This window comes from Sphingomonas sp. CV7422 (assembly GCF_027945725.1).
In the GTDB taxonomy this organism is placed as follows: Bacteria; Pseudomonadota; Alphaproteobacteria; order Sphingomonadales; family Sphingomonadaceae; genus Sphingomonas; species Sphingomonas kyungheensis.
Genome location: NZ_CP115900.1, coordinates 769,188 through 989,376 on the forward strand (window position 1 = coordinate 769,188; position 220,189 = coordinate 989,376).

The following is a 220,189-nucleotide window of genomic DNA, read 5'->3' on the forward strand; positions in this document are numbered from 1 at the left end:
CAGTCGGACAAGCTCGCGCATGTCGCCGCCAAGCTGGCGCTGAAGCCGGGCATGACGGTGCTCGACATCGGCTGTGGCTGGGGCGGCATGGCGCTGTATCTCAACAAGCATTTCGGCGTCGAAGTGCTTGGCGTGACCCTGTCGGAAGAACAGCTCAAGATCGCGCGCGAACGCGCCGCGGCGGCGGGCGTCGCCGACAAGGTACGGTTCGAGCTGATCGACTATCGCCGCGTCGAGGGCCAGTTCGACCGCATCGTCTCGGTGGGCATGTTCGAACATGTCGGCCCGCCGCAATACCGGGCCTACTTCCGCAAATGCCGCGACCTCCTCGCACCGGAGGGTGTCGCGCTGATCCACACGATCGGCCGGCTCGGGCCGCCCAGCGTCACCGACGACTGGACGACCAAATATATCTTCCCGGGCGGCTACAACCCCGCCTTGTCAGAGACGATCGCGGCGTTCGAGGGGCTGAAGATGTTCCTCACCGACGTCGAGATCCTGCGGCTGCACTATGCCTATACGCTGCACGAATGGTATCGCCGCACGGTGGCGGCGCGCGACGCGATCGTCGCCTTGTACGACGAGCGCTTCTACCGGATGTGGACCTTCTATCTCGCCGGCGCGGCCAATGCCTTCGAGAATGGCGGGCTGGTCAATTTCCAGATCCAGTTCAGCCGCAGCCGCACCGCGCTGCCGATCACGCGGGATTATATGTTCGAGGGTGAGCGCGCGTTGCGAGGGCGATAGCCGCAACGTTGCGCTCCGGCGGCACCGGCTTACAGCCGGCCGCTCTCACACCGGCAAGGTCACCCGCGCCACCGCGCCCGCTTGCGGGTGGTTGGCGATCGTCGCGTCGCCGCCATGCGCGCGGGCGACGCCGCGGACGCTGCTGAGGCCGAGGCCGATGCCGCCGGTGTCGCGGTTGCGCGACCGTTCGCCGCGGAAGAACGGCTCGAACAGGCGGTGGACGTCCTCGGGCGGAATGCCGGGGCCGTGATCGCGCACCTCGATCAGCGCATGGCCGTCGATCCGCGCCAGCGTCACCTCGGCGTCGCCGGCATATTTGAGCGCATTGCCGACCAGATTGGCGACTAGCGATTTCAGCGCGGCGGCGTCGCCCTCGATCACCAGCGGATCGCCGTCGTGGAGCACCACCGGCTCGCCATGATCGGCGAGGTCGTCGGTGACGCTCTCGACCAGCGAGCGCAGGTCGAGCCGGCGGCGTTCGACCGCCTGCGTGCCGTCGCGGAAGAAGGCGAGCGCGGCCTGGATCATCGCCTGCATGTCGCGGATGTCCGCCTCGCTCGCGCTGCGCAGCGGTTCCGGCGCGCGTTCGAGCCGCAGGCCGAGCCGCATCAGGGGCGTACGCAGATCGTGCGCGATCGCGGCGATCATCATCGTGCGGTCCTCGACATAGCGGTTGAGCCGCGCCTGCATCCGGTTGAACGCCGCCGCCGCCTCGGCGATCTCCGCCGGCCCGCCGAGCGGCAGCGGCGCGGCGCGCGGATCACGGCCGAGCCGCTCCGCCGCGGCACCGAAGGCGGCGATCGGCTTGGTCAGCCGTCGTGCGAGCAGCCAGGCGAAGGGGGCGACCGCGAGCAGCGCGGCGAGCAGCCACTGAAAGGCGCGCCACCGCCAGCTTTCGAAGCCGGTATGCGCCGCGCGCGCCACCCGCCAGCTGCCGTCGCGCTGCTCCACCGCGACGGTGAAATGGCCGAACAGGATCTGGTTGCGCGCGTCGGGCGGCGGCCGGTCGCCGAACCCGCCGCGCGGCGGCAGCGGCCCGAAGACGAGTGGCGGCGGCCCGCCGAACTGGACGTGGACGCGCGCCGGCGGCAGATCGAGCTGCATCGCGATCAGCCGGCTGATCCGCGTGCCGCGCGGATCGGCGGGGGCGGGGTTGCTCGCCTCGCGCGTCACCAGCACCTCGCCGGTCGCATCCTGCCCGGAGCGCAGCGCATTGGCGACCTGCGGCACCGAGAAGATGCGCGGCGTCGGCGGGGTGAGGAACACGACCAGCGCCACGTTGAGCGCCTGCACCGCCGCGACACTCAGCAGCATCACGAGGAAGACGCGCCAGAACAGCGACTTGCTTACCCAACGCACCGCCGGTCGGACCGGCCGGTTGGCGGTCATGCGCGCGCCACCGCCGGCACGAACAGATAGCCTTCGTTGCGGATGGTGCGGATGATGTCGTCGCCGCCGCTGCGCAGCTTGCGCCGCAGCCGGCTGATCTGGACATCGATCGCCCGATCGAAGGCGTCGGAATTGGGGCCGCGCGCCGCCTCGAGCAGCAATTCGCGCGACAGCACGCGCCGCGGCCGTTCGGCGAAGACGCGCAGCAGCGCGAATTCCCCGTCGGTGAGGCCGACCAGCACGCCCTGCGCATCGAACAATTCGTGCGCCATCAGGTCCATCGTCCAGCCATCGAAGGTCAGTCGCGACCGGTCGGCGGGCTCCGCCTGATGACGGCTGCGCAAGGCGGCGCGGACGGTGGCGATCACCTCGCGGGCGCTGCACGGCTTGGTGAGATAGTGGCTCGCGCCGATCTCCAGCCCGACGATCCGGTCGCGCTCCTCGCCGAGCGCGCTCAGCATGATCACGGTCGGGCCGCCGTCGCGGGTGATCCGGCGACAGGCGGAGATGCCGTCCTCGCCCGGCATCATCACGTCGAGCAGTACCGCGTCGATCCGCTCGCGTTCGAGCACGCTGTCCATCTCGCGGGTGTTGGCGGCGGCCTGCACGCGATAGCCGCGCGCGCCGAGGCTTTCGGTCAGCAGCGAGCGGATCTCACGATCGTCGTCGACCACCAGGATCGCCGCCGCTTCGTCCCCCGTCGCCGTCGCATTATGCTGTTGGCTCATCATGCTCCCCTTCTGGCGGCAAAATGTTTCTCCCGAATAACCGGATCATAGTCTCTTCCGGCGGCGTGGACATCCAGCCGCAACATTGGGCTGGTTGACCGCACTGAACTACAGGGGACACCGATCATGAGTCGCATCGCCTTCGCCGCATTGCTCGCCTGCTCCGCCAGCGTCGCGGCGCAGCAGCCGCCGGCACCGCCGCCGCCCGCGCACGGCAACCACCGCACCTTCATCAGCCCGATGGGCCAGCCGTTCCACGGCACCGACGCCGCGCCCGACCCGGAGCGTGCCTGGTTCGACGCGGCGGACGCCGATCGCGACGGCTTCGTCAGCCGCGCCGAGTTCCAGGCGGATGCCAGCCGCTTCTTCGCGCAGCTCGACCGCAAGCATGATGGCGAGATCGACCCCGACGATATCGATTATTATGAAAGCACCGTCGCGCCGGAGGTCCGATCGGGTGGCGGCGGCGGCTATGTGATGAGCAATCCGGATGGCGAGGGCGGCGGCAAGGCGCCGAGCTATGACGCGGGCAAGCTCGGCGCGGCGCGGTTCAGCTATTTCGAGCTGCCCGAGCCGGTGACCGCCGCCGATCGCAACTTCAACCGCGGCGTCGATGCCCGCGAATTCGCCGAGGCCGCAGCCAAGCGGTTCGGATCGCTCGACACGAACCACGACGGCAGGCTGGCATGGGACGAATTGCCGCACGTCTCGGGCCGCGTCTCGGCGCAGGACCGCCGACGTGGCGGCGGCGGTGGCGGGCGCGGCGGCCGGGGCGGCCATGGTGGGCGCGGCGGCATGGGCGGCATGGGCAGCGGCGGCTTCGGCAGCCCCGGCGGCGACATGACGGGCATGGGCCGCGGCGAGGAATAAGCCCGTCGCAGCCGGAAGGGCACAGCGATCGGCCGAGTCGCACGATCGTGCTGCTGAGACGAGGCCTGACCGCTCTGACGTTACTCCGAGCGTTCCGTCATTCCGGACATGTTCGAAATCGCTGCCGATATCTCATCATGCTCCCGCGAAGGCGGAAGCCCAGTGGCGCTTTGCCATAAGCCGTCGTTTTGACTGGCTATTGAGGTTCGGCTCGCGCGGGAACACTGGTGCTGCCGCCGGGTGGAGCGACCCGTCATAGGGTTCGGCTTATGGCGGGCCATCGGTCTACCGCACAAACACTGACTGACCTGCGGCGTTGCAACAGATCTGAGCCGGATCGCGATACGCAATCCGCGTCGCCGACGATCCGGGGCGGCGGCACCCGCCGGCCGCCCCGTCGCCAATCAGTCGAGCCGGCGGGCCAATTCCTTGTTGAGCCCCAGCGCGACCAGCGTCGCGAACGCACCCGACAGCAAATAGCCGCCCGCCGCGAGCAGACCGAACTGGCTCGCCAGCACCAGCGCGGCGAGCGGCGCGAAGCCGGCGCCGAACAGCCAGGCGAGGTCCGAGGTCAGCGCCGCGCCGGTGTAGCGCGCGCGCTTGGGGAAATTGTTGGTCACCGCGCCCGACGACTGGCCGAACGACAGGCCGAGCAGCACGAAGCCGCCGATCATGAAGGCGAGCTCGCCCGCATCGCCACCGGCGAGTAGCTGCGGCGCGAAGCCGCTGAACGCCGCGATCGCGGCGGCGGTATAGCCGAGCACCGAGCGGCGGCCGATGCGATCGGCGAGCAGGCCCGAGATCACCACCGCGCCAAGGCCGAAGAAGGCGCCGATGATCTCGATGCCGAGGAAGCGCGCGATATCCTCACGCGTGAACAATGCGACCCACGACAGCGGGAATACCGTCACCATGTGGAACAGCGCGAAGCTGGCGAGCGGGGCGAAGGCGCCGATGACGATGTTGCGCCACTGTGCCTTGACCGTCGCGGTGACGCGCGACGGCGTCAGCTCGCGCGATTCGAACAGCCGGCTGTATTCCGGCGTGACGACGATGCGCAGCCGCGCGAACAGCGCGACGACGTTGAGCGCGAAGGCGACGAAGAACGGGTAACGCCAGCCCCATGACAGGAAGTCGATGCCCTCCATATTGGCGAGCAGGAAGGCGAACAGCGCGCTCGCCACGATCAGGCCGAGCGGCGCGCCGAGCTGCGGCACCATCGCATACCAGCCGCGCTTCTCCGGCGGCGCGTTGAGCGCGAGCAGCGAGGCGAGGCCGTCCCAGGCGCCGCCGAGCGCGAGACCCTGGCCGATGCGGAAGGCGGCGAGCAGGATCGCCGACCAGATGCCGACCTCGGCATAGCCGGGCAGGAAGGCGAGCGACACGGTCGAGGTGCCGAGCAGGAACAAGGCGATGGTCAGCTTGGTGCCGCGGCCGTGCTCGCGGTCGACCCACATGAAGATCTGCGTGCCGATCGGCCGCGCGATGAACGCGAGCGGGAAGAGCGCGAACGAATAGAGCGTGCCGGTCAGCCGGTCGACATAGGGGAAGACCAAAGCCGGGAAGACGATGACCGAGGCGATCGCATAGCAGAAGAAGTCGAAGAATTCCGACGTCCGGCCGATGACCACGCCGATCGCGATCTCACCGGGACGGACCTCATGGTCGCCATTGGTGTTGATTGCACGGGCATCGCGTTCGAGCGCCCCGGAATGGGCAGAAGCCACTGACATGTATCACGATCCTGTCGTCTCACAGCCCGAGGGCCAGCCGTCATCAACGCGCCTTGCCCGCAAACGGACGCAACGCCAGCGTCCTCGTGTAGCGCAGCCGGCACGCGGGCGGGATAGGACAAAATGTCCTATTTTGCGGTGCAGCACGCAGGAGTACCGGCGATGGTGATGCGAACCCCGTCTCTTCTCGCGTGCGCCCCACGCACCGCCGCACCGCGGGTGATGCGCGCCCTGCGCACCACCGCCGTCCTCGCTGCGCCCGCCCTGCTCGGCGGCTGCGACTGGGTGGTGATGAACCCGTCGGGCGACGTCGCCCGCCAGCAGGCCAATCTGATCCTGTGGTCGACCGGGCTGATGCTGCTCATCATCGTGCCGGTGATCGTGCTGACCCTGCTGTTCGCGTGGAAGTTCCGCCACACCAACGAGGACGCCGAATACCAGCCCGACTGGGACCATTCGACCGGGCTCGAGCTGATCATCTGGTCGGCGCCGCTGATGATCGTCATCGCGCTGGGCGCGATGACCTGGATCAGCACGCATGCGCTCGACCCCTACCGCCCGCTCGGCCGGATCGCACCGGGCCAGCGGGTGGCGAAGAACGAGAAGCCGCTCGAGATCCAGGTCGTCTCGCTCGACTGGAAGTGGCTGTTCATCTACCCCGAACAGGGCGTTGCGACGGTCAACGAACTGGTGCTGCCGACCAACCGGCAGGTTCAGTTCCGCATCACCTCGTCGTCGGTGATGAACACCTTCTACGTGCCCGCGATGGCCGGCATGATCTATTCGATGCCCGGCATGGAGACGCGGCTGCACGCCGTGCTCAACAAGCCGGGCCGGTTCGAGGGCCAGTCCGCCAATTACAGCGGCGCCGGCTTCTCCTACATGCACTTCACCGTCGACAGCGTCGACGATGCGGCCTTCGCCAAATGGGCGTCGGAGGCGCGATCGGCGCAGCAGCGGCTCGACATGCCGACCTATGCCCAGCTCGAGAAGCCGAGCGAGAAGGTGCCGGCGATCCGTTACGCCGCGGTCCAGCCGCAATTGTTCGACCGCATCGTCGGCATGTGCACCAAGCCGGGTGAGACCTGCATGCAGGCGACGATGATGAAGGACGGTGCGATGGATCCGCATCGTGACAGCGGCCACGGCATGACCGTCAACGACAGCGGCCACATGCGTGGCAGCGAGTCGAAGGGCGCCTTGCAGAAGGAGCCCGAGGAAAAGGGCAGCAGCCCGCACCGCAACGCCCCGCGCGCTCCCGCGCCCGGCAGCAGCAAACCCGGCAACGCCGACAATCGTTCGATGACCGCCGCCGATCCGCTGCCCGCCACCATCACCGGCCTCACCGCCGCTGACCGTTCGTAGGACCCAGATGATGTCCGATGCCCTGCTCAAGACGATATTCGGGCGCCTGACGCTCGACAGTTTCCCGATCCACGAACCGATCCTGATCGGCACCTTCGCGGTGGTCGCGATGGGCGGCGCCGCGATGCTTGCCGCGCTGACCTATTTCAAGGTCTGGGGCTATCTGTGGAAGGAATGGTTCACCTCGGTCGACCATAAGAAGATCGGGATCATGTATATGATCCTCGGCATCGTCATGCTGCTGCGTGGCTTTTCCGATGCGATCATGATGCGTGCGCAACAGGCGATGGCGTTCGGCCCGAACGAAGGCTTCCTGCCCGCGCACCATTACGACCAGGTGTTCACCGCGCACGGCGTCATCATGATCTTCTTCGTGGCGATGCCGTTCGTCACCGGGTTGATGAACTATGTCGTGCCGCTGCAGATCGGCGCGCGCGACGTCAGCTTCCCGTTCCTCAACAATTTCAGCTTCTGGATGACCACCGCGGGCGCGGTGATCGTGATGGCGAGCCTGTTCGTCGGCGAGTTCGCGCGGACCGGCTGGCTGGCGATGGCGCCGCTGTCGGGGCTCGACTATTCGCCCGACGTCGGCGTCGACTATTACATATGGTCGTTGCAAATCGCCGGCGTCGGCACCTTGCTGTCGGGCGTCAACCTGCTCGCGACGATCATCAAGATGCGCGCACCGGGCATGAGCCTGATGAAGATGCCGGTCTTCACCTGGACCGCGCTTGCCACCAACGTGCTGATCGTCGCCGCCTTCCCGGTGCTGACCGCGGTGCTGGCGATGCTCAGCCTCGACCGGTACGTCGGCACGCACTTCTTCACCAACACCATGGGCGGCAACCCCATGATGTACGTCAACATGATCTGGATCTGGGGTCACCCGGAGGTGTACATCCTGATCCTGCCCGCGTTCGGCGTGTTCAGCGAGGTCACCTCGACCTTCTGCAGCAAGCGGATCTTCGGCTATACGTCGATGGTCTACGCGATCCTGGTCATCACCATCCTCGCCTACCTCGTCTGGCTGCACCACTTCTTCACCATGGGGTCGGGGGCGAGCGTCAATTCGTTCTTCGGCATCACCACGATGATCATCTCGATCCCGACGGGCGCGAAGATCTTCAACTGGCTGTTCACCATGTACAAGGGGCGGATCCGCTTCGAACTGCCGATGATGTGGACGATCGCATTCATGATCACCTTCGTGATCGGCGGCATGACCGGCGTGCTGCTCGCGGTGCCGCCCGCCGACTTCGTGTTGCACAATTCGCTGTTCCTGATCGCGCATTTCCACAACGTGATCATCGGCGGCGTGCTGTTCGGCATGTTCGCGGGGATCAACTACTGGTTCCCGAAGGCGTTCGGCTTCAAGCTCGACAAGAAGTGGGGGACGATCAGCTTCTGGTTCTGGGTGATCGGCTTCTACGTCGCGTTCATGCCGCTCTACGTGCTCGGCCTGATGGGCGTGACGCGGCGCCTGCGCCACTTCGACGATCCGTCGCTGCAGATCTGGTTCATCATCGCCGCGATCGGGGCCGCGATGATCGCGGTCGGCATCGCCGCCTTCCTGATCCAGTTCTACGTCAGCTTCCGCAACCGCGAGGCGCTGCGCGACTGGACGGGCGATCCGTGGAATGCGCGCACGCTGGAATGGGCGACCTCGTCGCCGCCGCCGGCCTATAATTTCGCCTTCACCCCGGTCGTCCACGATCTCGACGCCTGGTATGACATGAAGTCGAACAATGCCGCGCGGCCAGTCAACGGCTTCCGCGACATCCATATGCCGCGCAACACCGGCGCCGGCGTCATCCTCGCTGGTCTGTCGACGGTGATCGGGCTGGCGATGATCTGGTACATCTGGTGGCTCGCCGCGCTGGCGTTCGTCGGATTGCTGGCGGTCGCGGTCGGCCACACCTTCAACTATGACCGCGATTTCTACATCACCGCCGCCGAGGTCACCACGGCGGAGGACGAACATACCCGGCAGCTGACCGGACACGCTGCGGTCGCGGGGGCCTGAGGATCATGAGCGAAGCAACCATTCCACCGGGCACCCAGGCCCCGGTCTTTTACGAGACCGACGAACATCATCACGACGCCGGCGGCAGCACGATGCTGGGCTTCTGGCTGTACCTGATGAGCGACTGTCTGATCTTCGCGATGCTGTTCGCCGCTTATGGCGTCTACGGCGGCAGCTATGCCGGCGGACCGCAGCCGCACGAGATCTTCGAGCTGCCGCTGGTCGCGCTCAACACGTCGATGCTGCTGCTGTCGTCGATCACCTACGGCTTTGCGATGCTGGCGATGAACGACGGCAAGGTGCGCGCCGTGCAGGGCTGGCTGGCGATCACCGGCCTGTTCGGCCTCGCCTTCCTCAGCATCGAGCTGTACGAATTCTCGACGCTGATCCAGGAAGGCGCGGGGCCGCAGCGCAGCGCCTTCCTGTCGTCCTTCTTCACCCTCGTCGGCACGCACGGGCTGCACGTCACCTTCGGCATCATCTGGCTGGTGACGCTGATGGTCCAGGTCGGCCGCAAGGGGCTGATCGCCGCCAACCAGCGTCGCCTGCAATGCCTGTCCCTGTTCTGGCACTTCCTCGACGTGATCTGGATCGGCGTCTTCACCTTCGTCTATTTGCTGGGAGTGCTGCGATGAGCGCGGACACGCATCACGATCATGGCCATGCGCAGGGTGCGCACGGTCACGACCCGCACGACAATGCGCATGGCCACGGCCATTCGTCGGAAGGCGCGCACGGCAGCCGCAAGGATTATCTGATCGGCTTCGTGCTGTCGGTGATCCTCACCGCCATCCCGTTCGGGCTGGTGATGAGCGGCGTGATCGCCGATCCGCGCATCACCGCCGGGATCATCATGGTGTTCGCGCTGGTGCAGATCGTCGTCCACATGATCTACTTCCTGCACATGAACGCCAAGTCGGAACAGGGCTGGACGCTGATGGCGCTGATCTTCACGATCATCGTCCTTACCATCTGTCTCGCCGGGTCGATGTGGGTGATGTACCACATGAACCTCAACATGATGCCGAACATGGGCGGAGACGCGAGCGCGATGTGAGCGGGCGGGCGTCCCGTTCCGCGCTGGCGGCCGGCCTGACGCTGGTCGCGATCGCGCTGCTGATCGGCCTCGGCATCTGGCAGCTCGAGCGGCGGACGTGGAAACTCGCGCTGATCGCGCATACCGAACGCCAGCTCCGCCAGCCGCCGGTCGCAGCGCCGGGGCCGGCGGCCTGGCCGGCGGTCGGCAGCGACGACGTCTACCGGCCCGTGCGGGTCACCGGCCGTTATCGCGCCGGCGCCGACACCTATGTGCAGGCGGTGACCGAGCTCGGCGGCGGTTTCTGGCTGCTCACCCCCTTCGAGACGCGCGGCTTCACCGTCCTGATCAACCGCGGCTTCGTGCCGGCGGAGCGACGCGGCCGGATCGCCGTGCCCGCCGCCCCGCAGACGGTGGTGGGCCTGCTGCGGCTCAGCGAGCCGGGTGGCGGCTTCCTGCGGCACAATGATCCGGCTGCGGATCGCTGGTATTCGCGCGATGTCGCGGCGATCGCGGCGACGCGGCGGCTGGGGACGGTGGCGCCCTATTTCATCGACGCGCGCGAGCCGCACGTGGGTTTTCCCCGCGGCGGGCTGACGGTGGTGACCTTCCGCAACAGCCATCTCGTCTATGCGCTGACCTGGTTCGGGCTCGCGGCGCTGGTTGCATTGATGGCATGGCGGGTGCGGCGGCCGTCGGCCGGTTCATCAGACCGGTAAGGGTTCGCGCGGAGGCGCGGAGGCGCGGAGACTGTTTGGAGGCTCGCGTCGGTTTCGCCTCACCGGCAGACAGGAAGAGCTGCGCTCGCGGCGCCTAGCTACCTCCGCGCCTCCGCGTGAATTCTATCAATCCTCGAGCTTCGCCCCGTCGACGATCCGGTCGACGCGCGCCCGATCGGCATCATCGGCAGCGCGCTCGGACTTGGTGCGGCCGAACTTGGCGCGGTTGGCGGCGGCGGTGCGGTCAGCGGCGGCGCGGGCGGCGGCTTTGCGCGCAGTGCGGAGGTTGATGATCTCGGCCATGCCGCCGCCTAGCAGAGCGCGGCCGGGCGGGGGAGGGGCGTCACGCGCGCGCCTTCGCCGCGTCACGGACGAGGCACCAGCGCCGCCATTCGTCGCGTGCGTCGGCGAGCGCGCGATGCGCGGGCACGTCGCGGTCGCGCACCTCGGCGAGCGCGACGGCATCCGCCACGGTCCGGCCGAGCATATCCGCCGGCACGATGTCGCGCAGCAAAGCGGTGGCGGTCGCCCGCTGCGCCTCCTCGGTGTCGCGCAACCGCAGGGCGTGGCGCGGCAGCTTGGCGGCGCGGAGCAGCGCGCTCAGCCATTTGCCGTCCCACGACGGCGCGCTCGCGAAAAGGTCATGCCCGGTGAGCGTCTCGACCATCCGCCGCGCGACGACGTCATGCGCGACGCCGTCTGCCGCCAGCGTCGCGCGCGGGATATGGTGGATCGCCTCGGCGGCATCGTCCCAGTCGGTCCATTGCGCCGCGGGGCGGATCAGGTGGCTTTCCTCGCGCCCGTCCTCGAACACCCAGGCGACCTCGATCGGATAGCTGCGCTTGGCGAGGGAGGAGGCTTCGAAGTCGAGGAAGACGTACATGGCTGTGCAACGCGCAGCGGCGCGAAAGGGATCAGTCGCGCGCCGATCGCCGCCACGCCAGCGCAAGCAGCGGCCGGACCCATCGCGCCGCGCCCGGGCGGAGCAGCAGCCAGTCGCGGATCGCCGGTCCCTGCTCGGCACCGATCACCCGCTTGTAACCGCTGTCTCCGGCGCCCCAGTCGACGCGCGTCACGCCGCGGCTGAGCGCTGCGACCAGATTGCGGTAGGAGAGCAGCTTGCCGGGCGAATGTCTCGCATAGGCCGGGTCATAGCTGTTCGCGATGGCATATCGCAGGGCGCCGGCGTCGAGGTCGAAGGAGAAAGCCACCGGCCTGCCGTCGATCGTCAGCAGTGCCGCGCGGAACATCGCCGCGAGCGCCGGGTCGGCGGCGGCGGCGCGCCAGAAGGCGCCATGGCCGGTCGCGGTGAACTTGGCGTCCGACCCGTCGGTGCGCGCGGCGATCCAGCTCGCCTGTTCGACGTCGGCGAGCAGGTCGAACCCCGCCGGCCAGTCGGCGCCGTCGAGGAAGCGCCAGGCGAGCGTACCGTGTTCGGCGAGATGCTTTTCGTGGAAGCGGTTCTTGCGCAGCGTCGAATTGCGTGGCCAGCCCTGGGCCTGCGCTGCCGCCATGTCGAGCAGCCAGCTGTCGGCGACGAACCGGTCGAGCACGCTCCAACCACGCGCGCGGGCCACTGCGATCAGCCGCGCGGCGGCGGCGTCGCCGTCATCGACCGGGCCGATCCGTAAACCACGGACGGTCTGCGCCAACGTCACGAGCAACGCGTCGAGCACGGTATTGTCGGCACAGGCGGCGAGCGGGAAGCTGCGGAACGGCCAATAGCTTCCCGGTACCATGGCGAGGCGCGCAGGCCGCGGGCCGAGCGGGACGATCGGCAGCGCGGCGACCGGTGTCCCGCCCGCGGTGACGAGCATCGTCCGCGCCGTACCGCCATAAGCGGCGATCGCCGCGCGATACCAGCCGCGCCGCAGAAAGCGATGCGTCGGTGCCGCCGCTGCGGCGACCGTATCGATCGCGGCGGGCAGCCCGTCGACGAGCGTGGCGATGGGGGCGGGGGGCATCACGTCGCCACGCATAGGCTGCGGCGTCTTACCATGCGGTGCACCAGCCCTTCCCCGATCGCGGATGCAGCTTATGATAGCATCATGCCCGTGCTGTTCCAGGTTTCGACGATCGCCCAGACGATCCAATTGTCGCTCGCGCCGGTGTTCATGCTCGCGGCGATCGGCCAGATCCTCAACGTTCTCGCCGGCCGGCTGGCGCGGGTGATCGATCGCGCGCGGATCCTCGAAGAGCGCGTGGTGGAGATCGACGTGCCCGCCGACCGCACGCGCTACATCTGGGAGCTCAAGCTGCTCGACGAGCGCATGTCGATCATCAACGCGGCGCTGTTCCTCGCGGTGTCGAGCGCGGTGATGGCCTGCCTCGTCATCGCCTTGCTGTTCATCGCCAATATCGCGAAATTCCACATCGGGACGTGGATCGCTTTGGTGTTCATCGTCGCGGTGTCGTTGCTGATCTGCTGCCTCACCGCCTTCATGTGGGAGGTGCGCGTGTCGCTGCGCGCCATCCACGTGCGCAAGGAGATCCTGTCGTGAGCCCCGCGATCGAGCGGCGCGCCCTGCAGGGGGTGGTGGCGATCGCCTGTCTCGTGCCGCTGATCGTCGGCGGGCAGAGCGTGCTGCACGGGCCGGGGTTCCTAGGCCATCCGCCGGTGATCCCGACCGATCTCGACAGCCATTTCCGCTATGTCTCGGGTATCTTCTTCGCGGTCGGCGTCGCCTTCGCAAGCTGCGTGCCGCAGATCGAGGCGCGCGGCGCGCGGTTCCGATTGCTCGGCGCGCTGATCGTCGCGGGCGGACTGGCGCGGGTGGTGTCGCTCGTCGCGGTCGGTGTGCCGTCGTCGGGGCATCTGTTCGGCTTCGCGATGGAATTGGGCGCGGTGCCGCTGCTGATGCTGTGGCAGGCGCGGGTGGCGCGGCGATGGTCCGGATCGCCGCGCCGGCCCTGACCGGGCCCGGGCAGCCTTATTGCGGCAGCGTCGGCACCAGCACGCCGTTGACCACATGGATCACGCCATTCACCTGCGCGATATCGGCGGCCTCGACATAGCTGCGATTGCCGGTGGCGCTGGTCAGCGTGATCACGTCGCCGGTCAGCGTCGCGGTGATCGGCTGGCCGCCGAGCGTCACCAGCGTCGCGCGACCGCCACCGGCGCGGATCCGCTGCGTCAGCTGCTCGGTGGTCAGCGTGCCGGCGACGATATGATAGCGCAGCAGCGTCACCAGCGCGGCGCGGTTGGCGGGGGCGAGCAGATCGCCGGCGATCCCCGGCGCGAGGCGGGCGAAGGCGGTGTCGGTCGGCGCGAATAGCGTATAGGGGCCGGTGCCGGACAGCAAGGCGTCGAGTTCGGCGGTGCGCAGCTCACTGGCGAGCGTGCCGAGCCCCGGCGTCGCCGCGATCGAGGCGGCGATCGTCGCCTCCGATTCGATCCGCGACGGATCGACCGCGACCGGCGCGGCGGCGGCGGCGGGCGGCGGCGGCGCGGCGACCGGCGCGGTGGCGGGGGGCACGCAGCCGGCAAGCAGCGCGAGGGCGACGACGGCAAGCGGCCGGGCGTACGAAAAACGGTTCATGCGCAGGCCTCTACGCCCGAGCCGCGTCGCGGTTGCGTCACCGCGCCTCGGCGAGCGCCGCGGCGAGCAGCTGAAAGTCCTTCTCGCGCGGGCTCGCCCGCCGCCACACCAGCGCGATGCGCCGCACCGCATTGTCGGCATCGAGCGGTCGCGCGACGATATTGGTATGGTCGAGGATGCCGGCCTTGAGCGCCATCTCCGGCAGCATCGTCATGCCGAGGCCGTTGTCGACCATCTGCACGATCGTATGCAGCGAGGTGCCGAGCATCGTCGCCTCGGCGCGCAGCTCCGGCCGGTTGCAGGCCGACAGCGCGTGATCCTTGAGGCAATGCCCGTCTTCGAGCAGCAGCAGCCGCGTCTCGTCGATCAGCGCGGCGGGAATCGACGGCGGGTCGCTCGGCATGTCCTGCGGCTGATAGGCGACGAACAGGCGATCGTCGAACAGCGGCTCCGACGCGACGTCGCCGCAGGCGAAGGGCAGGGCGAGCAGCACGCAATCGGTACGGCCGTTGTGCAGCCCCTCGCAGGCCGCGCCCGAAGGCTCCTCGCGCAGGAACAGCTTGAGGTCGGGATAGTCGCGCCGCAGCCGCGGCAGGATATGCGGCAGCATGAACGGTGCGATCGTCGGGATCACGCTCATCCGCATCTCGCCCGACAGCGGCCGTCCGGCGGCGCGGGCGATGTCCCCCAATTCCTCCGCCTCGCGCAGCACCCGGCGCGCCTTGTCGGCGATCCGGTCGCCGAGCGGCGTGAAGCGGACGACGCGGCGAGTGCGCTCGACCAGGGTCACGCCGATCAGCGTCTCAAGCTCGCGCAGACCCGCCGACAGCGTCGACTGGGTGACGAAACAGGCATCGGCCGCACGGCCGAAATGGCCGGCATCCTTGAGCGCGACGAGATATTGCAGCTGCTTGAGCGTGGGAAGGTAGGTCGCCGCCATGGCCCGCGAGATAGGCGGGCGGGGCGGAGGGCGCTACCCCTTATCCTGCCCGGTGCGGGGAAGGGATCGTTCGCGAAGCGAATGGGGGGCTTCCGCAAACGTCGCAGTTGCGGAAGCCCCTTCGTCACCGCATCCCGGCTACCTCCCCGCGCTGGGGAACTAACTTTAACGGCTATTCCGCCGCTTCTTCCCAGTCATGCGTCTCTTCCGCGGGCAGGCGGATGAGGTGGTCGAAGGCGGCGAGCGCTGCGGTCGAGCCGGCGCCCATCGCGATGACGATCTGCTTGAACGGCACCGTCGTCGCGTCGCCGGCGGCGAAGATGCCGGGCTGCGAGGTGTGGCCGCGATCGTCGATCTCGATCTCGCCGCGCGGGCTGAGCGCCACCGTGCCGGCGAGCCACTCGGTGTTGGGCACCAGCCCGATCTGCACGAAGATGCCGGCGAGCTCGACCCGGTGCATCGTGCCGTGGGTGCGGTCGCGATAGGAGAGCGCGGTGACCTTGTCGCCGTCGCCATGCACTTCGGTGGTCAGCGCCGAGGTGATGACGGTGACGTTGGGCAGGCTGGCGAGCTTGCGCTGGAGCACGGCATCGGCGCGGAGCAGGCTGTCATATTCGATCAGCGTGACGTGCGCGACGATTCCGGCGAGGTCGATCGCCGCCTCGACGCCGGAATTGCCGCCGCCGATCACCGCGACGCGCTTGCCCTTGAACAGCGGTCCGTCGCAATGCGGGCAATAAGCGACGCCCTTGTTCTTATACGCATCCTCGCCCGGCACGTTCATCTGCCGCCAGCGCGCGCCGGTCGACAGGATGATCGTGCGCGCCTTGAGCGAGGCGCCATTGTCGAGCGTCAGCTCGTGCAGTCCGCCGGCCGAGGCGGGGACGAGCTTGCTCGCGCGCTGCAGGTTGATGATGTCGACATCATATTCGCGGACGTGGCGTTCGAGGTCGGCGACCAGCTTGGGACCTTCGGTATGCGGTACCGAGACGAGATTCTCGATCGCCATCGTGTCGGCGACCTGCCCGCCGAACCGTTCGGCGAGGATGCCGGTGCGGATGCCCTTGCGCGCGGTATAGATCGCCGCCGCCGCGCCGGCCGGGCCGCCACCGACGACAAGCACGTCGAACGGCTCCTTGGCGGCGATCGTCTCGGCGGCGCGCGCCGAGGCGCCGGTGTCGAGCTTGGCGACGATCTGCTCGAGCTCCATGCGGCCCTGACCGAAGACCTCGCCGTTGAGGAAGACGGTGGGCACCGCCATCACCTTGCGGGTGGCGACCTCGTCCTGGAACAGCGCGCCGTCGATCGCGGTATGCGTGACGCGCGGGTTGAGCACCGCCATCAGGTTGAGCGCCTGCACCACGTCCGGGCAATTGGCGCAGGACAGCGAGAAATAGGTCTCGAAGTGATAGTCGCCGTCGAGCGCGCGCACCTGATCGAGCAGCGCGGGCGCCGCCTTGGACGGATGACCGCCGACCTGGAGCAGCGCGAGCACCAGCGAGGTGAACTCATGCCCCATTGGCAGGCCCGCGAAGCGCACGCCGATATCGGTGCCGGTGCGGCGGATCAGGAAGCTCGGGCGGCGCGCATCGTCGCCCTCGGCGGTGGTGATCTGGTCGGAGAGCGCGGCGATCTCGTCGATCAACTCGCGCATCTGCCGCGACTTGGCGTCGTCGCCCAGGCTCGCGACCAGTTCGATGGGCTCGCGGATGTTGACCAGATAGGCCTTCAGCTGCTGCGTCAGATTGGCGTCGAGCATGGGGGACTCCGAAACAATGGGTCTTCAGAAACAAGCGGCCCGGGGCGGAGGGAACCACCCCGGGCCGCGATCACCTGCCACGGGGAGAGGCAGGGATAGGTTTAGATCTTGCCGACGAGGTCGAGGCTGGGGGCGAGCGTCTCTTCACCCTCTTCCCACTTCGCCGGGCAGACCTCGCCCGGATGCGCGGCGATGTACTGCGCGGCCTTGATCTTGCGGAGCAGCTCGGCGGCGTTGCGGCCGACGCCTTCCGACGTGACCTCGATCAGCTGGATCACGCCCTCGGGATCGATCACGAAGGTGCCGCGGTCGGCCAGACCCTGGCCTTCGCGCAGGATCTCGAAATTGTTGCTGATCGTGTGGTTCTGATCGCCCAGCATGTAATAGTTGATCTTGCCGATCGCCGGCGAGCTGTCATGCCAAGCCTTGTGGCTGAAGTGCGTGTCGGTCGAAACGCTGAACACTTCGACGCCCATCTTCTGCAACGTCGGATAGACGTCGGCGAGGTCTTCAAGCTCGGTCGGGCAGACGAAGGTGAAGTCGGCCGGATAGAAGAAGAAGACCGCCCACTTGCCGAGCACGTCGGCGTCGCTGACGCTGACGAACTTGCCTTCCTTATAGGCCTGGGTGGTGAACGGCTTCAGTTTGCTGCCGATAAGGGCCATGTCGGGTCTCCGGTGTGAATGACGTGAACCGGATATAGGGCGGCTTGCCGCAGTGCAAAATCAATCTGTTCGCTCGTGCTGATCGAACTGGACGATCAGTGGCGGAAAGCCATGCTTTTTGCGCGTTTTAAAGGTGCTGCACCTGCGCCGTCATCCCTTCGCAACTGCGGCGTAAATCGACCAGGCGCTGGTCAAGGTCAGCAGCACGCCGACCAGCGCCATCAGCCCGCGGGTCGGCACGCGCTTGGCGAGGACGCCGCCGATCGGCGCAGCGACGAGGCCGCCGATCAGGATGCCGAGCGTATGCAGCGTGAACGCCGACCAGCCGAGCGCGATGAAGAAGGTGACCGAGGCGGTCGCGGTGAGGAAGAATTCGGCGGTATTGACGGTGCCGATCGTATGCCGCGGCGTCGCGCCCTGGATCAGCAGGTTGGAGGTGACGACCGGCCCCCAGCCGCCGCCGCCCGCCGCGTCGAGGAAGCCGCCGACCAGGCCGAGCGGCGCGATGACGCGGGGCTTGCGCGGCTCGATCCGGCCCCGGATCGCGCGGAACAGCAGATAGAGGCCGATACAGGCGAGATAGGCCATGACGAACGGCTTGGCGACGGAGGCGTCGATCGTGCTGAGCAAAGTCGCGCCGAGGATTGCGCCGATCACGCCGGGGATGACGAGCTTGCGGAACAGCTTCCAGTCGACGTTGCGATGCGCGACGTGGCTGATCCCCGACGCGGCGGTGGTGAAGGTCTCGACCGCATGGACGCTGGCGGAGGCGACCGCGGGCGGCACGCCCATCACCGTGACGAGCAGGGTCGAATTGATCACGCCGAACGCCATGCCGAGCGCCCCGTCGACGACCTGCGCCGCAAAGCCGATCGCGACGAACGGCAGGATCTGCGACCAGTCGAGGGTGCTGACATAATCGAGCATCGGCAGACATCTTTCCGGTGGATCGGGGGACGGGACGGCGGGACAATATGCTGTCCTGCACGCGGAGGCGATTGCCTACAAGAAAGCTAGGCTTTGTCGCCCCCCAAAGCGCTGCGTGCGCTTATGGCAATTCGGCGATGGACCGATTACATCAACGCGTCTGCAAGGAGACGTTGGCGCATGTTGCGACGCTTGGCCGCCTATCTGGATTCGATCAAGGCGCGCGATCCCGCCCCCCATTCGCGTGCCGAAATCCTGCTTTACCCCGGCGTCTGGGCGCTCGGGCTGCACCGGATCGCGCATGCGCTGTACCGGCGCCGGCTGTTCTTCTTCGCGCGGCTGGTCAACCATATCGCCCGCGCCTGGACCGCGATCGACATCCATCCCGGCGCGACGATCGGGCGTAACTTCTTCATCGACCACGGCTTCGTCGTCATCGGCGAGACCGCGCACATCGGCGACGACGTCACCATCTACCAATGCGTCACACTCGGCGGGACGAGCCCCGACAATGGTGTCGCGGGCAAGCGGCATCCGACGCTGTCGGACGGCGTCATCATCGGGTCCGGCGCGCAGGTGCTCGGGCCGATCCTGGTCGGCGAGCGCGCGCGGGTCGGCGCCAATGCGGTGGTGACGCGCGACGTGCCCGAGGGCGCGGTGATGGTCGGCATCCCGGCGCGGGCGACGATGGTCGACGGCGGCGCCGCGCAGCCGCCGCGCTTCGTCCCGTACGGTACGCCGTGCAGCGAGGTGTTCGACCCGGCGACGCAGAAGATGGAGATGATGCGGTGCGAGCTGGAGGCGATGCGCAAGCGGCTCGATGCGCTGCTCGGCGAATCCGTGCCCGAAGCGGAGCGTGATCGCGCCTGATGGGTATCGTCACCCCGTTCCCGCATGCCGGCAAACCGTCGCAGGTCGGCTTCGATCGCATCGAATTGTCACGCATCCTCGACCTCTACGGACGGATGGTCGCGGCGGGGCATTGGAAGGATTATGCGATGGAGCTGGGCAAGGACGCCGCGGTCTTCGCCGCCTTCCGCCGCGCCGCCGAACGTCCCGAATTCCGCATCGAGAAGCGCCCCGCCTTGCGCCAGCGGCAGGGGATGTGGGCCTTGATCGGCGAGCAGGGCAATGTGCTCAAGCGTGGCCACGAACTGGGTCCGGTGCTCGCGCCGGTCGAGCGGCGGCTGATGAAGCTGGTCGAATAGCCGGGACGGCGCGACGCCGGTCACGCGACCGGCGGCAGGCGGCGGCGTGTCCCGTCCGGCAGGCGGGTGACGACCGCTCGGCGCATCGTCTGCCAGAAGGCGGAGAGGCTGAGCAGCGCCGAGCCGATCACGAAGGCGGTGAGCGCCGCGCTGAGCTCGATCGCGCCGGCGGTCCGGAACAGCGCGTAGAGCGCCGCCAGCACATAGGCGAGACCCGACACGAGCAGGGCGCGCCGGTCGACCGCCAGCGCGATCACCGCAAAGCCGATGTAGAGCGCCAGCACGACCACCGCCATGCCGACGCCGATGTCGCCGCGGAACACGCCGAGCAGCTGGAACACCGAATGCGCGATCATCGGCGCGGCGGTGAGATGCAGCCAGAAGGCGACGTCGGAGCGGCGGGTCTTGCGTTCGGTATCGCTCATGTCCCAGCGCATCGCGACCGCGAAGACGATCAGCCCGCCGATCAGCAGCAGCGGCCAGCGTGCCCGATCGATACCGGGGACGGCGGCGAGAAGCAGTGCGATCGCGGTGCCGACCAGCGCCGCCGCCCCCGCCGCGACGGTGATCGGCACCATGAAGCGCCGCCAGTGCAGCCAGGCTGCCGCCGCCATCGCCAGGCTCGCCGCCGCCATGCCTAGCGCCCCGGCGCGATCGGTCAGGTTCGGCAGCACGGCGCTGAGCAGGCCAAGGATCGTCCAGCCGATTCCACCGACGAAGCTGCCGAGCAGCAGGATGCTCGGTAAGGCCATCCGCCGCTGCCGGGTGAAATATTCGGCCAGCCCCCAGGACGCGGCGGCGAGCAGGACGCCGCCGCCGAACGCCGCGACCGTCTGGCCGATCTGGCCGAGCGCGACGAGCAGCAGCACCAAGGCGATGGTGACGAAGATGTCGTTGAAGCCGGTCAGCAGCCGGAAATGCTCTTCGTCCACCGCCGGGCTGGCCTGACGCGCGGCGACATAGTCGCGCAGCGCCGCGGCTGCCTGCGGGGTGATCGCGCCTGCCCCGACCGCGCCGTCGATATCGCTTTCGCTGTACATGCCGTTCCCCCGTTATCCGCGCGAGGGTAGCGGACGTGTATTGCAGATTCAATACACCTCAGGATGGCAGCAGCGCGGCGATCGACATCGCCTGTTCGGCGCCGGATCGGGGGACGATCTCGCCGCTGCGGTCGACGATCGCGTCCCAATGCGCGGCGACGCCCTCGGGGCTGAGATCGTCGCCGCTGAGCAGCATGCCCGGCGTCAGCGTGATATAGGCGGCCTGGAACGCGCCGGCGCCGGCGCCGAGGATGACGTTGGTCGGCGCGTCCTCGCCGACCAGATAAAGCGCGCCGGGCGCGACCTTTTCGGGAGCGAAGGCGGCGAAGGCGGCCTCCGGGAACAGATCCTCGGTCATCCGCGTGCCCGCGGTCGGCGCGATCGTGTTGACGCGGATATCGTGACGCGCGCCCTCGATGGCGAGCGTCCGGGTCAGTCCGGCGATGCCGAGCTTGGCCGCGCCGTAATTCGCCTGACCGAAATTGCCGAACAGGCCGCTCGACGAACTGGTCATCAGCACCCGGCCGTAATTCTGCTCGCGGAACGTATCCCAGCACGCCTTGGTGGTGAGCGCGGTGCCGAGCAGGTGGACGCGGACGACGAAGGCGAAATCCTCCGGCGTCATCTTGGCGAAGGTCTTGTCGCGCAGCACGCCGGCATTGTTGATGAGGATATGGACGCCGCCCCACCGCGCCTTGGCCTCGGCGACCATCGCCGCCATCTGCTCGTAATCGGCGACGTCGCCGCCATTGGCGATCGCCTCGCCGCCCGCGGCGCGGATCTCCTCGACCACAGCCAGCGCCGCATCCGACTGGCCGGTGCCGTCTCGCGCGCCGCCGAGGTCGTTGACCACGACCTTCGCGCCGCGCGCGGCCAGGTCGAGCGCATAATGACGGCCGAGGCCGCCGCCGGCACCGGTGACGATGGCGACGCGGCCGTCGAAGCGGATCGAGGACATGGAAAAGGCGCTCCCGCACGAAGGTTGGAGCGCCTTGTCCTAAAGATCAGGTTTCAGATGGCAACCGGTCGATCCGGCTGCCGTGGCTTACTTGCCGCCGCGCTGCATACACTGGTCATACTGACCCTTCTTGCAGATCGGATATTTGGCGAGCGGCGCCGGGGCCGGGAAGGCCTGATCGGGGGTCGGCGCGGGGCGGAACACCGGGGTGACGCCGGCGCCCGGCGTGCCGCCGCTGATCGCCGAGCCGCTCGGGGCATAGCCGCCCGCCGGGGTCGATCCGCCGGTGGTGGCGGGGGCGGGCATGCTCGCCTGCGGGGTCGGTGCCGGAGCCGCGGCGGGATCGGCCGGCGCCGGGGCGGCGGCGGGGTCGGCGGGCGCGGTGGCCGGATCGGCGGGCATGGTCTGGCCGTCGGTCGGTGCGGGCGTCGTCTGCGCCATGACCGGGGCGGCGAGCAACGCCGTGGCGGCCAGCAGGATGAATTTCATCGCAAGATCTCCTCTTCGAATCTCATGCGTCACTATCTGTCAACGCCTGCGCTGAACGTCCCAATGCGGCCTTTTCTCCATCGTTTCGCGGGCGATTCTATCTGGTCGGCGGATCGGTCGCGTGCCCGAGCCGTCATGACGTCGCATCCGCTCCGAGCCCGGGCTCCGGAGCGGACGCGGCGGGAGGCCTTTGCCTTAGGCTCCTGAATCGAGCGAATAGCCCGCCGAGCGGACGGTGCGGATCAGGTCGGGGCGGTTGCCGATGTTGATCGCCTTGCGCAGCCGGCGGATATGGACGTCGACGGTGCGGCTCTCGATGTCGCTGTCATGGCCCCAGACCGCGTCGAGCAGCCGTTCGCGGCTGAACACCCAGCCGGGATGTTCGAGGAAATGCTTGAGCAGCCTGAATTCGGTCGGCCCGAGCGGCACCACCTCACCCGAACGGCGCACCTTGTGGCCGACCGTATCCATCTCGATGTCGTCATAGGTCAGTGCCTCGCCGGCGAGCGCCGGGCGGACGCGGCGCAGCACCGCGCTGACGCGGGCGACGAGCTCGCGCGGGGAAAAGGGCTTGGTGACGTAATCGTCCGCGCCGGTTTCCAGCCCGCGGATCCGGTCCTCCTCCTCGCCGCGCGCGGTGAGCATGATGATCGGCACGTTCTGCGTCTCGGTCATCCGGCGCAGGCGGCGGCAGACCTCGATCCCCGACAGGCCTTCGACCATCCAGTCGAGCAGCACGATATCGGGCGCCTTCTCCTTGGCGAGCAGCAAGGCCTCCTCGCCGTCGGCGGTGTGCGCGACGTCGAAATCCTCGCGCTTGAAATGATAGATCAGGAGTTCGGCGAGGGCGGCATCGTCCTCGACCAGCAACATGGAAGCGCGGGCCATCTGGGTTCAGTCCTTGTCCGGGCCGCCGCGGTCGCGGTCGGCCATCTGGGTGCCGGTTGCAGCGAAATAGACCATTTCGGCGACGTTGGTCGCGTGGTCGCCGATCCTCTCCAGGTTCTTGGCGACGAACAGCAGGTGGGCGACCTGGCTGATCGTGCGCGGATTCTCGACCATGTAGGTGACGAGGGTGCGGAAGATGCTGTCGTAGAAGTCGTCGAGCGCGGCATCGCTCTGCACGACGCGCACCGCCGCCTCGGCATCGCGCGCGGCGAAGGCGTCGAGTGCGTGGCGCACCATGTCGCTCGCCATCCGCGCCATCGACGGCAGCAGCGAAATCGGCTCGATGCGATGCTCGCCTTCGATTAACGGCACGCGCTTGGCGATGTTCTTGGCGTAGTCGCCGATCCGTTCGACCACCGCGGCGATCTTGAGCGCGGCGACGACCTCGCGCAGGTCGACCGCCATCGGTGCGCGCAGCGCGATGATGCGGACCGCGAGCCGCTCGACCTCCGCCTCGATCGCGTCGATTGCCTTGTCGTCGGCGCGCACCCGTGCGGCGAGCGCGGGATCGGGGCGGGCGAGCGCCTGCATCGCCTGCGCGATCGCATCCTCGGCAAGACCGCCCATCTGCGAGATCATGCCCCGCAGCTGGCCGATGTCGGCGTCGAACGCCTTGACGGTATGGTCCAATGGCATGTCCGTGTCCTCAGCCGTAGCGACCGGTGATGTAATCGCGGGTGCGCTCCTCCCGCGGATTGGTGAAGATGTCGCTGGTCGCCCCGAATTCGACCAGCCGGCCGAGATGGAAGAAGGCGGTGTTCTGCGAGACGCGCGCCGCCTGCTGCATGTTGTGCGTAACGATGACGATCGCGTAGCGGCCCTTGAGCTCGTGGATCAGCTCCTCGATCCGCGCGGTGGCGATCGGATCGAGCGCGCTGCACGGTTCGTCCATCAGGATCACCTCGGGGTCGACGGCGATCGCGCGGGCGATGCACAGCCGCTGCTGCTGGCCGCCCGACAGTGCGGTGCCGCTGTCCGACAGCCGGTCCTTGACCTCGTCCCACAGGCCGGCGCGCAGCAGCGACTGTTCGACCAGCGCGTCGAGATCGGCGCGCGCGGTGGCGAGGCCGTGGATGCGCGGGCCGTAGGCGACGTTCTCGTAGATCGATTTGGGGAAGGGATTGGGCTTCTGGAACACCATGCCGACGCGCGCGCGCAGCTGCACCACGTCCATGCCGCTCGCATAGATATCCTCGCCGTCGAGCAGGATCTCGCCGGTGACACGGGCGGAGGCGACGGTGTCGTTCATCCGGTTGAGCGTGCGCAGGAAGGTCGACTTGCCGCAGCCCGACGGGCCGATGAAGGCGAGCACGGTATCGCGGTCGACGTCGATCGAGACGTGATCGATCGCCTGTTTGGCGCCGTAGAAGACGCTGACGTCGCGGGCGGAAATCTTGGGGGTCACCAGCGGGTCTCGAACCGGTTGCGGAGGTAGATGGCGATGCCGTTCATCGCCAGCAGCACGACGAGCAGCACGATGATCGCGGCGCTGGTCTTTTCGATGAAGCCACGGTCGATATCGTCGGACCACAGGAAGATCTGCACCGGCAGCACCGTCGCCGGATCGGTCAGCCGGCCCGGCGGCGAGGCGATGAAGGCGCGCATGCCGATCATCAGCAGCGGCGCGGTTTCGCCGAGCGCGCGCGCCATGCCGATGATCGTGCCGGTGAGGATGCCGGGCAGCGCCAGCGGCAGGACGTGATCGAACACCACCTGCACCGGCGACGCCCCGACCGCGAGCGCGGCGTCGCGGATCGACGGCGGCACCGCCTTGATCGCGTTGCGCCCGCTGATGACGATCACCGGCATCGTCATCAGCGCGAGGGTCAGGCCGCCTACCAGGGGCGCCGAGCGCGGCAGGTGGAAGGTGCCGAGGAAAACAGCGAGGCCGAGCAGGCCGAAGATGATCGACGGCACAGCGGCGAGATTGTTGATCGACACCTCGATCAGGTCGGTCCAGCGGTTGCGCGGCGCATATTCCTCCAGATAGAGCGCGGCGAGCACGCCGATCGGGAAGGCGAGCGCCAGCGTCACCGCCATCGTCAGCAGCGATCCCTTGAGCGCCCCCCAGATGCCGACCCGCGTCGGATCGGTCGAATCGGCGGCGGTGAGGAAACCGCCGCTCCAGCCGATGCCGAGCAGCCCGCGTGCGTCGAGCGTCGCCACCATCGCCTCCGCCGCCGGCGTGCCGTCGTGCTTGGCGGCGACGTCGATCGCGCTGGCGGCAGGGACGGCGATGGTGAAGCGGCGGTGGAGCAGGGCGGGATCGCGCTTGATCGCGTTGCGCACCACCAGCCACGCACCATCCGAGATCAGCGCATCGCCGCCCGGCCCGAGCGTCCGCACCGCGGCGCGATCGACCAGCGCGTCGAGCCCCGCGCCGGCGAGCGCGAGATCGGCGCCGCGGCCGCGCAGCTGCGCGGGCGTCACCGGCAGCGGTGCGGTGGCGAGATCGATCGGCAGCGTGATGCGCGTCTGGCGGAATCCGCTCGTCCCCTGCCACACCATGCTGGCGAGCAGCCAGGCGAGGAACGCGGCCGACAGCCATACGGCAGCGAGCCCGGCGAGGCGGAAGCGCCGCTCGGCGGCATAGCGCCGCCGCGTCCGGCGGGCGACCGCCGCCGCGGTCCAGTCGGTGGGCTGGCGCGGGTTATTCATACGCCTCCCGATAGCGTTTGACGACGCTGAGCGCGACGACGTTGAGCGCCAGCGTGATGACGAACAGCGTCAGGCCCAGCGCGAAGGCGGCGAGCGTCTTGGCGCTGTCGAACTCCGCCTCGCCGGTCAGCAGGTCGACGATCTGCTTGGTGACGGTGGTGGTGCTGGCGAAGGGATTGGCGGTCAGCGTCGCTACACCGCTCGCCGCCATCACGACGATCATCGTCTCGCCGATCGCGCGGCTGACCGCGAGCAGGATGCCGCCGACGACGCCGGGCAGCGCGGCGGGCAGGATGACGCGGCGGATCGTCTCCGACGGGGTCGCGCCCATCGCCAGGCTGCCGTCGCGCATCGCGGCCGGCACCGCGGCGATCGAATCATCGGCCATCGACGACACGAAGGGGATGATCATGATCCCCATCACCGCGCCCGCGGCGAGCGCGCTTTCCGACGAGGCATTGGCGATGCCGAGCGCGACGCCGATTTCGCGCACCGCCGGCGCGACGGTGAGCGCGGCGAAATAGCCGTAGACGACGGTCGGCACGCCGGCGAGCATCTCGATCATCGGCTTGAGCCAGGCGCGCGTCGCGGCATGGGCATATTGGGTCAGGTAGATGGCGCTCATCAGCCCGAACGGGATCGCCACCGCCATCGCGATCACCGCACCGATGAAGAAGGTGCCCCAGAACAGCGGCACCGCGCCGAGGCTCGCGCCCGGATCGCGCGGGTCGATCACCTGCGGGCTCCAGTGCGTGCCGAACAGGAAATCGCCGATCGGCACGATGCGGAAGAAGCGGCTCGATTCGTAGAGCAGGGAGGCGACGATGCCGACGGTGGTGAGGATCGCGATCAGCGACGCGGCGAGCAGCAGCAGCATGACGACGCGCTCGACCTGCGTGCGCGCGGCGAAATCGGGGCGGACGCGGGTGAAGGCGAGGCCGCCGCCGGCGAAGGCGAGCAGCAGCGCCACCGCGGTGGCGATCCAGTCGTAGCGGGTCTGCGCGGCGGCATAGGCGGGGGCAAGCTGCGCGGCGAGATCGTGGAACGCGCCATGGCTGCGCCCGGCGCCGAGCGCGCGCGCCTCCGACAGGATCGACGCGCGCTCGAAGCCGGGCGGCGGCAGCGCGGCGGCGGCGGGGGTGGCGAGCACCGTGTCGGTGACCAGCGCCGGTGCGGTCAGGCTCCACACCGCGAGGAAGATGAGCGGCGGCACCAGTGCGCAGATTGCGACGAAATAGCCGTAATGGACGGGCAATGCGGTGAAGCGCGCATGGCCCGGCGGCCGGAACGTCGCCGCGCGCATCCGCGCCGCCAGCCAGCCGATCAGCGCGAGCCCGAAGACGATGATCGCGAGCGCGAGCGGGGTCATCGCGCGGCCCCCGACGCAAGCGCGCCCATGCCCGCGCTCGCGCACGACGGCGGACTTACCCACCGCCCCGCCCCGGTGGAGGCCGGGGCCCGGTTGGACAACCGTCGTCGTCTTCCATGAAGCTCCGCCCCACTGGACCCCGGCCTCCGCCGGGGTGGTGTAACGGGAGGAAGGGCGACGATCCTTCCAAGGAATACGCGAAGGCAGGCGCTCGATCGCCACACGATCCGCCGGCCTGCCTGGCTCTGGATTCCCGCCTGCGCTGGAATACGGGTGCTCGCGACATCGTCGCTCCGACCTTCACGGTGCTCCCGCGGAAGCGGGAGCCCAAGGTCGAGCAGCGCTACGCCTGCACCCTGCCGTTCGCGAAAGCGCAAGACCGCGCCCCTCACTGCGGCAGCTCCGCCGGATCGAGCGGGATCGTCTGCGCGATCACCGCGGCGGCGCGCGCACGTACGGCGGGCGGGGCGGCGATCAGGCCGCGGCGGACGAGCGGGCCGTCCGGTCCCCAGGCGACGGCATAAGCGGCGAGGAAGTCGCGCAGGCCGGGAATGGCGCGCAGGTGCGCGACCTTGACGTAGAGATAGAGCGGCCGCGAGCCCGGATAGGCGCCGGCGGCGATCGTCGCATAGCTCGGCGACACGCCGTTGATCGCGACGCCGTTCACCGTGCCGGCATTCTGTTCGAGATAGCTGTAGCCGAACACGCCGATCGCCTGCGGATTGGCGGACAGTTTCTGGACGATCAGATTGTCGTTCTCGCCGGCGTCGACATAGGCGCCGTCCTCGCGTACCCGCGTGCACAAAGCGGCATGCGCGGCGGGATCGTGCTGCGCGAGCCGGCGCGCGCGCGGATCGATCGCCTCGCAGCCGCGGGTCAGGATCAGTTCGGCGAGCGCGTCGCGCGTTCCGCTGGTCGCGGGCGGGCCATAGACCTGGATCGGCGTCGCCGGCAGCGCCGGATTGACGTCGCGCCAGACGCGCGCGCGATTGGGCTGGCCGAGCGGCGTCGCGGCGAGCGCGCGATACAGGTCGGAGGGGGTCAGCTGCATTCCCGGCCCGGTCTTCGCCTCGGCGAAGGCGATGCCGTCGATGCCGATCTGCACCTCCATCAGCGCGCCGACGCCATGCGCGGCGCAGGCGGCATATTCGCTGCGCTTCATCCGTCGCGAGGCATCCTCGATATCGGGATGCGCGGCGCCGAGGCCGGCGCAGAACAGCCGCATGCCCGCGCCGGTACCGGTCGATTCGATCACCGGGGCCTTGGCGTCGGGATGGTTGGCGACATAGGTTTCGGCGACGAGCGTGGTGAAGGGATAGACGGTCGACGATCCGACCGCGGTAATCTGGTCGCGGGCACCGCCGCCGCCGCCGTTCGCCTGATCCTGGCAGCCGCCGAGGACGAGCGCCCCGGCAAGCAGCGGACCAAGAAAGAAACTGCGCATCGATTCCCCGCGAACGGCCCCCGTGCCGCTACATCCGCCTGTGTGACGGTTTCGTTACCCTTTGATGACAGCGCCCGCGTCGGCCGCCGCCGGCGGCAACATGACGGTGACGCTGGTGCCGACGCCGACCTTGCTGACGATGTCGAGCCGCCCGCGGTGCCGCTCGACGATATGTTTGACGATGGCGAGGCCGAGCCCGGTGCCGCCGACGCTGCGGCTGCGACCCGGATCGACGCGGTAGAAGCGTTCGGTGAGCCGCGGGATATGCTGCGGCGCGATCCCTTCGCCCTCGTCGGTGACGGCGAGGCGCAGCAATCCCGATGGATCGCGGCCGAGCGTCGCGGTCACCGGCGTGCCGGCGCGGCCGTATTTCATCGCATTGCCGATCAGATTGTGGATCAGCTGCGACAATTGCGCCTCGTCGCCGACCACCTCGGGCAGATCGACGTCGATCGTGACATGGACGTCCTGCGCCCGCGGACTATGCGCGGCGGCGATCTCCGCGGCGACGTCCTCGAGCAATTCGCTGAGCGAGACGCGCTCGTCGGGCATGCGGTATTTCTCCGCCTCGATCCGGCTGAGCGAGATGAGATCCTCGACCAGCCGCTGCATCCGCCGCGCCTCGGAAAACATCACGTCGAGGAAGCGGCGGCGCAGGCCGGGATCCTCGCCCGCCTCCTCGTTGAGCGTCTCGATGAAGCCGAGGATCGAGGCGAGCGGGGTGCGCAATTCGTGGCTGGCGTTGGCGACGAAGTCGACGCGCATCTTCTCCGCAGCGTAATTGCCCGACTGGTCGACGAGATGGACGATGCGCGCGCCGTCCGCGGTCTCGCCGGTGCGCATCTCCCAGCGCTGGTCGGGGCTGCCGAGCCCGACCAGCTCGACCGGGCGGCCGGGCAGCGGCGCGGTCGAGCTCAGCCGGTCGGCGGCGGCGGGATGGCGGATCGCGACGCGCACGTCCTCGCCGACGATATGCCGCCCGAGCAGCCCGCGCGCGGTGGTGTTGGCGCAGGTGACGACGCCGCCGCGGACGAGCAGCACCGGCTCGGCGATGACGTCGAGCACTTCGCCGAGCAGCAGATTGGCGTCCGGCCCGGCGGTGCGCGTCGTCGCGATCCCCTGGTCGCCGCGCCCCATCGCCGCGAGCGCGGCGGCGATCGCGCCGACCAGCGCGATGCCGGCGCCGTCGGGCCGCCCGTCGACCAGCAACACCCCCGCCGCGGTGCCGCAGGCGATGCCGAACGCACCGCTGAACCGTTGGACGAATCGGGAAGCCATGAGCGACTCGCTAGCCGAGCTTGGCGGCGGCGGGGAGGGGGTGTGTGCGGCGCTTCTGCGGGGCGCCCTTTCGCGCCCGATCCGAGCTCGCCTTGCCGACTGCGTCACCCCGGACGGGGTCCGGGGTCCACCGTGCCGCAAAACCAACGCCTTGTACTTCTGCGAGACCACGCCAGCGCTCCTACGCACGCAGGAGCCCAGGGTTGGAAAGGGTCTCAGTCGTTGCTCTGTTTGCCCCTGGGTTCCTGCTTTCGCAGGAACACTTTGACGTCGAGCTCCGACGTCCACTTACACGAAGCACGCGCTCCTGCGGGATCCGACGCCGACCGAGCGGATCCGTTCGCCGGCCTCACCCGGACCGCCAAATCCTTACCCGTCCCGCAACCGTACATTGCTCGCGCTTGCCAGTGGTTAGCGAATGTGAAAGGCAGTGGCGCTAGCGGGGTGGCATGACTGACGAGACGCCGGACGACGGCCCTATGCAAGCGCAGGCGCAGCCGGACGAGGCCGGCGTGGCGAGCCGGCGGCGCGTGCTGATGCTCGGCGCGGTGACCGCGGGCGCGGTGGTGTCGATCCGTCCGGCGCTGGCGCAGACCGCGGGATCGGTGATGACCTGCGAGATCCCGGTGCCCGATCTCGGCCGCGCCGGCCAGTTCATCGATGCCGAGGGCAATGTCGTCCCGTCCGGCACCAAGGGGGCGTTCCCGCCGGTGGCGCGCCCGTTCAAGGGCGAGGAGGTCAAGCGCGCGCTCCGCGGCGCCCAGCTGCCGGGGACGACCTATGAGAGCAGCCGCGCCTATGTAAATTACATCCGCCGGCTGCAGCGGGGGCAGGGGGGCTTCACCTGCTTCGCCTCGCTGCAGATGCCGCGCGGCTGAGCCATGCGCTACCGCGCCCCGGATGCCGCGGCGCTGCTGACCGCGGAGCTCGACGCGTTCACCGCGATCTTCCACCGCCCGTCGGGGATCACGCATCTGCTCGCCAGCCCGGCGCGCGAGATCCTCGCGCTGCTCGGCGAGGAGCCGCTCGACGGCGACATGCTGCTGGCGCGGCTCGCCGACCGCTACGACGTCGCCGATGCGACGCGCGACGCGCTCGCCGCGCGGCTCGACGAGCTGGTCGTCGCGGGGCTGGTCGAGCCGCTATGAGGCACCAGTTCACCGTCCGCATCGGCCCGATCGGCTTCCGCGTCGGCAGCGACTGGGCCGCGCCGATCGCGGCGTTGCAGGACCTGTACCGCTATTACCCCTCGCCCAATCTGCCCGACTTCACGGTGCGGCTGGAGGCGACCCACTGGTGGCGGCGCTGGCTGCGGCCGTCGATCCGCATCGGCGGCGATTACATGCTGCCCGAGGCGGCGCCGCTGCCGCTCGGCTTCGGGCTGCTCGCGGCCGAGATGGCGATGAACCTGCAACTGGCGCTCGGCGGTCGGCGTTACCTGTTGCTCCACGCCGCCTGCGTCGCGCGCGATGGCGAGGCGCTGCTGCTCACCGGCGAATCGGGGGCGGGCAAGTCGACGCTGGCGACGCTGCTCGCGGCGCGCGGCTGGCGCTTCCTCAGCGACGAATTCGCGCTGATCGATCCCGAGACGGGGCTGGTCCATCCGTTCCCACGGCTGATCAGCCTCAAGAATGCCGCCATCGCCACCGCGATCGCCGCACGGCCGGATGCCAAGCTCGGGCCCCTGCTCGTCGGCACACCGAAGGGCGACATCCGCCATATGGTGCCCGATGCGCTCGCGGTCGGCGCGATGGACGAGCCGGCGCGGCCGGCGCTACTGCTCTATCCGCGCCACGGCTTCGCCGCCGAGACGCGCGGCGTGCCGCCGGCCGAATCGTTCGTCCGGCTGACCCAGGCCTCGACCAATTACGTCGCGATGGGCGAGGCGGGGTTCACCGCGCTGACCCGGCTGGTGCGCGCGGTGCCGGCCCAGGCGATCGACTATCCCGACGGCGCCACCGCGATCGACCAGGTGGAGGCGCTGTGGCGGACGCGCTGATCCTCGCCCGTGCGCTCGCCGATCCGCAGTCGCTGGCGCTCGATACCGACTGGATCGGGCTGATCACCACCGCGCGGGCGGAGCAATTGCTCGGCACGCTCGCCTATCGGCTCGACGGATTGCCCTTGCCCGAGGATGTCGCGCTGCTGCTCGCCGATGCGCGTGCCTCGGCGGAGAACGGGCGCCGCGCCGCCCTGTGGGAGGCGGAGATGGCGCGGCGGGCGCTGGCGCCGCTCGATTGTCAGGTGGTGCTGCTCAAGGGCACCGCCTTCGTCGCCGCCGGGTCGCTCGCCGGGCGCGGGCGGTCGATCGGCGATTGCGACATCCTCGTGCCGCGCGCGGCGCTCGACCGGGTCGAGGCGGCGCTGCTCGCCGCCGGGTGGGAATGGGTCAAGCCCGACCCTTATGACGATGCCTATTACCGGCGGTGGATGCACGAGCTGCCGCCGCTGATCCACCGGACGCGCGACCGGATGATCGACGTGCACCATACCATCCTGCCGCCGACCGCGCGCATCACCCCCGACGCGGCGGCGCTGCTCGCCGATGCCGAGCCGCTCGGCAACGGTCTGTCGGTGCTGTCGCCGCGTGATCTGATCGTCCACGCCGCGGCGCATCTGTTCGCGGACGGCGACCTTGCCGGCGGGCTGCGCAACCTGTGGGACATCCACTGCCTGATCGACGATCATGGCAGCGACGGCCTCGCCGCGCGCGCCGCACATCATGGTCTCACCCGCGAGACGGCACGGGCGCTGCGGCTGTGCCACCGGCTGTTCGATACGCCGGTCGCGCCGGAGCATCGCGATCTCAGGGGCGGCGACGCGCTCTACCTGCGCCGGGTGCTGGCGCGTGACGACTGGGGTCGGCCGATCCGCCCGGCGACCCGCTTCGCGTTCTACGTCCGCTCGCACTGGCTGCGCATGCCGCCGGCGATGCTCGCGCGGCATCTGTGGACCAAGTGGCGGCGTTGAATTGATTCACGCGGAGGCGCGGAGGCGCGGAGGCGATGCGCTCGTGGCGCCGCAGGCTCTCCAATCCGTCCCCTTTTGATCCGAGCTGCCGCATCCCCGACCGCGACCTCTCCGCGCCTCCGCGCCTCCGCGTGAAAAAAGGAGCGTGATCGGGGCCTTCGCTATTCGGATGCGAATCTGCGCATGTCCCGCCGGCAGGGTGACTCACGCGAAGACGCAAAGATGTCGTATGCGTGGCACCGCAGGCTTTCGCCTCCCGCCGATGCTTCAGCGCTGCCGCGCCCCTGAGCGCAACACCTTCGCGTCTTCGCGTCTTCGCGTCTTCGCGTCTTCGCGCGATTACCGTGGCGGCGAGGCGAGCCGTTCCAACGTCGGCACCAGCTCGGCATAGCCGTCGATCACCGCATCCGCGCCGAGCGCGTCCACCGGCTGCGTCAGGAAGCCGAACGCGCAGGCGATCGTCGGCAGCCCCGCCGCCTGACCGGCGCGGATGTCGAACAGCGAATCGCCGACGAACGCCGCGGTGCCGCCGCCGCAGCGCGCCAGCATCTCGTAGATCGGCTTGGGGCTCGGCTTGGCATTGCCCGGCCCCATCGTATCGCCGCCGATGATGCAGGCGAACCGCGCCGTCAGGCCGAGCGCGTCGAGCAGCTTGCGCGCCAGCGCCTCGAGCTTGTTGGTCACCACCGCGATCCGTGCGCCGCGCGCCGCCAGCGTGTCGAGCGCCGCGATCATGCCGGGAAAGGGGCGGGTCAGATCGGCGATATGCGCCTCGTAATGATCGAGCAGCAGCCGGTGCAACCGGTCGAGCGTCGCTTCGTCGCAGCCGCCGGTCGCCGCCATGCCCTGTGCCAGCATCGCGCGCGCGCCGCCGCCGATCATCGGCCGCACCGCCTCGACGCTCAGCGCCGGACGGCCGACCGAGGCGAGCGCGTGATTGACCGCGGCGGCAAGGTCGCCGCTGGTGTCGAGCAGCGTCCCGTCGAGGTCGAAGCCGACGATGTCGAACGGCGCGGCGGGCGAGGGGCGGGATGAAATCGGCGTCATGCCCGCGCGGCGGTGACGCGTCGCTCTGGAAATGGCAAGCCTTCCGTGGCAGTCGCTGCGCATGACCCAAGCTCTCGCCGTCATCATCCTCGCCGCCGGCAAGGGTACGCGGATGCAGTCCGATCTGCACAAGGTGCTCCACCCGATCGCCGGGCGGCCGATGCTGCTCCACCTGATCGATAGTCTCAACCGCGCCGGCGCGACGCGGCGCGTCGTCGTCGTCGGCGCCTCGGGCGAGCAGGTCGAGGCGGCGGTGGCGAGCACCGGGGTCGAGATCGCCTGGCAGCGCGAGCAGCTCGGCACCGCGCATGCCGCCCTGCAGGCCAAGGCGGCGCTCGACGGGTTCGACGGCATCGCGATCGTCTGTTTCGGCGATACGCCGCTGCTCGCCAGCGACACCGTCGCGCGGCTGGCGGCGCGGCTCGAGGCGCCGGACGCGCCGACCGTCGCGGTGCTCGGCTTCCGCCCCGCCGATGCGCGCGCCTATGGCCGGATCATCGCGGCGAGCGACGGCACGATCCGCAAGATGGTCGAATATAAGGACGCGAGTCCCGCCGAACGCGCCGTCGACCTGTGCAATTCGGGCGTCACCGCGGTGCGCACGCGCGACCTGTGGCGGCTGCTCGAATCGGTCGGCAACGACAATGCCGCGGGCGAATATTATCTGCCCGACGTCGTCATGCTGGCGATCGCCGAGGGTGGCCGCGCGGTGTGCATCGAGACCGGCGAGGTCGAGGTCGCCGGCATCAACAGCCGCGGCGAACTCGCCGCGGTCGAGGCGGGCTGGCAGGCGGAGCGCCGCGCGCAGGCGATGGCGGCGGGCGCGACGCTGATCGCGCCCGAGACGGTGTGGTTCGCGCACGACACCGTCATCGGCCGCGACGTGGTGATCGAGCCGCATGTCGTCTTCGGCCCCGGCGTCAGCATCGCCGACGGCGCGACGATCCACGCCTTCAGCCATGTCGAGGGCGCCTCGGTCGGCCCGAAGGCGGAGGTCGGCCCCTATGCGCGGCTGCGCCCCGGCGCGGTGCTCGGCGCCAAGGCCAAGGTCGGCAATTTCGTCGAGATCAAGAAGGCGACGGTCGGCGAAGGTGCCAAGGTCAACCACCTGTCCTATGTCGGCGATGCGAGCATCGGCGCCGCCGCCAACATCGGCGCCGGGACGATCACTTGCAATTACGACGGCTTCTTCAAGTATAAGACGCAGATCGGCGCGGGCGCGTTCATCGGGTCGAATTCGGCGCTGGTCGCGCCGGTGGCGATCGGCGACGGCGCGATCGTCGCGGCGGGATCGGTGGTGACGCAGGATGTCGAGGCCGGCGCGCTGGCGCTCGTCCGCCCGCCGCAGGTCGCCAAGCCCGGCTGGGCGACGCGCTTCCGCGCGATGATGGCGGCGCGCAAGGGTGGTGGGTGATATCACTGCGTGATATCATACCGGCATGACCCGCGTGCTCGCCGACATCCCAGCCGATGATCTGCAATGGCTCGATCAGCGCGCCGCCGCGCTCGGCCGGTCGCGCGCGGCGATGCTTCGTGAGGCGGTATCGACGTTCCGGGCGCAGTCCCAGTCGGAGGACGGGGACTGGCTCGATCGCGGGTTCGGATTGTGGAAGGACCGCACCGATATCGGCGATGCCGTCGAATGGCAGCGGCGCGAACGGGCCAGCTGGACGCGACCGTGGGACGATGATTACGAAGCGGTCAAAGCGGAATTCCCCGATCTGTTCGACGCCGAGGACGACCGGCAACGCCAGGTCTATCTGGACATGGTGGCCGGTCGCTATCCCGAGCCGATCTATCCCGATCCGGCATGATCACTGCGACCTTCGATTCGAACATCGTCATCGATGCTCTGGCGGGCTTCATCCCGGCCCGTGAAGAGATTCGGCGCGCCCGCGACGCCGGCGGCGCCTGGGTCAGTCGGATGGTCTGGGTGGAAGTGCTCGCCAAAGGCATGCCGGAGTTGGTGCGGGAGGCGGAGGCGTTCCTGCATGGCTTCAACGTCGATGAGATCGATGCCGATATCGCCCTGCGCGCCGCGGCGTTGCGCCGCGAACGCTTGCGGCTGAAATCGCCGGATGCGATCATCCTTGCCAGCGCAATGCGATATGGTCGCACTCTTGTTACTCGAAATATTCGCGATTTTCCGGCATCCATGCCGGGCATCCGCGTCCCCTACCTGATCTGAAGGCAGTACCGACTATGTGTGGAATCGTTGGAATCGTCGGCACGGAAGACGTCGCGGAGCGCCTGCTCGACGGGCTGCGCAGGCTCGAATATCGCGGTTACGACTCGGCCGGGATCGCCACCGATCATGACGGGGCGATCGAGCGGCGGCGCGCCTCGGGTAAGCTCGTCAACCTGACGCGCGAGCTCGCCGCGCATCCGCTGCCCGGCACCACCGGCATCGCGCACACGCGCTGGGCGACGCACGGCGGCCCGACCACCAACAACGCCCACCCGCATGCGACCGACGAGGTCGCGGTCGTCCACAACGGCATCATCGAGAATTTCAAGCCGCTGCGCGACGAGCTGATCGCGCGCGGCCGCGTCTTCACCAGCGAGACCGATACCGAGGTGGTCGCGCATCTGGTCAGCGAGAAGGTCGAGGCGGGGCTCGATCCGATCGCCGCGGTGCGCGAGGTGCTGCCGCGGCTGCACGGCGCATTCGCGCTCGCCATCCTGTTCCGCAAGCATCCCGAACTGCTGATCGGCGCGCGGCTCGGCTCGCCGCTGGTGGTCGGCCATGGCGAGGGCGAAACCTATCTCGGCTCGGACGCGCTCGCGCTCGCGCCGCTGACGCAGCGGATCGCCTATCTCGACGAGGGCGACTGGGTGGTCTGCACCGCCGAGGGCGCGCAGGTCTATGATCGCGACAACCACCCCGTCGAGCGGCCGATCACCATCTCCGGCGTCACCGGAGAGCTGATCTCGAAGGGCAATCACCGCCACTATATGCTCAAGGAGATCTACGAGCAGCCGATCGTCGTCGCGCAGACGCTGCGCTCCTACCTCCAGCGGATGGAGGAGCGGGTCACGCTGCCGATCCCCGATTTCGACCTCGGCGCGATCAAGCGCGTCACCATCGTCGCCTGCGGCACCAGCTTCTACGCGGGCATGGTCGCCAAATATTGGTTCGAGCAGTTCGCGCGCGTGCCCGTCGATCTCGATGTCGCCTCCGAATTCCGCTACCGTGCGCCGGTCATGGAGCCGGGCGGGCTGATGATCGTCATCAGCCAGTCGGGCGAGACCGCCGATACGCTCGCCGCGCTGCGCCACGCCAAGAGCGAGGGGCAGAAGATCGCCGCGGTGGTCAACGTGCCGACCAGCTCGATGGCGCGCGAGGCGGACCTGCTGCTGCCGACGCATGCCGGGCCGGAGATCGGCGTCGCCTCGACCAAGGCGTTCACCTGCCAGCTCGCGGTGCTCGCCGCGCTGGCCGCCAACCTCGCGCAGGTGAAGGGGCAGCTCAAGCCGGGCGAGGAGAAGCAGATCGTCCGCCACCTCGGCGAGGCGCCGGCATCGCTCAACGCCGCGCTCGCCTATGACGAATCGATCCAGGAGATGGCCGGGGTCATCGCCTCGGCGCGCGACGTCCTCTACCTGGGGCGCGGCACCGATTATCCGCTGGCACTGGAGGGCGCGCTCAAGCTCAAGGAGATCAGCTACATCCACGCCGAAGGCTATGCCGCGGGCGAGATGAAGCACGGGCCGATCGCGCTGATCGACGAGAATGTCCCCGTCATCGTCATCGCGCCGTCGGGGCCGCTGTTCGAGAAGACCGTCAGCAACATGCAGGAGGTGCAGGCGCGCGGCGGCAAGGTCGTGCTGATCAGCGACTATGACGGCATCCAGGCGGCGGGCGAGAATTGCGTCGCGACGATCACCATGCCCAAGGTGCATCCGCTGATCGCGCCGCTCGTCTATGCGGTCCCGGTGCAGCTGCTGGCCTATCACGTCGCGGTCGCCAAGGGCACGGATGTCGATCAGCCGCGCAACCTCGCCAAATCCGTCACGGTGGAGTGAGGCGCGGATCCCCGCACGTCTGGCGTCGCGACCCGATACGCGCCTCGGCCACGCAGGCGCGCGGCGGCGCTGCCAGCTCCGGGATGCTGTCCCGGTCGAGCGCGTCCACCAAGGCGGAGATCTGGTCGCCCGTACCGGCACGAGGCACTGCGAGGAACGGTCGGGATCGGCGGTGATCGGTTGACGCGCGGACGTCAGGGGACGGGCGCTTGGCCGTGCCCCCCGTCGAAGGCGGTCAGGATCGGGCAGGGGCCGGCATCGCCATTGCCGCATTCCTGCGCGAGACGCCGAAGAGCCGTTCGGGCCGTTTCGAGATGGGCGATCTGCGCGTCCAGCGCCGAGAGCCGCTCGATGGCGAGCGTGCGCGCCCGCGCGCGATCGTCGGTGGCATCGAGCGCCAATAGCTCGTGGATCTGCTCGAGCGTGAAGCCGGCCGCCTGGGCGCAGCGGATGAAGCGCAGCCGCCGGACGTCGGACGGGCCATAGCGGCGGATGCCACCGCCGCTGCCCGCGCCGCGCGGTCGGTCCGGCGTGTCGAGCAGACCGCGCCGCTGGTAAAACCGGATCGTCTCGACGCCCACGCCGCCCTCGGCGGCAAGCGTCGCGATCGTCATGGAAGACACGCCTTGACTCCGTACCGTGGTACGGCCCCTATATAAGGGCCGATCACGCATGGGAGAAGATACATGCCGGCCGCGACGAAGAAGGCGATCCTCTATCGTATGGTGATGCCGACCCACGTCTGCCCCTATGGGTTGAAGGCAAAGGATCTGCTGCAACGACGCGGCTTCGCGGTCGAGGATCACTGGCTGACGACCCGCGAGGAGACCGACGCCTTCAAGGCGCAGCATCATGTCAAGACGACGCCGCAGACCTTCATCGCGGGCGAGCGTGTCGGCGGCTATGACGACGTCCGGCGGTTCTTCGGCAAGGCCGTCGCCGACCCGAAGGCGGTGACCTATCGCCCGGTGGCGGTGGTGTTCGCGATGACGGCGCTGATGGCGCTCGCCGCGAGCCAGGCGGCGTTCGGTGCGCCGCTGACGCTGCGCGCGGGCGAGTGGTTCATTGCCTTCTCGATGTGCGTCCTCGCTTTGCTCAAGCTCCAGAACGTCGAGCGGTTCGCGACGATGTTCCTCAACTACGACCTGCTGGCCAGACGCTGGGTGCCCTATTCGTACGTCTATCCCTATGCCGAAGGCCTGGCAGGGGTGCTGATGGCGGCGGGCGTGCTGACCTGGCTGTCGGTGCCGATCGCGCTGGTGATCGGGACGATCGGCGCGGTGTCGGTGATCAAGGCGGTCTACATCGACCGGCGCGAGCTGAAATGCGCCTGCGTGGGCGGGGATAGCAGCGTGCCGCTCGGCTTCCTGTCGTTGACCGAAAACGTGATGATGGTCGTCATGGCGCTGTGGATGGCGTTCGCCGCTGCGCCTTGATCCGGCGCGATCCGGCCGACCGTCGTGCCGCCACGGCCTGCCCTTTCGGCTCGCACCGACGCTGCGCTGCCGGCCGACCGTCGGCCTCTATCCGGCGATGACGTTCCTCGGGCCGCGGTTCGGCCTTCGGCTCCGAAGGTGTTCGTACGCGGTCGGGGAACGCCGCCCGGTGCGGGGGATGGGCGGGATCGGGATCGGGCCGGCGCATGAAAAAGGGCAGGGAAGCCGTGTCGCTTCCCTGCCCCTGTTCTCGTCCTGCGAAGGGATCAGCCCTCGGCGGTGTCCGAAGCGGCACCGGCGGCCTGCGTCTCCGCGACCTCGGCGTCGAGCGCCTCGTCGGCGGCGGTCGGCACCGTCGGCGGCACGATCGTGGCGATCGCGAAGTCGCGGTCGTCGATCGCCGGCTTGGCGCCCTTGGGCAGCGCGACGTCACTGATGTGGATCGAATCGCCGATCTCGCGGCCCTTGAGCGAGATGGTGATCTCCGACGGGATGTCCGCCGCGTCGACGATCAGCTCGACCTCGTGACGGGTGATGTTGAGCACGCCGCCCTGCTTGATGCCGCGGCATTCCTCTTCGTCCGCAAACACGACCGGCACCGCGACGGTGACTTCGGTATGTTCACCGATGCGCAGGAAGTCGACGTGCACCGGACGATCGGTGACCGGGTGGAAGGCGACGTCCTTGGGCAGCGTCCGCTCGCCGGCGACCATGATCACCGAGGTCATGAAGTGACCGGTCATCAGCGCCTTGGTCAGCGCCTTCTCTTCGAGGTGAACCGCCGTCGGTTCCTTGTTCTGGCCGTAGATCACGGCGGGGACGCGGCCGTCACGACGCAGCGCCCGGGAGGCTCCCTTGCCAACCCGGTCGCGCGTCTCGGCTGCGAGCGTAATGGTGTCGCTCATCAGATTACCTTTTCAAAACGTGCTAAAGTCCGTTCCCGCGCCACGCCTCCAGGGATGACCATGGAGCGGAAGCGGGCGCGCATAGCGGAGAGTGCGCCAAAACGCAAATTCCTCCCCGGCACGGGGAGGGGGACCAGCGTAGCTGGTGGAGGGGGCTCTCCTCCCGCGCAGGCGGCTGTTACCTGCGAGGGGGTGTGGGCCCGGTAATGAGCATCACAAGTGGTGCCGCTTGCGGCAAGCCCCCTCCACCACGCCCTGCGGGCGCGGTCCCCCTCCCCGTGCCGGGGAGGATTGACTCAGTATTTCACCCGTTCCGCCTTGACGCCCAGCTTCGCCAGTTGCGCCTGCACCGAGTCCGGCCCGGCGAGGTGCCCCGCGCCGACCGCGATGAACACCGTCCCCGGCCGCGCCATCCGCTGCTTGATCCACGCCGCCCAGCGCGCGTTGCGATCGGTGAGCAGCACCTTGGCGACCTCGGGCGAGCTCTTCAGCTCGTCGTTCATTTCGGCGGCGAGCGCATCGGGATCGCCCTTCGCCCAATCGTCGACCATCGCCGCCATCTGTTGGTCGAGCTTGGGCAGTTCGTCGACGGTGCTGACCAGGAAGTCGAGCTGCGCCTTGTCCGACAGGCTGCCGAAGAAGCCGAGCTGCTGTTCGGCGGTCTCCAGCCCGGTCAGCGGCTTGTTCGCCTGTTTGGCGGCGGCGGTGATCACCTGTTCGGGGCCGTTGCTGCTGTCGTAGCCGAGCTTGGACAGCGGCGCGACCGACAGCTGCGTCGCCGCCAGCCACGGCTTGAACGTGTCGAGCGCATTGGCGGGCAGGCCGAGGTTGGTCACCGCGGCGGTGAAGGCGGCGCGCTTGTCGGCGGGCAGGCGCTCGGTCAGCGGCGGCGTGCCCTTGGCGGCGACGCCGGTCGCCTGCACCAGGCCCTGCATCGCCGCGGGGTCGGGCATGACGATCTCCAGCTTGACCTCGTCCGACCGGTCGAAGGCGGTCTTCACCGCCTCGTCGAACCAGGTCAGGCCCGGCTTGAGCACGTGGATGGTGCCGAACAGGTAGACGGTCGTATCCTTGTCCTTGACCACCCACAGCGCCGGATCGGCATCGTTGGCGGCGCGCGCGGGCGCGGCGGGACGGGCGCAGGCGGGCAGGGACAGGCAGAGCGCAATCGCCGACAGTGCAGCGCCAAGGGGACGTATCATGCGGGGGATCTATCCATCATCGGGTCGTGTCACCCCAAGCTAATGCCGCGCCGCACCACTTGCTAGACGCTGTCGCATCGGCCAAAGCCTCGACCGATGGCAGCCGCACCTCTCTCCTTCCAGAAGATGATCCTGACGCTCCATGACTATTGGAGCGACCGGGGTTGCGTGATCCTCCAGCCCTACGACATGGAAATGGGCGCGGGCACGTTCCACACCGCGACGACGCTGCGCGCGCTCGGTCCCGATGCGTGGAACGCCGCCTTCGTCCAGCCGTGCCGCCGCCCGACCGACGGCCGCTATGGCGAGAACCCCAACCGGCTCCAGCATTATTATCAATATCAGGTGATCCTCAAGCCGAGCCCGCCCGATCTGCAGGAGCTGTACCTCGGCAGCCTCGCGGCGATCGGCGTCGACATGACGCGGCACGACATCCGCTTCGTCGAGGATGACTGGGAAAGCCCGACGCTCGGCGCCTGGGGCCTCGGCTGGGAGGTGTGGTGCGACGGGATGGAGGTGACGCAGTTCACCTATTTCCAGCAGATGGGCGGGTTCGACATGAAGCCGGTCGCGGGCGAGCTGACCTACGGGCTCGAACGGCTGGCGATGTACATCCAGGACGTCGACAACGTCTACGATCTCGCCTTCAACGACGCGGGCGTCACCTATGGCGACATCTTCCTCGAGAACGAGCGGCAGATGTCGACGTGGAATTTCGAGGTCGCCGACACCGCCAGCCTGTTCGACCTGTTCCGCAAGGCGGCGGCGGAATGCGAGAACAGCCTCGCCGCCGGGCTGGCGATCCCCGCCTATGAACAGGCGATCAAGGCGAGCCACACGTTCAACCTGTTGCAGGCGCGCGGTGTGATCTCGGTGGCGGAGCGCCAGGCCTATATCGGCCGTGTCCGCGATCTTGCCAAAGGCGCCTGCGCGGCGTGGATGGAGAAGAACGGGTGGGCGGCGTGACCATTCCTCCCCGGCACGGGGAGGGGGACCGTCGCGCGCAGCGCGATGGTGGAGGGGGCTCTCCGCGCTCGCTTCGCCCCGAAACCGCCACTGCCCGCAAATTGCGCAAGTCGATGAGCCTGCCCGAAGTGCTGCTCTGGCAGCGGCTCAAAGGTCAACAGGCTGGCGCAAAGTTCCGCAAGCAGCATCCGGTCGGCCCCTATGTCGCCGATTTTTATTGCAGCGCGACCCGCACGATCGTCGAAGTCGATGGCGAAGCGCATGACCGCGCCGATCGGCCGAGCCGGGATATCGCGCGTGATGCCTTCTTGATCGAGAACGGGTATCGTGGTCTGCACATCCCCGCAAAGGACGTGCTGAAAGATGCCGACGCCGCTGCTGACGCGATCGCAGCGCTTGCGGCCAACCCCCTCCACCACCAGCCTGCGGCTGGCGGTCCCCCTCCCCGTGCCGGGGAGGATTGAGAAGATGATGACCGACTTCCTCCTCGAACTGCGTTCCGAAGAAATCCCTGCGCGGATGCAGGACAAGGCGCGGGACGATCTCGCCCGGCTGTTCGCCGCCGAACTGGGCAAGGCGGGTCTCGCCGCCGGATCGCTCGTCACCTATGCGACGCCGCGGCGGCTGGTGTTGATCGCGCGCGACCTGCCGGCCGAGACGCAGGCGGTGTCCGAGGAGCTGAAAGGCCCCAAGGCGAGCGCGCCGCCGCAGGCGCTCGAGGGCTTCCTGCGCAAGACCGGGCTGACCCGCGAGGCGCTGACCGAGCGCGACGGCGTGCTCTATGCGATCACCGAGCGGCCCGGCCGCGCCACCACCGACGTGCTCGCCGAGGCGATCCCGGCGATCATCCGCGGCTTTCCCTGGCCCAAGTCGATGCGCTGGGGCGCGGCCTCCGCCTCGACCGAATCGCTGCGCTGGGTGCGGCCGCTGCACGGCATCGTCGCTCTGTTCGGCGAGGATCTGGTCGAGGTCGAGATCGCCGGCATCCGGTCGGGCGTCGCGACCTTCGGGCACCGCTTCCACCATCCCGGCCAGATCACGATCGGCTCGGCGGCGGATTATGTCGAGAAGCTGCGCGCCTGCCACGTCATCGTCGATCAGGACGAACGCCGCGCGCTGATCCGCGAACGGGCGATGGCGCTGGCGACCGAGGCCGGACTCGTGCTGGTCGAGGACGAGGGGCTGGTCGCCGAGAATGCCGGGCTGACCGAATGGCCGGTGCCGCTGCTCGGCCGGTTCGATCCCGACTTCCTGTCGGTGCCGCCCGAGGTGATCCAGCTCACCGCGCGGGTGAACCAGAAGTATTTCGTCTGCCGCGATGCCGAGGGCGCGCTCGCCAATGCCTTCGTCTGTACCGCCAATATCGAGGCGACCGACGGCGGCGCGCAGATCGTCGAGGGCAATCGCAAGGTGCTCGCGGCGCGGCTGTCGGACGCGCGCTTCTTCTACGAGACCGACCTCAAGACGCCGCTCGAGACGCAGGCGACGAAGCTGGCGAACATCGTCTTCCACGAGAAACTGGGGACGGTGGCGGACAAGGTCGATCGCGTCGCGACGCTCGCGCGGTGGCTGGTGGAGGAGGGGATAATCCTCCCCGGCACGGGGAGGGGGACCGGCGAAGCCGGTGGAGGGGGGGTGCCACAGGCGCCATCGCCCGCGGAAGCCCCCCTCCACCACCGGCCTGCGGCCGGCGGTCCCCCTCCCCGTGCCGGGGAGGAGCATGTTGCGCTCGCCGATATGGCGGAGCGGGCGGCACGGCTCGCCAAGGCGGACCTCGTCACCGGCATGGTCGGCGAATTTCCGGAATTGCAGGGCCTGATCGGCGGCTATTATGCCGCCGCGCAGGGCGAGCCCGACGCGGTCGCCGAAGCGGTGCGCGATCATTACAAGCCGGTCGGACAGGGCGATGCGGTGCCGGCCGCGCCGGTGACGGTGGCGGTGGCGCTGGCGGACAAGCTCGACAGCATCACGCAGTTCTTCGGTGCCGACCTGCGTCCCAGCGGATCGAAGGACCCGTTCGCGCTGCGCCGCTCCGCCCTCGGCGTGATCGCGCTGATCCTCGACAACGGCCTGCGCTTTCCGCTCGGCACCGCGGTGGACCGGGGCGTGCTCGACTTCTTCGCCGACCGGCTCAAGGTGCAGCAGCGCGAGGCGGGCGTCCGCCACGATCTGATCGACGCGGTGTTCGCGCTCGGCGGCGAGGACGATCTCGTCCGGCTGCTCGCGCGGGTCCATGCCTTGCAGGCTTTCGTCGCGACCGAGGACGGCACCAACCTGCTCGCCGGCTACAAGCGCGCCGCGAACATCCTCAAGAAGGAGGGCGTTCCCGATCGGGAGGCGGCAGTCGCCAGCTACGCGCCCGAACCCGCCGAAGCCGCACTGATCGCCGCACTCGACGCGGCCGAGCCCAAGGCGGCGGCGGCGATCGAGGCGGAGGATTTCGAGGGCGCGATGGCGGCGCTCGCCTCGCTGCGTGCGCCGATCGACGCGTTCTTCGACGACGTCACCGTCAACGACGCCGATCCCGCCAAGCGCGCCGCCCGGCTCCAGCTGCTCGACCGGGTCCGCGCCGCCGTTCATACGGTCGCCGATTTCAGCAGGATCGAGGGGTAGCGGCCCGATCCGACATGCTTTCCATCCTCCCCGGGGCAGGCATCCAGCGCAGTGAAGGATTAGCGATGACCCAATACGTGTACCGCTTCGGTGGCGGCGTTTCGGACGGTGGGAAGGGCGACAAGAATCTGCTCGGCGGCAAGGGCGCGAACCTTGCCGAAATGGCGTCGATCGGCCTGCCGGTGCCGCCGGGCTTCACCATCTCGACCGCGATGTGCACGCGCTATTACGAGGAAGGCGAGCAATTCCCGCAAAGCCTGCGGGACGAGGTCGCCGCCGGCATCGCGCATATCGAGGGGATCACCGGCAAGGCGTTCGGCGATCCGGCCAATCCCTTGCTCGTTTCGGTCCGTTCCGGCGCACGCGTGTCGATGCCGGGGATGATGGACACGGTGCTCAACCTCGGCCTCAACGACGCGACCGTCGAGGGGCTCGCCGCCCGCTCCGGCGACGCGCGCTTCGCCTGGGACAGCTATCGCCGCTTCATCCAGATGTATGCCGACGTGGTGCTCGAACTCGACCATGGCGCATTCGAGGAAGCGCTGGAGATCGCCAAGGAAGACAACGGCTTCACCCTGGATACCGAGCTGAGTGCCGACGATCTGCGCACGCTGGTCGGCGAATATAAGGCGCTGGTCGCGGCGGAATGGGGCAAGCCCTTCCCGCAGGACGTCCACGATCAATTGTGGGGCGCGGTCGGCGCGGTGTTCGGATCGTGGCAGTCGGAGCGCGCCAAGGTCTACCGCCGGCTCAACGACATCCCCGCCGACTGGGGTACCGCGGTCAACGTCCAGGCGATGGTGTTCGGCAATATGGGCGAGACCTCGGCGACCGGCGTCGCCTTCACCCGCGATCCGTCCAAGGGCGACCGCGCCTATTATGGCGAATTCCTGATCAACGCGCAGGGCGAGGACGTGGTGGCGGGCATCCGCACGCCGCAATATCTGACCCGCGCCGCGCGCGAGGAAGCGGGCGCCAAGCCCGCGTCGATGGAAGAGGCGATGCCCGCGGTCTATGCCGAGCTGGCCGCGGTGTTCGACCGGCTCGAAACGCATTACCGCGACATGCAGGACATCGAGTTCACCGTCGAACAGGGCAAGCTGTGGATGCTCCAGACGCGATCGGGCAAGCGCACCGCCAAGGCGGCGCTCAAGATCGCGGTCGACATGGCGAACGAGGGGCTGATCAGCCGGAACGAGGCGATCCTGCGCGTCGATCCGATGGCGCTCGACCAGCTGCTCCACCCGACGCTCGATCCCAAGGCGCCGCGCGACGTCATCGCCAAGGGCCTGCCCGCCTCGCCGGGCGCCGCCTCGGGCCGCGTCGTGTTCGACGCCGACAGCGCCGAGAAGCGCAAGGCGGCGGGGGAATCGGTCATCCTCGTCCGCGTCGAGACCAGCCCGGAGGATATCCACGGCATGCATGCCGCCGCCGGCATCCTGACGGCGCGCGGCGGCATGACCAGCCACGCCGCGGTGGTCGCGCGCGGCATGGGCCGGCCGTGCGTCTCGGGCGCGGGGTCGCTGTCGATCTCCGCCAAGGACAAGGTGATGAAGGTCGCCGGTCGGACGATCGGCGAGGGCGACACGATCACCATCGACGGCACCAGCGGCGAGGTGATGTTCGGCTCCGTCGCCACCGTCCAGCCCGAGCTCGCCGGCGATTTCGGCGTGCTGATGGAATGGGCCGACGGCGTGCGCCGGCTCAAGGTGCGCGCCAATGCCGAGACGCCGCTCGACTGCCAGACCGCGCGCGACTTCGGCGCCGAGGGCGTCGGCCTCTGCCGCACCGAACATATGTTCTTCGACGCCGACCGGATCACCGCGGTGCGCCAGATGATCCTCGCGCAGGACGAGGCGGGGCGTCGCGCCGCGCTCGCCAAATTGCTGCCGGCGCAGCGCAGCGACTTCACCGCGATCTTCGAGGTGATGGCGGGGTTGCCGGTGACGGTGCGGCTGCTCGATCCGCCGCTGCACGAATTCCTGCCGCACGAGGAGAATGAATTCGCCGAGGTCGCCGCGGCGGCCGGCGTCGATATCGAGCTGCTCAAGCGCCGCGCCACGGAGCTGCACGAATTCAACCCGATGCTCGGCCATCGCGGCTGCCGGCTCGGCGTCACCTATCCCGAGATCTACGAGACGCAGGCGCGGGCGATCTTCGAGGCGGCGCTCGACGTCGCAGCCAGGTCGGGGAAGGCGCCGATCCCCGAGGTGATGATCCCGCTGGTCGCCACCAAGCGCGAGCTCGACCTGATGAAGGCGGTGGTCGACAAGGCGGCGCAGGCGGTGTTCGCCGAGCGCGGCACGACGATCGACTATCTCGTCGGCACGATGATCGAGCTGCCGCGCGCCGCGCTCAAGGCGGGTGAGATCGCCGAGACGGGCGAGTTCTTCTCGTTCGGCACCAACGACCTGACCCAGACCACCTTGGGCGTCAGTCGCGACGATGCGGCGCGCTTCCTCGGCGCCTATGTCGAGCAGGGCATCTATGCCAAGGACCCGTTCGTCAGCCTCGACGTCGAGGGCGTCGGCGAGCTGGTCGAGCTGGCGGCGGAGCGCGGGCGCAAGACGCGGCCCGACATCAAGCTCGGCATCTGCGGCGAACATGGCGGCGACCCGGCGAGCATCGCCTTCTGCGAGAAGGTCGGGCTCGATTACGTGTCGGCCTCGCCCTATCGCGTGCCGATCGCCCGGCTGGCGGCGGCGCAGGCGGCGTTGCGCTAGGCCTCCGTGCTCCGGCGCATGCAGGAGCCCAGGTGCGCTGTTTGGCCCTGGGTTCCTGCGGGCGCAGGAACACCGCGTCACATTGACCACGCCGCGCCCGCCCCGCTATCGCCGCGGCACAGACAGGAGAGTCACGGGCGATGAACAAGCTCTATCCCGATGCGGCCGCGGCGCTCGACGGGCTGCTGCATGACGGCATGACGATCTGCGCGGGCGGCTTCGGCCTGTGCGGCATTCCGGAGCGGCTGATCGACGCGATCCAGGCGGCAGGTACCAAAGACCTTACCATCGCCAGCAACAATGCCGGCATCGACGGCGAGGGGCTCGGCAAGCTGCTGCGGACGCGGCAGGTGAAGAAGATGATCTCGAGCTACGTCGGCGAGAACAAGGAGTTCGAGCGGCAGTATCTCAGCGGCGAGCTGGCGGTGGAATTCTGTCCCCAGGGCACGCTCGCCGAACGCTGCCGCGCCGGCGGCGCGGGCATTCCCGGTTTCTACACCAAGACCGGCGTCGGTACGCTGATCGCCGAGGGCAAGGAAGTGAAGAGCTTCGACGGCGAGGAGTATATCCTCGAACGCGGCATCCGCGCCGACCTCAGCATCATCAAGGGCTGGAAGGCGGACGAGAGCGGCAATCTGATCTTCCGCAAGACCGCGCGCAACTTCAACCAGCCGATGGCCACCGCGGGGCGCATCTGCGTCGCCGAGGTCGAGGAAGTGGTGCCGGTCGGCAGCCTCGACCCCGATGCGATCCATCTGCCCGGCATCTACGTCAAGCGGATGATCGTCGGCGCGCCCTATGACAAGAAGATCGAGTTCCGCACCGTGCGCGAGCGGGCGGCGGCATGATGCGGCGCGCGGCCCTGCTGCTGGCGACCGCGCTGCTCGCCGGCTGTGGCGGCACGCGGCAGCGCGTCGCGACGCTGCCCGCGCCGGGCCAGACCTATACCGCCGACGGCAGATTGGTGCGGATCACCGGCCTCACCACATTACCGCCGCCGACCGGTGCGGCAGGTGCAGGTGCAGGGGCAGCGGGTGCGACGGCCGCCGATGCGCAGCCGGTGCCGCCGCAATATCAATATCTCTACGGCTCGGCGGAGGCGGCGGCGCTCAGCCGGCAGGCGTTCCGCGCGCTCGTGGCCTATGCGACCTATCGCCGCGCCGCCGGGGACAGCGTCGTGCTCGCCCCCGGCGCGACGCTCGCCGCGCCGCGCTGGCAGGCGTGCGACGGCAAGCCGCGCGCCGCGGTGTTCGATGCCGACGAGACGGTGCTGCTCAATCTCGGCGTCGAGGCGCTGGCGGCGCGCCACCCCTCCGCACCCTTCGATCCGGCGCAATGGGCGCGATGGGAGCGGACCGGCGCCAAAGCGGTCGCGCCGGTGCCGGGCGCCGTCGAGGCCTTCGCCGCGCTGCGGGCGGCGGGCATCGCGGTGATCATCAACAGCAATCGCGGCGCCGCCACCGCCGCCGGCACGGTCGCCGCGCTCAAGGCGGCGGGGCTGGGGGACTTCACGCCAGGCGGCGACCTGCTGCTGCGCGACGGGCCGAGTGGCAAGGACGCGCGGCGCAACGCGATCGCGGCGCGCTATTGCGTGGTGGCGATGGCGGGCGACCAGCTCGGCGACTTCAGCGACCTGTTCGCCGGTCCCTCCGCCGCCGCCCGCCGCGCGCTCGCCGAGGGCGAGGGGATTGCGGCGATGTGGGGCAACGGCTGGTTCGTGCTGCCCAATCCGGTCTATGGCAGCGGCCTGTCGGGCGGGTTCGCCGACGTCTTCCCCGCCGACAAACGCTGGAGCGACACGCCATGAAGCCGGCCAAGCCGCGCGCCATCCCGCTGTCGGCGATCCCCGATCTCGGCGCCCGATCGGTCGAGGTCGCGCGCATCTGGGTAACCGACCGCGCGGGGTCGACGGTGGTGATCGATGCGGGCGTGCTCGCCGATGCGGAGATGTTCGGCGTCCTGATGGCCGACACCATCCGCCACGCCGCCAAGGCCCATGCGCAGGCGCTCGGCATCGATGCGGGCGAGGCCGAAGCCCTGATCTGGCGCGGCGTCGATAGCGCGCGTCCCGAACTCGATCCCGACGCGCTCGCGCGGATCGCCAACCATCCCGGAGGATTGCACTGATGACCACGCAGACGACGGGCTGGGACCGTAACCAGATGGCGGCGCGCGCCGCACAGGAATTGCGCGACGGCTATTACGTCAACCTCGGCATCGGCATCCCGACGCTGGTCGCCAACCATATCCCGCCCGGCGTCGAGGTGACGCTGCAATCGGAAAACGGCATGTTGGGTATCGGCCCGTTTCCCTTTGACGACCAAGTCGACCCCGATCTGATCAACGCCGGCAAGCAGACGATCAGCGAATTGCCGCACAGCGCCTATTTCGGCAGCGAGCAGAGCTTCGCGATGATCCGCGGCGGCCACATCGACCTGACGGTATTGGGCGCGATGGAGGTGAGCGAGGGCGGCGACATCGCCAACTGGATGATCCCCGGCAAGATGATCAAGGGCATGGGCGGCGCGATGGACCTCGTCGCCGGGGTCAAGCAGATCATCGTCGTCATGGATCACACCGCCAAGGACGGCAGCGCCAAGTTCATCCCCGCCTGCACGCTGCCGCTGACCGGCCGCAACGTCGTCGACATGATCGTCACCGATCTCGCCGTATTCCGCCGCCCCGATCACCAGTCCCGCTTCCGGCTGGTCGAGCTGGCGCCGGGCGTCACCGCGGACGAGGTCGCGGCGAAGACGACGGCGGCGTTCGATCACGCATGAGCCGGCGCGGTCCGCTTCGCGGCTATAAGTAAGCGATCGATCATCGGAAAGTCGCGGCCATGAGTTACGTCCTGATCACCGCCAATCGCAATTATTCGAGCTGGTCGCTGCGGCCGTGGGCGTTGATGACCGCGCTCGGCATTCCGTTCGTCGATCGGATCGAGCCGTTCACGCAGGCGGAAAACCATGCGGCGTTCCGCGCCTTCTCGCCGACCGGGCAGGTGCCGGTGCTGATCGACGGCGATCGGACGATCTGGGATTCGCTCGGTATCGTCCTCTATCTCGCCGACCGGCATGCCGGCGTCTGGCCGGCGGACGCGGCGGCGCGGGCGTGGGCGCAATGCGCGGTGGCGGAGATGCACGGCGGCTTCGGCGCGCTGCGCAGCGAGCGGACGATGAACGTCGGCGTCCGCGCGACTCCGGCTACGGGGTCGGCGGAGCTGGCGCGGGACGTCGCGCGGATCGCCGAACTGTGGGCGGAGGGGCTGGCGCGCTTCGGCGGTCCATGGCTTGCCGGCGAGACGTTCAGCGCGGTGGATGCCTTTTACGCTCCGGTCGCCTTCCGCGTCCGCACCTATGGGATCGAGGTCGGCGACGCTGGGCGGCGCTGGGTCGACACGATCCTCGCCCATCCGGCGCTGCGCGCCTGGGAAGCGGCGGCGCTCGCCGAGACATGGCGCGAGGCGGAGCATGAGGCAGACCTGCATCGCTGTGGCATGGTCACGGCGGACTATCGTCGCTAGGCAATAATCTGTCGCACCGGGTTCCGCTCGCGCATCATTTGAGTTAACGGCCGCGCATCATGACCTCCATTCCGCACACCTTGTATGAAAAGATCTGGGCCGCGCACGTCGTCGAACGGCGTGAGGATGGCACCTGCCTCATCTATATCGACCGGCACCTCGTCCATGAGGTGACGAGCCCGCAGGCCTTCGAGGGGCTGCGCGTCGCCGGGCGGCGGGTGCGCCGGCCCGAACTCACCCTCGCGGTGCCGGATCACAATCTGCCGACGACGCCGCGGGTGGATGCGGTCGGGCGGATGCTGCCGATCGCCGATCCGGAGAGCGCGCAACAGCTCGACGCGCTTCGCCGCAACACCGCCGAATTCGGTATCGACTATATCGACGCGACGGCGGCGGAGCAGGGCATCGTCCATGTCGTCGGGCCGGAACTGGGCTTCACGCTGCCCGGCACGACGTTGGTGTGCGGCGACAGCCATACCTCGACGCACGGCGCGCTCGGCGCGCTCGCCTTCGGCATCGGCACCAGCGAGGTCGAGCATGTGCTGGCGACGCAGACGCTGCTGCTCAGCCCGTCGAAGACGATGGAGGTGCGCGTCGACGGCACCTTGGGCTTCGGGGTCAGCCCCAAGGACGTGATCCTCGCGATCATGGGGCGGATCGGCGCGGCGGGCGGCACCGGCCATGTCATCGAATATACCGGCGAGGTGATCCGCGCCATGTCGATCGAGGGGCGGATGACCGTCGCCAACATGTCGATCGAGGGCGGCGCGCGCGCCGGTCTGGTCGCCCCCGACGATGTCACCTTCGCCTATCTGAAGGGGCGGCCGATGGCGCCGCAGGGCGATGCATGGGAGCAGGCGGTCGCCTGGTGGCGCAGCCTCGCCACCGATGCCGGCGCGACCTACGACAAGCGCGTCGTGCTCGACGCGACCGATATCGCACCGGCGCTGACCTGGGGAACGAGCCCCGAGGATGTCGTGCCGATCACCGGCGTCGTCCCCGCGCCCGACAGCTTCGCCGATCCCGCCAAGCGCGCCGCGGCGCAGCGCAGCCTCGACTATATGGGCCTGACGCCGGGCACGGCGATGCAGGACGTCGCCGTGCAGCATGTCTTCATCGGCAGCTGCACCAACAGCCGGATCGAGGATCTGCGCGCCGCCGCCGCGGTCGCCGATGGTCGCCGCGTCGCCGATGGCGTGCGCGCGATGGTCGTACCGGGATCGGGACTGGTCAAGCGCCAGGCGGAGGCAGAGGGGCTGGACCAAATCTTCACCCGCGCCGGCTTCGAATGGCGCGAGCCGGGCTGTTCGATGTGTCTGGCGATGAACCCGGACAAGGTCCCTGCGGGAGAGCGGTGCGCCTCCACGTCGAACCGGAATTTCGTGGGTCGACAGGGACCTGGCGCGCGCACACATCTGCTGTCGCCGGCGATGGCGGCGGCGGCGGCGGTCACCGGCCATTTGGCCGACGTGCGGGATCTGATGGGAGCGACGCGATGAAGAAGGTGCTGGTATTGCTGGTGGCAGGCGCGATGCTGAGCGGCGTCGCCGCCTATGTCGCGGGCGCGCGGGCGCTCGCGCATCCGGCCAAGATCGAGCGCTGACGGACGCACCGATGCAACCCGTCACCCGCGTCAGCGGCACCGCCTATCCCTGGGGTGCCAAGAATATCGACACCGACATCATCATCCCGGCGCATTGGCTCAAGACGATCTCGCGTGCCGGCCTCGCGCGCGGTGCGTTCGAGACGGTGCGCGCACAGCCGGGCAACGTCTTCGACGATCCGCGCTACGCGGGTGCGCCGATCCTGATCGCCGGCGACAATTTCGGCTGCGGGTCGAGCCGTGAGCATGCCGCCTGGGCGCTCGCCGATATGGGCGTGCGTGCGGTGATTGCGCCGAGCTTCTCCGACATCTTCTCCGGCAATGCGTTCAAGAACGGCATCGTCCCCGTGGTGCTGCCGCAGGAGGCGGTCGATCGGCTGGTCGAGGTGGCGAAGGACCAGCCGGTCACCGTCGACCTCGAGACGATGACGGTGACGACCCCCTATCAGGACCGGTTCGCCTTCACGCTCGATGCCTTCCGCCGGCAATGCCTGATGGAGGGGCTGGACGAGATCGGCCTGACGATGGCAAGAGATACCGCGATTTCGAAATTCGAAGGCGCGGTGGATCGATACCGCCCCTGGATCGGGAGCAGGAGCGGTTATGCGGGCATTGCTATCGACGGCGCCGGGCGGACCTGACACTCTAGAACTCACCGAATTGGCGGACGTGCAGCCGGCACGCGGGCAGGTCCGCGTCGCCGTCAAGGCCTGTGCGATCAATTACCCCGACGTGCTGATCATCGAGGATCGCTACCAGTTCAAGCCGCCGCGCCCATTCGCACCGGGCGGCGAGATCGCCGGGGTGATCGATGCGCTCGGCGAGGGTGTCGACGGCTGGCAGATCGGCGACCGGGTGATGGGGGTGATCGGCCATGGCGGGCTGGCGACGCAGATCGTCACCGATCCGCAGCGCCTGTATCGGTTGCCGGCCGAGCGCGACTTTGCCGAGGGGGCGGCGTTGCTGCTGACCTATGCGACGACGATCCATGCGCTGCTCGACCGCGGGCGCCTGGGCGCGGGCCAGGCGTTGCTCGTGCTCGGCGCGGCGGGCGGGGTCGGGCTGGCGGCGATCGAACTCGGCAAGGCGTTCGGCGCGCGCGTCGTCGCGGCGGTGTCGTCCGAGGAGAAGGCCGCGGCCGCAAGCGCGGCGGGGGCGGACGAGACGATCGTCTATGGCCGCGCGCCGTTCGACAAGGATGCGTCCAAGGCGCTCGCCGAGCGGTTCAAGGCGGCGGGCGGGCGCGGCGGGTTCGACGTGATCTACGATCCGGTCGGCGGCGACTATGCGGAGCCGGCCTTGCGCGCGATCGGCTGGGAAGGGCGCTATCTGGTCGTCGGTTTTCCGGCCGGCATCCCCAGGCTGCCGCTCAACCTGACGTTGCTCAAGAGCTGCGATGTCTGCGGCGTCTTCTGGGGGGCGTTCGCCGCGCGTGCTCCGCAGGCCAATGCCGCGCATGTCGCGACCCTGTTCGACCTGTGGCGCGACGGTCGCATCGCACCCAAGGTCACCGCGCGCTACCCGCTCGACCGTGGCGGTGACGCGATCGCGGCCATGGCGGCACGGACCGCGATCGGCAAATTGGTGGTGACGCTCGACTGAGCGGTCAGCGTATCGCGAAGAACAGCGCGAGCAGCATCGCCCACAGCAGGACCGAGATGACCGAGCCGACGACGATGCCGGTGAGCGGTGCGGCGCGGCTGGAACGGCGCGGGGTGGTGCGGACGGGGCCGCCGACGGGGACGGGCCGGTTGATCATGATCCTTCTCCTGCGGCGCGAATGGATTGCCGCGCCATATATAGTTATCGCTCCATTAACCTATTGGTTCCGGACCGGGCAATGCGGCGCTCCGTTGCGCCTGCCGGGGCCCCACCCTATGTGCGCAGACGAGCAACAAGGGGTAAGCCGACGATGTCCATGTTCGACGACCGCGAACGCAGCCACGAGGCGGCCTTCGCACGGGAGGAGGAGATGGCGTTCCGCATCACCGCGCGTCGCAACCGTCTGCTCGGCCAATGGGCCGCGGCGCAGATGGGGCTGACCCCCGAGGAGACCGACGCTTATGCCAAGTCGGTCGTCCAGGCCGATTTCGAGGAAGCCGGTGACGAGGATGTCGTGCGCAAGCTGTTCGGCGACCTTACCGCCGCCGGTGTCGACATCGACGATGCCAGCGTCCGCCGCGCGCTCGCCGAGAAGATGATCGAGGCGCGTCGCCAGCTGTTCCAGTCGGAGCAGGGCTGATGCCGATGGCCGCCGATGACATCGCCGCGCTGATCCGCGCCGCCATCCCCGACGCGATCGTCGAGATCACCGATCTCGCCGGCGACGGCGATCATTATGCCGCCCGCGTCGTCTCGCCGAGCTTCGCCGGCAAGCCGCTGCGCCAGCAGCACCAGGCCGTCTATGCGGCGCTCGGCACGCGGATGGGCGGCGAACTCCACGCCTTGCAACTCAAGACCGCTGCCGCCTGAGGAATGACCATGACTGACGATATCAACGCCCGCATCGACACCGTCGTGAAGAGCCACCCGGTGGTGCTGTTCATGAAGGGCAGCCCGCTGTTCCCGCAGTGCGGCTTCTCCAGCCGTGCGGTGGCGATCCTCGACCATCTCGACGTGCAATATGAGAGCGTCGACGTGTTGCAGGACCAGGGCATCCGTCAGGGCATCAAGGCCTATTCGGACTGGCCGACGATTCCGCAGCTCTACGTCGGCGGCGAATTCGTCGGCGGATCGGACATCATGATGGAGATGTATGAGAGCGGCGAACTCGCCACTCTGCTGAAGCGCGACGCGGCCTGACCGGACCGGCATGGCGGGCGCGGTGACGCCCCGTCATGCCGTCGTGATGACCGGCATGAACCCCGGGCGCGTTCGGCAGTACGTTCCGCTGACCCCGGTGCTCCGCACAAAGATAACGTTGTAAAGCCCTGCCAGCCCGCCTGCATGGACGGGGTCTGTGCGGCGCTCTCCGCCTGCCCGACACACCCCGTCACCCCGGACTTGTACGGGGTCCACCGCGCCGCGATATCGACGGCTCACGCTCCTGCGGCTCCGTGAATGCCGGACCACGCCCGGCATGACGACGGCAGGGGACGGTCGCGATCGTCAGGGAAGGCCGGGTGCGGGTGGGGTCGCGAGACGCGGAACAGCGATGACCCCACCCTGCTGAAGCGTCGTGACGCTCGGCTGTCCGACCCTACGCACGTGCCGTGCCAGTATTGGAAACCCGCGGAAATCTGCGGTGCAACCCCCTTCGCGCCACACGCAACCGCGTATCACCTGTAAGCCGATCCGACACCCGATCATCCTGCTTGACTACGCGCGTAATCGATACGATTACATACGTAGTCCAGACAGGAGCGCGACGTGGCCGAACGAATCAGCGATGCCGAACATGCGGTGATGGAGGTGCTGTGGGATGAGGCGCCGCTCACCGCGCAGGACGTAGCCGAGCGCGTCGATCCGGCGCGCGGCTGGAGCGCCAATACGGTCAAGACGCTGCTCGGACGATTGCTCGCCAAGGCGGCGATCACGCATGAGGAAGACGGCCGCCGCTATCTCTACCGGCCGCTGGTCGCGCGCGGCGACTATGTTTCGGGCGAATCGAAACGCCTGATCGACCGGCTGTTCGGCGGCAAGTTGACGCCGCTGGTCGCGCATCTTGCCGAGCGGGACGAATTGAGCGCGCAGGACATCGCCGAGATCGAGGCGCTGCTCAAGGCGATCAAGCCATGACCGGCTGGCTGATCGAGGCGCTGGTCGCCTCCACGCTGCTGATGCTGCTCGTCCTGCTGGTGCGCGCACCGGTGCGCCAGGCGTTCGGCGCGCAGCTCGGCTATGCGCTTTGGGCTTTGCCCGTGTTGCGGTTGCTGCTGCCGCCGCTGCCCGCGGCCTGGCGGCAGGTGGCGGTGACGCCGATCAGCCGGGCCGGCGAGACGATCACCATCTTCGTCGGCGACGCGCCGGCGCAGGCTGTCGCGGCGGCACCATCGGCGTCCCTTGCACCGATGATCGGCGCGGCGATCGCGCTGCTCTGGGCGGCGGGGGCGATCGGATTCCTCGTCTGGCACCTCACCAGCCACGCCCGCCACTGCCGCCGGCTGCTGCGCAGCGCAGCGAGCATCGAGGAGGTGCGCGGCGTGCGCGTCATCGCCAGCAAGGCCGCCGCCGGCCCGCTCGCCTTCGGTGTGATGCGCCGCTACGTCGCCTTTCCGCTCGATTTCGCCGACCGCTATGACGCCGACGAGCGCGAACTGGCGCTCGAACATGAGATCGGCCACCACCAGCGCGGCGACCTCGTCGCCAATTGGATCGCGCTCGCGGTGCTGGCGCTGCACTGGTTCAATCCGGTGGCGTGGCGCGCCTTCCGCGCCTTTCGCGCCGATCAGGAACTCGCCAATGACGCGCGGGTGCTCGCCGGCCGCTCGACGATCGACCGGCATGCCTATGCCTGTGCGATCGTCAAGGCGGCGCATGGCGGTGCCGTCTCCGCCGCCTGCCATCTCCATACCATCGATGATCTGAAAGGGAGGATCCGCATGCTGTCCACGTCCCGTCTGTCGCCGCGTCGGCTCGCTGCCGGGGGCGCCCTGGTGTCATCGCTCGCCCTCGTCGGGCTCGGCCTCACCGCTTCGGGCACCAGCGCGGCGAGCGCGCTGAGCGGCCGGGTGGGCGATGCGATGGGAGTCGATCTGCAAACCCCGGCCGCTCCTGCAGCACCGGCCGCTCCGCCAGCCCCGGCGGCCCCGGCGGCAGCCATCGCGCCCGCCGCCCCGGCCGCGCCGCATCGCGTCATCGTCAAGACGGTTCACGACGAGAATCGCGTCGTGACGATCAATCGCACCGCCGCCCCCGTGGTCGACGCGGGCGCCATCCAGCCTCGCGTCGATCGCGCGATGACGGGAGTCCCGGCCGTCACCGAGCGCCGCTGCGTCGATGGCGCCGATGGCGGGCCGCAGCGCTTTGTCATCACCACCGGCAGGGGCGATCGCCGCGCGATGGTCATCTGCAGCAATCGCATCCAGACGGCGGCGCTGGCCGGTGCCGAAGCCGGCCTCAACGCCGAGAAGATCCGGCTCGACGCGATGGCCAGCGCGCTGGCGAGCGTCCAGGCGACGCGCGCCCGCGTCTCCGACAATGACGCCATCCCGGCGGCGGAGCGGCAGGAGGCGCTTGCCGACATCGACGCGGCGCTCGCCGAACTGCGCGCGGAGATGGCGTCGGGCGGCAAGGACTGAGCGGCGCAGGCGGGTGCTGCCGAGGGCCTTGCGTCCGAAACAGCATCCGCGACGCCCGGCGCGGGGGAGACGCGCCGCGCCGCTCGCGCCGCACGACGAGCGCTTTCGTCGCGCCATGCCCTCCCGGCCGCGCCCCAGCGGCAGTCCGCCCTTGCGCTCGGCTCCGTTGCAGGCCACATCCGGATCGATGGCTGAGCATCCGACCGGTATCCCGATCCAGCTCGAGCCGCTCGTCGTCCGCGTGCTCGCGCCCAATCCGTCGCCGTACACCTTCGGGGGCACGCAGACCTACATCGTCGGGCATGACGATCTGGCGGTGATCGATCCCGGCCCCGACGATCCGGCGCATATCGACACGCTGCTGCGTATCATCGCCGGCCGGCCGGTGCGCGCGATCGTCATCACCCATCATCATCGCGACCACAGCCCCGCCAGCCGCCCGCTCGCCGCCGCGACCGGGGCGCCGATCGTCGGCGCGGTGCCGCAGCACGTCACCGGCGACCATCCCGGGCTCGATGCGGCGTTCGACGCCGACTATGCGCCCGACCGCGTGCTCGCCGATGGCGAGGCCGTGCAGGGCGATGGGTGGACGCTCCGGGCGCTGGCGACGCCGGGCCATACCTCCAACCATCTCGCCTTCGTGCTGCCGGAGACGGGGGCGCTTTTTTCGGGCGATCACGTCATGGGCTGGGCGACGAGCGTGGTCTCGCCGCCCGACGGCGACATGGGCCAGTATATGGCGAGCCTCGAGCGGTTGCTCGGTCGCGACGAGCGCATCTATTATCCCGGCCACGGCGAGGCGGTCGAACAGCCGCAGCGGCTGGTGCGCGGCATGCTCGGCCATCGCAAGCAGCGCGAAGGGCAGATCCTGCGGCTGCTCGCCGCCGGGCCGCTGCCGCTCGCCGACATGACGGCGCGGATGTACGTCGGGCTCGATCCGCGATTAATCCCCGCGGCGCAACGATCGGTGCTCGCACATCTCTATGATTTGAGAGGACGGGGCTTGGCAGACGAGGAGGGCGAGCAATGGCGGATCACGGGGTGAACGAGCCGGCGACGCCCGAACCGCCGCGCGGCTCGACCGGGTCGTTCCTCGGCAAGGCGGCGGGCGTGATCGTGCTGCTCGGCCTCGCCGTGCTGATCGGCCTGTGGGGCGTGCAGCGCTACGTCGAGCGCAAGCTGTCGCCCGATCCGACCACCGTCGCCAGCGCCAGCCTGCAAGGCCTGCGCGAACAGAACCGCCTGTCCGCCTTTGCCGCGCGATTCGTCGCGGTCAGCACCTCGCGCCAGTCGCAGCTCGGCCTGTCGACCGAGAAGACGCTGATCATGCCGGGGCTGGTGCGCTACGAGGTCGATCTCGGCAAGCTGACGCAGCGCGACGTCGCCTGGGATGCGGCGACGCGGACGCTGTCGGTGCGGCTGCCGCCGATCGAACTCGACGGGCCGCAGGTCGATCTCACCGCGATCCGCGAATATGGCAGCGGCGGCATCCTGTCGCGGCTGACCGATGCCGATACCGCGCTCGATGCCGCCAACCGCCGCGCCGGGCAGGCGGAGCTGGTCCGCCAGGCGCGCGACGCGACGCCGATGAAGCTCGCGCGCGATGCGACGCGCCGCGCGGTCGAGAACAGCTTCGTCATGCCGCTGCGCGCCGCCGGGATCGACGCCACCGTCAAGGTCAGCTTCGTCGACGATCCCACCGCATCGACCGAACGCTGGGACGAAAGCCGCTCGCTGGCGGAAGTGCTTGGCAACGCCCGTTGAGGGCGGGCGCGCAATCGCCTAACGGAGACGCTATGGACCTTCGCACCAGCTTCGCCGGGCTCGACCTGCGCGCCGAGATCGAGCGCCTCCGCAAGGAGCGCAACGCCGTGATCCTGGCGCATTATTATCAAAAGCCCGAGTTGCAGGACCTCGCCGATTTCGTCGGCGACAGCCTCGACCTCAGCCGCAAGGCGCAGGCGACCGACGCCGACGTCATCGCCTTCTGCGGCGTCCGCTTCATGGCGGAGACCGCCAAGATCCTCAGCCCCGACAAGATCGTCGTGCTGCCCGACATGGACGCCGGCTGTTCGCTCGAGGACAGCTGCCCGCCCGACCAGTTCGCCGCCTTCCGCGCCGCGCATCCCGATCATATCGCGTTGACCTACATCAACTGCTCGACCGAGGTGAAGGCGCTGAGCGACGTCATCGTCACCTCGTCCTCGGCGGAGGCGATCCTGGCGCAGCTGCCGCGCGACCAGAAGATCATCTTCGGGCCGGATCGCAACCTCGGCGGCTATCTCCAGCGCAAGACCGGGCGCGAGCTGCTGCTGTGGCCGGGCGTGTGCATCGTCCACGAGGCGTTCAGCGAGACCGAATTGCTCAAGCTCAAGGCCCAGCATCCCGGCGCGCCGGTCGCCGCGCATCCGGAATGTCCGGCGGTGATCCTCGACCATGCCGATTACGTCGGCTCGACGCGCGGCATCCTCGAATTCGCGCAGGCGATGCCGGGCGAGACGCTGATCGTCGCGACCGAGCCGCACATCATCCACCAGATGGAAAAGGCGATGCCGGCCAAGCGCTTCATCGGCGCGCCGGGGGCGGACGGCAACTGCAACTGCAATATCTGCCCGTATATGGCGCTCAACACGATGGAGAAGCTCTACGTCGCATTGCGCGACCTCACCCCCCGGATCGAGATCGAGGAAGGTCTGCGGCTGAAGGCGAAGACCAGCCTCGACGCGATGCTGGCGATGGCATCCGCGACGGTCGGGCAGGGCGATCTCGGCCCCGCGCCTGCCGCACCGCTGCCGGTCACCGGCGACTGAGCTAGTGCGTCGGCGCGGCGACGGGGGCGATCAGATTGCGGGCTTCGTTGATATGGATGCCGACCAGGATCAGATCGAGCTCGTCCGCCTTCTGCAATGCGGCGGCCAGCAGGTGCTGCAACTCGTCCAGTGCCTCGCGATCGGTCATCGCCTGTTCCCCATGATCTGGCCGCGAATCCAGGACGATACGTCCACCGTGGCATTTGACAGGATCGTATACGCATGACCGGCTTTACTCTAGATGGTTTCGACCCGGATCGCTTCGTCACCGCGACGCTGGCCGAGGATCTCGGCACCGCCGGCGATATCACCGCGGCGGCGGTGATCCCGGCGGAGGCGCGCTTCACCGGCGTGATGGATACGCGCGACGAGATCGTCGTCGCCGGTCTCGGCCTTGCCGAGGCGTTCTTCCGTGCGCTCGACCCCGAGGCGCGGATCACGCCGCTGGTCGAGGACGGCGCGTGGATGTCGGCACATAGCGAGCTGATGCGGATCGAGGGTCGGGCGCGCGCACTGCTGACCGCGGAGCGGTCCGCGCTCAACACCATCCAGCATCTGTCGGGGATCGCGACGCTGACCCGTGCCTATGTCGATGCGATTGCGGGGACGGGCGCGGTGCTGCTCGACACGCGCAAGACCATTCCCGGCCTGCGCCGGCTGGAGAAATATGCGACGCGCTGCGGCGGTGCCCAGAACCACCGGCTCGGCCTGTGGGATGCGGCGATGATCAAGGACAATCACGTCGCGGTCGCGGGCGGCATCACGCCGGCGGTCGAGCGCGCGGTGGCGGCGGGGATCGACCGGATCATCGTCGAGGTCGACCGGATCGACCAGATCGAACCGGCGATCGACGCGGGCGCGACCCATCTGTTGCTCGACAACATGCCGCCGGCGATGCTGCGCGAGGCGGTGGCGCGGGTCGCCGGACGCGTGCCGACCGAAGCCTCGGGCGGCGTGCGGCTCGACACGGTGCGCGCGATCGCCGAGACGGGGGTGACCTATGTCTCGGTCGGGCGGCTCACCCAGTCGGCGCCGGCCGCGGATATCGGGCTCGACTTCACCGCGGTGTGAGGGGTGGTCGAGGGCATTCCAGTCGATCGACCGCGGCGTTTTCCTGTTGAGGCGCCCGCGACGAAGTTGATACTTTGCCAAGATATGCCAATTGCTCTGGATGACCAGTATTCCCGCGAAAGCGGGAATCCAGTGGCCCAGCAGAACAGCGGTACGCGGCAAAGAAACACTGGGTTCCCGCGTTCGCGGGAGCGCTGGTATAGCTTGGCTACTGCACTACAAAGCGTCGGTTCTGTTAAGTAAGAAGCCATGAAGCTCGGCATGGTCTTTCGAGGCTGCGTCGAGCGTCAGGTCAATTGCGTCTCTTGGACTTCTCGAACACAGGGCCTGCTCCGGCAGGCCATCCCGCCAACTCCCTTGCACGCGGCGCGGCGGCGCGGCTAGGCTGGGCCGGTCTGACAAGGGGGACGTGCCATGACCAAACCGCCATCGATCGCGCGGTTCGAGCAATTCTATTGGGCCTCGGTGATCCTCGGGCTGGTCAACGCCGGGCTCAACTGGAGCAAGTCGCAGGCGGTGCTCGCGGCCAATCCGATGCTCGCCAAGGCGACCTGGTTCCTGCCGGCCTCCCAGGTGCTGGGGCTGACGATCGCGGTGCTGATCTGGTATTTCGTCGCCCGCCGGCCGAGCGTCATCGCGAAATGGGTGCAGGTGGTGTTCGCCGCGCTGGGGGCGTTCGGTCTGCTGTCGGCGCTCGCGCTGCTCGCCATGGGGCGGTCGGCGATGAGCGCCCAGATCGCGCTCGGTTTCGTCGCCAACATGCTCTACATCGCGGCCGCGGTGATGCTGTTCAAGCCGGACGCCCGGCTGTGGTTCGGCGAAGGGCTGGACGAAGACGACGATCTGGCGCTGCATCCGTGATCGTCCGTCTCGCCGCCGCCGCGCTGGTCGCGCTGTTGCCGGTCGCCGCCCAGGCGCAGGCCGATCGCTGCATCGCCCCGGGAGCGCTGCCGCGGCCGCGCCCCGATCTGCCAAGCGACAGCCAGCCGCGGCGCTTGCTGCCGATCGGCGGCTATACGCTCGCGATCACCTGGTCGCCGCAATATTGCCGCGACCATGGCGGCGACGGCGATGCCCGCTTCCAATGCCGCTCCGGGCAGCGGTTCGGCTTCACCCTGCATGGCCTGTGGCCCGACGGGGTCGGCAAGGACTGGCCGCAATATTGTCAGGCGACGCCGCTGCTGTCGCGCGCGACAATCCGGCGGCATATCTGCGCGACGCCGTCGGCGCAGCTGATGCAGCACGAATGGTCGAAGCACGGCACCTGCATGGCGGGCTATGATCCGGAACGCTATTTCACGACGTCGAACCGGCTCTACGGCAAGTTGCGCTTCCCCGACTGGGCGGCGCTGTCCCGCGGGCCGGTGACGGCGGGGGCGGTCGCGGCGGCGATGGCGAAGCGCAATCCCGGCCTCGGCGCGGACATGATGCGCGTCACCGCGACGAAACAAGGCTGGCTCGACGAGATCTGGATCTGCCTCGACACGGCCTTCCGCTATCAGCGCTGCCCCGTGCACCAGGGCGGCCTGCCCGGCGCCGCGACGGTGAAGATCGCGCTCTAGGCCTTAGCCGATCACCGCCGTCGCCGGATGATGTTTGTCGAGGTGACGGCGGATGATCCGCAGGTTGCGCGTGTTCGAGCGGAAGAAGAAGTCGGGCACCGCACCGATGAAGGGGATCAGCCCCAGCGCCCAGTCGATCCCGACATTGCCGAACATCCGCGCCATCTGCAGCTTCGACATGTGCAGATTGCGCGCTTCGAACACCAGCCACGCGCCGACGACGGCGGCGATCGTCGGACCGGCGACGGGGACGAGATCGAGGATCACGTCGAGCCCGAGCTTGCGGTTGGTGCCGGGGATGGTGACCAGCCCCTCCATCACCCGCTCCATCGCCTCGAGGCGGACGCGCACCGCGGCGGGGTCGCGGCCGACGGGGAGCGATTCGAGCATCGAGCGGGCTTCGATCCGGGTGGGGCGGGTGACGGTCATAGACCTTAATTGGTGTCGTCGCGCAGCCGGTTCAACGGGTGCCAGGCGCGCGTATTGGCGCGCCACTGGCGCAGCCGCATCGCCACCGCCGACCAGCGCAGCGGCCGCGCGATCGGGATGAAGGCGGTATCGGTGGCGAGCGCCGCATCGGCGGCGGCGATCAACCGCGCGCGTTCGGCGAGCGTCGGCGCGTCGCGCGCGGCGATCAGCGCGTCCTGGACGGGTTGGGCGCAGACGGCGCAGGCATTGGCGAGATACCAGCGAGCGCTGTCATAAGGCGCGACGAGGTCGAGCAGGCGCAGGTCGGCGTCATCGCTCGCGCCGACGCGCACCGGCGTGATGCCGGCGGTGCGCAGCGATACGGCGAGCTGCGCGAAGACCAGAGTCGCGCCGGGGCCGGCGGGCAAGGCGATCCGCAGGCTGACCGGTGCGCCATAGGCCGCGACCTGCTGGCGGAGCGCGGCGGCGCGCTGCTCGGGCGTGAGCAGCGACCAGCCGGGCAGCGCCGGCGGCGCGGCCGAGTCGAGCATCTCGGGCAGGATGCGCTCGGCCGGCTCCCAATTGGCCATCACCGCGGCGGTGATCGCGACGCGGTCGATCGCACCGCTCAGGGCGGCGCGATGCGCCGGGTCGGCCAGGAAGCCGTCGCGATGGACGATCGACAGGCCGAACAGTCCGGCGGCGGGATCGATGCGGATATTGGCCGGGGCGATGCCGGCGAGACCGACGAGCGGCCAGTCGACGAAACTGCCGCCTGCGACATAATCCGATTCGCGTGCCGCGAAGCGGACGAGCGCGCGTGCCGCCCGCTCGCCGATCAGCCTTACGTCCTGTTCGGGGGCGAGCCGCTGCGGATCGTCGGGATCGGCGCGGCCGGGATCGGCGGCGGGGCGGAGCAGCGGACTGCGCGTGCCGCGCACGATGCGCATCGGCCCGGCACCGCCGACCGTACCGCTCCGCCACAGCGCGAGTTCGGGCTGGGCGAACAGCTTGAGCAGATCGGGGCGAGGACGCGCCAGCCGCACCTCGATCACCTGCGGCGTCATCGTCACGATCTCATCGACCGCGGTGAGGAACGGGGCGAGCGGATTGCGCGATCGGCGCGCCAGCTGGTGGCGGAGCTGGGCGACGACCTGATCCGCCTCGACCCGGCTGCCGTCGCTCCACCGCGCGTCCCGGAGGCGGAAGATATAGCTCATCCCCTCGTCGATCACGATCCAGCGTTCGGCGAGGCCGGGTTCGATCTGGCCGGCGGCATCATAGCGCACCAGCCCTTCGGCGGTGGCGTCGAGCAGCAGCCCGGTCGGCGTATCGAGCCGGACGCGGGCGGGATCGACCGGCCGCGGCGGCTGGCCGATCGCGCTGACGATCACCGGCCCCGAATCGGGGCGCTGGTTGCATCCGGCGAGCGGCGCCGCGGCGAGGCCGAGCGACACGAGGATGGTGCGGACGGCGGGACTCGAACCCGCACTCCAAAGGAAGCCGATTTTAAGTCGGAAGCGTCTACCGATTTCGCCACGTCCGCACACGCCGTCACGGGAAGCGCAATCGGCGGCGAGCGTCAACCCGCTACGATCATCCGCCGGCGTCGCGGCGGCGATCAGACGTTGAGCCGGGCCCGCATTTCCTTGCCGGGCTTGAAATAGGGAACGCGCTTGGCGTCGACCTCGACCGGGTCGCCGGTGCGCGGATTGCGGCCGATCCGGGCATCGCGCGCGCGGGTCGAGAAGGCACCGAAGCCCCGCAGTTCGACGCGGCCATTGCTGGCGAGGCGCCGGGCGATCTCGTCGAAGAAGGTCGTGACGATCGCGTCGACCTCCGCCCCCGACAGATCGGGATTCAACTCACATAGTCTATGAACAAGCTCAGACCGGATCATCGCAAACTCCCCCCCGGATCATGCAACGGGCGCTTGATAGAGATCAATGGAGCTGGCGTATAGGCCCGAAATGAACTTAAACCAAGAAAAAAGGGACTGGAATGGTCTGCACCACTCCAGTCCCAATTCCCTTACTTCTTGTCGGCGTCCGCCGAACGGGCCTTGAGCGCCTCGCCGAGGATGTTGCCGAGCGTCGCGCCCGAGTCGGACGAGCCGTACTGCGCAACCGCCTGCTTCTCTTCGGAGATCTGCATCGCCTTGATCGAGAAGGTCGGCTTCTTCGAACGATCGAAGCCGGTCACCATCGCGTCGAACTTCTGGCCGACCTGGAAACGCTCCGGACGCTGCTCGTCGCGGTCGCGACCCAGATCCGTGCGCTTGATGAAGCCGGTCGCGCCGTCGTCGCCCTGCTGCACTTCGAGGCCCGCGTCGCGGACTTCGAGCACGGTGACGGTGACGATCGCGTTCTTGTTGAGGCGATCGCCCGATGCCGCAATGCCGCCGGCCGAGGGGCCGCCACGCTCGAGCTGCTTCATGCCGAGGCTGATGCGCTCCTTCTCGGCGTCGATGTCGAGCACCACCGCCTGCACGGTCTCGCCCTTGCGGTGCAGGTTGAGGGCATCCTCACCAGACACGCCCCAGGCGATGTCCGACATGTGGACCATGCCGTCGACGTCGTTGTCGAGGCCGATGAACAGGCCGAACTCGGTCGCGTTCTTGACTTCGCCCTCGACGGTCGAACCGATCGGATGGGCGGCGGCGAACGCTTCCCACGGATTGTTCTGCGCCTGCTTGAGGCCGAGGCTGATGCGACGCTTGTCCTCGTCGACCTCGAGCACCACCACATCGACTTCCTGCGACGTGCTGACGATCTTGCCCGGATGGACGTTCTTCTTGGTCCAGGACATTTCCGAGACGTGGACGAGGCCTTCGATGCCCGCTTCCAGCTCGACGAACGCACCATATTCGGTGATGTTGGTGACGCGGCCCGACAGCTTGGCGCCGATCGGATACTTGGCGCTCGCGCCGTCCCACGGATCCGACTCGAGCTGCTTCATGCCGAGGCTGATGCGCTGCGTGTCCTTGTTGATGCGGATGATCTGCACCTTCACCGTGTCGCCGATCGCGATCATCTCGGACGGATGATTGACGCGCTTGTAGCTGAGGTCGGTGACGTGGAGCAGGCCGTCGATACCGCCGAGGTCGACGAACGCACCGTAGTCGGTGATGTTCTTGACGACGCCGTCGATGATCTGACCCTCGGCGAGGCTCTGGATCAGGCCCGAACGCTGCTCGGCGCGGGTTTCTTCCAGCACCGCGCGACGCGACACGACGATGTTGCCGCGCTTGCGGTCCATCTTGAGGATCTGGAACGGCTGCGGGATGTCCATCAGCGGCGTGACGTCACGCACCGGACGGATATCGACCTGCGACCCCGGCAGGAAGGCGACGGCGCCCGACAGGTCGACGGTGAAGCCGCCCTTGACGCGACCGAAGATCACGCCTTCGACGCGCGCGGTCTTGCTGAATTCAAGCTCCAGCTTGTCCCAGGCGGCTTCGCGGCGGGCGCGGTCGCGGCTGAGCATCGCTTCGCCATGCATGTTCTCGACGCGGTCGACATAGACTTCGACTTCGTCACCGACCTTGAGGTCGGCCTTCTGGCCCGGTGCGGCGAATTCGCGCAGCGGCACGCGGCCTTCGGACTTGAGGCCGACGTCGATGACGGCAAGATCGTTCTCGATCGCGGTGACGGTGCCATGCACCACGCGACCCTCGAAACTGTCGGCACCGCCGAACATGTCATCGAGCATCGCCGCGAAATCGTCGCGGCTGGGAAGGGGCTGGGTAGCCATAAGGTTAGAGTGTCCTCGAGGTTTATCTGTTTCCGGCCAATCGGTTGGTTCCGATGGTCTTGGCTGAAAACGCCGTGCCGACCCCATGCCGATCGCGGCATCCGTTGGGCGTCGGCAGGCGGAGGCAGGCGATGCGCTGATGCGAAAAGGGCGCGAACGGGCCAGCCGGTCGCGCCTACCTCCACGAGCATCGGCTCGCAGGACAATATTCCCCTACGTCAAAAACCGCGTTTTGGCAAGCTCAGGCGGGGCTGGCGCCGCTGGCCGCATGCTCGCGCTGGCGGGCGAGCGCACCGCATCGCGCCTCGACCAGCTGGATCGCGCGCGCGATGCTCGCCTCGATCGTCATCTGGCTGGTGTCGAGCAGCGCCGCATCCGCCGCCATGCTGAGCGGCGCGGAGGAGCGGGCGGTGTCGCGCGCGTCGCGGGCGCGGATGTCCATCTGCACCTTGACGAAGCTGACATCGAAGCCCTTGCCGAGCAATTCACGATGGCGGCGCTGCGCGCGGACCTGCGTCGTCGCCTTGACGAACAATTTGGCGTCGGCATCGGGCGCGATCACCGTGCCGATGTCGCGACCGTCGAGCACCGCCCCGCCGGGCTGGCGCGCGAAGCGCTTCTGCCGCTGCAACAGCGAGGCGCGCACCAGCGGATGCGCCGAGACGATCGAGGCGAGCTGGCCGATATCGTCCGTGCGCAGCACCGGATCGTCGAGCAGCGCCTCGTCGAAGTCGCAGGCGGCGACCGCGTCGGCCTCCTTGGCGGGGTTGAGCTCCATCCGCTGCACGTTGCACGCCACCGCGCGGTAGAGCAGGCCGGTATCGAGATGCGGGAGGCCGTAATGCTGGGCAAGCGCCCGGGCGATCGTGCCCTTGCCCGATGCCGCCGGACCGTCGACTGCGATGATCATGCTTCCTCCGACACGTCGTCCAATGTCTTATAGAAAGCCGGATAGCTGGTCGCCACCGGGGCTATGTCGTCGATGACGACCGGCCGTGTGGCATGCAGGCCGGCGACGGTCATGCTCATTGCGATACGATGATCGAGCAGCGAGGCGACGCGCGCGCCACCGGGGATCGTCTCGCCGCCGGTGCCGGTGATCGCCAGCCCGTCCTCATATTCCTCGCACGCGACGCCGCAGGCGGTGAGCGCCGCTGCCATCGCCGCGATCCGGTCGGATTCCTTGACGCGCAATTCGTGCGCGCCGCGCGCCACGGTGCGTCCGGCCGCGAAGGCGGCGGCGACGAAGAGCACCGGATATTCGTCGATCATGCTCGGCGCCAGTTCGGGCGGCACCTCGATCGCGGTGAGCGGGGCGTGGCGGACGTGAAGGTCGGCGACCGGCTCGCCGCCGACCTCGCGCCGGTCCTGCTCGGTGATGTCCGCGCCCATCAGCCGCAGAGCCGCGATCAGCCCGGTGCGGGTGACGTTGAGCCCGACGTTGCGGACGACGAGGTCGGAGCCGGGGACGATCGACGCCGCGACCAGCCAGAAGGCGGCCGAGGAGGGGTCGCCCGGCACGGTGATCGTCTGCGGGCGCAACTCGGCCTCGCCGTGGATCGCGATGATCCGTCCGGCGGGATCGTCCTCGATCGTCAGTTCGGCGCCGAAGCCGCGCAGCATCCGCTCGCTGTGATCGCGCGTCGCCACCGGCTCGACGACGCGGGTGATTCCCGGCGTGTTGAGTCCGGCGAGCAGCACCGCCGACTTGACCTGCGCGGAGGCGACGGGGAGCGTGTAGGTGATCGGCACCGCCGGGCTGATCCCGCGCAGCATCAGCGGCAGCCGACCGCCCGGGCTGGCGGTGAAGGCGGCGCCCATCTGCGACAGCGGCTCGATCACGCGCCCCATCGGCCGGGCGGACAGCGAGGCGTCGCCGGTGAAGGTCGCGGTGATCGGGTGGCTGGCGACGAGCCCCATCAGCAGCCGCGTCGAGGTGCCGCTATTGCCCATCTCGAGCGCGGTGGCGGGTTGCAGCAGGCCGCCGACGCCGACGCCGTTGACGCGCCAGGCGCCCGCGCCGGTCCGCTCGATATCCGCTCCCATCGCGCGCAGCGCCGCGGCGGTGGCGAGCACGTCCTCGCCCTCGAGCAGTCCGGTGATGCGGCTCTCGCCGACCGCGAGCGCGGAGAACATCAGCGCGCGGTGGCTGATCGACTTGTCGCCGGGCACCTGGAGGGAGCCGGTGAGGGGGCCACGCGGGGCCACGCTCAGTTCCTGGGGATCGGAATGCGCCATGGCCGGGGGCTTTGACAGCCACCTTGCGCTATGGCAAGGCGCGCACCACCTCACGGGCAAGGCCTTGCTTTGCCTGCGACACCCAATTCCGAAAGGCACGAACGGCATGATCAAGCCGGAATGGGGCACGAAGCGTACGTGCCCGAAATGCGCGACGCGCTTCTATGACCTCGAAAAGGACGATCCCGTCACCTGCATCAACTGCGGGACGACGTGGAACCCGGAGCCGATCCTCAAGTCCAAGCAGCCGCTGCCGTTCGAGCAGGCCAAGCCCGACACCAAGGAGGCCGATCGCGACCTCGAGGGCGAGGACGAGGATCTGGAAGCGCTGGGCGAAGAGGAAGAGCCCTCGGCCGACGATGAGGTCGATCTCGGCGGGGACGACGATCTCGGCGTCGAGGCGCCCAACGACGAAGACGAACATTGATCTGAAAAAAAGGCATGGCAGGCGATCATTCAGCGCTTGCCATGCCCCGGTGCCCCCGCTAGTGGGGCGCCTCCCGGAACGAATGGGGCCGTAGCTCAGCTGGGAGAGCGCTGCAATGGCATTGCAGAGGTCAGGGGTTCGATCCCCCTCGGCTCCACCATTCCGTTCCCGAGCGCCCCTGTGTCGCTCCCTCATCCCCAGCATCCGAGTGCGAAGGCCTTGTCCTCGCTCCTACCGCCGGGATGTCATCCCTACCATTCTGAAGTAATTCCGCTTTGGGAATACTTGCATCATCGGCACATGTCGTTGCCGGTGCTCGGGTCAAAGACCTGTTAACCACTCTCATGCTTAAACGCTCGCGTCCGGTATCGATGCCGGTTCGGGAGACATTATGAAGATCATGCTTTTGGGGGCGGTCGCGGTCGCCGCGTCGGTCGCATCCTCCGCCTCGGCACAGACGGTCGATCCGCTGTTCACCGGCGCCCGGATCGAAGCGCGCGTCGGCTGGGACCGGCCGACGATTCGCGCCGGCGTGTCTGACGGCGTCGACAGCATCAACCGCACCGCCGGCAAGGACGGCGTCGTCTACGGCGGCGAGATCGGCTATGACTATGCGTTGAGCAACGTGCTGGTCGGCGGCTACTTCGGCTATGAGGGGTCGTCGGCGAAGGAATGCGGCGAGCTCTACGGTCAGGACCAGCTCTGCCTGCGCGCCGGGCGCAACTTCACCGCGGGTGCGCGGCTCGGGGTGCCGGTGTCCGGGTCATTCGCGCTCTACGCCAAGGGCGGCTATTCGAACGGCCGTGCCAAGCTCGACTATCGTGATGATACGCTGGTGCGCGCAGACGTGGACGAAGGCCGGAACTTCAACGGCTTTCACGTCGGCGGCGGCGTCGAGGGGACGCTCAGCGGCCGCGTCTACGGGCGGCTGGAATATGTCTACACCGGCTATGGCGAAAAGTCGGCGGTGAGCGACGGCCTGCGCGCGAGCATCGAGCCCCGGCGGCATCAGGTCGTCTACGGCATGGGTATCCGCTTCTGAGACGACGGGAGCCCGCGGATCGCGCGGGCTCCCGTCACCCGATCAATCGACCGGCTGCAGATTGACGGCCGAGGTCTTGCCGCGGCGGTCCTGCTCGAGGTCGTAGCTGATCCGCTGGTTCTGGTTCAGCGTCGCCATGCCGGCGCGCTCCACCGCGGTGATGTGGACGAAGGCGTCAGCGCCGCCCGTATCGGGGGCAACGAAGCCATAGCCCTTGTCGGCGTTGAAGAATTTGACGGTGCCGGTGATGCTGCTCATCGCAGATCCTTTCTACTTGCGGCGCGGCGGTACGATTACCGACGCGCCTGTCGCGCGCGAAGCAGGGAAGGAAGGAAGAGGGAGCCGCAAAGCACGCCGTAGACCGTCGATGTGCGACTCTAGCCTGACCTATATGGCGGACGCAGGGCGAAACGGCAAGGGGCAGGGCTTGCGCTGCGCTGCGGAAGCGGCCATCTTCTGGCTATCGGGCTGCTCCATCCGCGCATGGCCCGACTGAGAGATGATATGCGCTCCCGCTGCCCAAAGGGAGATCCGCATGTCACGCGCCATCAACGTCAATGCCGCCAAAGCCGATGTCGAAACCGCGTGCCGCAAGCATAAGGTGACGATCAGCGCGATCGAGACGCTCGCCTCGGGCGGCACGCGCGTCGTGCTGACCAACGCCGACGGCGCCGCGACGATGAACCGCGTGTTCGGCCGCAAGGTGCTGAACGGCGCGGTCGAGCGCACACCGCTGCGGCTGCGCACCGCCTGAGACGCGGCGCGCCGGGCGCGCGCCGCGCGACACCGGCGTCAGCGCGCGCCGGCGACCCGCCAGATCGTGTTGCCGACGTCGTCCGCGACGAGCAAAGCACCGCTGCGGTCGCCGATCACGCCCACCGGCCGCCCGCGTGCCTTACCGTTACCGTCGAGGAAGCCGCCGAGCACGTCGACCGGCTTGGCGCCCTCCGCCGGGAAGCCGCGTGCGGCGAACGGTACGAACACCACCTTGTAGCCCGACACCGGCTTGCGGTTCCACGAACCGTGCTCGCCGATGAAAGCCCCCTGCGCGAACCGCCCGCCGAGCCTGACCTCGTCGCTGAACGCGAGGCCGAGCGCGGCGACGTGCGGCCCGAGCGCATAGTCGGGGCGCTTCGAATATTGCTGGAGGTCCGGGCGCGCCGGCTCGACCCGGGTGTCCGGATAGCCGCCCCAATAGAACCACGGCCAGCCGAACTGGTCGCCCAGCTCGACCTGCGTCAGATAGTCGGGCGCAAGGTCGGAGCCGAGCATGTCGCGCTCGTTGACCACCGTCCACAACTGCTTGTTGAACGGGCTGATCGCCATGCCCTGTGGATTGCGCAGGCCGGAGGCGTAGATGCGGAAGGTCTTCTCCTTGGGATAGACCTCGAGGATGTTGGCGCGATATTTTTCGGCCTCGAGCCCGTTCTCGGCGATGTTCGATGACGAGCCGACGCCGACATAGAGCGTGCGGCCGTCGGGCGCGGCGATCAGCGTGCGCGCCCAATGGTTGCCGCCGCCGTTGAGTTTGACGATCAGCTCGGGCTTGGCGGTGATCTGCGTCGCGCCGTCGGTATAGGGAACGCGCACCACCGAATCGGTATTGGCGACGTAGAGCTGGCCGTCGAGCAGCGCCATGCCGGTCGGCGAGTTGAGCCCGGTCATGAAGACGTGGCGCTGTTCGGCGACGCCGTCGCCATCCGCGTCGCGCAGCAGCGTCAGGCGATTGGCCGACGGCACGCCGGCCCCCGCCTTGCCGAGCAGCAGCCCCATCACCCAGCCCTGGATGCCGCCGCCCTTGCGCGGCGGCGAATTCGTCTCGGCGACGAGCACGTCGCCATTGGGCAGCCGGTACAGCCAGCGCGGATGGTCGAGCCCCTTGGCGAAGGCCTTGACGGTCAGGCCGGCGGCGGGGGTAGGGGTTTCATTGCCCTGCCAGCCGACCACGTCGGCGACCTTGACCGTGGGCAGGGTCTGGACGCGCGCCTCGGTGATCTGCGGCCGCTTGCCGGTGACGCGGTCGAACGGCACCTGCGCCGTATCCGGCCAGGCAAGATAGACGACCACCGCCACCGCGATGACGAACAGAAGCGCGGCGAGGCGCAGGACGTGCTTGAGCATGAGCAGAGGATAGGGCGGCAAAGCGCGCGGCGGAAGGGGCGATATGGCGGTGTGCGGATGCGTCGGCGGGGCGCGGGTCGCTTGCTGCGCCCATATGGCTTCGCGCGCGTGACGTTTCCATCCAGTCCGTCCCGGCTCCCGCGCAGGCGATAGCCTTGTGTATCTCGGCACAAAGGTCGTCGTCTAGCGTGGCTGGTGGATTCCTGTGTGCGCGGGAATGCGGTTCACCGAAGCGCAAACCCTCGTCGGTCCGGCACGGTGCCTGCCAGAAACGACGAGCCCCCCGCGAAGGTTTGCGCCTTCGCGGGGGGCTCCTACCGTTAGTTACACCCGCCGGCTCAGCCCGGCAGCAGGTCGTAGCGGTCGGCGTTCATCACCTTGGTCCAGGCCTGGACGAAGTGGCGGACGAACATCTCGCCCGCATCCGAAGCGGCATAGACTTCGGCGATCGCGCGCAGCTGCGAATTGGAGCCGAACACCAGATCGGTGCGCGACGCGGTCCACTTCTTCTCGTGGGTATGACGGTCGGTGCCGACGAATTCCTCGTCGCTCTCGTCGCTGATCTGCTTCCACGCGGTGCCCATGTCGAGCAGGTTGACGAAGAAGTCGTTGGTCAGCTGCCCCGGCCGGTCGGTGAACACCCCGTGCTGCTTCGCCTTGGCATGGTTTGCGCCGAGCACGCGCAACCCGCCGACCAGCACCGTCATCTCCGGCGCGCTGAGGCCGAGCAGCTGGGCGCGATCGACCATCAGCTCTTCGGTCGGCACGTTGAACTGGACCTGGAGATAGTTGCGGAAGCCGTCGGCACGCGGTTCGAGCACCGCAAAGCCCTCGGCGTCGGTCTGCTCGGCCGAGGCGTCGGTCCGGCCGGGCTTGAACGGCACCTCGATCGTCTGACCGGCCGCCTTGGCCGCCGCCTCGATGCCGACCGAGCCGCCGAGCACGATCAGGTCGGCGATCGACACCGTCTTCGCGCCGGCTGCATCGAAGTCCGCCTTGATCTGCTCGTAGGTGCCGAGCACCTTGGCGAGCTGTTCGGGCTGGTTGACCTCCCAATCCTTCTGCGGCGCAAGCCGGATGCGCGCGCCATTGGCGCCGCCGCGATGATCCGATCCGCGCCACGTCGACGCCGACGCCCAGGCGGTGGTGACCAGTTCCTCGATCGACAGACCAGAGTCGGCGATGCGCGCCTTGAGGTCGGCGATGTCGGCCGACTCGATCTGCGGATAGTCGGCGAGCGGGATCGGGTCCTGCCAGATCAGCTCTTCCTGCGGCACTTCGGGGCCGATCAGGCGGATCTTCGGCCCCATGTCGCGATGCGTCAGCTTGTACCAGGCGCGCGCCCAGGCGTCGGCGAAATAGGCGGGATCAGCACGGAATTTCTGGCAGATCGCGTTATACGCCGGGTCGACCTTGAGCGCCATGTCGGCGGTCGACATCATCGTCGGCACCTTCTTGCCCGGGGTATGCGCCGCCGGCGCGAGCGTGTCCTCGGGATTGCCGACCGGCTGCCACTGATGCGCGCCGGCGGGGCTCTTGGTCAGCTCATATTCGTGGTCGAAGAGCATGTCGAAATAGCTCATGTCCCACGTCGTCGGCGTCGGCGTCCATGCGCCTTCGAGGCCGCTGGTGATCGTATGATCGCCCATGCCGCTCTCATGCGTCGACGCCCAGCCGAGACCCTGGCTGGCGATGTCCGACCCTTCCGGCTCCTTGCCGACGTGGCTCGGATCGCCCGCGCCGTGCGCCTTGCCGAAGGTATGGCCGCCGGCGGTGAGCGCGACCGTCTCCTCGTCGTTCATCCCCATCCGCGCGAAGGTCTCGCGCATGTCGCGCGCCGAACCCTTGGGCATCGGGCAGCCGCCCGGACCTTCCGGATTGACGTAGATGAGGCCGTGCTGGATCGCGGCGAGCGGGCTTTCGAGCGCCAGCCCGGCTTCCTCGTCGATACGGGTCTGGCCGAGCCATTCCTCCTCGGTGCCCCAATAGACGTCCTTCTCGGGTTCGAACACGTCCTCACGCCCGCCGGAGAAGCCGAAGGTCGGGCCGCCCATCGATTCGATCGCGACGTTGCCGGCGAGGATGAACAGGTCCGCCCAGCTCAGCTGGCGTCCGTATTTCTGCTTGATCGGCCACAGCAGACGGCGCGCCTTGTCGAGATTGCCGTTGTCGGGCCACGAGTTGAGCGGCGCGAACCGCTGCTGGCCGGCCGACGAGCCGCCGCGGCCGTCGCCGGTGCGATAGGTGCCCGCCGAATGCCACGCCATGCGGATGAAGAACGGGCCGTAATGGCCATAGTCCGCCGGCCACCACGGCTGGCTGTCGGTCATCAGCGCGGTCAGGTCCGCCTTGAGCTGATCATAGTCGAGGCTGAGGAATTCGGAGCGGTAATCGAAATCGTCGCCCATCGGATTGCCGCTGACGCCCTTCTGGTGAAGGATGTCGATCGACAGGGCTTCCGGCCACCAATCCTTGGCGGTGTGGCCGAGCAGACGGCGCTTCGCCGCAGGCTGGCGGCGGGGATCGTTGATAGGACTGCCTTCGGTGATCGCGTCCATGTGCATCTCTCCTCGATCGGGTTCGCAGGCGCGGCCGATTTGTCGAGCCACACCGGTATGATGCCATTGCTACCGGAACGAGACAGATCGCGAAAACGCGAATATGCGAAGGCGGTGATCGGTTGGAGCGATCAATGGTCCGGAGTCGCGCCTAAGGTCGCGCTTACCTTGACCTCACCCGATCGCCGGCTTCGCCGCCTCTTCCCTTTCCCGCCGGGAGTATTGGATCGATCGTGCCGGGGGGCATGATCGATCCGATACTGGAAGAGGCGCGCCGCGCCGCTGGGTGAGGGCAGGGCGGAACGCCGGTGCGGCGCGGCTCTTGTCAGTCCTCGTCGCTCTCCCGCGCCGCCGGCGGGTGGAGGCGCAGCCGGTGGATGCGGCGTTCGTCGGCGTCGAGCACCTCGAGCTTCCAGCCGCTCGGATGGTCGACGCATTCGCCGACCTTGGGGACATGGCCGGCGAGCACCGCGGCGAGCCCGCCGAGCGTATCGACGTCATGATCGGTCTCGGCCAGGCGCGGATCGATCTGCATGCCTGCATCCTCCAGTTCGGCGCGGGCATCGGCGTCCCACGCGCCGCCGTCGATCCGCACGAGCAGCGCCTCGGGCGCCTCGTCATGCTCGTCCTCGATCTCGCCGACGATCTCCTCGATCAGATCCTCGATCGTGACGAGGCCCTCGGTGCCCGAATATTCGTCGAGCACCACGGCGAGATGGACGTGGCTCGCGCGCATGTCGGCGAGCAGGTCGAGCGCACCGCGCGACATCGGCACGTAGAGCGGTTCGCGGATCAGCCCGCTGATGTCGGCGGGATGCTCCGCGCCGGTGGCGAGGATCGCGAACACGTCCTTGATATGGACCATGCCGATGATCGTATCGAGTTCGCCGCGATAGACCGGCAGGCGGCTGTGCCCCGCCTCGGCGAAGATCTGCACGAGGTGCGCGAAGGTGGTGCCTTCCTCGACCGCGATGATGTCGGCGCGCGGTACGCCGACGTCGCCGGCATCGCGTTCGCCGAAGTGGAGCAGATTGCGGACCATCTGCCGCTCGAGCGGCGTGAGGTCGCCCTTGGCATCGGGGGCGGGATCGTCCTCGTGCCGGTCGATCGCTTCCTCGAGCTGTTCGCGAAGCGATTCTTCGTGCGCGCCACCGAAGATCAAGGTCTTCAGTCCGCGCCAGATGGTCGATTCGCTGGAGTCGCCGTTGCCGGCGCTACTTCGGTCGTCTGCCATGGCGGCCGTGTCAGTCCTCTCGTATCAGATAGGGGTCGGCGATGCCGAGCGTGGCGAGCGCCTGTCGCTCGATCTCTTCCATCGCCTCGGCTTCCCCGTCCCCCATATGGTCATAGCCTAGCAGATGCAGCGTGCCGTGCACCAGCAGGTGCGTGGCATGTTCGGCGACGCCGACCTGCTTGTCCTGCGCCTCGGCGGTGCAGACGCCATGGGCGAGGACGATGTCGCCGAGCAGCAGTTCGCCGTCGTCGCTGTTCTGGCTGACCGTGTCGATCAGGTCGGGCTGGACCATCGGGAAGGAGAGGACGTTGGTCGGCTTGTCCTTCTGCCGATATTGCGCGTTGAGCGTGCGCACCTCGTCGTCGCCGGTCAGGCGGACGCTGATCTCGACCAGCGCCGGCGTGGTGAGCAGATCGCCATGCGGCGTATGCTCGATCGCCGCCCGCACCGCGCGGGTCGCGAGCGCCTCCCAGTCGGTATCGGCGGGCCAGGGGTCTTCGCGGGTGAGTTCGATGTGGATCATGCGAGGTCCGTGCGGGAGAAACCATTGCCCTTGTAGAGCAGGCGTGCGTCATGCGCCTTGGCGCAAGCATAGGCGAAACAATCGCCCATGTTGAGCCGGGCGGGGTGGCGGCCCTTGCCGTAGCGACGATGGGCCTCGAGGGCCAAGTCCGCCTCCGCAGCGCCAATCGGCACCACGGCAACATGACGGGATGCGATGAAGTTCGCGACGTCTGCGCGCGCGAAATCCATCATGATGCCGCGTCCCGAGCTGAGGGCGATCGTGCTTTCCCAGATCGCCATCGCCGACGTCAGTCTGCGGTCAGCCTGATCCACACGATCCGCGAGCGCCTCGAACCCTTCTTCGAGAGCGAGCATCGAAACCATCGCGGAGGCGTCGATGAAGATCGTCACTCCGACCATGGATCGACGACGTCCTCTTCATCGGACAACGAATCGTAGAACGCCTTATCGATCTTCATCGCCTCGCGGTCGGGCAGAGGGTGCTGCGCGCGATATTGCCGCAACCAGTCGACGGTCCTGACAGTCACGGCACCGCCGTTCGGCGCTTCGGAAATCCCCGCAGTTTCGAGGGACGTCAGCCCTCGCCTGACTGCCTCGGTCTTGGTTGTGCCGAGCTGTGCTGCGACCTTGCCGGCAAGGGCAGCCGTTTCAGGATCTTTGATGAATAGCGAGGCCATCGATCGACTCCGGGATATCCTTCTATATGCCAAGGATATCCCGGCCGATCAATTGCCCGGTCCCTCATACGCCTCGACGATCCGCCCGACGATCGGATGGCGGACGACGTCGGCGGCGGTGAAGCGCGTCATCGAGATGCCCTCGACCCCCTCCAGCCGCATCGTCGCGTCGGCGAGGCCCGACGAGCCGACGCCGCCGGGCAGATCGGTCTGGTTGGGATCGCCGCATATCACCATGCGGCTGTTCTGGCCGAAGCGGGTGAGGAACATCTTCATCTGCGCCGGCGTGGTGTTCTGCGCCTCGTCGAGGATGACGAAGGCGTCGGCCAGCGTGCGCCCGCGCATGAAGGCGATCGGCGCGATCTCGATCTCGCCGCTGGCGATGCGGCGCTCGACCTGCTCGGCCGGCAGGCAATCGTGCAGCGCATCATAGAGCGGGCGCAGATAGGGGTCGACCTTCTCCTTCATGTCGCCGGGCAGGAAGCCGAGCTTCTCGCCCGCCTCGACCGCGGGACGCGACAGGATGAGGCGCTGGACGCTGCCGGTGATGAGCTGCGACACCGCCTGCGCGACCGCGATGTAGGTCTTGCCGGTGCCGGCCGGCCCGAGTGCGAAGATCATGTCGTTGGTCGACAATTCGCGCATGTAATGCGCCTGCGCCGGGGTGCGCGGCACGATCGTCTTCTTGCGCGTGCGGATCATCACCGACGGGATCGCGCCGCGTTCGGCGCTGACGATGCCGTCGAGCGTCGGTTCGGACGCCATGGCGATCGAGGCGTCGACCAGCCCGGAGTCGATCTCCTCGCCGCGTTGCAGCCGGTGATAGAGGTCCTGCAGCACGTCGCGCGCGACCGCGACGTGATCGGCGCTGCCTTCGAGCCCGACGCGATTGCCGCGGGCAGTGATGTAGACGCCGAGCCGGTTTTCGAGCGCGACGAGATTCTGGTCATATTGCCCGAACAGAGTGGCGAGCAACTGGGGCTTGTCGAACAACACCTCGGCCCGGCTGCGTTCACCGGAGCGGGCGGGGACGGGCTTACGACTCATGCGGTCCTTTCATGCCGTGATGGCATGACCGGAATGTGGGATGCGCGCCGGCGAAAGGGAAGCGGCAAAACCCGCTTTCGCGCGTCGCTGTCGCGTCGGGGATGTTAGGGTCGGGCAGGGAGCGCAGCGTGACGTGCGCATGCGGCTGGCCGTCGGGTAAGATGGCGGCTGGCGAAGATGGATTCACGCGAAGTCGCGAAGACGCGAAGAGGATGCGCCTGCAGCGGACGTGGTCCTCTTTTTCCCATGGTGCATGGCATGGGATGCGCCCGCGGCCGGCGGCACATCTCTGCGGCGCTGCGCGCCGAGATCAGGCCGCGGCGCGCATCCGTTCGGCGCCGGCGAGCGAGACGGGACCGGCGGACAGCAGATCGACCGTCACCATGTCGCCGATCGCCGCATCGGTCATGACATGGACCGATTGCAGCCACGGCGACTTGCCGAGCATCTGCCCGGGCAGCTTGCCGCGGCGTTCGATCAGCACGTCGCAGCGGCGGCCGACGCTCGCCTGGTTGAACGCCTGCTGATCGCGGCCGAGCGCCGCCTGCAGCCGTTGCAGGCGGTCGTCCATCACCGTCGCATCGACCGCGCCTGCCATGTCGGCGGCGGGTGTGCCGGGGCGCGGACTGTATTTGAACGAATAGGCCTGCGCATAGCCGACCGCGTCGACCAGCCGCAGCGTCTCGGCGAACTCCGCCTCCGTCTCGCCGGGGAAGCCGACGATGAAGTCGCCCGACAGCGCGATATCGGGGCGGACGGCACGGACCCGGTCGAGCAGGCGCAGGTAGGAATCGGTGTCGTGGCTGCGGTTCATCGCCTTGAGCACGCGGTTGCTGCCCGCCTGCAACGGCAGGTGGAGGAAGGGCATCAGGCTTTCGACGTCGCCGTGCGCGTCGATCAGCCCCTGCCGCATGTCGTTGGGGTGGCTGGTGGTGTAGCGGAGGCGCGCGAGGCCGGGGATGCGGTCGAGCACGCGGATCAGGTCGTGCAGGCCGCGACCGTCGTCGTCCCAGGCGTTGACGTTCTGGCCGAGCAGCGTGATCTCGCGCGCGCCGGCATCGACCAGCGCCTTCGCCTCGTCGACGATCGCGGCGAACGGCCGGCTGACCTCCGCGCCGCGGGTATAGGGGACGACGCAATAGGTGCAGAATTTGTCGCAGCCTTCCTGCACGGTGAGGAAGGCGGACGGTGCGACGCGACGGCGGGCCGGAAGCGCGCCGAACTTCGACAGCAACGGCATGTCGGTGTCGAGCGCCGGCGCGCCCGCGGCGGCGCGGGCGACCAAAGCGGGCAGGTTGTGATAGGCCTGCGGACCGACGACGACGTCGACCTTGGCGCGCGCGACGATCTCCTCGCCCTCGGCCTGCGCGACGCAGCCGGCGACGGCGATCATCGGCGCCGGCCGCGCCGCGATCCGGGCGTTCTTGCGCAGCCGGCCGATGTCGGAATAGACCTTTTCGGTGGCGCGGTCGCGGATGTGACAGGTGTTGAGCACGACGAGATCGGCGGCGTCGGGATCGTCGGTCGCGGTCATGCCGTCGGCGGCCATCAGCTCCGCCATGCGCTCGCCGTCATAGACGTTCATCTGGCAGCCGAACGACTTGACGTGGAAGGTCTTGGGTTTGTCGGCGGAAGTCATGGCAGGGCGCATACAGGATGCGGCGGCCGCTCGCCAGCCGCCGTGACCGCTCCCGCGTCGGCGGCGGCGCTATCCGGCGTCGACGATCGCCGCGCGCGCCTGCGCCGCGATCGCCTTGCGGCCGCCCGCCGCGGCAGGATCGAAGGGGGTCAGCAGGCGGAGCGTCACCGCGAAGCGGCCGCGCCGCCGCAGCACGCGCAGCGCGTGGGCGAGTCCGGGCTCCTCGCCGACCCAGGCGAGGTCCGCCGCCTCGCCGTAATCGATGCGGATCGGCTGGACGACGACCCCCGGCGGCGGCGGGTCGAGCGCGGCGAGCAGCGCCGCCTTGAACGGCAGCAACGTCGTGCCGTCGCCGGTGGTGCCTTCGGGAAAGAGCGTCACCGGCTGACCGGTAGCGATTGCCGCGCGCAATCGGTCGATCTGCGCGGTGACCTGCAAGCGGTCCTCGCGCGTCACGAAGATCGTCCGGTTGAGCGTGCACAGCCAGCCGACCAGCGGCACGCCGCGCAATTCCCCCTTGGCGACGAAGGCGCTGCCGGTGGCGCCGGCGATCGCGAGGATGTCGATCCAGCTGAGATGGTTGCTCAGGAAGACGACGTTCCCCGCGCAGGGTGTGCCGAGGACGCGGACACGCGCGCCGACGATTTGCGCGACGGCGGCGAGGAAGCGACGCGGCCACGGCGAGGGCCGGCGCAGCAGCCGCCAAAGGCCATGCAGCAGCAGACCGGCCAGCAGGGCGACCAGCAATGCGGCGACGCGATAGCCGAGGCGCAGGTTGGCGATCATCCGGACGCGCCGCGTCGCGCGGCGTTACACCTTGCGATCGAGGCTGACGCCGTACAATTCCATGCGGTGATCGACGAGGCGGAAGCCGAGCTTCTCGGCGATCGCCTTCTGCAATTGCTCGAGTTCGGGGTCGACGAATTCGATCACCTTGCCGGTCTCGACGTCGATGAGATGATCGTGATGCGCCTCGGGCGAGGGTTCGTAGCGGGCGCGGCCGTCGCCGAAGTCATGGCGATCGAGGATGCCCGCCTCCTCGAACAAGCGCACGGTGCGATAGACGGTGGCGATCGAAATACCCGGATCGATCGCCGAGGCGCGCTCATACACCTTTTCGACATCGGGATGGTCTTCTGCTTCGGACAGCACGCGGGCGATCACGCGGCGCTGTTCAGTGATGCGCAGGCCCTTCTGGTTGCACAGGGCTTCGAGATCGATCTTGCGAGGCATGCTGCTCATGTAGTCCAGCCGGCTTGTTGCGAAAAGCGAAACCGACTCGCAATAGCCCCGTTCGGACGATTTTGCGTCACACCGCGCGGCGGTAGGTGTGCGCGTCGAACGCCTGGCCGGTCTTGCCGCGGTAATAATGCCGCCGTTCGCCGACCTTGGCGAAACCCTGTTCGACGTAGAGCCGGACCGCCTCGTTATTCTCGCGCACTTCGAGGTGGAGGTCGGCGATGCCGGTCATCTGCGCCTCGGCGATGACGCCGCGCAGCAGCGCGCGGCCGATGCCGCGGCGGCGGAAGGCGGGGTCGACCGCGAGCAGCAGCAACTCCGCCTCGTCGACGACACTGCGCACCATGGTGAAGCCGGCGGGCGCCGCATCGACATAGGCGAGCGTCAGCCGCACGCCGGGCATCGCCAGCACGCCGAGGCACTGGTTGCGCGTCCACGCCTCGCCGAAGCGCGGATCGAAGGCCGCCGTCATCAGCGCATCGACGAGGCCGACGTCGCGCGCATCGCCGCTGCGCAGGGTCACCTGCCGCGTCGCCATCAGGGGGTGATCCCGCCGGGCAGCTTGGCATCGGGCGCGCGGCCGTAGAGCGGGCGCGGCGGCAGCGCGGTGAGGGCGGGCGGCAGCAGCACGGCGTCGGCCGCGTCCGGCAGCGCCGGCTGGCCGTCGCACTCTGGCGCGACCTGTTGCAGCCAGCGCAGGCCATTGCCGACCGGCCAGCGCCCGGCGAGCGCGGCGATCGCCGCCTCCGGCTTGCGCGAGGCGAGTGCGTCGAGGGCGACCGGGCCGGATGCGAAGGACTGGACGAACACCTCGCCATGGCCGCCTTCGAGCATCGCGGCGATCTCGCCGTCATGGCCGGCGGCGAAGGCGGCGGCGGCGATCAGCGCGAGGCTCGAATAGCCGCTGACGCCCGCATCCCAGCCGAGCGCGAGGCCGCGCGCTGCGGCGATGCCGACGCGCAGGCCGGTGAAGCTGCCCGGGCCGACATCGACCAGGATGTGCCCGGCGCGGCCGCCGTCGGGCAGCGCGGCGATCATCGGCAGCAGCTGTTCGGCATGGCCGCGGCCGACCTCACGATGCGTCGCGGCGATGACCACGCCCGCCTCGATCAGCGCCACCGAACAGGCGGCGGTGGCGGTATCGATGACGAGGGTGCGAGGGGCAGGGGAGTCGATCATGTTTCGAACGCTTTGCGACGAGTCGTGGCGCGCGACAAGCGTCGGATGCGGGGGTGGCAATGGCACCGCGTAAGCCGCCGGCAGGATGTCAGCCCCCTCCGCCCCGGACCTTCCACGCGGGCAAATCCCGAGGGGAAGGCGGACGATTCAGCGGCAGCGGACGTCGGGGATCACGAATGCCGCTTACGCGATCGTGTTGAACCGCCCGAAGCCCGGCCGCGGCAGGCGCTCGTGCAGGGTGGCGGGATCGCCATAGCCGAGCGTGGAGATGAAGTTGCTGCGGACGCTGGGCTGGTCGGCGAAGAACGCCTTGTCGACCGCGCCCTGATCGAAGCCGGACATCGGCCCGGTGTCGAGTCCCAGCGCCCGCGCCGCGATGATGAAATAGGCGCCCTGCAACGTCGAATTGCGCGCCGCCGACGCGGTGCGCAATTCGGTATTGCCGTCGAACCACGCCTTGGCGTCCACGTGCGGGAACAGCTCGGGCAGGGTCTCGTGGAAGTCGACGTCCATGCCGATGATGACGCTGACCGGCGCGGCGCGGACCTTGGCCTGGTTGGTATCGGAACAGGCGGCGGCGAGCTTCGCCTTGGCCTCGTCGCTGACGCACCAGACGAGCCGGGCGGGCAGCTGGTTGGCACTGGTCGGCCCCCATTTCATCAGCTCCCAGATCGCGTGGAGCTGATCCTCGCCGACCGGCCGGTCGGTATAATGGTTGAAGCTGCGCGCGGTGCGGAAGATGCGGTCGAGCGCCGAATCGGGCAGGGGTTCGGACATCAGACGGCCCTCACTTCGGTGACTTCGGGAACGTAATATTTGAGCAATTGCTCGATGCCGCTCTTCAGCGTCGCACTCGACGAGGGGCAGCCGGCGCAGGCGCCCTGCATGCGCAGATAGACCTTGCCCTTGTCGAAGCCGCGATAGACGATGTCGCCGCCGTCGTTCGCCACCGCCGGGCGGACGCGGGTGTCGATCAGCTCGCGGATCTGCGCGACGATGTCGGCATCGGCGGGGTCGTCGGACAGCGCCTCCTCGTCGGCGGGCACGCTGAAGCCGGCGCTGCCCTGGCGGAACAGCGGCATGTTGGCGGCGAAATGATCGAGCAGGATGGCGAGCACGTCCGGCTTGAGCTCGGCCCAGGCGACGCCCGGCGCGGCGGTGACCGAGACGAAGTCGCGGCCGAAGAACACGCCGGTGACGTCGCCGAGCGCGAACAGCATCTCGGCGAGCGGGCTCGCCTCCGCCTCCTCGGGCGTCGCGAAATCGCGCGTGCCGGCATCCATGACGATGCGGCCGGGCAGGAATTTGAGCGTCGCCGGGTTGGGCGTGGTTTCGGTCTCGATCAGCATGGCTGCCATGTGGCGCGTGGCGCGCGGGGGATCAAGCGCTGCCCGGGAAAGCGATTGTTTCCACCCTAGATCTCGAGCTGTTTGATCGAGGCGTTCCATTTGGCGATATTGCCGCGCGCCTCCTGGACGAAGGCGGAGCGGCGCACCGCGCCGAGGAACAGGTCGGCGATCCACTTGCCCGGATTGCGCAACGGCCGCGCGAACTGGACGAGCAGCACCACGCGCGTCGCCGCGCTGTCGTTCCACACCTCGTGATCGTAGGTGTCGTCGAACACCAGGGTCTCGCCCTCCGCCCAGCGCACGACGCGGTCGCCGACGCGCATGCGGACGTCGCCGTCGCGCGGCACGAACAGGCCGAGGTGACAGGTGATCAGCCCCTTGGTGACGCCGCGGTGTGCCGGGATATGCGTGCCCGGCGCGAGGATCGAGAAGAAGGCGCTGTTGAGCCCCGGTACGCGCGAGACGATCGCCTGCGTCGCCGGGCAGCGCGCCAGATTGTCCTCGATCGGATAGCCATAGCCCCACAGGAAGAAGGAGCGCCACTTGCCGACCTCGGCGATCGCACGGTGATCGGGCGAGATCGTCGCGAGGCTGGGCGCATCGGCGCCGCGCAGCGCGACCGACTCGGCCTCGTCGCGGATCGTCTGCCACTGGTCGCGCAGCTGTGCGGTCCAGCCGAAATGGCGGACGTCGAGCACCGGATCGTTGGCGACGAGCGAGGAACCGGCGATCATCCGGTCGAACAGCCCGCGCAAGTGCCGGCCGATGCGGATGACGAGCGGCCGGCGGGCCGTCGCCTTGCGCGGCTTGCCCGAGTTCCGCCACATTGCCGGCGCCGCGTCGTTCCTGCTTACCGTCATCGTCCAACCATCATCCGAATCGCGCCGCAGGGACGCCGCATCGTTCGTCGGGCGCGATCCGCCCGGCTCCCCTCAGCCACCGGGCTATTGCCCGGCTGGGGCGAAATCATGACGGAAGTGAGGAGGATACGGACGCGCTGGCGGCGCCGCACGGCACCCGCTACAAGCGTCGCCTATGGCGTTTCTTTCCCGCGCATTCGCGCCCGTACTCGTTCTCGCCCTCGCATCGGCCACCGTTGCCCAGGTCCGCACCGCGCCCGCCGCGGCGCCCGCGCCGACGGTCAAGGTCGACACGACGCCCTGGCTCTACAAAGGCAGCGACCTGCCGCACGATCCCAATTGGTCGTTCGGCACCCTTCCCAACGGCTTGCGCTATGCGGTCCGCAAGAACGGCGTGCCGCCCGGGCAGGTATCGATCCGTGTCCGCATCGACGCGGGGTCGCTGTACGAGAAGGACAGCGAGCGCGGCTATGCGCATTTCATCGAGCATCTCTCGTTCCGCGGCTCCGAATATGTCCCCGACGGCGAGGCGAAGCGGGTGTGGCAGCGGTTCGGCGCGACCTTCGGCTCGGACAGCAACGCCTCGACCACGCCGACGCAGACGCTCTACAAGCTCGACCTGCCTTCGGCGACCGACGCCACGGTCGACGAGAGCATCAAGATCCTGTCGGGGATGATGGCCGCGCCGACGCTGACCGATGCGGCGGTGTCGGCGGAACGGCCGATCGTGCTCGCCGAACGGCGGGAGCAGCCGGGACCGCAGGTCAAGCTGCAGGATGCGATGAACCGGCTGTTCTTCGCCGGCCAGCCGCTCGCCGACCGTTCGCCGATCGGCACGGTCGAGACGCTCGACGCGGCGAACGGCGCGAGCATCAAGGCCTTCCACGATCGCTGGTATCGGCCGGAGCGCGCGGTCGTCATCATCTCGGGCGACATGGACCCGGCCAAGCTCGGCGCGATGGTGACGCGCCATTTCGCCGGCTGGAAGGGCAATGGCCCCAATCCCGCCGACCCCGATTTCGGCAAGCCCGATCCCAGCCAGCCGACCTCGGCGACGATGGTCGAACCCGGCCTGCCGCCGCTGGTGATGATGGGGGTGGTGCGACCCTGGCATTACAATGACGATACCAAGATCTTCAACCAGAAGCGGATGGTCGACACGATCGCCGCCAAGGTGATCAGCCGCCGGCTCGAACGGCGCGCGCGGGCGGGGGCGAGCTTCGTCCAGGCGGGCGTCGATCTCGACGACCGGTCGCGTTCGGCGAACATGACGTCGGTCTTGATCCTGCCGGTCGGCGACCAGTGGGAACAGGCGCTGAAGGACGTGCGCGCGGTGATCGCCGACGCGCAGAACAGCCCGCCGACCCAGGCGGAGATCGACCGCGAATATGCCGATTACGAGGTCGCGATCCGCAACGGCGTCGAGACCGCGCGGGTCGAGGCGAGCGCCAAACAGGCCGACGACATGGCCGGCGCGCTCGACATCCGCGAGACGGTGACCGCGCCCGAGAACAGCTATGCGATCCTCACCGACGCCAAGCAGAAGGGCATGTTCAATCCCGCCGCGGTGCTCGCCTCGTCCAAGAAGCTGTTCGAGGGCGATGCGACGCGCGCGCTCGTCAACACCCGCACTGCGGAGAAGGGGACGGCGGAGAAGCTCGCCGCCGCGCTCAAGGCGGACGTGTCGGCGCTGACGATCAAGCGCGCCAACCAGGCGGCGGTCGATTTCAGCAAGCTGCCTGCGCTCGGTGCGCCGGGCGTGGTCGCGGCGCGCGGGCCGCTGTCCGGCCTGCCGGCGGAGAAGGTGGTGTTCGCCAATGGCGTGAGGATGCTGCTCTTCCCCAATCCCGACGATACCGGGCGCGTCTTCATCCGGGTGCGGTTCGGCAGCGGCTATAACGCGCTGCCCGCCAACCGGCCGAGCCCCGCCTGGGCGGGGGATCTGGCGCTGATGGAAAGCGGCATCGGCACGCTCGGGCAGGACGATCTCGACCAGCTCACCGCGGGGCGGCAGCTCGGGCTCGACTTCGGCATCGACGAGGATGCGTTTTCGATCGCCGCGCTGAGCAGTCCCAAGGATTATGCCGACGAACTGACGCTGATCGCCGCCAAGCTGGCGCATCCGCGCTGGGACCCGGCGCCGGTGACGCGCGCCAAATCGGCGGCGCTGACCGCGATTCCCGGTTATGATTCCTCGGCGGACGGCGTGCTGTCGCGCGATCTCGAAGGGTTGCTCCATGCCGGCGATCCGCGCTGGGCGACGCCCGACGCCAAGGCGGTCGAGGCGCTGACCCCCAAGGCGTTCGAGGCCTTCTGGGCGCCGCTGCTCGCCAGCGGGCCGATCGAGGTCGATGTGTTCGGCGACGTCAAGTCGGAAGAGGCGGTCGCGGCGGTGGCGAAGAGCCTCGGCGCGATCCCGCCGCGCGCCGCGCCGTCGGCGGCGGTGCCGCCGGTGCGCTTCCCCGCGCATGTCGCCACGCCGGTACTGCGCTACCACAATGGCCCCGACAATCAGGCGAGCGCGGTGATCGCCTGGCCGACCGGTTCGGGCACCGCCGATCTCGCGGAGGCGCGCCGGCTCGACGTGCTCGCGCAGGTGTTCAGCGACCGGCTGTTCGAACGGATGCGGCAGGCGGCGGGGGCGAGCTACAGCCCCGGCGTCGCGAGCAGCTGGCCCAAGGGGCTGCCCGGCGGCGGCCGGCTGATGGCGGTGAGCCAGGTCGCGCCGGCCAATGTCGCATTGTTCTTCCGCCTGTCGCGCGAGATCGCCGCCGACCTCGCCAAGACTCCGGTCAGCGCCGACGAGCTGGCGCGGGTCAAGGGACCGTTGCAGCAGGTCTATGCCCGTGCCGCGACGAGCAGCCTGTTCTGGCTCCGCGAACTGTCGGGCGGTGCCTATGACGAGCGCCGACTGGAGGCGACGCGCCGGCTGGGCCGTGACTTCGGCGAGGTGACGCCCGAGGTGTTGCAGGCGACGGCAGCGAAATATCTGGTGCCGGCGAAGGACTGGACGTTGGCGGTGCTGCCGCGGAAGGCCGCCAAGTAAGGGCGGGCGGCGGGTTCGCGACCCGCCGCCCGCTTCCGGGATCACCCCCGATAAAGCGCGTCGAGCCGCTCGCCGTAGACGGTGCGGATGACGTGCCGGCGGATCTTGAGGCTCGGCGTCAGCTGCTCATTCTCGATCGTGAAGGGTTCGTCGGCGAGCACGAAGCGGCGGATGCGCTCGGTGACCGACAGGTCCCTGTTCACGCGTTCGACCGCATGGCCGATCGCGGTGCGATATTCGCTGTTCTCCGCGAGCCGCTCGAACTTGCAGGCGGTGCCGTTCGCCGCGCACCATTCCTGCGTCCATTCGGGGTCGGGCACGATCAGCGCGACCATATAGGGGCGGCGGTCGCCGTAGATCATCGCCTGGACGATCTCGGGCTGGAGCGTCAGCATGCCCTCGATCTTCTGCGGCGCGACATTCTCGCCCTTGTCGTTGATGATGAGGTCTTTCTTGCGATCGGTGATGGCGATGCGGCCCGCCGCGTCGATCTCGCCGATGTCGCCGGTGTGGAGCCAGCCGTCGCGCAGCACGCGCGCCGTCTCCGCCTCGTTGCGCCAATAGCCGTGCATCACCAGCTCGCCGCGCACCAGGATCTCGCCGTCGGGGGCGATCCGCACCTCGGTATCGGCGAGCGGCGGACCGACCGAATCCATGCGGATGCCGACCTTGGGCCGGTTGCACGAGATCACCGGCGCCGCCTCGGTCTGGCCATAGCCCTGCAGGAAGGTGACGCCCAGCGACTGGAAGAACAGCCCGACCTCCGGATTGAGCGGCGCGCCGCCCGACACCATCGCCTTCATCCGCCCGCCGAACCGTTTGGCGATCTTGGGCTTGAACAGGGTGCGGACCAGCAATTGCGCCGGCCGGTCGGCGAGGCGCAGGCCGCCCGCATTCTCGCGCGCGCCGAGTTCGAGCGCTTTCGCGAGCAGATAGGCCGCCATGCCGCCCTGTTTCTCGATCGCCTTGCTGATCCGCGTCCGCAGCACCTCGAACAATCGCGGCACGACGAACATGATCGTCGGCCGCACCTCCTCGATATTGGCGGCGAGCTTGTCGAGGCCTTCGGCGTAATAGATCTGCCCGCCGAGCGCGATCGGGAAATGCTGGCCGCCGGTATGCTCATAGGCGTGGCTGAGCGGCAGGAAGGACAGGAATACCTCGTCCTCCCAGCCGAAATCCTCGGCGATCAGCGCGGCGCAGCCCTTGGCGTTGTGCAGGATCGCGCCGTGATGCTGCATCACCCCGCGCGGCGCGCCGCCGGTGCCGCTGGTGTAGATGATGCAGGCGAGATCGTCGCGGCGGAAGGTCGCGCGCGCCGCGGCATCGGCGGGGTCGGTCGGATGGTCGGCGATCAGCCGGTGCCAGTCGTGGAAGTCGATCCCCGACGGCGCACGCATCGGATCGATGCCGATCACCGTCTGCCCCTGGTTCGAGCGGAGCACCGCGGTGAGCACGGTCTTCGCCAGCTTGTCGGTCGACACGATGACGCCGCAGGCGCCCGAATCGGTGATGATATGCGCGTGATCGCGCTCGGTATTGGTGATGTAGGTCGGCACGGTGATGCAGCCGGCCGCCATGATCGCGAGATCGCTGATACACCATTCGGGGCGGTTCTCGCTGACCAGCATCACCCGGTCCCCCGGCTTCATCCCCGCTGCGGTCAGCCCCGCGGCGAGGCTGGCGACCTGCCGCGCCGCCTCGGCCCAGCTCGTCGCGACCCAGACGCCGTCGCGCTTGGCCCAGAGGAAGGGGGCGTCGCCCTTCTCCTTCGCCCGTGTGAAGAACATCGTGACGAGGTTGGGAAAATGCTCGAGGCTGCGCATGATCTCTCCTGTCGCGCCGGTCTTGCGCCGGCGACGGTTATTCGGACGGGCGGTTGGCGACCGGCGCGGCGCGGGTGGGATCGCTGACGCGGCCGTCCTCGCTGATCGCGACGCCTTCGCTGCGCGGATCGGCGGCGCCGACCCAGCGCCCGCCGACCCATTCGATCGCATTGGCCTTGAGCCCCATCGGCGCGACCTCGGTCCGCTCGCCGAGCGCGGCGAGCGCGGGTTGCAGCGTGGCGGCGGCGGTGCCGGTCTCCAGCGTCGCGACGGGACCGGGCGCGTAGACGAGGCCGAGCGCGATCGCCTCCTGCGCGGACAGGTGCCAGTCGAGCACGCCGACCAGCGCCTTGGCGATCTGCGCGATGATCGTCGATCCGCCCGCCGCGCCGATCGCCAGCCGCACCTTGCCGCTGGCGTCGTAGACGATCGTCGGCGCCATCGAACTGCGCGGCCGCTTGCCGCCCTCGACGCGATTGGCGACGAGATAGCCGGCGTCGACCGGCACGATATCGAAATCGGTCAGCTCGTTGTTGAGCACCGTGCCGTCGACGACCAGCCCCGATCCGAACGGCCCCTCGACCGTCGTCGTCACCTCGACGACGTTGCCAGCGCGATCGGCGACGGCGAGATCGGTGGTGCCGGCGACCTCGCTGACCGGCGCCGGCGTGCGCGGCGGCGCGCCGCGCGGCGTGCCGGCGGTGACGGTGGCGAGCGTCCGGTCGGGGGCGATCAGTGCGGAGCGCGCGGCGAGATAGGCGGGATCGAGCAGCCCGGCGACCGGCACGCGGACGAAATCGGGGTCGCCGACGTAGAGGTTGCGATCGGCATAAGCGAGGCGCGAGCTTTCCGCGAACAGGTGCCAGGCGACCGGCGAGTCCTTGCCGAGCCGGGTCATGTCGAACCGTTCGAGCTGCTTGAGGATCATCAGCACGGTGATGCCGCCCGACGACGGCGGTCCCATGCCGCAGATTCGGTAGCTGCGGTACGGCACGCAGACCTCGGGACGCGGCTTGGCGTCGTAGCTGGCGAGATCGCCGGTGGTCATCTGCGACGGGTTGCGCGCCGCGCCGTTGACCGCCGCGACGAGCTTGGCGGCCTGTGGCCCGACGTAGAAGCTGTCGGGGCCATGCGCCGCGATACGGGTGAGCAGCGCCGCCTGCGCCGGATTGCGGACGATGCCGTCGGCGCCGACGGCGAAGGTCGCGCGTGCCTCCGGCGTCAGATGGCCGCCGTAGGAGGCGACCGAATTGGTGAAGCGCGGGCTGGCGCGGAAACCGTCGCGCGCCAGCCGGATCGCCGGCTGGAACAGCCGCGCCCAGGGCAGCTTGCCCGACTGGCGATGCGCCAGCGCCATGCCGCGCAGCGCGCCCGGCACGCCGACGCTGCGTCCGCCCGGCACCGCATCGGCATGGCTGAGCGGCACGCCGTCCGGTCCGTAGAACCAGCGCGGGGTCGCCGCGGCAGGCGCGGCCTCGCGCGCGTCGATCGTCGTGACCCGGCCGGTGCGGGCGGCGTGGCTGACCCAGAAGCTGCCGCCGCCGATGCCGGAGCTCTGCGGCTCGACGACGTTGAGCGCGAGCATCGTCGCGATCGCCGCGTCGGTGGCGCTGCCGCCCGCCTTGAGGATCTCGACACCGGCGGCGGCGGCACGCGGATCGGCGGCGCTGACCATGCCGGCTGCCGGGGCCGACGCGGGGGTCTTGGCCAACGCCGGTGCGCTGGCGGCGGCGAGCAAGAGGGCGATCAGGGTCTTCATCGCGGCAAAGCCTAGCGGCTGGTCCGGGGAGGGCAAGCGTTAGCCCGCCGCGGCGGCGACATCGGCGAAGCCGTCGCGAGCGAGCAGGTGGTCGAGATCGCGCAGGATCGTCCGCGCCAGCCCCGGTCCGTGATAGACCAGCGCCGAATAGAGCTGCACCAGCCGCGCGCCGGCGCGGATGCGCGCATAGGCCTCGGCACCGCTGTCGATCCCGCCCGCGGCGATCAGCGCGATGTTGCCGCCGGTCGCGCTGCGCAGGTCGACGAGCCGCTGGCGGGCGAGCGGCGCGAGCGGCGCACCCGACAGGCCGCCGCTTTCGCCGGCGTGCGGCGCCCGCAGCGGCGGACGCGAGATGGTGGTGTTGCCGAGGATGATCGCGTCGAGCCGATGGCCGATCGCGGCGCGGGCGATGCCGTCGAGCGCGGCGGCGTCGAGATCGGGGGCGATCTTGAGGAACAGCGGCGTCGCCCCCCGCGCCGCGGTGCAGGCGGCGAGCAGATCGTCGAGCGCCGCACCATGCTGCAGATCGCGCAGGCCCGGCGTGTTGGGCGAGGAGATATTGATCGTCACATAGTCGGCGATCGGCGCGGCGGCGGTGACGCCGGCGACATAATCGGCGATCCGGTCGGCGGCATCCTTGTTGGCGCCGACGTTGATGCCGAGCCGCCCGGCGCCTCGCGAGGCGGTGCGGGCGCGCGCTAGTCCCGCTTCGAGGCCGCCGTTGTTGAAGCCCATGCGGTTGATCACCGCGCGATCGGCGACCAGCCGGAACAAGCGCGGGCGGGGATTGCCCGCCTGCGCCACCGGGGTGAGCGTGCCGATCTCGACTGCGCCGAAGCCGAAGCCGAACAGTCCGTCGATCGCCACCCCGTCCTTGTCGAGCCCCGCCGCGACGCCGAGCGGATTGGCGAAGGCGAGCCCGCCGATGCGGGTGGCGAGCCGCGGGCTGTGCCGCGGGGCGGGGAAGGGCAGCTTTGCCCGCACCGCCAGCGCCTTGAGCGTCAATGCATGCGCCCGTTCGGCATCGAGGGCGAAGAGCAGCGGGCGGAGGGCATAGGACATGCTGCGCCCATCGCATTGCGCGCGGCGGAAATCAAAGCTGGCGCGCGCCGCGCGGATGGTGGCCCGGCGGACACGGCGCAAACCTCAGCATTGTATCTCCCGCCGATGTTGGCGGGTGGCGGACCCGCTGGCGCCAATGGCTGGATCGCAGGGGTTCGCGCGTCTGTATCCCCGTCTTCGCGGGGATACAGAAGGAGAGAATGACAGGTGCGGAAGGTCGGACCAGCGTCGGATAACCCGTCTCCCCGCTTGACCCGGCCGCGCAAAACCCTATCTGGCAATCGGATCGAATTGATCCGATTTGCGAGACATTCGCAACAAACCGTTCGGAGCCGATGCGACTTTCCAGCCTTGCCGACTATGCGGTCGTGATGATGTCTGCCGCTGCGCGCCATTGCGGCGGCGTGGCGCGGCTCAACGCGACGGTGCTCGCCGAGGAGACCGGCGTGCCGCTGCCGACCGCACAGAAGCTGGTCAGCCGCCTTTCGTCGGCCGGCCTGATCGAAAGCACGCGCGGCACGGGCGGCGGGTTCCGGCTGGCCCGGCCGGCGGCGGCGATCAGCCTTGCCGACATCATCGAGGCGGTCGAGGGACCGATCCAGATGACCGCCTGCGTCGAGGGCAATCGCCACGAATGCGGGCTGGAGGGCAATTGTCTCGTCCGACCGCATTGGAGCATCGTCAACGAAGCGGTGCGCGGCGCGCTCGCCAACGTCACGCTCGCACGGCTCGCCCGTGCGCCGATCCACGATCCGATCCCAGACCCCATTCCCGCTCCGTTGAGCGAACAGGTGTAATCATGGCGACCAAGAACGCAGAGGCCTATGCGGCCGTCTCCAAGACCTACGAATGGGGCTTCACGTCCGATATCGAACAGGACTTCGCCCCCAAGGGGCTGAGCGAGGACACGGTCCGCTACATCAGCGCCAAGAAGAACGAGCCCGAATGGATGCTCGACTGGCGTCTGAAGGCGTTCCGGCTGTGGCAGACGATGGAGGCGCCGGATTGGGCCAAGCTCAACGTGCCGCCGATCGACTATCAGGACGCCTATTATTACGCCGAGCCCAAGGCGAAGCCGAAGCTCGGCAGCCTCGACGAGGTCGATCCCGAGATCCTGCGCGTCTACGAGAAGCTCGGCATCCCGCTCGAGGAGCAGAAGATGCTCGCCGGGGTCGAGGACGGCAGCGCGCCCAAGCGCCGCGTCGCGGTCGATGCGGTGTTCGACAGCGTCTCGGTCGCCACCACCTTCCGCAAGGAGCTGGAGGCGGCAGGCGTCATCTTCCGCTCGATCAGCGAGGCGATCCGCGAATATCCCGATCTGGTCCGCAAGTGGCTGGGCAAGGTGGTGCCGCAGCGCGACAATTACTTCGCGACGCTCAACTCGGCGGTCTTCAGCGACGGTACCTTCGTCTACATTCCGGAGGGCGTGCGCTGCCCGATGGAGCTGTCGACCTATTTCCGCATCAACGCGGAGAATACCGGCCAGTTCGAGCGGACGCTGATCGTCGCCGACAAGGGCGCCTACGTCTCCTACCTCGAAGGCTGCACCGCGCCGATGCGCGACGAGAACCAGCTGCACGCCGCGGTCGTCGAACTGGTCGCGCTCGACGATGCCGAGATCAAATATTCGACCGTCCAGAACTGGTATCCCGGCGACGAGAACGGCGTCGGCGGCATCTACAATTTCGTCACCAAGCGCGCGCTCTGCCAGGGCAGGAACAGCAAGGTGTCGTGGACGCAGGTCGAGACCGGCAGCGCGATCACCTGGAAATATCCGAGCTGCGTGCTCGCCGGCGAGAACAGCGTCGGCGAATTCTATTCGGTGGCGGTGACCAACAACCGTCAGCAGGCGGATACCGGCACCAAGATGATCCACCTCGGCAAGGGCTCGCGTTCGACGATCGTGTCGAAGGGGATTTCGGCGGGGCGGTCGGACAATACCTATCGCGGGCTGGTCCGCGTCGGTCCGACCGCGGAGAATGTCCGCAACTTCACGCAGTGCGATTCGCTGCTGCTCGGCGATCAGTGCGGCGCGCATACCGTGCCCTATATCGAGGTGAAGAACCCCTCGGCGCAGATCGAGCATGAGGCGACGACGTCGAAGATCAGCGAGGACCAGCTCTTCTATGCGATGTCGCGCGGGCTCGACCAGGAAGCCGCAGTGGCGCTGATCGTCAACGGCTTCGCGCGAGAGGTCTTGCAGCAGCTGCCGATGGAATTCGCGGTCGAGGCGCAGAAGCTGCTCGGGATCAGCCTTGAGGGTAGTGTGGGTTAAGGAACAAGCTCCGCCTCCTTGAGGGGAGGGGCTTTAAGGAAGAATGATGCTCAAAATCGAAAACCTCCACGCCGAGATCGACGGCAAGGAAATCCTCAAGGGCCTGACGCTCGAGGTCAATGCCGGCGAGATCCATGCGATCATGGGCCCCAACGGCGCGGGCAAGTCGACGCTCGGCTATGTGCTCGGCGGGCGGCCCGGCTATGAGGTGACGGCGGGGTCGATCACCTTTGACGGGCAGGACCTGCTCGCGCTCGAACCGCACGAGCGTGCCGCTGCCGGCGTGTTCCTCGGCTTCCAATATCCGGTCGAGATCCCCGGCGTCAGCAACGTCCAGTTCCTGCGCGAGGCGCTCAACGCGCAGCGCGGCGTGCGCGGCGAGGCGCCCTTGTCGGGCGGCGAGTTCCTCAAGCTCGCGCGCAGCGAGGCGGCCAAGCTCGACATGGATGCCGAGATGCTCAAGCGTCCGGTCAACGTCGGCTTCTCGGGCGGCGAGAAGAAGCGCAACGAAATGGTGCAGATGGGCGTCGTCGACCCCAAGTTCGCGATCCTCGACGAGACCGACAGCGGGCTCGACATCGACGCGCTGCGCATCGTCGGCGACGGCATCAACCGGATTATGCGCGCGCCCGACAAGGCGGTGCTGCTCATCACCCATTACCAGCGGCTGCTCGACTATGTGCGGCCGGACGTCGTGCACGTCCTCGCCGACGGGCGGATCGTCCGCTCGGGCGGCGCGGAGCTGGCGCATGAGCTGGAGCGCGAGGGTTACGCTGGGGTGGCGGCGTGATGAATCACGCGCAGGCGCGACGATGCGACGAGGGTAGGGCGCCTGGCCTGTCCTCTGATGCCTTCGGGACGGTTTGTGTTCGCGCGGAGGCACGGAGGCGCGGCGATGGCGTCGGCGGAGCAATGCTCCCATCGATCATCGCCAGCGATCTGGATAAGGCGCTGCCGAGTACGAAAACGGTCAGCGCCGCAGGCAACGATACCTTGTCTTCCTCTCTGCTCCGCGCCTCCGCGCCTCCGCGCGGACACAAACCTTCATGTCTTCGCGTCTTCGCGCCGTCGCGTGAACCCCATCAGCGAGCCGCCGCATGACCACCGTTCTCGATCTCCCCACCAGCCGCGACGAGGCGTTCCGCTGGGCCGACATGGCCGGCCTGCAAGCCGCGCGCGACCTGCCGGTCGCCGCGCCCCGACTGCCTGAGCCTATCCTGACCGACGCGGCGCGGCTGGTGTTCGTCGATGGCCAGCTCGACCGGCAGGCGAGCACGCCCGGCGATCTCGCGATCACCCCTGCGTCGATCAGCAGCGATCATCGACTCGCCCGCCATGCCGCGGGCGAGGGCCATGCGATCACGCTCGCGCCGCGTTCGGTGACGCGGCTGGAGATCGCGCGCGTCAACGCCGGCGGGGACGGGCAGACGCCGCTCGTCATCACACTCGGCGAGGATGCCGTGCTGACGCTGGTCGAGAGTTTCACCGGGGCCGGGTGGAGCAACACGCTGACCCGCTTCGATCTCGGCGAGGGCGCGCGGGTGATGCGCGCGGTGCGGATCGTCCAGGACGCCGGCTTCGTCTCGACCCGCGACGAGGTGATGATTGCGCAGGCGGCGAGCTTCGTCTCGGTCGCGCTCGGCGCCACCGCGGCGGGGACGCGGCTCGACGCGGCGCTGACGCTCAACGGCGACGGCGCCTATGCCGAGCTGGGTGGCGCGCTGCTCACCCGCGACGAGCAGCGGCAGGAATGTGCGGTGCGCGTCCGCCATGCCCATCCCAACGGCCAGTCGCACCAGTTGTGGCGCGCGGTCGCGGCGGAACGGTCGACGGTCAGCCTCGCCGCCGCGGTGGAAGTGGCGCGCGACGCGCAGAAGACCGATGGCGAGCAGTCGCTGCGCGGCCTGCTGCTGCACCGCACCGCGACGGTCAACCTCAAGCCCGAGCTGGAGATCTTCGCCGACGACGTCAAATGCGCGCATGGCGCCACGGTCGGCGAGCTCGACGCCCGCGCGCTCTTCTACATGCAGAGCCGCGGCATTCCGGCGGGGCGCGCCAAGGCACTGCTGACCCGTGCCTTCGTCGCCGATGCGATCGACCGGATCGGCGACGAGGGCGCGCGCGCGGTGTTCGCGGCGGACGCCGATACGTGGCTGGAGCGGACGTTATGAGCGACGAGACCCGCGAGGCCCCGCTCGATCGCGTCGCCGACTTCCCCGCCATCCCCGACGGCTGGGCCTATCTCGACACCGCCGCGACCGCGCAGAAGCCGCAGGTTGTGATCGATGCGATCGCGCGCGCCTATGGCGAGACCTATGCCACCGTCCACCGCGGCGTCTATCAGCGCTCGGCCGATATGACGCGCGCCTATGAGGCGGCGCGGAACAGCGTCGCGCGCTTCATCGGTGCGGGCACGCCCGACGAGATCGTGTTCGTGCGCGGCGCGACCGAGGCGATCAACCTCGTCGCGCACAGCTGGGCGGCGACGCAGCTCAAGCCGGGCGATCGCATCCTGCTGTCGATGCTCGAACATCACAGCAATATCGTGCCGTGGCAGATGGCGGCGGAGCGCGTCGGCGCGGCGATCGACGTCGTGCCGCTGACCGCGGATCATCGCATCGATCTCGACGCGATGGCGCGGATGCTCACCCCGCAGCACAAGATGGTGGCGCTCGCCCACGTCTCGAACGTGCTCGGCTCGGTGCTCGACGCACGGCGCGCGACCGAGCTGGCGCATGATGTCGGTGCCAAGATCCTGCTCGACGGCTGCCAGGCGGTGCCGCGGATCGCGGTCGACGTCGCGGCGATCGGTTGCGACTTCTACGTCTTCTCGGGGCACAAACTCTACGGTCCGACCGGGATCGGCGTGCTGTGGGGGCGGGCCGAGCTGCTCGCACAGATGCCGCCCTATCAGGGTGGCGGATCGATGATCGACCGGGTGAGCTTCGCCAAGACCACCTATGCGCCGCCGCCGGGGCGGTTCGAGGCGGGGACGCCGCATATCGTCGGTGCGCTCGGCCTCGCCGCGGCGATCGACTATGTCGAGGGCATCGGCCTCGCCGCGATCCACGCGCATGAGACCGCGCTGGTCCGCGACGCCCGCGCGGCGCTCGGTGCGATCAATTCGGTGCGATTGTTCGGGCCGGAGGACAGCGCCGGCATCGTCAGTTTCGCGATTAAGGGGGTGCATCCGCACGACGTCGGCACCATCTTGGACGAGGAGCGGGTGGCGATCCGCGCCGGCCATCATTGCGCGCAGCCGTTGATGGAGGTGCTGGGTGTCGATGCGACCGCCCGCGCCAGCTTCGCTGTCTATAACGGGCCGCGCGATATCGAGGCGCTGGTACGCGGCGTCGAACGGGTAACGAGGATATTCGGATGAGCGATACAATCCGTATCGAGGAAGTGGACGCGGTGGCGCCGGCGCCGCGCGCACGGGTCGACGAGGCGGTCGAGCCCGCGCCGCGGACTCGCGACTATCTCAGCGGCTTCCTGCAGCAGCAACCGCAGACCGATGCGCCGGGCGAGCCCGGCGGCGCGCTCTACGAGGCGGTGATCGACGCGCTCAAGGAAATCTACGACCCCGAGATTCCGGTCAACATCTACGATCTCGGGCTGATCTACGGGGTCGAGGTCGCCGACGGCGGTCAGGCGGTGGTGACGATGACGCTGACCACGCCGCATTGCCCGGTCGCCGAATCGATGCCCGCCGAGGTCGAGATGCGCGTCGCCGCGGTGCCGGGGATCGCCTTCGCGGACGTCAATCTGGTCTGGGACCCGCCCTGGGACCCGCAGAAGATGTCGGACGAGGCCAAGCTCGAACTGGGGATGCTGTGATGGCGACGACGCTGCGCCAGCGGCCCGCGCCGCTCATCCTCACCGCCACCGCCGACGCCCGCATCGCCGATCTGATGGCGCGCGCGCCCGACGGCGCGATCGGCGTCAAGCTGTCGACGCCGCGGCGCGGCTGTTCGGGCCTCGCTTATTCGGTCGACTATGTCACCGAGGCCAAGCCGTTCGACGAGCGGATCGAGACGCCGGGCGGCGTGCTTTACGTCGACGGCGGGTCGATCCTGTATCTGGTCGGATCGACGATGGACTGGGTCGAGGACGATTTCACCGCCGGCTTCGTGTTCAACAATCCCAATGCCAAGGGCGCCTGCGGGTGCGGGGAGAGTTTCACGGTCTGAGGGGGGTAGGATCAGGCTTGGATCGCCGGCGTGTCGTCTCGTCGGGTTATGCGATCTGAGCTTTGCCAAAACTTTGTGGAAGCACAGCCTGACCTCTCTACGCCCCACCCCGGCGGAGGCCGGGGTCCAGCTGGGCGGACCTTCGGGAAGACTCGCCACGATCTCCCAACTGGACCCGGGCCTCCGCCGGGGTGGTGCCCGTATCCAAGAGGCCTTGCAGCGTAACTGAGACTACCGCGACGCCCTCAGCCCGGACATCGCGACGATCCGCGGACGGACCGCCGGCCCGCCCCAACCGCCGCCGCCCTACAGCGTCCGCTCGTAGACGTTGTATACCTTGTTGACCTTGCTATCGATCGTCTCGGCGATCGAGCGCATCCCCTGATTGTCGTCGAGGATCCAGCCGATCTCGCCGCGGCTCGCGCCATAATGTTCGACCGAGGCGCGGCGGATATATTCGATCATCATGAAGGCGAGCTGGCTCGCCATGCGCGATGCCTGCAATTCCTTGACCACGCCCATCAGCGGCACGCGCATCGTCCGCACCTTGGGCTTGCGCAGCCAGAGCAACAGCTTGGCCCAGCCGAACGGCAGCAGCGAACCGTTCAGCGGCTTGATCGGCTCGTTGAGGTCGGGAAGGGTGATCATGAACGCGACCGGCTTGCCGTCGAGCTCGGCGATGCGGATCAGGTCGTTGAACACGATCGGCTTGAGCTTGACGCCGACGTCCTTGATCTCGGGCGGGGTGAGCGGCACGAAGCCCCAATTGTCACTCCACGCGTCGTTGAGGATCGACAGGATGATCGCCGCCTCCTCCTCGAACTTGCGCTTGTCGACCTCGCGCACGACGATCCGCGGATTGTTCTCGCCCGAGCGGATAATCCGCTTGACGATGGGCGGGAATTCCTGGGTGATGTCGAGTTCGTAGGTGAACAGCTGCTTGATCTGGCGATAGCCGGCGCGTTCGATCCAGCCCTGATATTCGGGCTTGGCATGGCCCATCATCACCGTCGGCGAATGGTCGAAACCCTGGACGAGCAGGCCGGGCTCTTCCCAGATCGACTGCGAGATCGGGCCGAGCGCGCGCGTCATCCCCTGGTCGCGCAGCCAGCCCTCCGCCTTGGCGAGCAAAGCGGTGAAGATGTCCTCACGCTCGGCCTCCATCAGCCCCCATTGGCCGACGCCGGGACCGAAGCCCTGATCGGCGGGCATGGTCAGCGCCAGCGTGTCGATATGCGCGGAGATCCGGCCGACGATGCGGCCGCCCTCCCGCGCGAGGAACAGTTGCGCCTTGGCATGGCTGTACCAGCCGTTCTTCTCGGGCGTGATCAGGCCGAGCGCCTCGCCCTTGAGCGGCGGTACCCAGGCGGGATCATCCTTGTACAGACGGAACGGCAGGTCGACGAACGCCTTGCGCTCGCTCTTGGTCGTGACGGGCGTGATCGTCAGGTCGCTCAATTGGGCCTCCCATTTTGGCATGCGATCTAGCACGCCATCACCGGTTGGCGAGTGACCTTTCCGTCATCAGTGATCGAGAGGTTCCACCGTTGCGGAGCAGCCGGCGTCTGGGAATGCCACGCTGTCGCCACTATCTTGGGGCAATGGACCACGCCATGGAATCCTCGCTGACCCTCTCCCGCGCCCCCGTCGCCGAGGCGACGGACCGTATGCCGCGGCTGCGCATCGCCGACGACAAGGCGATGCTGCGCGCCGCCGCCGAGGCGACGCGCGACCTGATCGCACCGCGCCCGGCGATCTACTGGGCCGATCTGATCGCCTCGGTCGTCGTCGGTTACGGCGCGCTGGCCGCGGCGGTGACGCTGCGGCAGACCGGCTGGGTGGTGTTCGCCGCGGTGGTGGCAGCGCTTGCCCTGTATCGCGCGCTGAGCTTCATCCACGAAGTCAGCCATATGAAGCACAGCAGCGTGCCCTATTTCCGTGGCGCCTGGAATGTGTTGGTCGGCGTGCCGATGCTCACGCCGAGCTTCATGTACGAAGGCGTGCACAACCTGCATCACGCCAAGACGCGCTACGGCACATCGGAGGATCCCGAATATCTGCCGCTCGCGCTGATGAAGCCGTGGACGCTGCCGGCGTTCGTGGTGATCTCGGCGCTGGCGCCGCTCGGTCTTTTGATCCGCTTCGCCATCCTGTCGCCGGTCTCCTTGCTGTCGCCGAAGCTGCGCACGATCGTCCGCGAGCGCTATTCGGCGCTCGCGATCAACCCGCAGTTCCGCCGCCGTGCGCCGGAAGGCGACGCTCTGACCCTGTGGAATCGCACCGAAGCGGCGGCGAGCTCTTGGGCGATCGCAGTGGTCGTGCTGACCGCGACCGGCGTCTTCCCGCTGCGCAGCGTCGCGATCGCGCTGGCGATCGGTGCGGGCGTCGCGGTGGTCAATCAGGTGCGGACGCTGGTCGCGCATCTGTGGGAGAATGACGGCGAGCCGATGTCAGTGACCGCGCAATATCTCGACTCGGTCAACGTGCCGCCGCCCGCGCTGCTGCCGGCTCTGTGGGCACCGGTCGGGCTGCGCTATCATGCGCTGCACCATCTGCTGCCGAGCCTGCCCTATCATGCGCTCGGCGAGGCGCATCGCCGGATCGGTGCGGCGGTCGAACGGGGTTCGCCCTATCACAAGGCGAGCTATGCCGGGCTGCCGGGGCTGGTGAACAAGATCGTGCGGAGTACGTTCCAGTCTCGCTAGACTAGATCAGGCGCCCGTTCCGGCGGGATCATGGGGGGCGTGTGATGGGGATTGCGGCCAGTCTGATGATGATCGCGGCGGCGAATGGTGCGCCGGCCGCAGTGCCGCCGGGCACGGTGACGGTCATCGTCGTTCCCGACGGCGACGAACATGCCGCCGACGCGCCTGCTTATGCCGAAGCGGTCGACGCCGTCTTCAACGCCGCCAATTATCTCGTCCTGCCGGCCACCGGGCCGAGCCGATACCGCGCCCATGTCGCAGTCGATCGGGAGGCGCGCGGTCTGGTCGGCGCACCCGCGCCGACGAAGAAGGCGGATGCGGCGATGGCCAATTGGGGCGGCGGCATCTCGATCGCGCTGCCGACCGCGAAACAGGATCTGCGCGCGCTGATCGTGACGCGGATGACGATCACCCTGTCCGACTGGCGCAGCGGCAAGACGCTGTGGACGGGAAGTGCCGTCACCGCACAGGTGGGTGGCACCGCCGCCAATGCCCCGGCGACCGTCGGCGGCAAGCTCGCCACCGCGCTGGTCGCCCGGATGCCGGCGGCCCTGCCCGAGCCGCTCTCGGTCCCCTAAGCTATTCCTCGGTGCGGATCAGCACCGCTTCACCGATCAGCAGGAAGAGCAGGAACGGCGCCCAGGCGGCGAGGAACGGCGGATAGGCGCCGAGATTGCCCATCGCGATCGCGAAATTGTCGGCGACGAAATAGGCGAAGCCCAAGGCGACGCCGATCACCGCGCGCAGGAAGAGCTGTCCCGAACGCGCGATGCCGAACGCCGCGACCGCGCCGAGCAGCGGCATCAGCACCGCCGACAGCGGGCTGGAGAATTTGTGCCACCACGTCCCTTCGAGCGACTTGGTCGGCCGGCCGGCGTCGCGCAGGTCGCCGATCGCCGCGCGCAACGCGACGACGTCGAGCCCGTCCGGGTTGACCGCGCCGAGCGTGAACTGATCGGGCCGGACGCCCGGCGCGACCTTGACCGTGCCGAGGGTGGTGAGCTTGCCGGTGGCGACGTCGAACCGCGTCGTCGGCGCGATCGCCCAGCCGTCGCCGGCATGACGCCCCCGCGGCGCGCGGAAGATCGCGACCAGCTCGCCGCCGGTCCGGTCGTAGACGGTGATGTTGCCGAGCTGCGTCGTCTCGCCACGGCCGCGCACCTGCTGCACGGCGATCAGATCGTCGCCGTCGCGCACCCAGACGTTGCTGCGGTCGCCGCGATCGATCGGCAGCGCGCCGTAATTGGCGTCCTTCCACTGGTCGAGCGTCGCGGTGGCGCGGGTGACGATGCGTTCGTTGAACGTGAAGCTGATCGCCGCCACGCCGAGGCTGGCGACGAGCAGCGGCGCGATGATCTGATGCGCCGACAGGCCGCCCGCCTTGAGCGCGATCACCTCGCTGTTCTGGTTCATCGTGAAGAAGGTGGCGATCGTGCCGAGCAGCACCGAGAAGGGCAGCAGGAAGCTGATGATCTGCGGCGCGCGTAGCCCGACATATTGCCAGACCTGATCCTGCGTATTGCCCGGATGCGCGAGGATCGCGCCGGATTCGCCGAGCAGATCGAGCGTCTGCAGGATCAGCCACAAAGCGGCGAGCAGGCCGAAGGTCCGCACCAGGAACAATCGCGCCATGTAGAGCGAGATGGTGCGCGAGGGGAAGAAGCCGCTCATGCCGCCTGCTCCGCCTTGCGGCGACGCCCGGGCAGATAGCGCGTCACCAGCTTGAACGTCTTGGAGAAGGCGCGTTCGAGCGCGCCGATCGGCTGGCCGCCGGGGACATAGGCGATTTGATAGTACATCCAGATGATGATCGCCGCGAAGATACAGAAGGGCACCCAGAGCGCGATCAGCGGATCGATGCGGCCAAGCTCGCCGATCGACGCGGCATATTCGTTCACCTTGTGATAGGCGACGATCATCACGATCGCGAGGAACGCGCCGAACCCCGAGGTCGATCGCTTCGCCGGCACGCCGAGCGCCACCGCCAGCAGCGGTAGCAGGAACATCGTCGCCACCTCGACGAGGCGGAAGTGATATTCCGAACGGCTGCTGTCGCGCTGCTCCGCGCTCTGCGCGCCATGGCCGAGCTTGGCGAGCTCGGGCAATGTGAATTCGAGGTTGCGACCGCCGCGCTGGCGGAAATTCTCGTAGCGCGGCAGCGGGATCGGCAGATCGTGCGAGGTGAAGGTGAGGACGCGCGGTACGGTGAAATTGGGTGCCTTGTGGACGAGCGTGCCGTTGGTCAGGCGAAAGATGATCGTATTGGGATCGTCGGTGGCGAGGAACTGGCCGCTGCGCGCGGTGACCGAATAGCTCGTGCCCTTGTCGTTGTAATAGACGAAGATGCCGTCGAGCTTGCGGCCCTTGTCATGGCTCTGCTCGATGCGCAGCGTCATGCGGTCGCCAAAATGGGTGAACTCGCCGACCTTGATCGAGGCGCCGAGCGCACCGGTGCGCAGCTCGAAGCGCAGCTGTTCGTAATAATAGCGCGCCTTGGGCTGGACGAAGCCGACGATGGCGATGTTGAGTGCCGCCAGCACGATCGCATACATGAACGGCACGCGCAGCATCCGCGTATAGCTCACGCCCACCGCGCGCAGCACGTCGAGTTCCGAATTGCTCGCCAGCCGACGGAAGGCGAGCAGGATGCCGAGCAACAGGCCGATCGGGATGCCGAGCCCGAGATATTCGGGCAGCAGATTGGCGAGCATCCGCCAGACGACGCTGACCGGCCCGCCTTCGGTGGCGACGAAGACGAACAGGCGCTGGATACGGTCGAGCACCAGCAGCATGGCGGCGATGGTCAGCGTCGAGAACAACGGCAACGCGATCAGCCGGGCCATGTAGCGGTCGAGGGAGGTCATGCGGTGGAGGGCTCGCGCCGGGGCAGGGAAGCGCCGGTATAGGCGCGAGGGCGGGGCGCGTCAGCTAAAATTCCGGTGCGTCACTCGGCGGCTAGCGCCTGCGGCGGGGCAGGGCGATCGGCGGCGAGCGCGGTGGCGATCGCGCGTTCGAGGCCGCTCAGCGTGAAGGGTTTGCGCAGCACCGGATGACGGCCGAATTCGGCGGCATTGGCCTCGCCCGCGAAGCCCGTGACGAACAGCACCGCGACGTGCGGATAGCGCGGACCGAGCGCGGCGATCATCTCCGGTCCGGTCTGTCCTGGCATCAGCACGTCGGAGATGATGAGGTCGACGTCCGCCTCCGCGGCGAGCATCGCCGCCGCCTTGGCGGGCGCGTCGCAGGGGATCGGCGCATGGCCGAGTTCCTCCAGCGCCGCCATGGTCGCGGCGAGCACGCGCGGATCGTCCTCGACGACGAGGACGCGGCGCGCGCTGGTCGCCGCCACCGCCGCGGGCGCCGCATCGGGCTGCACCATCGCCGTGGCGGTGCCGGCGTCGCGCGGCAAGTAGAGGGTGACGGTGGTGCCGCGGCCGATCGCGGTATCGATGACGATGCCGCCGTGCAGCTGGCGGACGAGGCCGAAGATCTGGCTGAGGCCGAGGCCGGTGCCCTTGCCCGGTGCCTTGGTGGTGAAGAAGGGTTCGTAGACGTGTTCGAGCACCTCGGGCGTCATGCCGACGCCGGTGTCGGTCACCGCGATCGTCACATAGTCGCCCGCGCAGCAATCATCGACATGATCGTCGGCCAGTGTCGCCGCGCCGGTGGTGATGACCATCTCGCCGCGGCCGTTCATCGCATCGCGCGCATTGACCGCGAGGTTGAGCACCGCATTTTCCAACTGGACGCGATCGGCGAGGATGCGCCAGCCCTGCGCCTCGTCGCGCACCACCACGGTAATCGCGTCGCCGAGCGTCCGGTCGATCAGGTCCGACATGCCCGAGACCAGCGCCGCGGCGGCGATCGGTTCGGGCTTGAGCGATTCCTCGCGACTGAAGGCGAGCAACCGCCGGGTCAGCGCCGCGGCGCGATTGGCGCCGTCGGTCGCATTGTCGAGGTGCCGCATCACCGCGCCGGCATCCTGCCCGGCGGCGGCACGGCGGGCGAGTTCCAGCCCGCCGAGAACGACCGCGAGCATATTGTTGAAATCATGCGCGATACCGCCGGTGAGCTGGCCGACCGCATCCATCTTCTGAATCTGGCGGACCTTCGCCTCCTGGACGCGCAGGTCATCGGTCGCCTGCTGCACCGCCACCGCGAGCGTTTCGGCGCGCAGCCGCTCGGCATCGGCCTCGGCGCGGGCGAGCGCGCGCTCGCCGACCGCGTGCAGCGTGAACCAGCCGAGCACCAGCGCCCCGACGACGATCAGCACGCCGAAGATCGCCAGCACCCCGGCGATGCGGCTCGACCGGTCGACGGTGCGCATCGCATCGGCGGTGCGCTGGTCGAGCAAGGCGCGTTCGCGGGCGATGATCTGGTCGAGCGTCGCATCGATCGCGGCGAGCGTCGGCGACTGGCGCGCCTTGTAATAACGGGCGAGTGCCTGGCTGTTCTGGCCGTAGGTGGTGCTGAGCGCGGTCAGCGACAGTTCCTCGCCGCGCTGCTGGAAGGCGGTGCGCAGTTGCTGGACGCGCGCGCTCTGTTCGGGCGTGTCGCTGGTCAGCCGTTCGAGCCGGCCGAGCTGCGACCCGGCCAGCCGCCATTGGTCGAAATAGAGCTGGCCCAGCTCCTTTTCCGCCTTGCCGCTGATGACATAGCGGCCGAGCGACGCCTCCGACCGGGCGATCGTCCCCGACACGGTGCGCGCGAGGATCATCACGTCATAGCTGTGCGCCTGCGCCTGCAACGCATGGTCGCGCTGGCGATTGGCGAGGCCGAGCGTGACGATCAACGCGACGAGCACCGCCGCGCCGAGCAGACCCATCACGACGAGCGTGATCGTCCGCCACGTCGCGTCGCCCTCCAGGGTCCCGGTTGGGACCGTTTCGGCATCGTCACGAGTCACGCGGGCCACGCTAGTCGCTTTCGCCGCGGCGGAAAAGCCGCCGGGCGGACCTAAGCGTGCGTTTGGGGATGCGCCTGTGGCGCATCGGCCGGTGCCGGCCCGCTCCCCCACCCGGCCTCCCATCAAGGATACATTGTGGGAGGCCGGGCGGGAGAGCGGGCCGGCACCGCCTGAAATTGGCTCTTCCGCCAATTTCCAATGGACGTCCTAAGCGATCGGATCAGCCGATCGCGCCGACCGCCTCTCCCGCCGCGCGGAAGACGGCGAGCACGCGGTCGAGCTGCGCGGGCTGATGCTCGGCACAGAGCGAACAGCGCAGCAGGAAGGTGCCGGCAGGCGTTGCGGGCGGGCGCGCCATGTTGACGTAGACGCCGCCGTGGAGCAGCGCCTGCCACATCGTCACCGCCTGTTCCTGGTCGTCGAGGATCACCGCGACGATCGCGCTGTCGGGTGCCTCGGTACCGAGCCGGAACCCCATCGCCTTGAGCCCGCCGTGCAGCTGACGCGCATTCGCCCAGAGCTGGGCGCGCTTGTCGTGCGCGGTCATCAGCTTGCGGATCGACGCCGCGGCGGTGGCGACGACCGACGGCGGCAGCGAGGCGGTGAAGATATAGGGGCGGCAGGCGAGGCGGATCGCCTCGAACTTGGGGTGGTTCGACACGCAGAAGCCGCCGACGGTGCCGACCGACTTGGAGAAGGTGCCGACGACGAAATCGACGTCGCCCTCCAGCCCCTGCGCTTCGTAGACGCCGCGGCCGTTGGGGCCGTAGAAGCCCATCGAATGCGCCTCGTCGCTCAGCACCATCGCGCCGTGCTTCTTGGCGACCGCGACCATCTCCTTGAGCGGCGCGACGTCGCCGAGCATCGAATAGACGCCCTCGAGCACGACGAGCTTGCCCGCCTCCCTGGGCAGGCGGCCGAGCCGTTTGTCGAGATCCTCGACGCTATTGTGGCGGAAGCGGACGATCTCGGCATTGCCCTGCTTGCAGCCGTCGTAGATCGAGGCGTGGCTGTCGGCGTCGAGGATGACATATTCGCCCTTGCCGACCAGCGTCGATATCATGCCGAGATTGGCCATATAGCCGGTCGAGAAGACGATCGCGCCCGACACGCCGTAGAAGTCGCGCAGCGCCTGTTCGGCGTCCATATGGTCGCGGAAGGTGCCGTTGAGCATGCGGCTGCCGTTGGTGCCCGAGCCGAAGCGGCGCAGCGCGTCCTCCCCCGCGGCGAGCACGTCGGGGTCGAAGGTCATGCCCATGTAATTGTAGGTGCCGAGCAGGATCGTGTCGCGCCCGGCGATCACCGCCTCGGTCGGGCTCTTCACCTGCTCCATGACGATCGCGAACGGATCGGTGACGCCGGTGTCGATCAGCGCCTGCCGCTCGGCGATCAGCGCGTCGAACTTGCTCATCAGGTCGCGCTCGGGCGCGACCGGGGCGGGATCGAGGTCGAGCGATTCGGGCTGCAATCCGGTCTCGGTCATCGTCAGCCCCGCAGCTTGGCGACGGCGTCGGCGAGCTGGCCGACATTCTCGATCTCGGCCTGCATGTTCATTGTGATGATGATGTCGAACTCGTCCTCGATCGCCGCGACGAAGTCCATCACGGTGAGGCTGTCCCATTCGAGATCGCCCTGGAAGGTGGTCGCCTCGGTCAGCGCGACCTGCTTCTTGTTGAACGGTTCGATCTGAGCCTTGATCGTGTCGAGGATCTGGGTGCGGTCGGTCATCATGCTATCCTGGATGCCGCGCAAATGCGGCAGGGTTGCGGCGCTATAGCAATCCGTTGGCGCGATACCATCGTGCCGTTGCGGCGAGTCCGTCGTCGGTGGCGGTGGCCGGCGTCCACAGGTCGGCGGGCGGGCGCAGCGGCGCGCGTGCGGTCCAGTCGTCGTGGACGAGATAGCCGACGCGATCGGCGGTGAGCTTGGCGCCGTCGCCGCGCAGCGCCCGGTCGAGCCGCGCGCCGAGGCGCAGCACGGCGGCGGGCAGGTGCAGCGCGCGCACGCGGCGGCGGCCGACCGCGCGGCCGATCGCCTGCGCCAGCGCGGCGTGGGTCAGCGTCCGCCCGTCATCGACCTCGTAGATCGCCGGCGGGACGTCGCGCGTCGCCAGCGTCAGCAGCAGTTGCGCGAGGTCGGCGACCGCGACCAGCGCCACCTTGCCGGGCGGCGGCAGCAGCGCGATGCCGAGCCGCGCGGCGCGGAACAGGTCGCGCATCTCCATGTCGCCGGGTCCGTAGACGCCGCTCGGCCGGACGATGCTCCAGGCGAGCGGGCTGGCGGTGACGAGCGCCTCCGCCTCCGCCTTCGACCAGCCGTAGAGCGACAGGGCCGGCTCGCGGGCCGACAGCGACGAGACGTGGACGAAGCGACGGATGCCCGCCCGCTCGGTCGCGGCGAGCATCGCACGGGTGCCGTCGATATTGCCCGCGACGAAGCCGGCGCGGGTCGGCGCGCTCACCACCCCGGCGACATGGACGACCGCCCCGGCGCCGTCGACCAGCGCGGCGAGGCTGTCGGGCCGGTCGAGCGCGCCTTCGATCCAGGTGACGCCGTCGCGGTCGGGCTGCGGCCGCCGGGTGAGCGCGCGCACCTGATGACCGGCGGCGATCGCCTGATCGAGCAGCGCCCGGCCGACGAAGCCGGTCGCGCCGGTGAGGGCGAGCGTGGTCATCGCGTCGACACCGGCGGGTTTCCGCCTGGTGCGATGTGGGGAAAGATCAGAGTTGCGCGCGTGCCCTCGGGGCTCCGGCGCAGGCGGGAGGTTCGGGTTTGCAGGTACAGTGTGGGGTGTTTTGGTCGGGTCTGAGCGGTTCGCCCGCGTGCAATCTTGGCAGCGTTTGCAGCCTTTGACTTCCACCCACCACCCTGGCGCAGGCCGGGGTCCAGTTGGGCGAAGTGCCGCAAGACGTTCGGGCGATCTCCCACCTGGACCCCGGCCTGTAACGGGGTGGTGCAGGGAGGTTGAATGAGAAGTCGCTCGCGGCGGACCACCGTCTCGGCCCGAGCATCACGGTCGCGGCAATGCCCGCGCATCACCGCAGCGTGAATCGACCAAACGGCGATCTCCATCACAGCAGCGCCAGATGGTTGCGATGCACCAGCGCCGCGCGCGGGGCATAGCCGAGCAGCGCCGCCTGCTCGTCGGAGCGGGTGCCGAGCAGGCGCAGCGCCTCGTCGGCGGCATATTCGGACAGGCCGCGCGCGATCGTGCCGTCGGGTCCCTCGATCGTCACCAGGTCGCCACGCGCGAACTTGCCCTCGATCCGCGTCGCCCCTGCGGCGAGCAGGCTGCCCCCCGCGGCCAATGCCCGAGCCGCGCCGGCATCGACATGGATGCAGCCGCGCGAGGTCAGCCCGCCGGCGAGCCACGCCTTGCGCGCCGGTGCAATGCGGTCGGCGACGAACAGCGTATGCCGCGCCGCATCGCCGAGCGGATGATCGCGCCGCCCGCTGGCGATGGCGAGATGCGCGCCGGCGCCGGTGGCGATCCGCGCCGCGGCAATCTTCGACACCATGCCGCCCGATCCCATGCCGGACGCCGAGCCGCGATCGGCCATGCCGGCGACCGCGTCGATCTGCTCGACGCGCGCGATATGCCGCGCCTCGGGATGGGTGTGGGGATTGGCGTCGTACAGCCCGTCGACGTCGGAGAGCAGCACCACGCCCTGCGCACCCGCCGCCTGCGCGATCCGCGCCGCGAGCCGGTCGTTGTCACCGAAGCGGATTTCTTCAGTCGCGACGCTGTCATTCTCGTTGACCACCGGGATCACGCCGAGTCCGAGCAGGCGGCCGAGCGTCGCCGCGGCGTTGAGATAGCGGCGGCGGTCCTCGAGATCGTCGAGCGTCACCAGCATCTGCGCGGCGGTGAGGCCATGACCGGCGAGCAGCTCGGCCCAGGTCTGGCTCAGCGCGATCTGCCCGGTCGCCGCCGCCGCCTGTGCATCCTCCAGGCTGGCGCGTCCGCCCCTGGCGAGTCCCAGCCGCCGTGCACCGAGCGCGATCGCGCCCGACGAGACGATCACCAGCTGCTGCCCCGCCGCCGCCCGCGCGGCGAGATCGGCGACCAGCGTCGCCAGCCAGTCGCGCCGCACCGCGCCGTCGGGGGCGACGAGCAACGCCGATCCGACCTTGACGATCAGGCGCGGGCAGGTGGCGGGAGGAAAGAGGTCCATCGCGGGCGTCTAGCCGGGCAGGGTCACACCGGCGACCAGCTGATCTCGTCCTCGCCCTCGTCCTGATCGGACACGGCCTCGGCGCTGGGGCCGATCACTTCGAGCAGGCGGTCGAGCACCCAGTCAACGCCCGTCCCCGCCGCGCCCGACAGCGGAATGACGTCGGCACCGCTCTCCTCGGCGAGTTCGGCGGACAAGGCTGCGATCAGCTCGTCGTCGAGCATGTCGATCTTGTTGAGCGCGACGATATGCGGTTTGTCGACCAGCCCGCCGCCATAGGCCTCGAGCTCCTCGCGGACGATACGGTAGCTGTCGGCGACATCGGCATCATTGGCGTCGACCAGATGCAGCAGCACGCGGCAGCGTTCGATATGGCCGAGGAAGCGGTCGCCGATACCGGCGCCGTCCGCCGCGCCCTCGATCAGGCCGGGGATGTCGGCGATGACGAACTCGCGGCCGTGATGGCGCACGACGCCGAGCTGCGGGCGGGTGGTGGTGAAGGCATATTCGCCGACCTTCGCCTGCGCATTGGTCACCGCATTGATGAAGGTCGACTTGCCGGCATTGGGCAGGCCGACCAGCCCGGCGTCGGCGAGCAGCTTGAGCCGCAGCCACACCCACGCTTCCTCGCTCGGCCAGCCGGTGCCGTGCTGGCGCGGCGCGCGATTGGTCGAGGTCTTGTAGCTGGCATTGCCGCGACCGCCGTCGCCGCCGCGCAGGAACACCTCGCGCTGGCCGACGCGGGTGAAGTCGAGCAGCACCTCGTCCTTGTCTTCCGACAGGACCTGCGTGCCGACCGGCACCTTGATGACGAGATCGTCGCCGCCGCCGCCGGTGCGGTTGCTGCCCGATCCGCCGCTGCCGCGCGGTGCCCGGAAATGCTGCGTGTAGCGGAAGTCGATCAGCGTATTGAGGCCGGCCACCGCCTCGAAGATGATGTCGCCGCCCTTGCCGCCGTTGCCGCCGTCAGGACCGCCATATTCGATGAACTTTTCGCGCCGGAAGCTGACCGCACCGGGGCCGCCCGAGCCGGAGCGGACGAAGATCTTGGCCTGATCGAGAAAATGCATGACGCCTCTTTAGCGTCCCCGGCGCAGACGGCCAGCCCCGCGACCCGCGAGACGATGGAGATCAGTGGCATCGCGCCGCGCCGGGGAGTAGATTGGACGGGTGACGATGCCGACCGAGTCCCTGTCCGATACGATTTCCGACCGGCTCGGCTGGCAGCGTGTGTTCAGCGTCGTCGATGTCGCCGAGCATGAGCGCCACGCGTGCTGGTGCGATACCGCCGGCATCGCGTCCCGCTTCGAGACGATTCCGGAAGAGCCGTTCGCGGCGACGCTGGCGCGGCTCGATCTCGGCACGATCGGGATCAGCCAGGCGCGCTTCACCGCGCAGACCTGGACGCGATCCGGTCAGGGCATCGCCCGCGACGATTGCGACGACCTGGTCGTCAACGTCCGCCACCGCGGCGGCGCGGTCGGCGATATGGCGGGACGCAATGTCGTCGCACCGGCGGGATCGGTGGTGATGGTCGATCTCGCGCAGACGCAGCGGCATCGTTCGGATGCATCGGACACGAGCGGCTTCGTCCTGCCGCGCGCGGTCGCCGAGCAATTGCTGCCGACCAGCGTCAGGCGGCTGCACGGCCATGTCGTCGCGCCCGACCATGCCGCGCTGCTCGTCTCGCACCTCGCCGCGTTGCGCCAGAGCGCGCACCACCTGCCGGCGAGCAGCGGCCCGGCGCTGGCGCAGACGGTGCTCGACCTGTTCGCGATCGGCGTCGCCGCCAGCCTCGGCAGCGTGACGAGCGACGCGGCGCGGCGCGACCGTGGGCTGCGCGTCGCCCTGTGCGATGCGATCGACCGGCATCTCGGATCGCCCTCGCTCAACACCGCGCGGCTGAGCCGGATGCTCGGCGTGTCGCGCTCGACACTCTACCGGCTGTTGCAGGACGAAGGCGGCGTGCAGGCCTATATCCGCAACCGGCGGCTGGCGCGCGTCGCCGCGCAATTGCGCATCGAGGCGGAGCGGGCGACGATCGCGACGCTCGCCGAACGCTGGGGCTTTTGCGATGCCGCCTATCTCGGCCGGGCGTTCCGCGAGGTCTATGGCATGACTCCCGGCGACTATCGCGCGCTGCACGGCGGCTGAACGGCGGTGATCGCCGGTCGGCCGCGACCCCCATCGCGTGCCGGCCGGCGATCCCGCACGGGCGGAACCTGGAGTTTCCGTCCGCCGGTACATCCTCCCCGTGGCGATCCGCTCCGCGGCGGTCGCCTTCTCCGACCGGAATCGCGCTGCGGGGAAGGGGCCTCCGACCGGCTCCGTCCCGCACCGCGACCGGTCCGAGTCATTGCTCCTACCCCGCGCCGGCGCGCGACAGCAGGGGGCGGAGCATTGCCACCGTGCCAGCGACCATTGCGCCCGTTTCAGTCGGGTGTCGCCTGCGCGAGCAGGCTGGCGGCGCAGGCGCGCGCGGTGTCGCGCGGCAGGCCGAGCGCGCGCGCCATCGCCGCGCCGAGCAGGGCGTCGCCGAGCGCGAGCAGCACCAGTTGCAGCGTCTCGGCACCGATCGGCCGCCCGGCGGGCTCGACCCCCGCGGCGAGATCGTCGACCAGATCGTGGACCGCGGCGAGGATCGGATCGAGCGCGTCGCGATTGCCCGACAGGATCATCCAGCTCGCCAGCGCCCCCGCGCCGCCGCCGTCGAAGGCGTCGAACACCAGATCGACCAGTCGGCGCGAATCGGGCGGCGTGCTGCTGTCCCGCAGCACCGCGTCGCGGATCGTCGCGGTGATGTCGGTCGTCATCCGGCCGATCAGGGCAAGCTGCAATCCCTCCGCCGAGCCGAAATGGTGGAGCAGATTGGCATGGGTGCGACCGATCCGCGCCGCCACCGCCTTCAGCGTCACCGCCGGCGGCCCCGATTCGATCAGCAGCGCCTGCGCCGCGGCGAGCGCGGCATCGCGGCTGGCGGCGGGGGACAGGCGGCGGGGGGTTGCGCTGGGCAAGACGGGCACCTACTAACATTCGTGTAAATAACGGGCGTCTGCCCGGTTTGGAGGTTTGCATGGCAAAAGCAACCACGCCGGACGATCTGGTCATCACCCCGCGCGACCGCCGCTTCGGCCGCGGCACGCGGATGGCGCGCTGGTGGCTCAACGGCGATCCGATCGCCACCGCCTTCTACAATGCGCTGTCGGTGACCTTCCCCAAGGGCGAGGGCTATTTCGTCGACAGCGTGCGCCGCTTCCGCGACGGCACGCCGCCCAAGCTGACCGCCGAGATCAACGCCTTCATCAAGCAGGAGGTGCTGCACACGCGCGAGCATGTCGCCTTCAACCGCCATGTCACCGATCAGGGCTATGACGTCCGGCCGCTCGACCGCGACGTCGACGCCGCGCTGGCGCTGACCAGGGACCGGCCGGCGATCGCCAGCCTCGCCGCGACCACCGCGCTCGAACATTTCACCGCGATGCTCGCGCACGAACTGATTGCCGATCCGCGCCATCTCGCCGGCGGCGAGGCGCAGGCCAAGGCGCTGTGGCTGTGGCACGCCGCCGAGGAGATCGAGCATAAGGGCGTCGCCTACGACACCTGGCTGCACGCGACGCGCGACTGGCCGCGCTTCCGGCGCTGGCGGGTCAAGGCGCTGGTGATGCTCGTCACCACCTGGCGGTTCGTCACCGGGCGGACGCGCGGGATGCTCGAATTGCTGCGTCAGGACGGATTGCACGGCCCGCGCGTCTGGGCGCGGCTCGCCTGGTATGCGTTCGGCAATCCCGGCATGGCGCGCAAGGTGGCGGGTGTCTGGGCCGCCTATTTCCTCCCCGGCTTCCACCCGTGGCGGCATGACGATCGCGCGCTGATCGGGCTGGCGGAGAGCGATTACGAGGCGGCGGTGATGCCGCGCCCGGCGTAGCGGGTTCCGCTGTCGGGCAAGTCGCCGCTAGAACGAGGGGCATGACCCGTTACGCCAAACGCTATTGGATCCTCGCCGCCGCGCTCGCCGCGCTTGCCGGCTATGTCGATGCGATCGGGCTGCTCAAAATGGGTGGCCTGTTCGTCTCGTTCATGAGCGGCAATTCGACGCGCTTCGCGGTCGGACTCGCGGTGGATCATGCCGCGGCGGCGACCGCGGCGCCGCTGATCGCGGCCTTCGTCGGCGGCGTGATGGTGGGGACGATCCTGACCCGGATCGCCGGTGACCGCCGCAAGCCCGCCGCGCTGATCGGCGTGACGCTGCTGCTCGCCGCGGCGGCGGCGAGCGAGGGCCGGGCGTCGACCGCGCTCACCACCGCGCTGCTCGCCGCGGCGATGGGAATGGCCAATACGGCGTTTCAGCACGACGGCGAGGTGAGCATCGGCGTCACCTATATGACCGGCACGCTCGTCAAGTTCGGCCAGCGGCTCGCGGCGGCGCTGATCGGCGGCCCGCGCTGGGCGTGGCTGCCCTATCTGGTGCTGTGGAGCGGACTGGTCGGTGGGGCCTGGCTCGGCGCCACCGTCTATCCCGATTACGGGCGCGGCGCGATCGAGGCGGCGGCGGCCGTCGCGGCGCTGCTGGCCGGCTATGCCGCCTGGCTCGGCCCCGCCGGCCGTGATGCGGCGCGGCGGGGGCGGGGCTAGGCGGCGATCGGCATCGGCTCGCATCGCCCGCTGAGGTCGAGCTCATGCCCGACCGTCGCCGCAGGCTGGCTGCGCGCGGGCGATTCGCGCGGCGTCGTGCGGCCGGTCGGGCAGAAGCCGAGCTTGCGCAGCACCGCGCCCGACGCCGGATTGTCGGCGAAATGCCAGGCGGCGAGTCGCTCGATCGGCAGCGCATGCCGCGCCATTGCGACCACCGCGCGTCCCGCCTCGGTCGCATAGCCGCGCCCCCAGGCGGACGGCGTCAGCCAATAGCCGAGGTTGGGCGTGCCCTCCTGCTCCGATATGCCGATCCCGCCGATCAGCGCGGGCGCGCCGCCGCCGTCATGCGCGACGATGACGAAGCGCGGTTCGTCATGCGGCCGCGGCGCGGCGCAGAACGCCTGCGCGTCGGTGAGCGTATAGGGGCTGGGGACGCGCAGCAGCATGCGCAGCACCGCATCATGGCCGATCGCCTGCGCCAGCGCGCCGGCATCCTCGGGCCAGGGTGGCCGCAGCGTCAGTCTCTTCGTCCGGGCGAACATTCTCGCTCTCTCCTTGGCCGCGCCCGTGCCACGCATCTGTGACGCGGCAGGGACAAAAGGTTGGGGGAGCAAGAAAAAAGGGAGCCGGATGACCCGTCTCCCTTGATTGGTGGGCACTGACTGGCAGTGCGACCGGGTCACCCTGGTGGGTAACCCGGCTGGTTACCCGATGTTATTCGGCGGCTTCCGCCATAATCTGCACCGAGCAGAATTTACGGCCGAGCTTGCCCTCGTGGAACGCCACGCGGCCGTCGACGAGCGCAAACAGGGTGTGATCCTTGCCGATGCCGACATTGGCGCCCGGATAGAATTTGGTGCCGCGCTGACGCACGAGGATGTTGCCGGCGATCGCTTCCTGACCACCGAACTTCTTCACGCCGAGACGACGACCGGCCGAATCGCGACCGTTGCGCGACGAACCGCCTGCTTTCTTATGTGCCATGCTGCTCTACTCCTGTGCGCGCTGGGCTCAGCCGACCGAAACGATCTTGAGGATCGTGTGGTTCTGGCGATGGCCGTTCTTGCGGCGATAATTGTGACGGCGGCGCTTCTTGAAGACGATGACCTTCTCGCCCTTCGCCTGCGCGACGATCTCGGCGGCGACGGTGAGGCCCTCGACGCTCTTCAGCTCCGAGCCTTCGCCCGCGAGCAGGACGTCACCCAGCGTGATCGATGCACCGGCCTCGCCGTCCAGCTTCTCGACGACGATCTTGTCTCCGGCGGCGACGCGATACTGCTTGCCGCCCGTGCGCACGACTGCGAACATGGCTTTAGTCACTTCCCAAAAAACATATGCCCGCGCGGGAAGGCCCGGCGGGATGAGCGGTGGCAGCTAAGGAAAAGGCGCGCCGCTGTCAACCACCCGCCGCCCGATTCTGCTGGCGGGCCGGCGCCTAGTGGCGATGTTCGCGGCGCAGCGCGTAGCGGCCGTCGGCATAACCGGTGAACAGCCCGCTGATCGCCGGGTGATCGATCGGCTCGTCACTGTCGTCGGCGACTAGATTCTGCTGGCTGACGTAGGCGATGTAGCTCGATTCCATATTCTCGGCGAGCAGATGGTAGAAGGGCTGGTCCTTGGTCGGCCGGGCGCTTTCGGGAATCGCCTCATACCATTCGTCGGTGTTCGAGAAGACCGGATCGACATCGAAGATCACGCCGCGGAAGTCGAACAGGCGATGCCGCACGACGTCGCCGATCGAGAAGCGCGCATGCGCCACCGCCGGCGCCTCGATCTCGGCGGCGGCAGTGGTACCAATGGGATCGTGACGAGGCATAGCCGTAATCTAGGGCGGTTTCTGCGCTGCACAAGCGGAAGGGTGTTGCCACCGCAAAACGAACCCGTTAGAGGCGCGCCCTCGACCGACCGATCGCGGGCCGCAGGGCCTTGCCGAAACGTCTTCTGCGGAGAGGTGGCAGAGTGGTCGATTGTACCGCACTCGAAATGCGGCGTGCCTTTACGGGCACCGAGGGTTCGAATCCCTCCCTCTCCGCCACTTCCACCGCCAGAATTATGCTGTCATCGCAGGTGCTCGCTGGGTGGCTCCGTCAAGCCAAGTGCACAGGCAGGTAATCGAACGCGGGTCCGGCTGGCATATGTTCCGCCCGCGCAAGCCCGCCAGTCCGTTCCGCTACTGCAACGCGTCTGCTGAGGTGATCCGCTCGGTGGTGCTGATGTACGTACGCTTCCCGTTGTCGCTATCGACCGTCAAGGAGCTGCTGTCCGGGCGGGGGATCGACATCTGACACGAGACGGTGTGCCGTTGCTGAAAGAGATTCGGCCCATTCTTTGCCGGCGATATCCGCCATCAGCGGGTGAGCCGGATGCGTGGCTTTCGCCATCGGCGGCGGCATCGGGACGAGATGTAGGTGAAGCTGAATGGCGAAAAGCTCCACCTGTGGCGGGCGTTCGGTCAGGAAGGCGAGGTGCTGGAAAGCTACGTCACCAAGGCCCGTGACGAGGCGGCAGCGCTGACTTTCCTGGGGAAGGCACTGAAGGCCAGATGAGGTCCCCGACGACGCGGTTCGGCGTGAATGCGAGGCCGCACCTGCGCGGTCTTGACGATCCCGACTACAAGCCGCTGATCGAGGGCATGATGAAGCGATTCCCAGAGGACACAGGGCGGGTCACCCATGCCCGGGACGTCGCGGCTGCCGTGTTCGAGGCCGCGACCAACCCGTCTGCTCCGTTCAAGATACCCGCCGGTGCAGATGCGATCGCCTGGATGGCGGACGCGGCCTGACGCGCGGAACCCGGCGGCCGGCGGGTAGCCACCCGCCGCTCGCCGGGACCCGCCCGAAGATCAGGCGGACGCGAGCCGCACGGCCGTCTCGCGATAGGCGTGCAGGGGCCGGCCGAGCAGGCTGGCCAAGCGCTCGCGGTCGCCGGCCGCGGGGATCATCCCGTCGCTGACGTAGCGCTCGGCCATCAGCCGCATCTCATAGGCCATCCAGCGCGGCATGACCGTCGCCATATTCTGTTCGAAGCCGCTGGGATCGTCGCCGCCATAGACGACGGGGCGGCCGAGGACGTCGGACCATATCGCTGCCACGTCGTCGCCGGTCAGCGTCTCGGGACCGACCACGTTGATCGTCTCGATCGATAGCTTGTCGGGTGCGCGGTCACGCCGGATCAGCTCGATCGCGGCGACCTCGGCGATGTCGCGCGCATCGACCATGGCCACGCCCCTGCCGCCGATCGGCATCGGATAGACATTGTGCTGAAGGATCACGTCCTTCACCATCGCCTCATTGTCGATGAAATAGGTCGGGCGCAGAATGGTGGCGCCGAAGTTCATCGCCTCGAGCATCCGCTCGGCTCCCGATTTGACCGCGAAATGGGGTACGTTGACGGCGCGGTCGGCGTCGAACACCGACAGATAGACGACGCGGTCGACGCCGGCCTCGCGCGCGATGTTGAGCGTGACGATCGCCTGGGTGAATTCGTCACCGGTCACCGCATTGAGCAGGAACAGCGTCCTGACGCCGACGAAGGCCGCGCGCAGGGAGTCGATATCGAGAAGATTGCCCTTGGCGATATCGACGCCGGTCGGAAACGCCGCCTTGGCAGGGTCGCGGGTGAGGACGCGGACAGAGGCGTCGCGAGCGACGAGCTGTTCGACGACGTGGCGGCCGACGCGTCCGGTGGCACCGATTACGAGGATGGTCATGAGGCTTCTCCTTGGGTCTTGCTGACCCGGGCAAGATGCGTGATCCATCGTACGGCAAATAGACGCGCAATCTGGACGCGCCGTCTCATGGCTGGAACGATATGGACCTGCTCGCGCTCGCCGATTTCACGCTCGTCGCCCGCCATGGTGGCTTCGGCAAAGCCGCGCGCGCCGCGCGCAGGCCCAAGGCGACGCTGTCGCGCCGCGTGGCGGAGCTGGAGGCCGCGCTCGACCTGCGTCTGTTCGAGCGCGGCCAGCGCGACCTCAAGCTGACCGAGGAGGGGCGGGCGCTGGCCGAAAGGGCAGGCGCTCTGCTCGCTGAGCTTGAGGAGACGACGATCGAGATCGCATCGGGCAGCGCAGCGGTCCGTGGGCGCCTCAGGATCAGCGCGCCCCTGCTCTTCTCCCAGACCGCGATGGGGCGGCTGGCGGCCGGATTCGCGCAGCGCCATCCCGATGTCCGACTGGAGGTCACGACCGACGACCGCGCGGTCGATATGGTCGAGGAGCGCTATGATCTGGTCATCCGGGTAAACCCGGCAGCGGACGATGCGCTGGTGGGCCGACCCTTCCTCCACGACCGGTTGGTCGTCGTTGCTGCACCTGAGCTATTGCCGCGGGCGGGCGGCATCTTTCCTGCCGTCGTGCGCGACCGCGACGTCGAGAGGAGCTGGACGATCGACACCGCCGATGGACAACGCGCAATCGCGATCGATCCGGTGCTCCGAATGTCCTCGCTGGTCATGATCCGGGATGCGGCGCGTCTTGGTGCCGGCGTAGCGCGTTTGCCCCTGTCGCTGGTCAGCCGGGACATCGCAAGAGGGCGGCTGATGGCGTGGGGTGATGTCCCGACCTCACGCGTCGCGCTATGGGCGCTCTACCCCTCGCGACGCCTGCTGAACGCCAGAGTGTCGGCGTTTTTGGCGTTCCTGCGGCAATCCTTTCCGAACGGGACGGCCGAGGAACTCGCCGCCTATCTGGATGATCGCTGCTGACCCTCAGCGGCAATGCCGTGTGTGGGTCGATGCTGCCATCTTCGTGCAATCGCGCCGTCCGGCGGGTGGAGCATCACCGCGTCGCGTCGAGAATGACGGCGACGGTCTCCTCCGGCATGTCCCACATCGGAAAGTGGCCGCTGCCGTCAAACCAGTGGAGCTCGGCGCCGGGAAAGGCTGCCTGCGCGCGCGCAGCCTGTCTGGGGAGGCAGAGCCGGTCGTGCCTGCCCCATCCGATGACGACCCGGCCGGTGCCGGCAGCGGCGGGACCGGATTGCTCAGGTCCCGTGGCAAGGCTCCGCACCAGCGCATCGAACGTCGGCGTTGTACTGAGACCTTCCAGCTCGGTCGCGACGGTCTCCCCGTCAAGCGCCCAAGGACGCGCGGAGAGCTGAGCGAGCAGCGCCGTGCGCGACGCTGCATTCCGGCTCAACGCCGGCAGGCCTGGCCGGATGGCCCGCAGCAAGCGGCCGGAGGCGCCGATGGTGGTTCTGAAGAAGGTGCGCTCCCAGCCTCGCCAGAAGCCGCCCGGATCCAGCGCGACGACGTTGCCGACGAGTCCGCGCCGCGCGAGCTCCAGCACGATCCGCGCGCCCATCGAACTGCCGACGACATCGACGCCGGACAAGCCGGCCTCCGCGATGTAACGCTCCACGCTGCCGACCAGACCATCGAACGTCCCGCTGTCGGATTCGGCAAGGGTAGCCCCATGGCCGGGAAGGTCGACCGCGATGACCTTCCGCGAGGCGCTGAGTGGCGCCAAGACGGTGCTCCACGATCGCCAACTCCCGCCCAGGCCGTGGATCAGAAGCAGTGTGCGGCCAGTGCCGCGCTCGATCGTGTTCATGCCGTCTCCGCCTCGTCGTTGTGAGACGCTCAACGAGCCCGGTCGCTTCGCGGGCCCGCCTTTTCTCGGCCGATCTCGGCTGACGGGCGCTGGAGATCGGTCGCAGGGCCGATGCCGGACGGCGGTGGAGCCGGGGACGTCTGCCTGTTCAGCAAAAGGGTCCTTGGACATGAACGAGCGACCGCTTGCGAGTAGCGCTACGCCTGCACGGAATGGCCGATTTCGGGGCCAAGCTGACGTCAAAACTGTCAGCCTGGTATCGGCACCCCCATTTTCGTTGACCTGCCGTACCGTCCGGTTAACCCAGCGAATCCGATAATAGGAGGGGTAGGCATGGGCTGGCTGCGGGTGTGCGCTCTGGCGCTGGTATCTACGGTGGCGGTCTCCGCATCGACAGGCCTTTGCCAAGGCCGCGATTTGCCCGGCTCCAATCCGATCATCCGCGACACATTCCTTGCCGACCCAGCGCCGCTCGTCGTCGGCGACACCCTGTATCTCTACGTCGATCACGACGAGGCCAGGGATGGTGAGATGTTCAACATGCGGGAATGGATGGTCTATTCGACCACCGACATGAAGACGTGGAAGGCGTATCCGCCGATCCTGAACATCGCCGATCTGACATGGGCCAAGAAGGACGCTTGGGCGCCGCAGGCCGTTCAGAAGAACGGCAAGTTCTACCTTTACGTGCCGGCCGAGCATGATGATGCGCACCCCGGCAAGGCCATAGGCGTCGCGGTGTCGGACAGCCCGACGGGGCCGTTCAAGGACGCGCGCGGATCAGCGCTGATCACCAACGAGATGACGCCCAAGGGTGAGCATAGCTGGGAGGATATCGATCCTACCGTGCTCACCGACCGCGATGGTACGTCGTGGATCGCGTGGGGCAACCGGCAGTGCTACATCGCCAAGCTCAAGCCCAACATGATCGAGCTGGACGGCCCGATCACCGAAATCACGCCGCCCCATTACGTCGAGGGGCCGTGGCTGCATCGACGCGGGGACCTTTATTACCTCACCTATGCCTCGATGGATCCGATGGGCAAGGATCGCAACGAGCACGTTGCTTATGCCACCGCGCCGAGCATTCAGGGTCCGTGGACATATCGGGGAGAGCTGACCGGATCGGCGGCCAATAGTTTTACGATCCACCCCGGCATTGCCGAATTCAAGGGGCAATCGTACCTGTTCCTGCACAATGCGTCGCTGACGATCGGTGACCAGAAAGGCGCATTGGGGCGGCGGGCGATCACGGTCGAGCATCTCCGCTACAATCCTGATGGTACCATGAAACCGGTGATCCAGACCCAAGCCGGTGTGTCGGTGCCGCCTGCCGAATAAGGACGGTAAGGACCTCTCGCCTGTCGAAGCCACAACCGCGAAGACCAGCCTGAAATTTGGCGGCGCGCGTATGACGGCGGCCGCTGAGCTGACCTCGGCCGCTATTGCGTGCCCGCCGATCTGAGTCGAACGGCTGGCGTAGATTGGGGCAGGGAAGCGGCATGGAATGACCGCATCTGGGGCGTCGAAACGAAGGAAAGTCGCAGCAGGCGCCTGGTGCAGTCCGCCTGCGACGGGTGTAACTATGCCGTCAGCACCAATAGGGTGTCGAGGCCGCAGGTCGCCAGTTTTTCAGGCAGGAAATTCGCCAACGCCCACCCGCGGCCGGGCGGCTGCGACTGTTCCGCTTCATTCCTGCCACGGTTGATCTGCAATAAGGTGACGGAACCGGTAAAGTCCCGCCCTTTCCGCTTCACATATCGAGACGAAGTGATGCCCGCACCATTCGTGGCGCGCCGGGATAGATCCACAAGGCGCTGTACGAACTGGCGGAATAGCGTTGATCGAGCAGATTGTCGGCCTCGAGACGGAACCGAACCCCCTCGAATAGCGGCGCTTCGATCGCCGCCTTAATCTTCACGTATTGCGGTAGCAGCACCGGATTGGCGGTGAGCGATCCCGCCCGATTGCCGACATAAGCGGCGCCCCCGATCAGCTGCCAGTTGCTACGGGTGGTCGGAATGCGATGGACGACCAGCAATGTGCCCGCGTGCTCCGGCACGTTCAGGACGTCCGGTGTCGGAAACGTCGTGTCATCCGCCTTCGCATCGAGCCAGGCGTAATTGGCCACGATCTGCCAGCGATCGCCGAGCCGCGCTGACGCGTCGAATTCGATACCGCGGCTGACGATGCTACCGACGGGTGCAAGGAAGTTCGCATCAACAGGATCGGTCGTCAGGATGTCCTGCTTACGGATGTCGAACCATGTTGCCGCCAGATCGACACCCGGCAGCTTGGCCGCCACCCCGACCTCGTAGCCGCGACCCGTTTCCGGGCCGAAGCCCGCGCCGTTGCGATCCGTGCCGGTGTTCAGCGCAAAGTTCTCACCCCAATTGGCGTGCACCGCGATTACGTCCGTGACGCGGTAGCGCACCCCGGCGCGGACGTGGACGGGCTCGTCGATGTTGCGGCCGACGCCGCCTGTGTTGTTGTTGACGATCGTCTGCCGGTACGGATCGATCCGTGCGCCGCCGACCAGCGTCAGCCGATCGGTGACGTCCCACATGTCCTGTATGTAGACTGTGCCTGCCCAGCGGCTCTCGTCGTTGTTGGTGAAGGGCCGCAATGGGGCTGCCACCGATCCATAGACCGGATTGTAGAGGTCGATCGCGTAAGGAACGGCAGCCGAGGGGTTGATGCGCAGCCAGCGTTCGCCGTAGAAAAAGCGATAGCCCTTTACGCCCGCGCTGACCCGGTGCCGCCCGATCTGTCCGGCGAGCTCAAGGCGTGCTGACAGATCGTCGACACTGAAGTCACGCGATCGGCGCTGGCGCCACAAGGCGTTGCCGACGATGCGCGACTGGTCGGCCGACAGGCCCTTCAGCGTTCCCGTCCGCCAGACCACACCGCCCTTCAGCGTCCAGCCACCACCGAGCTCCGCCAGACCGGTCACCTGGTGCTGGTCCTGTCGGGATTTGGTGGTGCCGTTCAATGGTTCGCCGTAGTAATTCGAGCGGGGCAAGGCGTTGGCATCGCCGTTGATCGCCGGAATGCCGCGGTCGAACGGCGTGTCGTATCGGCTGAACTCACCGGTATAGGTGAGGCGTAGCGCTTCACTCGGCTGCCAGGTCAGTGACGGCGAAACAACGCGCCGGCGCAGCGGGACGGCATCGCGCCATCCATCGCTATCCTCGCCTGCGATGACGATCCGGGCAGCCACGGTCTCGGTTAATGGGCCGGTGGCGTCGAGCTCGACACGCCGCGTATGGAACGCGCCATAACTGACCATCGCATCGGCATGCGGCGTGAAACGGGGCACCTTGGTCACGATGTTGACCCGGCCGCCGGGATCGACATCTCCGAACAAGGCACCCGCTGGGCCTTTCAGGACCTCGACCCGTTCGGTCGTCGCAGGATCGCGCGGCGGGGCCATGCCGCGATTGGCGAGGAAGCCGTTCAGATAATATTCCGCGCCTCCGTCCGGGGTGCCGAGAAACCCGCGGACCGCGAAATTGTCGATGACCCCGCCACGGTTGTTCTGTTGGCTGAAACCGCTGACGAGTTCGAGGGCGTCGCTCAGCCGGTACGTTCCTGCCGCATCCAGGATGTCGCGTTCGATCGATCGGCTCGACTGTGACATGCGTTCGGTGACGCGATCCGACGATAGCGCACGATCGGCGGTGTCACGGGTGCCTAGCACGACGATTTCGTCCTCGTCGTCTCGTCCGGACGTCTCCTGCGCGTCCGCAGAGAGCGGCGCGACGCCGAGCGCGAGGGTACAGGCAAAGGCAGAGGTATGCAGTCGTGGACGAAGGAACCTGAAGGACATTGTTGCTCCGGAATGCGGCACCTGCATGCGCTATTCGGCATGCGTAATGTTGCAACATATCATCAAGCTTGCATGCTGCAATGCGCTAATTCCTGCCTATCGGCAAAGGCTGCGTCTGACAGCGGCTTTGCATCAAGCAGATCTGACGGCGCCGTTGTGCAGTACATCAGATCGGCCATCTCGTTCCGATCACCCAATTGGGAGAGCGTCGGCAGCATGTTCCGTTTGTTCCGGCGCTTATGACCCGAGGGGCAAAAAGGCCTCCGCGGTAAAGACATTTGCCTGGCCCGCAGCGCCGAGCGATATAGTGCCTCACCTGAAGGGGAGGGCAAAATGCCACAAACGACAAGGCGCGGCGTAGTTGCCGGCATGGCAGCCGTCGGTGCTAGCGTTATCGTCAAACCGGCGTTTGCGATGGACAATGCGGATCCCGACTTTGGGCCGAATGTCCTGCTCGTCGACCCCGGCGCGCCAGACGCACAGGCGACGATCGCCCGCTGGTTCGGTGAGCAGGAGCGGGCCCATTTCACTGACCGACGCCGCGCCATCTTGCTGAAACCGGGTAACCATCACCTCGACATCAACGTCGGTTTCTTCACGCAGGTCGCCGGGCTGGGCACCACGCCAGGCGACGTAACCGTGACCGGCCATGTTCATGCCGAGGCGGACTGGGCAAACGGCATGGCGCTGGTCAATTTCTGGCGCGGGGCGGAAAATCTCACTGTGCGGCCGCCTGATGGCAAGGATCGCTGGGCTGTGTCGCAGGCGGCGCCCTATCGCCGCATCCATCTCGCCGGCGATCTGGCGTTGGACGACGGCGGCTGGTCGAGCGGCGGCTTCATGGCGGACTGCTGCGTCGACGGCACGATCCGATCCGGTACGCAGCAGCAGTGGTTCACCCGGACTAGCCGCATCGACGGCTGGCAGGGGTCGAACTGGAACATGATGTTCATGGGCGTCCCGGGCGCGCCGGCGACAAGCTTTCCTGCGCCGCCCTACACGACGCTGCAGACCGTGCCGGTGATCCGCGAAAAGCCGTTCCTGTGCGTCGGTGCGGACGGTGCGTGGAGCATATTCGTCCCGTCGCTGCGCCGCGATGCGGCGGGCGTATCGTGGGATGGAACGCCGGGCGGCCGCCACGTGCCGCTGCGCGACGTGCTGATCGCCGATCCGGCGACATCGGTGGCGACGATCAATCGCGCACTTGCCGCGGGGCGCCATCTGGTATTGACGCCGGGCGTGTACCGGCTGCGCCAGCCACTGCGGGTGACGCGAGCCGATACGGTGATCCTTGGACTAGGACTGGCAACCCTGCTCGCCGAGGGCGGCACGGCGGCGCTCACCGTGGCCGACGTGCCTGGGGTGACGATTGCCGGGCTGCTGATCGACGCCGGACCGCAGAACTCGCCTGTGCTGATGCAGATCGGGCCGCGTGGGGCGGATGGCGACCACGGCGATCGTCCAACTTTGCTGGCCGACCTGTTCTTCCGTGTTGGCGGAGCCGCTATCGGCAATGCCGGCACCTGCCTGGAGATCAACAGCCATCATGTCATCGGCGATCACCTGTGGATCTGGCGCGCCGATCACGGCGATCGCGACGGCGGGCGGGTCCATGTCGGCTGGGACGAGAGCCGAGCGACGCACGGCCTGGTCGTCAACGGCGACCACGTCACCTGCTACGGGCTGTTCGTCGAGCATTTCCAGGGCTGGCAGACGCTGTGGAACGGCGAGGATGGGCGGACCTTCTTCTACCAAAACGAATTGCCGTACGATCCTCCCAGCCAGCGCGGCTGGCGCGCGGACTCGCCACGGGGCTGGGCGGCCTACAAGGTTGCTGACCACGTCCGCCGGCACGAGGCGGTAGGAATGGGCATCTACGCCAATTTCACCGCCGATCCTTCGATCGTGCTCGCCAGCGCGGTCGAGGTGCCGGATGTGTCTGGCGTACGTGTGTCAGATGTGACGACAATCTCGCTCGGCGGCGGCAAGGGGACGATCGCGCATCTGGTCAACGGGGCGGGGGAGGCGGCCCGTCCGGGCAGCACGCGCCAGACGCTGATCCGTTATGGCGGCGGGGCCTAACCCCGGTGGATGCGGCTAGCCGATCGACAAGAAGGCGGTGACGGTAAGGCGGCCAAGGGCGGGATCGGGCGACAGGATCGCATCGGCAGCGATTGCGCCGCTGTGCAACAGCTGACTGCGGTAGAGGATGGCACGGTTGTAGCGGCCCTCCGCCCCGCCGATCCGCTCGAACAGCGGGGTGTCGTCGAGAATATAGCCCTCCGGCGGAATCGCAGCGACCTCGTCCTGCAATCGGCCGAAGAACACGGGCGCGCGGGTGTCGTCGATCGTTTCAAAACCGGTGGTGCGGTGGCGGAAGAAGGCGGTGCCGTCGCGATGGGCGGGCGACAGATAGTGGACCATCGCTATTCGGTCGCGGCCATAGGCGTCCACGTGCGGCACGCGCTGACGGATGTGGAGCGCATCTGGCCGAGCGGTGACGATCGAGAAACTGGCGTCGACCACGCTGATCTGACGGTGAGGCCCGAACCGGCGGCCCAGTGACTCAGCGATCACCGGGAATTGATCGCGGAAATACCCGTCCGGCAACGGTGCCCGCAGGCCGGGGTAATGATGACCGGCGGGTTCGAAGGCAGCCGCTACGGCGGCCTGACGCAAGCTGTCGGGATGAGTCGCGAAGTCGTCGATCACGACCAGCGGCTCCCCCTCTTGCCCGAGCCGCTGCACAGAGATGGCAGGGCGCTTCACGCCAGCGATCTCGGGGCCGCGGTGGAGGCGCGGATCGTCAGTGTCGCGGGCACGATGATCGGCTCAGCGGCCTCGGGAGCCGGATCGCCGATCACACGTTTCACCGCGCATGCCGTCAGCTCCGCGATCGGCTGGACGATCGCGGTTAGTGGCGGAGCGACGAAGCGGACGATCGGCGTGTCGTCGAAGCTGAGGATCGACAGGTCGCCGGGTACGTCGAACCCGCGTTCGCGCGCCAATTCCAGCGTCGCCAGCGTCATCTGGTCGCTGCACGCTATGATTGCAGTCGGCGGCACCGCGCCGTCGAGCAACGCCGCGGCTGCCGCCCGACCGGAGGCAAAGCCAAAATCGCCGACGGCAAGAAGGTCGTCGGTGGGCAGCCCGGCGTCCGCCATCGCCGCGAGCCAACCCTCGGTGCGCCAGCCGCTCAATTCATAATCGTCCGGACCGGCGATGAAGCCAATGCACCGGTGGCCGAGCGCGATCAGATGCTCGGTGGCGAGCCGCGCCGCCCCCGCCTCGTCCATCGCCACGGCAAAGCCGGGTCCGGCGATCCGCGAGCCGATCCGGGCAAAGGCGATGCGATGCTCCTCGAGCAGGCAGGTAATCAGCGTATTTTCGGAATGCGGCGGGGTCAGGATGACGCCATCGGGCCGGATGGCGGCGATCGCAGCGCGTAGCTCGCGCTCGATATGGTCGCTGTGCGTGTCGACGAGCTCGACGATCATCCGATAGCCGTGCTCGGCACAGGTCAGCAGACCGCCGAGCAGCATCTGGTCGACCCAGTCAGTGCCTTGGCGATCGCGCCATCCGGCGATGGTCCGCTCGCGGTCGTTGAGCGCAACGATCAGATAGGAGCGCGATCCCGCCATCCGCTGCGCGGCGATCGACGGCACGTAGCCGAGCCGCTCGATGGATGCCTTCACCCTGGCCAACATTTCCGGCCGGACGCTCGGCTCCTTGTTGATGACGCGACTCACCGTCTGAAGCGATACGCCCGCATCCGCCGCAACGTGACGGATGGTGACCGCTTGCCGACGCCGCGCCATCAGGTCGGCGCCGCGCCGCAATAGCGCGACACATAGTCGCTGTGCGCCGGAAGGCCGCGCACCGTCGTTGCGACCCCCTGGCGCAAGCCGGAGAGGAAACGGTCAAGCTCCTCGTCGGGCAGCTTGGCGGCGATCGGATGACGCGCTGCGGGGGTGATGCCCTGACCGAGCATCACCTGGATCCAGCTGTTCTCCGCGAACAATTCGTCGTTGCGGCGGAAGACGCGCCCGGTCTCGCGGAACAGGCCGATCTTCTGCGCAAGACTGTCGGGGATATCCATCGCTGCGCACTGACGCCAGAACGGCGAATCCCGCCGCTCGGTGACCTTGTAATGGAGGATCAGGAAATCGCGGATCTGATCCATGTCGGTCAGCTGCTGATCGTTGAATTCGGCGATGTCGTGCGGCGAGATCGCGCCGGCCGCCGGCAGCAGCCGGATCAGGCGCAGGATCGCCCGTTGGATCAGGTGGATGCTGGTCGATTCCAGCGGCTCCATGAAACCGCCAGCGAGCCCGATGGCGACGCAGTTGCGATGCCACTGCTTGCGCCGCGCACCGGTGACGAAGCGCAGCATGTTGGGCTCGGTCAGCACCTTGCCCTCGACATTGCCGAGCAGCCGGTCGAGCGCCGCCTCCCGCGTCAGATACCGGCTGCAATAGACGATGCCGTTGCCGACGCGATGCTGCAGCGGGATCCGCCACTGCCAGCCGGCATCGTGCGCCATCGCGCGGGTATAGGGCACCGGTGGCCGTACGCTCTCGGTCTGCACCGCGATCGCGCTGTCACAAGGCAGCCAGTGCGTCCAGTCGTCGTAGCCGACATGGAGCGCCTGTTCGATCAGCAGCGCGCGAAAGCCGGTGCAGTCGACGAACAGGTCGCCCTCGACCCGGCTGCCGTCGTCGAGCACCAGCGCGGCGATGTCGCCGCTTTCGCCGTCGAGGTCGACGCGGGCAATCCTGCCCTCGATCCGGCGGGCGCCGTCGCTTTCCGCCATGCGGCGCAGAAACCGGCCGTAGAGCGTCGAATCGAGCTGATAGGCGTAGCTCATCCGGTCGTCGGGCAGATGGGCGAATTTGCTCTCGCGCGCCGCGATCAGTTCCAGGCAGTAATCGTCGTAGGATTGCTGGTGGCCGCGCGCCTGCCCCTCCAACCAGAAATGCTGGAAGCCGGCGGCCCAATGGTCCTTGCCGGTCAGGCCGAAAGCGTGAAAATAGCTGTCGTCGGGACCTTTCCAGCCGTCGAACTGGATGCCCAGCTTGAACGTCGCTTGGGTCGCCGCCATGAATTCGGCCTCGGTGATGCCGAGCAGGCGATTGAAGGTGATCAGCGGCGGAATCGTCGATTCGCCGACGCCGACGGTGCCGATCGTGTCGGATTCCACCAGCGTGACGGCGGCAGTACGGCCGAGCGTGCGGGTCAGCGCGGCGGCGGTCATCCATCCAGCGGTGCCGCCACCTGCGACGACGATACGGCGCGGCATCGGCGCAGTCATCGGCTGAGCGCCCGCAACAGATAGCTGCGCAACCGGCTCGCCAATTCGGGTGTCATCGGGTCAAGCACGCCGCGGCCGCCCTCGGGCACATGCGCGGTGACCTGATCGTCGTTCTGGAAAACGTAGTAATCGAACATGTCCCGCCAATGCGCCTTCTGATCTGGAGGCAGGTCACGGATCGCCATCAGCGCGTGGTTGAGCGCCTCCTGCGGCTGGCCGAGCCAGCGCGGCGTCTCGCGCCACCAGTAATTGACCAGCACATTGAAGTCCTCCAGGCCTTCGACGTGGTGCCACCACAGGGCCGGAATGTAGAGCGCGTCGCCGGGCGCCATCTCGACCGTAAGGCCATGCGCCATCGCCTCGGCGAAGCGCGGATGGCGCGCGAGGTCGGGTGCGTGGAAGTCGACCATGCTGATCGCGCGGCCCGCCGGCGTGTTGTCGACCGGGCCGAGGTAGAGGTTGCGAAACTGTTCGCGCGGAAACAGTGTGAAGCGGCGGCGACCGGCGGCGACGACCGCGAGATTGTTGGGCACGTCGTTGTGCGCGGCGATGCGGGTGCGCGTGCCGATCCAGATGCTGGCGAGCGGTTCGCGGTCGCCGAGGTCGATGTGGTTGGCGGCGTGGAGACCGTCGAAATACTGGTGGATGTCGATCGAGGCGAGATAGACCGTCGGCGCCTGCGGCTGGCCGGCGAAGGCGGCGATGCGTGCAAAAATGTCGGGCAGCTTCGCGTCGAAGGTGCGGAAGTTCATCGCCATCGCATCGTCGTAGAACAGCCGTCCGCCACTGCCCGGCTGGCCGACCGAGACGGTGAACGGCCGGTCGCGGTGATGGCGCAGCAGATAGTCGCGGGCGGCGTCGGCGGACTCGAGTCCCGCCCTGACCAGTGGCCAGTGAGCGGCGAGGCCGCGGATCACGAACGGCGCGTCCGCGCCGCGCAATCGGGCGTCAAGCGCCGCGGCGTCGGCGACCTGCTCCTCCGGTACGCGGGCGAGGCCCGCCAGGGGGCCGGGATCGGCCTCAGCCACGCGCCAGTTGCCGGTTACGACGCGCGACGAGATCGCCGATATGAGCGAGCGAAGCGATCGCCATGTAGATCGGGAGAAGATGCTGATCGGCATTCAGCTCCGCGAACGCTGCTCCATCAAGCGACGCGAGGCGATCTTCGTTGATAATGTGGAACCCGACGAGCCGATTGGTCGAGCCGTCGTCCAAGGTCACTTCCAGCGTGAATGGCTCCAGCAGGTCGTAGCGCTGCAAGGCCTCGAAGAAGTCCGCCGATGCACGATAGCCCTCATCAAGCGCGCCGAGCTGTTCGGCCACGCGCTCCAGATAGGGCGTCGGCTGACCCGTTTCGTCGAAGATGCGGTCGCCGGTGCCATCGGCGGCAATTCGTGGCGAAGCGAGATCGATGTGCACCTGCTTCGCAGCGTCGTCGTCCGGACCGCCGCCGATCAGGAATGGCTGGACGTCCATGGCCAGCGGCCGATAGCCCGCGTCCCACGTGCCGGCGTCGAGAAACAAATTCTCGCCGTTTTCGAAGCCGAACATGGCGAGCGCGGTATAGCGGTCGCGGGCGTCGTTGAGACGGAATAGAATGGGATAGGCGCTCTGCACCGCCCGGAATTCGGTCGGGACGGTGATGCAGCACATCTGCCCGTCGCCGAGCGCGCCGTCGCGCGCGCTATTGATGCGCAGATCGCGATGCGCCTCCACGGTAAGGATCGCGTGCTGGCTGGTCATCGAAGGTCTCGCCGGTAAACGTCCACGAAGAACATGGCCGCAAGGCCTGCCGCGCCCCGGGAAAAAAAGCCAGCCTTCTCTGACGAGGAGGCTGGCAGGGGATGGGCAGGATCAGAAGGTGAAGCGAACGCCAGCCGAATAGCGGGCATCCTGCTTGTTGACGAAATTGACATTACGGTCGGAACGCAAGTGACCGCTGCGGTTCTCGCCCAGGATATTGATGCCCTCGACAAACACCGCGACCATTGGCGTGATCGCATAACTCGCGCTGCCGTCGAGCTGGCCGTACGTATTGACGTAATAGGGATTGGTGCCGGAGCCTGACAGATATCCCTTGCGCCAATTATACGCCGCGCGGGCATTGATGCCATATTTGTCGAAGAACAATACGGCATTGGCGCTGTCCGACAATCCCGTGATCGCAAACTGCGGGATGCTCGACGGCAGCAGGTTGTTGTAGTCGCGATTGCCGTTGACGATCGTGTAATTCAGGATCGTGCCGAAGCCGGTGTTCCAGAAATTGTGCTGGATCGCGAATTCAAACCCGTTGACGGCCGCGGTCTGGCTGCTGTTGAACGGCGTCGTGATGATGAAATTGACCGACGGATCACCGGGGCCGGCGAGCAATGCGCCGTTCTTGCCGACATATTGCGGGAAGTTCGCCGCATAGTAATTCTGGATGAAGGCGAAGGTCCCGTCATAGCCCGGCGCATTGATCGCCGCCTGATAGCGAGGACCATTCGTCGTCACGCCGTTCAGCGTCGTGGTCGGCGCGGTGACTCCCGGAATGATCGTGTTGATCTGCGTAGAGCCGATATAGTTGGCGACGTCCTTATGGAAGTAGCCGACCGAGATATAGTCTTCCTTGCCGTAATACCATTCCGCCGACAGGTCGATGTTCTTGGACTTGTAGGGGATCAGGTTCGGATTGCCGACGCGCCCGGTGCCGCCGCCAACGCGGAACAACTGGTCGATGTTTCGACCGCCCTGCAGGCTGCCGTAATCCGCACGGGTGATCGTGTGGCTGTAAGACGCGCGGAGCTTGACGTTGCGAAGCGGCGCGATGTCGACGTCGACCGACGGCAGCCAGTTGTTGTAGCTGCCCTTAAAGGTGGTGAAGCCACTGCCCGAATAGATGACGTTGAATTCGTTCTGCGAATTCTGCTGGCCGCCGGTCGGAGTCGGCACCAGTGCGCTCGCCGAAACGTCCGTGTTCTCGTACCGGATGCCGGCGATGAAGTGGCCGGTGCCGGCGAGCAGGTCGAACTTGCCGTTGAACTGGAAGTAGGGCGCCACGGTCTTCTCGCGGATCCGCGAGTCGGTCGTGTAGGGCAGCAGGCACTGCAGGTTGCCGCCGCAGGTGCCATAGGCCTTGTCGGTCAGCGCCAGTGCGGTCGGCAGGTCGAACGTAAAGAACGACTGGATGATATTGGGATCGTTGCTGCCGCTGATACCAGAGAATTTGTCTGGGATGCTGGTCAGCGTAAAGATGTTGTCGGGGAGCAGGGCCGCCGCGGCAGCGCGCTGCGCCGGCGTGCTGCCACCGGCACCGCCCCAGGTGTCGTTCTGGAGCACGCTGTACGCCGAGCGCACCTTGTTGTCGGTGTATTCGAAACCCCAGTCCAGGCTGTCCATGAAGCCCTGATTGTGGTCGTAATGGCCGCGGATCATGACCTGGTTGATCTCGTCGCGGAAATAGGAATTGCGGAAGGCGTTGCCGGTCGGGACGATGTTTGCCGCGTTAAGCGCGTCGACGCCCGGATACATATTGTACGAGATGACCGGCAGGTCTTTGTCGAAGTTCAGCGTCTGGTTCTGGATGCCGAAGATCGCGGTGCCGAACGAGTTGCTGTTGCCGTAGGGGCTGTCCGGCTTGGACACCGCGGTCGAGTGGTGGGCGTCCAGCGTCATCGTAACGCCGCCCGGAGCCTGCCAGGTCAGATTGCCGCCGAGCGACTTGTTTTCGCTACGCGTCGCAGTCTGCGACACCGAATAGGCGAGATCCTTTGCCTCCGCCGCGGTGAACCGCTCGGTGTAGAAGGACGGGCCGGCGACCGGGCCGTCGGTCCATGCGCTCAGCGTGTCGTTGTGATTGTACCAGATGCCGACGCTATTGTCGCGGACGTCGATCGTGTTGCGCGAATACGTATAGTCGATCGTTGCGGTCAGGCTGTCGATCGGGCGGAATTGCAGCACGGCCTGGCCGTTGATGCGTTCGCGACGGCCGTTGACGACATCGTAGCCGCCGTTCTGCGGGACCTGATAGACGTCGGTCGCCGTCGGCCGGTTGGTGATGTTGGCGTAGCGCGGATCGCCAGGCTGGGCGAGCGAGCCCCAATTGTTCTCGTTGCCGAGATAGCCGTCGCGCCATCCGATGTTCGCCGAATTCGCGCTGAAGTTGCGACGCTGATAGGCGCCGGTAACGAGGATGCCGATCCGGTCGTCGGCGAAGGTGTCGGAGAAGATGCCCGACACTTCCGGTGTGATGTCCTTGTGGCCGTTCTGCGACGTATCGACGACGCCGCGGGCGGAAATCGAGCCGCGCAGCCCCGTCTTGTCGAAGGGGCGGGGGGTGCGGATGTTGATCACCGAGCCGATGCCGCCCGACGGCACGGTGGCGCGGCCCGACTTGTACACCTCGAGCGAGGCGACGCCTTCGGAGGCGAGGTTCGCGAAGTCGAACGAACGCGACGCCGGCGCGCTGTTGCCGTCGCCGATCGTCGAGGTCGGCATCTGCCGCCCGTTGAGCGTGACGAGATTGTATTCCGGACCGAAGCCGCGAACGGTGACGAACTGGCCTTCGCCGCTGGCGTTGCGGTCGATCGACACGCCGGTGATGCGCTGCAGCGATTCGGCGAGGTTGGTGTCAGGGAATTTGCCCATGTCTTCGGCGCTGATCGCGTCGACGATACCCTGCGCGTTGCGCTTCAGGTCGATCGACTCGCGCAAGCTGGCGCGGATGCCGGTGACGACGATGTCACCGTCGCCCTGGCCGACGTCGCCGCTCGCCGCAGGTGCCGGATCGGTCTGTGCGGGGCCGGGCTGACCCATCGTGGCGGAAGCATCCTGCGCCGCAGCGGCGGCCGGCAGGATAAAGGCGACGGTGGAAACGCCGATGGCAAATTGCGAAAGCAGGCGAGCACGAACGCTACGCATGATAATCCTCCCCGATAACGACGACGCGGCTGGACCGCTCTTGTTGATAACGTTCACTTGTGCGAAGCGATCAGGGCTGTCAAGTGAGCCAAAGCATTGAAAAAGCGATGACGTGAACGTTCACCGGATTTGCTGTTCAATTCCGCAGAATCGTGGCCTGAAGGACACACCGGGGCCAAGGGGAGGATTTATGACGACGACGCACATCGCCCGCTGGGCATCGCTGGCGACGCTGGCCGTCGCCATCGCCACGACCGCCACCGCGCGACCGCCGCGTGCCGCACCGACGGTTCGCGACGCCGGCGGCAGCGCGGCGCGTGCACGCGCCGACGCGCTGGTCGCGAAGATGACGCTGGATGAGAAGATCGCCTTCCTGCACGGCCTGTTCCCGCCGATGGCAGCGGGCAAGACCGGCAACGAGCTGATACCGTCTGCCGGCCATATCGACGGCCTCGCGCGGCTCGGCATCCCGCTGGTGCGCGAAAGCGATGCGTCGCTCGGCGTCGCCAACCAGGTCGAACAGCGCAAGGGTGACGTCGCCACCGCGCTGCCCTCGGGTCTGGCGACAGCGGCCAGCTTCGATCCGGCGATCGCCCGCGCCGGCGGCACGATGATCGGCGCCGAGGCGCGCGACAAGCGCTTCAACGTATTGCTTGCTGGCGGCGTCAATCTGACCCGCGATCCCTGGAACGGCCGGAATTTCGAATATCTCGGCGAGGATCCGCTGCTCGCCGGCATGCTGGCCGGCGCCCATATCGCCGGCGTCCAGTCGAACCGCATCGTCTCGACCGTCAAGCATTTCGCGCTCAACAGCCAGGAGACGGGCCGCATGGTCGTCGACGCGCGGATCGGCGAGGCGGCGCTCCGGATGAGCGACCTGCTCGCCTTCGAGATCGCGATCGAGCAGGGCAAGCCCGGTTCCGTGATGTGCGCCTATAACAAGGTCAACGGCGACTGGGCGTGCGAGAACAAGCACTTGCTCACGGACGTGCTGAAGCGCGACTGGGGCTATCGCGGCTGGGTGATGAGTGACTGGGGTGCTGTCCATTCAACCGCCAAGGCCGCCAATGCCGGGCTCGACCAGCAATCGGGGCAGGAGCTCGACAAGGCGCTGTATTTCGCCGAGCCGCTGAAGGCTGCGGTGGAAAAGGGCGAGGTGCCGATGGCGCGGATCGACGATATGGTAGCGCGCTACCTGACCGGGCTGATCGAGACCGGCGCGTTCGGCGATACTGTGCCGGCAAAGGCGGTGACGCCCGACTATGCCGCGCATGCCGAGGTCGCCCAGCGCGCCGCGGAGGCGGGCATCGTCCTGCTCAAGAACGACGGCGACCTCCTGCCGATCGCGCGGGTGGCGAAGCGCATCGTCGTGATCGGCGGCAATGCCGATGTCGGCGTGTTGTCGGGCGGCGGGTCGTCACAGGTCCGATCGGTTGGCGGTGCGCCGGTTGAGATCCCGCTCGCCACCGGTGGGTCGGCGTCGTTCGCGCGCATCACCTATCACGCCTCGTCGCCGCTGCTCGCGCTTCGCAAGGCTCTGCCCGGCGTGCGGGTCGACTGGGTCGACGGCCGCAGCCTCAACGCCACGGTCGAAGCGGCCAGGAATGCCGACCTCGCCATCGTCTTCGCGACGCAATGGACGACCGAGGCGGACGACGTGCCGAACCTGAATTTGCCCAATCAGCAGGATGCGCTGATCGCCGCGATTGCCGCGGCGCAGCCGCATACGGTGGCGGTGATGGAGACGGGTGGCCCGGTGCTGATGCCGTGGCTCGACAAGGTGCCGGCGGTGGTCCAGGCTTGGTATCCCGGCCAGCGCGGCGGCGAGGCGATCGCCGCGATCCTGACCGGTGCGGTCAATCCGTCGGGGCGGCTGCCGATCACCTTCCCCGCCGACGCCTCGCAGCCGCCACGCCCGCATCCCGTTGGGCTCGACCGGCTGAGCGGGCTGGAGGCGGCTGCGGCGGCCAATCCGGCGGCTGCGTCGACCCATGTGCTGCAGAGCTTCCCGGTCGACTATGTCGAGGGTTCTGACGTTGGCTATCGCTGGTACGAAAAGAGAGGGCTGAAGCCGCTGTTCCCTTTCGGCCACGGCCTTTCCTACACCCATTTCTCCTATCGCAACCCGGTGGCGAAAGGCGGCCGCACATTGAGCGTAACGTTCGACGTCACGAATACCGGCGACCGCGACGGTATCGACGTGCCGCAGATGTACGTCGGGCGTGAGGAGGGGGGCGCTCCGCTGCGTCTCGGCGCCTTTACCCGGATCGCACTGAAGCGCGGCGAGACCCGGCGAATTACGCTGACCGCTGAGCCGCGCGTCGTCGCTGATTACGACACCGCGTTGCCCGGCTGGCGGATTGGGGCTGGGCGTTATCGGGTCGCAGTGGGACAGGATGCCGCTGACCGAACGACGATGTTGAGCGCCACGTTGACCGCCCAAACCCTCAAGCCCTGATCCTTTCACAAACGTTTGGCATGCGCTGAGGCTTTTGGAAACATATGGCACGGAACCGGAAGGCACCATGACCTTCATCGCTTCGTATATTGCTCTTCCAGAAGCTAAGGCGCTTGTCCTCCCGCTAGAGCTGAAGCCTGTCTTCGGCGAATGACGGGGGTCCGCTCTATTCTGCATAACGCATAGGGAGGTGAGAAGTGTTCGCTATGCTTCCTGCTATTCGGCATCGACGGATGGCAGGGGCAGGTAAGTGGAAAATGGCTTGGATGTCCTCTTATGAGCTGGCAGCCCGAACCGTCAGTTGTGCTCGGTCAGACGACAGGCACTTGCAGGTGATCCGAAGAGGATAGGTGCGCATGCGCCGCAATCCGCCGAGCCGCGTCCGCATCAGACCGACAGCTCCGCCATTATCTCCTGTCCCCGCTACGATCGTCGCGCCACCGCATTTGTCTCCGCCATCGCTCCCGCTGCCGCCCTAAAGGCAGACGGCGTGCCGACGGCCTGGTGTGTCGGCTTTGTATCAAAAGGCCCGATGCGACCGGCAACGATGCAATAATCTTTACCATTCTTGTTCTAAGCCCCTGGCGACAGGGGGTTCAGACACGATGGCAGGGGCATTCCGGGGGGCGGCGCAGCTTGGCCGCAGGCTTTGGCGCGATCGTCGCGGTTCGGCGATCACGCTGATGGTGGTCGGGCTTATCCCGGGGATCGCGGCATTGGGCTCGGCCATCGATACCGGTCGCGTCTACATCGTGAAGTCCCAGTTGCAGGCCGGTGTCGACGCTGCCGCGCTGGCCGGTGCCCGCGCCTTCGCGGTCGCTGACACATCGCCGGCGGGGCGCGACGCTCAGGCGATGGCCTATTTCCGGGGAAATTTCACCGACGGCTATATGGGCACCACCGGACTGATCGTGACGCCGACGTTCACGGCGATCGACGGTCGCAACAATACGACGGTGCGGGCCAGTGCGATCGTGCCGATGTCGTTCATGCGCGCCTTCGGCTTCGACCGGCAAACCGTCACCGCCGTCGCGCGGGCGGAGATCCAGCCGCATCCGCTCGAGGTGATGATGGTGCTCGACAATACGGGCTCGCTCAAGGACAATCTGCCCCGCGACGCCAATGGCGTGGTCAAGACGCGCATCACCGCGCTCAAGGATGCGGCGAAGAGCTTTCTCGGCGTGCTCTATCAGGGCGGTACGGCGCGGCCCGATCTCGCGATGGGAATGGTGATGTATGATATCACCGTCAACGTCGGCAAATTGCTGCCGAACTGGCAGTCGCCGACCGTCATCCGGCAGCAGTTCGCCTTCAATGACCAGTATATGGCGCAATATGGCGGATCCTGGCCGGCCAATCATCTCGCCTGGAAGGGATGCGTCTTCGCCGATGACAGCGTCAAGGATCTCAACAGCACGCTGACCTATCGCGAGCCGGATGCCTGGGATATCGATCGGACCTTGCCGGGGGAGGGCGGCCACCCACCGCTCTCACCCTATTTCATTCCGCCGATGTACGTCCCGCAGCTCGCGCAGGATAAGGCCACCGCCGCAGAGCGTGCCCTGAACACCGGCGGTTTCTACAAGGTCGCCGGCGTCGAGCCGAACAACAACCTGTACCGCCTCGACGCCACCTATGCCGACCCCATGCTCAACTACGACGCCTATAGTAACGATTTCCAGAACAACCCGTACCGGCGGTGGCTGTACATGATGTACATCGGACTGAACGACGGTGCCGGCAGTGCGGGCAACGACGTCATCACGCGCACCGATGGCAGTTATTATGATCCCGCGGTGGCTCCGTGGAATTTCTCGACGCGCACGGGCACGCCCTTCAAGATCAATTACGGACGGATTCCGAACTTTTCCACCGACTGGAAGGTCGCAACCGAATATAGCGTCAATCCGCTCGGCGGCAGCGTCAACGACGGCACCAAAAACAGGACCGAATTCCCGTCCCCCAATTGGCAATGCCCCGAAGAGGCGCTGCCGGTCGCGTACGGGCGGGACCGCAGCGCCTATACGACGATGATCGACCAGAAGAATGCGGCCATCTATCCGGCCAACGGCACGCTGCACCATGCCGGCTTGCTGTGGGGCTATCGGCTGCTCGTCCGCGACGACGTCTTCCGGCGGACGAACCCGTCACGGGAATCGCCGAAGCGGGCGCTGGTCTTCATGACCGATGGCGAGACGGCGCTCGGCACTTCGCAAAACGGCTATACCGACCGGACCTGGACCTTCTACGGCAATTACGCCGACAGTCCGATCTCGTCGACGCCGGGCGGATTGACCGGCCAGTCCGAACGGCGCTTCGCCAAGACCTGCGCATCGCTGCAGGCGGAGGCGAATCCGCCGACGGTCTACATCGTCGCGCTCACGACGACCGATGCGAATACGCTGAGCATGTTCGAGAAATGCGCTCCGGGGCATGTCTATCGCACCTCCGATGCGGCGACGTTGACGGCGGCTTTCAACGACATCGCGGCCGAACTCGTCGATCTCCACCTGGTGCAGTGATGATGCGACCTGTCCTTCGCGATGCCCGCGGCGTCACCGTCGTGGAGTTTGCCATCATCCTGCCGGCGATGCTGACGCTGATCTGCGGCACGATCGAAATGGGTCATATGATCCTGGCGCGGCAGGTGCTCGAGGGTGCCGTCGTCGACGCCGCGCGCAAGGCGACGGCCAGTCTGGAAACCGACGAGACGCGTCGTCGGGATATCATGACCGCCAGTATCACCCGATCCATGGCCGCCTTTGCCACCGCGCCCGGACAGACGATGGAGATCCAGACCAAAGTATATGCCGACTTCAGCTCGGCCTATCCCGAAACCTACACCGATCAGAACGGCAACGGGCGCTATGACGCCGGTGAACCGTATGTCGACCGCAACCGCAACGGCAAATGGGACGATACCACGGCGAAGACGGGGGCGCTCGGTGGCCCCGGCGACGTCGTGAGCTATACCGTGCGCTTTCCCAAGCGGCTTTTGTTCGGCTTCGTCGGTCGGTTCATCGGGCGGAGCGTCACGCTGCCGCTCAGCGTGACGACCGTCGTCCGCAACGAAGCCGTGGTGCGCGGTTGAACCGGATGCCGCTTGCGCAGCCATTGCGACGGCTCGCCGGCGACACGCGCGCCGTGTCGATCCTGGAATTCGCGCTGATGCTGCCGCTGTTCCTCGGTTTTGCGCTCACCGGGATCGAATTTGCCAATTACGTCATGGCGAACAACCGCGTGCAGCGGCTGGCGGCGATGAGCGCCGATCTCGTCGCGCAGAGCGGCACCGGCAAGATCGGCATCGGTGAGGGGCAGGTCTACGATCTGTTCAGCGCGATCGATCTTTCCGCGCAGCCGTTCGATCTGCGCCAGTTCGGCCGCATCGTCATCACCGGGGTCCAGGGGACCGATTCCGATAATGACGGCACGATCGAAAATCGCATCCTCTGGCAAAGGTTCGATGGCAATTTCGTCACACCGCCGATGCTGGGCTGCAATCAGTCGACGTCGATCGCGACCTTGCCGCAAAATCGCCAGCTGATCCGGGACGAGATCCTGTTCCACGTCCAGGTGAGTTACAAATATCAGCCGCTGTTCAGCAGTGTTCCGTTCACATGGTTGACCCTGCCGACCAGCTTCACCCGCAGCGCCATGTTCCGCGCGCGTAACAAGGATTTCACGACGCCGACGCCGGATAGCCGTTTCCCGCCGAAGAAGTATTGTACTTCTGCAACGGGGCTGTGAGCCGACGAGCATAACGTTCCGCGGCTCCTGGCGCGGGTCAGGCGGCCGTTCCTTGAATCCGGAACGGCGCGGTGTGCGGCAGACTCCCTACGCATCCTGACGGAAGCAGGAGTGATAGATGCGGTCGAGCAGGCTGCTGAGGACCTGAAGGTCGTCGGGGCTCAGCGCGTTGAGCACATCACGCTCGACGGTTTCGAGCTTCGCGAACAACCGGTCGAGCGCCGCTTCGCCATCACCGGTGACGTAGAGCGCGTGGCGTCGACGGTCCGCGGTCAACCGGCGGCGTTCGGCGAGGCGCAGGCGTTCGAGGTCGTCGATCACCGCCACCGCGGCGGACTTGTCCAGCCCGACTTCGCGCGCCAGCGTGCCCTGTGATACGCCGGGATTGGCCGCGATCACGGCCAGGGCCGAGAATTCACCGGGGCGCAGCCCGAGCGCGACGCTTTCCGCCGTGAACGCGCTGGACAGGTAGTTCTGGATGCGACGGAGCCGGAAACCTATGAAATTGTCGAGGCGGCCGAGCGACATCGGCTCTGTAGGCGCGGGAGCGGGCATGGCCTTCGGCTGTAGAGGCTGATCCCCCGGAGACAAGGCAGAACCGCGCACCGGTACATCGGCATCCCCCGGCGGCCTTCGGGTCCGGCTGTAAGACGGGCATGCCGCGCAGCGACGCGACCGATGTCAGCGGCGTCCGCCCGCGCGCACGATGCCGGTGCGGCTGTGTCGCGTGCGGCAGGCGGAGGCTCAGCCGCTGCTGTCGTCGGTCAGCACGACCCAGTCGTCCGCCCACGTATAAGCGAGCGGGGGCAGCCCGGCGGCGATGCCGATCGCGTCGATGTAGCGGGCGACGGCCTCCGCCCGCGGCCCGGTCGCCGGCTCCGGGCGGCCGGGCGGGGCGCTCCACATCGGGCGGAAGCCGGCTTCGATACGCCCGTCGTCGCCGATCCGCAGTCGCGCGATCAGGCCGTTGACCGCCTCGGGATGAAAGGGGGCGAGCGGATAGGCGGGGTCAGGCTCGAAGCCGAACATCCGCTGCCGCCGCTCCGCCCATTCGGCGCGCGCGGGATGATCCTGCGCCGGGCTGAGCGCATGCGTGACGACCACGCCATTGCCGAGACCGTGGAAGATCGGCCGGCCGCGATGGAATTCGATGCCGCGCGCGATGTGCGCATGATGGCCGATGACGGCATCCGCGCCGGCGTCGATCGCCGCACGGGCGAGCGGGCGCTCATAGGGAGCGAGCGCGGCGGGGCGGTGGGTGATGCCTTTGTGCAGCGCGACGAGGACGATATCGGCGTCCCGTCGGGCCGCGGCGATCGCTGCCTGCATCCGCGCAACCGAGGCGGGATCGGCTTCGGTCAGATCGGCCTGCGGCCGCGTCGGGCTGCGGTCCGCCGTGGCGACGCGAACGAAGGCGCAACCGGCACGATCATCCCCAGCCCAGGCGATCTCCGGACCGACGCAATTGTAGCTGAGCAGCGCGATCCGCCGCCCGTCGCAGATGACGATCGCCGGCGCCTCGGCCGTCGCGCGATTGCGATCCGCACCGGCGTGCGCGATGCCGAGCCGGTCGAGCTCGGCGATCGTATCGGCGATGCCGATCGCGCCGCAATCCGCGATATGGTTGCCCGCCGTCGACAGCAGCCGGACGTTCGCCCGCGCGATCGCGGCGAGGTGCGCCGGGTCGGCTCCCGGTGCGGGAACGTCGCCGGACAGCTCTTCGCCGCGGCGGGTATGCGGCACTTCGAGATGGCCGATGGCGAGATCGGCCTCGCGCGTCACCGCGGCGACGCCGCCGATCCAGTGATCGGGGTCGGGGACGTCGAGGATGATGTCGCCGAGCATCATCACGTCGAGCCGGTTCATGCCACCACTCCCTCACGACGCAGGTCGGCGATCTGCGCCGCGTCGAGGCCGAGTTCGCCCAGCACCGCGTCGCTGTGGCTGCCGAGCACCGGCACGGTCGCCGGCGGATGGTCCGCCGTGGCGAAACCGGCGCCGACCACCGCCAGCGGCCGGTCCCAGCCGGGCAGTACGACCGGATGCAACGTGCCGCGCTCGGCAAGATGCGGATGCTGCGCGATCTCACCGACCTCGCGCAGCATCGCCGCGGGTACGCGTGCGGCGGCAAGCCGCGCCTCCAGCTCCTCCGCCCGCCAGTCGGCGAGCGTCACGGTCAGCCAGTCGCGCAACGCGTCATAATGGGCGACGCGCGCGTCATGCGTCGCAAAGCGCGGATCGGTCGCCATGTCCGGATGGCCGAGCATCGCGAACAGCGTTTCGACCTGCTGCTGGGTGTTGGCGCCCAGCGCGATCCAGCCCGCCCCCGTCGGATAGAAATCGGCAGTCGCGACGAGGCGGAAGCCGCGATTGCCGGTGCCGCCCGGCGTCCGACCGGTATAGGAATGGACCGAGACGCTGGTGTTGACCAGCTTGAGCGCCGCGTCGAGCATCGCCACGTCGACATGCTCGCCGATGCCGGTACGGTCGCGCCGACGCAACGCGGCGAGCAGGCCGATCGTGGCGAGATAGCCGGTAAACCCGTCGACGATCGGCAGGCCGATCTTCTTGGGTCCCTCGGCATCGGCGTTGAGCAGCGCGATCCCCGACATCGCCTGCGCGATATGATCATAGGCGCCGCGATCGGCGAGCGGCCCGGTCTGGCCGAAGCCGGTGATCGAAACGAGCAGCAGCCGCGGGCAACGGGCGTGCAGCGCGTCGAAGCCGAAGCCGAGCCGGTCAAGCGCGCCGGGTCGGAAATTCTCGACGAGAATGTCGGCGCGCTCGACCAGCCGCCACAGCACCTCGCGCCCCGCCGCGGTCTTGAGGTCGAGCGCGAGCGAGCGCTTGCCGGCGTTCATCGCCGCGAACGGAATGCTCAGCATCGGTTCGCCGCCATGTTCGGTATAGTGGCGGAAGCCGTCGCCGGTTGCCGGCGGCTCGACCTTGACGACGTCCGCGCCCAGCTCGACCAGCATGTTGGTGCAGGTCGGCCCGGCGATCGCATGGCTGAGGTCGACGACGCGCAGGCCCTCGAGGGCATCGATCATCGTGTGCTCCTGTCGCCGGTGAAGACGCCCGCGTCGGCAAGAGCCTGTTGCGCGGCGACGTCGAGACCGAGTTCGGTAAGGATGTCACTCCGTTCCGCACCGGGCAGGCCGGCGGCGCGGTGCGCGGGCGGGTCGATGCCGGCGATGTGGAACGGCGTGCCGATCTGCTCGACCGCTCCGTCGCCGACCGGCAGCGTGACGTGCATGCCGCGCGCCCTCGCATGCGGGTGGCGCAACGCCTCGGTAGGGGTGAGCAGCGGCATCGCCTGCGTGTCCGCGGCGGCGAGCAGGTCGAGCCAGGCGTCGCGCGGGCGGGTGCGGAAGAGTGCGGCGAGATCGTCGTGTATCGCCGGATGCGCGTCGCTGTCGAACTGCCGCGCGGCATAGTCGGGGCGGTCGACCGCGGCGCAGAAACGCTGCCAGTAGCGCGGCTCCATGTCGGTGGTGCAGAGCCATCGATCGTCGGCGCAGCGCCAGACCCCGCCCTTGGGATGCCAACGACCGTCGACCGGGGGAATGGCGTCGGGTGCCGAGCGGCCGAGCGCCACCGCGATCAGCGGCAACGCCGCATCGGTCATCGCAATGTCGACCTGCGTGCCCTTGCCGGTCTGCGCGCGCTGCTGCAACGCGACGAGCATCGCAATTGCCGCATGCGATCCGGCGAGCACGTCGGCGACCTGCACACCGGGCAAGGTCGGCGTCGCGGTGCCATTGAGCCGCGACAGCGCCCCGGCGAGCGCGAGCGCGGCGGGATCGTGGCCCGCGCGGCCGTGCAGCGGGCCGGTCTGCCCGGCGAAGGACATCGAGCAATAGATCAGCCGCGGATTCACCTTCGCGAGCGCCTCATAGCCGAGCCCCATTGCCGCCATCACACCGGGCCGATAGTCCTCGACCAGGATATCCGCGCTGGCGACGAGCGCGTGCAGCACCGCCTGTGCGGCGGGATGGCCGGGATCGATCACGATCGATCGCCGGTTGCGCCAATAGGACGGGCGGGCGCGGCGCAGCCGTGCCGTCGCGGGATCGTCGTCCTGCCCGAACATCCGCGCATGTTTGGCAAGTTCGCGCGGATTCTCGACGCGGATCACGTCCGCGCCCATGTCGCCGGCGATCCAGCCGGGATAGGCGCCGGGCAGAAATCGCGAAAACTCGATCAGGCGGAGCCCGGCGAGCGGCGCGGTCATGCCGTTGCCCCGCAGCGACGCAAGTCGGCGCACCGCGTCGCCGGCCCTTCGATGAAGGCGGTGATCCGTCGATCGAGCGCGTCGGCGGTGGCCGCGTCCATCGCGAAATTGTCGATGCCGAGTTCAAGCACCGGAATGCCCGCGGCGGCGAGCGCGCGCAATACGAACGGATCGGCATCGGCGAGCGCCACCGCGCCGTCGACCTGATGCGACTGCGCCTCGTGGACGTGCCACGGTCCGGCCCAGCTCGGCATGCGCAATTCGTCGCCCATCGTCAGGAAGCGCGCCGCGAGCGCACGCATCGGATCGCGGCCGCGATCGAAGCGGCGGATATAACCGTCCGCGGCGAGCGCGAGATACATCGACCAGACGAACACCGCGCCATGGCTCTCCTCCCAGCGCTGGTAGAACGCCGTCTCGCTCCACAGGCCGCGACCGACCCACATCAGCCGGACGCGTTCGTTCGGTACGGCGGCCGCCCCGGCAGCGACGCGGGCGGCGACCTCGTCATAGAAGGCGCGGGCGGCGTCGCGCGCCCAGACGGTGCCGCGGTGCCATTGCGGCACCATCGTCGCCGGCATCGAATCGACGATGCTGATCGGTGCGGGGACGCTGCGCGCGACCAGGTCGCGGGTGCGGCGGTAATAATCCTCCTGCTCGTTGACGAGGTCGAGCACGGCGACGAACCGCGCCTCATCGAAGACGCGGCCGGTCGTCGCCTCCAGCGCCGCGATGACGTCGCGCAATTCGCTGACCAGCAGATCGATCCGTTCGGGTTCGAGCGCTTCGTCCCAATGGTCGGGCAGCACCTCCCACCAGCGCGTCTCGATGTCGAGCCGCGGATCGACGGTGCGTTCGTAGAGGAAGGCCCGGGCGCCGGTCCGACCGGCCCAGGCGTCGAAGATGCCGATCGTCGCGTCGCTCGATCCGACTGCGTGGAGGGAATCGGGACGGGGCAGACCGCCCCAGACACCCTCTGCGTCCATCGCCGCCGCAAGGCCTTGCGCGCTATACGCCTCGACATCGGTCGGATAGCCGGCGTCGCGGAGCAGCATGCGGTAGCGCTGCGTCTGCTGCTTGGCGGCAACGATCGACGCCCACCATTGGTTGACGACGAACGGCACGTCGAGCGCACGCAGGATTTCCTGCGGCGCATTGGCATTGACCATCGCGAAGGGCGCACCGGCGGCGACCCTCTCCCGCAGTTCGGCGAACCAGTCGCGCTGATAGGCACCGAAGCCGGCGAGTGCGGCGAGCGACTTGCGGCTGCGCGGCGGCGGCGCGGCGGCCGGTCGCGCCGGGGCAGGGTCGGCGGCGGCTGGTCCGTCGATCGTCCGCAGCGTCAGCGTCATGCCATCGGGCAGCGCGCGGGCGATCGCCGGCGCGGTCCAGGCGGCCGCCTCATCGGCATCGATCGTCAGGTGAACGATCGCCGCCGCACCGCAGGCTGCGGCACGCGCGACGATCGGCTCGGCGTCGGCAGTCGGGCGGCGTGCGGCGAGCGGCGCGAGGCCGGGCGCGGCAGCGGCGGCGCGAGTAGCGGGTGCGGCGGCGAGCAGGCGGCGATCACCCCATTCGTGGTCGTCGCCGACGATCGTATCACCGTCCGCCTCCAGTGCGCGATAGGACGCATCGCTTTCGGGCGCGCTGCCGGTCACGAAGACGCGCCGGCCGCTGGCGATCTCGGGCAAGGCGTCGAGTGCGGCGAGGAGTCGGGTGAGCTCGGCGGGGGGCAGGATCGTGCTCGCGCCGATGATCCGCAGCCGGTCGCTGCCGCGCAACTGCCTTTCCCCAAGTGCACGTAGGAGCGTACGGGCCGCTTCATCCTCCGCCGCGGCCTGCGCCAGGGCGGCATCGGTGGGTGCCCGTCCGCCCAGCGCGATCAGCCATGCATCAAGCTGCGCCAGCCGTGCCGCATTATAGCGGTGCGAGGCGGGACGATCGTGGTGAAGCAGATCGAGCAGGTGGAAATGCGCCGGCGCTGTTTCGCCGAGGCGCCGGCGCTCGCGCAACGCGGCGAAGATCTGCGCCTGTTCGGCATCGGCGCGGGTGATCAGCACCGCCTCGTCGAGGCGATCGGCGGCGAGCAGCCGCTCGACCAGCCGGTGCGCGCGCCGCCGCCCGGTCGCCGGACCCATGACCGCATCCGCGATCGGGGTCGCCGGTCCCTCCGCCGCGGCAAGGCGGACGGGCGCAAAGCCTGCCGCACGCAACCAGGTGAAGGGCGCGTCGCTGCCGATCGTGCGGATGACGCGCACGCCCTCTGCGGCGAGGCGGTCCGCGACCGCATCGGGGTCCGCATAAGCGGCGGCGATGGCGGCGAGCGCGGCGGCGGCGTCCATCAGATCACACCCGCATCGCCGAGCGCGCGCAACCGCTCCTCGTCATAGCCGAGCAGATCGCGGAAGACGTCGCGGTTGTGATCGCCGATGCCGATCGGCAGCGTCGCATCGAATCCGGTGCTCGCTGCCGAGAAGCGGATCGGGATGCCCGCGGTCCGCAGCTCCGACTGATGCGGATAGCGGGGATGCGCGATCGGCATCGTCTCGCCGCGCCCCATGACGCGTGGATCGCTCAGCGCCTCTTCCGGATGACGCACCGGCGCGACCGGCACGCCTTCGGCTTCGAGCCGCGCCACCACCTCGTCCACCGCGAGCGTGCGCGACCAGGCGGTGATCGCCGCCTCCAGCACCGGCGCGTTGGCGACGCGCGAATCGCGGGTGGCGAAGCGCGGGTCGGCGGCGAGGTCGGGCTGACGCATCGCGCGGAACAGCCCCTGCGCGAGCTTCTCGTGCACCGCGACGATCGCGACATAGCCGTCGGCGCATTCGAAGACGCCGAACGGCGACAGCCGCTGGACGGTGAGGCCGGTCCGCGCCGGCATCCCCGCGGCGGCGAGGGCCGACCAATTCTCGATCGCGACGAACGAGGTCAGTGCGCCGAGCATCGAAACGTCGACGTGCTGGCCGACGCCGCTGCGATGCCGCTGTTCGAGCGCGGCGAGGATGCCGATCACCGCGAACACCGGCGCGAGCATGTCGGCGATCGGGATGCCCATCCGGACCGGCGGCGCGTCGGGAGCGCCACTGGTGTACATCGCCCCCGACAGCGCCTGGATGATGACGTCCATCGCCTTGCCGCCCTCCGGCGCGTCGGCGCCGAAACCCGACAGCGAGCAATAGATGATGCCCGGATTGGCCTCGCGCGCGACGGCATAGCCGATGCCGAGCCGGTCGGCGGTGCCGGCCGTGAAATTCTCGACGACGATGTCGGCGGTGCGGCACAGATCGGCGAACACCGTCTGCGCGCCGGGTGCCTTGAAGTTGAGCGATACCCCCTTCTTGCCGCGGGCTCGTGACAGATGGGAGATCGACACGTCGTCGTCGTGCATCCGTTCGATGCTCACGCCGTCGCGACCGACATAAGGGCTGTTCTCCCGCGCGAGATCACCGCCGCGCGGATCCTCGATCTTGATCACCTCGGCGCCGAGGCCGGCGAGCAGCAACGTCGCATAGGGTCCGGCGAGTGCGCGGGTGAGATCGATGACGCGCAGGCCCTCCAGCGGGCGCGGCGGAGTGGAGGTATCAGTCATGGGCACCTTGCGGATCGGAGGAGGGGCAGGCGGTCGGCATGCTGGCGCGATGCGCCGCGATCAGGCGTTGCGCGGCGGCGAACAGCGGCGTGCCGTCGCGGCCGTAGCGAGCGAGGTCGCGGGCGATGCGCGCGGCATTGGTGTTGTAGAGCGTATCGAACCCGCGCTGGTCGGCGGGGTCTATCGGCAGGAAGGCGACGCCATGGCTTTTGCCGAAGGCGATGCCGGCGCGTTCGGCGGCGTCGATCTCGTCGATCAGGGCTGCTTCCCACACGCCTTCGCTGTCGGCCAGCAGCCGTTGCAAATCGGGCGGCAGCGTCCGCCAGCGACGCAGGCCGATCGCCCGCGCCGGATAGGAGCCGCGGCTGACCTTCAGCGTGGTGAAGAAGCGCGCGACCTCGGCGAAATGAAGGCTCTTGAGGGTATCCGCGGGGGCGACGACACCGTCGATCACCCCCTTGGCGAGCGCCGAATAGACGTCCGCCATCGGCATATCGACCGGATCGGCACCGAGGGCGCGCAGCACCTCGAGATTCTCCGCCGGCGCGCGCAGGCGCAGGCCGCGCAGGTCGGCGAGGCGACGGATCGGGCGGTTGCGGGTCAGGATGCCGGGGAAGTTGCCGGGCTGAACGGCGAGCACGCGAAGGCCGTGCAGTTCGTCGTCCAGAGCGGGGAAATGTGCGGCGAGACACTGATAGACGGCGATCTGTTCGGGCATCGATGCGACGCCGCCGTAGAAGCCGGCCTGCGCGCGCTGGGTATGTGCGCCGCCGCGGGTGTAGATGGGGGTGATCAGGCCGATGTCGGCGACGCCGTGGCGGATCTCCTCCATGCTCTGGTCGCTCGACAGCAGCGCACCGGCCCAGAACGGCTTGATGCGCAACCGCCCCGCCGAGGCCTGTTCGACGTGACGCATCCAACGGATGTCGGCGCGGCTGAACGGATGGCCGGGCGGATAGGGACTGGCATAGGTCAGCGTCGTCACGCCCGCCGGCGGGGCCGGTGCCGCGCCGCAGGCGGCAAGCAGCCACAGCGCGGCGAGGGCGGCGAGATGGCGGATCATGCGAGCGCTCCGGGCAGCCACAGCACCACCGCCGGCACCGCGATGAGCAGCGCGAGATGCAGGAAGTCGGCGAGCAGGAAGGGGACGATGCCGCGGAAGATCGTGCCGAGCGGAATGTCACCGGCGATCCCCTGGATGACATAGACGTTGAGCCCGAGCGGCGGGTGAACGAAGCCGATCTCCATCGTCCGCACCAGGAAGATGCCGAACCAGATCGGACTCAGCCCGAGCTGGTGGACGATCGGCAGGAAGATCGGCGTAGTGAGCAGCATCAGCGCGAGTCCGTCGAGGAACGAGCCGAGCAGCAGCAGCACCAGCGCCATCGCGATGATCGCGATCGTCGGCCCGGCGTCGAGCCCGGCAACGAGGTTGGACAGCATCGCGGCGATGCCGGTGACGCTGATGAAGGTCGCGAACAGCAGCGCGCCGATCACGACGATATAGATCATGCCGGTCGTGCGCAGCGTCGCCTCCAGCGCGCCGCTCACCGCCACGCGGGTCAGCCGGCCGCGCTTCCAGCACAGCGCGAGCGCGGCGACCGAACCGACCGACGCCGCCTCGGTCGGGGTGAACCAGCCGACGAACAGGCCGCCGATGACGAAGACGATCAGCAGCCCGACGTCACCGATCTTGCGCAACGCCGGCCAGCGCTCGCGCCACGGCGCGCGTGCTGCCGGCGGCCCGAGTTCGGGGCGGAGGCGGCAGAGCAGGGCGATCGTCGCGATGTAGAACAGCGCCTGGGTGATGCCCGGCACGATCGCGGCGGCGAACAGCTTGCCGATCGACTGTTCGGCAATGATGCCGAAGACGATCAGCGCCCCCGACGGCGGCACCAGCGACCCCAGCGTTCCGCCGGCGGCCAGCGCGCCGGTGGCGAAGGAGGGGGCGTAATTCGCCTTGCGCATCTCGGGCAGCGCGACCGAGGTGATCGTCGCCACGGTGGCGAGGCTCGACCCGCTGATCGCGCCGAAGCCCGCGCAGCCGCCGATCGAGGCCATCGCCAGTCCGCCGCGGCGATGGCCGATGAACCGTGCCGCCGCGTCGAAGAAGTCGCGGCTGGCGCCGGCGGCGAAACAGAGATGCGCCATCAGCACGAACAGCGGCAGCACACCGAGTTCGTAGCGCGAGATCGTATCGAAGGTGATGACGCCGACCTTGATCAGCGCCGCCTCGGGCGACAGCAGCAGCGTCAGCCCGACCCCGCCGACCAGCGCCAGTCCGACGCCGATCGGGATGCCGAGCGCGAGCAGGGCGAGCAGCACGAGGATGCCGCCGCCGCCGATCCATTCGGACGCGATCACGGCCGCGCTCCGCGCAGCGCCCGGCGGGCGAGGATCAAGGCGGTGGCGATCGCACCGGCGATCCAGGCGGCGCGCAGCCAGCGCAGCGGGATATGGAGGATTTCGGTCAGCTCGAATGCCGACCAGAGATCGGCGAGCAACCACGCCGAACCGATCGCGATCCACAGGAAGATCAGCGCGCTGACCGCATCGGCGCCGCGCAGCAGCCGGGCCGATGCGGCGGCATGCAGCCGTTCGAGCAGGATGTGCACGCGGGCGTGACCATCGACGATCGTGGTGAGCAGGATCGCGCTGGTCGCGACCAGCACGATACAGGCCTGGACGATCTCGATCGCGCCGAACAGGCGGATACCGGCGTGGCGACCGGCAACGGCGAGCGCGTCGGTCGCCATCGCCCCGAGCAGCCCCGCCGACCCGATCGCGAGCATGGCCCGCGCCAGCCGCGACCGGCCCGCCCTCGCCGCCGGCATGGGCTCGAGGTCAGCGGTGACGAGCGGCACGCGTGGCTCGGGCCCGATCGGCGTGCCGTCGGCGGCATTCGGGTGATCGGTCACGTCGGTCTCCGCAAGGATCGGCCAGCCCGGATCATCGTCAGAAGCGCTTGCGCAGCGTCACCGCGATCTCGCGCCCGACGGGATTGGCGGCGGTGGCGTCATAGCCGCCGCTACCGTTGATCGTCGGCGCGAAATCGAGGAACGGCGGCTTGCGGTCGAACAGGTTGAGCGCATCGAACGACACGCTGAAACCGCCGGCGAACAGGCTGCGGCTCGCCGGATCGCCGACATCGAAGGTCACGCCGAGGTCGACGGTGGTATAGCTCGCCACCTTCTGCACGCCGTTGTTGGGCAGGGTGTTATTGTCATAGCCGCCGACATGATTGACGGTAAGCCGCGTGTTGGCGCCGTCATAAGCCCAGTAGAGACTGCCGCGACCCTTGAACTTGAGCGGATTGAACACGGTGTTGCGGCGATCGATCAGGTCGCCCGCCGGAGTGATCGCGCTGCGGTAGCGGGTCAGATAGGTGGCGTTGGCATTGAGCGTGAAGCGGCCGGCGCCGTTCGTGTCGAAGGTATAGCTTGCCACCGCATCGATGCCGCTGGTCTTCGAGCGGCCGAGGTTCTGGGTCCGGCCGTCGATGAACAGCGTCGGATTGGCGGGGAGCACGCCGCGCGCGATGGTGATCCCCTGCGCGAGCAACTCCTGCACGCGCGCCGCGGCGGCGGCGCCGCGCAGGATGACGCCGGTGCCGGCGAATTGCGCCTCCCGGCTGAGGATGGCGAGATCGCCGAGGTAGCTGTCGACCTGTCCGGTGTAGTTGACGTCGAAATAGGTCAGGCTGATCCGCCCGCCGGGCAGCGGATCCCAGTCGAGCCCGGCCGACCAGGTGGTCGCCTCCTCCGGGCGCAGCGCGGTATTGCCGCCGGACAGAGCCGCACCCTGGACGATCGCGCCGCCCAGCGCCGGATCGGCATAGGGCTGGACGAAGATGTTCGAGCTGTTGCCGTAGATCTGCGAGAACAGCGGCGCGCGGAACGACGTGCCGTAGCTGCCGCGGATCACCAGCCCGCGCAGCGGCGACCAGTTGGCGCCGAACTTGGGATTGGTGGTGCTGCCGACATCGCTATATTTGTCGTAACGAACCGCAGCGGTGAGCTCGAGCCGGCGCAGCCCGGGCAGGGCATTGGCCGAGCCGAAGATCGGCACGTAGAGTTCTGCATAACCGGAATCGACCTGTCGGTCATAGTCGCGGAAGGTGAGCGGGCTGGTCGGCGCGCCGCGCTGGATGCCGAGCGCGACCTCCAGCTCCTGCCGCTCATAGCCCGCGGCGAGCTTGACGCCGCCGCCGGGCAGATCGAACAGCGTGCCGTTGACCGTCGCCTCGACGCCGGTGAAGCGGTTGCGCGTCGGCGCGTTGAATACCTGATCGTTGATCGCGGCGAGCACCGCCGCCGAGGTGCGGCCGAGGCCATAGGGATCGAAGGCGGTCGCCGGGTTCGAGCTGGCGAGTGCGGCGTTGAGCGCGGGTGTGTTGATCCCGTTGGGGGTGTTCGACACGTCGTCGTTGCGGCCGTAGATCACCTGCCCCTGCACCTCCCAACCGCCGAACTTGGCGCGCAGGCCGCCGGCGGTCTGCCAGCTTTCGGTCGAGCCGAACGACAGATTGTTGGGCAGATCGTCGAGGCGGATCTGTACCGTTTCCGCGCCGGTCGTGCCGGGCGGGCGGGTGAAGAAGGCATTGGTTCCCGGCACGCTCACCGTCGCGCCGGTATAGCCGCCGAACCGCTTGAACTGGCGTTTCGAATAATAACCGTCGCCGAACGCGTCGAGCCAGTCGGTGAGGTGGACGGTAAAGGTGGCGTTGGCGCTGTCGTAGCGCGTCTCCGGAAACAGGTCCTGGCCGGTGAAGCCTTCGCAGAGGTTGGCGGTGCCGGCCACCAGCTGCCCGGCGCTCGCCGGTGTCACGCCGCCCTGCGGAATGGCGTAATTGCGCCCGCCGACGGTGAGCGTGCCGGGATTGCACTGGCTGACGCGGAAATCGCGGCCGCCGTAGCGGCGCTGGTCGCTGGTGAAGAAGTCGCGATTGTCGCCCGACAGATTGCTGCGGAAGACGTGTTCATAGGCGACCATCACCTGGCCCCAGTCGCCGGTCTTGCCCGCGGCGATGCCGAACTGGCTCTCGTGGAAATTGCGTGCCGCGCCCATCCGCGCGATCGTCTCGACACCATTGAGGGTGCGGCGCGGGATGAGGTTGACGACGCCGGCGATCGCGTCCGATCCATAGACGGCGGACGCGCCATCGGCGACCACCTCGACGCGTTCGAGCCCCAGCGAAGGGATGATCGACGGATCGACCGAGCGGCTGTTGTTGACGACGCGGTGGCCGTCGAGGATCGTCAGCGTCGCATAGGGGCCGATGCCGCGGATGTTGATCGCGTTGCCGAAGGTGATGTTGCTGTTGCCACCCGACTGGCCGCGTGAGTTTTCCGACGTGCCGAGATCGAAGACCTGCGGAATCTCCTTGATCAGCCGATCGGTCGTGACCGCCCCCGATGCCTCGATCGCGCGGCGGTCGATCGCGATGACGCTTGATCCGACCGGCGCGGCGCCGCGGATCCGGCTGCCGGTGACGACGATGTCAGCGGCAGGGACGTCCTCCGCGCCGATCGTCACCGGCCCGGCGGCGGCAGCGTCGGACTGTACCGGGGCGGGGGCACCAGTGCGGCCCTGCTGCGAGGCGCTCTGCCCGTCGGCCGGCGTGACGCTGTCGGTGGCCGGTGACGGCGTGTCCTGTGCGGCGGCAAGATTGCTCCAGCCGAGCGCGGCGAGCGCGACACCGGAGACGAGGGCAAGGCGACGACGCGACGTGATGCGATGCATGATCCGTATCCTTGATGAAGTCGGGCGGCCAGGCGCGTCAGCGGAAGCGGACCGGCGCGGTGAAGGGGATGTCGATGTGCGAGGCGGCACCGGTGGTCAGCGTCACCGTCCGCGCCAGTGCGTCGCGGATGGCGGGCAGGTTGCGCTGGCGCGGGTCGGCGCCGGTGATCGTCACGCGCAGCCGATGCCCGGCGGGGATCGTATAGGCCCGCGGCGACAGCGCGAAGGTGAGCGTCTCCGCCCGACCCGGCGTCGCCGGTGCGACATCGGCCCTGAGCCCCGAGTGATAGGGCAGGTCGAGGTGGTTGTAGGGCGCGACACCGGTCTTGCGGTGGCTCATCGCCAACCGGCCGAAGGCGAGCATCGTCACCTTGCCCGTCGGATCGACCGACTCGAGATACCCAAAGACATTGCCGTCGGGGCGGTCGATCGCGGCCCGTACGGTAAGGATCGGAAAGCCCTCGATCGCCGCATCGGCGGCGAGCGGACGGCTGGTGAAGGTCAGACCCTTGCCGTCGAGCGGGCTCGGCCAGAACTGGAAATAATCCTTGGTGGCGACGTCATAATCGACGCGGAAGGGGCGCGGTGCCGCGGTGCCGGCGCGCAAGGAGAGGCTGCCGGAATCGACCGCGGCAGGCGTATCGTTGGCCGCGGCCGTGAGGTAGATGGCGGTGCGGCCGATCCCGGTACCGGGCAGACGGGCGCGATGGACGAGTGTGCCGCCGCCCTGCCGTTCCTGCCACCAGCTATAGCGCGGCTCGCGATCGATGCCGTTGTCGACGTCCTTCAGATAGCGATCGAAGAAGCGCTTCTGTTCGCCGACGATGTCGAACACCTTGGGCGGTTCGCAATGGCTGCCCGGCCCGACGATCAGCTTGGCGTCGAGATTGGCCGCGGCCTGGATGATCTGTTCGGTCGGCTCGTCGTTCCAATTGCCCCACAGATACCAGGCGAGCTGCGGGCTTTGCAGCGCCTTGAGGTGGGTATAGGGGCCGACCTCTTCCCAATAGCGGTTGCCGGTGAGCGGCGAGACGCTGTCGCGATACGGCATTCCGGCCCACAGCGGTGCCATCGGCGTATTGCGAACATGGTCGGCGACCGCTTCGCGGAGCAGCGCGCCGTCGCGATCGGCGTCGACCGGTACGCTCGCCAGGTCGACATCGAGCGGTTCGTCGGGGCGGGTATTGAACTGGGCGGTGATGCCGCCGTTGCGGACGAAGGCATATTTGTCGATGTCGGTCGCCGCGGCGAACACCGCCTTCAACGCCGGTGGCAGCGCGCCCGCAACGAGCATCGCGCTGCCGCCGAGATAGGAGCAGCCGGTGATGCCGACCTTGCCGGTGGTGTAGGGGCGGGCCGCAAGCCACTGGACGATATCATAGCCGTCATGGGCCTCGGTCTGGTCGAGGAAGCCGCGTCGCGCCCCGAACGAGGCGCCCTTGCCGCGCACGTCGGCGGTGGCGACGACATAGCCGGCATGGACGAGATCGCGCAGCCCGAAGGTCGTCGAGTCGATCAGATCGACGAGTTCGCCGTCCTTGCGGTAGCGCGCCCGGTACGGGGTGAAGGCAAAGACGACCGGAAAGCGCCCAGCGCGCGCCTTGCCGCCGTCGGCGGGGCGGTAGACGTTTACCGCGAGGCGGGTGCCGTCGCGTACCGGCAAATAGAAGGACGAACGGACCACCGATGGATCGTCACGCACGGTCGCGATCACATCGGTCTGCGCACCTGCCAGGGTCGTCAGTCCGGCGAGCCCGATCGCAGCGGCGCACGGCAGCGCATAGCGTAAAACCGCCATCATCCTCTCCTATCCCGGCAGCTTCTGCGAGCACCGTAAATCGTAGAGACCACATTTTGTATGATTATACAACTGTTATATAAGAAAACTTATTATGGATCGGGTGGCCTCGCCCGCATCCGGACACATGAGGGACGACGACGGCATCCGCATCGTGCTGTCGTTGACGGCGGAATCGGCCTTCTGCGGTCTTAGACAGGCGGAAAAAGGCGTTCGGACCGCCGCGGGAACTCTTGGGTTTGAAGCTTGCGCCTCGGTCATGGCCGGATGGCGGACGCAGGGGCATTCCGGACGATCGAGACGCTGCCGAGGTTCGGCTTTGCCTGCCTCTGGCTTTGTCTTGCCCCGGTCGCGATCGCCCGATTCCCTCCTCACCCATTTGCAAACCGAACGGGGTAGATTGCGGAGCGAGGTCGCGCGTTCCAGCCGTCGCGCGACCCTGTCGTAACGTCCGATACTTTTCCGTCGCAACCGTGCGGCGCTGCCGATACACTCTCACGCCAACGATGAGAGGATGCGCCTGATGAAACTCGCCAGTCTGAAGCACGGCCGTGACGGCAGGCTCGTCGTCGTATCCAGCGATTGCGCCTGGTATGCCGAGGCGACGCAGATCGCGCCGACGTTGCAGGCGGCGCTCGACGATTGGGACCGGCTGCTCCCTGATCTGCGCAACCTCGCCACCGATCTCGATCATGCGGTCATCCCGCGGCTGCGCTTCCACGAACATGACGCCGCCGCGCCGCTGCCGCGCGCCTATCAATGGGCGGACGGCTCGGCCTATGTGAACCATGTCGCGCTCGTCCGGCAGGCGCGCGGCGCGGAGATGCCCGACAGCTTCTGGCACGATCCGCTGATGTACCAGGGCGGATCGGACGGCTTCCTCGGCCCGCGCGACGCGATTCCGCTCGCCGACGAAAGCTGGGGCTGCGATTTCGAGGCGGAGGTGGTGGTGGTCACCGGCGACGTGCCGATGGGGGCGAGCCGCGACGCGGCGCTCGCCGCGGTGCGGCTGGTCGGGCTGACCAACGACGTGTCGCTGCGCAACCTCATTCCCGGCGAGCTCGCCAAGGGCTTCGGCTTCTTCCAGTCGAAGCCGGCGAGCGCCTTCTCGCCGGTCTTCGTCACGCCCGACGCCTTGGGCGACTGGTGGCGCGACGGCAGGCTGCACCGCGCGCTGCACGTCGATCTCAACGGCCAGCCGTTCGGCCGTGCCGATGCGGGCGAGGACATGACCTTCGACTTCGGCACGCTGATCGCGCATGCGGCGAGGACGCGCGCGCTCGGGGCGGGGACGATCGTCGGCTCGGGTACCGTCTCCAACCGCGGTCCCGACGGCGGGCCGGGCCAGACGATCGCGGCGGGCGGCGTCGGCTATTCCTGCCTCGCCGAGCTGCGCACGATCGAGACGATCGCGGGCGGCAAGCCGGTCACGCCGTTCCTCCGATCGGGCGATACGGTGCGTATCTGGGCGGAGGACGATCGCCACCATCCGATCTTCGGGGTGATCGAACAGACCGTCGCCTGACCTCGACAGGCCACTATCCATCGAAAAGACGCTTGAAATTTAATTACAGGCGCGCAACACGATCCAACAACAGCGCCGACCTCCCGGTCGCGCGTCGAGGAGAGAGATGGTGGCCAGCGAGTTGCCTCGCGCCGATGCACCGCCCCGGAATCTGCCCGGGCTGACGCTGCACGTGCCCGAGCCGAAATTCCGCCCGGGCGATGCGGTCGACTTCGTCGGGATCGAGGTGCCGCCCGCCGGCGCCGCCCGCCGCCCCGACACCGCCGCACCGGCGAAGGACTTCCCCGAACTCGCCTACACGCTCGTCCGCGTGCTCGACGAGGAGGGCCGCGCGGTTGGCGCCTGGGACCCGAAGCTGTCGCCGGATACGCTGCGCCGCATGCTGCGCAACATGGCGCTGCTGCGGGCCTTCGACGAGCGGATGTTCCGTGCGCAGCGCCAGGGCAAGACCAGCTTCTACATGAAGGCGACCGGCGAGGAGGCGGTGGCGATCGCCGCGGCGCAGGCGCTCGCCGACGACGACATGTGCTTCCCCTCCTATCGCCAGCAGGGGCTGCTCATCGCGCGCGGCTATCCGCTGGTCGAGATGATGAACCAGATCTATTCGAACCGTGGTGACAAGTTGCAGGGCAAGCAGCTGCCGATCATGTATTCGGCGCGCGATCACGGCTTCTTCTCGATCTCGGGCAATCTGACGACGCAATATCCCCAGGCGGTCGGCTGGGCGATGGCCTCCGCCGCCAAGGGCGACACGCGCATCGCCGCCGCCTGGTGCGGCGAGGGATCGACCGCGGAGGGCGACTTCCACTCCGCCTGCACCTTCGCCGCGGTCTATCGCGCGCCGGTGATCTTCAACGTCGTCAACAACCAATGGGCGATCAGCAGCTTTTCGGGCTTCGCCGGCGCCGAGGCGACGACCTTCGCGGCGCGCGCGATCGGCTATGGCATCGCCGGGCTGCGCGTCGACGGCAATGATGCGCTGGCGGTCTATGCCGCGACCTTATGGGCGGCGGAGCGCGCGCGGACCAATCAGGGCCCGACGCTGATCGAGCATTTCACCTATCGCGCCGAAGGTCATTCGACCTCCGACGATCCGACGCAATATCGCAGCGCCGGCGAGCCCAATGCCTGGCCGCTCGGCGATCCGATCGCGCGGCTGAAACAGCATCTGATCACGCTCGGCGAATGGGACGAGGCGCGTCACGCCGCGCAGGATCGCGAGCTCGCCGAATATGTCCGCGCCGAGCAGAAGGAGGCCGAGAAGAACGGCATCCTCGGCCATGGCCTGCACCAGCCGCTCGATTCGCTGTTCGACGGCGTGTTCGAGGAGATGCCGTGGCACCTGCGCGAACAGCAGCAGCAGATGATCGCCGAGGAAGAGGCGAGCGGCCGGCCATGGGCGCGCAAGTGATGGCCGCGTTTGCATTCCTCCCCGGCACGGGGAGGGGGACCGGCGAAGCTGGTGGAGGGGGGCTGCCCCAGACGCATCGCTGGTGGAGCGCCCCCTCCACCAGCCTGCGGCTGGTCCCCGTGCCGGGGAGGATTTTGGCGTGACGATGAACGAAGACGAACCCACCACCCGCATGAACATGATCCAGGCGATCAATTCGGCGCTCGACATCTGCATGGCGCGCGATCCCGACGTGCTGGTGATGGGCGAGGACGTCGGCTATTTCGGCGGCGTGTTCCGCGCCACCGCGGGGCTGCAGGCGAAATACGGCAAGACCCGGGTCTTCGATACGCCGATCACCGAGACGGGAATCATCGGCGTCGCGATCGGCATGGGCGCCTATGGCCTGCGCCCGGTGCCCGAAATCCAGTTCGCCGATTACATCTACCCGGCGCTCGACCAGTTGGTCAGCGAGGCGGCGCGGCTGCGCTATCGTTCGGCGGGCGAGTTCATCAGCCCGATGACGGTGCGATCGCCGTTCGGCGGCGGCATCTTTGGCGGCCAGACGCACAGCCAGAGCCCGGAAGGCATCTTCACCCACGTCTCCGGCATCAAGACGGTGATCCCGGCGACGCCCTATGACGCCAAGGGCCTGCTGATCGCGGCGATCGAGGACAATGATCCCGTCCTCTTCTTCGAACCCAAGCGCATCTACAACGGCCCGTTCAACGGCTATTGGGATCGCCCGTCGGAGAATTGGTCGAAGCATCCCGCCGGCGAGGTGCCGACCGGTTACTACAAGGTCCCGCTCGGCAAGGCGGCGGTGGTGCGCGAGGGCGAGGCGCTGACCATCCTCTGCTACGGCACGATGGTCCACGTCTGCACCGCGGTGGTCGCCGAGCAGGGCGTCGATGCCGAGATCATCGATCTGCGCACGTTGGTGCCGCTCGACATCGAGGCGATCGAGGAATCGGTGAAGAAGACCGGCCGCTGCATGATCGTCCACGAGGCGACGCGGACCAGCGGCTTCGGCGCGGAGCTGTCGGCGCTGGTGCAGGAGCGTTGCTTCTACCATCTCGAAGCGCCGATCGAACGCGTCACCGGCTATGACACGCCCTATCCGCACAGCCTCGAATGGGCGTATTTTCCGGGGCCGGTGCGGATCGGCCAGGCCCTCAAGAAGATCATGAAGGACGCATAGGATGGCCCGCTTCACCTTCAAGCTGCCGGACATCGGCGAAGGCATCGCCGAGGCCGAGATTGTCGCCTGGCATGTCGCGGTCGGCGACCGGGTCGAGGAAGACCAGAATATCGCCGACATGATGACCGACAAGGCGACCGTCGAGATGGAATCGCCGGTCGCGGGCGTCGTCGTCGAACTCGCCGGCGAAGTCGGCGATCAGGTCGCGATCGGCGCCGCGCTGGTGGTGATCGAGACCGAGGCGGCCGCCGGCGATACGGTGGCGGCGGCACCGCCGAGCGCGGAACAGGCCGAGGTGGCGGCGCAATATGAGGCGGAGAATCCGGGGGTGGAGGAGGCGCAGAGCGCTGCTACCGGCCCGGCGCCCGGTGTCTCTGCCAAGCGCGTTACCGCGAATATCGTTGGTGCTGAGCCTGTCGAAGCAGGGGACGCGGGCCGCACGCCCGGGGAAACCCGTCCTGCGACGAGCGCAGGGCTGACGGGGAAGGGGAGCGAGGCGACAGGCCCGACCAGTTCGGGGCCATCACGGGCGGAGGACAGCGCAGCCACCACCGGCCACGCCCCGGTGCTCGCATCCCCCGCCGTCCGTGCCCGCGCGCGCGATCTCGGCATCGACCTCGCGCAGGTGAAGACCGACGCCGATCGCGTCCGCCATGCCGATCTCGACGCCTTCCTCCGCTACAATGCCGGCCAGGGCTATCAAGCGCCCGGTGCGAGTCGCGCGCGCGCCGACGAGCAGGTCCGCATCATCGGCATGCGTCGTCGCATCGCCGAGAATATGGCGGCGGCGAAGCGGCATATCCCGCATTTCACCTATGTCGACGAGATTGACGTCACCGCGCTGGAAGGCATGCGCGCCGACCTCAACGATCATCGCGGCCAGCGGCCCAAGCTCACCCTGCTGCCGCTGCTGATCGTCGCGATCTGCCGCACCTTGCCCGACTTCCCGATGCTCAACGCGCGCTATGACGACGAGGCGGGCGTGGTGACGCGCTCGGGCCGCGTCCATCTCGGCATGGCGACGCAGACCGATGCGGGGCTGACCGTGCCGGTGATCCGCGACGCGCAGGACCGCAATGTCTGGCAGCTCGCGACCGAGATCGCTCGCCTGGCCGAGGCGGCGCGCGCCAACAAGCTGCGCCCCGACGAGCTGGGCAACGGCACGATCACCGTCACCTCACTGGGGCCGCTCGGCGGCATCGCCACAACGCCGGTGATCAACCGGCCCGAGGTGGCGATCATCGGCCCCAACCGGATCGTCGAACGCCCGGTGTTCACCGGCGCCAAGGTACCGGGAGGGGGCGACGAGATCCGCCGCGCCAAGCTGATGAACGTATCGATCAGCTGCGATCACCGCGTCGTCGACGGCTGGGATGCGGCGAGCTACGTCCAGGCGCTCAAGCGCCAGCTCGAAACACCGGTGCTGCTATTCGCCGACTGACCGCGAGCGGCGCTCCGCCGCGGCGATCCGACGTTCGACCCGGCGCAGCATCAGATCGTAGCTGTCGCGCTCGCCCGGCTTGAGCGCGACGCCGCGCGCGAAGGTACGGCCGACGCCGTCGCGGACGCGGGCGAGATCCTGCCGCATGAAGGTCGCGGGGCCGGATGCGATCAGCCCGGCGCGCTGGCGCTGATCGATCCGCTGCCCGGTCTGGATCAGACGCCGCGCGAAATACACCTGTTGCGCGACGCCGCTGGCAAGCCGCGGGCGTTGCGGTGCATAGGTCGGGCCGGTGGCCGGCGCTGGCGCCAGGACGGCGGCCGCCGCGACGAGCGCGAGAGGCAGGATCGGATGAGCCATGACGTGTCGATAATCGACAAATGTAAACAAGTCCGTAGCGGCCTTAGTCGCGGCATGCTGACCGGCGCCTGCCTGCTGATCGCGGCCTGTTCGGCGGACGATCGTGCGGCGCGGCGGGCGGCGGCGGGGCCATCGCCCGACCTCGCCGACTGGGCGCGCGTCGCCGATGCGCGGGCAGGCGAGCGGCTCTTCGCCCGTTGCGCCGCCTGCCATGCGGTGCACCGCGGCGCCCCCGACCGCAACGGCCCGACGCTGTTCGGCGTGGTCGGCGCGCCGGTCGCCGGCGTCAGTACGCGCTTCGGCTATACCGCCGCGCTGCAACGGATCGGCGGTCGCTGGACGCCCGAGCGGCTCGACGCATGGCTCGCCGATCCGCAGGCGTTCGCGCCGGGCACGTCGATGGGCTTTCCCGGGCTCGCCGATCCGCTCGACCGGGCGGATGTCATCGCTTACCTGAAGGGGCAGCGTTGAGCCGTGCCGGCTATTTCGCCGCCTTCACATAAGGCGTGAAGCGATCGAAGCGGCAATAGGCCGAGGGGATCGACATGCCCGGCGTGATCACCCGGAAACGATCGTTGCGGCACAATTGCCCGCCATAGACTTCGACCACCAGCGTCGTCAGCGGCGCGAGCGAGGGGCAGGCGCCGACCGGCCCCGTCCGCCACACCCGCCCGGCGCCGCGGCGATAGAGGATGGTCTGGCCGTCGATCACGCTCGGCCCGTCGTTGTTCGACAGGCTGATGCAATCGACCGGCGGCTGGGCGACCAGTCCGGCGAACGGGTCGGACTTGGCGGCGAGCAGCGGCAGTGCGAGCGCGACGAGAGCGAGCGGCCGGATCATTTGCCGCTCTTGCTGTAGCGGACGAAGGGGCCGAACGAGCAGCTGCCGCTGAACGTGCGGCTGGCCGAATCGACCGTCGTCGCGATGTCGCCCCGGCACAATTGACCGGTCGGCGTGCGCGTGATGAGGATATCACCGCGGCCGACGCGCTCGCAGCCGCCCGCCGTGTCGCTGCGATATTTGACGCCGTTGCTGACCACGTAGACCAGCGTCGGGCCGAAGGCCTTGACCTGGGTCGTCGGGAAGGGCGGCAGGCAGGTGGTGCTGTTGCTCGGCGTCAGGCCGGCGAGTTCCTTGGCGAGATCGGCGGCGGCGGTGGCGGACGCCTGCTGCGCGCGCGCGAGTTCCCGGGGGGTCTGGGTGCAGCCGGCGATGGCGATGGCCGCCAGAGCGACGAATGGCCTTGGGATCATCATCGAAACCTCCTGCACCGGGTTACAAAACGTCTCAGCCGCGAAAACTGTCCTTGGCGGCGCGCATCGTCGCGAAGGCCTCGGCATCGGCAGCGCGGAGGAAGGGATTGGTCGCGCGCTCCACGCCGATCGTCGTCGGCACCGTCGCCTCGCCGGCCGCGCGCTGCGCGGTCACCGTCGCCATCCGCGCGACGAGCGCGGCATTGTCCGGCTCGACGGTGAGGGCAAAGCGGCCGTTCGATTCGGTATATTCGTGCCCGCAATAGACCTGCGTCGCGTCGGGCAGGGTCGCATAGCGTTGCATGTTGGCGAACATCTCCGCCGGCGTGCCCTCGAACAATCGGCCGCAGCCGAGCGCGAACAGCGTGTCGCCGGTGAAGATCGCATCGGCCGCCTCGATATGGAAGGCGATATGGCCGGCGGTATGCCCCGGGACATGCCACACCGCCGCCTCGACCGCGCCGATCCGTACACGATCGCCTTCGCCGACGGTCGCGTCGAGCGTTGGAATCTTGTCCGCCTCGGCCGCCGGGCCGGTGATCCGGGCGCCCTGCGCCTGCAGCGCGGCATTGCCGCCGGTGTGATCGGGATGCCAGTGCGTCGTCCACACCTGCCTGATCGTCCAGCCGCGGGCCGCGGCTTCGGCCTGCACCGGTACCGCTTCGCCGGGATCGACCGCCACCGTCTCGCCGCTCGCCGGATCGTGGATCAGCCACGCATAATTGTCGGCGAGCACCGGCACGCGGACGATCGCCAGCGTCATCTCACCAGCTCCCGGTGTTCGGCATCGACGCCCAGGGTTCGGCAGGGGCGAGCGCGGCGCCGGCCTGGAGCAGCTCGATCGAGATGCCGTCGGGCGTCTTGACGAAGGCCATGTTGCCGTCGCGCGGCGGGCGGTTGATCGTCACGCCTGCGTCCATCAGCCGCTGGCAGCTGTCGTAGATATTGTCGACGCGATAGGCGAGGTGGCCGAAGTTGCGGCCGCTGCCATAGGTTTCCGGCGGAGTACCGTCCTCGGCAGGCCAATTGTAGGTCAGCTCGACCTCGGCGCGGCGATCGCCGATCTTCTGATCCTCCGCGGTGGCGAGGAAGATCAGCGTGAACCGCCCCGCCTCATTCTCGATCCGCCGCACCTCCTCGAGCCCGAGCAGGCGGAAGAAGGCGATCGTCGCGTCTGGATCGCTGACGCGGATCATCGTGTGGAGATAGTGCATGGCCGGGTCCTGATTTTGACGGAAGCGATGTACCCCTGCAACGCCCGGCAGGCCAGAGGGTGTCCGTACCGATCAACGTCCCGTCGGTGGCTTCGCCGCGGCCGGCGCGTCCCCGAACTGGGCGAGCGCGGCGCGCGCGTTGCGGCCGGCGGGCGCATCGGGGGCGAGCCGTGCCGCCGCCGACCATGCCGCGCGCGCGCCCGCCTCGTCCTGCGCGAGCGCGGCGATATTGCCCGCCTCGAGCTGCACCGAGGCATCGTCGGGCGAGCGGCGCAGCGCCTCGCCGATATCGGTCCGCGCGCGGGTCAGATTGTTCATTCGCCGCGCCAGCGTCGCCGACAGCAGCCAGGCGAGCGGATCGTCGCTCGCCTGCGCCAGAGCGAGATCGAGATCGCGCCGCGCCGCCGGCAGGTCGTTCGCCGCGACCAGCGCGCGCGCATGATCGAGCCGCGCCTCGCCGAGCGCGAGGCCTTCGAGCGTGCCCGCGACCAGCGCGGTGTCGAGCGAGACCCGTGCCGCCGGCACGTCGCCCGCGGCGAGCTGCGCATTGCCCGCCTGCGCCCAGTAATTGGCGGCACGCTTGTCATGCGCGGCATCGGCGGCCTTGGCGGCGGCGGTGAAGGCGAGCGCGGCGGCGGCGAAATCACCCTGCTGCGCCAGTGCCAGCCCATTGCACTGGCGCGCGAAATAGCTGCCGCCGCGCAGCGACCAGCGCAACGCTTCGGCCTGCGCCGCGGCGGGATCGGTCTGGGCGAGGGCGCGGCAGCGCGCGAACCGCAGCTCGCGTGCGTCGACGTTGGGGACGGTCGCCTTGGCGGGCGCGACCGGTACGGCGGCGTGATTCGCGGTCGCCACCGGTACGGCGGCGGGGGCGGCCTGGATCAGCGCGGCCAGCAGCAGGATCATCGCATTACGTCCTCGGTCGCCCGGATGATCAGCGCGATATCCGATTCGCGCGACAGCCGGTGGTCGCCGTCCTTGATCAGCAGCGTCTGCACGTCGGCTGAACGAATCATCTCGCCGAGCCGCACGGTGCGGTGCCACGGCACGTCGCCATCCGCCTGTCCCTGGATCAGCCGCACCGGGCCGTCGAAGGGAATCGTCCCGAACATCAGCCGATTGGCTTCGCCCGCCTGGAAGAAACCGCGGGTGTAGACGGTCGGCTCCGGGCCATAGGGATTGGCGCGCTCGATCCGGCCGTCGCTGAGGATCGTCATCTTCTCCTCGGTGGTGAAGCCCCAGTCGGTGAAATCGGGCGCGGGCGCTATGCCGACCAGCGCGACGACCTGCTCGGGCCGCGCCTTGGCGGCGAGCAGCATCAGCCAGCCGCCCATCGATGATCCGACCAGCACCACCGGCCCCTGCGCGACGTGATCGAGCATCGCCAGCACGTCGTCGCGCCAACCGATCAGCGTCTGCTCCTCGAACACGCCCTCGCTCTGCCCGCAGCCGCCGTAGTCGAAGCGCAGGAAGGCCCGGCCGCGCGCCTTCGCCCAGGCTTCGAGCGCAAGCGCCTTGCTGCCCTGCATGTCGGAGGCATAGCCGGGCAGGAAGACGATCGTCGGCGCGGTGCCGGGCGTGTGATGATAGGCGAGGCGGGGGCGCTGGGCAGTCATCCCCGCTCTGTATCGCGCCGGCGCGGGTGCGTCATCCTTGGCTTTTCCATCGCTTGACCGCGGCGGCGGCCGGCTAGAAGCGCCATGTGATCCGGTCGGTCTCGCCGCGGCAGATGCCGCGCAGCGCATGCCAGTCCGCCGGATCGAGCGCAGGCGTATAGCCCGCATCCGCCTTCGCACTGGTCCGGAAACGCGCGGCGCGGGCGTCGGAAAGGGGGTGGCTGGCCAGATAGGCGAACATCCGCTCGGTGCCGGCCTGCGCCTTCGCCAGCCGGGCGAAGAAGGCGGCGGTGGGGCGCGGCGAGACATGCGCCTCGTCGAGCAGCCGGATCGCATAGCCGTCGGCACGCGCCTCCGCCCCGCGCGAATAGGCAGTGGCGAGCAACGCATTGGTATAGCCGCCGACATGCCCCTCCATCCCGCCGAGCAGCACCGACAGGCCGAGCTGGCGCAGCAGTGATTCCATCACGTCGCGGCCGCGGACATGGCCGATCTCATGTCCGATCACGCCGGCGACCTCGTCGGGCGAGCGCGCCGCCTGGAGCAGGCCGTCGAAGACGACGATCCGCCCGCCGGGCAGCGTCACCGCATTGACCATCGGCAGCTTGACGACGTGGATGTCGCGCGTCGGGTCGTCAGGGTCGATGCGCTGCGCCAGCCGGGCGAGCGCGGCGGTGCCGGCGGGGTCGGCGCAGCCGGTGCGGCCGAAGTCGCCGACCATCACCTCGCCGAGCCGCTGCTCGACCGAGGTCGGGATCAGCCGCGCAAGCAATGCCGGCGTTTGCAGCACGATCGCGACCGCGACCGCGGCGAGCATCGCGGAGATCGCCGCCGCCCGCCACAGCCCGAGCCGGTCGATCCAGCCGCCATAGCGTTGCGCCCCCGGCAGTCGTGCGGCGATCTCCGGCGGCACGGGAGCTGCGAGGCCGATCCGCCAGCCCGGCCGTCCGCGCAGTCCGAAGCTGCGCCGGTCGCCATCGGCATCGGCGGGGGTGAGTGCGGCGAAGGCGTGGCGCTCGTCACTGACGCCGTCGCCGACGAGGCGGAAGCCGTCGTCGCCGTCGACGGTCAGCCGTGCCGACCGGCGCAGCGCGCTGCGGCCGTCGTAATGCCAGACCTCGGCGCTTGGGTCGCTCACCTCAGAAGGCGCCGACATCGAAGGCATCGAGCAGCCCTTCGCCCTGACCCGGCGCGCGCTCGCGCGACTGGAGCAGATCATCCACCGCGATCTCGCCATAGGCGTTGAGGTGGCGGATGAAGAACGCCCAGTTGCGATATTGCAGGAAGATCGCGCCGATCCCGAAGGTGACGACGACGAGCGCGAGATTGCCGAGGTAGAGCAGGATCCAGTCGCGCGTCGTCGCCTCGAAGCCGAAATCGAGCGACCCCAGCGACGTCGCGCCCACCGCCTCGCGGAAGAAGGCGGCGTAGAAGGTCATCGCGATGAGCCCGAGCACGCCGAAGAAGACGATATAGAAGGCGAGACCACCGAGCGCGATCGCCAATACCATGCCGGGGCTGGGGACGGTGCTGCGCGGCCCGTCGAACCCTCCGCTGAAGCCAATCGCCGCGACGAGCAGCGCCACCGCGCCGAACAGGATCACCGGCAGGAGGTAGAAGAGCAGGAAGCGTCCGAACACCGGCTGCCAGCGCGCGTGGCTGCGGAACGGCAGCGAGCCGAAACTCATCGCGTTCCAGCGCTGGTTCCACAGCCGCACCATCGACCAGGGCATCAGCAGATAGACGGTGAACGTCGCGACGATCGTCTGCCAGAAATAGCGCCAGCCATAGCCGAGTCCGGCCTGACTGCTGCCGCCGCGGATGCCGTGCCAATAGGTGCGGCTGAGCCGGTAGCGCAGCGCCCGGAAGCGCGCGACGCCGACCAGATAGAGGATGGCGAGATAGACGATCATGCCGGTCACCGCCGCCGCACCCTGATGCCCGCGCATCAGCGTTCCCTGGATCGCGAGATTGACGATGCCGAACGGCAGCACGATCACGAAGAAGGCGATGACATAGCCGAGGAACAGCTCCAGTCCCGTGCCGGTATATTCGAGCCGGTCGTCGATGAAGCGCGTCCGGCTCCACAGATAGCGCCGCGTCCGCGCCCGCCCCCAGAAGGTGTAGATGCCGAGCGTGACGATCGTCAGCAGCAGATTGGTGAAGGCGATCGGCGCATAATCCTGCCACCGCCCGGTGAAGCGGAACGCTCGTACCGGCGCCGCCGATGGATCGCTCATGATAGTCCCCCTGCGGCGAGTGGAGCGGAGCGGGAGGGGCAGGTCAACGGGGGAATGTGGTTAATCGCAAGGCGGGGCCGCGAGCGCGGGTTTCGAGCGCAAGGGTCGCCTATCGGCAGGAGAGCGGGGCAGCGGGGAGCAGATGGCGGATGTCACCCTGTCATTACACGCGCCTCATCGCCTCGGCGGTGTTTGGAGGTGCGGCGGAGGTCGGTCCCCTTGCCGCAAACACCAGTATTCCCGCGAAGGCGGGAATCCAGTGGCCAAGCAGAACATCGGCTGCTCAAAAGAAGAAACTGGGCTCCCGCCTTCGCGGGAGTACTGGGCACGATAAGGCGGAGTCTTCCGCCAATCCTCGCCTATCGCGCTGCCGCCCCTCTACTCCCGTCGAACCACGAATGCCGGAACGCCCTCGATGCACCGGCCGGTCGTCACCTGTTCAGATCACGAATTCCACCGTGTTGACCTGCGCCGTGTCGGCGCGCTTGGCGACCATCTCGGCGTGGAGCGCGGCGATGGTGCGGCTGCCGGTGGTCTGGAAGGCGAAGGGCAGCACGCCATGGACCAAAGCGGCAAGGCCGCCGCCGATCATCCGCAGGCCGAACCGCGTCGCGACGCCGAAATGCTCGCCATAGCTTTCGCCGACCGAGGCCGGATGCTGGGTGAAGAGCTTCATGACTACCTCCTGCGTATCACTCTAGCCGCGTCGCCGCAGCGACTCCAGCATCTCCGCGGCGAGCAGGCTCAGCGTGTCGTCGCGCGCGCCCATCACGACGATCCGGTCGCTGGGCCGCGCCGCCGCGACGAGCGCCGCCGCCGCCGCGGCGCGATCGGCGATATGCACCGCATCGCGTCCGCCAGCGCGGATGTCGGCGACGAGGTCGGCGCTGGTCACCTCACGCGCGACGGTGCCGCCCTGATAGACCGGATCGGGCAGCACCAGCCGATCGTCGGGCGCGAGCCGCTCGGCGAACATCGCCGCCAGTTCGTGGCGCATCACCTTGAGCGGGCCATAACCGTGCGGCTGGAACAGCAGCAGCAGTCGGCCGGGAAAGGCGTGGAGCGTGTCGAGCGTCGCGGCGATCTTGTCCGGGTTGTGGCCGAAATCGTCGATCACCGCGACTCCCGCCGCCTCGCCGACCAGGTCGAAGCGGCGGCGCAGCCCGGTGAAGCCGCCGATCGCCACGGCGGCGCGATCGAGCGGCACGCCCGCGGCGACCGCGGCGGCGATCGCGGCGAGCGCATTGGCGACATTGTGCCGGCCGGGCACCCGCAACCGCACCTTTATCGGCGCATTGCCGGCCGCGATCAGATCGAAGCCGATGCCGAACGGCGCCTCGACCAGCGCGTGCGCGGCGAAATCGGCGTCGCGATCGATGCCGAAGGTCGCCACCTGCGCCGGCGGCAGCGTCGTGGTGAGCGCCGCCGCCTCGTCATTGTCGAGGTTGACGATCGCCGTCTCAGCCTTGGCGATGAACGCGCCGAACAGGCCGCGCAGCTCGTCGAGCCCCTTATGGTCGAGGCTGACGTTGTTGAGCACGGCGATGCGCGGCGCATAATGCGCGATCGACCCGTCGCTCTCGTCGACCTCGCTGACGAAGGCGTCGCCGTCGCCGACCAGCGCGCTGGCGAAGGGCGCGTCGGGCGCGGCGAAATTCTTCATCACCGCGCCGTTCATCACCGTCGGGTCGCGCCCCGCCTGATGCAGGATCCAGCCGATCATGCCGGTGACCGTCGACTTGCCGCTGGTACCGGCGACGCCGATCGGCAGCGCGCTCTGGTTGAACAGCGTGCTGAGCAATTCGGCGCGGGTCGCGCGCGCGCAGCCGAGCCGGCTTGCCGCGACCATATCGGCGACCGTCTCCTCGACCGCGGCGGAGGCGACGACGATCTGGTCGGGCGCGACGATACCCCTGCCGTCCTGCGGGAAGAGCGCGATGCCGCGCGCGCGCAATGCGTCGAACTTGGCGGGCACACGCCCTTGATCGAGCCCGCGATCGGAGCCGGCGACGATCGCGCCGCGCCCCGCCAGGATCGTCGCCAGCGGCATCATCCCCGATCCGCCGATCCCCACGAGGAAGAAGCGTTTGCCGGCCACCGGGCCGCCGAGCGGGGAGGGGGAAAGATTGCCGTGCGCCATGACGCTGCGCTATCGACCCGGTCTGGCAGGGGCAAGGCTCTGCGATGCGGCGGAGCGACGGACGGCATGCGAATTGGGGTGGTGGCACCGGCGAGCGTCGGCAACAAGGATGCCGAGGCGCCGTTCATCGCCTTCGCCGCGCTCGCCTATCCCGAGGTCGATCTCGTCATCCACCCGCAATGCTGGGAGGTGGCGGGCCATTTCGCCGGCGACGACGCGCGCCGGGCCTCCGCCTTCCTCGAATTCGCCAACGATCCCGGCTTCGACGCGATCTGGTGCCTGCGCGGCGGCTATGGCTCGAACCGCATCCTGCCGCTGGTGCTGCCGCAGCTCGGCCCGGCGGCGCGGCACAAGAGCTATCTCGGCTATTCGGACATCGGCTTCCTGCTCGGCGCGCTCTATGCGCGGCGGATCGGCCGGCCGGTGCACGGCCCGATGGCGAGCGACATCCGCCGCAAGGACGGCGATGCGACGATCGCCCGCTCGCTCGGCTGGCTGGCGCGCGGCGACCGGGCGGGGCTGGAGCCGGGGCTCGACGGCCGGCCGGCGGCGGCGTTCAACCTGTCGATCCTCGGCGCGCTGATCGGCACGCCCTATCTGCCCGACCTCACCGACCACGTCCTGCTGATCGAGGAAGTGTCGGAGCCGATGTACAACATCGACCGGCTGCTGTTCCACATGGGGCATGCGACGCAGCTCAAGGGCATCGCCGGCGTCCGGCTGGGCGCGGTGACCGCGGTGCAGCCCAACGAGCCCGAATGGGGCGATAGCCTCGAATCCATGATCCGCCGCTGGTGCGGCGACCTCGGCGTGCCCTATCTCGGGCGGGCGGAGATCGGCCACACGCAAGCCAATCGTGTCGTGCCGTTCGGCATCGCCTGAATCCTCCCCGGCACGGGGAGGGGGATCAGCGCAGCTGGTGGCGGGGGGCTTCCACAGGCGGGCCGTCTGATGAGGGGCCCTCCGCCACCGATGGGTGGCGGGGAGGATTTGCACCAGAGCTTGCCTATATACCCCGCGGCGCTTTATTCGCGGGCGCCTCACCCCAGTTGAAAGTTCATCATGTCTGCCATGTTCCGTATCACGCTGCCCGACGGTTCCGTCCGCGAGGTTGCGCCCGGGACTACCCCCGCGGACGTCGCCGCCGCGATCGGCCCCGGCCTCGCCAAGGCGGCGATCGCCGCGCGGATCGACGGGCAGGTGCGCGATCTCAACCGGCCGTTCGAGGGCGACACCAACCTCGCGCTGGTCACCGCGAAGGACGAGGCCGATGCGCTCGAACTCGTCCGCCACGATCTCGCGCACGTGATGGCGGAGGCGGTGCAGCACCTCTTCCCCGGCACGCAGATCACCTTCGGTCCGGCGACCGACGACGGTTTCTATTACGACTTCGCGCCGAAGGATCGCCCCTTCACCGACGAGGACCTGCCCGCGATCGAGGCCGAGATGCGCCGCATCATCGCCCGCGACGAGCCGTTCACCCGCGAGGTGTGGACGCGCGAGCAGCTGATCGAGACCTGGACGAAGCAGGGTGAGACCTTCAAGGCCGAATGGGCCGCCGAACTGCCCGACAATGAGGAACTGACGATCTATCGCCAGGGCGAATGGCTCGACATGTGCCGCGGCCCGCACATGGTTTCGACCGGCAAGCTCGATCCCAACGCCTTCAAGCTGACGCGCGTGTCGGGTGCCTATTGGCGCGGCGACCAGAAGAACGCGATGCTCAGCCGCATCTACGGCACCGGCTGGCTCAACAAGAAGCAGCTCGACCAGCATCTCTTCATGCTGGAGGAGGCGGCGAAGCGCGATCACCGCAAGATCGGGCAGGAGATGGACCTGTTCCATCTCCAGCCCGAGGCGCAGGGGTCGGTGTTCTGGCATCCCAAGGGCTTCATCCTGTGGCGCCAGCTCGAAGCCTATATGCGCCGCCGCCTCGACGCCGCCGATTATGCCGAGGTGAAGACGCCGCAGCTGATGGACGCCAAGCAATGGGAACAGTCCGGCCACTGGGGCAAATATCGCGAGAACATGTTCGTCGTCCCCGACGAGGTGCCGAACACCGCCGACGAGGGGGCGGTGCTGTCGGGCGAGGGCGATCTGATGGCGCTCAAGCCGATGAACTGCCCGGCGCACGTGCTGATCTTCAAACAGGGGATCAAGAGCTATCGCGACCTGCCGATCCGCATGGCCGAATTCGGCTGCTGCCACCGCAACGAGGCGCATGGCGCGCTGCACGGCATCATGCGCGTGCGCCAGTTCACCCAGGACGACGCGCATATCTTCGTCCGCGAGGATCAGCTGGTCGATGAGGTGCGCAAATTCTGCGAGCTGCTCGACTCGGTCTACAAGCACCTCGGCTTCGAGCGCTATGCGATCAAGCTCGCGCTGCGCCCGGAGAAGCGGTTCGGCTCGGAAGCGATGTGGGACTGGTCCGAACAGTCGCTGCGCGACGCGGTCGCCGCGACTGGCCGCGACACCGCCGACTATGGCTGGGAAGAGCTGCCGGGCGAGGGCGCCTTCTATGCGCCCAAGCTCGAATTCCACCTGACCGATGCGATCGGCCGGACCTGGCAGGTCGGCACCATCCAGACCGACACGGTGCTGCCCGAGCGACTCGACGCGAGCTACGTCGGCGAGGACGGCAATCGCCATCGCCCGATCATGCTTCACCGCGCGATCCTCGGCACGTTCGAACGCTTCATCGGCATTCTGATCGAACATCATGCCGGCCGCTTCCCGCTGTGGCTGTCGCCGGTGCAGGCGGTGGTCGCGACGATCGTCTCCGAGGCGGATGGCTATGCCGAGGAGGTCGCGGCAACGCTGCGCAAGGCGGGGCTTCGCGTCGAGACCGATCTGCGCAACGAGAAGATCAACTACAAGGTGCGCGAACATTCGGTCGCCAAGGTGCCGGTGCTGCTCGTCGTCGGCAAGCGCGAGGCGGAGGAAGGCAAGCTCGCCGTCCGCCGGCTCGGCAGCCAGGCGCAGCAGATCGTGACTGTGGAGGAAGCGGTCGCTATGCTGCGCGAGGAGGCGACCCCGCCCGATCTGCGCTAACGCCGGGTCACCAGCCAGCCGTCGAGTAGTTCGTATCGGCCCGGTAATCGCAGGACATCCTCCGCAGTGCCGGGCCATCGGATCGGGTGGCCACGACAGAGTTGTGCGCATTCGGCATCGGTCAGTGGGAACGGTGTGTCCGGGTCCCAGGTCCACAGGCCAAGGCGTTCGGCCGTTACCGGTACATCATCGTGCATAGACATCTTCCGAAAGCGATCCGGAAAGCCTATATCTAACCCAAACCACCACAGGAGCTATACCCATACGTCCTCCCATGATGCGCCGACCAAATCAGGCGCCGCCGATGAATGGCCCTCGTTTCAACGAGTGGATCGTCAGCCCCAAGGTCCGCGTGATCGACCATGAGGGCGAGAATCTTGGCGTGATGTACACGCGCGAGGCGATGGCGCAGGCGCAGGAACTCGGCCTCGATCTGGTCGAGGTCTCGCCCAACGCCGATCCGCCCGTCGCCAAGTTCCTCGACGTCGGCAAGTTCAAGTACGAGGCGCAGAAAAAGGCGAATCTCGCCCGCAAATCGCAGAAGACGCAGGAGATCAAGGAGATCAAGATGCGTCCGAACATCGACGACCACGATTACGACACCAAGATGAAGAAGGTTGTCGAATTCATCGAGGAAGGCGACAAGGTCAAGGTGACGATGCGCTTCCGCGGTCGCGAGCTCAGCCACGGTCAGCTCGGCATGGCGGTGCTCCAGCGCGTCGCCGAACAGGTCGCCGAGGTCGCCAAGGTCGAGGCTTATCCGCGCATGGAAGGCCGGCAGATGCTGATGGTGCTCGCGCCCAAGTGAATTCCGGCCGCAATTGCGGCCTGCCGTAGCGTCAAGCATTTTCGAACACCGGGTCCGGCGACGGGCCCGGTGTTGCGTATAAGCGACACTCGGTTCGAAAATGCTGGCGACGTCTATAAACTTGTAGACGCTCACGCCTGGGCGATCCTAGCTTCCGAAGAAACCCGATATTCGAAAACGAGATCGGTACAGGGAGAGGATGACCATGCGCCTTACTGCGTATCTGCTGTCGGCCGCCACGATCGCGCTCGCTTCGCCGGCCGCCGCGCAAAACAACTCGCCCGAACCGTCGAGCCCGGCGACGCAGACGACCTCGACGACCGCCGCGGCATCGGTGACGCAGGACGAGGCGCCCGCCGCCGACATCGTCGTCACCGCCCAGGGCCGCGTCCAGGCGCTCGCCGACGTGCCGGTCGCGGTGTCGGCGATCACCGCCGAAACGCTGCAGAACTCCGGCGCGAGCGACATCCGCCAGCTCAACCAGCTCGCGCCGTCGCTGCTCGTCTCGTCGACCGGCTCCGAATCGAACGGCTCGGCGCGCATCCGCGGCATCGGCACGGTCGGCGACAATCCCGGCCTCGAAAGCTCGGTCGCGGTGTTCATCGACGGCGTCTATCGGTCGCGCTCGGGTATCGGCCTCACCGAACTCGGCGAGATCGACCGGGTCGAGGTGCTGCGCGGTCCGCAGGGCACGCTCGGCGGCCGCAACGCCTCGGCGGGCGTGATCAGCATCATCAGCAAGGCGCCGTCGTTCCAGGGGGTCAGCGGCGGCGGTGAAGCGACCTACGGCAATTACAATTTCTACCGCTTCGCCGGCAATCTCAACGTGCCGCTCAGCCAGACGATCGCCGCGCGTGTCGACGGCGTCTACGTCAAGCGCGACGGCTTCTACCGCGACTATACGAACAACACCGACGTCAACGATCGCAACCGCTATTTCGTCCGCGGCCAGTTGCTGTTCGAGCCGACCGACGCGATCCGCTTCCGCCTGATCGGCGATTACACGCATCGCGACGAGAAATGCTGCGCGGCGACCTATGTCGACCGGTCGGTCAACGAGGCGGTCGGCAACCTCAACAACCCCGTCGCCTCGGTCAACGCCGGCCTCGCGGCGGGCGGCAACGGCAACAATATTGTCAACGTCATCCGCGATCTCGGCCAGCCGCTCAACCTCGTCACCAACCCGGGCTACAGCCGCGACGTGTCGACCAGCCCGGGTCGCAGCTTCGCCGGCATCACCAGGGACTGGGGCGTGTCGGGCCAGCTCGACTGGACCTTCGGACGCACCAAGCTGACCTCGATCACCGCCTATCGTGACTATGATTCGGACCAGGGATCGGACACCGACTATAGCCGCGTCGACATCCTCTATCGCGCCGCCGACGGCAATTCGGCCCGGCGCTTCCGCACCTTCACGCAGGAGCTGCGCCTCAACGGCTCGCTGTTCGCGGACAAGCTCGACTGGCTGGTCGGCGGCTTCTTCGCCAACGAAGACCTGCGCGTGCTCGATAACCTGCGCTTCGGCACGCAATATGGCCGGTTCGCGACCTGCCGGCTCGTCTCGGGCAGCGCGCTCGCGCCCTTTTACGCGCCGGGCAACACCGGTTGCCTCAGCAACACCGGCCGCGCGGTACTCGCCGGCCGGGTGCCCGGCGTCGCCTCGCCCTTCGGGGCGGCGGGGGCGACGATCGTCGGCGCGATCGATACGCTCGATGCGATCAACGACAAGGGCTCGACCCGCGACGTCTACAATCAGAACAGCCGCAACTGGGCGATCTTCACGCACAATATCTTCCACGTCACCAACACGGTCGATCTGACGCTGGGCGCGCGCTACACCAACGAACGCAAGCGCTTCGACGCGACCTTCACCAACGACAATGTCGGCTGCGTCACCAACCAGCGTGCGCTCGCGCCCTTCCTCGCCAATGCCGGGCTCGCGGCCACCGCGGCGGGGATCATCGGCCTGTCCTGCCAGGGCAACAACACCGCCGAGCTCAACGGCGTGTCGATCAACAGCCGCCGCAAGGAGGATCGCGTCACCGGCACGGCGATCCTGTCGTGGAAGCCGATCGACCATCTGCTGCTCTACGGCAGCTATTCGCGCGGCTATAAGGCGGGCGGCTTCAACCTCGACCGGTCGGCGCTCAAACAGCCGGTCTTCAGCTTCGCGCAGCTCGGCGGCGCGCAGGCGCTCGCCAATTCGCTGCAATTCGCGCCCGAGACGGTCAATGCCTTCGAGGTCGGCGCCAAATACGGCACCGGGCCGTTCACGCTGTCGGCGGCGGCGTTCATCCAGGACTTCAGCAACTTCCAGCTCAACACCTTCAACGGTACCGTCTTCCTGGTGCAGAACATCAACGGCTGTTCGTCGAGCCTCAACGGCGGCGATCGCGATCAGAGCAAGTTCACCGCCGCGAGCAATTACAATGCCGCCGCAACGACCACCGGCGTCTGCCCGTCGGGCGATGTCAGCTATGGCGTCCGCGCCAAGGGCGTTGAGCTGGAGGCGGCGCTGGTGCCGGCACGCGACGTGCGCGTCAGCCTCGGCCTGACCGTCACCGACACCAAATATCGCGACCAGCTCGTCGGCTCCGCGGCGGGGGCGCCGCTCGATCAGGCGCTGCGGCTGCTGCCAGGGCGGACGGTGTCCAACTCGGCGGACATCGTCGCGACCTCGTCGGCGTCGTGGACGCCGCAGCTCGGCGGCGGCTATTCGGCGCTCTTCTACGTCGATACGCGCATGACCGGCGACTATAACACCGGCTCCGACCTGTTTCCGCAAAAGGCGCAGGACGGCTATGCGATCGTCAACGCGCGCATCGGCCTGCGCCTGCCCGACGAGCGGATCAGCCTCGAATTCTGGGGGCAGAATCTGACCAACGTCACCTATGCGCAGGTCGCCTTCAACTCGCCGTTCCAGGAGGGCGCCGCCAACGCGGCATTCCAGGATCCGCAATATCCCGGCGGCCGCCAGCTCTTCTCGCAATATCTCGCCGAGCCGCGCACCTATGGCGCGACGATCCGCGCGCGGTTCTGATCCGCGCGCCGACACACTCTTTCATCAGGCAACGACACTCCGGCCGGCCGCAGCGATGCGCGCCGGCCGCTTTGTGTCAGGCGGCCATCTCGACCATGTCGCCCGCCGCCGCGGTCCGCAGCCGGCGCTCGAGCGTCTTGAGCCGGGCCGAGGCGGTGATGCGGTCACCGGTCAGGTCGGTCACGTAGAAGGTGTCGACCGCGCGCTCGCCATAAGTGGCGACATGCGCCGAGTGCAGCGTCACCTTCGACTGGAACAGCGCCTGGGCGAGCTGGTTGAGCAGGGCCGGCCGGTCGCGCGCATTGACCTCGATCACCGTGAAGCGGTTGGAGGCGTGATTGTCGATCAGGACGTTGGGTTCGATGTCGAAGGCATCGGCGCGGGTGCGCGGCGCGGGCTTGGCGACCAGCCGGTCGGTCAGCTTGCCGCGATTGGCGAGCGCATCCTCGATCGCCATCTTGAGCCGCCGGAGCTGCGCGCTGTCGTCGAACGGCCGGCCGAACGGGTCCTGGACGAGGAAATTGTCGATCGCCATGCCGTCGCGCGTCGTGTGGATGCGCGCGTCGATGATATTGCCGCCGGCGACGTGGATCGCGCCGGCGATGCGGTAGAACAGGCCGGGATGGTCGGCGGCATAGATGGTCACCAGCGTCGCGCCGCGCGTCGCATAGACCTGCGCGTCGATCGAGAGCTGCGCGGCGCCCGCGGCGTCGATGAAGCGTGCGTTATGCGCGAGCACGTCGTCGGGTTCGGCGATCCAATAGGCTTCGGGGAAACGGCGGACGAAGGCGTCGAACCGCGCCGGCTCCCAGCCGAGCGTCGCCTGCAGCGTCTCCTGCCGCGTCGCGATGCGTTCGGCGCGGCCGCGCTGCTTGTGACCGAGGCGCAGCACCTCCTCCGCGCCCTCGTAGAGGTCGGCGAGCAACTGGCGCTTCCAGCCGTTCCAGGTGCCCGGGCCGACCGCGCGGATATCGACGATGGTGAGGACCAGCAGCAGCCGCAGCCGCTCCGGGCTCTGCACGACCGCGCAAAAGTCGAGGATCGTCTTGAAGTCGGACAGGTCGCGCTTGAACGCGGTCGCCGACATCAGCAGGTGCCAGCGGACCAGCCACGCCACCGTCTCCGTTTCGGCGGCGGTGAGGCCGAAGCGCGGGCAGAGCTTCTCCGCCACCTCCGCGCCGAGGATCGAATGATCGCCGTCGCGGCCCTTGGCGATATCGTGGAGCAGCACCGCGACATAGAGCACGCGCCGCGAGACGATATGGCGGATGATCGCCGAGGCGAGGGGGTGTTCGACCTTGCACTCGCCCTTGTCGATCCGCGCGAGCAGACCGATCGCGCGGATGGTGTGCTCGTCGACGGTGTAATGGTGGTACATGTCGAACTGCATCTGCGCGACGACGCGGCCGAAATCGGGCACGAAGCGGCCGAACACGCCCGCCTCGTTCATCCAGCGCAGCACCAGCTCGGGATCGCGCGGCGAGGTCAGCACGTCGAGGAACAGGCTGTTGGCGCGCCGGTCGCGACGATGGCGGGCGATCAGCTTGGCGTCGCGCGCCGCGGCGCGCATCGCCAGCGGGTGGATCTCGACGCCGTGGAGGTCGGCGAGCTGGAAGATCTCGATCAGCCGGACCGGGTCCTCGCTGAAGAAATCGTCGCGGGGCAACGCCAGCCGGCCGCGATCGAGCACGAAGCCGTGCAGCCGGTCGGGCCGCCGCCGGATCGTCGGCAGGCCGAACCGCCGCCCGCGCGCCGCGAACCGCTCGTCGAGATGCGCAAGGAAGACGCCGGTGAGGTTGCCGACCGTCTTCGCCTGGAGGAAGTAATATTGCATGAACCGCTCGACCGCCGATTTGCCGGGGCGGTCGGAGAAGCGCATCCGCGTCGCGATCTCGCGCTGGACGTCGAAGGTCAGCCGGTCCTCGGCGCGGCGGGTGACGCTGTGCAGATGGCAGCGTACCGCCTGGAGGAAATTGTCGGCGCGGTGGAAGAGCCGATATTCCTCCTTGGTCAGCAAGCCGACCTCGACCAGATCGGCGCCGCGCTGCACGTCGTGGATATATTTGCCGATCCAGAACAGGGTGTGGAGGTCGCGCAGGCCGCCCTTGCCCTCCTTGACGTTGGGTTCGACGACATAGCGGGTGTCGCCCATCTTGCGGTGGCGGGCATCGCGCTCGGCGAGCTTGTCGGCGATGAACTCGCGCTCGGTGCCATGCTGCACCTCGGTCTTGAAGCGGCGCGCCGCCTCGTCATACAATGTCACGTCGCCGGTGACGTAGCGCGCCTCGAGCAAGGCGGTCCGGATCGTCACGTCGCCCTTGGCCTGCCGCACCATCTCGTCGAGCGAGCGGCTCGAATGGCCGATCTTGAGCGCAAGGTCCCACAAGGCATAGAGCATCGATTCGATGACCTGCTCCGCCCAGGGCGTCTGCTTGCCAGGGGTGAGGAAGCCGATGTCGACATCCGAATAGGGCGCCATCTCCGCCCGCCCATAGCCGCCGACCGCGATCAGCGTCAGCCGCTCGCCCGCGGTCGGATTGTGGATCGGGTGCAGCCGCTGCGTCGCGAGGTCGAACAACAGGCGCAGCAGCTGGTCGGTAAGATAGGCCTGCGCGTTCGACGCCTCGAGCCCGCGCGACGGGTGCACCGCCAGCCGCCGCTGGATCTCGGCGCGTCCCTCGGCGAGCGCCTCCTTGAGGATCGCGGTCGCCTGCAGGCGCAGCGCGATGCCGTCGGCCGCGATCGCCGCGATCCGCTCTTCCAGCGCCCGGCGGTTGACGATGGCGCGACGGTTGGGGAGGTGGTCGAAACGGAAGTGCATGACGGTCGGCTATAGCGGCGTGCAGGTTAAGGGGACATGCCGTTTCGCGCCCCGGCTATCCCTCGCGCGCCAGCGCCTTCAGCCGGTAGAGCGTGTCGAGCGCCTCGCGCGGGGTGAGGGCGTCGATGTCGAGCGCTTCCACCTCGGCGCGGATCGCGTCGCACGTCGCCTCCTCGACCTGCGCGGCGGCGGCGAACAGCGGCAGGTCGTCGAGTCCCGCGGCGAGGCCGCCGGTCTTGGCGCGCCCCGCCTCGAGCTTGGCCAGCACCGCCTTTGCCCGCGCCACCGTTGCTGGCGGCATGCCCGCCAGCCGCGCGACGGCGAGGCCGTAGCTGCGGTCCGCCGGCCCGGTGGCGAGTTCGTGCAGCAGCACCAGCTCGCCCTTCCACTCGCGCGCGCGGACGTGATGCAGCGTCAGCGCGTCGCAGCGTTCGGCCAGCCGCGTCAGTTCGTGATAATGGGTGGCGAACAGGCAGCGGCAGCGATTGTCCTCGTGGATCGCCTCGACCACCGCCCAGGCGATCGCGAGGCCGTCGTAGGTGCTGGTGCCGCGGCCGACCTCATCGAGGATGACGAAGCTGTTGGGCGTCGCCTGCGCGAGGATCGCGGCGGTCTCGACCATCTCGACCATGAAGGTCGATCGGCCGCGGGCGAGATTGTCCGAGGCGCCGACGCGGCTGAACAGCCGATCGACCAGCCCGAGCGTCGCCCGCGTCGCGGGGACGTAGCTGCCCGCCTGCGCAAGCACCGCGATCAGCGCATTCTGGCGCAGAAAGGTCGACTTGCCGCCCATGTTCGGCCCGGTGACCAGCCACAGTCGCGAATCCGACGTGAGCGTACAGTCGTTGGCGACGAACCGGTCGCCCGACCTGGCCACCGCCGCCTCGACCACCGGATGCCGGCCGCCGACGATATCGAAACAGGCGTGTTCGGCAAGCGCCGGCCGCGCCCACTGCCCCTCGGCGGCGCGCTCGGCGAGCGCCGCGGCGACGTCGATCCGCGCCAGCGCATCGGCGGTGGCGGCGATCGCCTCGCGGCTGGCGAGCGCGGTGCCGATCAATTCCTCGAGATGCGCGGCCTCGGCGGCGAGGGCATGCGCGCCGGCCTGCGAGACGCGCGCGGCGACCTCGTGCAGCGCCGGCGTGTTGAAGCGGACGACGCCCGCCAGCGTCTGGCGGTGGGTGAAGCCGCTGTCCGGCTGCATCAGCGGATCGGCGGCGCGCGCTGGCACCTCGACATGATAGCCGAGCACGTTGTTGTGGCGGACCTTGAGCGTAGCGATCCCGGTCGCGCTTTTCATCTCCGCCTCGAGCGCGGCGATCGCGCGCCGGCCGCCGGCGCCGGTGTCGCGCAATTCGTCGAGCGCATCGTCATAGCCCGCGGCGATATAGCCGCCGTCGCCCGCCTCGATCGGCGGCGCGGGCACCAGCGCCCGGCGCAGCAGGTCGACGAGCGCGCCATGGCCGCGCAGCCGTGGCGCGATCCGGTCGAGCAGCGCGAGCGGCGTATCGATCGCGGCGAGCCGCTCGCCGAGATGCCAGGCGCCGTCGAGCCCGTCGCGGAGCTGGCCGAGATCGCGCGGGCTGCCCCGCCGCGCCGCCAGCCGCCCGAGCGCCCGGCCGATATCGGGAAGCGCGCGCAACGCCGCGCGCACCGCCTCGCGCTGGGCCGGCGCATCGTGGAAATATTGGACGAGGTCGAGCCGCGCATCGATCGCCGTCCTGTCCATGAGCGGCGCGCCGAGGTCGCTCGCCAGCAGCCGTGCGCCGGCGCCGGTCACCGTACGGTCGATACAGTCGAGCAGGCTGCCCTTGCGCTGGCCGCCGGTGGTGCAGGTGAGTTCGAGGCTGTCGCGCGTCGCCGCGTCGATCGCCATCGTCTCCGCGGCGGCGGTAAGGCGCGGCGGCCGCAGGAAGGGAAGCGCGCCCTTGGCGGTGTGGTCGAGATAGGCGATCAGTCCGCCCGCCGCGGCGAGGCCGGCGCGGCTGAACTGACCGAACCCGTCGAGCGTCGCGACCCCGAACAGCGCCTTGAGTCGCGCCTCGCCCTCGCCGCTGTCGAACGTATGGCGCGGGCGCAGCGTCGTCGCGCCGGGCTGCTCGCCGGCGTCGGACGCGATCACCTCCGCCGCGCCGAGCCGCGCAAGCTCTGCCCCGAGCGCGTCGGCGGAACAGTCGATCACCTCGAACCGGCCGGTCGAGACGTCGGCGGCGGCAAGCGCCACCGCGCCGGCCGCCTCGCCGATCGCGACGCACCAATTGTCGCTGCGGGCGTCAAGCAGCGCCTCCTCGGTCAGCGTGCCGGCGGTGACGACGCGGACGATACCGCGCGCGACCAAGGCCTTGTAGCCGCCGCGCGCCTTGGCCTCGGCCGGCGTCTCGGTCTGTTCGGCGATCGCGACGCGGTGGCCCGCCTTGATCAGCCGTTGCAGATAGGCGGTGGCGGCATGGACCGGCACGCCGCACATCGGGATCTTCTCGCCGTCATGCTCGCCGCGCGCGGTGAGGGCGATATCGAGCACGCTGCTCGCGATGCGCGCATCGTCGAAGAACAATTCGAAGAAATCGCCCATGCGATAGAAGAGCAGGCAATCCTCCGCCTCGGCCTTGAGGCCGAGATATTGCGCCATCATCGGGGTAGGGGTGGTCATCAGGGTAAGGTCAATCCAGAAGACGGGCGCCGTGGCGGACGGAGAGGATGAACACGGTCTCGTCCGCGACCGAATAGCGGAGAATGTAGGGAGGAACAGACGTCATCTCGCGAATGCCGTCCTTGGGCCGGCCGCGCCGCGGAAAGATGGCGAGGCTGTTGCCTAGATCGAGCAATCTGGCTGCCACGTCCTACGCCGCGACGGGGTCAAATCGATGGATGTAGCGGGCTATTTCCCGGATATCGTCGACGGCTCCGGGACGCCAGACGACATTCGCCATCGCCTCTATTCATTCTGTTCGGCAAGCCAAAGGGGGAAGTCCTTGAACCCCGGCTGCCCCCAGGTCCGCAGCCACTCACTGACGATGACATGATCGACACCATAGCCGGACTCATAGCCCGCCTTCGCCCGGGCGACGTCATCCCGCGTCGCTGGCCGCGGATAGCGGGGGGGTATTTGAGCATCGGGCGTCATGCCGGCAGCATAACCCCTGACGCTGCGGGTTGAAAGCCCGGCCCGAACCCGTCAAGAGCCGTAGCGTCAGCCCGTCAGCGAGGTCCCATGTCCGACGAAGCGTCCGTCCAATACTCCGAGCGCGAGGCGCTGCTGTTCCATTCGGAGGGGCGTCCCGGCAAGATCGAGATCATCGCATCCAAGCCGATGGCGACGCAACGCGACCTCGCGCTCGCTTATTCGCCCGGCGTCGCGGTGCCGGTGCAGGCGATCGCCGACGATCCCGCCGCGGCCTATGATTACACCGCCAAGGGCAATCTCGTCGCGGTGATCTCGAACGGCACCGCGATCCTCGGCATGGGCAATCTCGGCGCGCTCGCCTCCAAACCGGTGATGGAGGGCAAGGCGGTGCTGTTCAAACGCTTCGCCGACGTCGACTCGATCGACATCGAGTTGAAGACCGAGGACGTCAACCGCTTCATCGACGCGGTCGAGCTGATGGAGCCGACCTTCGGCGGCATCAACCTCGAGGATATCAAGGCACCCGAATGTTTCATCATCGAGCAGACGCTGCGCGAGCGGATGAACATCCCGGTCTTCCATGACGACCAGCACGGCACCGCGATCATCGCCTCGGCGGGGCTGATCAATGCGTGCCTGCTCACCGGGCGCAAGCTCCAGGACGTCAAGCTCGTCGTCAACGGCGCCGGTGCGGCGGCGATCGCCTGCACCGAGCTGATGAAGGCGATGGGCGTGCGCCACGACAATGTCATCATGTGCGACAAGACCGGGGTGATCTATCAGGGTCGCGACGGCGTCAATCAATGGCAGTCGGCGCATGCCGCTAACACCGACAAGCGCACGCTGACCGAGGCGCTGGAGGGGGCGGACGTGTTCCTCGGCCTGTCGGCTGCGGGCGCGCTCAAGCCGGAGATGGTCGCGCATATGGCGCCGTCGCCGATCATCTTCGCGATGGCCAATCCCGAGCCGGAAATCCGCCCCGAGATCGCCAAGGCGGCGCGCCCCGACGCGATCGTCGCCACCGGCCGCTCGGACTATCCCAATCAGGTCAACAACGTCATCTGCTTCCCCTTCATCTTCCGCGGCGCGCTCGACGTGCGCGCGACGGGCATCAACGATGCGATGAAGATCGCCGCCGCCAATGCGATCGCCGAACTCGCCCGCCGCCGCGTGCCGGAGGAGGTGGCGGTCGCTTATGGCGTGCAGCACAGCTTCGGCCCCGAATATATCATCCCGTCGCCGTTCGACCCCCGGCTGATGGAGCTGGTGCCGTCGGCGGTCGCCAAGGCGGCGATGGATTCGGGCGTGGCGCTCAAGCCGATCCTCGACATGGAGGCCTATCGCCAGACGCTGCGCGCGCGGCTCAACCCGACCACCTCGGTGCTCAGCCTCGCCTATGAGGGCGCACGGGCGCGGCCGAAGCGCGTGCTGTTCGCCGAGGGCGAGGAAGAGGTGGTGCTGCGCGCCGCCATCTCGTTCAAGGAAGGCGGCTATGGCACGCCGGTGCTGGTCGGCCGCGATGACGTCTATGACCGGTTGAAGGCGCTCGGCGTCGCCAATCCGCAGGAATATGAGGTCCACAACAGCCGCCATTCGCCGCTCGTCCCGAAGATGGTCGACTTCGTCTACGGCCGCCTCCAGCGCCGCGGCTATCTGCGCCGCGATGTCGAGCGGATGATCAACCAGGATCGCAACGTCTTCGGCGCGGCGCTGCTCCAGCTCGGCGAGGCCGACGTGATGATCACCGGCATCACCCGCACCTGGGCGGAATCGATGCGCCAGGTGAAGCGCGTGATCGATCCCGAGGCGGGGCGCACGCCCTTCGGCATCCACGTGCTGGTCGGCCAGAGCCACACCGTGTTCATCGCCGACACCACCGTCAACGAACGGCCGACCGGCGAGCAGCTCGCCGATTTCGCCGAACAGACCGCGCAGGTCGCGCGCCGCATGGGCCACGAACCGCGCGTCGCGATGCTGAGCTATTCGACCTTCGGCAACCCCAAGGGTGCCTGGGTCGACAATATCCGCGAGGCGGTGGCGGTGCTCGACGGGCGCAACGTCGGCTTCGAATATGAAGGCGAGATGCCGCCCGACGTCGCGCTCAACCCGCGCCAGCTCGCCAATTATCCGTTCGCGCGCCTGTCCGGCCCGGCCAACATCCTGATCATGCCGGGCCTGCAATCGGCGCATATCTCCGCCAAGCTGCTCCGCGAGCTGGGTGGCGACAGCGTCATCGGGCCGATGCTGGTCGGCATGGAAAAGCCGGTGCAGATCGCGCCGATGACCTCGACCGCGAGCGAATTGGTGACGCTGGCGGTGCTCGCCGCAGGCGGCATCGCGCGCTGATCGGGGGCGGCGGGCGCGTCCCGTCGAGGGCTTCACACGCGGGCGGCGCGTGTGGAAGCTCCGCCCTCCGACAGGCTCAGCGCTTACGGCTGGGTAAGCGTTCGTATGATATTTGTGTGTGCTGAGCCTGTCGAAGCACGGGCTTCCACAGGCGGGCGGCGTGTATGGAGCCCCGCCCTTCGACAAGCTCCGGGCTAACGGCGGGGGAGCGTTCGCTTGATAACCGCTCGTGCGGAGCCTGTCGAAGCACAGGCTTGCACATGCGAACGGCTGCCGTCACCCCGCGTCGATGCTCGTTCCGAGCGCGGCATGGACCAGGCCACCGTCGACGGCGATCGTCTCGCCGACGACATAGTCGCCCGCGCGGCTGGCGAGATAGATCGCCGTCCCCGCCATATCCTCGTCGACGCCGATCCGGCCTGCGGGAATGCCGCGGGCGATCGCATCGCCATGGTCGCGCGCCGCCTTGTTCATATCGCTCGGGAAGGCGCCGGGCGCGATCGAGGTGACGTGGATGCCGTCGCGCACCAGCCGCGCCGCGATCCGCTTGGTGAGGAAGATCAGCGCCGCCTTGGAGGCGTGATAGCTGTACGTCTCCCACGGATTGAGCCGCAGGCCGTCGATCGAGGTGATGTTGATCACCTTGGCGGGACGGGCGCGCGATCCCGCCGCCTTGAGCAGGCCGTGCAGCGCCTGGGTCAGGAAGAAGGGCGATTTGACGTTGAGGTCCATCACCTTGTCCCAGCCCGCCTCGGGGAAATCCTCGAACGGCACGCCCCAGGCCGCGCCGGCATTGTTGACGAGGATGTCGAGCCGTTCCTCGCGCTCCGCCAGTTGCGCGGCGAGCGCCTGGCAGCCGGCGACGGTGCTGACGTCCTGCGGCAGCGCGATGCAGTTCGGCCCCAGCTCCGCCGCCGCCGCCTCGCACGCGTCCGCCTTGCGCGACGAGATATAGACGGTCGCCCCCTGCGCGACGAAGCCCGCGGCGATCATCTTGCCGATGCCGCGGCTGCCGCCGGTGACGAGGGCGATCCGGCCGTCGAGCCGGAACAGCGTGCTGATGTCCATGTGTCTCTCTCCTGATACGGGTCCGGCTTGGCCGTGACCGTCGCGATTGCCGTCTGCGCCACCCCCGATGTCATCCTCGCGCAGGTGGCGATGACGGGGAAGGGGATGGAGCGAACCTCATCCGCCGCGCTTGATCGTCTCGCGTGCGATGATCACCTGCTGGATCTGGCTGGTGCCTTCGTAGATGCGGAACAGCCGGACGTCGCGATACAGCCGCTCGATGCCGTAATCGGCGATATAGCCGGCGCCGCCATAGATCTGCACCGCCTTGTCGGCGACGCGGCCGACCATCTCGCTGGCGAAATATTTCGCCGCCGCCGATTCGAGCACGACATCGTCGCCGCGATCCTTCGCCGCGGCGGTCTCCAGCACCAGAGCGCGCGCTGCCAGCGCCTCGGTCTTCATGTCCGCGATCATCCCCTGGATGAGCTGGTGCTGCGCGATCGGCTGGCCGAACTGGCTGCGGCCGGTGGCATAGCCGACGCTGTCGGCGATCAGCCGCTCGGCGACGCCGACGCAGACCGCGCCGATGTGCAGCCGGCCGCGATCGAGCACGCGCATCGCGATCTTGAAGCCTTCGCCCTCCGCCCCGAGCCGGTTGGCGGCGGGGACTGGCACGTCGTCGAAATGGACGTCGGCGACCTTGGCGCCCTTCTGCCCCATCTTCTTCTCGGGCTCGCCGACCGAGACGCCCGGCAGGTCGCGCGGCACGAGGAAGGCGGAAACGCCGCGCGCGCCCGCCTCGCCGGTGCGCGCCATCACCGTGAACAGGTCGGCGCGATCGGCATTGGTGATATAGCGTTTGGTGCCGGTCAGCCGGTAGACATCGCCGTCGCGCACCGCGCGCGTCTTGACGCTGCCCGAATCGCTGCCGACGTCGGGCTCGGTCAGCGCGAAGCTGGTGATCACCGCGCCGCTCGCGATCCGCGGCAGCCAGTGCGCCTTCTGTTCGGGCGTGCCGGCCATCACCAGCCCCTGGCTGCCGATGCCGACATTGGTGCCGAAGGCGGATCGGAAGGCCGGCGTCGTCCGCCCCATCTCGATCGCGACACGGCATTCCTCGACCATGTCGAGCCCGAGCCCGCCATGATCCTCGGCGATCGACAGGCCGAACAATCCCATCTCGCGCATCTCGGCGACGACCGCGTCGGGGATCGCGTCCGCCGCCTCGACCTCCGCCTCGAGCGGGCGGAGCCGTTCGGCGACGAACCGCCGCACGGTGTCGATCAGCGCATCGAAGGTTTCAGGGTCGAGAGCCATGTCGCTTCCACTGCCATTTAATTGGCAGAGAGGTAATGCGATGCGCCCGCGCCTGCAAACCCGAACTTCGAAAAACAGGCGGATGCTCTTGGGTGGGGCCATACTGGAATGGCTGCGGAAAAAGCCTTCCGCCATCCCGGACGTGTTGGGGCGTCGACCGGCCGCGGCAATAGGGCCCGTACCTGCCGCCATTCGTCCCGCCGCACGGTCCGGTTTCCGCGCGGGGCTGCGATGACGGGGCGGTAGAGGCGATCGGTCGAGCCCGATGGCGAGGGGCGGCGCGCGGACGATCATCGCATCGTCATGGGAATGACAGGAAACCCACCCGATTCCACATTCTTGCGCCGTTCATCGGCCAGAAAGAGACAAGGCTCCGGACGCATCCCGTCGTCTCGTCGGCGCCGCAACACCGTTCGTCTCTTATGGTTCCTCCGACCATTGGAGAAAAGGAATCGGGCGGCTAGCGACATCCTCGACGAACGGGTTTTGACCGGGGGGTCAGCAAGTGACTGTAAAGACGTTGGCGGCGCGTTTTGCGCTGGTGTTTTCCTGTGCCTTGATGACGACGACGCCGGCATTCGCGCAATTCTGGCAGTGCGCGCCTTATGCTCGCGAGATCTCGGGCATCGATCTGCACGGCAACGCCAACACCTGGTGGGGCCAAGCCGCCGGCCGCTACGAGCGTGGCCATGCGCCGAAGGTCGGCGCGGTGCTCGCCTTCCAGGCGACGCGGCGGATGCGCGTCGGCCATGTCGCGATGGTCTCGCAGGTGGTCAGCGATCGGGAAGTGCTGCTCACCCACGCCAATTGGTCGCGCCCCGGCGGCATCGAGCGCAACGTCCGCGCGATCGACGTCTCCGCCGCCGGCGACTGGAGCGAAGTCAAGGTCTGGTACGGCCCCAACGGCGATCTCGGCACGTCGAGCTACCCCACCAGCGGCTTCATCTACTCGGGCCACGCCCCCGCCGCGACCGCGACCGACGCGGATACCGACACCACCATCATCGCCACCGCCGCCACCGTGCCGGTGGTCCCCGTCGCCGGCGAATAAGTCGGGAGCCTCGCGGGCGGCAGCCCGACAAACCGACCGCCAAGACTTTCTTGTTGGTCATCCCGGCGCAGGCCGGGATCCATGGGCACGGGCGGCACGCCATGGCGCGGGACCGTCCCATTCATCCGCCGCCGACGCCAAACCGAAGCGCGCGCGCCCCCCAATCCACTTCTCCGCGCCTCCGCGTGAACCCTCTTCACCTTCGCGGCATCGCGCCTTCGCGTGAATCCCTCGATCGGTGCGCCTAGCGCGAATCTTTGATTTACGCGGAGGCGCGGAGGCGCGGAGGGGGTGCGATGAAGGGCAGCGATACGCCACGAACGGGCGTGAGTTAGCGAGCGGGCCGCACTCCGCGCCGAGACTGCAGCGCCGGACGAAACGGCGCCCTCCGGAAGCTCCCGGTTACGCCGAGCGGAAGGTCATCGCGACGCCGTTCATGCAATAGCGCTTGCCCGTCGGCTTCGGCCCGTCGTCGAAGACGTGGCCGAGATGGCCGCCGCACTGGCGGCAATGCACCTCGACGCGCTGCATCATCAGCGATGAATCAGTGCGTGTCGCCACCGCCTGCGGCAGCGGCGCGTAGAAGCTCGGCCAGCCCGTGCCGCTGTCGAACTTCGTGCGCGAGGCGAACAGCGGCAAAGCACAGCCCTTGCACAGGAAGGTGCCGGCGCGATGCTCGTCGTTGAGCGGGCTGGTGAACGGTCGTTCGGTGCTCTCGTGACGCAGCACCGCCCAGGCCTGATCGCCGAGCTTCTTGCGCCACGCCGCATCGCTCATCTGCACCGGGAAACGCTCGGCGGCGGCGGCGGGCGCGCTGCGGCAGCCCCAGAGAGCGACGCCGGCGACGCCTGCGGCAGCCAGCGACAATAACGAACGGCGGGAAGGATCGTGAGCCATGTCCGCTATGTAAGGCGCCGCCGCCGTCGCCGCATCCCCCGCGCCGCGTCGGTACGCTGGCGTACCCGTCACAGGTTGAAGGCGAACTGGCGGATCACGCCGATATGGTCGGACAGCCGGTCGCCGTCGGGCAGCGTGCCGAAGCTGCGCGTCGCGCCCGCCGTGGTCAGCGTGCCGTGATAGGCGACCAGGGTCTTGGCATGCGCCAGCGTCGGCGTCGGCGCGATCGCGCGGCAGGTCGCGCCGCACGCCGTCTCCGACGCGGCGATCGTCATGCCGTCGCCGCCGAGCGCCGCGCCGAGATAGGCCTGCCGCTGCGGATCGTTGCCGACGTTGAAGTCGCCGGCGAGCATCACCGACGCGCCGCCCGCGCCGACGCCGGCGATGAAGCTGCGCAGCGCATCGGCCTGCCGCTGATAGGCATAGAAGCTGCGCGCGTCCTTGACCCCGGAGGCGGCACGCGAGTTGAGGTGGGTGTCGACGACGACCAGCGGCGCGCTCTGCCCCGGCACGCGCAACGCGACCGCGAGCATCCCCTTGTTGGCGAGGCAGTCGAAACCGGCACAGGCATAAGCCGGGAAGGCGACGCGCTTGACCCACAGGATCGGATAATCGGAAAAGACGGCGAGGCCGCTATCCTCGCGCGCGCCTTCGGTCTCGCCATGCCACAGGCTCGCGTCGGCGACGAAGGCGCGCTGGTCGGCGGTCGTCGGCGCAGCGCGATCGTCTGTGGCGCTCGGCCCGTAAGCGACGTAGCGATAGCCGGCGGCGCTGCCGATCGCCTTTTGCGCCGCGCCGAACGCCTCCTGCATCGCGACCACCTGCGGCCCGTCGCCGCGGTCGTGCATCGCGCGCAATTCGGCGGCGATCGTCGCAGCGGCGGCGGTGCGGCCATGCGTCAGCGGCCAGGGCAGGCCTTCGACATTATAGGAGAGCACCGTCACCGGGCCGGCCGTGGGCACGGCGTGGACGACCGACGGCTCCACCGCCATCACCGATTTCGGCTCGGCAAGACCGGTGACGAACAGCACCGACGCCAACAGCAGCACACCCGGCATCCGCATGATACGAACCCCCCATCACGTTGGAACCGTCATTAGGCTCAGGCGTGTGACGCGGTGACGTACGAGCGATGACATAGGTGTCATCTGACATGGGAATCGTGCCGTCGCGGCAGGTTGGCGGCGCTCAGCCGGAGCGGGCGCGCTTCCAGAACGGCCGCGCGCTGCCCGATTGCAGCACGCCGCGGCGGAACAGCCGCGCGCCGAGCGTGATGAAGATCGTCACCCACAGCAACTGCCACGCGATCGCCGCGACATGCGGCCACAGCGACGGCGAGGTCGCCGCCTGGCCCGCCATCGCGAACGGCGACGACAGCGGGAAGAGCTGCGCGACCGTCGCGATCCAGCTGTCCGGCCGCGCGGTGCCGGCGAGCGCCAGCGCGAGCATCCCCATCTGCACGATCGAGATCGGCAGCGCGAGCATCTGGATCTCGCGCGGGGTCGACGCCTGCGCGCCGACGACGAGGAAGGCGGAACCGAGCAGCAGATAGGCCATGGTGAAATAGAGCACGAACAGTGCGACGAACGCCGGCATGCCGACCGCCGCCTGGATCGCCAGCGCCGAGGCCACGTCGGGCGGCAGCAGCGCGCCGAGCCGCGCGATGATCGTCCCCCAGAAGCCGACGAACAGGAGGGCGACGCCGAACATGCCGAGCAGCTTGCCGAGGAAGACGCTCTCCAGCGGCACCGCGGCGGCGAGCACCTCGATCACCTTGTTGTTGCGCTCCTCCGCCATCGTGCCGACCACCTGGCTGGCGAGGAACAGGTTGAGCAGGAAGACGCCGAACACCGCGAACGACGCGGACTGGCGGCGATTGGCCGCCGAGCTGCGCGGCCGTTCGCTCGCCGTCTTGACCGCGGCGATTGTCGGCGTCGTGCCGCCGCGTTCCGCCGCGACCGTCTCCGCGGCGAGCAGCGCGAGGTAATCGGCGGCGCGGCCGCCGCGCGCGCCATAGGAGATCTGCGGCCGGTCGAGCGGGCCGTAGAGGACGGCGCTCGCCTCGAACTGATCGCTGGCGAAGGCGGCGCGGGCCTGGGCGGCGGGATCGCGGCCGGGCCGTTCGGTGACCAGCACCGGCGGCGCCTCGTCGTCGCGGCGGAAGGCGGTGCGCAGCCGCTTGTCCGCCGCCGCCATCGCGCCCGCGGCCGGATCGCCGACGATCGCGATGATCCGCGTCTTGTCGGCACGGCTGTCGGCGACGCTCGCCGCGCCCATCCCGCCGATCGCCGAGAAGGAGCCGAGCAGCACGGGCGCGAACAGGAACAGCAGGAAGACGGGGGTGAACACCGTCGCGACGAAATCGCGCCGCGCGATCGTCAGCGCCTGACGCAGGGTGCGCATCGCGCTCATGCCATCTCTCCTTCGGCTGCGGCGCGGCCGACGATGCGGACGAAGGCATCGTGCAGGCCCGGCCGCTCGATCGACAGGCCGGCGATGCCATGACCGCGCTCGATCAGCGTCACCAGCAGGCGCTCGATCCCTTCGGGCGGCAGTTCGAAGCGCCAGCCGTCGCCATCGGGCACCGCGTCGCGCGGCAGCACGGCAGCAATGGCGGGATCGGGGCGGGTCGGCAGATAGCGGACGCGGCTCGGCAGCGTGCCGCGCGCCTCGTCCACCGTCCCCTCGAAGCGGCGCTTGCCGCCGGCGATGATCGCCAGCCGGTCGCAGACGCGCTCGGCATGCGCCATGATATGCGTCGAGAACAGCACCGTCGCGCCGCGATCGCGCTCGGCGAGGATCAGCGCCTCGAGCTTTTCCTGATTGACCGGGTCGAGCCCCGAGAAGGGCTCGTCGAGCACGAGCAGGTCGGGGCGGTGCACGACCGAGCCGAGCAACTGCACCAGCTGCGCCATGCCCTTGGACAGTTTCTTGATCTTCTCGTCGATGGCATGGCCGAGGCCCGCCGCCTCCATCATCTCGGCGGCGCGGGTGCGGCCGGTGCGGCGGTCGAGGCCGCGCAGCGCGCCCATGAAGGCGATCGCGTCGCGCGCCTTCATCGACGGATAGAGGCCGCGTTCCTCGGGCAGATAGCCGATTCGGTCGCTCGCCTCGCGCGGCGCCTCGTGGCCGAGCACGACGCGCCGGCCGCCATCGGGTTCGACGATGCCGAGCAAGGTGCGCAGCGTCGTCGTCTTGCCCGCGCCATTGGGGCCGAGCACGCCGTAGATCGCGCCGCGCGGCACCGCGAGATCGATCCCGTCGACCACCCGCCGGTCACCGAAGCGTTTCACCAGCTGTTCGGCGAGCACCGCCCAATCGTCCGCCAAACCCCGTCCCCCGTTCGCCGCGTCACGAGGCGTGTATCGCGGCGCTGCCTGTGGTAGCGGGCGAACGTGCCGCAAGACAAGCCGCAAGCCGATATCGCCAGCAGGATCAAGGCCAAGGCGGCGGAGCTGGGCTTCGTTGCCTGCGGCATCGCGCGCGCCGACGCCGCGCCGCACACCGCCGCGCGGCTGCGCCAGTGGCTCGACGAGGGGCGGCACGGCGACATGATCTGGATGGAGGAGCGCGCGCATCACCGCGGCTCGCCTGCCGGACTATGGCCGGCGGTGCGCAGCATCGTCGCGCTCGGCATGAGCTACGCGCCCGCCGCCGATCCGCTGCGGCTGGCCGGGGAGGGGGAGCGCGCGCGCATCTCCGTCTATGCGCAGGGCGGCGACTATCACGATGTCGTCAAGAAGGCGCTGAAGGCGCTCGGCCGCTGGCTGGCGCAGGAGGCGGGCTGCGACCTCAAGGTGTTCGTCGACACTGCCCCGGTGATGGAAAAGCCGCTCGCCGAGGCGGCGGGGCTCGGCTGGCAGGGCAAGCACACCAATCTGGTCAGCCGCGCGCATGGCAGCTGGCTGTTCCTCGGCGCGATCTACACGACGCTCGACCTCGCGCCCGATGCCGCGGGCCGCGACAGTTGCGGCTCGTGCGACGCCTGCCAGCGCGCCTGTCCGACCGATGCCTTCCCGGCACCCTATCGGCTCGATGCGCGGCGCTGCATCTCCTATCTGACGATCGAACATGCCGGGCCGATCCCGGACCAGTTCCGTGCCGCGATCGGCAATCGCATCTATGGCTGCGACGATTGCCTTGCGGTCTGCCCGTGGAACAAGTTCGCGGCGGCAGCGGCGGCGAACCTCGCCTTCCAGCCGCGCGCCGAGCTGACCGCGCCCGCGCTCGCCGACCTGCTCGATCTCGACGATGCCGGCTTCCGGCAGGTCTTCGCCGGATCGCCGATCAAGCGGATCGGCCGCAACCGCATGGTGCGCAACGCCGCGATCGCCGCGGGCAACAGCGGCGCGGCAGAGCTGCTCCCGGCGCTCGCCCGGCTGCGCGACGACGCCGACCCGGTCGTCGCGGAGGCCGCCGCCTGGGCGATGGCGCGGCTAGCCGGCTAGCCGGCTGACCGCAGGACGCGGCGCGCCGGCCGCGCCCGCCGCTGCCGCGCCTGCCAGCGCGTCCGCCAGAAGCCGTAGACGGCAAGGCTGCCGAGCATCGCCAGCGCCAGTCCGGATGTGGTCATCGCCAGTTTCCAGACGATCCCGCCGACCTTGGCGGCATGGATTGGATAGAGCTTCTCGCGCCACCAGCCGCTGCCGGCCGCCTGCGCCGGATCGACCACCCCCGCCACCGCCAGCGTCGCGGGATCGAAATAGAGGAAGGTGCGCCCGTTCGGCGTCCATTCGAACGGCTGCCGCAACCGCAGCGCGATCGGCTTGCCGGGCTTGCGCGGCCATTGCAGCCGCCGCGGCTCGGCTTCCGGGAAGCGGGCCGCTGCCTCGGCGAAGACCAGGGCATAGGCCGGCCGCGCGCCCGCCGGCGCCGGCGGCACGTCGGGCAATGCCGGCTTGGCGTCGCGCCCGACCAGCAGGTCGCCGACCGCGGGCAGCGCCATCATCGCGCCGGTGAGCAGCGACACCGCGAGCAGCGGCGCGGTCAGCACGCCGAGATCGCGATGCTGGTGGACGATCGCCCCCGCGGTCATCTTCGCCGGCCACAGCCGCGGCCGGAAGCGCGGGCGCATCCGCCACCACAGGATGACGCCGCTGATGACGAAGCCCAGGCCGATCAGCGCGGCGATGCCGTTGATCGTCTCGCCCGTCTCGCCGAGCAGCAGCCGGTGGTGCAGGTCGAACAGCCACAATTCGGGGCGCTGCCACAGCGACGACCAGCGCGCGACGGTCTCACCGCTCTGGCTGAGATAGGCGCCGCCGCCATCGGCAAAGGCGATCTGGTGAACGCCGATCGCGTCGCTCGCGAAGCTGATCCGGTCGATCGCACGGTCGCCCTGTGCCAGCGTGTCGACGATCCGCGCCAGCGCCGCCGGATCGTGGTGCGGCGCATCACCGGCATGCGGCACGAAGGTCAGTCGATCACGCCAGACCAGCAGCGCCCCGCTGAGGCCGAGCAGGGCGAGCAGCAGCCCGGCGATCCCGCCGATCCAGCGATGCAGCAGCGACAGCAGCCGCATTGTGATGTCCCCCGATGGTGAAACGCGGGACTTAAACGGCGTGGGATAGTATCGCAAGTGGTTCGCAATAGCGATGAAGGTTTCACCGTGATGTGAGGTTCTTGCCGGGTAGGCCCGTCAGGCGTGACGTGCCCGACAGTCATCGGTCGCCGTCGCGGCCGCTCCTAAACGGGGCCAACATGGGTCCCGGAACGAATCGAAACGTCTGCGGACGTCACGAGCCCACCACTTTCCCCACCCCGGCGAAGGCAAAGGCCGGGGTGGTGGGTGATTTGGGGCAGGCGTCTCGAACCCATTAACGATGCCAATAGGCTCCCGCCCGCTCGGGCTCGTCACGGTGTTGCGGGAACGGTCATCGCTCAGGCAAGCGACATCACCTCGCTCCCCCGCGCCCCACCAGCGAACCGCCTGCTACTTCCCGCCGTCGCGCCGGGTCAGCGCCGCGACGCAGCTCGCGCGATCGATGCTGCTGCCGTCGGGTTCGCGCGCGTCGAGATAGGTGACGCGCGGCGGCTGCGATCCGTCGGGGTAGAGATAGGCGTCGAGCACGCAGATCGGCCCGGCGAACTGCAGCTTGCGCGCGGGGCCCTCGCGGATGTCGGCGTCGGGCTTGCCGAACAGCGTGACCAGCCCCGCCTCGTTCTGGCCGATCACCCGCTCCAGCCCGGCGCTGGTATAGGGGATGACCGGTTTGCTGGCGGTCGGCGGCGCGACCCCCGGTGCGGCGCACGCTCCCGCCAGCAGGGCCAATCCCAATACCGCAACCGTCTTCACGCCTTCATCCCCTTCGACGCATGGAACAGGTGCGTCGCCATCGCGGCGCCGAGGATCGGCGCGACGAGGTTGACCAGCGGAACCACGAACAGCCCGGTGCCGACAAGCCCGAGGAGGAAGCGCTGCCCCCGCGTCGCCGTGCGCCAGCCCCGCATCGTCGCATCGTCCATATGCCGGCTCGCCACCATCTCGCCGAGGTCGCGGCCGAGCAGCACCGCATTGACCAGGAAGAAGCCGATCGCCGGTCCGATCCCGGTGAACAGCAGCGCGATATAGACGGGCAGCATCAGCAGGTTGACCGCCACCGCCCGCGCCGCCGAGCCGAGCGCCAGCCGCACAGAGCGCGCCGGGCCGACCGTCCGCGCCGCGGCGTGGGCGGCGGGATAGTGGCGCGCCTCGACCGCCGCGACCACCTCGTCGCCGAACAGCCCGAGCACCGCGACCGCGATCACCCGGAACAGCAGCCATGCGCCGAGCACCATCAGCACCACCGCCGCCGCGCCGGCAAGGCCATCGCCATAGCCGCTGCCGAGCCCGCCGACGAGCAACGCCCGCAATCCGACATACAGGCCGGCGCCCAACGCCGCGAAGACCGCGAGCGTCACCAGCAGCGACTTGACCAGCACGCGCAGCACCGCGCCATCGGTCAATTGGGCGACGGACAGGGCGAGCGCGCGCAGCATCGTCCCGGCGTGACGCGCACCGGCGCCCGCGTCAACCGCCGCCACGTTGCGCGCCCGCCGTGCGCCCTCTAGGGACGGCGTTTCGCTTTCGGAGCCTTATCCTTGTCCCAGCCCAAATATGACGTGGTCGCGATCGGCAATGCGATCGTCGATATCCTTTCGCAGGCGGACGACGCCTTCATCGAATCGATCGGCGTCGCCAAGGGATCGATGCAGCTGATGTTCTCGCCCGAGGATGCCGACGCGCTCTATGCCAAAATGGGTCCGGGACGCGAGGTGTCGGGCGGTTCGGCGGCGAACACCGTCGCCGGCATCGCCGCGCTCGGCGGCCGCACCGCCTTCATCGGCCAGGTCGCCGACGATCAGCTCGGCGAGGTGTTCGCGCACGACATCCGCGCCGCCGGCGTCGATTTCGCCACGCCGGTCCGTCCCGGCCAGCCGACCACCGCGCGCTGCCTGATCTTCGTTACGCCCGACGGCCAGCGGACGATGAACACCTATCTCGGCGCGTCGCAATATCTGCCCGAGCAGGCGCTCGATCTGGCGATGATCGAGGATGCGGCGATCCTCTACCTCGAAGGCTATCTGTGGGATCCCGAGGAGCCGCGCGCGGCGATGCGCGCGGCGATCGAGGCGGCGCGCAAGGCCGGCCGCAAGGTCGCCTTCACGCTGTCTGACGTCTTCTGCATCGGCCGCCACGGCGGCGATTTCCGGCAACTGATCGCCGATGGCCTCATCGACATCCTGTTCGCCAACGAGGGCGAGCTGACCGCGCTCGCCGAGGTCGAGGATTTCGATGCGGCGGTCGCCAAGCTCGCCGCGCAGGTGCCGACCCTGGTCGTCACCCGCGGCGCGGCAGGGGCGAGCGCGATCCAGCACGGCCAGCGCGCCGACGTCGCCGCCGAGCCGATCGCGCGCGTCGTCGACACGACGGGGGCCGGCGACCTGTTCGCGGCGGGCTTCCTCCACGGTCAGGCGCAGGGCAAGGGGCTGGAAGCGTCGCTCAAGCTCGGCGCGATCTGCGCGGCGGAGATCATCAGCCACTTCGGCGCCCGCCCCAACGTCGACATGAAGGCGCTCGCCGCGAGCAAGCTCGGCTGATCCTTGCCCTCTGCGCCGCCGCGTGAGCTTTTGCGCGCGGAGGCGCAGGGGACGCAGAGACAGCGCTTCGGCGATAGAATGTAGCTGCCGGACGCTACCCCGCGTCCGCCGCGCGGCTGCGCAAATATCACGCGAAGACGCGAAGGCGCGAAGATGGCGCGTCCGTCTCGACGCAGCGATTCCCTCGAACGGTAACGGGGCAGGGGCTTGGCCCCGCTCACACCCTCTTTGCGTCTTCGCGTCTTCGCGCGATCATCGTCACGCGAAGGCGCGGAGAAGAGCAGGGCTCATCGCGTCATCGATCGGCGCCCCTCCCGCCACGAAAAAGGCCGGAGGATCGCTCCCCCGGCCTTTCTCATGTCGATCGTCCGGACGGTCAGTCCAGCGGCTTGGCCACTTCCGGCTGCATCGCCGGATCGTCGACCGTGTCGAAGATGCCGCGCCCGACGTAGGAGCGGCGGCGGCTGTAGCCGAAATAGATCAACAGCCCGATCAGCCCCCAGATCGGCAGCACCAGCTTGGCGGTCAGCGGCAGCGACAGATAGAGGCCGACGCAGCCGATGATCGCGAGCGGCGCGACGATATAGACCCCCGGCGTGCGGAACGGCCGCTTGCGGCCCGGATCGGTCTTGCGCAGCACCATCACCGACACCGCCACCATCAGGAAGGCGAACAGCGTCCCGGCGTTGGAATAATCGGCGAGCTTGCCGACCGGCAGCACCGCCGCCGCGATCGCCGCGGCGACGCCGGTGACGACGGTGACGACGTGCGGCGTGCGGAACTTCGGATGCACCGCGGCGAGCCGTTCGGGCAGCAGCCCGTCGCGCGCCATGGTGAAGAAGATGCGGGTCTGGCCGAACATCATCATCAGCACCACCGACGGCAGCGCCAGCACCGCGGCGAGGCCGACCAGCCGCCCGATCGCCGGCCAGCCGATCGTGTCGAGCACATGGACCAGCGCCTCCTTCGAACAGACCAGCGGCTCGACGGCGCCGCCCGCGACGATGCTGGCGCAGCGGCCAGCGAGTTCGGCCGATCCGGGTGCGAGCACCTGACCGGCGCTCATCACCGGCTGCGCGCCGATCGCGCCGATCGCGCCGCTCGCGACGAGCAGGTAGAAGATGGTGCAGATCACCAGGCTGCCGATCAGGCCGATCGGCACGTTGCGCTGCGGGTTCTTGGTCTCCTCCGCCGCGGTCGACACCGCGTCGAAGCCGACATAGGCGAAGAAGATCGACGCCGCGGCGCCAAGCACCCCGACGCCGCCGGTCGGCAGGAAGGGATCGAAATTGGTCGCATTGGCGACCGGCACGGTCAGCGCCACGAAGGCGGTGAGCGCGGCGATCTTGATCAGCACCAGCACCGCATTGACGCGCGCGCTCTCGGTGGTGCCGATGATGAGCAGCCAGGTGACGAAGGCGACGACGATCACCGCCGGCACGTTGATCCAGCCGCCGACCGACATGGCGGTCTGCAGATCGGCATTGGGCGTCGCCCCGAACGCGATCTGCATATGCGCCATCAGCGCATCGGCGTTGCTGATCGCCGCGGGGAAGGCGACGCCCAATCCGCGCAGCAATCCGACCGCATGGTTCGACCAGCCGACCGCGACCGCGCTCGCGCCGACAGCATATTCGAGGATCAAGGCCCAGCCGACCATCCAGGCGAGGATCTCGCCCGTCACCGCATAGGTGTAGGTATAGGCCGATCCCGATACCGGCACCATCGAGGCGAGTTCGGAATAGCAGAGCGCCGCGACCGCGCAGACGAAGCCGGCGACGACGAACGACAGCAGCATGCCCGGCCCCGCCTTTTGCGCGGCTTCGGAGGTGAGGACGAAGATGCCGGTGCCGATGACGGCGCCGATCCCCAGCATGGTCAACTGGAACGCGCCGAGCGAGCGGTGCAGCCCGCGTTTTTCGGCGGTGGCGAGAATGGCGTCGAGAGGTTTGACGCGCCCGAAAATCATGAAGCTCTATCCCCCCAGATGCGAACGGTCGTTGACTGCCGCCGCATGGTGAAGCGAACGATGCTAACCCCTAATGGGGCAGAGGCAATCCCTTATCTGGGTAAGCGGCCCGGCTCACCGCAGCGCGCGGCGCCGGTGCCATCGCCGAGACGGGTGTTTTCAGCCCGCCAGCATCGGCCCCAGCGGACGCCCGCCGAACAGGTGGACGTGGAGGTGCGGCACCTCCTGCCCGGCATCGCCGCCGATATTGGCGAGCAGGCGATAGCCCGGTGCGACCAGCTCGTGCTCGCGTGCGACATGGCCGATCGCGCGGACGAAGCCGGCGATCTCCTCGGCCGAGCCGCGCGCGCTGAAATCGTCCCACGAGACATAGGCGCCGCGCGGGACGACGAGGATATGCACCGGCGCGACAGGCGCGATATCGTGGAAGGCGACGGCATAATCGTCTTCGTAGACGCGTCGCGACGGGATCTCGCCACGCAGGATGCGGGCGAAGACGTTCTGGTCGTCATAGGGCTGCGTGGCGTCGATCGGCATCTCGGTCCTCCTAGCGCGAGGCTTTCTCGTCATGGCCCGATACGCCCTCGCGCCGGGCCAGTTCGGCGCGCACGTCGTCCAGCCCCAGTCCGGCGTCGGCGAGCAGCACGAGCAGGTGGAAGACGAGGTCGGCCGCCTCGGCGGCGAGCGTTTCCGGCGCGGCGAGCGCGGCGATCACCGTCTCGGTCGCCTCCTCGCCGACCTTCTGCGCGATCTTGGGCCGCCCCTTGGCGAACAGGCTGGCGACATAGGAGCGGCCGGGGTCGGCGGCGTCGCGGCGGGCGCGGATCGTGGCGTCCAGGCGGTCGAGCGGGTCCATCGCCCCCGCTTGGCGCGAGAGGCGGGTGCCGGTCAATCCTTACCTGTGAACCGCCGCCGCAACGCGCGCCGCACCAGCCACAGGCCGAGCGCCGCGACGACGAACAGCGCAAGGTCGGACCATTCGGGGCCGGTGCGACGATGGACGACGCCGGAGTGGCCGCCCGCGACGGAGAGAAGCGCGATCATAGGCGGTTCCGTAGCACGTCTTTGCTGTCTCACCCCTTGCCTCCGACGCCGTCTCCTCCCCTCTCCCGGCGGGAGAGGGGAGGGCGCGCAGCGCCGCGGGTGAGGGCAGGGCGATGCGCTCAGTGGCGACGCACCGGTATTCCCGCCGCGGCGAGGGCGGCGTGCGCGTCGGCGATGCTCGCCTCGCCGAAATGGAAGATCGAGGCGGCAAGCACCGCGCTCGCGTGGCCGTCGCGCACCCCGGCAACGAGATCGTCGAGCCCGCCGACGCCGCCGCTCGCCACCACCGGCACGCTCACCCGGTCGGCGATCGCGCGGACGAGGGCGAGGTCGTAGCCGCTGCGCGTGCCGTCGCGGTCCATCGAGGTGACGAGCAACTCGCCCGCGCCGAGCGCGGCGAGCCGTTCGGCATGGGCGATCGCATCGATCCCGGTCGGGCGACGGCCGCCATGGGTGAACACCTCCCAGCGTTCGCCGACGCGGCGCGCGTCGACCGAGGCGACGCAGCATTGGCTGCCGAAACGCTCGGCGATGTCGGCGACCACCTCGGGCCGTGCCACTGCCGCCGAATTGACCGCGACCTTGTCCGCCCCCGCGAGCAGCAGCGCGCGCGCGTCCTCGGCGGAGCGGACGCCGCCGCCGACGGTCAGCGGCATGAAGCAGACCGACGCGGTCCGCCTAACCACGTCGAGGATCGTGCCGCGATCCTCATGGCTGGCGGTGATGTCGAGGAAGCAGAGCTCGTCCGCCCCGGCGGCATCATAGGCGCGCGCCTGTTCGACCGGATCGCCGGCGTCGCGCAGCGCGACGAAATTGACGCCCTTGACGACGCGCCCGTCGGCGACGTCGAGGCATGGGATGACGCGGGCGCGGACGGTCATGACAGCAATGCCCGCACGACGAGGATCGCCGAGACGATCAACAGGATCGCGACACATCCGACCATCGCGACGCTACAGAGCAGGAAGGCGAGCGGATGCTCGTCGCGCCGCACTCCGATCGGGTTGATCCCGCCGAGCGGCATCTCGATCCGGCCGTCGCGGATCTGGTCGCGCAGCGTCGGCACATAGGCGCCGGCCATGCCCCCGGCGAACAGACCGGCGAGACCCGGGTTCATCATTCCGCCGCCTGCGCGACGCTGAGCGCGGCGGCGAGGTCGAGCCGGCCGTCGTACAGCGCGCGACCGGTGATGACGCCCTCCACGCCGTCGCGCGCGTGCAGCGCGAGGACGTGGATGTCGGCGATTCCCGCGACGCCGCCGCTGGCGATCACCGGAATGTCGACCGAGCGGGCGAGGTCGACCGTCGCCTCGATATTTGCGCCCTTGAGCAATCCGTCGCGACCGACGTCGGTGAACAGCAGCGCCGCCACCCCGGCATCCTCGAACCGCCGCGCGAGATCGACGACGCTGGTCGTCGACACGTCCGCCCAGCCCTTGGTCGCGACCATGCCGTCGCGCGCATCGACCGCGACGACGACGCCGCCGGGAAAGTCGCGCGCCGCGCCGCGGACGAAATCGGGATCGTCGAGCGCGGCGGTGCCGATGACGACGCGCGAGACGCCGAGATCGAACCAGCGTTCGACGCTGGCGCGGTTGCGGATGCCGCCGCCGAGCTGCACGTGGCCGGGAAAGCGCGCGACGATGCCGCGCACCGCCTCGCCATTGACCGATTCCCCCGCAAAGGCGCCGTCGAGGTCGACGACGTGGAGATGCTGCGCCCCCGCCTCGGCGAACAGCATCGCCTGTGCGGCGGGATCGTCGCCATAGACGGTGGCGCGGTCCATATCGCCCTCGGCGAGGCGGACGACCTGGCCGTTCTTGAGGTCGATGGCGGGGAAGACGATCAGGCTCACGGCCGCCACTCCAGGAATTTGGCAAGCATCGCCAGGCCGTAGCGCTGGCTCTTCTCGGGATGGAACTGGACGCCGAGCATCGTGTCGCGTGCGATCGCGGCGGTGACCGGGCCGGCATGGTCGCTGGTCGCGATCACGTCCTCGCCCTCGAACATATAGCTGTGCAGGAAATAGGCCTCGCCCGCCGGCACCAGCGGATGGTCGCCGCGCGGCACGACGTCGTTCCAGCCCATATGCGGCACCTTGGCGTCCGTCGTGCCCGGCTCGATCCGCCGCACCCGGCCGCGCACCCAGCCGAGCCCCTGATGGACGCCCATCTCCTCGCCGGAATCCGCCATCAACTGCATGCCGACGCACACCCCGAGGAACGGCGCGCCCTCGCGCCGGACGCGGCGCTCCATCGCCTCGATCATCCCCGGCACGTCGCGCAGCGCCCGCGCGCAGGCGCCGAACGCGCCGACGCCGGGCAGGACGATGCGATCGGCGCGGGCTACCACCTCGGCATCGGCGGTGACGGTAAGGTCGGTGGCGCCCGCCGCACGCAGGGCATTCTCCACCGAATGGAGGTTGCCCGCGCCATAGTCGATCAGCGCGATCGTCATGACAGCAGGTCGCCGAGCGGCAGCGCCGCCATGCTCGCGGTGAAGGGGATGATCTCCGCCGTCGCCAGCCCGCGCGACACGAAGGGATCGGTGGCGATCAGCTCCTCGGTCACGCTCTTGCTGCCGACGACGATGATGATCCCGCCGCTGCGCGGCTGCTTGCGGCCCGAGGCGACGAACCGGCCGTTGGCATAGCCGTCGGCGAGCCAGTCGACATGATCGCTCATCGCCGCGTCGATCGCATCGAGGTCGCCGCCATAGGTCAGCGAGACGATGCACATATGGGCGCCCGGCCGGGCGAAGGGCTCGCTCACAGCACGCCCTTGGTCGAGGGGATCGCATCCGCCTTGCGCGGATCGATCTCGACCGCGGCGCGCAGCGCGCGGGCGAGGCCCTTGAACGCCGCCTCGACGATATGGTGGTTGTTGCTGCCGTACAGCGTCTCGACGTGGAGCGTGATGCCGGCGGTCTGCGCGAAACTGTGGAACCAGTGTTCGATCAGCTCGGTGTCGAGCTCGCCGAGCCGCGACACGGTGAAGGCGGTCTTCCACACCAGCCACGGCCGCCCCGAAATGTCGAGCGCGACGCGGGTCAGCGTCTCGTCCATCGGCGACAGCGCGTCGCCATAACGGCGGATGCCGCGCTTGTCGCCGAGCGCCTGCGCCACCGCCTGGCCGAGCGCCAGCGCCGAATCCTCGACGGTGTGATGCCCGTCGATATGCAGGTCGCCGTCGACCTTGAGGTCGATGTCGATCAGCCCGTGGCGGCTGAGCTGTTCGACCATATGATCGAGGAAGCCGATGCCGGTGTTGATCGAATAGACGCCGGTGCCGTCGAGATTGACGGTGACGTCGATCCGCGTTTCGGCGGTGGAGCGGTTGATCGTGGCGCTGCGCATGTCGGCTCGTCCCATAGGAGCGTGCGGCGTCACACACAATCTTGACCCGTCCCGGCGATACGCTACCCAAGGGGCATGACCGATGGCCTGCCCGATAGCCTTATCCCGTATGACGAGATCGTCCAGGAGGCGCTGCGTGCCGTCGTCGGACGGGTGCTCGGCTCCGTCGCCGAATCGGGCGGCCTGCCCGGCGAGCATCACTTCTACATCACCTTCAAGACGCAGGCGCCGGGTGTCGACATCCCGCAGCGGCTGATCGAACGCTTCCCCGACGAAATGACGATCGTGCTGCAGAACCGCTATTGGGACCTGCTGGTCGACGAGCGCAAATTCTCCGTCGGGCTGAGCTTCAACCAGGTGCCGTCCAAGCTGGTCATCCCCTATTCGGCGATCACCGGCTTCCACGACCCCGCGGTCAATTTCGAACTGCGCTTCCAGGCGACCGAGGACCCGAGCGACGGCCCCGAGCCGCATGACGAGGCGGAGAACGACGGCCCGACCGCGACACCTGCGCCGGACGGATCCAACGTGGTCAGCGTGGACTTCAAGCGGAAGAAATAAGCGTGATCGAGATCGTCGCCGCGCCCGGGGATCGGGAGCGCGAGGCGATCCTCGCGCCGCTCGTCGCCTTCAACGATGCGGCGGTCGGGCCGACCGAGCGTCACCCGGTCGCGATCGTGCTGCGCGACGAAGCCGGCGCTATCGTCGGCGGTCTGTGGGGCATGGCGAGCTATCGCTGGCTGTTCGTGCAATATCTCGTCGTTCCGAGCACAATGCGGGGGCAGGGGCTCGGCCGGCAGCTGATGGCCGCGGCGGAGGCGGAGGCGCGGCGTCTCGATTGCGTCGGCCTGTGGCTCGATACCTTCAGCTTCCAGGCGCGCGGCTTCTACGAAAAGCTCGGCTATCGCTGCTTCGGTCAGATCGACGACTATCCACCGGACGAAGCGCGATTCTTCCTGTCGAAGCGGATCGGCTGACCGTGGCTGGGCGGCGATGCTATGCCGGATCGGGTTTCGTCACTCGAAACAACGGCTTCGCGCACGCATAGGCCGCCTTGTATGGCTTGTCCCAACACCGCGCGAGACCCTCGAAGACGTTCATATTCAACGGCCAGGAGACAGGGTGCGGCTTGCCGTCAGGACCGTTGAAGGTAACGCCGGTCGGGCGCGGCAGCGCGGCGAGCTTGGCCTTCGCCATGTCAAACGCCGGGCGGTCGCGGCGCAGGAAGGCGATCGTGCCGTCGACATAGAGATTCCAGCCGAAGCCATGATCCTGCTTGGCAGTCTTATAGGCCCGGCGGAACAACGCGATCGCCGCAGCGGTCTGGCCTAGATCGGCGCGCAACTGCCCCTCGTGCCAGTACAGGATGGTTTCGCGGGCATGATGCGCGACGCGCCAGTCGCGGATGAGGTCGGCCGCGTCCGCCTCGCACCCATCCTCCTCCAACTTGCGCCAACCGCCGGTCATATCCTGATCGAAAGCGTCCAGATCGAGCGCGAGCAGCCGATCGCGATCATAAGCGCAGGGCGCGGCGGCGGTCGGCTGCGCGACCAGCAGGGCGATCCAAATCATCAGCGCCGAGACTGCGCGACCGCTGCCCTTGAATCAACCCACCCCGACGGTGATATTGCGTCGCATGACCACGCGCACCGAAACCGACTCGATCGGCCCGATCGAGGTTCCCGCCGACGCCTATTGGGGCGCGCAGACCGAACGCAGCCTCGAGAATTTCCCCTTCGGTCCGCGCGAGCGGATGCCGGTCGAGATTGTCCATGCGCTGGCGATCGTCAAACAGGCCGCGGCGCGGGTCAATCGCCGTCATGGCCTCGCCGCCGACAAGGCCGAGGCGATCGAGGCCGCGGCGGCGGAGATCGTCGCCGGGACGCTCGACGATCAATTCCCGCTGGTCATCTGGCAGACCGGCAGCGGCACCCAGTCGAACATGAACGTCAACGAGGTGATCGCCGGCCGCGCCAACGAGCGGCTGACCGGCACGCGCGGTGGCAAGACCCCCATCCACCCCAATGACGACGTCAACCGCGGCCAGTCGTCCAATGACAGTTTCCCGACCGCGCTTCACGTCGCCGCCGCGCTGGCCGTGACGCGACAGCTCTATCCCGCCTTGCAGAGCCTGCACGACGCGCTCGCCGCCAAGGCGGCGGAGTGGGACGATCTCGTCAAGATCGGCCGCACGCATCTGCAGGATGCGACGCCGCTGACGCTCGGCCAGGAATTTTCGGGCTATGTCCAGCAGCTCGCCAATGCGCGGGCGCGGATCGAGAGCACGGTCGAACGCGCCATCCTGCCGCTCGCGCAGGGCGGCACCGCGGTCGGCACCGGGCTGAACGCGCCGCAAGGCTTCGCCGAGGATGTCGCGGCGGAGATCGCCGCGCTGACCGGCCTGCCGTTCGTCACCGCGCCCAACAAGTTCGAGGCGCTGGCGTCGAACGACGGGCTGGTCGACCTCCACGGCACGCTCAACGTCCTCGCCGTCGCGCTGACCAAGATCGCCAACGACATCCGCCTGCTCGGCTCCGGCCCGCGCTCGGGCCTCGGCGAGCTCGACCTGCCCGCCAACGAGCCCGGCAGCTCGATCATGCCCGGCAAGGTCAATCCGACGCAGGCCGAGATGCTGACGATGGTCGCCGCGCAGGTGATGGGCAACAATGTCGCGGTCACCGTCGGCGGTTTGCAGGGCCATATGGAGCTCAACGTCTTCAAGCCGCTGATCGGGGCGAACGTGCTCCGGTCGATCGCGCTGCTCAGCACCGGCATGCAGAGCTTCGCCGACCGCACCGTCGCAGGCCTCCGCGCCAATCGCGACCGTATCGCGCAACTGGTCGAGCAATCGCTGATGCTGGTAACGGCGCTGGCGCCCGAGGTCGGCTATGACAATGCCGCCAAGATCGCCAAACACGCCCATCAGACCGGCACGACGCTGCGCCAGGCGGGTCTGGCGCTCGGGCTGGTCGACGAAGCGACCTTCGACCGGCTGGTGCGGCCGGAGACGATGATCGGGCGGTAGATGTCGCGATGCGGCAGCCGGTGACGCGCTGATCCGGAGGCTTTTGCCGGCTGAACCACGTTCGCGGCACGATTCCGTCCGGGTCGGGACGGGATCGGCGACAGCAATTCCGGTCGCCGCGATACGGAGATCGCCTCCGTATCGGCGGTGAAAATAATTCTGCTTCCGCGTTCGGGCGAAGCCATTCGGATTAACCAGATACTGTCGTCGGGCGGCGGCCACTAGCGGCGAAAGCCGCCAATTCCCTATGCGGACGGCCGCGATGCCGCCGAAATTTGCTCTACATTAGTTAATCAGAGCGATGGGGGAGGCGGATAAGCGGTGCGAAACTGGATTGTCGGGCGGAAGCGTCCATCGATGGCCGAATTTTACTTCAATGCCTCGCCGGAGGCGATCTACATGGTGCAGGACGGGCGGTATATCGACTGCAATCCTGCGGCGCTGCGGCTGTTCGGCCGCACCCGCGACGACTTCATCGGCCAGCCGCTGGGACTGACGTCCCCCGAATTGCAGGACAATGGCGTATCCTCGCGCGCCGCGACCGCCGCTCTGTTGCAGGAGGTGGAGCGTACCGGCGTCGCGCGGATGCCGTTCCGCGGATTGCGCAAGGACGGCAGCCAGTTCCCCGCCTTGGTGTCGGTCTTCCTCGCGGAGAATGACGGGCGCCCCGCGATCATCGCGACCTGCATGGACATCAGCGAGATCGACGCGCTCATCACGGCGATCACCGGCGGGCTGAGCCGGCTGGCCGGGGGCGATCTCACCCAGCCGATCGCGACCAGGCTCGATGAGCGGTACGAGCCGGTGCGCGCCGCCTATAACAAGGTGCTCGTCGATCTGCGCGCGATCATCGCCGGGGTCGGCGAGCGTGCCGATGCGATCGATGCCGACACGCATGCGATCCGCCGCGATGCCGAGGCGCTTGCCGAGCGCACCGAACGCCAGGCCGCCGCGCTGGAGGAAAGCGCCGCCGCGCTCGAGGTGCTGACGCGCGATGTCGCGGCGGCGGCAGCGGACGGCATCCGCGCCGATCAGCTCGCGGCCGAGGCGAGTGCGGCCGCCGCGGCGAGCGGCGACGTGGCGCAGCGCGCGATCGCGGCGATGCATGGCATCGAGCGGAGCGGCACCGAAATCGGTGACATCATCGCGCTGATCGACGGCATCGCCTTCCAGACCAATTTGCTCGCGCTCAACGCGGGTGTCGAGGCGGCGCGGGCGGGCGATGCCGGCCGCGGCTTCGCGGTGGTGGCGCAGGAGGTGCGCGCGCTCGCGCAGCGGTCCGCCGAAGCCGCGCGCGAGGTCAAGGCGCGCGTCGGCGCGGTCGGCGGCGAGATCGCCACCGGCGTGCGGCTGGTCGGCGAGACCGATGCGGCGCTCCGCCATATCCGCGAGCGCGTGGAGGACGCGCGTGCGCTCGTCGCGCGGGTCGCCGACAGCGGACGCAGTCAGGCGGAGGGGCTCGGCCAGATCAACACGGCGATCAACGAACTGAGCGTGATGACGCAGGAAAATGCCGCAATGGCGCAGGAGACCAAGGCGTCCTCCTCCGGCCTGGCCGGTCGCGCCGCCGAACTGGGGCAGCAGATCGCGCGCTTCCGGCTCGAACCCGCCCCGGCCGGCGGCGGTCGGGTGCTGACGCCGATAGCGCCGCGCCGCGCCGCGCTGACCCGCCGGAGCGGGTAGGGCGAGGCGTATCGGCGGCGTGATGGCCTATTCGTACCGGACCGGACCCGAAACGAGGAACTTCCCTTCGACTCGCGCGCTTGCTTTTCCGCAACGTCAAGAGGGGACGCTCGTGAGCACCACCACCACCGGCGCGCTGATCGGCGCGGCGATCGATTCGCTGTCCGGCGATGACGACGGCGTCGCCGATGGCGCGATCATCGGTGCGGTGACCGCGAACGTCCTCAAGGTCGTCGCACCGCTCGTCGTCACCTATGCGGTCGGCTGGGCGGTGTTGCGCGGCGCGGCGGAACTCAAAGACCGGATTTTCGGAGAGGTAGAATGATCGGCAGGATTATCGGTGCGCTCGTCGGACGCGAGATGGACCGTCGCGAGGGCGGCGGCGGGCTGAAGGGCGCCGCGATCGGCGCGCTGACCATGGGCGCGATGCGCCGCATGGGTCCGCTCGGTATGCTGATCGGCGGCGGCTACGTCGCCAAGAAGGCCTATGATCGCCGCCGTCAATCGCGCGGCGCCTGACCCCTCCGGCTCCCGCCGCCGCGCGGGAGCCGTGACCTTCCGTGACTTTTCAACGGTCGCGCGCTTGACGCCTGCCCCCGGCAGACGCCACTAGCGCGCATGCCGTCGTCACACCCCGCCGATCCGCACCACTTCCGCCGTCGCGGCGTGTTGTTCGTGCTGTCCTCGCCGTCCGGCGCTGGCAAATCCACCATCGCGCGCAAATTGCTCGCCGACGAACCCGAACTGGCGATGTCGGTCTCGGCGACGACGCGGGCGATGCGGCCCGGTGAGGTCGACGGCAAGGACTATCATTTCGTCGATCTCGAGGAATTCCGCCGCATGGTCGCGGCGGACGAGTTCCTCGAATGGGCGCATGTCTTCGACCATCGCTACGGTACGCCGCGCGCGCAGGTCGAGGCGATGCTCGCCGCCGGCAAGGACGTCTTGTTCGACATCGACTGGCAGGGCGCGCAGCAGCTGTTCCAGATCGCCGGTGGCGACGTCGTCCGCGTCTTCATCTTCCCGCCGTCGATGGAAGAGTTGCGCGCACGGCTGACCAACCGCGCCACCGACAGCAGCGCGGTGATCGAGGCGCGGATGGCGCGCGCGGCGAACGAGGTCAGCCACTGGGACGGCTATGACTATGTGCTGGTCAACGACGATGTCGAGCAATGCTTCCAGGGGGTGAAGACGATCCTTGCCGCCGAGCGGCTCAAGCGCTCGCGTCAGACCGGGCTGATCGGCTTCATCCGCAAGCTCACCCGCACGTCCTGAGCGCGGTCAAGAACGCCACCGCCGCGTCATAATCGCGGCGGGCGTTGGCGAGCGCCTGCGCGGCGAGCACATCCTCGCCCCATTGTTCGGCCTGGAACGTCTGGTCGACCTGCGCCGCCGCCCACAGGGTGTCGGCATCGCCGGCCCGGTCGAGCAGCGCGAGCGCGAGCACCAGCGATCCGGTGATCGTCACCACCGGCGACAGGCCGGCGAGCGTGAACGGATCGCCCGCCGCGACCGCCTCGCCGAGCCGCGCCAGCGTCGCCGCTGGCTGCGCCCGCGGCATGACGCCGCTCACCGTCTCGAAATGCACGTCATAGCGGGCGCGCGCCCAGTCGAGCCACGGATCCCACGCCGCCCGCTGCCGCGCGACCAGCGCCTCGGGCGATTCGGCGCGATAATAGAGCAGGTCGCTGTCGGCATAAGCGGCGAGGCCCGCGGCGAAGGCGGCGGGGGCGGGGGCGATCCGGTCGATCGCCGCATTGGCGAGCCCGGTCAGCGGCATCGCGCGCGGATCGATCGTCTCGCCGACCGCACGCCATTCGTCGGCGACCAGCGCGGCGAGCGCCGGCGTCGGCAGGGCAAGCGGCGTCCGCCCCGGCGTGCGCACCGGCCGCCCGTCGAGCGTGACGACGCGATCGGCATCGACGCCGACCTCCTTCCAGAATCGCTTCACGAGCGCGGCGTCCGCCAGCGCTGCGCCAGGCTCGCCGGCACGATCGCGATCACCGCCAGCGCCGACAGCGTGATCGCGACGCCGAGCAGCTTGCTGGGCCAGTCGTGCGCGCGCACCGCCAGCACCAGCCCGAACACCGCGCCGAGGCTGCCGGCGATCCGGCTGCCGACGATCGCCAGCCAGCGGTTGCGTGCCTGTGTATCGTCGCGGCTCATGCGAGGATCTCCAGCAGCGCCTGCGTCCGCGACGCGACGACCTGCGCACCGCCGCGGACCAGATCGTGGACGTCGTGATAGCCCCAGGCGACGCCGACCGCGCGGGCGCCCGCCGCCTTGGCCATCGCCATGTCGAAGCTGGTGTCGCCGATCATCGCGCAATCGTCGGGTGCCGCCCCCGCCTCGGCGATGGCGGCGAGCAGCATCGCCGGATCGGGTTTGGACGGGTGCCGGTCCGCCGTCTGCAGCGTCACGAAATGGTCGGACAGGCCATGGTGGGCGAGGATATGGGCGAGCCCGCGATCCGATTTGCCGGTGGCGACGCCGAGCCGCCAGCCGCGCGCGCGCAGCGTATCGAGCACCTCGACAATCCCCTCGAACAGCGGCTCTTCGGCCATCCGGCCGCTGGTCCGCAGCTCGAAGAAGGCGTCCTTGTAATCCGCCGCGATCCGGCGGTGGTCGGCGTCGTCCGCCTGCGGCACCAGCGCCCGCACCGCCTCGACCAGGCTCAGCCCGACGATCCGGCGGATCTCGGCGCGCGGCGGCGGCGGCAGTTTGGCGATGGCGAAGGCGGTTTCCATCGCGAGACAGATATTGGCCTGACTGTCGACCAACGTCCCGTCGCAATCGAACACGGCAAGATGTGTCATGGGCTTGCCCTAGCGGTGGCGGCGGGTCGGCGAAAGGGGCGTCAACCCTCGCCAGCCATGCGATCCGCCAGTGCCGTGCTGCCGATCCGGCGCAATCCGGCGACAACGCCGGCACGATCGGCGGCCGGCTTGTTCTGGCTGAGCTTGGTGGTGCCGCGCACCGCGGTGATGGTGACATCGAACCCGCGGATACCCTTGAGCAGCCGTTCGAAGGCGGCCGGGTCCATCTTGTCGCGGTGCCATGGCTCGTCCTGCGGCTCGTGTATTGTGGCGAGTCGATCGAGATGGGCGATGAGGTCAGGGGCGCCGTTCGTCCGGGCGATACCTTCGATTTCCACGGCGACGAAATTCCACGTCGGCACCTGATCGCCGGGCGGCTGATACCAGTTCGGGCTAATATAGCCGTGCGTCTCGATCAGGCTGAGGACCACGTGCGCCTTATCGAGATGCCGGGTGATCCGGTTGGCGCGGGCGACATGGAAGCGGACCGCGTCGCCATGCCGGGTGATCGGCGCGTGCACCACCATCGGCCCGTCTTCGGTCGCCGCGAAGACGTGCGCAAAGCCGATCTGCTCCGCCGCATCCAGCGCCAGGGCTGCATCGGCGCGGAACACGGGGTTGGGATGCATCAATCCTTGCTGCCGCGGCGCCGGCGTTCGCCGCGATGTTCCTTGCGCATCGTCTTGGCGTGCGCCTTGGCGCGCTGCTTCAGCACGGCCTTGGGGGGCGGGCCCTTCTTCGGCTCCTCGAACGGCATCGCATCGCCCTTCGCCTCGTCGAAGCCGAGCGTCGCCAGGCTCTCCGCGAAATGCGTCGGCAGCGCGGCAGTTTCGTCGATGCTGCCGCCGTCGGGATGGTCGACGCGGATGCGGCGCGAGTGGAGGTGCATCTTGCGGCTGACCCCACCGGTGAGGAAGGCCGCGGCGCCGCCATATTTACCGTCGCCGACGATCGGATGGCCGATCGCCGCCATATGGACGCGCAACTGGTGCGTGCGCCCGGTGAAGGGTTGCAGCTCGACCCAGGCGCAGCGATTGCCGGCGCGTTCGATGACGCGATAGCGGCTGCGCGCCGCCTGGCCGTTCTCCTCGTCGACGTGCATCTTCTCGCCGCCGGTGCCGGGCTGCTTGCCGATCGGCAGATCGACCATGCCGTCGTCGATCGAGGGTACGCCGACCACCAGCGCCCAATAGACCTTGCGCGCGGTGCGGCCCGAGAAGGCCTTGGCGAAGAAGCCGGCGGCGCGCGTCGTCCGTGCCACGAGCAGCGCGCCCGACGTATCCTTGTCGAGCCGGTGGACGAGCTTGGGGCGGCCCTCCGCCTCATATTGCAGCGCGTCGAGCAGGCCGTCGACATGTTCGGAGGTCTTGGTGCCGCCCTGCGTCGCAAGGCCGGGCGGCTTGTTGATCACCAGCGCCTGGAGATCCTTGTGGATCACCATCTCGCGCGCATAGGCGATCTGGTCGTCGCTGAGCGGCGGCCGCTCGCGCTTGGGGCGGGGGGCGTCGGCGGTATCGGCGATCGCCGGTTCGGGCGGCGGCACGCGCAGCGTCTGGCCCGCCTTGATCCGGTCACCGGGCGTCGCGCGCGCGCCGTCGACGCGCAGCTGGCCGGTGCGCGCCCATTTGGCGACGGTGGTGAAGCTCGTCTCGGGCAGATGACGCTTGAACCAGCGATCGAGCCGGATGCCGTCGTCGTCATAGCCGACGTTATACTGGCGGACGCCGTCGCGCCCTTCGGTCTTGCCCTCGCTCATGCCGCCGCTCCGCCGAGCACGGCGCGCGTCAGGGCAAGGCCGGCGAACAGCGCGACGATCGATCCGATCACCGAGACGAGGGCATAGCCGAGCGCCGGGCCGATCGCCCCGCGCTCGATCATCGTCACCACGTCGAGGCTGAAGCTCGAGAAGGTGGTGAAGCCGCCGAGCACGCCGACGCCGATGAACAATCGCCACGATTCGGCGCTGCCGCCAGCGCGGGCGAGGATCGCGGTCAGCACGCCCATCAGCAGCCCGCCGATCAGATTGACCGCGAGCGTGCCGGCCGGAAACGCCGGCCCGAAGACGGCGAGCGCGGCGCGGCCGGTGAGATATCGTGCGGCAGACCCGAGGGCGCCGCCGATCATGACGAACAGAAGAGGCATGGTGCCAGCCCTAGAGGACTATTCAAGCCAAGGGAATGCGGGGCGTTGGCGCGCCGGTCAGCGCAGCAGCCCGGCGGCGCGCAAGGCGTCGTTGATGACGCCGGCCACACCCCCCGCGCGCTGCGGAGTGGGAGGCGTGACCCGGGTCAGCCTCGGGCGCGCCTCGCCGGTCGAAAGGGCAGGGGCGAGACCCCAGAAGGCGGCGATCCGGCGCGTCGACGAAATGCCGACGTCGAGCATGAACGGCGCGGGCATGCCGCACGCCTCCGGTCCGTGCGCGGCGATCGGCGTGCCATGGCCCATGCCGTGGATGCGATGATCCTCCAGCACCAGCCGCCCGCCGGCGTCGCGCCAGCCGCGATAGGCGCGCTGGCCTTCGCTGGTGCGGATCGCCGGTTCGGCGGACAGGTCGTGCAGCGCGCGCCATTGCGTCAGCAGCGCCTCGGCATTGACCGGATCGACGGTGGCGTCGGCATCGCCGTGCCAGACCGACAGCGTCGGCCAGCCGCCGCCGTGCCGCGATGCCTGATGCGCGAGCCGGCCGAGCGCGGCGGCGTCGGGCATGTTCTGCCCGCGCATCCGTTCGAGCGCCTGCATCACCCCCGAAGCGGTGCCATAGGGCAGGCCGCCGAGGATCGCGCCGCCGGCGAACAGCTCGGGATAGGTGGCGAGCATCACCGCCGCCATCGCGCCGCCCGCCGACAGGCCGGTGACGAACACCCGTGCCGGATCGACATCATGATCCGCGCTGACCGCGGCGATCATCTCGCGGATCGAAAACGCCTCGCCGTGATCGTGGCTGACATCCTCGGGCGCGAACCAGTTGAAGCAGAGATTGGGATTGTTGGCGCGCTGCTGTTCCGGGAAGAGCAGCACGAAGCCCTGCGCATCGGCGAGCTGCGACCAGCCCGATCCGGCATCATAGCCGGCGGCGGTCTGCGTGCAGCCGTGCAAGACGACGACGAGCGCCGGGCGGGCGGGCACCGTCGCCGGCACATAGACGCGCGCGCGCAGGTTGCCGGGATTGCGGCCGAAGCCGGTGCGGTCGCCCAGCCGGTCGACCCCGTCGGACGACGGCATCCGTTGCGCCTGCTCGGCGGCGAGCCGGGCGATCGTGTCTGACAAACGACGCATGCGCGCACTCCGAAAGGGACAGGATCGCCACCCGACGTGTGATGCTGCAATGCACAATATGGCGTGGGCGTCAGCGATAGCAAGGAAGCCGCCGTATCTTCCCGCGGCGACTGCCTTTCCTGCGACGCTCAGCGGACGATCAGGTCGATTTCGCTGCCGCCGCCGGGCGCGGCGCTGGCGTAGACGACATAGGCCGAGTCGCCGCGCGTGCCGCCGAGCACGTGTTGCGCGCCCGAGGCCTGATGGTCGACGCTATAGCCGGCGCGGCTGACGCGCGCATTGTACCAGTCGAGGATGCGCCCGACCGGGGCGCTGCTGGTGAAGCTGACGACGCGCAGGCCGCAGGCATCGTTGCCCGCCGCCTCGCGTACCCGCGCATCGGGGTAGAGCGGCACCGCCGCGGGCAGCCGGTTCGCCCAGCCCGCCGAATAGGTGACACGCTGCGCACAGGCCGCCTGTCCCGCCGACTGGCGCTTGGCGAGTTCGCCGAGCGTCAGGGCGCCGTCGGCGGCCCGGCATCGCGGGCAGTCGCGTCCGGCGGTGGGGGTCGGCTTGAGGTCGGCGGCGGCGACGTGGTCGCTGGTCGGGACGACCGGCTCGGGCGGCGCCGACAGCGGATCGGGGCGGCTCGGCGGCCGGACGACGTTGGTGTTGGCGCTTTGCGTCAGCGCCGGGTCGACCATGATCTGGTCGCGCAGCGCCGCGGTCAGCGTCGGATCGGCCTGATTGCCCGATCCCGCGGTCAGCTCGCGGTCGAGGCTGTCGAGATCCTGCTGCGAGGCGGGCGGCTTGCTGCACGCCGCCAGCGCGAGCGTCAGCAGGAGGAGGGCGGGGCGGGCGGTCACCCCCTTGTCATGGCGCAGCAGCGGTTAAGGCGCCACCGGCATGTGCGGTTAACAGAACGTCACGCGGCGGTGGCTTGTCCCGTGCGGGGACGGCAGCCATATCGTCGCCATGCTCAACATCGTCTCCATCGCCCTCGGTCTGGTCACGCTGACGCTTGGGTTGGTCGCCTTCATTCCGCTGCTCGGCTGGATGAACTGGATCGTCATCCCGATCGGCATCGTCGGCGCGGCGGTCGGCGCATTGTCCTCGTCCAACGGCGGACGCAACCTCAACCTCGTGCTGATCGTGATCTTCGCGATCCGGCTGAGCCTGGGCGGCGGGATCTTCTGACGCTGGTCTAACCCTCGTCGGGTGGGGCGACGGGCTCGGTCTCGACCGCCGCTGCCGCCTCGTCTTCGGGCGTCACCGTCTGCGGCCGATCGCGGAGAGCGGCGCGTCGGTCGCGGCGCAGATCATCGGCGGTGTCATGGCGGTCGCCGTGACGCGCGCGCAGATCGGCGCGGGGATCGTCGTCGCGGCTGTCGTGATCGAGATAATCGCCGCGATGCGCGCGCAGGTCGCCGCGCGGATCATTGTCGGCCAGCGTGTGCGCCCGCAACGGGTATAGGATGATCGTATCGCCGTCGCGCACCTGTCCGCGCGACAGGGCAAGTGCTTCATCGACTCCGGGCAGGGCCGCGAAACCGACGGCGGCGAGGATCAACGGACGCATCGGACCATCCCTGTGGCGGATGGCCGATCGTATACCGTCGGTCGGATCGGTCGACAATGGTCCCCCGGCCGCGGTCGCGGCCGGGAGAGCCCGGCTCAGCCGAAGGTCGTGTCGAGCGTAATGTCGCAGTCGAGCACCTTCGACACCGGGCAGCCCGCCTTCGCCTCATTGGCGATACGCTCGAATTCGGCGCGGCCGAGGCCCTCGACATGACCGGTCAGCGTCAGCGCGGACTTGGTGATGGTGAAGCCGTCGCCATCCTTGTCGAGCGTCACCTTGGCGTCGGTCTTGAGATTGCCCTGGCTATGGCCGGCGCCGGCGAGCGCGAAGGCGAGCGCCATCGTGAAGCAACCGGCATGGGCGGCGGCGATCAGCTCCTCGGGGTTGGTGCCGGGGCCATCCTCGAACCGGGTGTTGAAACCATATTGCGCGTCGGACAGGATACCCGATTGCGTCGAGATCTTGCCCTTGCCTTCTTTGCCAAGGCCTTCGTAGCTCGCCGAAGCGCTGCGCGACACCATCTTCTGTCTCCAATTGGGAAAGTCCGGTTGCGATACGCAGAAGGGGCGCCGCGAGTTGCCCCGCGACGCCCCTGCCGATCGAATTAGCTGCGGCTTAGCGGCAGCGACGCTTGCCGCCGCGGTCGATCTCACGACCGAGCAGACCACCCGCTACCGCGCCGCCGAGCGTGCCGACCGTGCGGTCGCCGCGCGTGTCGATCGTGCGGCCGAGCAGCGCACCGCCGACCGCGCCGACCACCGCGCCGGTGGTGCCGTCGGGCTTCTTGCAGCGCAGACGGCCGCGATCGTCGCGCCATTCGCGATACTTGTGGCGCTGGGCATCCGCCTTGGAGACGGGGATCGCCATCGTCGCCGGGACCACCATTGCCGCACAGCCCATCGCCAGCATCAAACTCCGCATTCTACTACTCCCGTGGTTCGAAAATCATGTTGCAACAACGTCATCCTGTTAGGCGCGGTTGCATGAACCTGAAACAACGTTCCGTTCAGGAAACGATTTCGGTATCGGCCTCCGCCGTGCGCCGCTTGCGATAGCGGTCGGCGAGCAGCGCCGCGCCGAGGACGAAGCCGCCCGGTGCGAGCAGGATGACGGCGGCGAGCCCGATCTGGCCTTTGGTAATACGCATCCGTCCGGACGTAGCGGCCGGTGATGAACGACGGATGAGGGCGGCCTAGAACTTCGTCTTGAAGTGCAGCATCGCCCGCGGTGCGCTCTTGCCGTCGGGCATCGTGCCCTGTTCGGCCTGTGCCGCCATGTCGACCGTGCCGATCGTCGTGCGGGCGCGGATCGGCCGTTCGGCGTAGCGCGTCGGATCGAGCCGGGGGAGCCGGTCGGCGGTGCGGTCGCGCCCGCAGACGACGATATCACCCCGTGCATCCTCCGTCCCGCACGGCACCGCCGCCGTCGCGGGCGCGACCGGGCGCATGTCGGCGGGCAGGGGCGGACCCGCGACCGGCAGGCTCTGCAACGCCATCATCACCGCCAGCCGCATCCCGATCGCCTCCCGACGACGGCGATGCTGCCGAGGGATTGCGGCAAAGGCGTGACGGCTGCTTCGGTGGACCGCGGCGGTTCGGAATTGAAAAGGGTTCACGCGGAGGCGCGGAGATGTGGCTTGCGGGGAGGTCCTTCCGATTCCTTGGTCGGAGAGGAGATGCCGCTGACGCGGCGGGCGCGACGCCGCGTGGAGTCCTATCCGCTGGCGGACAGTCCCCCGACCCTAGCGATAGTTGAAGCTGATGCTGATCCGTTCGCCCTTGGCGGCATTGGCGACCACCTCGTGCCGCAGCCAGCTTTCCCACAGGAAGACGCTGCCCGGCTGCGGTGCGGCATAGACGAAGGTGGCGTGATCCTCACCCGCGTCGGCGCGGCGGGTCGGTGCCGCCATCATCATCGCCAGCCGCGGGTCCTCGAGCTTGAGCGCGCCGGCGCCCGGCGGCGTCGCGATATAG

The 220,189-nt window shown here is 68.5% G+C and carries 227 protein-coding genes and 3 tRNA genes (2 of these 230 only partly in view); 92 read left to right on the plus strand and 138 right to left on the minus strand.

Features of this window, described 5'->3' with window-relative positions; genetic code table 11:
- Window positions 1–747: the 3' portion of an SAM-dependent methyltransferase gene (locus PBN85_RS03690; protein ID WP_271300832.1), read on the plus strand. The gene continues 483 nt to the left of window position 1, outside the view; the window shows 747 of its 1,230 coding nt (coding positions 484–1,230); its start codon lies beyond the left edge, outside the window; its stop codon occupies window positions 745–747.
- Between the two features lie 45 nt (window positions 748–792).
- Here the strand turns inward: PBN85_RS03690 and PBN85_RS03695 are convergent, their stop codons facing one another.
- Together PBN85_RS03695 and PBN85_RS03700 are read right to left on the minus strand one after the other, a co-directional pair.
- On the minus strand, window positions 793–2,136 hold the full coding sequence (locus PBN85_RS03695; protein WP_037534934.1) for a HAMP domain-containing sensor histidine kinase: 1,344 nt from the start codon (window positions 2,134–2,136) through the stop codon (window positions 793–795).
- Entirely contained in the window at window positions 2,133–2,864 is a 732-nt protein-coding gene (locus tag PBN85_RS03700; protein WP_443026762.1) for a response regulator, read from the minus strand. Before PBN85_RS03700 ends, PBN85_RS03695 begins: the two co-directional genes overlap by 4 nt.
- 126 nt (window positions 2,865–2,990) lie before the next feature.
- On the opposite strand from PBN85_RS03700, the gene PBN85_RS03705 reads away from it, so the two are divergent.
- A complete protein-coding gene (locus PBN85_RS03705; protein WP_271300192.1) occupies window positions 2,991–3,734 on the plus strand; it encodes a hypothetical protein in 744 nt (247 codons plus the stop codon).
- 404 nt (window positions 3,735–4,138) lie between these two features.
- Here the strand turns inward: PBN85_RS03705 and PBN85_RS03710 are convergent, their stop codons facing one another.
- On the minus strand, window positions 4,139–5,467 hold the full coding sequence (locus PBN85_RS03710; RefSeq protein ID WP_037534936.1) for an MFS transporter: 1,329 nt from the start codon (window positions 5,465–5,467) through the stop codon (window positions 4,139–4,141).
- A gap of 222 nt (window positions 5,468–5,689) precedes the next feature.
- Here PBN85_RS03710 and cyoA point away from each other — a divergent pair, with 222 nt between their 5' ends.
- From cyoA to PBN85_RS03735, 5 genes are read left to right on the plus strand one after another with little or no spacing between them, the layout of a single operon-like run.
- Window positions 5,690–6,832: a ubiquinol oxidase subunit II gene (gene cyoA / locus PBN85_RS03715; RefSeq protein WP_271300833.1), complete on the plus strand. Its 1,143-nt coding sequence runs from the start codon at window positions 5,690–5,692 to the stop codon at window positions 6,830–6,832.
- Window positions 6,833–6,839: 7 nt separating this feature from the next.
- A complete protein-coding gene (cyoB, locus tag PBN85_RS03720) occupies window positions 6,840–8,855 on the plus strand; it encodes a cytochrome o ubiquinol oxidase subunit I (RefSeq protein WP_037534937.1) in 2,016 nt (671 codons plus the stop codon).
- Window positions 8,856–8,860: 5 nt separating this feature from the next.
- Window positions 8,861–9,490, plus strand: coding sequence for a cytochrome o ubiquinol oxidase subunit III (cyoC, locus tag PBN85_RS03725; protein ID WP_037534938.1), 630 nt, complete (start codon window positions 8,861–8,863; stop codon window positions 9,488–9,490).
- The gene (cyoD, locus tag PBN85_RS03730) at window positions 9,487–9,912 is read left to right on the plus strand and encodes a cytochrome o ubiquinol oxidase subunit IV (RefSeq protein WP_271300193.1); all 426 of its coding nucleotides are present in this window, start codon (window positions 9,487–9,489) and stop codon (window positions 9,910–9,912) included. The genes cyoC and cyoD overlap by 4 nt, the downstream gene beginning before the upstream one ends.
- Complete coding sequence (locus tag PBN85_RS03735; RefSeq protein WP_271300194.1) at window positions 9,909–10,610, plus strand: SURF1 family protein; 702 nt, start codon at window positions 9,909–9,911, stop codon at window positions 10,608–10,610. Before cyoD ends, PBN85_RS03735 begins: the two co-directional genes overlap by 4 nt.
- Window positions 10,611–10,736: 126 nt before the next feature.
- On the opposite strand, the gene PBN85_RS03740 is transcribed toward PBN85_RS03735, so the two are convergent.
- The 3 genes from PBN85_RS03740 to PBN85_RS03750 are packed head-to-tail and all read right to left on the minus strand — an operon-like array spanning window position 10,737 to window position 12,574.
- Complete coding sequence (locus PBN85_RS03740) at window positions 10,737–10,913, minus strand: DUF4169 family protein (protein ID WP_081793085.1); 177 nt, start codon at window positions 10,911–10,913, stop codon at window positions 10,737–10,739.
- 40 nt (window positions 10,914–10,953) lie between these two features.
- Window positions 10,954–11,493, minus strand: a complete 540-nt coding sequence (locus PBN85_RS03745) for a 3'-5' exonuclease (protein WP_271300195.1) — start codon at window positions 11,491–11,493, stop codon at window positions 10,954–10,956.
- Window positions 11,494–11,524: 31 nt separating this feature from the next.
- A complete protein-coding gene (locus tag PBN85_RS03750) occupies window positions 11,525–12,574 on the minus strand; it encodes a GNAT family N-acetyltransferase (RefSeq protein ID WP_271300196.1) in 1,050 nt (349 codons plus the stop codon).
- Between the two features lie 84 nt (window positions 12,575–12,658).
- On the opposite strand from PBN85_RS03750, the gene PBN85_RS03755 reads away from it, so the two are divergent.
- Window positions 12,659–13,111 (plus strand): DUF2721 domain-containing protein, encoded by a 453-nt coding sequence (locus tag PBN85_RS03755; RefSeq protein ID WP_037534943.1) that lies wholly within the window; start codon window positions 12,659–12,661, stop codon window positions 13,109–13,111.
- Window positions 13,108–13,524, plus strand: coding sequence for a DUF4345 domain-containing protein (locus PBN85_RS03760; protein WP_271300197.1), 417 nt, complete (start codon window positions 13,108–13,110; stop codon window positions 13,522–13,524). Before PBN85_RS03755 ends, PBN85_RS03760 begins: the two co-directional genes overlap by 4 nt.
- A gap of 16 nt (window positions 13,525–13,540) precedes the next feature.
- Here the strand turns inward: PBN85_RS03760 and PBN85_RS03765 are convergent, their stop codons facing one another.
- The 5 genes from PBN85_RS03765 to PBN85_RS03785 all read right to left on the minus strand — a co-directional run bounded on the left by PBN85_RS03765 (window position 13,541) and on the right by PBN85_RS03785 (window position 18,440).
- Window positions 13,541–14,149: a fasciclin domain-containing protein gene (locus tag PBN85_RS03765; protein ID WP_271300198.1), complete on the minus strand. Its 609-nt coding sequence runs from the start codon at window positions 14,147–14,149 to the stop codon at window positions 13,541–13,543.
- Between the two features lie 37 nt (window positions 14,150–14,186).
- Entirely contained in the window at window positions 14,187–15,089 is a 903-nt protein-coding gene (locus tag PBN85_RS03770; protein WP_037534946.1) for a hydrogen peroxide-inducible genes activator, read from the minus strand.
- Between the two features lie 172 nt (window positions 15,090–15,261).
- Window positions 15,262–16,848: an alkyl hydroperoxide reductase subunit F gene (ahpF, locus tag PBN85_RS03775; RefSeq protein WP_271300199.1), complete on the minus strand. Its 1,587-nt coding sequence runs from the start codon at window positions 16,846–16,848 to the stop codon at window positions 15,262–15,264.
- Window positions 16,849–16,949: 101 nt separating this feature from the next.
- On the minus strand, window positions 16,950–17,513 hold the full coding sequence (gene ahpC / locus PBN85_RS03780) for an alkyl hydroperoxide reductase subunit C (RefSeq protein WP_037534948.1): 564 nt from the start codon (window positions 17,511–17,513) through the stop codon (window positions 16,950–16,952).
- A 150-nt stretch (window positions 17,514–17,663) separates the two neighbouring features.
- Complete coding sequence (locus PBN85_RS03785) at window positions 17,664–18,440, minus strand: sulfite exporter TauE/SafE family protein (protein ID WP_271300200.1); 777 nt, start codon at window positions 18,438–18,440, stop codon at window positions 17,664–17,666.
- A 180-nt stretch (window positions 18,441–18,620) separates the two neighbouring features.
- Between PBN85_RS03785 and epsC the strand changes: the two genes are divergently transcribed.
- Both epsC and PBN85_RS03795 read left to right on the plus strand, forming a co-directional pair.
- Entirely contained in the window at window positions 18,621–19,310 is a 690-nt protein-coding gene (gene epsC / locus PBN85_RS03790; protein WP_037534950.1) for a serine O-acetyltransferase EpsC, read from the plus strand.
- Window positions 19,310–19,648 (plus strand): DUF2794 domain-containing protein, encoded by a 339-nt coding sequence (locus PBN85_RS03795; protein ID WP_037534951.1) that lies wholly within the window; start codon window positions 19,310–19,312, stop codon window positions 19,646–19,648. Before epsC ends, PBN85_RS03795 begins: the two co-directional genes overlap by 1 nt.
- Window positions 19,649–19,668: 20 nt before the next feature.
- Here PBN85_RS03795 and PBN85_RS03800 read toward each other — a convergent pair whose 3' ends face one another.
- The 10 genes from PBN85_RS03800 to PBN85_RS03845 form a co-directional block, all read right to left on the minus strand.
- The gene (locus PBN85_RS03800; protein WP_271300201.1) at window positions 19,669–20,688 is read right to left on the minus strand and encodes a hypothetical protein; all 1,020 of its coding nucleotides are present in this window, start codon (window positions 20,686–20,688) and stop codon (window positions 19,669–19,671) included.
- Between the two features lie 58 nt (window positions 20,689–20,746).
- Window positions 20,747–21,646, minus strand: a complete 900-nt coding sequence (locus PBN85_RS03805) for an SDR family NAD(P)-dependent oxidoreductase (RefSeq protein WP_271300202.1) — start codon at window positions 21,644–21,646, stop codon at window positions 20,747–20,749.
- A gap of 87 nt (window positions 21,647–21,733) precedes the next feature.
- A complete protein-coding gene (locus tag PBN85_RS03810; protein WP_271300203.1) occupies window positions 21,734–22,135 on the minus strand; it encodes a hypothetical protein in 402 nt (133 codons plus the stop codon).
- 195 nt (window positions 22,136–22,330) lie between these two features.
- A complete protein-coding gene (gene phoB / locus PBN85_RS03815) occupies window positions 22,331–23,023 on the minus strand; it encodes a phosphate regulon transcriptional regulator PhoB (RefSeq protein WP_037534719.1) in 693 nt (230 codons plus the stop codon).
- A 6-nt stretch (window positions 23,024–23,029) separates the two neighbouring features.
- Window positions 23,030–23,719, minus strand: coding sequence for a phosphate signaling complex protein PhoU (gene phoU, locus PBN85_RS03820; protein ID WP_037534717.1), 690 nt, complete (start codon window positions 23,717–23,719; stop codon window positions 23,030–23,032).
- A 10-nt stretch (window positions 23,720–23,729) separates the two neighbouring features.
- Window positions 23,730–24,491, minus strand: coding sequence for a phosphate ABC transporter ATP-binding protein PstB (gene pstB / locus PBN85_RS03825; RefSeq protein ID WP_443026779.1), 762 nt, complete (start codon window positions 24,489–24,491; stop codon window positions 23,730–23,732).
- The gene (pstA, locus tag PBN85_RS03830) at window positions 24,485–25,741 is read right to left on the minus strand and encodes a phosphate ABC transporter permease PstA (protein ID WP_271300204.1); all 1,257 of its coding nucleotides are present in this window, start codon (window positions 25,739–25,741) and stop codon (window positions 24,485–24,487) included. Before pstA ends, pstB begins: the two co-directional genes overlap by 7 nt.
- A complete protein-coding gene (pstC, locus tag PBN85_RS03835; protein ID WP_271300205.1) occupies window positions 25,734–27,110 on the minus strand; it encodes a phosphate ABC transporter permease subunit PstC in 1,377 nt (458 codons plus the stop codon). Before pstC ends, pstA begins: the two co-directional genes overlap by 8 nt.
- A 388-nt stretch (window positions 27,111–27,498) precedes the next feature.
- Window positions 27,499–28,554, minus strand: coding sequence for a substrate-binding domain-containing protein (locus PBN85_RS03840; RefSeq protein WP_271300206.1), 1,056 nt, complete (start codon window positions 28,552–28,554; stop codon window positions 27,499–27,501).
- Between the two features lie 54 nt (window positions 28,555–28,608).
- Window positions 28,609–29,832 (minus strand): ATP-binding protein, encoded by a 1,224-nt coding sequence (locus tag PBN85_RS03845; RefSeq protein WP_037534708.1) that lies wholly within the window; start codon window positions 29,830–29,832, stop codon window positions 28,609–28,611.
- 449 nt (window positions 29,833–30,281) lie between these two features.
- Here PBN85_RS03845 and PBN85_RS03850 point away from each other — a divergent pair, with 449 nt between their 5' ends.
- The 4 genes from PBN85_RS03850 to PBN85_RS03865 are packed head-to-tail and all read left to right on the plus strand — an operon-like array spanning window position 30,282 to window position 32,802.
- The gene (locus PBN85_RS03850) at window positions 30,282–30,710 is read left to right on the plus strand and encodes a hypothetical protein (RefSeq protein WP_037534707.1); all 429 of its coding nucleotides are present in this window, start codon (window positions 30,282–30,284) and stop codon (window positions 30,708–30,710) included.
- Window positions 30,711–30,713: 3 nt separating this feature from the next.
- On the plus strand, window positions 30,714–30,980 hold the full coding sequence (locus PBN85_RS03855; protein ID WP_037534705.1) for an HPr-rel-A system PqqD family peptide chaperone: 267 nt from the start codon (window positions 30,714–30,716) through the stop codon (window positions 30,978–30,980).
- A complete protein-coding gene (locus PBN85_RS03860) occupies window positions 30,977–31,831 on the plus strand; it encodes an HprK-related kinase A (RefSeq protein ID WP_271300207.1) in 855 nt (284 codons plus the stop codon). The genes PBN85_RS03855 and PBN85_RS03860 overlap by 4 nt, the downstream gene beginning before the upstream one ends.
- Window positions 31,816–32,802, plus strand: coding sequence for a nucleotidyltransferase domain-containing protein (locus tag PBN85_RS03865; RefSeq protein ID WP_271300208.1), 987 nt, complete (start codon window positions 31,816–31,818; stop codon window positions 32,800–32,802). Before PBN85_RS03860 ends, PBN85_RS03865 begins: the two co-directional genes overlap by 16 nt.
- A 339-nt stretch (window positions 32,803–33,141) precedes the next feature.
- On the opposite strand, the gene PBN85_RS03870 is transcribed toward PBN85_RS03865, so the two are convergent.
- Window positions 33,142–33,849 carry an HAD family hydrolase gene (locus tag PBN85_RS03870; protein WP_037534700.1) on the minus strand — a complete coding sequence of 236 codons (708 nt, stop codon included), beginning with the start codon at window positions 33,847–33,849 and terminating at the stop codon, window positions 33,142–33,144.
- A gap of 61 nt (window positions 33,850–33,910) precedes the next feature.
- Between PBN85_RS03870 and glmU the strand changes: the two genes are divergently transcribed.
- Genes glmU through glmS form a run of 4 tightly spaced genes read left to right on the plus strand, consistent with a single transcriptional unit; the run spans window position 33,911 to window position 37,875 of the window.
- Complete coding sequence (glmU, locus tag PBN85_RS03875; RefSeq protein WP_037534788.1) at window positions 33,911–35,263, plus strand: bifunctional UDP-N-acetylglucosamine diphosphorylase/glucosamine-1-phosphate N-acetyltransferase GlmU; 1,353 nt, start codon at window positions 33,911–33,913, stop codon at window positions 35,261–35,263.
- 25 nt (window positions 35,264–35,288) lie between these two features.
- Window positions 35,289–35,663, plus strand: coding sequence for a ribbon-helix-helix protein, CopG family (locus tag PBN85_RS03880; protein WP_271300209.1), 375 nt, complete (start codon window positions 35,289–35,291; stop codon window positions 35,661–35,663).
- Entirely contained in the window at window positions 35,660–36,037 is a 378-nt protein-coding gene (locus PBN85_RS03885; RefSeq protein WP_037534696.1) for a PIN domain-containing protein, read from the plus strand. The genes PBN85_RS03880 and PBN85_RS03885 overlap by 4 nt, the downstream gene beginning before the upstream one ends.
- A 14-nt stretch (window positions 36,038–36,051) precedes the next feature.
- Window positions 36,052–37,875, plus strand: a complete 1,824-nt coding sequence (gene glmS / locus PBN85_RS03890) for a glutamine--fructose-6-phosphate transaminase (isomerizing) (RefSeq protein ID WP_037534695.1) — start codon at window positions 36,052–36,054, stop codon at window positions 37,873–37,875.
- Between the two features lie 194 nt (window positions 37,876–38,069).
- Here glmS and PBN85_RS03895 read toward each other — a convergent pair whose 3' ends face one another.
- Window positions 38,070–38,489 carry a MerR family transcriptional regulator gene (locus PBN85_RS03895; protein ID WP_271300210.1) on the minus strand — a complete coding sequence of 140 codons (420 nt, stop codon included), beginning with the start codon at window positions 38,487–38,489 and terminating at the stop codon, window positions 38,070–38,072.
- Window positions 38,490–38,561: 72 nt separating this feature from the next.
- On the opposite strand from PBN85_RS03895, the gene PBN85_RS03900 reads away from it, so the two are divergent.
- Entirely contained in the window at window positions 38,562–39,311 is a 750-nt protein-coding gene (locus tag PBN85_RS03900; protein WP_271300211.1) for a glutaredoxin, read from the plus strand.
- 266 nt (window positions 39,312–39,577) lie between these two features.
- Here PBN85_RS03900 and PBN85_RS03905 read toward each other — a convergent pair whose 3' ends face one another.
- Window positions 39,578–40,216 (minus strand): 50S ribosomal protein L25/general stress protein Ctc, encoded by a 639-nt coding sequence (locus PBN85_RS03905; RefSeq protein ID WP_037534659.1) that lies wholly within the window; start codon window positions 40,214–40,216, stop codon window positions 39,578–39,580.
- A 296-nt stretch (window positions 40,217–40,512) separates the two neighbouring features.
- Window positions 40,513–41,418: a TraB/GumN family protein gene (locus PBN85_RS03910; RefSeq protein ID WP_037534658.1), complete on the minus strand. Its 906-nt coding sequence runs from the start codon at window positions 41,416–41,418 to the stop codon at window positions 40,513–40,515.
- A 96-nt stretch (window positions 41,419–41,514) separates the two neighbouring features.
- Here PBN85_RS03910 and PBN85_RS03915 point away from each other — a divergent pair, with 96 nt between their 5' ends.
- The 12 genes from PBN85_RS03915 (at window position 41,515) to PBN85_RS03970 (ending at window position 54,448) form a co-directional block, all read left to right on the plus strand.
- Complete coding sequence (locus tag PBN85_RS03915) at window positions 41,515–42,384, plus strand: glycine--tRNA ligase subunit alpha (protein WP_271300212.1); 870 nt, start codon at window positions 41,515–41,517, stop codon at window positions 42,382–42,384.
- Window positions 42,381–42,848 (plus strand): endonuclease domain-containing protein, encoded by a 468-nt coding sequence (locus PBN85_RS03920; RefSeq protein WP_333781843.1) that lies wholly within the window; start codon window positions 42,381–42,383, stop codon window positions 42,846–42,848. The genes PBN85_RS03915 and PBN85_RS03920 overlap by 4 nt, the downstream gene beginning before the upstream one ends.
- Before the next feature lie 7 nt (window positions 42,849–42,855).
- A complete protein-coding gene (glyS, locus tag PBN85_RS03925; RefSeq protein WP_271300213.1) occupies window positions 42,856–44,997 on the plus strand; it encodes a glycine--tRNA ligase subunit beta in 2,142 nt (713 codons plus the stop codon).
- A 65-nt stretch (window positions 44,998–45,062) separates the two neighbouring features.
- Complete coding sequence (ppdK, locus tag PBN85_RS03930; RefSeq protein WP_037534656.1) at window positions 45,063–47,720, plus strand: pyruvate, phosphate dikinase; 2,658 nt, start codon at window positions 45,063–45,065, stop codon at window positions 47,718–47,720.
- Between the two features lie 140 nt (window positions 47,721–47,860).
- Window positions 47,861–48,568: a CoA transferase subunit A gene (locus PBN85_RS03935; protein ID WP_271300214.1), complete on the plus strand. Its 708-nt coding sequence runs from the start codon at window positions 47,861–47,863 to the stop codon at window positions 48,566–48,568.
- Window positions 48,565–49,527, plus strand: coding sequence for an HAD family acid phosphatase (locus PBN85_RS03940; RefSeq protein ID WP_271300215.1), 963 nt, complete (start codon window positions 48,565–48,567; stop codon window positions 49,525–49,527). The genes PBN85_RS03935 and PBN85_RS03940 overlap by 4 nt, the downstream gene beginning before the upstream one ends.
- The gene (locus PBN85_RS03945; RefSeq protein WP_271300216.1) at window positions 49,524–49,847 is read left to right on the plus strand and encodes a DUF5076 domain-containing protein; all 324 of its coding nucleotides are present in this window, start codon (window positions 49,524–49,526) and stop codon (window positions 49,845–49,847) included. Before PBN85_RS03940 ends, PBN85_RS03945 begins: the two co-directional genes overlap by 4 nt.
- The gene (locus tag PBN85_RS03950; RefSeq protein ID WP_037534650.1) at window positions 49,847–50,500 is read left to right on the plus strand and encodes a CoA transferase subunit B; all 654 of its coding nucleotides are present in this window, start codon (window positions 49,847–49,849) and stop codon (window positions 50,498–50,500) included. The genes PBN85_RS03945 and PBN85_RS03950 overlap by 1 nt, the downstream gene beginning before the upstream one ends.
- 59 nt (window positions 50,501–50,559) lie before the next feature.
- Entirely contained in the window at window positions 50,560–51,243 is a 684-nt protein-coding gene (locus tag PBN85_RS03955; protein WP_271300217.1) for a glutathione S-transferase family protein, read from the plus strand.
- Window positions 51,244–51,302: 59 nt separating this feature from the next.
- Window positions 51,303–52,742 carry a 3-isopropylmalate dehydratase large subunit gene (leuC, locus tag PBN85_RS03960; protein ID WP_271300218.1) on the plus strand — a complete coding sequence of 480 codons (1,440 nt, stop codon included), beginning with the start codon at window positions 51,303–51,305 and terminating at the stop codon, window positions 52,740–52,742.
- A 115-nt stretch (window positions 52,743–52,857) separates the two neighbouring features.
- Complete coding sequence (gene leuD, locus PBN85_RS03965) at window positions 52,858–53,487, plus strand: 3-isopropylmalate dehydratase small subunit (RefSeq protein WP_037534644.1); 630 nt, start codon at window positions 52,858–52,860, stop codon at window positions 53,485–53,487.
- Window positions 53,450–54,448, plus strand: a complete 999-nt coding sequence (locus PBN85_RS03970) for an NADPH:quinone oxidoreductase family protein (protein WP_271300219.1) — start codon at window positions 53,450–53,452, stop codon at window positions 54,446–54,448. Before leuD ends, PBN85_RS03970 begins: the two co-directional genes overlap by 38 nt.
- Window positions 54,449–54,452: 4 nt before the next feature.
- Here PBN85_RS03970 and PBN85_RS03975 read toward each other — a convergent pair whose 3' ends face one another.
- Window positions 54,453–54,605 (minus strand): hypothetical protein, encoded by a 153-nt coding sequence (locus PBN85_RS03975; protein WP_200870412.1) that lies wholly within the window; start codon window positions 54,603–54,605, stop codon window positions 54,453–54,455.
- A gap of 153 nt (window positions 54,606–54,758) precedes the next feature.
- On the opposite strand from PBN85_RS03975, the gene PBN85_RS03980 reads away from it, so the two are divergent.
- The 8 genes from PBN85_RS03980 (at window position 54,759) to nadA (ending at window position 60,896) form a co-directional block, all read left to right on the plus strand.
- Window positions 54,759–55,088 (plus strand): DUF1476 domain-containing protein, encoded by a 330-nt coding sequence (locus tag PBN85_RS03980; protein ID WP_037534642.1) that lies wholly within the window; start codon window positions 54,759–54,761, stop codon window positions 55,086–55,088.
- A complete protein-coding gene (locus tag PBN85_RS03985; protein ID WP_037534640.1) occupies window positions 55,088–55,318 on the plus strand; it encodes a BolA family protein in 231 nt (76 codons plus the stop codon). Before PBN85_RS03980 ends, PBN85_RS03985 begins: the two co-directional genes overlap by 1 nt.
- Window positions 55,319–55,327: 9 nt before the next feature.
- Window positions 55,328–55,648 (plus strand): Grx4 family monothiol glutaredoxin, encoded by a 321-nt coding sequence (gene grxD / locus PBN85_RS03990; RefSeq protein WP_271300220.1) that lies wholly within the window; start codon window positions 55,328–55,330, stop codon window positions 55,646–55,648.
- Between the two features lie 567 nt (window positions 55,649–56,215).
- On the plus strand, window positions 56,216–56,584 hold the full coding sequence (locus PBN85_RS03995; RefSeq protein ID WP_037534638.1) for a BlaI/MecI/CopY family transcriptional regulator: 369 nt from the start codon (window positions 56,216–56,218) through the stop codon (window positions 56,582–56,584).
- A complete protein-coding gene (locus PBN85_RS04000; RefSeq protein ID WP_037534636.1) occupies window positions 56,581–58,086 on the plus strand; it encodes a M56 family metallopeptidase in 1,506 nt (501 codons plus the stop codon). Before PBN85_RS03995 ends, PBN85_RS04000 begins: the two co-directional genes overlap by 4 nt.
- A 187-nt stretch (window positions 58,087–58,273) precedes the next feature.
- The gene (locus PBN85_RS04005) at window positions 58,274–59,131 is read left to right on the plus strand and encodes an MBL fold metallo-hydrolase (protein WP_037534634.1); all 858 of its coding nucleotides are present in this window, start codon (window positions 58,274–58,276) and stop codon (window positions 59,129–59,131) included.
- Window positions 59,113–59,850 (plus strand): DUF4230 domain-containing protein, encoded by a 738-nt coding sequence (locus tag PBN85_RS04010; RefSeq protein WP_037534632.1) that lies wholly within the window; start codon window positions 59,113–59,115, stop codon window positions 59,848–59,850. Before PBN85_RS04005 ends, PBN85_RS04010 begins: the two co-directional genes overlap by 19 nt.
- Before the next feature lie 32 nt (window positions 59,851–59,882).
- On the plus strand, window positions 59,883–60,896 hold the full coding sequence (nadA, locus tag PBN85_RS04015) for a quinolinate synthase NadA (protein WP_271300221.1): 1,014 nt from the start codon (window positions 59,883–59,885) through the stop codon (window positions 60,894–60,896).
- A 1-nt stretch (window position 60,897) separates the two neighbouring features.
- Here the strand turns inward: nadA and PBN85_RS04020 are convergent, their stop codons facing one another.
- Window positions 60,898–61,044, minus strand: a complete 147-nt coding sequence (locus PBN85_RS04020; protein WP_200870411.1) for a hypothetical protein — start codon at window positions 61,042–61,044, stop codon at window positions 60,898–60,900.
- 74 nt (window positions 61,045–61,118) lie between these two features.
- On the opposite strand from PBN85_RS04020, the gene nadC reads away from it, so the two are divergent.
- From nadC to PBN85_RS04035, 3 genes are all read left to right on the plus strand, one after another.
- Window positions 61,119–61,967 (plus strand): carboxylating nicotinate-nucleotide diphosphorylase, encoded by an 849-nt coding sequence (gene nadC / locus PBN85_RS04025; protein WP_271300222.1) that lies wholly within the window; start codon window positions 61,119–61,121, stop codon window positions 61,965–61,967.
- A 414-nt stretch (window positions 61,968–62,381) separates the two neighbouring features.
- Window positions 62,382–62,828 carry a hypothetical protein gene (locus PBN85_RS04030; RefSeq protein WP_271300223.1) on the plus strand — a complete coding sequence of 149 codons (447 nt, stop codon included), beginning with the start codon at window positions 62,382–62,384 and terminating at the stop codon, window positions 62,826–62,828.
- Entirely contained in the window at window positions 62,825–63,529 is a 705-nt protein-coding gene (locus PBN85_RS04035; protein WP_271300224.1) for a ribonuclease T2 family protein, read from the plus strand. Before PBN85_RS04030 ends, PBN85_RS04035 begins: the two co-directional genes overlap by 4 nt.
- Window positions 63,530–63,532: 3 nt before the next feature.
- Here PBN85_RS04035 and PBN85_RS04040 read toward each other — a convergent pair whose 3' ends face one another.
- From PBN85_RS04040 to aroA, 7 genes are all read right to left on the minus strand, one after another.
- Window positions 63,533–63,958: a DUF4112 domain-containing protein gene (locus PBN85_RS04040; protein WP_200870410.1), complete on the minus strand. Its 426-nt coding sequence runs from the start codon at window positions 63,956–63,958 to the stop codon at window positions 63,533–63,535.
- A gap of 5 nt (window positions 63,959–63,963) precedes the next feature.
- A complete protein-coding gene (locus tag PBN85_RS04045) occupies window positions 63,964–65,394 on the minus strand; it encodes an ABC transporter substrate-binding protein (RefSeq protein ID WP_271300225.1) in 1,431 nt (476 codons plus the stop codon).
- A 5-nt stretch (window positions 65,395–65,399) separates the two neighbouring features.
- Window positions 65,400–65,483: transfer RNA gene (locus PBN85_RS04050), tRNA-Leu, on the minus strand.
- A 75-nt stretch (window positions 65,484–65,558) separates the two neighbouring features.
- On the minus strand, window positions 65,559–65,837 hold the full coding sequence (locus PBN85_RS04055) for an integration host factor subunit beta (RefSeq protein WP_037534623.1): 279 nt from the start codon (window positions 65,835–65,837) through the stop codon (window positions 65,559–65,561).
- Between the two features lie 131 nt (window positions 65,838–65,968).
- Window positions 65,969–67,690 carry a 30S ribosomal protein S1 gene (gene rpsA / locus PBN85_RS04060; RefSeq protein ID WP_037534621.1) on the minus strand — a complete coding sequence of 574 codons (1,722 nt, stop codon included), beginning with the start codon at window positions 67,688–67,690 and terminating at the stop codon, window positions 65,969–65,971.
- A 241-nt stretch (window positions 67,691–67,931) separates the two neighbouring features.
- Window positions 67,932–68,600 (minus strand): (d)CMP kinase, encoded by a 669-nt coding sequence (cmk, locus tag PBN85_RS04065; protein WP_051583457.1) that lies wholly within the window; start codon window positions 68,598–68,600, stop codon window positions 67,932–67,934.
- Window positions 68,597–69,928, minus strand: a complete 1,332-nt coding sequence (gene aroA, locus PBN85_RS04070) for a 3-phosphoshikimate 1-carboxyvinyltransferase (protein WP_271300226.1) — start codon at window positions 69,926–69,928, stop codon at window positions 68,597–68,599. Before aroA ends, cmk begins: the two co-directional genes overlap by 4 nt.
- Before the next feature lie 106 nt (window positions 69,929–70,034).
- Between aroA and PBN85_RS04075 the strand changes: the two genes are divergently transcribed.
- From PBN85_RS04075 to PBN85_RS04085, 3 genes are all read left to right on the plus strand, one after another.
- Window positions 70,035–70,355 carry a TIGR02300 family protein gene (locus PBN85_RS04075; protein WP_037534617.1) on the plus strand — a complete coding sequence of 107 codons (321 nt, stop codon included), beginning with the start codon at window positions 70,035–70,037 and terminating at the stop codon, window positions 70,353–70,355.
- Between the two features lie 84 nt (window positions 70,356–70,439).
- A tRNA-Ala gene (locus PBN85_RS04080) sits at window positions 70,440–70,515 on the plus strand.
- Between the two features lie 231 nt (window positions 70,516–70,746).
- Window positions 70,747–71,397, plus strand: a complete 651-nt coding sequence (locus PBN85_RS04085; RefSeq protein ID WP_051583456.1) for an outer membrane protein — start codon at window positions 70,747–70,749, stop codon at window positions 71,395–71,397.
- 42 nt (window positions 71,398–71,439) lie between these two features.
- Here PBN85_RS04085 and PBN85_RS04090 read toward each other — a convergent pair whose 3' ends face one another.
- Window positions 71,440–71,655 carry a cold-shock protein gene (locus PBN85_RS04090; RefSeq protein WP_037534615.1) on the minus strand — a complete coding sequence of 72 codons (216 nt, stop codon included), beginning with the start codon at window positions 71,653–71,655 and terminating at the stop codon, window positions 71,440–71,442.
- Between the two features lie 277 nt (window positions 71,656–71,932).
- On the opposite strand from PBN85_RS04090, the gene PBN85_RS04095 reads away from it, so the two are divergent.
- The gene (locus PBN85_RS04095) at window positions 71,933–72,151 is read left to right on the plus strand and encodes a hypothetical protein (protein WP_037534613.1); all 219 of its coding nucleotides are present in this window, start codon (window positions 71,933–71,935) and stop codon (window positions 72,149–72,151) included.
- A 38-nt stretch (window positions 72,152–72,189) separates the two neighbouring features.
- Here the strand turns inward: PBN85_RS04095 and PBN85_RS04100 are convergent, their stop codons facing one another.
- The 15 genes from PBN85_RS04100 to PBN85_RS04170 form a co-directional block, all read right to left on the minus strand.
- Window positions 72,190–73,518 carry a PQQ-dependent sugar dehydrogenase gene (locus PBN85_RS04100; protein WP_271300227.1) on the minus strand — a complete coding sequence of 443 codons (1,329 nt, stop codon included), beginning with the start codon at window positions 73,516–73,518 and terminating at the stop codon, window positions 72,190–72,192.
- 338 nt (window positions 73,519–73,856) lie between these two features.
- Window positions 73,857–76,076 carry a catalase/peroxidase HPI gene (gene katG, locus PBN85_RS04105; RefSeq protein WP_037534608.1) on the minus strand — a complete coding sequence of 740 codons (2,220 nt, stop codon included), beginning with the start codon at window positions 76,074–76,076 and terminating at the stop codon, window positions 73,857–73,859.
- Window positions 76,077–76,401: 325 nt separating this feature from the next.
- Complete coding sequence (locus tag PBN85_RS04110) at window positions 76,402–77,310, minus strand: hemolysin family protein (RefSeq protein ID WP_037534606.1); 909 nt, start codon at window positions 77,308–77,310, stop codon at window positions 76,402–76,404.
- 10 nt (window positions 77,311–77,320) lie between these two features.
- Entirely contained in the window at window positions 77,321–77,833 is a 513-nt protein-coding gene (gene ybeY / locus PBN85_RS04115) for an rRNA maturation RNase YbeY (protein WP_037534603.1), read from the minus strand.
- A complete protein-coding gene (locus PBN85_RS04120; RefSeq protein WP_271300228.1) occupies window positions 77,830–78,225 on the minus strand; it encodes a type II toxin-antitoxin system VapC family toxin in 396 nt (131 codons plus the stop codon). Before PBN85_RS04120 ends, ybeY begins: the two co-directional genes overlap by 4 nt.
- On the minus strand, window positions 78,222–78,512 hold the full coding sequence (locus tag PBN85_RS04125; protein ID WP_271300229.1) for a type II toxin-antitoxin system VapB family antitoxin: 291 nt from the start codon (window positions 78,510–78,512) through the stop codon (window positions 78,222–78,224). Before PBN85_RS04125 ends, PBN85_RS04120 begins: the two co-directional genes overlap by 4 nt.
- A 48-nt stretch (window positions 78,513–78,560) precedes the next feature.
- The gene (locus tag PBN85_RS04130; protein ID WP_037534599.1) at window positions 78,561–79,559 is read right to left on the minus strand and encodes a PhoH family protein; all 999 of its coding nucleotides are present in this window, start codon (window positions 79,557–79,559) and stop codon (window positions 78,561–78,563) included.
- A 310-nt stretch (window positions 79,560–79,869) separates the two neighbouring features.
- Window positions 79,870–81,198, minus strand: a complete 1,329-nt coding sequence (gene miaB, locus PBN85_RS04135) for a tRNA (N6-isopentenyl adenosine(37)-C2)-methylthiotransferase MiaB (protein ID WP_271300230.1) — start codon at window positions 81,196–81,198, stop codon at window positions 79,870–79,872.
- A 69-nt stretch (window positions 81,199–81,267) separates the two neighbouring features.
- On the minus strand, window positions 81,268–81,984 hold the full coding sequence (locus PBN85_RS04140; RefSeq protein WP_271300231.1) for a lysophospholipid acyltransferase family protein: 717 nt from the start codon (window positions 81,982–81,984) through the stop codon (window positions 81,268–81,270).
- A 24-nt stretch (window positions 81,985–82,008) separates the two neighbouring features.
- The gene (locus PBN85_RS04145; RefSeq protein ID WP_037534772.1) at window positions 82,009–82,431 is read right to left on the minus strand and encodes a Fur family transcriptional regulator; all 423 of its coding nucleotides are present in this window, start codon (window positions 82,429–82,431) and stop codon (window positions 82,009–82,011) included.
- Window positions 82,432–82,507: 76 nt separating this feature from the next.
- Complete coding sequence (locus PBN85_RS04150) at window positions 82,508–82,975, minus strand: GNAT family N-acetyltransferase (protein ID WP_037534595.1); 468 nt, start codon at window positions 82,973–82,975, stop codon at window positions 82,508–82,510.
- A complete protein-coding gene (gene tsaB / locus PBN85_RS04155; protein WP_271300232.1) occupies window positions 82,975–83,616 on the minus strand; it encodes a tRNA (adenosine(37)-N6)-threonylcarbamoyltransferase complex dimerization subunit type 1 TsaB in 642 nt (213 codons plus the stop codon). Before tsaB ends, PBN85_RS04150 begins: the two co-directional genes overlap by 1 nt.
- Window positions 83,617–83,799: 183 nt before the next feature.
- A complete protein-coding gene (locus tag PBN85_RS04160; RefSeq protein ID WP_271300233.1) occupies window positions 83,800–84,393 on the minus strand; it encodes a malonic semialdehyde reductase in 594 nt (197 codons plus the stop codon).
- The gene (locus PBN85_RS04165) at window positions 84,393–84,965 is read right to left on the minus strand and encodes a NifU family protein (RefSeq protein ID WP_271300234.1); all 573 of its coding nucleotides are present in this window, start codon (window positions 84,963–84,965) and stop codon (window positions 84,393–84,395) included. Before PBN85_RS04165 ends, PBN85_RS04160 begins: the two co-directional genes overlap by 1 nt.
- A gap of 65 nt (window positions 84,966–85,030) precedes the next feature.
- Window positions 85,031–85,825, minus strand: a complete 795-nt coding sequence (locus PBN85_RS04170) for an aspartyl/asparaginyl beta-hydroxylase domain-containing protein (RefSeq protein WP_037534587.1) — start codon at window positions 85,823–85,825, stop codon at window positions 85,031–85,033.
- Window positions 85,826–86,000: 175 nt separating this feature from the next.
- Here PBN85_RS04170 and PBN85_RS04175 point away from each other — a divergent pair, with 175 nt between their 5' ends.
- Window positions 86,001–88,871 carry a M16 family metallopeptidase gene (locus PBN85_RS04175; protein ID WP_271300235.1) on the plus strand — a complete coding sequence of 957 codons (2,871 nt, stop codon included), beginning with the start codon at window positions 86,001–86,003 and terminating at the stop codon, window positions 88,869–88,871.
- Between the two features lie 41 nt (window positions 88,872–88,912).
- Here PBN85_RS04175 and PBN85_RS04180 read toward each other — a convergent pair whose 3' ends face one another.
- Genes PBN85_RS04180 through PBN85_RS04190 form a run of 3 tightly spaced genes read right to left on the minus strand, consistent with a single transcriptional unit; the run spans window position 88,913 to window position 93,518 of the window.
- Entirely contained in the window at window positions 88,913–90,697 is a 1,785-nt protein-coding gene (locus PBN85_RS04180; RefSeq protein ID WP_037534583.1) for an AMP-dependent synthetase/ligase, read from the minus strand.
- 37 nt (window positions 90,698–90,734) lie between these two features.
- Window positions 90,735–92,456, minus strand: a complete 1,722-nt coding sequence (gene ggt / locus PBN85_RS04185) for a gamma-glutamyltransferase (protein WP_443026763.1) — start codon at window positions 92,454–92,456, stop codon at window positions 90,735–90,737.
- A gap of 39 nt (window positions 92,457–92,495) precedes the next feature.
- Window positions 92,496–93,518 carry a quinone-dependent dihydroorotate dehydrogenase gene (locus PBN85_RS04190; RefSeq protein WP_037534770.1) on the minus strand — a complete coding sequence of 341 codons (1,023 nt, stop codon included), beginning with the start codon at window positions 93,516–93,518 and terminating at the stop codon, window positions 92,496–92,498.
- A gap of 335 nt (window positions 93,519–93,853) precedes the next feature.
- Here PBN85_RS04190 and PBN85_RS04195 point away from each other — a divergent pair, with 335 nt between their 5' ends.
- From PBN85_RS04195 to PBN85_RS04225, 7 genes are all read left to right on the plus strand, one after another.
- Window positions 93,854–94,315, plus strand: coding sequence for an SUF system Fe-S cluster assembly regulator (locus tag PBN85_RS04195; protein ID WP_051583454.1), 462 nt, complete (start codon window positions 93,854–93,856; stop codon window positions 94,313–94,315).
- 2 nt (window positions 94,316–94,317) lie between these two features.
- Window positions 94,318–95,793, plus strand: a complete 1,476-nt coding sequence (gene sufB, locus PBN85_RS04200) for a Fe-S cluster assembly protein SufB (RefSeq protein ID WP_037534581.1) — start codon at window positions 94,318–94,320, stop codon at window positions 95,791–95,793.
- 46 nt (window positions 95,794–95,839) lie between these two features.
- Window positions 95,840–96,583, plus strand: coding sequence for a Fe-S cluster assembly ATPase SufC (sufC, locus tag PBN85_RS04205; RefSeq protein WP_271300236.1), 744 nt, complete (start codon window positions 95,840–95,842; stop codon window positions 96,581–96,583).
- A gap of 307 nt (window positions 96,584–96,890) precedes the next feature.
- Window positions 96,891–97,964, plus strand: coding sequence for a SufD family Fe-S cluster assembly protein (locus PBN85_RS04210; RefSeq protein ID WP_271300237.1), 1,074 nt, complete (start codon window positions 96,891–96,893; stop codon window positions 97,962–97,964).
- Window positions 97,961–99,175, plus strand: a complete 1,215-nt coding sequence (locus PBN85_RS04215; protein WP_271300238.1) for an aminotransferase class V-fold PLP-dependent enzyme — start codon at window positions 97,961–97,963, stop codon at window positions 99,173–99,175. Before PBN85_RS04210 ends, PBN85_RS04215 begins: the two co-directional genes overlap by 4 nt.
- Window positions 99,172–99,630, plus strand: a complete 459-nt coding sequence (locus PBN85_RS04220; protein ID WP_271300239.1) for an SUF system Fe-S cluster assembly protein — start codon at window positions 99,172–99,174, stop codon at window positions 99,628–99,630. The genes PBN85_RS04215 and PBN85_RS04220 overlap by 4 nt, the downstream gene beginning before the upstream one ends.
- The gene (locus PBN85_RS04225; RefSeq protein ID WP_037534573.1) at window positions 99,630–99,983 is read left to right on the plus strand and encodes a HesB/IscA family protein; all 354 of its coding nucleotides are present in this window, start codon (window positions 99,630–99,632) and stop codon (window positions 99,981–99,983) included. Before PBN85_RS04220 ends, PBN85_RS04225 begins: the two co-directional genes overlap by 1 nt.
- Window positions 99,984–100,289: 306 nt before the next feature.
- Here PBN85_RS04225 and PBN85_RS04230 read toward each other — a convergent pair whose 3' ends face one another.
- The gene (locus tag PBN85_RS04230) at window positions 100,290–101,462 is read right to left on the minus strand and encodes an N-acetyltransferase (protein ID WP_443026764.1); all 1,173 of its coding nucleotides are present in this window, start codon (window positions 101,460–101,462) and stop codon (window positions 100,290–100,292) included.
- Window positions 101,463–101,596: 134 nt separating this feature from the next.
- Here PBN85_RS04230 and PBN85_RS04235 point away from each other — a divergent pair, with 134 nt between their 5' ends.
- Both PBN85_RS04235 and PBN85_RS04240 read left to right on the plus strand, forming a co-directional pair.
- On the plus strand, window positions 101,597–102,688 hold the full coding sequence (locus PBN85_RS04235) for a fatty acid desaturase family protein (protein ID WP_271300835.1): 1,092 nt from the start codon (window positions 101,597–101,599) through the stop codon (window positions 102,686–102,688).
- A gap of 44 nt (window positions 102,689–102,732) precedes the next feature.
- Complete coding sequence (locus PBN85_RS04240) at window positions 102,733–103,266, plus strand: hypothetical protein (RefSeq protein WP_271300241.1); 534 nt, start codon at window positions 102,733–102,735, stop codon at window positions 103,264–103,266.
- A 1-nt stretch (window position 103,267) separates the two neighbouring features.
- Here the strand turns inward: PBN85_RS04240 and lptG are convergent, their stop codons facing one another.
- The 8 genes from lptG to obgE all read right to left on the minus strand — a co-directional run bounded on the left by lptG (window position 103,268) and on the right by obgE (window position 112,839).
- Entirely contained in the window at window positions 103,268–104,359 is a 1,092-nt protein-coding gene (gene lptG / locus PBN85_RS04245; protein ID WP_037534566.1) for an LPS export ABC transporter permease LptG, read from the minus strand.
- Window positions 104,356–105,552, minus strand: a complete 1,197-nt coding sequence (lptF, locus tag PBN85_RS04250) for an LPS export ABC transporter permease LptF (RefSeq protein ID WP_271300242.1) — start codon at window positions 105,550–105,552, stop codon at window positions 104,356–104,358. The genes lptG and lptF overlap by 4 nt, the downstream gene beginning before the upstream one ends.
- 80 nt (window positions 105,553–105,632) lie before the next feature.
- The gene (locus PBN85_RS04255) at window positions 105,633–107,594 is read right to left on the minus strand and encodes an ATP-binding protein (protein ID WP_443026780.1); all 1,962 of its coding nucleotides are present in this window, start codon (window positions 107,592–107,594) and stop codon (window positions 105,633–105,635) included.
- 220 nt (window positions 107,595–107,814) lie between these two features.
- Window positions 107,815–109,077, minus strand: coding sequence for a serine palmitoyltransferase (gene spt / locus PBN85_RS04260; RefSeq protein WP_271300243.1), 1,263 nt, complete (start codon window positions 109,075–109,077; stop codon window positions 107,815–107,817).
- A gap of 2 nt (window positions 109,078–109,079) precedes the next feature.
- On the minus strand, window positions 109,080–109,322 hold the full coding sequence (locus tag PBN85_RS04265) for an acyl carrier protein (RefSeq protein ID WP_037534764.1): 243 nt from the start codon (window positions 109,320–109,322) through the stop codon (window positions 109,080–109,082).
- A 43-nt stretch (window positions 109,323–109,365) separates the two neighbouring features.
- The gene (locus PBN85_RS04270) at window positions 109,366–110,268 is read right to left on the minus strand and encodes an SDR family oxidoreductase (RefSeq protein ID WP_271300244.1); all 903 of its coding nucleotides are present in this window, start codon (window positions 110,266–110,268) and stop codon (window positions 109,366–109,368) included.
- A gap of 397 nt (window positions 110,269–110,665) precedes the next feature.
- Entirely contained in the window at window positions 110,666–111,769 is a 1,104-nt protein-coding gene (proB, locus tag PBN85_RS04275) for a glutamate 5-kinase (protein ID WP_037534559.1), read from the minus strand.
- 23 nt (window positions 111,770–111,792) lie between these two features.
- Window positions 111,793–112,839: a GTPase ObgE gene (obgE, locus tag PBN85_RS04280; protein ID WP_037534557.1), complete on the minus strand. Its 1,047-nt coding sequence runs from the start codon at window positions 112,837–112,839 to the stop codon at window positions 111,793–111,795.
- A 106-nt stretch (window positions 112,840–112,945) separates the two neighbouring features.
- On the opposite strand from obgE, the gene PBN85_RS04285 reads away from it, so the two are divergent.
- Entirely contained in the window at window positions 112,946–113,923 is a 978-nt protein-coding gene (locus PBN85_RS04285; RefSeq protein WP_081793055.1) for a helix-turn-helix domain-containing protein, read from the plus strand.
- 278 nt (window positions 113,924–114,201) lie between these two features.
- Here PBN85_RS04285 and PBN85_RS04290 read toward each other — a convergent pair whose 3' ends face one another.
- On the minus strand, window positions 114,202–114,783 hold the full coding sequence (locus tag PBN85_RS04290; protein ID WP_271300245.1) for a TetR/AcrR family transcriptional regulator: 582 nt from the start codon (window positions 114,781–114,783) through the stop codon (window positions 114,202–114,204).
- Between the two features lie 59 nt (window positions 114,784–114,842).
- Between PBN85_RS04290 and PBN85_RS04295 the strand changes: the two genes are divergently transcribed.
- Window positions 114,843–115,694 carry a metal-dependent hydrolase gene (locus PBN85_RS04295; RefSeq protein ID WP_037534554.1) on the plus strand — a complete coding sequence of 284 codons (852 nt, stop codon included), beginning with the start codon at window positions 114,843–114,845 and terminating at the stop codon, window positions 115,692–115,694.
- Between the two features lie 41 nt (window positions 115,695–115,735).
- A complete protein-coding gene (locus PBN85_RS04300) occupies window positions 115,736–116,401 on the plus strand; it encodes a YoaK family protein (RefSeq protein ID WP_037534552.1) in 666 nt (221 codons plus the stop codon).
- Here the strand turns inward: PBN85_RS04300 and PBN85_RS04305 are convergent.
- From PBN85_RS04305 to hspQ, 4 genes are all read right to left on the minus strand, one after another.
- Window positions 116,398–116,943 carry a GNAT family N-acetyltransferase gene (locus PBN85_RS04305; RefSeq protein ID WP_271300246.1) on the minus strand — a complete coding sequence of 182 codons (546 nt, stop codon included), beginning with the start codon at window positions 116,941–116,943 and terminating at the stop codon, window positions 116,398–116,400. The genes PBN85_RS04300 and PBN85_RS04305 overlap by 4 nt on opposite strands.
- A gap of 172 nt (window positions 116,944–117,115) precedes the next feature.
- Window positions 117,116–117,385, minus strand: a complete 270-nt coding sequence (gene rpmA / locus PBN85_RS04310) for a 50S ribosomal protein L27 (RefSeq protein ID WP_037534549.1) — start codon at window positions 117,383–117,385, stop codon at window positions 117,116–117,118.
- A gap of 27 nt (window positions 117,386–117,412) precedes the next feature.
- Window positions 117,413–117,709: a 50S ribosomal protein L21 gene (gene rplU / locus PBN85_RS04315; RefSeq protein WP_017979337.1), complete on the minus strand. Its 297-nt coding sequence runs from the start codon at window positions 117,707–117,709 to the stop codon at window positions 117,413–117,415.
- A gap of 127 nt (window positions 117,710–117,836) precedes the next feature.
- On the minus strand, window positions 117,837–118,217 hold the full coding sequence (gene hspQ, locus PBN85_RS04320) for a heat shock protein HspQ (RefSeq protein ID WP_271300247.1): 381 nt from the start codon (window positions 118,215–118,217) through the stop codon (window positions 117,837–117,839).
- A gap of 129 nt (window positions 118,218–118,346) precedes the next feature.
- Here hspQ and PBN85_RS04325 point away from each other — a divergent pair.
- The 4 genes from PBN85_RS04325 (at window position 118,347) to PBN85_RS04340 (ending at window position 119,183) form a co-directional block, all read left to right on the plus strand.
- Window positions 118,347–118,436 (plus strand) — tRNA-Ser (locus PBN85_RS04325).
- Window positions 118,437–118,497: 61 nt separating this feature from the next.
- Window positions 118,498–118,686, plus strand: coding sequence for a hypothetical protein (locus PBN85_RS04330; protein ID WP_271300248.1), 189 nt, complete (start codon window positions 118,498–118,500; stop codon window positions 118,684–118,686).
- 123 nt (window positions 118,687–118,809) lie between these two features.
- Window positions 118,810–118,947 carry a DDE-type integrase/transposase/recombinase gene (locus PBN85_RS04335; protein ID WP_081793054.1) on the plus strand — a complete coding sequence of 46 codons (138 nt, stop codon included), beginning with the start codon at window positions 118,810–118,812 and terminating at the stop codon, window positions 118,945–118,947.
- Window positions 118,944–119,183, plus strand: coding sequence for a hypothetical protein (locus PBN85_RS04340; RefSeq protein WP_271300249.1), 240 nt, complete (start codon window positions 118,944–118,946; stop codon window positions 119,181–119,183). Before PBN85_RS04335 ends, PBN85_RS04340 begins: the two co-directional genes overlap by 4 nt.
- Before the next feature lie 60 nt (window positions 119,184–119,243).
- Here PBN85_RS04340 and PBN85_RS04345 read toward each other — a convergent pair whose 3' ends face one another.
- Window positions 119,244–120,110: an SDR family oxidoreductase gene (locus PBN85_RS04345; RefSeq protein WP_271300250.1), complete on the minus strand. Its 867-nt coding sequence runs from the start codon at window positions 120,108–120,110 to the stop codon at window positions 119,244–119,246.
- A gap of 101 nt (window positions 120,111–120,211) precedes the next feature.
- On the opposite strand from PBN85_RS04345, the gene PBN85_RS04350 reads away from it, so the two are divergent.
- Window positions 120,212–121,105 carry a LysR family transcriptional regulator gene (locus PBN85_RS04350; protein ID WP_271300251.1) on the plus strand — a complete coding sequence of 298 codons (894 nt, stop codon included), beginning with the start codon at window positions 120,212–120,214 and terminating at the stop codon, window positions 121,103–121,105.
- 73 nt (window positions 121,106–121,178) lie between these two features.
- Here PBN85_RS04350 and PBN85_RS04355 read toward each other — a convergent pair whose 3' ends face one another.
- On the minus strand, window positions 121,179–121,952 hold the full coding sequence (locus PBN85_RS04355) for an alpha/beta fold hydrolase (RefSeq protein ID WP_037534539.1): 774 nt from the start codon (window positions 121,950–121,952) through the stop codon (window positions 121,179–121,181).
- A gap of 333 nt (window positions 121,953–122,285) precedes the next feature.
- Between PBN85_RS04355 and PBN85_RS04360 the strand changes: the two genes are divergently transcribed.
- Entirely contained in the window at window positions 122,286–123,293 is a 1,008-nt protein-coding gene (locus tag PBN85_RS04360; protein WP_271300252.1) for a glycoside hydrolase family 43 protein, read from the plus strand.
- 412 nt (window positions 123,294–123,705) lie between these two features.
- On the opposite strand, the gene PBN85_RS04365 is transcribed toward PBN85_RS04360, so the two are convergent.
- From PBN85_RS04365 to PBN85_RS04375, 3 genes are all read right to left on the minus strand, one after another.
- On the minus strand, window positions 123,706–125,781 hold the full coding sequence (locus PBN85_RS04365) for a TonB-dependent siderophore receptor (RefSeq protein ID WP_271300253.1): 2,076 nt from the start codon (window positions 125,779–125,781) through the stop codon (window positions 123,706–123,708).
- A 62-nt stretch (window positions 125,782–125,843) separates the two neighbouring features.
- On the minus strand, window positions 125,844–125,999 hold the full coding sequence (locus tag PBN85_RS04370) for a hypothetical protein (RefSeq protein ID WP_271300254.1): 156 nt from the start codon (window positions 125,997–125,999) through the stop codon (window positions 125,844–125,846).
- A 94-nt stretch (window positions 126,000–126,093) separates the two neighbouring features.
- Entirely contained in the window at window positions 126,094–126,438 is a 345-nt protein-coding gene (locus tag PBN85_RS04375) for a hypothetical protein (protein WP_271300255.1), read from the minus strand.
- Between PBN85_RS04375 and PBN85_RS04380 the strand changes: the two genes are divergently transcribed.
- Complete coding sequence (locus PBN85_RS04380) at window positions 126,421–127,863, plus strand: adenylyl cyclase (RefSeq protein ID WP_271300256.1); 1,443 nt, start codon at window positions 126,421–126,423, stop codon at window positions 127,861–127,863. The genes PBN85_RS04375 and PBN85_RS04380 overlap by 18 nt on opposite strands.
- Window positions 127,864–127,878: 15 nt before the next feature.
- Here the strand turns inward: PBN85_RS04380 and PBN85_RS04385 are convergent, their stop codons facing one another.
- From PBN85_RS04385 to PBN85_RS04410, 6 genes are all read right to left on the minus strand, one after another.
- Window positions 127,879–128,550 (minus strand): DUF6445 family protein, encoded by a 672-nt coding sequence (locus tag PBN85_RS04385; protein WP_271300257.1) that lies wholly within the window; start codon window positions 128,548–128,550, stop codon window positions 127,879–127,881.
- Window positions 128,547–129,599: a LacI family DNA-binding transcriptional regulator gene (locus PBN85_RS04390; RefSeq protein ID WP_271300258.1), complete on the minus strand. Its 1,053-nt coding sequence runs from the start codon at window positions 129,597–129,599 to the stop codon at window positions 128,547–128,549. The genes PBN85_RS04385 and PBN85_RS04390 overlap by 4 nt, the downstream gene beginning before the upstream one ends.
- The gene (locus PBN85_RS04395) at window positions 129,599–131,092 is read right to left on the minus strand and encodes a tryptophan halogenase family protein (protein ID WP_271300259.1); all 1,494 of its coding nucleotides are present in this window, start codon (window positions 131,090–131,092) and stop codon (window positions 129,599–129,601) included. Before PBN85_RS04395 ends, PBN85_RS04390 begins: the two co-directional genes overlap by 1 nt.
- On the minus strand, window positions 131,089–132,120 hold the full coding sequence (locus PBN85_RS04400) for a cupin-like domain-containing protein (RefSeq protein WP_271300260.1): 1,032 nt from the start codon (window positions 132,118–132,120) through the stop codon (window positions 131,089–131,091). Before PBN85_RS04400 ends, PBN85_RS04395 begins: the two co-directional genes overlap by 4 nt.
- Entirely contained in the window at window positions 132,113–132,835 is a 723-nt protein-coding gene (locus PBN85_RS04405) for a SapC family protein (RefSeq protein ID WP_271300261.1), read from the minus strand. The genes PBN85_RS04400 and PBN85_RS04405 overlap by 8 nt, the downstream gene beginning before the upstream one ends.
- A gap of 111 nt (window positions 132,836–132,946) precedes the next feature.
- Window positions 132,947–135,991, minus strand: coding sequence for a TonB-dependent receptor (locus PBN85_RS04410; protein ID WP_271300262.1), 3,045 nt, complete (start codon window positions 135,989–135,991; stop codon window positions 132,947–132,949).
- Between the two features lie 190 nt (window positions 135,992–136,181).
- Here PBN85_RS04410 and PBN85_RS04415 point away from each other — a divergent pair, with 190 nt between their 5' ends.
- The 4 genes from PBN85_RS04415 to PBN85_RS04430 all read left to right on the plus strand — a co-directional run bounded on the left by PBN85_RS04415 (window position 136,182) and on the right by PBN85_RS04430 (window position 142,196).
- Window positions 136,182–138,449 carry a beta-glucosidase gene (locus PBN85_RS04415; RefSeq protein ID WP_271300837.1) on the plus strand — a complete coding sequence of 756 codons (2,268 nt, stop codon included), beginning with the start codon at window positions 136,182–136,184 and terminating at the stop codon, window positions 138,447–138,449.
- 605 nt (window positions 138,450–139,054) lie between these two features.
- Window positions 139,055–140,971, plus strand: coding sequence for a TadE/TadG family type IV pilus assembly protein (locus PBN85_RS04420; RefSeq protein WP_271300263.1), 1,917 nt, complete (start codon window positions 139,055–139,057; stop codon window positions 140,969–140,971).
- 41 nt (window positions 140,972–141,012) lie between these two features.
- Entirely contained in the window at window positions 141,013–141,540 is a 528-nt protein-coding gene (locus PBN85_RS04425; RefSeq protein ID WP_271300264.1) for a TadE/TadG family type IV pilus assembly protein, read from the plus strand.
- Window positions 141,541–141,545: 5 nt separating this feature from the next.
- Window positions 141,546–142,196, plus strand: a complete 651-nt coding sequence (locus tag PBN85_RS04430) for a TadE/TadG family type IV pilus assembly protein (protein ID WP_037534521.1) — start codon at window positions 141,546–141,548, stop codon at window positions 142,194–142,196.
- 87 nt (window positions 142,197–142,283) lie between these two features.
- On the opposite strand, the gene PBN85_RS04435 is transcribed toward PBN85_RS04430, so the two are convergent.
- The 11 genes from PBN85_RS04435 to PBN85_RS04485 all read right to left on the minus strand — a co-directional run bounded on the left by PBN85_RS04435 (window position 142,284) and on the right by PBN85_RS04485 (window position 157,562).
- A complete protein-coding gene (locus tag PBN85_RS04435) occupies window positions 142,284–142,724 on the minus strand; it encodes a MarR family winged helix-turn-helix transcriptional regulator (protein ID WP_051583450.1) in 441 nt (146 codons plus the stop codon).
- 216 nt (window positions 142,725–142,940) lie between these two features.
- Window positions 142,941–144,062, minus strand: coding sequence for a CapA family protein (locus PBN85_RS04440; protein WP_271300265.1), 1,122 nt, complete (start codon window positions 144,060–144,062; stop codon window positions 142,941–142,943).
- Window positions 144,059–145,246 (minus strand): CaiB/BaiF CoA transferase family protein, encoded by a 1,188-nt coding sequence (locus PBN85_RS04445; protein WP_271300266.1) that lies wholly within the window; start codon window positions 145,244–145,246, stop codon window positions 144,059–144,061. Before PBN85_RS04445 ends, PBN85_RS04440 begins: the two co-directional genes overlap by 4 nt.
- The gene (locus tag PBN85_RS04450; protein WP_271300267.1) at window positions 145,243–146,430 is read right to left on the minus strand and encodes a CaiB/BaiF CoA transferase family protein; all 1,188 of its coding nucleotides are present in this window, start codon (window positions 146,428–146,430) and stop codon (window positions 145,243–145,245) included. Before PBN85_RS04450 ends, PBN85_RS04445 begins: the two co-directional genes overlap by 4 nt.
- Window positions 146,427–148,772, minus strand: a complete 2,346-nt coding sequence (locus tag PBN85_RS04455; protein WP_271300268.1) for a 2-hydroxyacyl-CoA dehydratase family protein — start codon at window positions 148,770–148,772, stop codon at window positions 146,427–146,429. The genes PBN85_RS04450 and PBN85_RS04455 overlap by 4 nt, the downstream gene beginning before the upstream one ends.
- Entirely contained in the window at window positions 148,772–150,022 is a 1,251-nt protein-coding gene (locus PBN85_RS04460; protein ID WP_037534513.1) for a CaiB/BaiF CoA transferase family protein, read from the minus strand. The genes PBN85_RS04455 and PBN85_RS04460 overlap by 1 nt, the downstream gene beginning before the upstream one ends.
- Window positions 150,015–151,085, minus strand: a complete 1,071-nt coding sequence (gene dctP / locus PBN85_RS04465) for a TRAP transporter substrate-binding protein DctP (protein WP_271300269.1) — start codon at window positions 151,083–151,085, stop codon at window positions 150,015–150,017. Before dctP ends, PBN85_RS04460 begins: the two co-directional genes overlap by 8 nt.
- The gene (locus tag PBN85_RS04470; protein ID WP_271300270.1) at window positions 151,082–152,386 is read right to left on the minus strand and encodes a TRAP transporter large permease; all 1,305 of its coding nucleotides are present in this window, start codon (window positions 152,384–152,386) and stop codon (window positions 151,082–151,084) included. Before PBN85_RS04470 ends, dctP begins: the two co-directional genes overlap by 4 nt.
- Window positions 152,383–152,940, minus strand: a complete 558-nt coding sequence (locus PBN85_RS04475; protein ID WP_271300271.1) for a TRAP transporter small permease — start codon at window positions 152,938–152,940, stop codon at window positions 152,383–152,385. The genes PBN85_RS04470 and PBN85_RS04475 overlap by 4 nt, the downstream gene beginning before the upstream one ends.
- 37 nt (window positions 152,941–152,977) lie before the next feature.
- Window positions 152,978–155,764 (minus strand): TonB-dependent receptor plug domain-containing protein, encoded by a 2,787-nt coding sequence (locus PBN85_RS04480; protein ID WP_037534510.1) that lies wholly within the window; start codon window positions 155,762–155,764, stop codon window positions 152,978–152,980.
- Window positions 155,765–155,801: 37 nt separating this feature from the next.
- Complete coding sequence (locus tag PBN85_RS04485; protein WP_271300272.1) at window positions 155,802–157,562, minus strand: CocE/NonD family hydrolase; 1,761 nt, start codon at window positions 157,560–157,562, stop codon at window positions 155,802–155,804.
- Between the two features lie 523 nt (window positions 157,563–158,085).
- On the opposite strand from PBN85_RS04485, the gene PBN85_RS04490 reads away from it, so the two are divergent.
- The 4 genes from PBN85_RS04490 (at window position 158,086) to PBN85_RS04505 (ending at window position 163,119) form a co-directional block, all read left to right on the plus strand.
- A complete protein-coding gene (locus PBN85_RS04490) occupies window positions 158,086–159,087 on the plus strand; it encodes a fumarylacetoacetate hydrolase family protein (protein WP_271300273.1) in 1,002 nt (333 codons plus the stop codon).
- A gap of 106 nt (window positions 159,088–159,193) precedes the next feature.
- Window positions 159,194–160,498 (plus strand): thiamine pyrophosphate-dependent enzyme, encoded by a 1,305-nt coding sequence (locus tag PBN85_RS04495; RefSeq protein ID WP_037534508.1) that lies wholly within the window; start codon window positions 159,194–159,196, stop codon window positions 160,496–160,498.
- Window positions 160,499–160,670: 172 nt separating this feature from the next.
- Window positions 160,671–161,678 (plus strand): alpha-ketoacid dehydrogenase subunit beta, encoded by a 1,008-nt coding sequence (locus PBN85_RS04500; protein ID WP_037534748.1) that lies wholly within the window; start codon window positions 160,671–160,673, stop codon window positions 161,676–161,678.
- Between the two features lies 1 nt (window position 161,679).
- Window positions 161,680–163,119: a dihydrolipoamide acetyltransferase family protein gene (locus PBN85_RS04505; RefSeq protein ID WP_271300274.1), complete on the plus strand. Its 1,440-nt coding sequence runs from the start codon at window positions 161,680–161,682 to the stop codon at window positions 163,117–163,119.
- Here PBN85_RS04505 and PBN85_RS04510 read toward each other — a convergent pair.
- The gene (locus PBN85_RS04510) at window positions 163,105–163,479 is read right to left on the minus strand and encodes a hypothetical protein (protein ID WP_271300275.1); all 375 of its coding nucleotides are present in this window, start codon (window positions 163,477–163,479) and stop codon (window positions 163,105–163,107) included. The genes PBN85_RS04505 and PBN85_RS04510 overlap by 15 nt on opposite strands.
- Window positions 163,480–163,533: 54 nt before the next feature.
- Between PBN85_RS04510 and PBN85_RS04515 the strand changes: the two genes are divergently transcribed.
- Complete coding sequence (locus PBN85_RS04515; protein WP_271300276.1) at window positions 163,534–163,950, plus strand: c-type cytochrome; 417 nt, start codon at window positions 163,534–163,536, stop codon at window positions 163,948–163,950.
- Between the two features lie 10 nt (window positions 163,951–163,960).
- Here the strand turns inward: PBN85_RS04515 and PBN85_RS04520 are convergent, their stop codons facing one another.
- The 10 genes from PBN85_RS04520 to PBN85_RS04565 all read right to left on the minus strand — a co-directional run bounded on the left by PBN85_RS04520 (window position 163,961) and on the right by PBN85_RS04565 (window position 171,943).
- Complete coding sequence (locus tag PBN85_RS04520; RefSeq protein WP_235199738.1) at window positions 163,961–164,320, minus strand: hypothetical protein; 360 nt, start codon at window positions 164,318–164,320, stop codon at window positions 163,961–163,963.
- Window positions 164,317–164,736, minus strand: a complete 420-nt coding sequence (locus PBN85_RS04525) for a hypothetical protein (protein ID WP_271300277.1) — start codon at window positions 164,734–164,736, stop codon at window positions 164,317–164,319. Before PBN85_RS04525 ends, PBN85_RS04520 begins: the two co-directional genes overlap by 4 nt.
- 31 nt (window positions 164,737–164,767) lie before the next feature.
- Window positions 164,768–165,496, minus strand: coding sequence for a hydroxyacylglutathione hydrolase (gloB, locus tag PBN85_RS04530; protein ID WP_271300278.1), 729 nt, complete (start codon window positions 165,494–165,496; stop codon window positions 164,768–164,770).
- 1 nt (window position 165,497) lies between these two features.
- Window positions 165,498–165,947, minus strand: coding sequence for a VOC family protein (locus tag PBN85_RS04535; RefSeq protein WP_271300279.1), 450 nt, complete (start codon window positions 165,945–165,947; stop codon window positions 165,498–165,500).
- Between the two features lie 72 nt (window positions 165,948–166,019).
- A complete protein-coding gene (locus tag PBN85_RS04540) occupies window positions 166,020–166,853 on the minus strand; it encodes a hypothetical protein (protein ID WP_271300280.1) in 834 nt (277 codons plus the stop codon).
- Window positions 166,850–167,563, minus strand: coding sequence for an alpha/beta hydrolase (locus PBN85_RS04545; RefSeq protein WP_271300281.1), 714 nt, complete (start codon window positions 167,561–167,563; stop codon window positions 166,850–166,852). The genes PBN85_RS04540 and PBN85_RS04545 overlap by 4 nt, the downstream gene beginning before the upstream one ends.
- Before the next feature lie 73 nt (window positions 167,564–167,636).
- Window positions 167,637–168,701 (minus strand): M48 family metallopeptidase, encoded by a 1,065-nt coding sequence (locus PBN85_RS04550; protein WP_271300282.1) that lies wholly within the window; start codon window positions 168,699–168,701, stop codon window positions 167,637–167,639.
- A gap of 1 nt (window position 168,702) precedes the next feature.
- A complete protein-coding gene (locus tag PBN85_RS04555) occupies window positions 168,703–169,803 on the minus strand; it encodes a YjgN family protein (RefSeq protein ID WP_037534499.1) in 1,101 nt (366 codons plus the stop codon).
- Window positions 169,804–170,242: 439 nt separating this feature from the next.
- Window positions 170,243–170,479 (minus strand): DUF6356 family protein, encoded by a 237-nt coding sequence (locus PBN85_RS04560; RefSeq protein WP_037534498.1) that lies wholly within the window; start codon window positions 170,477–170,479, stop codon window positions 170,243–170,245.
- 21 nt (window positions 170,480–170,500) lie between these two features.
- Window positions 170,501–171,943 (minus strand): Mur ligase family protein, encoded by a 1,443-nt coding sequence (locus tag PBN85_RS04565; protein ID WP_051583448.1) that lies wholly within the window; start codon window positions 171,941–171,943, stop codon window positions 170,501–170,503.
- Window positions 171,944–172,009: 66 nt separating this feature from the next.
- Between PBN85_RS04565 and PBN85_RS04570 the strand changes: the two genes are divergently transcribed.
- The 4 genes from PBN85_RS04570 to PBN85_RS04585 all read left to right on the plus strand — a co-directional run bounded on the left by PBN85_RS04570 (window position 172,010) and on the right by PBN85_RS04585 (window position 178,845).
- A complete protein-coding gene (locus tag PBN85_RS04570) occupies window positions 172,010–172,825 on the plus strand; it encodes an LD-carboxypeptidase (protein WP_271300283.1) in 816 nt (271 codons plus the stop codon).
- A gap of 180 nt (window positions 172,826–173,005) precedes the next feature.
- Window positions 173,006–174,997, plus strand: coding sequence for a threonine--tRNA ligase (gene thrS, locus PBN85_RS04575; RefSeq protein ID WP_037534496.1), 1,992 nt, complete (start codon window positions 173,006–173,008; stop codon window positions 174,995–174,997).
- Window positions 174,998–175,271: 274 nt separating this feature from the next.
- A complete protein-coding gene (gene infC / locus PBN85_RS04580; protein ID WP_037534495.1) occupies window positions 175,272–175,805 on the plus strand; it encodes a translation initiation factor IF-3 in 534 nt (177 codons plus the stop codon).
- Window positions 175,806–176,010: 205 nt separating this feature from the next.
- On the plus strand, window positions 176,011–178,845 hold the full coding sequence (locus PBN85_RS04585; protein WP_271300838.1) for a TonB-dependent receptor: 2,835 nt from the start codon (window positions 176,011–176,013) through the stop codon (window positions 178,843–178,845).
- Between the two features lie 76 nt (window positions 178,846–178,921).
- On the opposite strand, the gene PBN85_RS04590 is transcribed toward PBN85_RS04585, so the two are convergent.
- The 4 genes from PBN85_RS04590 to PBN85_RS04605 all read right to left on the minus strand — a co-directional run bounded on the left by PBN85_RS04590 (window position 178,922) and on the right by PBN85_RS04605 (window position 184,790).
- Entirely contained in the window at window positions 178,922–181,666 is a 2,745-nt protein-coding gene (locus PBN85_RS04590) for a [protein-PII] uridylyltransferase (RefSeq protein WP_037534494.1), read from the minus strand.
- A 55-nt stretch (window positions 181,667–181,721) separates the two neighbouring features.
- Window positions 181,722–184,298 carry a DNA mismatch repair protein MutS gene (gene mutS, locus PBN85_RS04595; protein WP_271300839.1) on the minus strand — a complete coding sequence of 859 codons (2,577 nt, stop codon included), beginning with the start codon at window positions 184,296–184,298 and terminating at the stop codon, window positions 181,722–181,724.
- A gap of 28 nt (window positions 184,299–184,326) precedes the next feature.
- Window positions 184,327–184,503, minus strand: coding sequence for a type II toxin-antitoxin system RelE/ParE family toxin (locus PBN85_RS04600; protein ID WP_235199735.1), 177 nt, complete (start codon window positions 184,501–184,503; stop codon window positions 184,327–184,329).
- Between the two features lie 98 nt (window positions 184,504–184,601).
- Window positions 184,602–184,790 carry a hypothetical protein gene (locus PBN85_RS04605; RefSeq protein ID WP_152542274.1) on the minus strand — a complete coding sequence of 63 codons (189 nt, stop codon included), beginning with the start codon at window positions 184,788–184,790 and terminating at the stop codon, window positions 184,602–184,604.
- 87 nt (window positions 184,791–184,877) lie between these two features.
- Between PBN85_RS04605 and PBN85_RS04610 the strand changes: the two genes are divergently transcribed.
- The gene (locus tag PBN85_RS04610) at window positions 184,878–187,136 is read left to right on the plus strand and encodes an NADP-dependent malic enzyme (RefSeq protein WP_037534492.1); all 2,259 of its coding nucleotides are present in this window, start codon (window positions 184,878–184,880) and stop codon (window positions 187,134–187,136) included.
- A 276-nt stretch (window positions 187,137–187,412) separates the two neighbouring features.
- On the opposite strand, the gene PBN85_RS04615 is transcribed toward PBN85_RS04610, so the two are convergent.
- Both PBN85_RS04615 and PBN85_RS04620 read right to left on the minus strand, forming a co-directional pair.
- Entirely contained in the window at window positions 187,413–188,204 is a 792-nt protein-coding gene (locus tag PBN85_RS04615; RefSeq protein ID WP_037534491.1) for an SDR family oxidoreductase, read from the minus strand.
- A gap of 117 nt (window positions 188,205–188,321) precedes the next feature.
- Window positions 188,322–189,464: an acyl-CoA dehydrogenase family protein gene (locus PBN85_RS04620; RefSeq protein WP_037534490.1), complete on the minus strand. Its 1,143-nt coding sequence runs from the start codon at window positions 189,462–189,464 to the stop codon at window positions 188,322–188,324.
- Between the two features lie 559 nt (window positions 189,465–190,023).
- Here PBN85_RS04620 and PBN85_RS04625 point away from each other — a divergent pair.
- Complete coding sequence (locus PBN85_RS04625) at window positions 190,024–190,515, plus strand: CHAP domain-containing protein (protein ID WP_051583447.1); 492 nt, start codon at window positions 190,024–190,026, stop codon at window positions 190,513–190,515.
- 402 nt (window positions 190,516–190,917) lie between these two features.
- Here PBN85_RS04625 and msrB read toward each other — a convergent pair whose 3' ends face one another.
- From msrB to PBN85_RS04645, 4 genes are all read right to left on the minus strand, one after another.
- Complete coding sequence (gene msrB / locus PBN85_RS04630; RefSeq protein WP_271300284.1) at window positions 190,918–191,412, minus strand: peptide-methionine (R)-S-oxide reductase MsrB; 495 nt, start codon at window positions 191,410–191,412, stop codon at window positions 190,918–190,920.
- 68 nt (window positions 191,413–191,480) lie between these two features.
- Window positions 191,481–192,476, minus strand: coding sequence for an endonuclease/exonuclease/phosphatase family protein (locus PBN85_RS04635; protein ID WP_271300285.1), 996 nt, complete (start codon window positions 192,474–192,476; stop codon window positions 191,481–191,483).
- Window positions 192,477–192,600: 124 nt separating this feature from the next.
- Window positions 192,601–193,824 carry an ABC transporter permease gene (locus PBN85_RS04640; protein ID WP_271300286.1) on the minus strand — a complete coding sequence of 408 codons (1,224 nt, stop codon included), beginning with the start codon at window positions 193,822–193,824 and terminating at the stop codon, window positions 192,601–192,603.
- Window positions 193,821–194,741, minus strand: coding sequence for an ABC transporter ATP-binding protein (locus PBN85_RS04645; RefSeq protein WP_271300287.1), 921 nt, complete (start codon window positions 194,739–194,741; stop codon window positions 193,821–193,823). The genes PBN85_RS04640 and PBN85_RS04645 overlap by 4 nt, the downstream gene beginning before the upstream one ends.
- 66 nt (window positions 194,742–194,807) lie before the next feature.
- Here PBN85_RS04645 and queG point away from each other — a divergent pair, with 66 nt between their 5' ends.
- Window positions 194,808–195,860 (plus strand): tRNA epoxyqueuosine(34) reductase QueG, encoded by a 1,053-nt coding sequence (gene queG / locus PBN85_RS04650; protein ID WP_271300288.1) that lies wholly within the window; start codon window positions 194,808–194,810, stop codon window positions 195,858–195,860.
- Here the strand turns inward: queG and PBN85_RS04655 are convergent.
- The 3 genes from PBN85_RS04655 to PBN85_RS04665 form a co-directional block, all read right to left on the minus strand.
- The gene (locus tag PBN85_RS04655; RefSeq protein ID WP_271300289.1) at window positions 195,857–196,933 is read right to left on the minus strand and encodes a PepSY-associated TM helix domain-containing protein; all 1,077 of its coding nucleotides are present in this window, start codon (window positions 196,931–196,933) and stop codon (window positions 195,857–195,859) included. The genes queG and PBN85_RS04655 overlap by 4 nt on opposite strands.
- Before the next feature lie 411 nt (window positions 196,934–197,344).
- The gene (locus PBN85_RS04660; RefSeq protein ID WP_271300290.1) at window positions 197,345–197,707 is read right to left on the minus strand and encodes a hypothetical protein; all 363 of its coding nucleotides are present in this window, start codon (window positions 197,705–197,707) and stop codon (window positions 197,345–197,347) included.
- Window positions 197,704–198,390, minus strand: a complete 687-nt coding sequence (locus PBN85_RS04665) for an EI24 domain-containing protein (RefSeq protein WP_037534479.1) — start codon at window positions 198,388–198,390, stop codon at window positions 197,704–197,706. Before PBN85_RS04665 ends, PBN85_RS04660 begins: the two co-directional genes overlap by 4 nt.
- A 102-nt stretch (window positions 198,391–198,492) precedes the next feature.
- Between PBN85_RS04665 and PBN85_RS04670 the strand changes: the two genes are divergently transcribed.
- A complete protein-coding gene (locus tag PBN85_RS04670; RefSeq protein ID WP_037534476.1) occupies window positions 198,493–199,491 on the plus strand; it encodes an adenosine kinase in 999 nt (332 codons plus the stop codon).
- Between the two features lie 376 nt (window positions 199,492–199,867).
- On the opposite strand, the gene PBN85_RS04675 is transcribed toward PBN85_RS04670, so the two are convergent.
- From PBN85_RS04675 to hisB, 10 genes are all read right to left on the minus strand, one after another.
- The gene (locus tag PBN85_RS04675; RefSeq protein WP_271300291.1) at window positions 199,868–201,460 is read right to left on the minus strand and encodes an amino acid permease; all 1,593 of its coding nucleotides are present in this window, start codon (window positions 201,458–201,460) and stop codon (window positions 199,868–199,870) included.
- A 159-nt stretch (window positions 201,461–201,619) separates the two neighbouring features.
- Window positions 201,620–201,997 (minus strand): histidine triad nucleotide-binding protein, encoded by a 378-nt coding sequence (locus PBN85_RS04680; protein ID WP_037534472.1) that lies wholly within the window; start codon window positions 201,995–201,997, stop codon window positions 201,620–201,622.
- A gap of 10 nt (window positions 201,998–202,007) precedes the next feature.
- Window positions 202,008–202,316 (minus strand): phosphoribosyl-ATP diphosphatase, encoded by a 309-nt coding sequence (locus PBN85_RS04685; RefSeq protein ID WP_037534469.1) that lies wholly within the window; start codon window positions 202,314–202,316, stop codon window positions 202,008–202,010.
- 32 nt (window positions 202,317–202,348) lie between these two features.
- Window positions 202,349–202,504 (minus strand): hypothetical protein, encoded by a 156-nt coding sequence (locus tag PBN85_RS04690; RefSeq protein WP_200870405.1) that lies wholly within the window; start codon window positions 202,502–202,504, stop codon window positions 202,349–202,351.
- 119 nt (window positions 202,505–202,623) lie between these two features.
- Complete coding sequence (hisF, locus tag PBN85_RS04695) at window positions 202,624–203,385, minus strand: imidazole glycerol phosphate synthase subunit HisF (RefSeq protein WP_037534468.1); 762 nt, start codon at window positions 203,383–203,385, stop codon at window positions 202,624–202,626.
- The gene (locus PBN85_RS04700) at window positions 203,382–203,624 is read right to left on the minus strand and encodes a hypothetical protein (RefSeq protein ID WP_271300292.1); all 243 of its coding nucleotides are present in this window, start codon (window positions 203,622–203,624) and stop codon (window positions 203,382–203,384) included. Before PBN85_RS04700 ends, hisF begins: the two co-directional genes overlap by 4 nt.
- Window positions 203,621–204,358: a 1-(5-phosphoribosyl)-5-[(5-phosphoribosylamino)methylideneamino]imidazole-4-carboxamide isomerase gene (gene hisA / locus PBN85_RS04705; RefSeq protein ID WP_271300293.1), complete on the minus strand. Its 738-nt coding sequence runs from the start codon at window positions 204,356–204,358 to the stop codon at window positions 203,621–203,623. Before hisA ends, PBN85_RS04700 begins: the two co-directional genes overlap by 4 nt.
- Window positions 204,355–204,960: an imidazole glycerol phosphate synthase subunit HisH gene (gene hisH / locus PBN85_RS04710; RefSeq protein WP_037534464.1), complete on the minus strand. Its 606-nt coding sequence runs from the start codon at window positions 204,958–204,960 to the stop codon at window positions 204,355–204,357. Before hisH ends, hisA begins: the two co-directional genes overlap by 4 nt.
- A complete protein-coding gene (locus tag PBN85_RS04715; protein ID WP_051583445.1) occupies window positions 204,957–205,274 on the minus strand; it encodes a YciI family protein in 318 nt (105 codons plus the stop codon). The genes hisH and PBN85_RS04715 overlap by 4 nt, the downstream gene beginning before the upstream one ends.
- Window positions 205,271–205,858, minus strand: a complete 588-nt coding sequence (hisB, locus tag PBN85_RS04720; RefSeq protein ID WP_037534462.1) for an imidazoleglycerol-phosphate dehydratase HisB — start codon at window positions 205,856–205,858, stop codon at window positions 205,271–205,273. Before hisB ends, PBN85_RS04715 begins: the two co-directional genes overlap by 4 nt.
- A gap of 75 nt (window positions 205,859–205,933) precedes the next feature.
- Here hisB and PBN85_RS04725 point away from each other — a divergent pair, with 75 nt between their 5' ends.
- A complete protein-coding gene (locus PBN85_RS04725; protein WP_037534460.1) occupies window positions 205,934–206,419 on the plus strand; it encodes an SspB family protein in 486 nt (161 codons plus the stop codon).
- A gap of 2 nt (window positions 206,420–206,421) precedes the next feature.
- A complete protein-coding gene (locus PBN85_RS04730; protein WP_235199734.1) occupies window positions 206,422–206,835 on the plus strand; it encodes a GNAT family N-acetyltransferase in 414 nt (137 codons plus the stop codon).
- Between the two features lie 19 nt (window positions 206,836–206,854).
- Here PBN85_RS04730 and PBN85_RS04735 read toward each other — a convergent pair whose 3' ends face one another.
- Window positions 206,855–207,430, minus strand: coding sequence for a hypothetical protein (locus tag PBN85_RS04735; protein WP_271300294.1), 576 nt, complete (start codon window positions 207,428–207,430; stop codon window positions 206,855–206,857).
- 64 nt (window positions 207,431–207,494) lie between these two features.
- Between PBN85_RS04735 and fumC the strand changes: the two genes are divergently transcribed.
- The 5 genes from fumC (at window position 207,495) to gmk (ending at window position 211,841) form a co-directional block, all read left to right on the plus strand.
- Window positions 207,495–208,883 carry a class II fumarate hydratase gene (gene fumC, locus PBN85_RS04740; RefSeq protein ID WP_271300295.1) on the plus strand — a complete coding sequence of 463 codons (1,389 nt, stop codon included), beginning with the start codon at window positions 207,495–207,497 and terminating at the stop codon, window positions 208,881–208,883.
- Window positions 208,884–209,240: 357 nt separating this feature from the next.
- The gene (locus PBN85_RS04745; RefSeq protein ID WP_271300296.1) at window positions 209,241–210,566 is read left to right on the plus strand and encodes a methyl-accepting chemotaxis protein; all 1,326 of its coding nucleotides are present in this window, start codon (window positions 209,241–209,243) and stop codon (window positions 210,564–210,566) included.
- A gap of 22 nt (window positions 210,567–210,588) precedes the next feature.
- On the plus strand, window positions 210,589–210,891 hold the full coding sequence (locus PBN85_RS04750; protein WP_333781838.1) for a hypothetical protein: 303 nt from the start codon (window positions 210,589–210,591) through the stop codon (window positions 210,889–210,891).
- Window positions 210,888–211,085: a hypothetical protein gene (locus PBN85_RS04755; protein WP_037534453.1), complete on the plus strand. Its 198-nt coding sequence runs from the start codon at window positions 210,888–210,890 to the stop codon at window positions 211,083–211,085. Before PBN85_RS04750 ends, PBN85_RS04755 begins: the two co-directional genes overlap by 4 nt.
- 99 nt (window positions 211,086–211,184) lie before the next feature.
- A complete protein-coding gene (gene gmk, locus PBN85_RS04760; protein ID WP_271300297.1) occupies window positions 211,185–211,841 on the plus strand; it encodes a guanylate kinase in 657 nt (218 codons plus the stop codon).
- Here gmk and PBN85_RS04765 read toward each other — a convergent pair.
- From PBN85_RS04765 to PBN85_RS04800, 8 genes are all read right to left on the minus strand, one after another.
- Complete coding sequence (locus PBN85_RS04765) at window positions 211,825–212,517, minus strand: ATP12 family chaperone protein (protein ID WP_271300298.1); 693 nt, start codon at window positions 212,515–212,517, stop codon at window positions 211,825–211,827. The genes gmk and PBN85_RS04765 overlap by 17 nt on opposite strands.
- A complete protein-coding gene (locus PBN85_RS04770) occupies window positions 212,514–212,732 on the minus strand; it encodes a hypothetical protein (RefSeq protein WP_271300299.1) in 219 nt (72 codons plus the stop codon). Before PBN85_RS04770 ends, PBN85_RS04765 begins: the two co-directional genes overlap by 4 nt.
- Complete coding sequence (locus tag PBN85_RS04775; RefSeq protein WP_271300300.1) at window positions 212,729–213,382, minus strand: HAD-IA family hydrolase; 654 nt, start codon at window positions 213,380–213,382, stop codon at window positions 212,729–212,731. Before PBN85_RS04775 ends, PBN85_RS04770 begins: the two co-directional genes overlap by 4 nt.
- Window positions 213,383–213,423: 41 nt before the next feature.
- Complete coding sequence (locus PBN85_RS04780; RefSeq protein ID WP_271300301.1) at window positions 213,424–214,011, minus strand: FMN-binding negative transcriptional regulator; 588 nt, start codon at window positions 214,009–214,011, stop codon at window positions 213,424–213,426.
- Window positions 214,011–215,138, minus strand: a complete 1,128-nt coding sequence (locus PBN85_RS04785) for an RluA family pseudouridine synthase (RefSeq protein WP_037534444.1) — start codon at window positions 215,136–215,138, stop codon at window positions 214,011–214,013. Before PBN85_RS04785 ends, PBN85_RS04780 begins: the two co-directional genes overlap by 1 nt.
- Complete coding sequence (crcB, locus tag PBN85_RS04790) at window positions 215,135–215,524, minus strand: fluoride efflux transporter CrcB (protein WP_271300302.1); 390 nt, start codon at window positions 215,522–215,524, stop codon at window positions 215,135–215,137. Before crcB ends, PBN85_RS04785 begins: the two co-directional genes overlap by 4 nt.
- 57 nt (window positions 215,525–215,581) lie before the next feature.
- Complete coding sequence (locus PBN85_RS04795; protein WP_271300303.1) at window positions 215,582–216,658, minus strand: extracellular catalytic domain type 1 short-chain-length polyhydroxyalkanoate depolymerase; 1,077 nt, start codon at window positions 216,656–216,658, stop codon at window positions 215,582–215,584.
- A 128-nt stretch (window positions 216,659–216,786) separates the two neighbouring features.
- Window positions 216,787–217,503 (minus strand): hypothetical protein, encoded by a 717-nt coding sequence (locus PBN85_RS04800; protein WP_271300304.1) that lies wholly within the window; start codon window positions 217,501–217,503, stop codon window positions 216,787–216,789.
- A gap of 109 nt (window positions 217,504–217,612) precedes the next feature.
- On the opposite strand from PBN85_RS04800, the gene PBN85_RS04805 reads away from it, so the two are divergent.
- Window positions 217,613–217,834 carry a hypothetical protein gene (locus tag PBN85_RS04805; protein ID WP_271300305.1) on the plus strand — a complete coding sequence of 74 codons (222 nt, stop codon included), beginning with the start codon at window positions 217,613–217,615 and terminating at the stop codon, window positions 217,832–217,834.
- Between the two features lie 7 nt (window positions 217,835–217,841).
- On the opposite strand, the gene PBN85_RS04810 is transcribed toward PBN85_RS04805, so the two are convergent.
- The 6 genes from PBN85_RS04810 to PBN85_RS04835 all read right to left on the minus strand — a co-directional run.
- A complete protein-coding gene (locus PBN85_RS04810) occupies window positions 217,842–218,216 on the minus strand; it encodes a hypothetical protein (RefSeq protein WP_271300306.1) in 375 nt (124 codons plus the stop codon).
- A gap of 95 nt (window positions 218,217–218,311) precedes the next feature.
- A complete protein-coding gene (locus PBN85_RS04815) occupies window positions 218,312–218,737 on the minus strand; it encodes an OsmC family protein (protein ID WP_271300307.1) in 426 nt (141 codons plus the stop codon).
- Window positions 218,738–218,831: 94 nt separating this feature from the next.
- Complete coding sequence (locus tag PBN85_RS04820) at window positions 218,832–219,137, minus strand: glycine zipper 2TM domain-containing protein (RefSeq protein WP_037534430.1); 306 nt, start codon at window positions 219,135–219,137, stop codon at window positions 218,832–218,834.
- A gap of 85 nt (window positions 219,138–219,222) precedes the next feature.
- Entirely contained in the window at window positions 219,223–219,363 is a 141-nt protein-coding gene (locus PBN85_RS04825) for a hypothetical protein (RefSeq protein ID WP_271300308.1), read from the minus strand.
- A gap of 45 nt (window positions 219,364–219,408) precedes the next feature.
- Entirely contained in the window at window positions 219,409–219,729 is a 321-nt protein-coding gene (locus PBN85_RS04830) for a hypothetical protein (protein ID WP_037534429.1), read from the minus strand.
- A gap of 228 nt (window positions 219,730–219,957) precedes the next feature.
- Window positions 219,958–220,189, minus strand: the end of a protein-coding gene (locus tag PBN85_RS04835; RefSeq protein ID WP_037534427.1) for a TIGR02466 family protein. It continues 371 nt past the right edge of the window; 232 of the gene's 603 nt are visible here — the last part of the coding sequence; its start codon lies beyond the right edge, outside the window; it ends in the stop codon at window positions 219,958–219,960.

Excerpts from the sequence above, each read along its gene's own strand:
- PBN85_RS03695 (WP_037534934.1), bottom strand. The coding sequence starts at position 2,136 with ATGACCGCCAACCGGCCGGTCCGACCGGCGGTGCGTTGGGTAAGCAAG.
- PBN85_RS03700 (WP_443026762.1), bottom strand. The coding sequence starts at position 2,864 with ATGAGCCAACAGCATAATGCGACGGCGACGGGGGACGAAGCGGCGGCG.
- PBN85_RS03705 (WP_271300192.1), top strand. The coding sequence starts at position 2,991 with ATGAGTCGCATCGCCTTCGCCGCATTGCTCGCCTGCTCCGCCAGCGTC.
- PBN85_RS03710 (WP_037534936.1), bottom strand. The coding sequence starts at position 5,467 with ATGTCAGTGGCTTCTGCCCATTCCGGGGCGCTCGAACGCGATGCCCGT.
- cyoA (WP_271300833.1), top strand. The coding sequence starts at position 5,690 with ATGCGCGCCCTGCGCACCACCGCCGTCCTCGCTGCGCCCGCCCTGCTC.
- cyoB (WP_037534937.1), top strand. The coding sequence starts at position 6,840 with ATGATGTCCGATGCCCTGCTCAAGACGATATTCGGGCGCCTGACGCTC.
- cyoC (WP_037534938.1), top strand. The coding sequence starts at position 8,861 with ATGAGCGAAGCAACCATTCCACCGGGCACCCAGGCCCCGGTCTTTTAC.
- cyoD (WP_271300193.1), top strand. The coding sequence starts at position 9,487 with ATGAGCGCGGACACGCATCACGATCATGGCCATGCGCAGGGTGCGCAC.
- PBN85_RS03740 (WP_081793085.1), bottom strand. The coding sequence starts at position 10,913 with ATGGCCGAGATCATCAACCTCCGCACTGCGCGCAAAGCCGCCGCCCGC.
- PBN85_RS03745 (WP_271300195.1), bottom strand. The coding sequence starts at position 11,493 with ATGTACGTCTTCCTCGACTTCGAAGCCTCCTCCCTCGCCAAGCGCAGC.
- PBN85_RS03750 (WP_271300196.1), bottom strand. The coding sequence starts at position 12,574 with ATGCCCCCCGCCCCCATCGCCACGCTCGTCGACGGGCTGCCCGCCGCG.
- PBN85_RS03755 (WP_037534943.1), top strand. The coding sequence starts at position 12,659 with ATGCCCGTGCTGTTCCAGGTTTCGACGATCGCCCAGACGATCCAATTG.
- PBN85_RS03765 (WP_271300198.1), bottom strand. The coding sequence starts at position 14,149 with ATGAACCGTTTTTCGTACGCCCGGCCGCTTGCCGTCGTCGCCCTCGCG.
- PBN85_RS03770 (WP_037534946.1), bottom strand. The coding sequence starts at position 15,089 with ATGGCGGCGACCTACCTTCCCACGCTCAAGCAGCTGCAATATCTCGTC.
- ahpF (WP_271300199.1), bottom strand. The coding sequence starts at position 16,848 with ATGCTCGACGCCAATCTGACGCAGCAGCTGAAGGCCTATCTGGTCAAC.
- ahpC (WP_037534948.1), bottom strand. The coding sequence starts at position 17,513 with ATGGCCCTTATCGGCAGCAAACTGAAGCCGTTCACCACCCAGGCCTAT.
- PBN85_RS03785 (WP_271300200.1), bottom strand. The coding sequence starts at position 18,440 with ATGCTCGATTATGTCAGCACCCTCGACTGGTCGCAGATCCTGCCGTTC.
- epsC (WP_037534950.1), top strand. The coding sequence starts at position 18,621 with ATGTTGCGACGCTTGGCCGCCTATCTGGATTCGATCAAGGCGCGCGAT.
- PBN85_RS03795 (WP_037534951.1), top strand. The coding sequence starts at position 19,310 with ATGGGTATCGTCACCCCGTTCCCGCATGCCGGCAAACCGTCGCAGGTC.
- PBN85_RS03800 (WP_271300201.1), bottom strand. The coding sequence starts at position 20,688 with ATGTACAGCGAAAGCGATATCGACGGCGCGGTCGGGGCAGGCGCGATC.
- PBN85_RS03805 (WP_271300202.1), bottom strand. The coding sequence starts at position 21,646 with ATGTCCTCGATCCGCTTCGACGGCCGCGTCGCCATCGTCACCGGTGCC.
- PBN85_RS03810 (WP_271300203.1), bottom strand. The coding sequence starts at position 22,135 with ATGAAATTCATCCTGCTGGCCGCCACGGCGTTGCTCGCCGCCCCGGTC.
- phoB (WP_037534719.1), bottom strand. The coding sequence starts at position 23,023 with ATGGCCCGCGCTTCCATGTTGCTGGTCGAGGACGATGCCGCCCTCGCC.
- phoU (WP_037534717.1), bottom strand. The coding sequence starts at position 23,719 with ATGCCATTGGACCATACCGTCAAGGCGTTCGACGCCGACATCGGCCAG.
- pstA (WP_271300204.1), bottom strand. The coding sequence starts at position 25,741 with ATGAATAACCCGCGCCAGCCCACCGACTGGACCGCGGCGGCGGTCGCC.
- pstC (WP_271300205.1), bottom strand. The coding sequence starts at position 27,110 with ATGACCCCGCTCGCGCTCGCGATCATCGTCTTCGGGCTCGCGCTGATC.
- PBN85_RS03840 (WP_271300206.1), bottom strand. The coding sequence starts at position 28,554 with ATGCGCAGTTTCTTTCTTGGTCCGCTGCTTGCCGGGGCGCTCGTCCTC.
- PBN85_RS03845 (WP_037534708.1), bottom strand. The coding sequence starts at position 29,832 with ATGGCTTCCCGATTCGTCCAACGGTTCAGCGGTGCGTTCGGCATCGCC.
- PBN85_RS03850 (WP_037534707.1), top strand. The coding sequence starts at position 30,282 with ATGACTGACGAGACGCCGGACGACGGCCCTATGCAAGCGCAGGCGCAG.
- PBN85_RS03855 (WP_037534705.1), top strand. The coding sequence starts at position 30,714 with ATGCGCTACCGCGCCCCGGATGCCGCGGCGCTGCTGACCGCGGAGCTC.
- PBN85_RS03860 (WP_271300207.1), top strand. The coding sequence starts at position 30,977 with ATGAGGCACCAGTTCACCGTCCGCATCGGCCCGATCGGCTTCCGCGTC.
- PBN85_RS03870 (WP_037534700.1), bottom strand. The coding sequence starts at position 33,849 with ATGACGCCGATTTCATCCCGCCCCTCGCCCGCCGCGCCGTTCGACATC.
- glmU (WP_037534788.1), top strand. The coding sequence starts at position 33,911 with ATGACCCAAGCTCTCGCCGTCATCATCCTCGCCGCCGGCAAGGGTACG.
- PBN85_RS03880 (WP_271300209.1), top strand. The coding sequence starts at position 35,289 with ATGACCCGCGTGCTCGCCGACATCCCAGCCGATGATCTGCAATGGCTC.
- PBN85_RS03885 (WP_037534696.1), top strand. The coding sequence starts at position 35,660 with ATGATCACTGCGACCTTCGATTCGAACATCGTCATCGATGCTCTGGCG.
- glmS (WP_037534695.1), top strand. The coding sequence starts at position 36,052 with ATGTGTGGAATCGTTGGAATCGTCGGCACGGAAGACGTCGCGGAGCGC.
- PBN85_RS03895 (WP_271300210.1), bottom strand. The coding sequence starts at position 38,489 with ATGACGATCGCGACGCTTGCCGCCGAGGGCGGCGTGGGCGTCGAGACG.
- PBN85_RS03900 (WP_271300211.1), top strand. The coding sequence starts at position 38,562 with ATGCCGGCCGCGACGAAGAAGGCGATCCTCTATCGTATGGTGATGCCG.
- PBN85_RS03905 (WP_037534659.1), bottom strand. The coding sequence starts at position 40,216 with ATGAGCGACACCATTACGCTCGCAGCCGAGACGCGCGACCGGGTTGGC.
- PBN85_RS03910 (WP_037534658.1), bottom strand. The coding sequence starts at position 41,418 with ATGATACGTCCCCTTGGCGCTGCACTGTCGGCGATTGCGCTCTGCCTG.
- PBN85_RS03915 (WP_271300212.1), top strand. The coding sequence starts at position 41,515 with ATGGCAGCCGCACCTCTCTCCTTCCAGAAGATGATCCTGACGCTCCAT.
- glyS (WP_271300213.1), top strand. The coding sequence starts at position 42,856 with ATGACCGACTTCCTCCTCGAACTGCGTTCCGAAGAAATCCCTGCGCGG.
- ppdK (WP_037534656.1), top strand. The coding sequence starts at position 45,063 with ATGACCCAATACGTGTACCGCTTCGGTGGCGGCGTTTCGGACGGTGGG.
- PBN85_RS03935 (WP_271300214.1), top strand. The coding sequence starts at position 47,861 with ATGAACAAGCTCTATCCCGATGCGGCCGCGGCGCTCGACGGGCTGCTG.
- PBN85_RS03940 (WP_271300215.1), top strand. The coding sequence starts at position 48,565 with ATGATGCGGCGCGCGGCCCTGCTGCTGGCGACCGCGCTGCTCGCCGGC.
- PBN85_RS03945 (WP_271300216.1), top strand. The coding sequence starts at position 49,524 with ATGAAGCCGGCCAAGCCGCGCGCCATCCCGCTGTCGGCGATCCCCGAT.
- PBN85_RS03950 (WP_037534650.1), top strand. The coding sequence starts at position 49,847 with ATGACCACGCAGACGACGGGCTGGGACCGTAACCAGATGGCGGCGCGC.
- PBN85_RS03955 (WP_271300217.1), top strand. The coding sequence starts at position 50,560 with ATGAGTTACGTCCTGATCACCGCCAATCGCAATTATTCGAGCTGGTCG.
- leuC (WP_271300218.1), top strand. The coding sequence starts at position 51,303 with ATGACCTCCATTCCGCACACCTTGTATGAAAAGATCTGGGCCGCGCAC.
- leuD (WP_037534644.1), top strand. The coding sequence starts at position 52,858 with ATGCAACCCGTCACCCGCGTCAGCGGCACCGCCTATCCCTGGGGTGCC.
- PBN85_RS03970 (WP_271300219.1), top strand. The coding sequence starts at position 53,450 with ATGCGGGCATTGCTATCGACGGCGCCGGGCGGACCTGACACTCTAGAA.
- PBN85_RS03975 (WP_200870412.1), bottom strand. The coding sequence starts at position 54,605 with ATGATCAACCGGCCCGTCCCCGTCGGCGGCCCCGTCCGCACCACCCCG.
- PBN85_RS03980 (WP_037534642.1), top strand. The coding sequence starts at position 54,759 with ATGTCCATGTTCGACGACCGCGAACGCAGCCACGAGGCGGCCTTCGCA.
- PBN85_RS03985 (WP_037534640.1), top strand. The coding sequence starts at position 55,088 with ATGCCGATGGCCGCCGATGACATCGCCGCGCTGATCCGCGCCGCCATC.
- grxD (WP_271300220.1), top strand. The coding sequence starts at position 55,328 with ATGACTGACGATATCAACGCCCGCATCGACACCGTCGTGAAGAGCCAC.
- PBN85_RS04000 (WP_037534636.1), top strand. The coding sequence starts at position 56,581 with ATGACCGGCTGGCTGATCGAGGCGCTGGTCGCCTCCACGCTGCTGATG.
- PBN85_RS04005 (WP_037534634.1), top strand. The coding sequence starts at position 58,274 with ATGGCTGAGCATCCGACCGGTATCCCGATCCAGCTCGAGCCGCTCGTC.
- PBN85_RS04010 (WP_037534632.1), top strand. The coding sequence starts at position 59,113 with ATGGCGGATCACGGGGTGAACGAGCCGGCGACGCCCGAACCGCCGCGC.
- nadA (WP_271300221.1), top strand. The coding sequence starts at position 59,883 with ATGGACCTTCGCACCAGCTTCGCCGGGCTCGACCTGCGCGCCGAGATC.
- PBN85_RS04020 (WP_200870411.1), bottom strand. The coding sequence starts at position 61,044 with ATGACCGATCGCGAGGCACTGGACGAGTTGCAGCACCTGCTGGCCGCC.
- nadC (WP_271300222.1), top strand. The coding sequence starts at position 61,119 with ATGACCGGCTTTACTCTAGATGGTTTCGACCCGGATCGCTTCGTCACC.
- PBN85_RS04030 (WP_271300223.1), top strand. The coding sequence starts at position 62,382 with ATGACCAAACCGCCATCGATCGCGCGGTTCGAGCAATTCTATTGGGCC.
- PBN85_RS04040 (WP_200870410.1), bottom strand. The coding sequence starts at position 63,958 with ATGACCGTCACCCGCCCCACCCGGATCGAAGCCCGCTCGATGCTCGAA.
- PBN85_RS04055 (WP_037534623.1), bottom strand. The coding sequence starts at position 65,837 with ATGATCCGGTCTGAGCTTGTTCATAGACTATGTGAGTTGAATCCCGAT.
- rpsA (WP_037534621.1), bottom strand. The coding sequence starts at position 67,690 with ATGGCTACCCAGCCCCTTCCCAGCCGCGACGATTTCGCGGCGATGCTC.
- cmk (WP_051583457.1), bottom strand. The coding sequence starts at position 68,600 with ATGATCATCGCAGTCGACGGTCCGGCGGCATCGGGCAAGGGCACGATC.
- aroA (WP_271300226.1), bottom strand. The coding sequence starts at position 69,928 with ATGGCGCATTCCGATCCCCAGGAACTGAGCGTGGCCCCGCGTGGCCCC.
- PBN85_RS04075 (WP_037534617.1), top strand. The coding sequence starts at position 70,035 with ATGATCAAGCCGGAATGGGGCACGAAGCGTACGTGCCCGAAATGCGCG.
- PBN85_RS04085 (WP_051583456.1), top strand. The coding sequence starts at position 70,747 with ATGAAGATCATGCTTTTGGGGGCGGTCGCGGTCGCCGCGTCGGTCGCA.
- PBN85_RS04090 (WP_037534615.1), bottom strand. The coding sequence starts at position 71,655 with ATGAGCAGCATCACCGGCACCGTCAAATTCTTCAACGCCGACAAGGGC.
- PBN85_RS04095 (WP_037534613.1), top strand. The coding sequence starts at position 71,933 with ATGTCACGCGCCATCAACGTCAATGCCGCCAAAGCCGATGTCGAAACC.
- PBN85_RS04100 (WP_271300227.1), bottom strand. The coding sequence starts at position 73,518 with ATGCTCAAGCACGTCCTGCGCCTCGCCGCGCTTCTGTTCGTCATCGCG.
- katG (WP_037534608.1), bottom strand. The coding sequence starts at position 76,076 with ATGGACGCGATCACCGAAGGCAGTCCTATCAACGATCCCCGCCGCCAG.
- PBN85_RS04110 (WP_037534606.1), bottom strand. The coding sequence starts at position 77,310 with ATGGCAGACGACCGAAGTAGCGCCGGCAACGGCGACTCCAGCGAATCG.
- ybeY (WP_037534603.1), bottom strand. The coding sequence starts at position 77,833 with ATGATCCACATCGAACTCACCCGCGAAGACCCCTGGCCCGCCGATACC.
- PBN85_RS04125 (WP_271300229.1), bottom strand. The coding sequence starts at position 78,512 with ATGGCCTCGCTATTCATCAAAGATCCTGAAACGGCTGCCCTTGCCGGC.
- PBN85_RS04130 (WP_037534599.1), bottom strand. The coding sequence starts at position 79,559 with ATGAGTCGTAAGCCCGTCCCCGCCCGCTCCGGTGAACGCAGCCGGGCC.
- miaB (WP_271300230.1), bottom strand. The coding sequence starts at position 81,198 with ATGACTTCCGCCGACAAACCCAAGACCTTCCACGTCAAGTCGTTCGGC.
- PBN85_RS04140 (WP_271300231.1), bottom strand. The coding sequence starts at position 81,984 with ATGATCGCCAACCTGCGCCTCGGCTATCGCGTCGCCGCATTGCTGGTC.
- PBN85_RS04145 (WP_037534772.1), bottom strand. The coding sequence starts at position 82,431 with ATGCCTCGCAAGATCGATCTCGAAGCCCTGTGCAACCAGAAGGGCCTG.
- PBN85_RS04150 (WP_037534595.1), bottom strand. The coding sequence starts at position 82,975 with ATGGCGACGCGGCAGGTGACCCTGCGCAGCGGCGATGCGCGCGACGTC.
- tsaB (WP_271300232.1), bottom strand. The coding sequence starts at position 83,616 with ATGATCGACTCCCCTGCCCCTCGCACCCTCGTCATCGATACCGCCACC.
- PBN85_RS04160 (WP_271300233.1), bottom strand. The coding sequence starts at position 84,393 with ATGTCCGAACCCCTGCCCGATTCGGCGCTCGACCGCATCTTCCGCACC.
- PBN85_RS04165 (WP_271300234.1), bottom strand. The coding sequence starts at position 84,965 with ATGCTGATCGAGACCGAAACCACGCCCAACCCGGCGACGCTCAAATTC.
- PBN85_RS04170 (WP_037534587.1), bottom strand. The coding sequence starts at position 85,825 with ATGACGGTAAGCAGGAACGACGCGGCGCCGGCAATGTGGCGGAACTCG.
- PBN85_RS04175 (WP_271300235.1), top strand. The coding sequence starts at position 86,001 with ATGGCGTTTCTTTCCCGCGCATTCGCGCCCGTACTCGTTCTCGCCCTC.
- PBN85_RS04180 (WP_037534583.1), bottom strand. The coding sequence starts at position 90,697 with ATGCGCAGCCTCGAGCATTTTCCCAACCTCGTCACGATGTTCTTCACA.
- ggt (WP_443026763.1), bottom strand. The coding sequence starts at position 92,456 with ATGAAGACCCTGATCGCCCTCTTGCTCGCCGCCGCCAGCGCACCGGCG.
- PBN85_RS04190 (WP_037534770.1), bottom strand. The coding sequence starts at position 93,518 with ATGTCCTATGCCCTCCGCCCGCTGCTCTTCGCCCTCGATGCCGAACGG.
- PBN85_RS04195 (WP_051583454.1), top strand. The coding sequence starts at position 93,854 with ATGCGACTTTCCAGCCTTGCCGACTATGCGGTCGTGATGATGTCTGCC.
- sufB (WP_037534581.1), top strand. The coding sequence starts at position 94,318 with ATGGCGACCAAGAACGCAGAGGCCTATGCGGCCGTCTCCAAGACCTAC.
- sufC (WP_271300236.1), top strand. The coding sequence starts at position 95,840 with ATGCTCAAAATCGAAAACCTCCACGCCGAGATCGACGGCAAGGAAATC.
- PBN85_RS04210 (WP_271300237.1), top strand. The coding sequence starts at position 96,891 with ATGACCACCGTTCTCGATCTCCCCACCAGCCGCGACGAGGCGTTCCGC.
- PBN85_RS04215 (WP_271300238.1), top strand. The coding sequence starts at position 97,961 with ATGAGCGACGAGACCCGCGAGGCCCCGCTCGATCGCGTCGCCGACTTC.
- PBN85_RS04220 (WP_271300239.1), top strand. The coding sequence starts at position 99,172 with ATGAGCGATACAATCCGTATCGAGGAAGTGGACGCGGTGGCGCCGGCG.
- PBN85_RS04225 (WP_037534573.1), top strand. The coding sequence starts at position 99,630 with ATGGCGACGACGCTGCGCCAGCGGCCCGCGCCGCTCATCCTCACCGCC.
- PBN85_RS04230 (WP_443026764.1), bottom strand. The coding sequence starts at position 101,462 with ATGCCAAAATGGGAGGCCCAATTGAGCGACCTGACGATCACGCCCGTC.
- PBN85_RS04235 (WP_271300835.1), top strand. The coding sequence starts at position 101,597 with ATGGAATCCTCGCTGACCCTCTCCCGCGCCCCCGTCGCCGAGGCGACG.
- PBN85_RS04240 (WP_271300241.1), top strand. The coding sequence starts at position 102,733 with ATGGGGATTGCGGCCAGTCTGATGATGATCGCGGCGGCGAATGGTGCG.
- lptG (WP_037534566.1), bottom strand. The coding sequence starts at position 104,359 with ATGAGCGGCTTCTTCCCCTCGCGCACCATCTCGCTCTACATGGCGCGA.
- lptF (WP_271300242.1), bottom strand. The coding sequence starts at position 105,552 with ATGACCTCCCTCGACCGCTACATGGCCCGGCTGATCGCGTTGCCGTTG.
- spt (WP_271300243.1), bottom strand. The coding sequence starts at position 109,077 with ATGACCGAGACCGGATTGCAGCCCGAATCGCTCGACCTCGATCCCGCC.
- PBN85_RS04265 (WP_037534764.1), bottom strand. The coding sequence starts at position 109,322 with ATGACCGACCGCACCCAGATCCTCGACACGATCAAGGCTCAGATCGAA.
- PBN85_RS04270 (WP_271300244.1), bottom strand. The coding sequence starts at position 110,268 with ATGACCACGCTCGCCCTCACCGGCGCGACCGGCTTCGTCGGCCGGGCG.
- proB (WP_037534559.1), bottom strand. The coding sequence starts at position 111,769 with ATGGACCTCTTTCCTCCCGCCACCTGCCCGCGCCTGATCGTCAAGGTC.
- obgE (WP_037534557.1), bottom strand. The coding sequence starts at position 112,839 with ATGCATTTTCTCGATCAGGCCAAGATCTTCGTCCGCTCCGGCTCGGGC.
- PBN85_RS04285 (WP_081793055.1), top strand. The coding sequence starts at position 112,946 with ATGCCGACCGAGTCCCTGTCCGATACGATTTCCGACCGGCTCGGCTGG.
- PBN85_RS04295 (WP_037534554.1), top strand. The coding sequence starts at position 114,843 with ATGGCAAAAGCAACCACGCCGGACGATCTGGTCATCACCCCGCGCGAC.
- PBN85_RS04300 (WP_037534552.1), top strand. The coding sequence starts at position 115,736 with ATGACCCGTTACGCCAAACGCTATTGGATCCTCGCCGCCGCGCTCGCC.
- PBN85_RS04305 (WP_271300246.1), bottom strand. The coding sequence starts at position 116,943 with ATGTTCGCCCGGACGAAGAGACTGACGCTGCGGCCACCCTGGCCCGAG.
- rpmA (WP_037534549.1), bottom strand. The coding sequence starts at position 117,385 with ATGGCACATAAGAAAGCAGGCGGTTCGTCGCGCAACGGTCGCGATTCG.
- rplU (WP_017979337.1), bottom strand. The coding sequence starts at position 117,709 with ATGTTCGCAGTCGTGCGCACGGGCGGCAAGCAGTATCGCGTCGCCGCC.
- hspQ (WP_271300247.1), bottom strand. The coding sequence starts at position 118,217 with ATGCCTCGTCACGATCCCATTGGTACCACTGCCGCCGCCGAGATCGAG.
- PBN85_RS04340 (WP_271300249.1), top strand. The coding sequence starts at position 118,944 with ATGAGGTCCCCGACGACGCGGTTCGGCGTGAATGCGAGGCCGCACCTG.
- PBN85_RS04345 (WP_271300250.1), bottom strand. The coding sequence starts at position 120,110 with ATGACCATCCTCGTAATCGGTGCCACCGGACGCGTCGGCCGCCACGTC.
- PBN85_RS04350 (WP_271300251.1), top strand. The coding sequence starts at position 120,212 with ATGGACCTGCTCGCGCTCGCCGATTTCACGCTCGTCGCCCGCCATGGT.
- PBN85_RS04355 (WP_037534539.1), bottom strand. The coding sequence starts at position 121,952 with ATGAACACGATCGAGCGCGGCACTGGCCGCACACTGCTTCTGATCCAC.
- PBN85_RS04360 (WP_271300252.1), top strand. The coding sequence starts at position 122,286 with ATGGGCTGGCTGCGGGTGTGCGCTCTGGCGCTGGTATCTACGGTGGCG.
- PBN85_RS04365 (WP_271300253.1), bottom strand. The coding sequence starts at position 125,781 with ATGTCCTTCAGGTTCCTTCGTCCACGACTGCATACCTCTGCCTTTGCC.
- PBN85_RS04370 (WP_271300254.1), bottom strand. The coding sequence starts at position 125,999 with ATGCTGCCGACGCTCTCCCAATTGGGTGATCGGAACGAGATGGCCGAT.
- PBN85_RS04375 (WP_271300255.1), bottom strand. The coding sequence starts at position 126,438 with ATGAACATGGCCGGTCACGGTTACGTCGCCTGGCGTGGTGCCCAGCCC.
- PBN85_RS04390 (WP_271300258.1), bottom strand. The coding sequence starts at position 129,599 with ATGGCGCGGCGTCGGCAAGCGGTCACCATCCGTCACGTTGCGGCGGAT.
- PBN85_RS04395 (WP_271300259.1), bottom strand. The coding sequence starts at position 131,092 with ATGACTGCGCCGATGCCGCGCCGTATCGTCGTCGCAGGTGGCGGCACC.
- PBN85_RS04405 (WP_271300261.1), bottom strand. The coding sequence starts at position 132,835 with ATGACCAGCCAGCACGCGATCCTTACCGTGGAGGCGCATCGCGATCTG.
- PBN85_RS04410 (WP_271300262.1), bottom strand. The coding sequence starts at position 135,991 with ATGCGTAGCGTTCGTGCTCGCCTGCTTTCGCAATTTGCCATCGGCGTT.
- PBN85_RS04415 (WP_271300837.1), top strand. The coding sequence starts at position 136,182 with ATGACGACGACGCACATCGCCCGCTGGGCATCGCTGGCGACGCTGGCC.
- PBN85_RS04420 (WP_271300263.1), top strand. The coding sequence starts at position 139,055 with ATGGCAGGGGCATTCCGGGGGGCGGCGCAGCTTGGCCGCAGGCTTTGG.
- PBN85_RS04430 (WP_037534521.1), top strand. The coding sequence starts at position 141,546 with ATGCCGCTTGCGCAGCCATTGCGACGGCTCGCCGGCGACACGCGCGCC.
- PBN85_RS04435 (WP_051583450.1), bottom strand. The coding sequence starts at position 142,724 with ATGTCGCTCGGCCGCCTCGACAATTTCATAGGTTTCCGGCTCCGTCGC.
- PBN85_RS04440 (WP_271300265.1), bottom strand. The coding sequence starts at position 144,062 with ATGAACCGGCTCGACGTGATGATGCTCGGCGACATCATCCTCGACGTC.
- PBN85_RS04445 (WP_271300266.1), bottom strand. The coding sequence starts at position 145,246 with ATGATCGATGCCCTCGAGGGCCTGCGCGTCGTCGACCTCAGCCATGCG.
- PBN85_RS04450 (WP_271300267.1), bottom strand. The coding sequence starts at position 146,430 with ATGACCGCGCCGCTCGCCGGGCTCCGCCTGATCGAGTTTTCGCGATTT.
- PBN85_RS04455 (WP_271300268.1), bottom strand. The coding sequence starts at position 148,772 with ATGGACGCCGCCGCCGCGCTCGCCGCCATCGCCGCCGCTTATGCGGAC.
- PBN85_RS04460 (WP_037534513.1), bottom strand. The coding sequence starts at position 150,022 with ATGACTGATACCTCCACTCCGCCGCGCCCGCTGGAGGGCCTGCGCGTC.
- dctP (WP_271300269.1), bottom strand. The coding sequence starts at position 151,085 with ATGATCCGCCATCTCGCCGCCCTCGCCGCGCTGTGGCTGCTTGCCGCC.
- PBN85_RS04480 (WP_037534510.1), bottom strand. The coding sequence starts at position 155,764 with ATGCATCGCATCACGTCGCGTCGTCGCCTTGCCCTCGTCTCCGGTGTC.
- PBN85_RS04485 (WP_271300272.1), bottom strand. The coding sequence starts at position 157,562 with ATGGCGGTTTTACGCTATGCGCTGCCGTGCGCCGCTGCGATCGGGCTC.
- PBN85_RS04490 (WP_271300273.1), top strand. The coding sequence starts at position 158,086 with ATGAAACTCGCCAGTCTGAAGCACGGCCGTGACGGCAGGCTCGTCGTC.
- PBN85_RS04495 (WP_037534508.1), top strand. The coding sequence starts at position 159,194 with ATGGTGGCCAGCGAGTTGCCTCGCGCCGATGCACCGCCCCGGAATCTG.
- PBN85_RS04500 (WP_037534748.1), top strand. The coding sequence starts at position 160,671 with ATGAACATGATCCAGGCGATCAATTCGGCGCTCGACATCTGCATGGCG.
- PBN85_RS04505 (WP_271300274.1), top strand. The coding sequence starts at position 161,680 with ATGGCCCGCTTCACCTTCAAGCTGCCGGACATCGGCGAAGGCATCGCC.
- PBN85_RS04510 (WP_271300275.1), bottom strand. The coding sequence starts at position 163,479 with ATGGCTCATCCGATCCTGCCTCTCGCGCTCGTCGCGGCGGCCGCCGTC.
- PBN85_RS04515 (WP_271300276.1), top strand. The coding sequence starts at position 163,534 with ATGCTGACCGGCGCCTGCCTGCTGATCGCGGCCTGTTCGGCGGACGAT.
- PBN85_RS04520 (WP_235199738.1), bottom strand. The coding sequence starts at position 164,320 with ATGATCCGGCCGCTCGCTCTCGTCGCGCTCGCACTGCCGCTGCTCGCC.
- PBN85_RS04525 (WP_271300277.1), bottom strand. The coding sequence starts at position 164,736 with ATGATGATCCCAAGGCCATTCGTCGCTCTGGCGGCCATCGCCATCGCC.
- gloB (WP_271300278.1), bottom strand. The coding sequence starts at position 165,496 with ATGACGCTGGCGATCGTCCGCGTGCCGGTGCTCGCCGACAATTATGCG.
- PBN85_RS04535 (WP_271300279.1), bottom strand. The coding sequence starts at position 165,947 with ATGCACTATCTCCACACGATGATCCGCGTCAGCGATCCAGACGCGACG.
- PBN85_RS04540 (WP_271300280.1), bottom strand. The coding sequence starts at position 166,853 with ATGATCCTGCTGCTGGCCGCGCTGATCCAGGCCGCCCCCGCCGCCGTA.
- PBN85_RS04545 (WP_271300281.1), bottom strand. The coding sequence starts at position 167,563 with ATGACTGCCCAGCGCCCCCGCCTCGCCTATCATCACACGCCCGGCACC.
- PBN85_RS04555 (WP_037534499.1), bottom strand. The coding sequence starts at position 169,803 with ATGAGCGATCCATCGGCGGCGCCGGTACGAGCGTTCCGCTTCACCGGG.
- PBN85_RS04560 (WP_037534498.1), bottom strand. The coding sequence starts at position 170,479 with ATGAAGCTCTTCACCCAGCATCCGGCCTCGGTCGGCGAAAGCTATGGC.
- PBN85_RS04565 (WP_051583448.1), bottom strand. The coding sequence starts at position 171,943 with ATGGCGCACGGCAATCTTTCCCCCTCCCCGCTCGGCGGCCCGGTGGCC.
- PBN85_RS04570 (WP_271300283.1), top strand. The coding sequence starts at position 172,010 with ATGCGAATTGGGGTGGTGGCACCGGCGAGCGTCGGCAACAAGGATGCC.
- thrS (WP_037534496.1), top strand. The coding sequence starts at position 173,006 with ATGTCTGCCATGTTCCGTATCACGCTGCCCGACGGTTCCGTCCGCGAG.
- infC (WP_037534495.1), top strand. The coding sequence starts at position 175,272 with ATGATGCGCCGACCAAATCAGGCGCCGCCGATGAATGGCCCTCGTTTC.
- PBN85_RS04585 (WP_271300838.1), top strand. The coding sequence starts at position 176,011 with ATGCGCCTTACTGCGTATCTGCTGTCGGCCGCCACGATCGCGCTCGCT.
- PBN85_RS04590 (WP_037534494.1), bottom strand. The coding sequence starts at position 181,666 with ATGCACTTCCGTTTCGACCACCTCCCCAACCGTCGCGCCATCGTCAAC.
- mutS (WP_271300839.1), bottom strand. The coding sequence starts at position 184,298 with ATGATGGCGCAATATCTCGGCCTCAAGGCCGAGGCGGAGGATTGCCTG.
- PBN85_RS04605 (WP_152542274.1), bottom strand. The coding sequence starts at position 184,790 with ATGACGCCCGATGCTCAAATACCCCCCCGCTATCCGCGGCCAGCGACG.
- PBN85_RS04610 (WP_037534492.1), top strand. The coding sequence starts at position 184,878 with ATGTCCGACGAAGCGTCCGTCCAATACTCCGAGCGCGAGGCGCTGCTG.
- PBN85_RS04615 (WP_037534491.1), bottom strand. The coding sequence starts at position 188,204 with ATGGACATCAGCACGCTGTTCCGGCTCGACGGCCGGATCGCCCTCGTC.
- PBN85_RS04620 (WP_037534490.1), bottom strand. The coding sequence starts at position 189,464 with ATGGCTCTCGACCCTGAAACCTTCGATGCGCTGATCGACACCGTGCGG.
- PBN85_RS04625 (WP_051583447.1), top strand. The coding sequence starts at position 190,024 with ATGACGACGACGCCGGCATTCGCGCAATTCTGGCAGTGCGCGCCTTAT.
- msrB (WP_271300284.1), bottom strand. The coding sequence starts at position 191,412 with ATGGCTCACGATCCTTCCCGCCGTTCGTTATTGTCGCTGGCTGCCGCA.
- PBN85_RS04635 (WP_271300285.1), bottom strand. The coding sequence starts at position 192,476 with ATGCGGATGCCGGGTGTGCTGCTGTTGGCGTCGGTGCTGTTCGTCACC.
- PBN85_RS04640 (WP_271300286.1), bottom strand. The coding sequence starts at position 193,824 with ATGAGCGCGATGCGCACCCTGCGTCAGGCGCTGACGATCGCGCGGCGC.
- PBN85_RS04655 (WP_271300289.1), bottom strand. The coding sequence starts at position 196,933 with ATGCGGCTGCTGTCGCTGCTGCATCGCTGGATCGGCGGGATCGCCGGG.
- PBN85_RS04665 (WP_037534479.1), bottom strand. The coding sequence starts at position 198,390 with ATGCTGCGCGCGCTCGCCCTGTCCGTCGCCCAATTGACCGATGGCGCG.
- PBN85_RS04675 (WP_271300291.1), bottom strand. The coding sequence starts at position 201,460 with ATGATTTTCGGGCGCGTCAAACCTCTCGACGCCATTCTCGCCACCGCC.
- PBN85_RS04680 (WP_037534472.1), bottom strand. The coding sequence starts at position 201,997 with ATGCCGATCGACGCCACGCAGCCCTATGACGACCAGAACGTCTTCGCC.
- PBN85_RS04685 (WP_037534469.1), bottom strand. The coding sequence starts at position 202,316 with ATGGACCCGCTCGACCGCCTGGACGCCACGATCCGCGCCCGCCGCGAC.
- PBN85_RS04690 (WP_200870405.1), bottom strand. The coding sequence starts at position 202,504 with ATGATCGCGCTTCTCTCCGTCGCGGGCGGCCACTCCGGCGTCGTCCAT.
- hisF (WP_037534468.1), bottom strand. The coding sequence starts at position 203,385 with ATGACCGTCCGCGCCCGCGTCATCCCATGCCTCGACGTCGCCGACGGG.
- PBN85_RS04700 (WP_271300292.1), bottom strand. The coding sequence starts at position 203,624 with ATGATGAACCCGGGTCTCGCCGGTCTGTTCGCCGGGGGCATGGCCGGC.
- hisH (WP_037534464.1), bottom strand. The coding sequence starts at position 204,960 with ATGACGATCGCGCTGATCGACTATGGCGCGGGCAACCTCCATTCGGTG.
- hisB (WP_037534462.1), bottom strand. The coding sequence starts at position 205,858 with ATGCGCAGCGCCACGATCAACCGCTCCACCGCCGAAACGCGGATCGAC.
- PBN85_RS04725 (WP_037534460.1), top strand. The coding sequence starts at position 205,934 with ATGACCGATGGCCTGCCCGATAGCCTTATCCCGTATGACGAGATCGTC.
- PBN85_RS04735 (WP_271300294.1), bottom strand. The coding sequence starts at position 207,430 with ATGATTTGGATCGCCCTGCTGGTCGCGCAGCCGACCGCCGCCGCGCCC.
- fumC (WP_271300295.1), top strand. The coding sequence starts at position 207,495 with ATGACCACGCGCACCGAAACCGACTCGATCGGCCCGATCGAGGTTCCC.
- PBN85_RS04745 (WP_271300296.1), top strand. The coding sequence starts at position 209,241 with ATGGCCGAATTTTACTTCAATGCCTCGCCGGAGGCGATCTACATGGTG.
- PBN85_RS04750 (WP_333781838.1), top strand. The coding sequence starts at position 210,589 with ATGGCCTATTCGTACCGGACCGGACCCGAAACGAGGAACTTCCCTTCG.
- PBN85_RS04755 (WP_037534453.1), top strand. The coding sequence starts at position 210,888 with ATGATCGGCAGGATTATCGGTGCGCTCGTCGGACGCGAGATGGACCGT.
- gmk (WP_271300297.1), top strand. The coding sequence starts at position 211,185 with ATGCCGTCGTCACACCCCGCCGATCCGCACCACTTCCGCCGTCGCGGC.
- PBN85_RS04770 (WP_271300299.1), bottom strand. The coding sequence starts at position 212,732 with ATGAGCCGCGACGATACACAGGCACGCAACCGCTGGCTGGCGATCGTC.
- PBN85_RS04775 (WP_271300300.1), bottom strand. The coding sequence starts at position 213,382 with ATGACACATCTTGCCGTGTTCGATTGCGACGGGACGTTGGTCGACAGT.
- PBN85_RS04780 (WP_271300301.1), bottom strand. The coding sequence starts at position 214,011 with ATGCATCCCAACCCCGTGTTCCGCGCCGATGCAGCCCTGGCGCTGGAT.
- PBN85_RS04785 (WP_037534444.1), bottom strand. The coding sequence starts at position 215,138 with ATGAGCGAGGGCAAGACCGAAGGGCGCGACGGCGTCCGCCAGTATAAC.
- crcB (WP_271300302.1), bottom strand. The coding sequence starts at position 215,524 with ATGCCTCTTCTGTTCGTCATGATCGGCGGCGCCCTCGGGTCTGCCGCA.
- PBN85_RS04795 (WP_271300303.1), bottom strand. The coding sequence starts at position 216,658 with ATGCGTCGTTTGTCAGACACGATCGCCCGGCTCGCCGCCGAGCAGGCG.
- PBN85_RS04805 (WP_271300305.1), top strand. The coding sequence starts at position 217,613 with ATGCTCAACATCGTCTCCATCGCCCTCGGTCTGGTCACGCTGACGCTT.
- PBN85_RS04810 (WP_271300306.1), bottom strand. The coding sequence starts at position 218,216 with ATGCGTCCGTTGATCCTCGCCGCCGTCGGTTTCGCGGCCCTGCCCGGA.
- PBN85_RS04815 (WP_271300307.1), bottom strand. The coding sequence starts at position 218,737 with ATGGTGTCGCGCAGCGCTTCGGCGAGCTACGAAGGCCTTGGCAAAGAA.
- PBN85_RS04820 (WP_037534430.1), bottom strand. The coding sequence starts at position 219,137 with ATGCGGAGTTTGATGCTGGCGATGGGCTGTGCGGCAATGGTGGTCCCG.
- PBN85_RS04825 (WP_271300308.1), bottom strand. The coding sequence starts at position 219,363 with ATGCGTATTACCAAAGGCCAGATCGGGCTCGCCGCCGTCATCCTGCTC.
- PBN85_RS04830 (WP_037534429.1), bottom strand. The coding sequence starts at position 219,729 with ATGCGGCTGGCGGTGATGATGGCGTTGCAGAGCCTGCCGGTCGCGGGT.